This is a genomic window from Thalassotalea montiporae (assembly GCF_053485855.1).
Genome location: NZ_JBQRUO010000002.1, coordinates 115,343 through 346,028 on the forward strand (window position 1 = coordinate 115,343; position 230,686 = coordinate 346,028).

The window sequence follows — 230,686 nt, forward strand, 5'->3', positions numbered from 1 at the left end:
TGCTATCAGTCGTCAAGTAGTAGGGGTTTTTGACTAACGTATTTTTATAGATGAATGCTTGATTCGTTGATTCGTTGATTCGACAGGGGTGATTTATAGTCAATAAGTGCGAGTAGTAACAATAAATGACAAATAATTTTTGCTGCTCTTATCGACACTTCTCGCTATAATACTGCGCTTTTAATTTTCACCCTTATCGTTACAGGAATCAGGCATGTCTGTACAACAGCAAGAAGTCGGCAAGCGCCGCACGTTTGCTATCATCTCTCACCCGGATGCGGGTAAAACCACGATCACCGAAAAAGTATTATTATTCGGTCAAGCTTTGCAAACAGCCGGTACGGTAAAGGGGAAAAAATCTGGTCAGCACGCTAAGTCTGACTGGATGGAAATGGAAAAAGACCGTGGTATCTCGATCACTACCTCGGTAATGCAATTTCCATACGCTGACTGCCTCGTTAACCTGCTCGACACCCCAGGTCACGAAGACTTCTCGGAAGATACCTATCGTACGCTAACAGCGGTAGACTCTTGTTTAATGGTTATCGACACCGCTAAAGGTGTTGAGGACAGAACCATTAAATTAATGGAAGTTACCCGTTTGCGTGACACGCCAATCATTACGTTTATGAACAAAATGGACCGCGATACCCGTGATCCAATGGAAGTCATGGACGAAGTGGAAGACGTATTGAAAATTAAATGTGCGCCAATCACTTGGCCTATTGGCATGGGTAAAGAGTTTAAAGGTGTATACAACATCTTAACCGATGAAACCATCCTTTACGCCACAGGCCAAGGTCACACGATTCAAGAAAAACGCGTGATTAAAGGCTTAGACAACCCAGAGCTTGACGCTGAAATTGGTGCTTTCGCGGAAGACTTACGTGAAGAATTAGAATTAGTCGTCGGTGCATCGCACGAATTCAACCTTGAAGAGTTCCTAAGAGGTGAATTAACACCCGTATACTTTGGTACTGCGCTTGGTAACTTTGGTGTTGACCATATGCTTGATGGCTTAACGACATGGGCACCTACACCGCAGCCACGCTCAACAGACAAACGCGATGTAGAAGCCATCGAGGAAAAATTCTCGGGTTTCGTCTTTAAGATTCAAGCAAATATGGATCCGAAGCACCGTGACCGTATCGCCTTTATGCGTATCGTTTCAGGTAAATACAGCAAAGGCATGAAGATGCGCCAAGTGCGTATTGGTAAAGACGTGAAAATTGCCGATGCGGTAACCTTTATGGCGGGCGATCGCGCTAACGTTGAAGAAGCCTTTGCTGGTGACATTATTGGTTTGCACAACCACGGTAGTATCCAAATTGGTGATACCTTTACCAATGGCGAAGAAATGAAGTTCAGCGGTATTCCTAACTTCGCGCCAGAAATGTTCCGTCGTATTCGCCTGCGCGATCCACTTAAAGCTAAGCAACTGCAAAAAGGTCTGATCCAGTTATCAGAAGAAGGTGCAGTACAGGTATTTAGACCGTTAGATAACAACGATATGATTGTTGGCGCGGTTGGTGTGCTGCAATTTGAAGTAGTTGTTCAGCGCTTAAAAACCGAATACAACGTAGATGCGATTTACGAGCCAATAAGTGTTGCCACCGCGCGCTGGTGTACTTGTGATGATGAGCGCACGCTTGATCAGTTCCGCAAGAAAGCATCAGACAACTTGGCGCTTGATGGCGGCGATAACTTAACCTATATCGCACCAACCATGGTTAACCTGAATTTGGCACAAGAGCGTCATCCAGATATTGTTTTCCATAAAACGCGCGAACACTAAAATTTCGTTATAGAAGTGTTTTAGTCGTCATTTTTTCTTGTCACCTAGTTTAACTATGCTCTCTCATGAAAAATTTGACGGCTATGCTAAAACGTCCCCTACGATGAAATTGGCAATTAAATAATCTTATATTAATTATGCATCGCTCTATCAAGTGACATAGTTAATAATTATCTGAATATTAATTCTGCGTGAGTTACTTCTTTATCACGGTGAAAATGCCCAAATTCAACTTAATTCGGGCTGGAATGAATGAAAGAGATAATTAAATAGTCTTATATTAATTATGCGTCGCTCTATTCAGTGGCATAGTTAATAATAATCTGAATATTAATTCGGCGTGAGTTATTTCTTTAACACGGCGAAAATGCCCAAATTCAACTTAATTCGGGCAAGAATGAATGAAAGAGATAATAAAATGAATATTAAAGCGTTATTAAGTGAAATTGTTCTAAAAGCCATGGTAGCAGCAGGCTTACCAGCAGATACCAACCCAGCCGTTAGTCAATCAACCAAACCGCAATTTGGTGATTACCAAGCCAATGGCGTGATGGGCGCGGCGAAAAAGCTTAAAACCAACCCACGCGAATTAGCGACAAAAGTGGTTGAACATTTAACACCAGCGCTAGCAGATATTGCAGACAATATCGAACTTGCAGGCCCAGGTTTTATTAATATTCATTTAAACAACACTTGGCTTGCTAGCCAATTAGCAGCCAGCGCCGCTGATACTAACTTAGGTGTTAGCCAGCGTGCAGAGCCACAAACTGTTGTGGTTGACTATTCAGCGCCTAACCTAGCGAAAGAAATGCACGTTGGTCACTTACGTTCAACCATTATTGGTGATGCCGTGGTACGCGCCCTAGAATTCCGTGGTGATAAAGTTATTCGCCAAAACCATATGGGTGACTGGGGTACACAGTTTGGAATGTTACTCGCTCACCTTAGCGATAAACTAGCCGCCGATGAAGTCGCTGAAACTGCCCTATCTGACTTAGAAGCTTTCTACCGTGAAGCCAAAGTGCGCTTTGACGACGAAGAAGGCTTTGCTGATCGCGCCCGTGAATACGTAGTAAAACTGCAAGGTGGTGACGCGGAATGCGACAAGCTATGGCAACAGTTTATTGATATCTCTATCGCCCACAGTGAAGAGATTTACGAAAAGCTCAACGTTACCCTAACCCGTAACGATATTATGGGTGAAAGCGCCTACAACCCAGACTTACCAAAAGTTATCGATGAATTAATGGCACAAGAAATTGCCGTTGAAGACCAAGGCGCGAAAGTGGTATTTATCGACGAAATGGCGAACAAAGACGGCGAGCCTTCGGTATTTATCGTACAAAAATCTGGTGGCGGCTACTTATACGCAACGACAGACTTATCAGCTTGTCGTTACCGCAGTGGTGAGTTAAACGCTGATCGCATCATTATTTTTACCGATGCGCGCCAAGCCTTGCACTTTAAGCAAGTGGAAATCGTTGCTCGTAAAGCCGGTTTCTTACCTGAGCAAGTGGCTTACGATCACTGCCCATTCGGCATGATGATGGGTGATGACGGCAAGCCGTTTAAAACCCGTACTGGCGGCACGATTAAGCTAGCAGAGCTACTTGACGAAGCGGTTACGCGTGCAACTGACTTAATCAAAGAGAAAAACCCTGAAATCAGCGCTGAGCAGCTTGAAGAAGTGGCGCGTAAAGTGGGTATTGGCGCAGTGAAATTCGCTGATTTATCGAAAAACCGCACTAGCGACTACATCTTTAACTGGAAAACCATGCTGAGCTTTGAAGGGGCGACAGCACCATACTTACAGTACGCTTACTCGCGTATTCAAAGTATTTTCCGCAAAGCTGGCGTTGACGCGGCAAGCTTAACAGAGCAAGCAACAATTGAAGCACCACAAGAAAAAGCGCTAGCCCTTAAGCTACTTCAGTTGGAAGAAGTACTAGATTCAGTGATTGCTGACTGTACCCCTAACCTACTTTGTAACTACTTATACGAGTTAGCGAGCTTGTACATGAGCTTCTACGAAGCTTGCCCAATCCTAAAAGAAGGTATTAGCGAAGAAACTAAGACATCACGCTTAGCGATTTGTGCAAGTGTCGCAACCACACTTGCCAAGGGCTTAGATATCTTAGGTATCGATGTGATGGAGCGTATGTAATACGCTCCCCTGTGACAGGGATGCAGCTTGAATAGGATGTTATTTTTAGGGAGTAAGGAAGAGGTGAAGTTGTAATGAAGCTTTTACTTATCGGGGCTAATAGCGCCGATCAAGCAACGTTAAATAAAATTTTTAGTCGCGGTAATCATACTTTAAGCCAGGTTGCCAATGCTGAACAGGCACTTGAGCTGCTTGCCGCTAGCCGTTACGACGTCGTTGTAGTTAACGAGCAATTGGCGGGTATGGCGGTAGACGCGTGCCTAAAAGCACTTATTCAAGCGGCTCCTCATGCCCTTAAAATTGTCGTTACCCACGATGACAACAGTGATTTTGATTTAGCGCACGAGCAGATTCGTTCACCGATTCACGCTGCAGACCTTGTCACCTTGCTTGAGGCTATGGTGCCGCAGCACAAAGTTATCACCAAAAAACATATTGTTGATGCCGTTGCTAAGGTCAAAACCCTTCCAAGCCCACCTAAGGTTTATATGCAGCTTAATCAGCTGCTAAAACAAAGCACTACTGACTCAGCAAAGATTGCCGAAATTATTAGTCGCGACCCAGCACTCGTCGCTAAAGTACTACAATTCGTCAATAGCTCTGCGATGGCGAAGGGCAAGCAAATTACGAACATCGGTGATGCCATCACTAAAATGGGGGTTGATACCCTGTGCTGTATTGTGATGACGGCAGAAATGTTTTCCTACCAACCCAATATTCCTGACTTCTCAATCGAGCAAGAACAACAGCACTGTTTAGCAACCGCGCGAATGGCGGCATCAATCGTTAAAGCGCAGTTAAAACAACAAGCATTACTGACCGGTTTGCTGCATGGCATTGGCAAATTAGTGCTCTATGAAGTTGACGAAAAGCAAACCAAAAAGTTTATGGCGGAGCGCTTAAATGGCAGCGATAACATTGGCTTAGAGCAAAAGTTATTTAATACTGATCATGCCCAAGTGGGCGGCTACTTATTGCATTTATGGGGCTTTCCTTATGCCATTGTCGAAGCTTTGGTATTGCAATATCAACCGGAAAAACTGCTCAACAAACCTTTCGGCACCGCTCACGCGGTTTACCTAGCGAATACCTTGCTCAAAGAGCGCGAGTTATCACCGCTTTTTATTGAGAAATTTAAGCTTGAGCCCATGTTAGAAAAACTAGTGGCACGTGCAGAAAAAATTCGCAATTTTTAGCTCGCTCACAAACATCTGATGAACAAAAAAGGTTAGCTTCATGCTAACCTTTTTTATATGTAAACCGTATACCAACAATAACTGAGAAACACTTGCTAAGCTTTACTGACAGCCATTGCCACCTAGATTTTGACGAACTCAGCCAGTCGTTAAATGATGTGCTAACAACTTGTGAAGCACAGCAAATAAAGCGCATTATTGTGCCTAGTATTGGCCCACAAAACTGGCAACAAGTGCTATCGCTGCCAGCCCAAGCAACAAACTCAGTTGAACTCTATCCTTGCTTGGGCATTCACCCTTGGTTTCTCGATGGTTTAGCCGATGATGCCATTGAGCAACTCGACAAACTAATAGCGGAGCACAAAGCTTCGCTGATTGCACTCGGAGAAATGGGCATTGATGGGACAATAGCTAAAGACAGCAAAGCACCAACGCAGCATCTTAACCAGCAAATCACTATCTTTGAGCAACAACTTGAGCTAGCCAAGCTGCATCAACTGCCCGTAATCGTTCACCACCGGCGGTCCCACCCCGAAGTTGTGCGCAGCCTCAAAGCGGCTAAGCTAAGTCATGGCGGTATAATTCACGCGTTCTCAGGCAGCTACCAGCAAGCAAAACAATATCTAGACTTAGGTTTTTTATTGGGTATTAGCGGCACGATCACTTACCCCAGAGCAGCCAAAACCATTAACACCGTTAAAAAGTTACCGATTGAATCACTGGTATTGGAAACAGATGCACCGGCAATGCCACTAGCGGGTTTTCAGGGACAAGCAAACCACCCCAAACATGTTGTCGATGTTTTTGAGACGCTAGCTAGTTTACGTAGTGAAGACAAAGATATGTTAAGCGAGCAGATTGAAGCGAATATAAACCGCTTGTTTAACTTGTGACTTTAATACCTTCGCTATTAGTGACGCTTGCTTTTAAGCAGTGAAGTTGGCGACCTAAAACGACTTAATCCGCGTGCCAACAAAAAGCCAATCAAACCAGCAACGAGTAGCATGTAACGCATAATTTCTTGATGTTCAGTATTAGCCTGTTGCAAGCTTTGTTGCCACGCTTGTTTGCTGATAGTAAAGCGTAAATAGCCTTGCAGTTTTTCATCCCTAAGTTCGACCACAAGCGGAGACACGTCGGAATATTGCGATACTTCTGGCGTATTGATGCCAAATAATTCATGAATGCTCTGCTCTTTACCACCAACGCCGACAGTTTGCCCAGTTTGATCATACAAGGTCACTCCTGAAATAAACTCAGGCAACGCGAGCTTTGCTAAGTATTCATTCGTCGCGGCTTTTTTACCTTGCTTTAATAACACCAACATCGCTTGTGCTGCTTGGTTAATATAATCATCAGCGAACGCTTGCTGTTGGCTAGAAATCAACTGAGCTTGGTCGTTATAACGAGTTATCAGCATATTGAGCAGCACAACAATCAAGACTATCGCAATCGCTAATTGCAGAATTTTGTTATAAATCGATGATATTTTGGGGTATAAAGGCAATTCTGTTTGCATCGTAGCCATTAACCAAGTGAACAATATTTATACCATATAGCATGTATGCATCTGTTTAAATACTGAATTTAGGACTCTTTCGTGATTACCAGCAATTTTCAATCTGATGTCAGTGTCAGCGACCAACCGCTTGCACAAGCCTTTCAAACTGTATTAGCTCAAGCGCCCGTGTGCCTTTCAACAACCCCGAGCGGTTTTCAATTTAGCGAGTATCAGGCACAAAATACAAACATTGAGCTTGTGGTTTTTAGCTCGATTAGTGTCAGCTTACTTGCTCGTATCGAACAGCAATGCCAACTATCGTTGACCGCATTAACCGCGTTCAATCAACGAAATCAACTGGAAAGTGTCCGTTTTGCAATTGAATGTGAAAACATTACATTGGCGCGCGAGCAGTTAGTAGCATTGACCCAAAGCGAGAATTTTGAAGCTGCCATTGTCACTGACGCACCACGCTTAGACGAACCAGGTTTACTAGTGATGGACATGGATTCCACTACCATTGAAATTGAATGTATTGACGAAATTGCTAAGTTAGCAGGCGTTGGTGAAAAAGTTGCTGAGGTAACAGAACTAGCAATGCAAGGTAAGCTAGATTTCTCACAAAGCTTACATCAACGCGTTGCCACTCTTGAGGATGCGCCAGAGTCAATTCTTGCAGCAGTCGCAAATAACTTGCCGTTAATGGCTGGGCTTGTCACATTAGTTGAGGCATTAAAAACGCACAATTGGCGTGTTGCCATTGCCTCTGGCGGCTTTACCTATTTTGCTGACCATCTAAAAGAAACATTAGGCTTAGATGCCGCCTATGCGAATACGCTAGAGATTGTTGATGAGAAACTAACAGGCAAGGTGCTTGGCAATGTGGTTGACGCTCAAAAGAAAGCAGACGTGCTTGTTGAACTCGCCGAGCAATATGGCATTAAGGCAACACAAACAGTTGCCATGGGCGATGGTGCTAATGATCTTGTGATGATGGGAGCCGCTCACTTAGGTGTCGCCTATAAAGCAAAACCTTTAGTTCTAGCGAAAGCCGACTCAAGCATTAGCCATAGTGGGCTTGATTGTATGCTTCATTGGTTAAAATAACCCACTTTTTTTCCTGTCGAAGAAAAAGGCAACACTATAAAAAGACAACATAAGAAAAAGCCAGCATATTGCGAAATATGCTGGCTTTTTTGATTTGATAACTGGTGAATGTTTTTAATTTAGCAGTTTATGGCGATTAATCACTTCTTGAGTGATATCGAAACACTGCATTACGCCAGCAACGCTCCAAATTTCTTGCTCTAATTGCTTGCCGCGATGAATTGCATAAGAACCAATATAGCTTAACTCTGGATTCAAGTGCTCCATATCCGGCTCAGCGGTGCGAGACAATTTAATTTGCACACAATAAAACTCACCGCTTTTTTGCGCCTTGTCGATAAACATCTTTTTCAATTTAGTGGAACTTAGTTCACTGGCTAACTTGGTTGTCACTGCCTGATCAATCGCGTCAGCATTCCGCTTAATTGAAATAAACAAGGTTTCCTCTGCTGGGGCATCAGCTTGTTGGAGTTTTTTCAACGTGAGGTTAACCAAATTAGCCGCTTCTGGATGATGTAATAATGGGTAAAGATTGAGGTGCTTAGGCCGATCACTTAAACCTTTCATGCTCATTAAAAACGGTTTTTCATTATTACCGCCTGCCAACGTTTCAACCTTGTAGCGACTGCCACTTGATTGCACAAAGAAGCTCGGCACGCTCGTACTTTTCGCATAGATTGTACGTAATGCTTTGGCAAGCCCCGGCGTCATATCGGCGTATTCTTCTTTGGTCAGCTTGGCTTTGTTTTTTTCAATCAATACTTTAAAGAAAGCTCTGCCAATATGCTGATGACGCTCAACATGGACACGCAAATTCAGCACATTTTTCTTTTTATTGATGCGCATGACTTCATAAGGCAGCGACTTTAATTCAAAGGTTGACGTAATTTTTTGTAGATTCGGGAAGGCAATCTTAACAATTTCACCTTTGCTTAATACTGCCGACTTATCTAAGTGCACTTTAAGACCTGATACCGAAAAGTCCTGTGAAGTGCCTGTCCACATAACACCTTCCGCTTCAACCTCGACAGGAGTTTTATAGACAAATCTAGGCTCTTGTCGTTGGTTTCGATAGTTAACGCCAATTTCATCCATTGCCGGTGCGTTAACCAAACGCTTGTGGCCAAATGCTTTTAATTTACTGGTGACAATATCGTCGTAACTAAACTGCTGGTAATCACTGCGTATTTGCTTTGTAGTAACGTCAGTTGCGACGACAATATATGACAAGCCCGAAAGAATACTTTGCACTTCTTCCGAAATTGGCATGTCTAGGTAGGCATCTTTTTTGGTCAAGGTGTTTGCAAGCGTTAATGGCGCATTTGCTTTTGCTTTATCAACCGCAACAATCGAGAGCATAGTAACAGCAAATGTCGATTTCGACGCAGCAAAGCCTAAAAAGTGCTTAGCAAATGGCTCATCTTGAGCAAGTTGCTTCTCATCCGCGGTATAAAAATAAGAACGGCCTTGGCTTTGATGAACAAAGCTGTACACCAGTAAGGAATGTCCAGTCTTTTCAGCGCGTAGCATACGCTCAACGCGATCCGAATCAATCAAGTTATATAGCGTGCTTTGTTTCGCTTCATTCTGCCAGTACTGATAAACCGCTTGGTTGTTATTACAGGTTAGTGCGTAACGCGGTACAAACTTACCTTCTTTAGCTGCCACAAATACTGGTAACTCATTGATTTTCGGCAAGGCAAACTGTTCTAAGCTGCGAGACTTTAGCGCGGCAATGGTATTGTCTAAATTAATTTTATAACGGCGTTTATTGCCTTGAATAAAACCTTTGAGAAACTGCTTAAAGCCATCTTTTTCTTTGTCGAGAATACGTGACGCACCAATCAGTTGAACTTGATTTTCAACACTGATGTTTTCTACTTGATACTCAAAGTTTGACTGACTACCAAATTGGAACTCCTGCGTTAGGCCAGTAAATTCAAGCTTAATAACATCGCCAACCGATATTTTTTGCATGGCCGCAAAGCGCAGCTTAACACCTGAAATACTCAAGTCTGAGCTAGTCGCTTCTATTAGTTCACCATTAGCAAGCGTTACTCCAACGGCAATCGCGAAATTCATACGCTCTTCTTGGCGATTATAAAAATCCCCAAAAGGTACAAATTTAGCTGGGTAATAAAGTTTTTCTTGAACTTTTGGTGCGCCGCTTGGCGCTGCTGCTGGCAGGCTGCCCGATTTTTCACGTTGATAAATAACGCGGAAATTGTTTTCAGTATTATTTACCGCCTCGTAAACACCGAAGGTGTAACCGCCATAAGCGCTGACATTATCTTTGTATACTCGAATCGCTAAGTCATCGAGATAATGCGTGCGCTCTTCATCTTCAAAGGCTTTACATTCACCATCGACATGACCACGCAAGTCAATCAAACGAGTACAAGGTTGTGCCAAACGTTTAATTTCCATTTTTAGTAGGAAACGTTCGGTTTTCGCAATATTTTTCGTCGCGTCTAGAAAGATGGCCTCAAAGTCTGATTGCTTTACTTGGCCTCTAAAACGCTCAATGATTTTTGCATATTGAGAAAAATTCTTGGTCATCTAATCTCTATTTTCTTTACAATGGCGCTAATTGCGAATTACGACACAAGCCAGTATATATAAGACTTAGCCGATAATAGCCAGTTAAGACAGTGTTAAGCGCCAATTTTTAAACACAATTTAATTAAAATCAATATCTAACGCATCGAGCTAGCAATATCTGTGCCCCAAAAGGATAATCATGGCAAAAAATAAAACTTCGTATGTCTGCACTGAATGCGGTGCCGATTTTTCTCGTTGGCTCGGCCAATGCCCAGAATGTAAGGCTTGGAACACTATTTCAGAGTTTCGTCAACCCAAGGCAAGTGGCCGAGGCGGAAGCTTTTCAGGCTTCGCTGGCAGCGTCGCGTCGCAAGTACAAACATTAGATAGTATCGACTTAACAGATCTACCACGTTTTTCATCGGGATTCCTTGAGTTCGATCGTGTTTTAGGTGGTGGTATCGTACCAGGCAGTGCCATTTTAATTGGTGGTGAGCCCGGCGCTGGCAAAAGTACATTATTGCTACAGACCATGTGTCACCTAGCGAGCCAAATGCCAACCCTGTACATCACAGGTGAGGAATCCTTGCAGCAAGTCGCCATGCGGGCCAAACGTTTAGGGCTAGCCACCGATCAGTTGAAGTTATTATCAGAAACTAGCGTTGAAAATATTTGCCATATTGCCGAGCGTGAGCAGCCAAAAATCATGGTTATTGATTCCATCCAGGTAATGCATATGGCCGATATTCAATCGGCACCTGGAAGTGTTTCGCAAGTGCGTGAAAGCGCCGCATTTTTAACTCGCTTTGCTAAACAACACCACGTTGCCATGATTTTAGTTGGCCATGTCACCAAAGACGGCTCGTTAGCTGGCCCTAAAGTACTTGAGCACTGTATTGACTGCTCCATTATGCTCGAAGGCTCAACCGATTCGCGATATCGCACCTTGCGTGGCCATAAAAACCGTTTTGGCGCGGTTAACGAGCTCGGTGTCTTTGGCATGACAGGTACTGGGCTTAAAGAAGTCAAAAATCCGTCTGCGATCTTTCTAAACCGCGGTGAAGAGCAAACACCAGGCAGTATTGTGATGGTTTTGTGGGAAGGCACTCGACCGCTACTGGTTGAAATTCAAGCCTTAGTCGATCACTCCGCGCTCGGTAACCCAAGGCGTGTTGCGGTTGGCGCTGAGCAAAACCGACTTGCCATGCTACTGGCGATTTTACATCGCCACGGCGGCTTGCAAATGAATGACCAAGACGTATTCGTTAACGTGGTTGGTGGCGTTAAGGTGTCTGAAACTAGTATCGATTTGGCCTTACTTTTAGCGTTAGTTTCTAGCTTTCGCGATCGCGCCCTGCCGCAAGATTTAGTGGTATTTGGTGAAGTTGGTTTGTCAGGTGAAATTCGCCCTGTGCCCAGTGGTCAAGAGCGTATCAATGAAGCCGCTAAGCACGGTTTTAAACGAGCAATTGTACCTTATAACAATATGCCAAAAACTAAGATTGATGGCATGAAGGTTATCGGCGTTAAAAAGCTGAGCGAAGCTTTGGAGGCGATTTAGCCTTAGCCGGTGAATTTTGCTAGTATGCGACAACACAAAATCCTTGGTTAATGCTTAGATTGCATCAACGCATTGGCATTAACCACTTTTACCAATAATAAAATCCAGGTTTATTATGACGTTATTCACTCGAGTCGCACTCACTCTGGGATGTGCGCTGGCATTGCAACCTGTGTATGCCGAACAGCTTTCACTAGAGCGTATTTACAGCTCGCCATCACTTAGCGGCCAAACGCCAAAGTCTCTTAAGTTCTCCCCCGACGGCCAACGTGTTACCTACCTACAAGGTAAAAAAGAAGACTTATACCGTTATGACTTGTGGGAATACAACCTTGCCGATAAACAGCATCGCTTACTGGTTGACTCCAACGATATTTTCTCAGGCCCTGAAACCTTGTCTGACGAAGAAAAAGCACGCCGCGAACGCCAACGTGTTTATGGCTCAGGCATTATGGAGTATACCTTTTCTAGCGATGGCACCGCGTTATTGTTTCCACTTAATGGTGACGTTTACTACTACAGTTTAACTGAACAGACTGCACGTCGTATTACCGATACGCCGGAATTTGAAACCGACGTTAAGTTTTCGCCAAAGGGCAATTACATTTCCTTTATTCGTGAGCAAAACATTTATGCTTACGAGCTAAGCTCGGGCAAAGAGCGTCGTTTAACAAAAGACGGTGGCGGGCTAATTAAAAACGGCATGTCAGAGTTTGTCGCCCAAGAAGAAATGGGTCGAATGACGGGTTACTGGTGGGCACCCAACGAGCAAAACTTAGCCTTCTTACGAGTTGATGAGTCGCCAGTACAAGTAGAAATCCGCAATGAAATTTACGCGGAAGAAATTAAACTGATTGAGCAGCGCTACCCCGCAACCGGCACTAACAACGTTAACATTCAATTGGCAACTGTAGATGTTAAAGGTAAGCGTATTCGGTTTGTCGACACAGGTGATGAAACCGACATTTATCTACCACGTGTCAATTGGATGCCAGATAGCCAACAACTAACCTACCAATGGCAGAGTCGCAACCAGCAAACTCTAGAGCTACGCAGCTACAATATTAAATCGCGCCGCCAAAACACCTTGCTAACTGAAACTTCAGATCACTGGTTAAACCTGCACGATGATCTTCACTTCTTAAGCGATGGCAGTTTTATTTGGGCGTCTGAACGAGACGGCTTTAAACACCTTTACCACTACAGTAAAAAAGGTAAATTAAAAGCGCAGTTAACCAAAGGCGATTGGGTTGTTGATAGCCTAAAAGCCGTTGATGAGAAAAATGGCTGGGTCTACTTCACTGGTCGTGCCGATACCCCACTTGAGCGTCACTTATACAAAGCGCCGTTATCGGGTAAATCACCGGAGCACGTAGCTCGTGTTACTAAGCGCAACGGCTATCACGATGTGACTATTGCGGGTGATTACCAAACCTATTTGGATGATTATTCGAGCATTGCCCAGCCTAAACAAGTAAGTTTGCACCAAATTGGCGGCGAGCACCTAACTTGGTTATCAGAAAACAAACTTGACGAAACCCACCCACTAACCCCTTATCTAAGCGATTGGGTGCAACCAGAGTTTGGCTCGCTCAAGTCTGATGATGATCAAGCCAACCTTTACTACAAGTTATACAAGCCGAAAAACATGGCGCCAGGTAAGCAGTACCCTGTGATTGTTCGTGTTTATGGCGGCCCACATGCACAGCGAGTGACCAATCAATGGGGCTCAAAGGAGTACTTAACTCAGTATTTAGTGCAACAAGGCTATGTCGTATTCCAACTAGACAACCGTGGCTCAAATTATCGTGGCACTGCATTTGAATTCCCAATTTATGAAAAATTGGGTGACGTTGAAGTTACCGATCAAATCACTGGTGTAAAATACCTACATACCTTACCGTTCGTTGATAAAGAGCGCATTGGCATATACGGCCATTCTTACGGCGGATATATGGCACTGATGACCATGTTCAAGGCGGGCGATTACTTTAAAGCAGGTGTTTCTGGCGCTCCGGTAACCGATTGGATGTTGTATGACACACACTACACCGAACGTTATCTAAACCACCCACAAGCTAACCAAGCAGGTTACGATGCGAGTAGTGTTTTCCCTTATATTGATGGTCTATCGGGCGCATTACTGGTTTACCATGGCATGGCAGACGACAACGTACTGTTCACCAACACCACTAAGCTAATTAAAGCAATGCAGGATAAAAACAAGACGTTCGAGCTAATGACATACCCAGGCAGTAAGCACAGTATGCGTGGCAAAGCCGTTAAAGTGCATTTGAATGGCACCATAGTGAATTTCTTTAATCGTCACTTTCAACCATAAACTTGCGATTTAGATATACTCTTTAAGGCGGCTTATAAGCCGCCTTTGTTTTTCACTTCCTACCCTTTTATCCGTTTTATTCTGAAGCTTGCCCAACAATGGCACGAATCTAACGGCAAATCACCTAACTGCCAATCATCTAGCTAGCTGAATGAATTTTACTGCTCAGCTTTATTTACTGCTTAGCTTTTATTTACTGCTTAGTTTGTGTCGCCACCTTAACAATCACTACTGCGTAATTATTCACAACGGATGAATAATTTTGACGTGACAAATCCGACCAGATTGGTCAAGATTAGGGGTCGTGATATCGCCCATTAACAATAATTATATCAATCGTAAGTCAGGCGATAGAACGACCTTCTGAAGCAAGTTCGTCAAAATAGTGGTTCACATAACAATAAAATCGACAAGCTGTACTTGGTTGAGAAGATGTATTTTGAAGTAAAATGATTAAGGTGAAGTATGTCCAATCGTCCCTCTGTAATGCGCAAGGTACTACTGTCTGTATCTAGCATTATTTCTGTTATTGCCATTATTGTGGCATTTACCGTTACCAGTGAACGGGCTACAAGTGTTGAAGCCTCTGTTTTACAAAACATTCGCATTTCAACAACACAAGCGTCTGATGGTATCCATGAATTTTTCCGCGAACGTTCGCGTGTGGTTACCTCACTGCAAAGCAACCCCTTCGTCAATGAATGGTTTGCAAATTACACCGAGCGAGGTAGTGATATCTCAGACGATAAAGCCTACCAGCAAATTGTTCAGCTCTTTAAAAACGAATCTCAAAGCGACCCAATGATCAAGTCAGTATTTTACGCGCCCAAAGCGACGCACGAGTACTTTGATTTAAACGGTCGCTACAACGATCCCAACTATTCAACCAGTGTGCGCCCTTGGTGGCACGAAGCGCTATCAAAAGATCGCTTGTTTATTACCAAGCCTGAAATTGATGCCAACGACAAGTCGATTGTCACTTCCATTAAAACCACAGTATACGACGATAATCGCTCACTGCTCGGTGTAATGGGAATCGACATTCTCGCCTCTGAAATTCGCCACAGCTTAATTGATACGATGAAATTCCAAGGTCTAGGCTATGGCTTTTTATTTACTGCTGACGGTCAACTGATTTCATTCCCTGACAGCCAAAATCGCATCGACATGAGCAGTCTGCCAAAACTGAATGTGGTCGACAGTCAAATTGAAGGCGCAGCAGGCTTTGCCGATTTAATGAGGCTGGCAGAGCAAAAAGACGAAGCGCTAACGCATGTCACTTGGCAAGGTGCAGACTATCTAGTCTACGTTGCCAGCATAAAAGATGACACTTTAGCGCTTGATTGGCGTGTTGGCTTTATGGTGCCGCAATACGTGATTGATGAACCAGTTAACCACTCGATTTGGACGTCTTCACTAGCAGTTATTGTGATTATCTTGGTCACTGCGGGTGTGATGATGCTAACTATTCAACGGCTGTTAACGACGCCTATTCAACAAATTGCCAAAGCAATGGACGATATTGCTACAGGTGAAGGCGACTTAACACAGCGAATTGAAATGAATAGAAACGACGAGTTGGGCCAGTTAAGCGATTCGTTTAATCTATTTGTCGAGAATATTCAGCACATTGTTAAACAAAGCAAAACGACGACAGAGAAGGTACTGGTTGAATCAAGCGATGTTAGCGACCTCGTAGATAATTTCTCTAGCACTATGTCTGAGCAAAAAGGCTATATTGAGCAAATTGCAACAGCCACATCACAGATGACCCAAACCATCCACGGTATTTCTGACAATGCGCAAACGGCACTTGATCATGCTACTCAAGCCAATTCTGAATCAGCAGAAGGGCAACAACTTGCAGCTAAAGCAAGCCAGTTGATGGATGAGCTAACCCATGATGTTTCAAATGCCGCCAATGTGGTTGAAGAATTACACCATAATTCGCAATCAATCACCGCCATGCTTGAAGTTATTAAAGGTATTGCGGAACAAACTAATCTGCTTGCCTTAAACGCAGCAATTGAGGCAGCGCGTGCTGGCGAGCAAGGCAGAGGCTTTGCCGTGGTTGCCGACGAAGTGAGAACCTTGGCGAGCCGAACCCAAGAATCAACAGGCGAGATTGAAGAAATCATTGCTAAACTGCACGCATCGGCAGCAAGTGCCGTAGATGCCATGCACGTTGGTCGCGATAAAACCAGCCAAAGCGCTGATATCATTACGCAAGTAAATGACAAATTACTGCAAATTAACCAGGCAATTGCACTTATTGAGCAGCAATCAAATGAAACGGCGTCGGCAACCCGTGAGCAGGTACTTGCGTCTGACGAAATTACACGACAAACCTCAGCGGTTAACGACTTGGCCGAAACCACTGTGTCGCAAACGGGTAATATGGCAAGCAAGAGTGCGGAGCAGCGCGATATTACTCAGCAGTTAAACCAAATGATTGCACAATTTACGGTTTAATTGACTTTAGCTTTAGCCGTATCAATCAACAACAACTAGGGAGCTTCAGGCTCCCTTTTATTTGCGGCATCAACCCTCATTTAAACCACACCTTACCACCAATCATTTTATACGCAGGTGTGCCACGAATTAGCAGTTCACGGGCAAACACTTGCTGACAATTAGGGCACTGACAAGGCTCATTGGTGAAGTCTTTGGTAATACGTTCTTTAAAGCATTTGACTAACGCACCTTTACCGCCCTTTTTATATTGGAATAAGGCGCTATTGCATTTGCTGCAATAAATATCGACAGATTTTTCCGGCAGTTTTTTACGAGGTTTAGCCATTCACAAACAAAGATCACGAGTTACAGAACAAAGATTTTACGCGAGCTGATTTAACAGAGCTATTATTCTTCGCAAAACCTGGCTCAGCCGTAGTCTTCCACTTGTGAAAATAGCCTGTCGTTATTCAAAAATTGCATTACTGTTAATAGATTACCTGATAACCAGTTACTGGCGTGATGGTTATAATGGAGTAACAGATTATTATTAGCAGCTAAGAATAAAAGGTAGAGTGTGATGCAAAATCGCCAAATCGTATTATCAAATCGCCCCGACGGCATCCCAGGACCAGCGCACTTTTCAGCAAAAACCACTGAACTAGATTTAACGCTAGCTGATGGTCAAATTGCCGTTAAAAATATTTACCTGTCAATTGACCCTGCAATGCGTGGCTGGGTATCACTAGAACCAAACTATTTACCACCCGTGCAAATTGATGAAGTCATGCGTTCGATTTGTGTTGGTGAAATTGTTGACTCGAAACACCCAGATTACGCGAAAGGCGATACTGTATACGGCATTTTCGGCTGGCAAGAATACTGTGTGTGTGAGCCCAACCCTATGGTCCGTAAAATCAACCCTGAGCTAGCCCCAATTTCAAGCGCTCTAGGGGCATTAGGGCCAAATGGTTTAACTGCCTACTTGGTACTTAATGAGCTCGGTAAAATTGAAGCAGGTGAAACCGTGTTAATTTCAACAGCAGCTGGTGGTGTGGGCAGTATTGCTGGTCAAATTGCCAAAATTAAAGGCTGTAAAGTGATCGGCTTAACGGGTAGCGACGATAAAGTCGAGATGTGCGTTAATGAATTTGGCTACGATCACGCACTTAACTACAAAACCACTGAAAACTTGGAAAAAGCCATTGCTGAGCTTGCGCCCGAAGGTATCAACGTATTTTTTGACAACACCTCTGGCGCTATCGCCGATGCGGTTTACCCTAACCTAGCGATGAATGCTCGTGCGCTACAAGTCGGTACTGCTGCTGTGGAAAGCTGGGAGCCAGAAACACCATTAGGCCCGCGACGCGATCGCCATATCCTGACCAAGCGCTTAACGGTAATGGGCTTTGTGTTGATTGATCACACCGCTAAAGCGCCAGCCGCATTGCAACAACTTGCCCAGTGGTACACCCAAGGCGAATTAAAATATCGTGAAAACATTACCGAAGGATTGGAAAATGCGCCGCAAGCACTCGCTGATTTATACAAAGGTGCAAATACAGGTAAGCAGCTAATTAAAATCTAGCGGCCTGCTTAAACTTACAAATTCAGATTAATAAAAAGCTCGAAAGCATAAACTTTCGAGCTTTTTCATATTTAACATGTAAACCTTGGTTACTCGTTACTCGCGCAACGTGTTTTTGGCGCCTTTAATCCGGATCATAATCCAAATTAGCTGCTAACCAGCGCTCAGCTTGTTCTATTGTGAAACCTTTACGGGCCGCATAATCAAGCACTTGGTCTTTATTGACCTTGGCGACCGCAAAGTACTTCGAGTCAGGGTGAGCAAAGTACCAGCCGCTGACTGCGGCGCCCGGCCACATCGCATAGCTAGAGGTTAGCTCCATGCCAATGTTGTTTTCTACATCCAGTAGCTCCCAAAGCAAGCCTTTTTCGGTGTGTTCAGGGCAAGCTGGGTAACCTGGTGCAGGGCGAATACCTTGGTATTGCTCGCGAATTAATGCTTCGTTATCAAAGGCTTCATCAGGTGCATAACCCCAGTATTCTTTACGTACTTTTTCGTGTAAGTATTCCGCTGAAGCTTCCGCTAAGCGATCCGCGACGGCTTTTAACAAAATACTGTTGTAAGTGTCGTGCTCAGCATCATAGGCTTTAACTAGTTCATCTGCTCCAAAGCCAGCAGATACCGCAAAGGCGCCTACGTAATCTTCTACAAGCTTGCCGTTGGCTTCAGCGCCTTTTGGTGCAACAAAATCAGATAAACAGCGGTTATATTGCCCGTCAGGCTTTTTACCTTGTTGGCGCAGCTGGTGAATTCGCATCAAGCGCTCGCCCGATTGCTGACTTTGTGCATCAGCAAATAGCTCAATATCATCACCCACACTATGGGCAGGGAATAAACCAATCACAGCACTAGCTTTGAGCTTATTGTTGTTAATCACATCGTCAATCATGGCATTGGCGTCGTTGAATAGCTTAGTCGCTTCTTCACCAATTAGTTCATGCTCAAGGATTTTGGGGTACTTGCCGGATAACTGCCACGTCATAAAAAATGGCGTCCAATCGATATAATTGCGCACCTCATTAAGGTCTAACTCGTCAATTACCGTGACACCAAGCTTTTTAGGTTTGACGGGCGTGTAGTTATCAAAGCTAATTGGTGTTGGATTCGCACGCGCGTCTTCCAGTGAAATCAATGAAGAACGTGGGCCTTTTTTGTTGTGACGCTCACGCACTTTCACGTATTCGGCTTTTTGCTTAGCGACAAAATCATCTCGTTGCTCGTCTGACAACAAGGTACTCACCACAGACACCGAGCGCGAGGCATTAGGCACATAGACCACAGGGTGCTCATATTGAGGCTCAATTTTTACCGCCGTATGGGCTTTCGAAGTGGTCGCACCACCAATCAGCAACGGTAATTCAAAGCCTTGACGCTGCATTTCTTTGGCAACGTGCACCATCTCATCAAGCGATGGCGTGATAAGCCCCGATAAGCCAATCACATCGACATTTTCTTCACGAGCAACACGCAAAATTTCTTCGCATGGCACCATTACGCCAAGGTCAATAATTTCGTAGTTATTACACTGCAGCACCACGCCAACAATGTTTTTGCCGATATCGTGAACATCACCTTTTACCGTTGCTAGTAGCACTTTGCCGTTAGAGCTGGCTTCGGTTTTTTCCGCTTCGATAAATGGCTGCAAGTGGGCAACCGCTTGTTTCATGACACGTGCAGATTTAACCACTTGTGGTAAGAACATTTCGCCAGCGCCAAATAAGTCACCGACCACGTTCATGCCGTCCATCAGTGGCCCTTCGATGACTTCTAACGGACGACTGGCAGCTAAGCGCGCTTCTTCGGTGTCTTCAACAATAAATTCGTTGATGCCTTTAACTAACGCATGTTCAAGACGCTTATTTACGGGCAGTTCACGCCAAGCCAAATCAACTTTACTGGCCGTGCCACCCGCTTGACCGCGATATTCTTCAGCAATTTCCAATAAGCGCTCCGTTGCGCCATCGTCACTGTTAAGTACAACGTCTTCTACCGCCGTTTTAAGTTTTTCCGGTAAGTCGGAATAAATGGCGAGTTGGCCAGCGTTAACAATGCCCATGTCCATGCCGTTTTTAATGGCGTAGTACAGGAAGACCGCGTGAATCGCTTCGCGCACTGGGTTGTTACCACGGAATGAGAAAGACACATTAGATACACCACCAGAGACCATGGCATAAGGCAGGTTTTCTTTGATGTCTTTCACTGCCTCGATAAAGTCGACACCATAGTTGTTATGCTCGTCAATACCGGTGGCAACGGCAAAAATGTTCGGGTCAAAAATAATGTCTTCTGCGGGGAAACCGATTTCATCGACCAGAATATGATAAGCGCGTTTACAGATTTCAAACTTGCGCTCACGGGTATCGGCCTGGCCTACTTCGTCAAACGCCATAACAATAACTGCTGCGCCATAGCGTCTGAGCAGCTCAGCTTGCTTACGGAAAATCTCCTCGCCTTCTTTTAGGCTGATGGAGTTAACAATCCCCTTACCTTGGATACACTGCAAACCAGCTTCAAGAATGTCCCATTTACTGGAGTCGAGCATGATCGGCACTTTCGCGATATCTGGCTCACCAGCAATTAGGTTCAAAAAGCGCACCATCGCCGCTTTTGAATCCAACATGCCTTCATCCATATTGATATCAATAATTTGTGCACCGTTTTCTACTTGCTGTAGCGCAACCGCGATGGCTTGATCGTAATTTTCTTCGGTAATAAGTCGGCGGAAAATCGCCGAGCCGGTCACGTTAGTACGCTCACCCACGTTCACGAACAAGGTTTCTTTTTCAATGGTCAGCGGCTCTAAGCCCGATAATCGACACGCTGTTGCACGCGCTTCAATTTTGCGCGGTGCGATATTGGCAACGGTTTCTGCCATGCCACGAATATGCTCAGGTGTGGTACCACAACAGCCACCAATAATATTTAAAAAGCCCGACTGTGCCCATTCCTGCACATGTTCGTTCATGTCTTCTACCGAGAAGTCATACTCACCAAAGGCATTTGGCAAGCCTGCATTAGGGTGAGCAGAAACCGCGACATCAGAAATACGGCTCATTTCTTCCACGTATTGGCGCAGCTCAACAGGCCCAAGCGCACAATTCAGGCCAAAAGAAATCGGCTTGGCATGACGCAGCGAGTTGTAAAATGCTTCGGTTGTTTGACCTGAAAGCGTACGACCTGAAGCGTCAGTAATGGTGCCGGAAATCATGATCGGCAGCTTCACACCACGCTCAGCAAACACAGTTTCAACGGCAAAAATGGCGGCTTTGGCGTTTAGCGTATCGAAAATGGTTTCGATAAGAATAATGTCTGAGCCACCGTCAATAAGTGCCTCGGTCGATTCTTTGTACGCCGTAACTAATTCGTTAAACGTAATATTGCGAAACGCAGGGTCATTAACATCAGGGGAGATTGAACAAGTGCGGTTTGTTGGCCCTAATACACCCGCAACAAAACGCGGTTTGTGTGGTGTTTTCTTGGTGTATTCATCTGCTGCAGCGCGCGCCAGTTTAGCTGCCTCTAGGTTAATTTCAGCACTTAACGCTTCCATGTCGTAGTCAGCCATGGCAATCGTCGTTGCGTTAAAGGTATTGGTTTCCAGAATATCGGCGCCAGCTTCAAGGTATTCAGAGTGGATTGCCTTAATCGTCTCTGGCTGGGTCAGCACTAATAAATCGTTATTGCCTTGGATATCACAGTGCCAGTCTTGAAAGCGCTCACCGCGAAAATCACTTTCGCTGAACTTGCGGTTCTGGATCATAGTCCCCATACCGCCGTCGAGAATTAAAATACGCTCGTTAAGGGCTTGCTGAAGTTGTTGAAACGATGCTAACTGCTGCACGTTACTCTCCTGTGATTGATGTCTGAATATGCTCAGCATCTAATTGGTAAGGGGTGATTTGATACACATAGTAGTTGATCCAGTTGTTAAACAACAGGCTACCATGACTGCGCCATTTACTCGCTGGCGGTTTCTCAAGCGCAGAATCTGGATTGTTATCGCGATAGTAATTGACGGGAATCGCTGGCGCTAAATCGTCAGACAAACCTGCGGTTAAATCTCGGCGATATTCATCGTCTAACGTGGTTGGGTCATATTCAGGATGGCCAGTGACAAACACTTGGCGTTTGTCTTCACTGGCGCTTAAATAAACCCCTGCCTCTGCTGATTGAGCGAGAATATTTAAGCTCTCAACCGATTGATAATCCTCTGGCAACACTTCACCGTAGCGAGAATGTGGCACCCAAAATTCATCATCAAAACCACGCGTCAGTTTTTCATGGGGACGCAACTTATCATGGCGGTAAACGCCGGAAAGTTTAGCCTCACGAAGCTGACGCTCTAAGCCGTAATGATGATACAAAGCCGCATGTGCTGCCCAACACAAGTACATAGTAGACACTACATTCTTCTGCGCCCAATCGAATACTTCTTGAATTTTATGCCAATAGCTGACTTCTTTGTAATTCATTAAGCCAAGCGGCGCACCGGTAACGATCATGCCATCGTATTGCTTGTCTTTTACATCATCAAACAAGCGATAAAACGACTCTAAATGCGACGTTGGTGTATTCTTTGAAGGGTTGGCGTGAATACGCACTAAATCGACATTAATTTGCAACGGCGTATTCGACAGCATGCGCAGAATCTGCACTTCGGTTTCAATTTTATTCGGCATTAAATTGAGGATCGCCATTTCCATTGGGCGAATATCTTGATTGGCGGCGCGGTGCTCCGACATCACAAAGATATCTTCGTTACCGAGAATTTTTAAGGCAGGTAACTGATCAGGAATTTTAATTGGCATAACAAATCCACAAGACACTAGCGAATAATTGAGCTAGTAAATGTGCCTTGGATCTTTAGCTATGTCAACATCTAAACGTTTAGACGTCTAAACATGTTTAAGAAATGATTTGAAGATATGAAGTAAAGCTCTGCTTTAGTTAGTGATTGCCTTAATGACCAGTGAGCCCTAATTAAAAGTGACACCTAATTAAAAGTACTCTTTAGTTGCCGATGTTCCTAAGCTCACCAATTTGCACAGGTAACTGTAGCGTTTGCTTATTACGGTAAAGGCTTACCATAATGCTCTCACCCGGTCTGGTTTCTGCAACAATATCTAAAGCTTGCTCGACACCCGTAATCTCAACATCATCAAATTGATAAACCAAGTCACCGACTTGCAAGCCAGCTCGTTGCGCTGGACTGTTTGGGCTAACAGCAGTAATGGTAAAACCTTTGGTATGCGATGGCAGCTGCTCGGTATTAACACCTAGCCAGCCACGTGTTACTCGGCCGTTTTCGATAATTTTTTGCATAACTCGATTGGCAAGTTTATATGGCACCGCAAAAAAGATACCTTGCACATTGAGCTGTGAATTACGTTGCGTAAATTTGCGGGAATTTATGCCAACTAACTCGCCGTTTGTGTTAACTAAGGCACCACCTGAGTTGCCTTCATTGATAGCCGCATCCATTTGCAGGAACTGCAAATAGCTAGTGCTGCTTAGGCCATTGCGACCCGTTGCGCTGATAATGCCTTGAGTGACCGTTTGTCCCAAATTCAGCGGGTTACCAATCGCGAGCACGACATCGCCAGAAAGCGATTCCAAGTCATTTCGCTGCGGAATAACCGGCAGGTTAACAGCATCTACTTTAAGCACGGCTAAGTCAGTGTAAATATCAAAACCAATTAATACCGCATCATAACGCTGCCCTGTTTGCAGCCATACCGACACGAGATCCGCATTTTGCACCACATGGTAGTTAGTCAATATGTAGCCGTTAGGATCCATGATCACCCCTGAACCTAAACGGGTAGTATTAGCGACATTGCGGGAATAACGCCTTGGCTGAGCATGATCAGTTGAGTAGATATTGACAACAGCGGGCGCTGCTCTGCTGACCGCTTTAGCGTATGACAAAGGTGCGGTTTCTTCTTTCTCGCCATTTAAAAACGTTGAGTTAGCCAACTGCATGCGCAAATCAGGTACTAACAAGATCAAGATAACGGCAGCAAGCACACCATAGCTTGCTGACTGAAGTATATATTTAATAAAGGCGATGAATTTTGACAAAATTTGAGATCTGAAAGAGCTAAACCAATTATTCTTATGGCTTAACTCTATCACATTAATATCAGGAGTTTATAGACTGTTGATAACTTGATTGTTAAAGCTAACAACTATCCACAGTTAAAGATTTACTGAATAACTACGGTTTGACCGTCTTGCAGTCGTTCTGCACCGCGAATAGCAACTTTGTCACCATCGTACAATTCGCCACTAACAGAGACGCGTTCAAACGTTCCTTTACCGACCTTTACCGGTAAACGCGATACCTTGTTATCTACGCCAACTTTCACCACATAGGTGCCATCTTTTCGTAAGATTAAAGCATCACGATGCACCGTTAATGTCGGTTGTGCTTGCTGGATTGGCACTGTGACTTTAACCAATTGACCAGCAGCCCATTGGCTATTCAAGTGGCTTGGAATTTCAACGCGCACTTCAAAGGTTTGCGAGCGAGGGTCGGCACTTGGGATCACTGCGGTGATCGCCGCATTTAATGTTTGTTGCTCATTGGCAAGCGTTAACTCATTGCCTAAGCGCAAGAACGCTAAATATTTTACTGGCACAAAAACTCTTGCCTCTAAATGCTCGGTATCTAAAAATCGGCTGAGCACATCGCTGCGATTAACATCTGTTCCGGCTAACACCAAGCGCTCAGTGACTACACCATCATATGGAGCTGCCACAGTTGCACGCGAGATTTGATCGTCAATTTGCTCTAACTGTAATTGCGCAATTTCGATATCAGCTTCAGCCAGTTCAAATTGAGAGCGCGTTTGATCTAATTGAAATTGCGAAGTGGCATTGGTTTTACGCAACGTTTCTAAGCGATTCACTTCATTAGCGTAATAATCGCGATTAACCTTAGCGCGTTTAAGTTGAGCAACATGCTCCGCTCGGCTTAACTTCAATGGCAACATATCCATTTTCACTAATTCGCCGCCAGCCCTTACAAAGCTACCTGGTGCTGCCACCCAATCTACTCGGCCACTAACCCCTGCGGTAATAGGAACGTGCATTTTACTGTGAACTGTGCCCATTAACTCTGCCGTTGCTGCTAGCGACATACTAGTCACAACATCTACTTTCACCGCACTGGCTGGTGCTTCATTAGCATTGCTTACCAGTGACAACAGCAAACCAGTAGCCAATATGAATGGCTTACAAGCTCTATTGATTACGCGAAAACTCTTACGTGAAGCGCTGCGTGAAGAACGACCTGAAGAACGAAAGGGACCTTTGCTTTGGCTGCTTTTAATTGGGCTACTTTTACTATGGCTGCTTTTATTTGGGCTATATAGTTTAACAAACATCATAAATTCCTAGCGGTTGCTAATTTTAAGTTGTGGCGCTGGGTGCAACGGCTCAATATTGTCACTGGTATTGTTTTCATCGTCGTTGCCATCAACCTTGCTGTCTGATTCATTGAAACGCAGCAATGCAGGAAACAACACTAAGGTGAATAGCGCACTCACCATCATGCCACCCACAATAACGGTTGCCAGACCACGATAAATTTCACTGCCCACACCTGGCATTAGCATTAACGGCAACATGCCGAATAAACTGGTTAAGGTACTCATATACACAGGTCTTGCTCTTACGCGCACGGCTTGCGCAACCGCGCGGCGGCGCGTTAGCCCTTCGCGTTCAGCTTGGCGGGTTTGATCAACTAATAAGATTGCATTGTTAACCACTAGGCCAAGTAAAATAATAAAGCCAATCATGGTCAGCAAGTCTAACGACTGATAGGTAAACAAGTTCAAGCCATTTAACGCTAGTACACCACCAGCAACGGCTAGTGGCATTACTAATAACACTAATAAGCTGTCTTTTGCTGACTTAAACAAAGCCGTCATCAACAAAAATAGAATCACCAGTGCTAACACAAAGTTTTGGATCATATCTTGGATCGCGGCGGCCATTTTGTTGGCATTACCACTGAGTAAAATTGATGAGTCATCCGGTAAATCTGCCTGCATCGCGGGTACGACTTTTTCACTCAGTATTGCCAGCGCTTCTTCCAACGACATATCTGCTGGTGGTGTTACTTGAATGCTAATGGTGCGCTTACCGTCTACACGGCGCAATTGCGTGGGCCCTGCAGTGCGCTCTATCTGAGTTAGCTCACCTATGGTTTGAATGCCAGCGAACGGTGAAAACACAGGTAAAGCAGCGAGTTCATCTGGCGTTTGCCATTGATCGGCGCGCAAAATCACATTGACTCGATCGTTACCGTCAAAGTACTCGTTAATGAATAAACCACTGGTAAATGCGCGTACCGCATTGGCAACATCATGGCGAGTTAACCCTGCTTGGGTAATGCGTTGATCGTCAGGCGTTAACTTAAGTTCAGGCTCTGCCAAGCTTAAGCTCGGCATCGGAAATGCGGTGGTATTTGCCATGTTCTGGTTTATCGCGTCAATGCCAACTTGTGCAACTGACATCAAGGTTTCAATATCAGGGCCTGAAATATCAATATCGACCGTGCGACCATTACCGCCACCAGAAACATTAATCATTGAGCCACGAAACAGGAAGGCTTGGGTGTCTGGCAGGCCTTTGAATATTTCGTTACGCACTATGTTCATCAGCTCTTCCACCCGTGTTGGGTCGTCAGCATAAATAAAGCCGCCAGTGTTGGCAGAGCCGTTTGAATAGAAGTTATAACTTTTAATCTTAGGTTGCTGCTCACCGGCTAAATATGGCGCTAGACGCGCTTTGATTAAAGCAGCCATCTCATTTTCGACAAAATCAACATTGCCACCTGGCGGCATGTTCAGCGAGTAAAAGAAGCCATCAATCGGCGCGCGAGGCATAAAATCAGTTTTCGGTAGCATAGTAACGCTGATCACTAAAGAGCCACCGAGTAACACGCCAATCCAGCTGTAGCGTTTAATTCGCGAGTTGGTTAAGCGCATCACTAAGTTTGTTAGCTTTTGCCAATAATGGTCATAAGGATCAGACTCTTTAACATTTTTCAGCCAAAACTTGCTGGCAATTGGCAATACTGTTATCGCAGTAACGAGTGAAGCAATAACGGCTATCGATAAGGTCAACGCTAAATCAGAAAACAGCTGCCCTTCAATCCCTTCCATAAATAATATTGGTAGAAAAATAGCGACACTTGTCGCTGTCGAAGCAAACAGCGCGCCTGTTACTTGCATGGCACCGCGAAGCACTGCCTTGTGATTATCTAAGCCATTGGTACGCATTCGCACAATGTTTTCTTGCACAATAATGGCGGCATCAAGTACCAAGCCAACCGAAAATGCTAAGCCCGCCAACGAAATGACATTTAAGCTTCGCTCAAAAATACTTAGCGCAACAAATGACACAAACAAAGAGATCGGGATCGTGGTCGCAATAATTAACGTGTTGCGCATACCGCGCAAGAACAACCACAGGATAATCAGCGCTAATAACACCCCAAGTCCTAAGTTGCTTTTCACCAGTGTTAAGGCATTGCGAATGTGTACTGAAGAGTCAAAACTTAAATCAATGGTTAGGCCAGCGGCACGCATTGGCCCTTCATTGAGCTCTTTAATCGCAACGTTTATTTCATCAAGTAACGCCACGGTATTGGCATCATTTTGCCTTGTTAAGGTGAAGTAATAAGCCGGTTGACCGCTGCGCAGGCTAAAGCCATTGCGATCTACTAAGGTGTTTTCTACCGTTGCGATGTCTTTTAAATAAATCGGGCGATTGCCGCTATAACCAACAATCATCTCGGTGAGGTTATCGACATCATACTTGCCAGCAAAGCGCACAGTATATTGGCGTCGCCCAACATCAGCTGTACCTGCCGAAACGTCGTTTGCCCGTGCGATAGTGGCGCTAATATCACCGATAGGTAAACCAAGAGAAGCCGCACGCAGCGGGTCAAAGGTTACCCTTAACTCTCGTGGACGATGACTGGCTAAATTCACTTGCGCTAAACCCGGAATACGTGCAAAACGCGGCTTCACCACATCTTCAATCAGCTTTTGGTATTGACCGAGATCGCGATTGGGATTATCAGGTAAGGTTTTGATCAGCAATGACGCGGTTTGTGGGCCACCGCGCCCGCCGCCAGCAGATACCACAGGCTCAATTGCATCAAGCGGCAGTGGTGGCGCTTGGTTAAGGTTGTTAATCACCTCAAGCATCGCCTTTTGCATATCCGCACCCACGTCAAAGGTAAGGGTGATATTGCCTGAGCCACGCTGGATAAAGGTGGTTACCTTAGTCACTCCTTGCGTGTTTTTAACAGCATTTTCCAGCGGCTCAATAATGACGGATTCCATCTCTTCCGGCGCAGCACTGCGCCAGCCAGTAAAAATCGAGATTTGAGGCTGTTCGATATCTGGTGTCAACTGAATGGGTAGTTTAGTCACGCTTAACAGACCAAACACCATAATTAAGGCAGCAACGACAATAATTGCGGCGGGATTTTTTAATGCGGCTCGGGTTAAATTCATGGCAGGCTCTAGTTTTCGTTTTCGCCGCACAGGGTAACCAATCTCTGCTCGCGACGGGAGCCCGATAAGTTTAACGCGATAATTTATGCGATAAAATGACAAAGCGTAACAAGTCGTTACAACTCATCTCATACGCTGTGACTGCAGCTCATAAAAAAAGGCTGCAAAAGCAGCCTTAGTGTTAACCATCATAAATGCGATTACTGGGTACCACCAACAGTCATTTCATCTACTTTTAATGTCGGTTGGCCAACACCTACAGGTACGCTTTGACCATCCTTACCGCATACGCCAACGCCAGCATCTAAGGCTAAGTCATTACCCACCATGCTAACTTTTTGCATTGACTCAGGACCACTACCAATTAAGGTTGCCCCTTTGACTGGCGAGGTAATTTCACCGTTTTCAATTAAATAAGCTTCAGCGCTAGTAAATACGAACTTACCTGAGGTAATGTCTACTTGACCACCCGCAAAATTAGGCGCGTAAATCCCCTTTTTCACTGACTTAATAATATCTTCTGGCGAGGACTCACCAGCAAGCATGTAAGTGTTGGTCATACGCGGCATAGGCAGGTGCGCGTATGACTCACGGCGACCATTACCCGTTGGTGCAACTCCCATTAAGCCAGCATTGTGTTTGTCTTGCATATAGCCTTTTAAAATACCGTCTTCAATCAGTACGTTGTATTGGCCTGGCGTCCCTTCATCATCAATATTTAATGAGCCTCGACGGTCAGCCAAGGTGCCATCATCAACGATGGTACACAGGCTAGATGCTACTTGCTGGCCTACTTTGCCAGAGAATGCTGACGAACCTTTGCGATTGAAATCCCCCTCAAGACCATGACCAACCGCCTCGTGCAATAGCACCCCTGGCCAACCAGCACCTAAAACGACAGGGAAGCTACCAGCAGGAGCATCAATGGCATCTAAATTAACCACCGCTTGGCGCACCGCTTCTTCTGCGTAGAATTTATATCTTGGCTTGTCGCCTTGGGCTTCAAAGAAATAGCTATAGTCAGTTCGGGCACCACCACCAGAACTACCGCGCTCACGCTTACCGTTAGACTCAACAAGTACCGAACAATTTAAACGAACAAGTGGGCGAATATCGGTTGCAAAGGTGCCATCAGTAGCAGCGACTAGCACATGTTCATAAACGCCAGATAAACTGACAATCACTTGGCTAACTCGACTGTCGACACTGCGTGCATGTGCTTCAACCTCATGCATCAGCGCGATTTTCTTTTCTTGGCTTAAGCTCGCTAGTGGGTCAATTGCATGGTAAATCGTTTCACTGCTCACATCGCTAAAAACTTGTACCTTGCCATGCTGACCACTTGCCGCAATGCCACGCGCAGCGTTGGCTGCTTTGTCTAATGCTTGTAGTGAAATATCATCCGAGTATGCAAAACCCGTTTTTTCGCCTGAAATCGCACGAATACCGACGCCACGTTCAATATTGTATGAGCCTTCTTTAACAATACCGTCTTCAAGCATCCACGATTCATGACGTGATGATTGAAAATATAAATCCGCAAAGTCCACTTGATGTTGGTGGATTTGACTGAGGGTGTCAGTTAACGCACTGCGATCTAACTGACTATCTGCAAGTAACACTTGCTCAACTTTATTCATCATGGATTAACTCTGTTTTAAATCGGTTGTGTTGGCGAACCGGAATACTGTTTCTTACTTGCGCCAACAAATCAGGATCAAAGTCGGCACTAATCACGCCAATACCCGCTTCCTGTTCGGCTAATATTTCACCCCAGGGGCTGATGATCATCGAATGCCCCCAGGTTTCTCTGCCATTAGCATGCACGCCTTCTTGGCCAGCAGCAATAATATAAACTTGGTTTTCAATCGCCCTTGCTTGCAGTAATGTTTGCCAATGCGCTTTACCGGTCACTCGAGTAAACGCAGCTGGAACGGTAATGATATCCGCGCCTTGGTCCGCTAATTGGCGATATAACTCAGGAAAGCGAACATCATAGCAGATTGATAAACCTAATTGGGCAAAAGGTAGCGCTATACAGCTCGTTTGCTCCCCTGCTGCTGTGTAGCGTGACTCTTGGTAATTTTTTTCATTGTCAGCAACACTGACATCGAACAAATGCAATTTTTGGTAGTCACAGAGCAATTTACCCTGCGGTGAGAATAAACACGACGTATTGTAAAACCTGTCTGGTGTCTTGGCTGGCGTTGGCAAGCTACCGGCAAGTAAATACACCTGATAGCGCTCAGCTAATGCAGCAAGCCCTTGGAATATTTTAGCCTGCTGCTCAGCATTATGGGCAAGCTGCAATTGATCTTGCTCTTTGCCACCAAAGTAAAGGCAACATTCTGGCAGTAGCACGATGTGATCAGCTTCTGCGTTACTCGTTACACTAGCAGCCGCATGACTATCGTCCTTGCTTGTCAGCACTGTTAATTGCTCAGCAATTTGCGCTAGATTGGCATCAATATCCGGCATGGCGCACATTTGCACTGCCGAGAGGCGAACTGTTTGCTTAGCCATTATTGTACATATTTAAGTTAGGGCCTAAGTTAGGAACCAGGTTAAGGTTTAAATCTAGTGGTGTCGGTGGGATAAATTCATCAAGCTGGCCTTCTGGCATAATATCTTCCGGCTCTGCTGGCTTAGCTGGCTTTGCTGGCCTAGCTCGCTTATTTTCGACAAACGTTGGCGGCGTAGAGCGACCAACACTCACGTCACGGCTTTTGCGATTAACTTCTTTAAAGATAGGCTCGTTAACACTGCCCGTCAGCTCAAAATTAAACTCTGACACCACCTGTGAAGTAAACACCTCATCAATAGCGACTCCAGCGAGGAAAACTGCTGGGTTTAGAGTGGCGATCCACGCCAATACGGGCAAGCTTGAAGTTAAATTCGGCTTGTAGCTCATGCGATAGTCGAGAATACCTGCCGCCAGTTCAGTATTGCCTTTCACCGATAGGTCACCCGCTGCGCCTTTCATGCGCATATTGTCGGTATACAAGACCCCATCTTTAACTTGTGCGTCGGCGCGAATATAGGTGTAGAACATGCCATCAGAGAAAATATCGCGAAAATCTAAGGTGAGTTTACGTACTAGCGACTGCAAGCTTAGCACTGAAAAAATGCGTGCTCCCTTATCACTCACTTCACTTAAGTAGCCATCGTCAATATCAATCGATGCTTGGCCATTAAGTTTGGCTAAACTAAATTCAGTTGGGCCGCCTTGCCAATAAACATCATAGTCGGCTGTCATGCCGCTATCTTTAATCACACTGGCGTAATCAAATTTATCAAACTCACGCTCAAGCTCATTAATATTAATTTTGCCGGTCAGCTCAGTCATCGACTGCTCAGGGCTTAACCGCCAGAATCCGGCAAGCTCAAGCTTAGATTTATCGCGACTGGCTTTAAAGTTTTCCAAGTTTAACTTGTCACCATTGTGTTTAAGCTGAAAACTCACTTGACCAAAATCTAGTTTGCCCAGTTTACAGCTATCACACACCACATCTAACTTCGGAATACTATTAAATAACGCCAAACGCTCTTGATAGGTTAACTCAACTGGCTCCTGTGTAGTTTGGTTCTTATCTGTGGCTTCATCTGCGCTTGGTTTAGCGCCTTCATCTGCGATTCCTTCGTCGCCCATATCAGCCGCTAAATGAATAAAATCAGCATCAACTTCAAGCCCTTGTTCGTGCCAATTCGGGAAGAATTTTATCTCACTACGCGCCTCTTTGGCATTGAGCCTGAGTAACCACCAATTTTTTTCATCAAGCAGGTTAAAAGACACATTGGTAAGCGATTGCCCTAAGACATCAAGTTGGTCAATATTACCGCGAATTCGCTCTGGCGCAGGAAATAAACTGGTGGTTTTATTATCTTTACTACTTTTCGGTAAACTTTTTAGAATGTCGTCAATAAAAGGCTGCCACGCCTGTATGTCGGCATAAGCAAGCTTAGTTGTGATGTGAAAACCATTCATCGGCAACAACATGGTGTCATTACCCAATACTAAGTGCGAACGCTGAAATTGTGTTTCACTATGATCAAGCACGCCATAAAAACTGAGCTCTTCGCCAGCACTGACAGAAACCGTCGATTTATCCAACTGCCCTGTGACTTTCGCCGTTAACGGCAATGACGATTGCTTAGCTTTACCATATGGCGCTGGCAAATTTAGCGCTGTCGCCAATAAGTCACTGGTTATATCGGCTTCGTAGCTAAAGCCACCACCGCGATGCGAATTCAACGCCACATGGCCTAGCCAATTCAATTGCCCATCCGCATAGGGTTTTAGCGGCTCTGGCACTTGTGCCAGCCACTCCTCAGCTGTCCAGTCACCTTTAATTGCCAACAAGGTTTGATAATAGTCTTGCTGGTCACGGCCAATCACCTCAATGCTCAGCGGCATATTACGCCACTTCAGCGATAAGCCCTGAGTATCAATCACGTCATTTTGGTAGGTCAGCCGACCATTAACGTTAGCGAATGACATCGCCGGTTTAGTTAACTCTAGCTGGTTATCAACAAAGTCAACGTAGCCTTTCGCCATCACTCCTTTAATATCCTTAAGTGGCAGCGATAGATCGAATTTACCGGATATTGGCTTGCTAATCTGCAGTGTCGTCAGCACTTCACCCACACTCTTTTTCAGTGGGCTTTGCTGCATTAATTGCGTGACATTGGCAGGTGATTCTTGGTTAATGTCTGCTGATACCAGTAATAATTGCTCTTTGCTGAGATCAGTAATTTCAGCGGTAACACCTGCAACATTTAAACCCGTCAGGCTACCTTCGCGCGCCGTTATCAACATACCATTATTGGTAAAGTTTAAATTGGCATCCATTTGCTTAATGGCTGGCCATTTGGTGTCGAAAGCAAACGTGGCATTGCTTAGCTCAGCATCAACGACAAAAATACCTTGCTGCTCGTTAAACGGAAAATCGCGAAAGGCTCCATTAAACAACACCTGACCCGAGCTAATTTGTCCATCAATTAAACTGCGATCGAGATAGTTAACGAGATCATCACCCATTAAGCGGTGCGGGTAATACAAATTAACTTGCTGCACATTCGCACGCTCAATATTGGCCAGTAGCGCCATGCTGGCATTACCGCCTTTAGGCACCGTAATATTCACTTCACCTGCTAATGCAATGTTAGGTGCAACAAAATCAAAGCTGTCGACATTTAAGTTCAGGCCAGTATCACCAAATTGGGCCGATAAACTGGCCGCCAGTTCATTAAAAGCAATTGGCTGCTTAAAGTGCTCGGCAAAATCCAATTGGCTATCGCTTGCCTTTAGCTGAGCGATGACTTGCTTACCTTGTGCGATAACACTGGCATTAAGTCGGCCAACGCCCGGAATTCCGTTTGCATAATTCTGTTGATAATCAATTAGCTCAGCCGTTGCGGCAAATTCACCTGACAAGCGACGAACGTGAATATCGTTTAGTTTCCCACTTGGGCTAAGCTGAATAAGTGTTGCTGAAAGCTTTGGTGAGTCCACAAATAACGGCAGCAGTTCGCTTACACCAGCGATATCTAAACCAGAGAGGTAAGCGTCAACTTCGTCACCAATAACATCAGCATTCAGGTAGATTGGTTGCCACGCTTGGCCGCTCACTGCCAAACTAATAGGCGCAGAATTTAAGACAATACGATCACCTAAAATGTCAGCATTGAGCAACGCTTCTTTAAGTTGTACTTCATGCTCTTGCTCGTCGACAATCCAGCGTAGTTTAGAGTCTTCGATTGAAACGAGTAAGTTACTGGCTAGGCCATTGTCTATGGTCAGCCAAGACTGCCAATTAAGCTCAGAGTAGGTTTTATCATTTTCTAGGGTTAACGCACGATCTAGCCATGGCGTGACGTTAACACGCTGGCCTTGCAAGTAGATTTGGCCTGACATATCCGCCACTTCACTACCGGTAAAATCAACCAACACTTTGGCGGTATTGGTCGCTAAGCCTTGAGCTAACACCTCACCACTAGCGCGGTGACGATTGCCTTGGTTAAGCCAGTTAAGGTGTTTAAGGGCGAGTTTTTTGTCGCCACCAGCCGTGCGCACCACAACTTGGCTGTTGGTTAATGAAAAGTTGCTGACGTGCAGCAGGAAAATGTCAGATAAACGGTCGTAAATTGAGCTGTCTTCGGTGCTGACGCCGTTGTTGGCAAGTTTAGTCGTATCTATCACGACTTTAGCGCCGTCTAACGTCAGCCCTCTGGTAACTAGCGTGCGGTGCTGAATACTGCGCCAAAAGTTAACTTTAATGTCTAAATGTTCGATAAAAACAACGGCTGATTCGGTATCAACCAAGCGAACATTGTTAGCGACTAAAACAGGCCCAACTTTTTGCCAATCCATGGATAGCGCACCAATGTGAATATTGGTGTTGTAGGTCGTATTAATATGGTTTTGAAGTTCAGCCCGATAATTTTGCATATAAGGCAGTAACAAGCGCATGGCACTGATCAATACGGCAACGACAACCAAGAGTATGGCGATACACTTGTAGAGTCGATTTAACCATCTGTTTGAAAATGCCGTTATATTCAAATTTGTTACTACCTAGTTTTTAACGCCAATTATTTTTGCCAGTTTTTTAAGCCTGCAATTTATGCCTGTTATTGCTATTGAGGCTTTCATACCATTTGGCATTTGCCAAGCGTTACTTTGTAAGCGAGTTTTAGCCGCACGCCAGTTTTAGGCTTTAGACCATGACAACGTCAAACTGTTCTTGATTGTACATTGGTTCTGTTTGAACCTTAATTAGCTTGCCGATAAAGACTTCAAGCTCTGCTAGGTTGTGGTACTCGTCATTAAGTAAAGACTCACTTACCGCAGTGGATGCATAAACAATGAACTGATCAGCATCATAAGCACGATTAACACGAACAATTTCACGTAGTATTTCAAAACAGACCGTCTCAACCGTCTTTAACGTTCCTTTCCCTTGGCACGAGGGACATTCACCACACAAAATATGCTCTAAACTTTCTCGTGTGCGCTTGCGCGTCATTTCCACTAAACCGAGTGACGAAAAGCCGTGAATGCTAAATTTCACTTTGTCTTTTGCCATGGCCATTTCAAGGCTATGTAAAACACGGCGTCGATGATCTTCACTGACCATATCGATAAAGTCGATAATAATAATGCCGCCTAAATTTCGCAGCCTTAGCTGGCGAGCAATCGCTTGCGTGGCTTCCACATTGGTACTAAAAATTGTTTCTTCGAGATTGCGATGCCCAACATAAGCCCCAGTGTTGATATCTATCGTGGTCATTGCCTCGGTTTGATCAATAATCAAATAGCCACCAGATTTGAGCATGATTTTACGCTCTAGCGCCCTTTGGATTTCGGCTTCAACATCGAACAAGTCGAATATCGGTCGCTCACCTGGGTAGTACTCAAGCACGTGCGCTAAGTTAGGCACAAATTCTTGGGTGAACTCCATTAACTGATCATAAGTGAGCTTTGAGTCAATGCGAATGCGTTCAAGCTCAGTGCCAAAAAAGTCACGCAGCACGCGAAATGCCAACGACAAGTCTTGATAAATAGGCGCGTTAATTTGCTTACGTTGTTTTCGTTCACTGACTTTCGCCCAAACGCGACGTAAAAATTCTGCGTCATGCTTAAGTTCTAATTCACCGGCACCTTCTGCAGCGGTGCGAACGATAAAGCCGTGCTTATCATCACAATAAGGTACTACAATATCTTTTAGGCGATTACGTTCGCTAACATCTTCAATGCGTTGTGATATTCCGGCATGGCTGGCATTTGGCATTAATACTAGGTAACGAGAAGCAATGGTAATATCTGTGGTTAGGCGAGCACCCTTAGTGCCTAGTGGATCTTTGACGACTTGTACCATCAGGTACTGGCCTTCGTGAACAAGTGTGCGGATATCAGGCACTTGTTCAGGCTCTTTGCCATCGTCATTAAGCATGAGCTTAGAATGAATATCAGAAGCATGTAAAAACGCAGCTTTGTCTAAATTAATATCAACAAATGCCGCTTGCATGCCGGGTAAGACACGAATAATTTTACCTAGATAAATATTCCCCACTAGGCCACGCTTGGCCTCACGCTCAACGTGCAGCTCCTGCAGTACACCGTTTTCAATTAATGCAACGCGTGTTTCGCTTGGGGTAATATTAACCAGTAATTCACCACTCATGTACCACTCCTCTCTTCTATACCAATCCTTTAGCTAACCCTTGTTGTAAAAAGACAACACTCAACGGTTACTAACAATAATTTATTGGTTATTACTTCTAATCCACTTGCCTACTTAAAGCCGCCTCACCCACTCACCATGGTGACACACTAATTCACTATGGCGACACATGCCCAGTAATGCCAAACTTATTGAGCAATAATGACGTTTCATAAAGCGGTAAACCAACCACAGCAAAAAAGCTGCCATCAAGCTTACTGACAAACTGCCCACCAATGCCTTGGATGCCGTAGCCACCCGCTTTATCTTGTGGTTCACCCGTTTGCCAATAATCGCTAATCTCTTTTGAGGATAGCTGTTTAAACCACACATCGGTAACAATAACTTGTGCTTGAACCTCGGTTTCACTTACCGCGGCAATTGAAGTTAGCACTTGATGCCGCTCTCCAGAGAGCATAGTCATCATGCTGACAAAATCCTCAAAGCTCTCCGGCTTTCCTAAAATATGATTATCGAATACCACAGTAGTATCACTGCCCAAGACAACTAACTCGCCTTGGCTAAGTTGTTTTTCTTGGGCGGCAGCAAGTGCTGTTTGCGCTTTCGCAATAGCTAAACGGTGTACATAATCACTCGCACTTTCATCGGCTAGCACAGACTCGTCGATATCAGCAGGTAGGCAGCTAAATTGATAACCCAACTGACTTAACAGCGCCTTACGGCGTGGTGATTGTGAGGCAAGAATAAGTTCCGGTTGGGTCATGTTCACTAACTAAGAAATTTTAAAATGGCGACGTACTTTACGCAGCAGTAAGAAAGCCCAAGGCCATAGAATAACCGAGCTCATCACAGGATATAAATAGCTTGGTAAGAACACCACATCGGTTAACACTCGCTGCATCCAGAATACGAGCAAGTGGTAAAGCGCAGCTAACACACCAACGATTAGTGCTTGCTGCCATAATGAAAAGTTACGTATCTTTTGAAAGTTAACCGCGGCAATGTAAACAGACAAGGCCATAGCGCCTGCATGCACGCCAAGTGTAGACCCAAGCAATACATCTAATAGAAAACCCATCACCCAAGCGGTAAAAACGCTCACGCGATTTGGCAGCGCTAAACTCCAGTAAATAAGTACAACCAGCACCCAATCTGGGCGAAACGCATCGACACTATGCGGCATCGGCACTATGCTAGCAATTAATGCCAGTAGCAAACTTAGTACAATAATAATGCCGTTATTGGCTAGCATTGGCTGCCTCCTGTGCACGATTATTGGTTGAGCCTGTTGATTGCGTGCTCGACTGGCTATTTGACGGCTGATTGCTTGACTGCTTGTTTAACTGCTTTGGCGCAAAAATACTGGCTGGTTGCTCAGGCCACAGCAGTAGCAAATATCGCAATTTATCAATTTGTGCGACAGGCTTACTGTAAACTTGAGCGAATGGGCGAGACTCGTCTTTGCGCACCATGATCACATTCGATACTGGGTAACCTTCAGGGTATTTGCCACCCAAACCAGACGTTACTAACAAATCGCCGGTTTGTATGTCGGCACTATGGGGTACATGTGCATGTGACAAGCGATCTATTTGTCCTGAGCCATTAGCGATAATACGCGTACCGTTGCGGCTTACCCGCACAGGTACAGCATGCGTTAAGTCGGTAATTAAAATCACTCGGCTGGTGGTCGTACCCACGTGCAGTATTTGACCAACAATACCTTGTTCATCGAGCACGGGTTGGCCTTCATAAACACCATCGTTAGCACCGCGGTTAATCACAATTTGATGCGAGTAGGGGTCGCTATCTACTGACAGTATTTCGGCAACCATTTTTTTAGTTTCAGTGCGCAAAGGCGAAGCAAGCAGCGAGCGTAACCGTTCATTTTCTTGCTTCACAATGGCTAATTCCATCAGTTGCTGTTGAAAGTTCAACTCGTTAACTTTTAGCGCCTCATTTTCTTCAATCAGTTGCTGGCGAGTGACTAAGTTTTCCGCTGTCCATGTCATTAGTTCTTTTGGCGTATTCGCCATATATTGCAACGGGCTTACCACCGACTGTAAATAGCCACGTGCGCTATCAAAGCTTTGCATTTTGTGATCAAAGAAAATTAACAAGGCAGACACGATCATGACCAGTGCAAGACGGTGTTGAAGAGAAGGGCCATGTTTAAAGATTGGATTCATGACTAACCCAAGTGCAGGTTAAAGGAAAAAATGCCAGCGGCGCTGGCACTCTATCAGTTTTTGCTAAGAAAACTATTTGTATACGCGTTACTCATACGAAAGCTATTCATACGAAAAAAGGTCGCCGCCGTGCATATCGATCATTTCAATCGCTTTACCGCCACCGCGTGCAACACAAGTTAATGGATCTTCGGCAACCACTACTGGAATGCCCGTTTCTTCCATTAGCAAACGATCTAAGTCTTTCAGTAATGCACCACCGCCAGTTAGCACCATACCGCGTTCAGAAATATCTGACGCCAGCTCTGGTGGAGATTGCTCTAGCGCCACCATAATTGCACTGACAATGCCCGTTAATGGCTCTTGTAGTGCTTCAAGAATTTCATTGCTATTAAGTGTAAAGCTGCGCGGTACACCTTCTGCCAAATTACGACCTCGTACTTCAATCTCAATCAGTTCTTCACCAGGGTATGCTGAACCAATTTCGTGCTTGATACGCTCTGCCGTTGCTTCACCAATTAAGCTGCCGAAGTTGCGACGTACGTAGTTGATAATCGCTTCATCAAACTTGTCACCACCAATGCGAACAGAAGATGAGTAAACCACACCATTTAACGAGATAATACCAACTTCAGTGGTACCACCACCAATATCAACAACCATCGAGCCGGTGGCTTCTGATACTGGTAAGCCAGCGCCAATTGCGGCAGCCATCGGCTCATCAATTAAGTAAACTTCACGTGATCCAGCACCCAGCGCAGATTCGCGAATAGCACGGCGTTCTACTTGGGTAGAACCACATGGTACACAAATTAAAACACGCGGGCTTGGGCGTAAAAAGTTATTGCTATGCACTTGTTTAATAAAGTGTTGTAGCATTTTTTCAGTGACGAAGAAGTTGGCGATAACGCCATCTTTCATTGGGCGAATTGCTTCAATATTACCAGGTGTACGGCCTAGCATTTGCTTGGCTGCTAAACCTACGGCAGCAACACTTTTAGAGCCACCTGCACGGTCTTGTCGAATCGCCACTACTGACGGTTCATTAAGTACAATCCCTTGATCTTTTACATAAATTAATGTGTTCGCTGTTCCTAAATCGATTGATAAATCGTTAGAAAACATTCCGCGCAATTTCTTAAACATATGAACGCAATACCCTATAACTGTTACTGATTGGCCGCAGCAACGTGAATGTGCTTATCATTTCTGATTTTTTGATCGAGCTATCATAACCCAGTATTTATCTGATGTGTGCACTGATTCGCAAAAAATCACGCTGAATGGCAAGTTTTTTTTCATATTGGAGATCAAGCGGTTAAAAAAACAGCACAGAAAATGCAATTGACAAAAATCTACCGGCTCAATCAGCTGCCACAAACGAAAAAAGGCAGCTAATTATCCTCACCAAAGCATAGTTAGTACTTGCTAATTAACCTCAGGTTTGGGTAAGAAATAGTGAATAACAAATCATTTCAAATGCTTATGTTGATCGCTGTCTTCTAGCGAGAGATTTTTGCTGATATCAAGGCAAATTTGCGCGTCAATAGCTAGTCTATTGCAAGTAAATTTAACGCTGGTAGCAGTAAAGATAACCGCTAGAAGCACATTAGTTATCCAGAGCTGAGGTTAATTAACTTCTCGCCAGTAGATTATGCGATCGTTACCGCGATAACGGCCAAAGGTGGCAATCGCTGAGGCGTTGTCATCATGTATGAGTGTTTCGTCCCAATCATATTTCAACCATGCAGGGCTTTCATAAATCACATTAGTTTGCCCCTGATTATTTACGCCAGGGGCAAGAAGTGAAAAATCTGTAAATTCACCGCCACTCAATGTGAGCGTTGATAATGACTCAACACTAGTCGCAGGGCTTGGCAAACTTGGTATATCAATATTAGAAAGCGACAAGTCAGTAAGTTCTAGCACTGTGAAACTATCATCAGTATTCAATTGGTAGACATTACTATCGTTAAGAAATTCAACGTAAATATTCTGTCTTAGATTGCTTGTTTCAGGCCCAAAGCTATTATCAATAACCAAACGGCCAAACCTAACGTTGAATGTTTCGTTTGAGCTATTCACAAACGGTTTTGGTGTGATGCTTTGCCTACTATTCGCCGTAACGCCATCATCATCTTCAATTCGGGTTACAGTCATAGTAAATTCTGGCTCAAATGGCGGGATTTCAGCATTCTCTTCGTGAGCATACGCAAAGTTATCCATTGTACTGAGTTCATAATCAACTTCACCCTTTTCAATTCGAGCAAATAGCTGATTATTGGTAATAATCTCTGCCTTTGATATCGCCAATTTAGTATTACTTAGTTTACCATTTTTACTATCTTCAGTTGGTAACTCAATGGTAATTTTTGACTGCGGTAAGCGCATAAAGTCGCCGATATAATTTTGCGTCACTTGGTCATCACTGTTGTAAGCGGTAATAGTAATTGTAGGCTGCTGCTGGTATCTAATACTGCCGTCTCCACTGGCATCTTCTTGACCTGAATACACCCAGTTCACTTGTGGCTCTACTGACGTCAAGGTTCCATGATTGTCAATTGCAGGTATAGCATTAGCATCTACTTTCACGGTTTGAATAAAATAGGCAGGAATAAAACGACCAATATCTATGGCAGTTGTTTCGCTGAGGCTGTTCGCATTCCACAACCCACCATCAACAATAAGTGCGGGGGTTTGATCGCCAAAGTTGGTATCAGAAACATCAAGTGTTACTAAACCAACTTCGCTGTATTTTGCTAATGATGTTTCGTATTTTCCTGCGGAAAACAGCGGTTGAGCAACAGAATTAGTGACATTAGCTGGCGTCCCAGAAGTTATGTCAGCCAAAGCAGGAAGGTTTAAAATACCTTCTACTGCGGCAGCATCAGTTGGGCCTGTTCTCTGTAAGTTTATTTGTAAATTACTCGGTTGATAATTAATGGTCGTCGAACCGCCGTAATTGACAGCCTCAAACGTAACTTTAAAAGGCGTGCTCGCAACATGCCTGATTAGTGAATCGGCAGTAGTACCATCTAAGGCACTACCATCGTTTTTCTCGACCAAGATATTGATGTAATGCGGTTTAACCCAAAAAGCTCCAGAGTTGCCCAATAAGGTAAAGCCCGGTTGCGTTGGTAAACTGGCAGGCTGTATATACCTTGCTGCTAATTGCACTTGGCCAGCATCGTTATGAATATTACTAGGTAAGGTTGCTTTGCCATTTGCGTCAAAGCTAAGGTTTACATCTTCATAGCCACTGCTGATATCAGGTATGACCTTGCCGCCAATAGTGTATGGGTTGCTTCCCTGATTGTTCGGTGTAAGGTAGCGCAACGCTAAGTCAACACTTCTATTTTGATTAGCGAATAAGGTTTGACACTGGCCACTACCATTGTCTTGCTTTGCTTCTATCGTCACATTTTGTATTGGTAACCCTGCGGTGCCATTTTTAACCCCATCAAAAACGAACCCAGCCGTTGCAAAAGCGATATCACAGCTTTGGGTATTGCCACCTAAATCACCGCACTCAAAAGTATTGTCTGCACCTAAATTTAAACTGAGCGTTGCATTGCCTGCTTGGTTGTAATTTATCTCGGCGCGATTAGCATTATTTAAGGCAGGGCTTTGACCATTAGTAAGTGATATCGTACGGGTTAGGCCACCGTTAATTGCTAAAGTGACATCTGTGGTGATGGCGCTATCGATATTGGTGCAATCGCCATTAGTACAGGCAACAATTTGGATCGCCTCTGGTTCACAGGTTAGCCCCAATCCGTCATGGCGAATTTGGAAAACACGCTTGTCATCCACGCAATCGGTACCCACCAACATATCCGCTTGAATTTCTGCTTGAGTGAGCACCTTATTGTAAATTTTGACTTCGTCAAAACGGCCTTGCGAAGATCGCGTTGATGGGAAATTACTTGCATCGCCACGCGCATAATTCGACGCATTGTCACCGAAGACAATTTGATTGAGGTCGCTCATTTGACCATTGGTATTAAAATTTAAACCCGCACGCAAGTTACCATCAACGTAGAGCTCAAATCTGTCATCAGGATAGTTCCAGGTCGCTGTCACATAATACCAAGTATCTGCTGTCCGAGAACTGGAGCTTGATTCCTGAAATGAAAAGTCTCTATCTCTGGAGTCTTCAAAACTGAACTTTAAGCGACCATTAGCGGCAATTTCTAAAACAAAATACTTGTCTCGCGCTGACCCGCAATTAGGGTTGCCATTACATGAGGCATCAAATAGCACGCGCTCTCTACCCGCATTCCAGTTGATATCACTATTGAACCAAAAACTGATGGTACCGCGCGCGCCAACGTCTTCGTCGATATCTAGTGATGAACGAAAGGCATTGCTAATCGCCGTACTTGCGTTTTCACCAGCCGAGTCAAAGCCACGACAAAATTTGCTATCGGTATCTAATAGGCCACCAATGTTGGTTGCGTGATTATTGCCGCCACTCATGTCATCAATTTGGCTCGAGATATCACTTTGTTCAAAGGTGTAATGAGCGAGTAAGCTACTAGTTGGACATGGGTGCCTTTCTTGAAAAATATTGTTGATTTGTGCGCCAGATAACGCGCCGCGATACACTCTGACTTCATCCATATCACCGGTAAAGCGATTGGCCGTTTCACCGCCATCTGTTTCACCACCAATTGAGGCTGGGCCGGATGCTGTACCCCAATTACCTGTGTAGGTATTAATGGTGCTGCCACCAGTTATTTGTTGGGCGACCCCATTCACATAAATCTGACGAGTTTTATTTGCACTATCGTGCACTGCAGCAACGAATGTCCAAGTATTGGCTGGAATTGAGCTCGCTGTATCAACACTAATGGGATTTACGCCACGAGAATAGAATCTTAAACGGCCATTGCCAGGGTCGCCAAGGCTAAAACCATAGCCTCTATCTGAGTTATTTTCATCATCAATAAAGATGCGAGAGCCGCGATCCAAGTTACTAGGGTTTATCCATGCAGTAATCGTAAAACTGCCTTGCAAATTATCAAAATTACTGGGTAACTCTACGTAATCATTTACCCCATCAAAACTGCCATAGCGACATGTACCAGGATCACCCGCTAATGCTGGCAGGAGCTCACTGGTAACCGCGCCATTAATAGCGGTTGCGCTAAAGTTACCCGTTTGATCGGCTACTTCTCCCGAAATGCCATTCCAACTTTGTTCATCCATACGATAGTTTGCTAACAATCGTACACAGTCATCACAGCGCACTTCAAAATTGTCATAACGAACGTCATTGTCGTTATCGTAGGAGTAAAGGCCTGTTGTTTGTAACGATGGAATCTCATTTGATGACAATACAAGCGACATATTATTGCCCCCTGCATTGCCCAAACACACGCCTGTACCATCCCCAGTCACCACCACTTTCATGGTGAAATTGTTTCCTGCACTTGTTCCTGTGCTAGGCGCACTATCGAGCAGGGTTGGAACACCACCAGCAACTTTCACTAAATCAAGTTGTCGGTACGTACCAGGAAATGACGTGTTATTTCGGTAGCTAGTACCTATTTTTGTCCAACGCGCTAGGTAATAGTTGCGCTCGTCTTGATAACCAAAAACAATACCTAAGTCGTTGTTTGTTGGGCGGGAAGCATTAGAGGTGATATTGGTAGTGATACTAAACTGGCGCGCAAAATCGGTACCTAATGAGCCAAAGTCATAAGCAACCATACCAAATTCGTTGTCGTTGCCCTGAATATTTAAACGGTTACTGCGAATATTAAACGTTAGCGACTCTCGTCCATTGCCGGTGTTGAGAATTGAATCGTTCGGCCAGTTACTTACCGTGCGATTAAAGTCAACTCGACTCCATAGCCCTTGATCACTGCTAAAATTGTCAAATGTGACCTGTTCAAAGCTATCTGCTGCATCGCAAGTAATGGCAGCTTTGGCAGAATTGGACACTAAGCTCAGTAGCAAGGTGAATAACCAGAAACAATAACGCATTACAAACTTCTCGCTTCTACTTCAATGGTTCTTAGGGTTTGAACTTCACCAGCAGTGCATTGCCCACTTGCCGTGATTCGATAATAAGTGACCCCATCAACAACAAAATCATTACAGCTAAGTGCACTAACACGACAGCCATTTAAACCATCTACACCGCTCAAACTATTAAGCACGCTTGGAATAGTATTGTCGCTGCTTCGGTTGCTTACAGGATCTGGCACACCACAACGTTGGGTGCCTGAAGATACAGGGAAAATCATTGATAAACGCTGTTGTGCGCCCACATTGGCAGCTTGGTATGCGCGAGTCCCTAACACTTCATACGCAACTGATTGAGAAGATGTTGCTAGCATGCGTGTTAGTGCTGTACCCAGTAACAACATAACCACTAACACAAAAATCGCTAAAATAAGTGAACTACCATGCTGTTTAACTTTGGCTTTATTAAGGGAATATTCTGAATTTCTTTGACGGATTAAGCGATAGTTAAGGTACATTCAACACCTGCACTTCATTGTTAAAGATCACTTGTTCGTCGCCGCGGATAAACCTGAGCTCCGCACGTGTAATTGCATTTCGAAATTGAGATGCCGTTGCTAATTCAAATGGTGCGTAGTCAGGAATGGCATCACTAGGGTTGTTATTCGGTATTTGTAAGTTTTCTGCCATTAATACGCGATTTTGCACATTGTTGACCTGCTCATAGCGGTAAAGCTCTGTGTTCTCAACACAATACCTTATGGGTTGACTAATAAAATATAACCGCTGTGTTGGTGAATCTTCAGCAAAGTGAACATTTAACGGGACATCAAGCTCAACTGTACCTGTATCAGCATTTGCTGAAATATTCACATTATCGACAGGATAAATATAATCAGTATTACTGGCATACAAGTCGATTTCATTTATCGGATAGACAGCAACACTGTGATTGTTATTTACATTGTTAGCGCCGCTAAAGTTGATAATGCTTAGGGTATCACTAGCGGGCTCTGGCGCTACCGGAATATCTTGGTAAATAGTGCTCGCCACAATCGGCATAAACTCAACACATTGCGCACTCACGCTGGTAAAGTTAGTTCGAATACTGTTTGGCAAAGCCTGTCGCAATTCCCGATTTAATCGCTCAACGGCAAAGCGCGCGCTAGCAATTAACTCATCACGCGCAGAAACTTCAGCATAGGCTTGGCTACCAAGGCGAATAAAACTGCCAATACCAACAGAAGTAATACCTAATAATACGATTACCATGACCATTTCAATCAAGGTAAAACCACGTCTACGGCTCAGCATTAGAAGTTTACCTTGTAACTTGTAACGACTATGGCATCGCCGTCTGGTGGAATAACGCGCAGTTCAATTAATTTCGCATTAGCGATTCGACCATCATCAACACCGTCATAATCGCCATCATAAAACACATCGACAATTAGTCGAAAACCAGTATATAGATCGTTGGCAAACGATGTATTACCCCATTTACTTAAATCAGCACAATCTAGGCCTTCGGGGTTTTCAGGATCCGCTTTGTTAATACAAAGATAGTCATCAACGTCGTCGTAGAGTGTTCTATTACTTTCACCGTCATTACTTACGAGATCACCAGTGTTTCCAGAGACTAGCAAATTATGCGCTGTACAAGGGTTACTGCTTGGCTCACCACATCGCGCAATACCACCTGCATGATCTGAGTTTTCATCAAATGATCGCGCTAAGATATCATTCATCACCGTTTGAGCAAGCTCTGCTGCTCGCACTTGTTGAAGCTGGTTGGCACTTTGCACGGTTGCTGGCATCACCAAACTAGTGATCACGGAGAAAGAAATCGACAAGACTACAATACCTATTATCAGCTCAATTAGGGTAAAGCCTAGATTGTGCGAATATTGGCATTGTTGTACCCGGTTAATTGATTGAATGCGCATACCAGACTTGTTAGTCCGCATGAATAAACCCCTGTGATTCAATTACAATACGAAGCGGTTCATCACCCGTTATTTGGATAGCACAATTGTTGCCACAACTTGGCCTGCCCATTTGATCAAAAATGATGGTATTAGCTGATGCTGTCGTTGAAATCGTCACACCTGAATTAGCAGTATTTAGCTCTGTTAAGCGGGTAAAGTCATTGTCGCGATCGCCAAAATCACTCGTAAAGCCATTACAATTAGCATTATCCGGAATACCTAAACGCGTGCTGTCAATCAGAATGCGATTACATGCACTGGCATCTTGATTCATCGCGCGTTGCTGAGCATTACGCAGTATTGCGATAGCTTGGGTGCGATAGCTATATTCTTCAAAGCCATCAGAGCCAGTAAAGCGAGGGAGAATAGTGACAGCTAATACGCCGATAATAATAATAGTGACAATCAACTCTAGCAGTGTAAAACCCAATTGAGTGTTAAGTGAGCTGAAACTTTTAGGCAATGCAGGTTTATCGAAAGAGAGTGTCTCTCGTCTAGCGCAGTTAGTTATTTTCAACGAATTATTGTCCACGCCTGCTACCTTTCCTTACTCATGCGACAAACTTGAGTGATAAACAACGTTCGATTAACGTATTTATACTATTGATTAGTATACTGTTAACAGTTCAATAGTCCAAATTGCTTAACTAGTACCAAGACTGCTAAATATCAGATAAAAAAAGAGGGCTAATGAGCCCTCTTTTTTGTTGTATTCAGCTTATTAAATTACAAACAGTCAACTACTTCAATATCAGGCGTGCCGTTTACAGCGCCAACTTCTGTGTAATAAGCAAAGCAGTTATTATTCGCGCTGCTCGTTAAAGATGTTGGCAGCGTTACGCCTTTCGGGTAAACAACAATGCTACTTGCTACGATAGCAATATTAAAATCACCATCACTAGAAACATCTATATCAAGTAAGCTCGTAGTCCATTCACCTGTGTCATCTGAACGAGGGTAACCAAAAGAGATATCAACGTCTGCACCGTTTACGCTAACTGTTGGCTTGTTACTTTGAACATCACCATCCGCGTTTTGGTTGCCAACAATTAAAGACTTACTATGAACCAAAGTTGAGGCACTCTCCATTGATGCTTTAACTGCGTTCAAAGTACCAGTTCGCGCGTCATCTTGCAGATCAATAAATCTAGGCGCTGCAGTAGCAGCTAAAATACCTAAAATAACAATTACAACGACGAGTTCAATTAAGGTAAAACCTTTTTGCTTCTGTAATGTATTCATAATACGACTCTTTATTTATTAATAATTAACGTTTTTATCTTAAAACTATATTAGTTGTTAATATAAACAACTACGGAGCTGTTCGCAGGATTGTAGGTAAATAAATTACCCGTGCCAGTTGCTGCCCCTGCTGTTGGCGCAATAAAGTTACCGTTAGCATCTTGATTGAGTGACTCTTTCAAGTAAAAAGCACAAATATTAGAGCTGGCTGGCGGTTGATTGGCAATAATAGTTGCTAAGTAGCTTGCACCACTATTGTTATTTAATTCGCCAATGGTTGATTCTATGACCGGAGGTTGCTGTAAAATATTCTGCCAAATTTGTACACAATTGCTCACGTCAAAAGCTGCGCCTAATGTCGCACCATCCGTCAGACCTGTAACATAGCCTGGTCTAACGTTCGTCTGGTTGGCCGCAGGAGTTGTTAATACAAGATTAACGCCATCATAGTTGACTGAGTTAACCGTAGCATTGTTGATACTGCTCTCTGGGCGCCCTTCCGCTTCCCATTGCGCTCTTACGAGTGATACCGCAGTAGCAAAACCACCTGCCATACCTTCAATATTCGCTTGCTTAGCTTGGTCGGTTAAGTCTAAAAACTTTGGAATAGCAGTAACGGCTAAAAAGCCCAATATAACGACCACAATAACCAATTCGATTAAAGTAAAACCTGATTGTTTTTTCATGGGTACACCCGTAAATTCCACATATTGCTAGATTCTAGCAATGAATTGTTACATAAGTCACTGACTTTTGGCCTAACTTTAGGTCATTTTCAGCACAAAAATACATACCAGCTTGTATTAGGTTATAGCAGTACTTTACCGCTATGTCGCTGATAATCAAAATATTGCCCTTGGGTAAAATAATATCGACAAACTTTATCTATGCTCAAGTTATCATTATTTTCTACTGCTACCGACTGAGTGTTAAGCTCTAATACTGAAATAGGCTGATTTAGCAATTCCAGCGGCATATCCAGTACCAACTGCCAAATAGCTTCGCAGTTTATACCATCTGGCCAACCAAATTGATTAACCTTTACTTTATTGGTTTGTCCTAAATTATCGCGCAACTCGATAACCTGTGGGCGGCCATCCATCAACCATTGACCATGAATCGCATTGACTTTGGTGGTAAAGCGATTCGCCAAGGCACGAAAACCCGCCTCCTCAATTGAGCTTTCTTGCTTAAAGAAAGCGTATAAAAAATTCGCCATTAGCAAGGTAATCAACACGCCAATAATAATTAACTCAAGCACGGTTCGCTCTTTGTGCTCTGCCACTACTTGCTTAAGCATTACTTACCTTGAAATGCCGAAGCCATATCCCACATTGGCGTAAATATACCAAGTGCGAGTACCAGTACCATTGCCGCAACAATCACCAATAAGATAGGTTCAATTCGCGCTGTTAGTGTACTTAAATCATAATCAACTTCGCGTTCATAATAATCACCCACTTCTTCAAGCAGTTCATCAACGCGGCCCGTTTCTTCCCCAACCGCCACCATTTGTAATACTAGTGGTGTGAATAAAGTGCTAGTGAGTGACGTGCGTAACAGGCTTTCACCACTTTCAATACCTTGGCGCATTTTGATAATTTTATCGCGCATATAATCGTTATCAACGGCATCAGCGACTAAGCTTAGGCCAGAAGTCATCGGCACACCGGCTTTAAGTACTATTGCGAAGCTATGGGTAAAACGCGACAAAATTGAACGCTCAATGATGCTACCAACAACAGGAATTTTTAGTTTGCGTTTATCCCATTGATAGCGTCCTGCTTCCGTTTTCACATATGCGCGTATACCGATAATAGCGGCAATCAAGCCAGCTAACATATGAGGCCAATAATCAAGGAAGAAGTTTGAACTATTGATCAATAATTTAGTGGCAAATGGTAAGTCTGCACCTAAGCGGGAAAACATATTTGCAAAGGTTGGAATAACAAAAATGTTGAGGATGACAATGGCGATAACAACCGCTGCAACCACAAAACTAGGGTAGCGCAACGCTGACTTTATTCTTTTTCGCGTTTCTTGTTCGCGTTCAAAGTAGGTCGCTAATTTTAAAAATGAACCATCTAATTGACCGGTATTTTCACCCACATGAATAATCGAAATAAACAAAGAGGAGAAAACCCTTGGATGCTGATTAAGCGCAGAAGACAATGCATAACCGCCCTCAAGCTGGCTGGCAACTTCAGCGAGTACTTTGCGCAGCTTTGGTGATGCACTGGATTCTGCTAAACCATTAATGGCTCGCAAAATAGGAACGCCAGAGCGCATTAATGCGTACATTTGGCGACACAGTACTATCAGATCATCCAATGCTACTGGCGAAAAGCCCAATAGCTCGCCAATATCAATATTTCCCGTCGATACTTGCTGGTTTTCTTTCCCTTGTTCAATCGATACAGGCGTAATTTGCTGACGCGCTAATAGCTCAGCCACAGCATTAGCAGTGGTTGCTTCTAATGAGCCTTTTACTTGACTACCTTGCGCATCACGCCCGATATAGTTAAACATTGCCATGATTTAGATTAACCCGCCACGTCTACGGTTTCGACTAACCTTAGCACTTCTTCAACACTGGTTATACCTTCAACGGCATAATCAAAAGCGGCTTTAGCAAGCGGTTTAAATGTTGGGTGGCGTTTCGCTTGTTCAGTAAATGCTTCGGTGTCTTCTCGTTTTAACGCGGCCATCATTGGCTCGTTCATTTCTAGTAACTCAAACACACCGATACGACCACGGTAGCCAGTATACTGGCACGATTGGCAGCCTCTGCCATGTTTAAAAGATATGCTATCGCAATCTAATCCGGTTAGGTTATTTAGCCACATTTTTTCCTGTGCATCTGGACGGTAGTCTTCAGTGCAGTTTTCACAAATTCTTCGTACTAAGCGCTGGGCAATGACAGCACGCAATGAACTCCCCACTAAGAAACCTGCTGCGCCCATATCAATCAAACGCAGTGCACTGGTAATCGCATCATTGGTATGCAGGGTTGATAATACCAAGTGACCTGTTAATGCGCCTCGAAGACCAATTTCTACGGTTTCACTGTCTCGCATCTCACCCACCATAATAATGTCGGGATCTTGTCGCAATGCTGTGCGCAGTACACTAGAGAATGTTAGGTCAATTTTACTACTTACTTGCACTTGGTTAATACGCGGTAAACGATATTCAACCGGGTCTTCTGCGGTAATAATTTTCTTCGACGATTGGTTTAATTCGCTTAGCGCGCCGTAAAGCGTAGTTGTTTTACCGCTACCCGTTGGGCCGGTCACTAACACCATGCCATGTGGGCGACTTATTTGATGGCGTAAACGCTGCACCAATTCAGGTGGCATACCGGTTTCATCAAGCGATAAAATGCCCGCGGATTGATCAAGCAAACGCATCACCACAGACTCACCATACTGCACTGGCATGGTCGACATCCGCACATCAACGTTGTGGCCTTTCACTTGCAAATTAAAGCGACCATCTTGCGGTAAACGCTTTTCAGAAATATCTAGCCCAGCCATCAGCTTTAACCGCAATACCAAAGCGGCAGCAATTTTGTTCTCATTAAGAATGTTCTCTTGCAGCACGCCGTCAATACGCTGGCGAATGCGAAGTTGCTTCTCATCTGGTTCAATGTGAATATCAGAAGCGCGCATTTGCACAGCGTCTTCAAATACCGATTGCAATAATTTGCCTACTGTTGCATCACCACCATCATCAAAGGTGGATGACATATCAAAATCAGAGGTTTGCTCGTACTCTTGCTCTAGTTGGCTGGCAAACGATTCAATCTCAGCGGTACGACGATAGAGGCTGTCGAACGATTCAAATAGCTGCGACTCCATCACCACCGCAAGTTGAATGCGTTTTGGGGCAAGCATTTGCTCTAGCTGATCAAGTGCGTTTAAGTCGGCAGGATCGCTCATACCAATCAGCACGCTGTCACCGCGATCTTCCATCACAAGTGCACGCAAGCGGCGGGCATGAACTTTTGGCAATAGCTTAGCCACTTCGCCCGGCACACGCAGTTGGCTAATGTCCATAAATGGTACATCCAGCTGCTGCGCTAAAAATTCCAGTAATTGACGTTCGCTGATATAACCTAACTCGATCAACACATCACCAAGTTTTCGACCAGAGGTTTTTTGGCTATTCAGTGCCTGCATTAGCTGATCATTACTGATAATGCCTTCGTGAACCAATAAGTCACCCAGACGCATTTTTAACTTTGGTGCAGCCATCGTCTATTCTCCTAATTCTGTCATTCGTTGCTGAGCAAACTGCTGGGTTTGCAAAGACAATCCACCAACCGCTAGTGCCTGCTGGTATGCATTCAAAGCATCATTAAATTGGCTGCTTTGATCAAATGCAATTGCTAGCCCCAAGTGCCACTTAGCTTGGTTAGGTTGCAGTAGCACCAACTGCTGGTATGCGCTAACGGCGGCTGATAATTGTTGATATTGCTGCGCAACCGTCGCCAACATCGATTGATATTCAACCTGCGGCACATTAGCTAATGCCACTAAGGTTTCAAAGGCTTGTGCCAATTGCGGTGATGTTTGTGCTGATAACTGGGCGGCACTTTGAGATTGGCTTTGCTGGTAGTTTTTCAGCAGTATTTTAGCCTTCATTAAACGAAAATCTGGTTCGTTGGGCGATAAGCTAATTCCTTGATTAAGCAGATTCATCGCGGCTTGATTCGCCCCTCTGGCAAACCAAATCGCCGCCAGTTGCTTTCTCGCATTTTTACTTTCTGGAGCAAGCAGTAAGGCGTCTTGCAACAATTGCTCAGCTTTTTGCCCTTCTTTTTCAGCCATAGCGCGCTCTGCTTGATTCACTTTTTGAACTGCAAGCTGGGCAGAAGTTAACTGTTTTCGAGCAATCGTCAATGAAGGCTTAGTGGTTAAGGGCTTAGTGTTTAGTGGCGCAGGTTTAGGTTCTTGCTTAACAGGTTCTTGCTCAATAGATGCCTGTGTTGATTGCGACAACAAAGCAGATTGCGCTTTTGGCTGATTTAATTCAGCGCCTTTCAATACCTCTTCTTGGACTTGTGTATTCGAGCGATGCTGTTGCACCTCTGCTAATTGGTTTTGTTGTGGTTCCAGCGACTGAGTCACAGGCTCCGCACTAGGTATTGTTTGCTTCGCTTTAACATCAGCTTGAATGTCTGTTTGTTCGCTATCTTTTTTAGCGTCTTTTTTAGTGCCATTTAAATTGGGCACTTGCTCAACATCAGCCATAGGTAAAGCTGTTGATTGGCTATTTGTGCTGCTTTTAGCATTGGTATCTGCTTGAGTTATAACATCTTGCTGAGCGACATGGGCTCTAGCTTGAGGCGATGTTTGCTGCTTTAACGACTGATTTTCATGGTAAAGCCAAAGTGCCGCGGCAATAATTGCTGTGATAAACACAGATAACACAATAGGAAGCACATGGGATTTTTGCGGCGCACTCACAACGACAGATGAAGTTACGGATTCATCTCCTGCCGGTGTATTTCGCTTCTCTAGGTCTTGGAGCATTTGATTAATGACGCTCACATGAATTCTCCAACAGGTAAAAATGGCCAAGTGGCACCAAACAACACAAGCAAAATAATAATGAGAGCAATCGCGAGATTACCGACCGTTAGTTTTGACCAAAAGCCGCTTATACTGCCGACAGGCGCAGTATCTTCAGTATCTTTAGCCGCTAACGCTAAGTGCTTTTGGGTTAACTCATATTGCCCTTCACCATAACCAAGCATCAACATTTTATGGCAAAGAACATTGACCAAACGAGGAATACCCTTACTCGTCTTAGTTAATTTTTGGCAAAGTTTGCTTGAAAATAATGCTGCACCTTTGTAGCCAGCGATGTTCAGGCGATGGCTAATATAATGCTCAACCTCTTCAGCCGTCATCGGCCTTAGCTGATAAGAAAAAGTGATGCGCTGTCGCAACTGCCTAAAATGTTGCTCGGCTAAACGTGCATCCAGCTCTGGTTGCGCAAACATTACGACTTGCAGTAACTTTCGGCTTTCTGTTTCTAGATTAGTAAACAAACGCAACGCTTCCAGACTTTCTTCTGGCAACGCTTGGGCTTCATCAACAATTAACACCACAGAGTGGCCTTTGCTATGCAATTCCAGCAGCCGAGTTTGAATACGCTGTGTTAGCAGCTGTACTGACATACGTTGTGCTTGTTTAACACCCAGCTCAACCGCTACTGCTCGGCGCAGTTCATCAGGGCTCAAGTAGGGGTTTGGAATATAGGCAGTAACAAAATGGTCAGGAATATCGTTGAGCAATTTACGACACAGTAGGGTTTTTCCTGTGCCTACCTCACCAATGACTTTCAGGAAGCCTTCGCCTGTTTTTAGCGCAGTAAGCAATACCGCAAGCGCCTCGTTATGCGGCGCTAGCCCAAGATAAAAGTTGGTATTAGGGGTTAGCGTAAAAGGTAACTCTCTTAACCCATAATGATAAAGGTACATTGCTCGCCAAATTACTATTTAGGTTAATGTTGGCAGCAAACTGCCAACATTATTATTCGCTTTCAGGAAACCACTGCTTCAATAAGGCGCGTGCTTCTTGCAGCTGATCTTGCCAAGTATCTTGACCAATCACTACAGGCTTGAGCATGATCACGAGTTCTTTCTTCTGAGTTGATTGCGATTTGCTCTTAAACAACTCGCCCATCAGTGGAATATCGCCTAGTAATGGGGTTTTCGACTCTAAATCGACTTTTCGGGTTTCTATCAAGCCGCCAATGACAACGATTTCACCCGATTGAGCTCTAATAATTGTATCTGACTCACGAACACTACTTTGTGCCAGCGGCAGTACAACATCTTCTTGGTTGATGGTCACTGTTTTTAGCTGCTCTTGCGTCAAAGTTACCGACGGGTGAACATGCAAAATCACTTCGCCATTGGCATCAATTTGTGGCGTTACATCTAAAGCAATACCTGAGAAGAATGGTGTTAGGTCAATTTCTGGCGTAACCGTTGTTGATGTACCCGTTGTTGTTGTACTTGAGACATCAGTGACAAAATACTCATCTTCACCAACTTTAATCACCGCTTTTTGATTATTAGTTGCGGTAATTCTTGGGCTTGATAACACCTGCACATTACCTTGCGTTTGGAGCAGCTCAATAACTCCTGAAAAATCAGCATTTAAAAAGCTAATTGAAGTCGTGCCCCCCAACGCTGACGAAATGGTATTGCCAGCAATATTGCCTGTCGTTGAGAAGTTTAGATCAGTGCTTTCAACATGACTTAAGACATTGTCCCAGCGAATACCTTGTTGATAATCATCATTCAAGGTAACTTCCATGATTTTCGCTTCAATGATGACTTGGCGACGCAAGTGTTTTTGCGTATCGTCGATAAACTTCTTAACTGATTTAATTTCGCCAGGAAAGGCTCGCACAGTGACCAAACCTGCCTGCGGAGAAACAATAACAGAACGGCCATCTTCTGTGCCGACAAGTGATTCCAATGTATCTTTTAATTCTGTCCAAAAATCAGATTCGTTCTCAGTGTATAGGTTGATACCACTGCTGCCGTTTTGGTTGTTATTGCTTGAGCGGTTATTACTGTTATTGTTGCTACCGCTATTGTTGAAGCTACTGTTACTGTTGTTGCCACTGTCTGGATCGTTTTCAGAAACGCCACCAGAGTTAATACTGGTGCTCGAAGTGCCATAACGCTTAACGAACAGGTAATTCAATGGGATCGTTTCAGTGCGCATTCCTGCTGGGTATACCTGAATTACTTTGCCAAAGCGCTTAATGTCGAAGCCATAAAGGTCTTGCAATACAACTAAGGCCTCATCAATAGTGACATCTTTAAGGTTCAACGTGATATTGCCAGCGACTTCAGGATGCACCGCTGCGCTATAGTTTGAATCTTCCACTAAAGCGGCAAAAAAGGCTTTGGCGTCAACATCAACGGCGGCAATATCTAAACGCTTTTCGGCTAACAATGATTCTTTGGCATTGTTCATGGTTTGCTGCATTAATTCTTGCTGAACCGCATTTGGCAATTGAGTCAATGGCTTGCGTTTATCAGCAGCAGATTTATCTGCCATGGCTTTGTCGAGCTCTTGCTCAATAAATGTCGGTTTATCTGGAACCGAAGTACAGCCAGCTAAGGCAATTAATGAGCTTGTTACAAACAGATAAATGGGAGACTTTTTCATAATAACTTCTTTTATTTGTATGTCACGACAGAACGAGAAAATAACACTAACTCTTTGCTTTTATCTTCCGATTGAAGAACAACCTGTCGCTCACTAATATCGATAACCTGATAACCGTCAACTTGCTCGCCTAGGCTAACAAGTTGACCACTAATAATTGCTTTATGCTGCACGGCACTCTCGCCTTGAGGCGAAGTACCTGCTGATGGCGAAATAATTGATTGCAAGACCAATTCGCCAGGCTTACGCGTCGCTGAGTCGACATTCGCTGATGCTAAACCTGCTACTAAAGGCCGAGTTGGATCGCTCGAAGCGTTAGCCACGGCGCAACTCGATGCAATGACTAGAGCAAGGCTGAGTTGACTAAATACCTGCTTTTTACTCACTACTTTAAACACCAATAAATTCCCTTGCCGTACTTAAACTGTATAACGTTACCGACAGCTCATTGTTTGGGTATTCAGTCACTTTTAAATCAAACTCTTGCCAGAAAAACTTCCATTGCAATTGCTCCAGCTCGGCTAAATATGCCTGAAGCGCACTGTAACGTCCGGTTAATGTCAGCTTTATGCCGTGTCGATACAAGGCGACAGTGTCATCACTATTTCCAGCGGTTTGTTCAGCGCTATCTTCCGGCCCATTACCATCATTACCAGTAGCGTTTTCACCTGCTTGATTTAGCTCGTTTGCTTCGTCTTGAGCTTGATTGGCAATAAATAATTCACTTGGCGCAATCACTTCAAAAGAAGACAGTGACACACCAGGCTGCAACGCCAATAACTCAACCAAAGCAATTCGCATTTGCACTGGGTTAATCAACTCTGACGTTAGCGTTAATAACTCTTCATCAATATTACTAAGTAAGGCTTTTTGCTGTTCAATTTCTTTGCTAACCGCCTCATTTGGGTCGGTAATCAGTGCTTCTTGATAAATATTGATCGATGCTTGTGCAGCATTAATTGAAATTTTTAAGTCTTTAATTCTCGCACTTTCTTGCTGTACTTTTTTGATATTAGGCTCTATTGCAAAGGTAAAGCCCAAGTACAAAATCAGAAATAAACCACCAAATAAGATAATGTTTTTTTCACGCTTAGTGAGCAGTAAAAACTTCTCTTGGTATTGAAGCCATTGTTCCATTATTCAGTCTCCTCAACCAAGTTATCTGTTGAGCTCACCTGAAATGAAATAAGCTTGTCGTCAGATTCTATCAAACGCATTTGCTGAAACACCTGCCCAGACAATACTTGTGACTTTTCAAAATTGGCTAACCAACGCGGTACAGCACTCGCTTGACGCGCCATACCCGCAAAATAAAATTGACGCTCCTGAATATTAATATGAGTCAGGCTAATATTAGGGTTATGTAATTGCGAAAGCTCAGCCATGGCAGACGCAAACCCCCCAATGTAAGAATACTCAGTATTGGTGAGGTGCCCATATAAATAGCGTTTGTTTCTAGTAAGCGCTTTTAAGCTCGCCAGTTCAGCGGTTAGTTGACTGTCAGCTTTAGCGGAGATTTGTTGCGCCTTCAACTGCTCTAATTGATCATTAAGCTGCTGATTCTGCTCGTTTAGTCTTGCCAACTCTTGCGCTGTTTTTGACTGTTGCCAATGGCTATAGCTAGCACCAGCAAACATCACAATTAGTGCCAGCCCCCAAATAGTAATAACCGTTGGTAAACTTAACCAAGGTTTCTTCGGCACTAACTCCGCTTGCAGCAAGTTGATTGATGACTTAATCATGAGTCACTTGCTCCTCGCTACTTGTTTGGCTCGATGCCAACTGGCTTGCACCAATTGCCGCTGCATACATCGCTTTATCTTGATGCTGCTCACTAAAAACAAATGCCTTAACCGGCGTATTAGTATTTTCCGCCAGCTTAGTGACGATATAATTCTGCGTTTTGATCGGCAGAATCACTTGAATTTCTTTAATTGGTGCATGCTTTAATTGGCGTTCAAAGTAGTCAGAGGAGCGCTGAATTTCAAGGCTTAACGAATCTATCGCACCAAACGAAAGCTCTTCCATTGTTTTACTTGCCAGTTGGGCGTAACCTCGAAGGCGTCGATGGAAGAAGATACGCCCGTGCTTGACGATTAAAATCACCACTTCTTCATTTGGCTGCTGACAGACAAGCAATACGGCGTGCTCTTGAAATGGCACTAAGCTAGCAAACGCAAACTCTTCAGTGGAAATTGTCGCGAGCTCAACGATGCTACCCGACATTTTCTCAACAATTGCCTGTAACGCTGATTTAGTTGAAACCACTACGTTAATCTTTTCTGCACCACCTGATAGCGTTGGACCAGAGAAATAGTCGAGGATCATTTCCTCAGGAGGGATAGTCACTAGGTCTTTGATCTGCCACTTTAACGCGCCAAGAATCTCATCAGTCGGTACATTCGGTTTGTCTACTTGCACGATTTGATATTGCGCGGGCGCCAAGACTAAATGACCTTCGGCACTTAACTTGCCTTCGCTAGCAAATTGTTCAAGTGCCGCCAATTGATCGCCATTCGTTACAGGAAACTGATGGTAATGGTAATCGCCTTGATCGGTGGCATAACAAACTGCCAAGGCATCATGTCGAAATGCCAAGCCAACTTGGTGTGCGACTTTTTTGCCGCGAAACAGCTTAGAGAATTTAGAGGTTAACGACATCCAATGGTTCTTATTTTTTATTCCAGTATGGTACAGCTATACAGCTTCATTATCCCTTATTCACTTTGATGCGCAAGTTTTTTAGCAACAAAAACAAGCTTTAAGTCACGTTTCTCTGGGCGGTAAATGAATCGCTTAGCAGCACCTAATACGGAGTCTATTTCACGCATTTTAGATATTGAGAATAAGTTACCCCACTTTACTTTCGATATCGTCACTTGAGACAATAACTATACCTATGCTTTAACTTAGCTAAATAATTGGCTCAACAAACGTCTATTTACTAGTCGTCTAGCCGCTCGTTTAGTCTGTTTAGCCCATCGATTATCACTTATGTCACCACTACAAATCATCGAACACCCAGTATTTAAGGCACATCAAATTGAAGTATATATTAAGCGCGATGATCTGATTCATCCGATTATCTCTGGAAATAAATGGCGTAAACTAAAGGGCAACTTATCCTATGCCAAAGCAAAAGGGTTAAAGGGCATATTGAGTTTTGGCGGCGCTTATTCAAATCATTTGCATGCCCTAGCCTATGCATGTCAGCAACAAGAATTAGCAGCAAAAGCAGTTATTCGTGGTGAACCTGAATACCTTACCAATTACACCTTGAGCTGGGCAACGCATTGGGGCTTGGAACCTATATTTGTTGATCGTCAAACCTATCGTCAACGAGAACAGGCTGAGTATCTAGCTACACTCGCGGCACAATTTCCAGACCACTTAATTGTGCCAGAAGGCGGCAGTAATGAATTGGCATTATCTGGGCTTGCAGAGTTAGTCGACGAACTGAATCAGCAGATAAGCTATGACACTTTAATGTTGCCCGTTGGCAGCGGCGGCACCATCGCTGGCATTATTAACGCAGATCAGTGCCAACATCAAATTCTCGGGATTGCAGTACTCAAACAGGCCGACTATTTACGTAAAAATATCAATCAACTACTCTCAACTAGTCAAAATCAAACGGCTAAGACTTTCAATAATTGGCAGCTACTAACCGAATTTCATCGCGGCGGTTATGGGAAGTTTACTGACCAAGATTGCTTGCGTTTAGCTGAGTTTATCGCGGAAACGGCCATCCCATTTGAGCCAATCTATTCAGGGAAAATGGTACTAGCATTGTTGGATTTGGTAGCACAAGGGTACTTTCCAGTAGGCCACAAAATTGTATTACTGCACACTGGTGGGCTGCAAGGCCTTGGCGGGCAGATAGAACGAGGATTACTACCAAACGAATTCATTAAGGCAATACAATCGCATTTGCCATCTGCGCCACAGGTTCAGTAAAGAAATGCCCTTGGCCGCCAGTTACGCCAAGGTGAACTAGAGTGCGCCACTCTTCCTTACTTTCAACACCCAACGCATAAATTTTTACACCATGTTGCAAGCAGCGTGCTTTTAAACTTTGAATGAAAACCTGATTTTCCATTTTCTCGTGCACTAAATAAACAATACTACGGTGCAATTTAATATAACTGATCGGGCAATCTCTTAAGTAGTCAGTACTCACCACGTATTGCCCTACTTTATCAGCCAGTATTTTTACGCCCAGCTCATCTAAAAGCCCCACGACTGGTGCTAATTTATTTAGATGCGTGACTAAATGATATTCGCTAATTTCAATAATTAGCCGATTGGCAATGTCAGGTACCTGCGCCAATTTAATAAACATTGCTTCGATAAATTGTTCGTCAAGTAAGGCATCTATCGAGAGATTTAAACTGCATGCATCGGGCTGTTTACTTTCGTACTGCAATAAACGGCAAACTTGCTCAAATACCAACAGATCGATTTTGGCACTTAAGCCACATTTTTGCGCCATCGGTAGGAAAACGCGTGCACTGGTTAATTGCCCTTGGCTATCGCGCACTTTTGATAATACTTCGTGATGAAGAATTTGATCGCTTTGGCTCGCTATTACAGGTTGAAAGAAGATAACAAAGGCATTTTTCTCAATGGCTCGCTCTAAAAATGTACGCCACTTTAGCGAGCCTTTCGCTGTTTCCGCTGCAACTTCTCCTGTGTCATACATAAACCATTGCGACGGGCCTTGAAGCTGTGCATTACGCAATGCCATATCCGCTTCAGCCATCACTTTGTAGGCTTGATTTTCGCCTGCAAAACAAACAACGCCCATATGAACAAACTCTTCTTGAGCAACACCAATCGGTAATGGCACTTGGCTAATACTCGTGAGTACGCGATTAGCAAGCTTTTCTGCTTCATCTGCGTAAAAACCGGGTAGCAATAGAGCCAGTTCAGCTTCATTCGGGCGTGCAATAAAATAGTTATTAAAGTTAACAAGGCGTTTTTGAATCAAGCCAATAGCTTGTTCGACAATATCCAGTGCTTGCTGCGCACCATAAGCTGTTTGAACCGTATCGAAATCCTTAAAACAAACTAGCATGACACAGCCTCTTGAATCTTCTTCTTTGAGCAATGCATCTAAGCGATTGTTAAAGAATTCTCGGTTACCAACCCCTGTTTCAGGCTCTAATAAAAGTCTTTCACGAATTTGTAGCTCTGCCTGACCTTGACTCGCTTTTGCTTCTTGCAGCTTCTGTAAAAGTTCTGCAATTGACTCACTGATCGGCTCTTTCGCTTGGATTGGCTGATATTTACCATGAATGCGTGATAAGGCAACCCAATTCTCCAACGCGCGAATCGGGTCAAAAGATAAAGTGAGTGTTTTTGATAAACTGCCACGAATTGCCAGCACAAAAGCAACAAAAACGATATTAAATGCAATAAAGAGCCAAGAACTAACGAGTAGATATACTGGATGGATAAAAACCAAAGTTAAGGTGTCGTTGCTCACCTCTCGTAACAAGGTGCAATCAGATGAAGACAACTGCTCGTGATAAAGCGGTAAACCCGACTCATTATTAAAAATTTCGACCAGAGAAGCGGGATACCATTGATTAGTCGCCTGCATTATTGCTTCAGCTTGCTGATTTTGTTCAAACCAAATTGCGCCCAGCGCAAAAACAACGCTTGCCAAATAAAGTAGCAATGCACCAAGTTCAAACCGTTTAATAACCGCTTTTAATGTATGCTGGAAGATATGCGGCACAGCAGCCTCTGACAAAATTAACTCCGTTTAATAAGTTATAGTATTGATATTTAACTCGGTACAGGTTTTCCCTACCAATTGGTATAACGACCGAGGTATTAGCCAATTAATTCAGCTTATTTATATCTTTGTCTTTACCTATAGGCATAAAAAAACACCATGGCCGAGGCGCATGGTGTTTTTGTATTAACGTGTCGTTGTTATCTACAAAGCAAATTATGCTTGAGCGATTACAACAACTTTAACGTTAACGTCTACATCTGTGTGTAAGTGAAGTGCGATTTCGAATTCACCAGTTTCACGAATTGAACCGTGAGGCATGCGAACTTCTGATTTTACAACTTCAACACCAGCTTCAGTGATAGCATCAGCAATATCTTTAGTACCGATAGAGCCGAATAGCTTGCCTTCGTCACCAGCTTTAGAAGCGATAGTCACTTCTGCAAGCTCGGTTACTTTAGCAGCACGTGCTTCAGCAGCAGCTAAAGCTTCAGCTAGTTGCTTTTCTAAGTCTGCACGACGAGCTTCAAAGTGCTCAACGTTAGCTTTAGAAGCGAATACAGCTTTACCTTTTGGTAATAAGTAGTTACGTGCGTAACCAGACTTTACCGTCACCTTGTCACCAAGGCCGCCTAACTTGGCGATTTTGTCTAGAAGGATAACTTCCATCTTAATGCCCCTTTAGGTTACTTGTGTAAATCAGTGTATGGTAATAGTGCTAAGTAACGTGCACGCTTGATAGCAGTAGCTAGTTGGCGTTGGTATTTAGCGCTTGTACCAGTGATACGGCTAGGTACGATTTTACCACTTTCAGTGATGTAGTTTTTTAGTGTTGCGATATCTTTGTAATCGATTTGCGCAGCACCTTCCGCTGAGAAGCGGCAGAACTTACGACGTCTAAAAAAACGTGACATGGGATTTCTCCTAATCATTGATGTTGCTTACTGAGCAAACACTCAATTAAACAATCATCGAATCAAATCATTTCAATCTGTTGAGCATGCAAGGCAAGTACTGGATTTCCGGTTCTTGACTCGTGACGGTTAATAAAACCTGTCACTTGAATTTGCATGCCCTCAATTAATTCACTTGCTAATCGTTGTGACCATTCGCCTGTTGCGACCACTTTCATTCTAACGAATGCTTGTCGGTTTAAGCCATCTTCAACCTGAATTGAACGATGTTCGATACTAAACTGACAGTGGTGAACCCCCGCAGGGCTAGTTGATAATTTCAGTGGGCTTGCCACATTACCAACAAGAACGAAGCTGTTAGTCACGGATTACTAATTATTCAGCAGCAGCTTCTTCTTTCTTAGGAGCTTCAGCTGGCTTTTCAGTAACCTCTTTCTTAGCTTCGCGACGGTCATCTTTAGCAGTCGCCATAGGAGACGCTTCAGTTACCGCGCCTTTAGTGCGCATGATCATGTTACGTAGAACTACGTCGTTGTAACGGAAAGAAGTTTCTAATTCATCAATAACTGACTGAGGCGCTTCAACGTTCATTAAAACGTAGTGTGCCTTGTGTAGTTTGTTGATTGGGTAAGCTAATTGACGACGACCCCAGTCTTCAAGACGTGTGATTGAGCCTTCAGCAGCTGTGATCATGTCTGAGTAACGCTGGATCATGCCAGGTACTTGTTCACTCTGATCAGGGTGAACCATAAATACGATTTCGTAATGACGCATTACGAGCTCCTTACGGTTGTAGCCTCGTATCTGGCTCAGCCAACACCAGTGTTGAGGCAAGGAACAAAACTTGCGGCTGATTTAAGGTCGCGTATTGTAGGGAAAATAACCAAGGAAGGCAAGTACAGCGCGGCAAAAAACACGTGTTAATTACCGAATAGACAGCAACCCACTAACTATTAGCGTGACCTAAGGCTAACCCTTATTGATTACCGTGCAGTTTCTACCATTAGCTTTCGCTTGATAAAGCGCCTTATCGGCGCTGCTCATTAAGCCACTGGCGCTGCTTTGTTGATTAGGTACTAGTGAATATATGCCGGCACTCACGGTGACTGAAAAGTCATGTTGATTAAAATAAATTGTCGAGGAACTGATCTCTTCACGTAGCGCTTCTACTAGGCTAAACACGTCAGTTTGCTCGGTATCAGTAACGATAACCGCAAATTCTTCCCCCCCTATACGCGCAACAATGTCGGTATCTCGTTGGAATGTTGACTTCATCACGCTGGCAATGTGTTTAATGGTTTCATCACCCGCAGGATGACCATACTGATCATTCACTTTCTTAAAGTAATCAATATCAACGATTACAATCGACAAGGTTGTTTGTCGGCGCATATTTGCATCCCATGCATGTGCTAGATACTGATCAAAGTGGCGGCGGTTATATATGCCGGTTAACGCGTCTTTTATTGATAACTCTTTTAAGGTTTGCTTCTGAGTTAATTTTTCTAGGTATTCTTTGTTCAACTGTCGCCCTTGAAATAACATATAAATGCTGTAAAAAAACAGCATACCAACTTCAAGTTGAGCCACTACAGAGTCCGACATTAGCACCACAGTGATAATTGGAATCACCGTATTTGACGCCAGGTAGCCAGTGTACAAAGACTTATCTAGGGAATAAGTCACCGTTCCACTGCTTACTAACGCAAATATCGTCATAAAGACGTAGATAAATAAAGGCTCAAATTGTGGTTGCAACATAGAGAGCGCGAATACAGAGCTGAAAATAAGACAGGGCAGCAGCACACTTGCACGCAACAATAACCACCAAACTTTATGGCTATATTGCTTTAGTGATTTCGAGCTAAAGTAAAAGATAATACGAAAAGCGCCGAGCAAAAATAATGCGCCAGCAATGCCGTAAAACCATTCACTCTGCTCGCGATAAAAATCAGTGCCAATTCCTATCGCTAGCCAAGCTAATAAATAGATATAACATCCGTTAAGTGAACGTCGTTCAATATCTTGCTCAACTTGCTCAATCACTTGAGTAGTTGCCGGCGAATTATTTGAGGTCACTTATCGCTACCTATTTGACTAACAAGAAGAGATCTAAAAAAGCAGCCCATTGAGGCTGCTAGTGCATCGATACTGGTGCAATCACTAGGGCAGCTATGACAACTTGCAAAGCTACACTCAAGGGTCGCACGATATAATATAGTATTCAGCATAAAATCCTTTTCAATGCCACAAACTTTGTAAGGATAATAGGGAGCGCTGCTAATTAAAAGTATTTGTGTACAAAATCAGGGGGGCTGCTACTGTAGCTAGCATGTTTAGCTCAACTGCAAGCGCTCGTCAAAAACTTCAGGCAAAAATAAAAGCCGTTTTTTGTTAAACAGCTTTGTCGCAGGGAAAGGTTGTTCTAATTAGAGCCTTTACTTACCAAAACCACGCATTACGTTAACGGCTAGCCCCATCCACTTAGGCACAGCATAGCGCAGTTTAGGCTTGTCATGCTCGGCGGCTTTAACCATAGCATCAATAACAGGTTGAATATTGTCGTTCTGCATATTTAACACCGACTTCTGCTCTACTTCGGCAATATAATCTTTGTGATCTTTATAAAGCGAGTCAGGTTTCATCCAGGAGAATTTCTTCTCCATATTGGCTTCGTTAAAGCCAGTACCATATGGACCTGGCTCAATCATAGAAACATTAACACCAAATGGTGCCAACTCTTCTGACAAACCAGCGCCCGCGCTTTCTAGCGCGAACTTAGTCATCGAATAAGGCGACAAGAATGGCAGTGGAATACGACCAACTAACGACGTAACAATAATAATGGTACCTTTTTTCTTAGCCATCATTTTTGGAGCAGCCGCTTGAATCATGGCAATTGTACCGATGACGTTGGTTTCAAGGTTGTTGCGAATACGCTCTAATGGCACTTCCACTAACGCGCCACCTTCACCGATACCGGCATTATTGATTAACACATCAAGATCGAGCGATTTTACCTGTTCGACATCATCAGAGTTTGTAATATCAAGCTTAATAATTTGAAGCTCAACGTTTTGCGATTTTGAAAATTCAGTTAGCGACTCTGCTTGATTTTCATCGTAAGTTGCAGCGATAATTTGATGACCTCGTTTTGCCAATGCGATAGCAGTTTCGCGACCAAAGCCCGTTGCCGCGCCAGTAATTAGTATTTTCTTCATCAATTATTCCCAGTAACTTAATAACCTGAATATGTAGGCCACTAAATATTTCAATCTCAAATTTAAAACTGACATGAATAGTACGGCATATGCCGTGAAAGTTCAGCGATAAATCACATCACCAATCAATTATTCTCTATATAACTCAGCTAAATGGGCTTAGATATTATGCCCCACCAATAGTGAAGAGTTCAGCGCATACACCCAATGTATTAGCGTGTTCAGATAACGAACTGTTCTTGTGTAATTTTCACCCTAGCGAGTTTAGGGGCTAGTACTATATTTGAGCCGTTGATGAAACCTACAAGCCCATGAAAGCACTAGATTTTTGTTTGCCTAAACTATGTTTTTGTCGTACTGTTGTTGCCTGTTTGCAAAACATACACGTTTGCATACCAAGGAATGTTTTATAAGGGAATTATCATGAAAAAAGCGACCATAGGCGCAGCCATCGCAATAACAGGCTGCCTCATACTGCCCTACTTTGTTGGCAACTCATTTCAGACTTACCACCAAAACACCATTGCTTCGATAGAAAAAAATCCAGCTATTGCTGTTAAAGATTATCAATTTACTCGTAACTGGTTTAACGGCGAAGCAGTAACAACCTTGTCAATTGCCACACAAGCACCTGAAATGCCAACGGTTGATCTGGTATTAACAGAGTCGTTAACCTTTGGTCCTGTCAACATTTCTACAAGCGGGCTACAACTTTCATTGGTAAAATCGAAAGCAAGTTTCGATATTCCTCTTTTTGCCGCTCAACCCCAAATTGTTGAACAGCTCAATCAAAACATCAAAATAAGCTCTGTACTATCATGGTTAGGAAACTATTCGACTAGGCTAGAAACGCTTGCCTTTGATATCGACGAAGTCGACCAATCAGTGAATATCAGACCATCGCTTGGCGAGTTCACCTTAAGTGGCGACACATTAACCGGTGAATATGTTTGGCAAGGGCTGTCAATTAAAGGCCAAGGAAAAGCCCTTGAAGTACTGCCATTAACTTTCAAGTTAGATCAAACCTTGATTGCTGGAGATATGTACTCAGGTGATGCTGTTGCAATTGGCGACTTCAGTGTCAGTGTTGAACGCTTTTCGTTTGATAACAAAGCAAGCGGCCAGTCGGTGGCGATTAACAATATGTATATTGAGGGTAATACTACAGAGCACGACGACCTACTCGATCTGACATTAACCTATGGCGCAGATGAGATCACAGCCATGGACAAAAAGGTGACTGAAAGCAACCTAGTAGTTGCGATACGTAACCTTGATATTAAAGCAATTCAAGCACTTAATCGTGCATCGCAGTCTTTTAATGGTGATCCACAATCAGTAGCAACTCAACAGGCTTTGGCGAGCCTAATTCCAACTGCCATGGCGATGCTTGACCACAGCCCAGAAATCGCCATCGAAGAATTTAGTGTTGTAACTGAACACGGTAAATTAGCATCCAAAGCCAAATTAGACATTAATAAAGACTTGGTCGATATCAATAACCCAATGTCGGTCGTTGCGGCTATGAATGTGGTTGCTGATGGCGCAGGCCCAGAAGCTTTCTTCCAACAACTTGGCCTATCGCCAATGATTGATGGTTATGTACAGCAAGGCTTATTAACAAAAGATGAGGGTAAGCTGAGCTTTACCGCTAGCTTTGCACAAGGTCAGCTAAAAATTAATGACAAGGTAATGCCGCTTTAAGCTCTAAGCTCTTGAAACAAAAAAAGCCAGCCTGATTTACAAATCAGGCTGGCTTTTTTATTGTGGCTTGGACACCACTAAATCAGACTATGCTCGGCGCTGGCGGACAATTTCAAACAAACAAATACCCGTTGCTACTGACACATTTAAACTAGAGACACTGCCTGCCATTGGCAGCTTAACAAGCTGATCGCAATGCTCGCGCGTTAAACGACGCATCCCTTTTCCTTCCGCGCCCATCACCAGTGCCATTGGGCCATCGAGCTTAACATCGTACAAGCAGGTATCCGTTTCACCAGCCGTACCGATAATCCAAACCCCCATTTGCTGCAATTGCTTCATGGTGCGCGCTAAATTAGTAACCTGAACTAAAGGCACAGTTTCCGCCGCACCAACAGCAACTTTGCGCACTGTTGCCGTAATGCGCGCCGCTTTGTCTTTTGGCACAATGATCGCCTGAACACCCGCGGCATCGGCGTTGCGCAAACAAGCACCTAAATTATGCGGGTCAGTTACGCCATCAAGGATCAGTAAGAATGGCGACTCATCTTTGCGTTCGGCTTCAGTGAGAATGTCTTCCAAATCATTTTCGGTGTAGGTTTTTCCTGGCTTAACGCGTGCCACCACCCCTTGGTGTTGCTCACCGTCACTTTTATCATCAAGCACTTTGCGATGCACCAATTGCACAGGAATTCCATATTTTCGCGCCAAGTTGATAATGGGTAATAGACGCTCATCATCACGCCCTTTTAGTAACCACATTTCAACAAAGCGCTCTGGTGAGCGTTTAATGAGCGCGTTAACCGCGTGAATTCCTAGAACAATTTCTTCTTTTGCCATTCTTTTACCATTTCTTTGCCATTAGGCTTACTAAATTCTAATGTCTTAAGTGTTTGTTAATTAAATGATGTTAACTAAGTATTTTTGCTTAGCGTTTTTCGCCTAGCAGCCAGAGGCTCTGCCATATAAAACTATGACTTAGCGCGCTTGCGGGCATTTTTGCCAGGTCGAGATTTTCTCGCTTTGCGTTTTGCCGCTTTTGACTTTTCCTTTTTGGGCTGCTCGCTTTTTGCCTTAGCTTTCTTTAGCTTTTTGCCTGCGCTTTTGTCACCCTTGCGCTCTGGCTGGTAACTTACGCCGCCTCGGCCTTTCGCTTTCGCCTTGCCCTTGTCCTTCGTCGAACCACCACTTTTGTTTGCACCACGTAGAGGCTTGGCTCGCTTGATAACAGCGTCTTCACCGCAAAGGACGAGATCTATTTTCTTCTCATCCAGATTTACCGCTGCTACTTGTACTTTTAACACATCACCAACATGATAACGGGTATTCGTTTTCTCGCCAGTAAGGCACATACGAACGTCATCAAAGTGATAATAATCACGGCCAAGCGAGGTAATATGTACCAAACCTTCGATATGCAAGTCTGACAAGCGCACAAACATACCGAAGTTGGTGACGGTTGAAATCACACCAGTAAATTCATCACCGACATGATCTTGCATATATTCACATTTTAGCCAATCAGCAACATCACGGGTCGCATCATCTGCGCGGCGTTCTGTCATTGAGCAATGCTCGCCTAAGTTGACGACTTGTTCTTGTGAATAGCTAAAACAGCCAACATTCACTGGGCTGTTTTCTTGTGCTTCTAAAATCGCTTTGATAACACGGTGAATTACCAGATCTGGGTAGCGACGAATCGGTGATGTAAAATGGCTGTATGATTGCAGCGCCAAGCCAAAGTGACCAATATTATCGCTTTGATAAACCGCTTGTTTCATTGAACGCAATAACATGGTTTGGATCAGCTCTTGATCGGGGCGGCCAGCCACTTTTGCTAACACATCGCTGTAATCGCGTGGTTCTACCTCTTTAGAAACAGGCATCGCAATGCCTAGCTCCGCTAAGTAGCTAACAAAGTTTTTATACTTCTCTTCACTGGGTTTATCGTGCACGCGGAACAAACCTGGCATCGCGTGTTTTTCAACAAACTTCGCCGTGGCGACATTCGCCAAAATCATGCACTCTTCAATCATTTTGTGCGCGTCGTTGCGCACTAGTGGCAAAATGGCTTCTATTTTTTTGTCGGCGTTAAAGATAAAACGCGACTCTTCGGTTTCGAACGCGATCGCACCGCGATTTAGGCGCGCATCGTTAAGCGCAGTATAAAGCTTGTGTAACTCTTCTAATTCACTAACACGCGGCGCGTATTGCTCTCGTAGCGTCTCATCACCATCTAAAATGGCGGCCACTTTGGTGTAAGTAAAACGCGCGTGTGAGCGCATTACCGCCGGATAAAATTTGCTGCCAGAGAGCTTGCCACGCTCGCTAATGGTCATTTCACAGACCATACAAAGGCGGTCAACATCTGGATTAAGCGAACACAAGCCATTGGAAAGCTTTTCTGGCAACATCGGAATCACTTGGCTTGGGAAGTAAACTGAGTTACCACGGGCGATTGCTTCATCATCTAAGCCACTACCCGGTCGTACGTAATAACTAACATCAGCAATTGCCACCCACAAGCGCCAGCCACCAGACTTTTTGCGTTCGCAGTAAACCGCATCATCAAAATCGCGTGCGTCTTCACCATCAATAGTTACAAATGGCAAGTCGCGCAAATCGACACGCCCTTGTTTAGCAGACTCTTCAACTTCTTCGCTAAGCTCAGCTATTTCATCTGTTACCGCTTGCGACCATTGATGTGGCAAATCATGTTCGCGCAGCGCAATATCTATTTCCATACCTGGCGCCATGTGATCGCCGAGTACTTCAATGACTTTGCCGACTGCATTACTACGCTTACTCGGACGTTGCACCACTTCAACCACCACCACTTGGCCGTGGCGAGCACCGAGTTTGCCATCGGGCACAATCAAAATATCTTGGTTAATGCGGGCATCATCTGGCACAACAAAAGCCAAGTGATTTTCAACAAAAAAGCGACCTACAATTCCAGCTTTTCGCGGCTCGATGACATCGAGTATTTTAATTTCTTTGCGGCCTTGGCGATCGGTACGGTCAAGCAATATCGCTTCAACAATATCGCCGTGGATCGCTCGCTGCATTTCATGTGAGGAAATAAAAAAGTCTTTGCCTCCAGTATCTGGAGCAAAGAAGCCGTAGCCATCGCGATGGCCAATGACCCTGCCAGTCAGCTTGGCACTTTGATCAGCAATTACGTATTGCTTAAATTTATTGAACGTCAGTTGACCAGCATTTTCCATGGCTCGCAAACGACGCTTCACCCCGATTTTGCGATCTTCATCTTTGCCATAACCTAGCTTTTTAACGATGGCGCTAAACGTCATAGGTACTGCAGATAGTTTGATGAGTTCTAACAGGTGTTCACGGCTGGCGACAGGCTTTTCGTATTTATTAGCTTCACGCTCTAGGAATGGGTCTTTTGGGCTCACATGAAATGCTCAGGATTTTTTTTGTAGTATAACCTGTGTTGAACACTTCTAGTGAGCTATTTAGCTTATTTTGTGCAAAAGCTCATGCTAAAAGTTTGTACTAAAGTCAGTATTTTATTCGTTTAGCTTTGGCGACAATATGTTCCGGCATTTTATTCGCGAGTTTCGCTAACGACATACTGATGCGCTTATGCACCTTTTTATCATCAGTTACTGCGTGATGTAACTGTGAGTATAGCTCTGGAAAATCTAGCGGGCTGCCATGACCTTGATTGTAAATATCGGCTAGGCGCAATTGCGCTTTTAAATTGTTCGATGCAGAAGCCGCTTTTAAATACATAATGGCTTTGTTTAAATCAGGCTGCATAAACTTACCAACATGGTGATAACGGCCAAGCTGCTCTAACCCTTCAGGCAGCCCTTGATCGGCAGATAGCTGCATGTAGTAAAGACCAAGTTCAATATCTTTTTCAATGCAAACGCCAAAAGCCAGCATATCGCCCCATAAAAATTGATACGATGGTAGTTTTGCCTTCACAGCACGTGCTTCAATATCTTGCACAAGCTGGCACTCGTCTAACACCACTTGACTCAAATGTTTATTTTCTTTGATTAAATCAAGTAATTGATTGTCGGTATAAATTTGTACCGCTTCAAAGCTTTGTGCCTTGCTTGGCAACGTAATTAGCCAAGATAGCGCCACAATAAATAGAATAAAACAAAATCGCATTGTCAAAAAAATCAACCTACTTACCATTTAAATTACTAGTCGGAGATGCAGTACCGAATATTAATCAGTTGCCCACTTGGTTTACATATGCTTAAGCATGTCGTTAAACCAATAGCCCTGCCAATACTGCAAAGTATTGCCGCCTTAACTTCCGTTATCGGCAACAACAAATAAAGTCTTAGTCATAGCTAATTTATACCTCGCAATGGTGCTACCACGTAGCTGCATTCTATGTGCCAAGAAACCACTACACTAGTTGCGATACTTACCGCGCCAAAAACATGGCGAACAATACTGTGGAACTCAACTGATAAGCTAAATAAAGCAATTTAGATACCAGTGTCACAAATCCCAATTTCTGGTGATTTTTCGCTTGCCTCATGCGCAAGAATTCTTAACAATTACAAAGTAGAAAAATAGTCGAGTGGACATCTATGTCATCAATACAGCAGTTAATTGAAAACTCCAGAACCAATGAAGCAATCGCTAAAAAACTGTTTGAAATTGAAACAGAAATTCTTAGCTGCTCATCAAGCAAAGAGTTATTGCAAACACTACTGACATTGATAAAAAACAAGTTCCAACTGCATGATATTCACCTACTGCTGATTGATCCTCCACCGCTCAGCTATATGTTAAGCCAAGTGGCTCAAACCGACTGGCACAAGCAGCATACCCGTCAAATTAGTGCCGAACGACTAGCGCTATTCCATGGCGACGAAAAACCATTGCTAACCAATCAGCTGGCAGAACTTGACTGTATTTTACCAACAAGTTTATTCGAAGGGGCAAAATCTGCCGCTTTTATTCCGGTAAAATTAGAAGGAAAGCTGTTTGGTAGTTTGCTGTTAACCGATCGTAGCAGCGGACGGTTTGCACCGGACTTAGGGACAATTCACCTTGAGCAGCTAGCGGTTAAAGTCAGTCTTTGTTTATCTAATGTACTGATTCGTGAACAACTCGAATATATGGCAAATTATGATCGCCTAACCGGCGTTGCCAATCGTCGCTTAATGGAAGTGACAATTACCGAAGAGTTAAGCCGACAAAAGCGCTACAACACGCCATTTTCATTGCTATTTATCGACTGTAATAAATTTAAGCAAATCAATGATACTTATGGGCACGATTGTGGTGACAAAGTGCTGGTTTATGTTGCTAGCCAAATTAAAGAACTGATTCGCGATACTGATCATTGCTTTAGATATGCTGGCGATGAATTTGTCATTACGCTTGCCAACCAACGCCAACACGAAGCCGACCAAGTTGCACAGCGACTAGTCAGTTTCTTTGCGAATCATCAAATGCGTTACCAAAATAAGTTGCTGCCGGTTACTATTAGTTGTGGTGCTATTCAAAGTAATGGTGAACAAACAATGGATGACCTTTTAAAGCTGGCAGACCAAGCCCAATATCGCCACAAAGCAACACACCAGATTCACTCTTAATTCATATCTTTCAACCAATTACATGGCTTATTAAATAGCTTTTCCCTGCGCTAACGGACAGCCCAGCGCTAATAGGCTAGCCCTACTTTATCACTTGCTTTTTACACGCGTATCACTGGCTTGATACTGATCATAAATACTGATGATTCGGCCACCTCCTAAAATTGCAAAGCCCCCCTTGACGTCTACACTTAACATTAACACCACTGGCTGGTTACTTATGCTTGATTGTTCGACTAAATAGATAAAACGGAATAGCAGTAAATGATTATTGAAGTAGGGATAACCAAAATAAAACTGGGACAATATATTGTTGATATTGTTGAACAAACGGGCACCTATCAACTAAAAGGTCCTGGCCATGTTAAGTCGCAAGCGATCATTGATCATCTCGCTAATCACGGCGTTTCCAGTGTTCTAATTGACACTAGCAAGTCACTAGTTATCAAAAATTCAGACAATGGTGACATTCAGTTTACCCGTCCTGAACAAACTGACACTTATATAGAACCACTGGCCTTCGAAATCAGTCAAGCAAAAGCCCTATTTTCCCATTCAAAAAGCATTCAACGACAAATGTTGCGCAATATCATGAACGATATTGACGTCGACCTTGCGCCTGTTAAAGAGGTAACCGATGACGCTGTAGAGGCAGTGTTTAAAAATCCAGATGCATTAGCCTGTGTACTCAATATCCGCATTAAAGATGACTACCTGCTGGAGCATGCCGTTTCTGTATCTATTTTGATGACCATATTTTGCCGTCATTTAGGCATTGAAAAGCGTTTAGCGAAAGAGGTTGCTATCGGCGCTTTTTTACACGACGTTGGCAAAGTTAAAATACCTGATGAAATTCTCAATAAACCCGCCAAATTAACACCTGAAGAGTTTGCGGTAATGCAAACCCATGTCCAACATTCAATTGACATCATTAATAACATTGCTGGTATTTCAGATTTAAGCATGGAAGTCGCTGCCCTTCATCATGAAAAGCTCAATGGCTCAGGCTATCCATACCAATTGGCGGCTGATGATATTTCAATGTACGGCAGAATGATCACTATTTGTGATATTTTCGATGCGCTTACTGCCAATCGAGTCTACAAGGCAGGCTACTGCCACATTAAAGCATTTAATATTTTAAGAAAACTGGCTAAAGATGGGGAGCTTGATCAAATTCTGGTTGATCAATTTATCCGCTGCATGGGGGTTTACCCGATAGGCTCCCTAGTGGAATTAAACGCCAATCGCTTAGCCATTGTTGAAGCAAGAACCGATGACCCAACCCGTCCGAAAGTTCGCTCGTTTTACGACATCGATCATCGCCACTACACCATGGCTGAAGATATTGATTTATCGAACACTGAAGGTATTGTGATTAAGAGTGTGCGGGCTGATGATTTTAATCTAGAAATGAATAAAATTGTCGAGTTTTTAATGCTGCAAGGCTAACGCATTAAAAATAGATATTAGACAAGTGAAACACAAGCCAAGTAGCGACTTAGCTTGTGTTAACAAACATTAGATATTTTAAGCGGAATTAATCCTAATTCAGCTAATCCAAGGTAAAGTTAGCAACTAATTTGTTCAATTTTCTTGCCATTTCGTTTAATTGTTGACTGTCATCAGCCATTTCATTGAGGCTAGATGAATTATGCTGCGCGACTTCCGCAATGGCTGCTACGTGCGGCGTTATTTCACCAACCACGTTAGACTGCTCTTCTGTTGCTGAAGCTATTTGGAAGTTCATCTCATTGACTTGCGCCATGTTGCCAACAATTTCTTCCAAGTGCTCACCTGACTTAGTCGCTTGTGCCAAGCTCGAATTACTCAGTTCAACGGATTGCGCGATAGACTCAACTACCACTTGGGTTTGCTCTTTAAATGACTCAATCGTGGTTTTTATTTCCTCTGCCGACTGGTGACTGCGAGACGCAAGGCTACGCACTTCATCAGCAACCACGGCAAAACCTCGACCATGCTCACCTGCGCGAGCTGCCTCAATCGCTGCGTTTAATGCTAATAAGTTAGTTTGCTCTGACACCGAACGAATCACTTCCAAAATAGCGTCAATCGATTCGGTGTTATCGGACAACTTATTAACTAAGTCGGTAGTTTCGGCTAACTGTGAGGTTGTACTATTCACTGTCGCTAAGGTTTCCACCACTGACTCTGTACCTTGATTCGCTAAATCCTCAGCGGCTTTCGAGTAGTCAGCAGCTGACTGGGCATTATTGGCAATTTCTTTTGCAGTAACCCCCATTTCATCAATTGCCGTAGCGACTTGCTCGGTGTTTTGTGTTTGCACTGAAAGCTCGTCAGTCATCTCAGCAGTTTTAACATCTACATGACTAACCGAACTTTGTAATTCATCTGCAGCACGAGAAACCTGACGTAAAATATCAGCTAGGTGCTCAACAAAGTTGTTGTAGCCGCGTGCCATTCGACCAACTTCATCAGTTCTAGACTCGTCTAAGCGAATCGTTAAATCACCACCACCTTGGCCAATTTGCTCTAGTAATTTAGTCATGTCGCTAAACGGTGAAATAAGGCGCGTGATTACTAGCGTAACAAATACTAGAAATACCACAGCGATGATAACGCCGAGTAAAACAAGCGAGTAGGTTAGGCTATCAAGTTGCCCGAAAACGTCGTCATAAGGCACGTCAGCAACAATATACCAGCCAAGATCAGCCAAGTAGCTGCTGGCTAATAAACTATGGTGCTCAGCATTGCTTAGTTCATAACTGGCAAATACCTGTTTCGTAAGAAGTGCCGATTTGTCTACGCCAATGTGCGAGAAATAATTTTGGCCAACCTTGTCGGAATCTGGGTGCGCAGCAATCTTACCTTCGCCGTCAACCAAAAAAACGATGCCCTTTTCGCCAATTTTATATTGTCTAATAAGCTCAGCCATACTATCGACAGCAAAACCGACACCTGCAAGCGCTTTAAACTGACCATCAATTTCAACACGGTAGTTTACAAACAAGGTCATTTTGCCATTCGCTTCGTCAATATTAATGACCACAGCAAAGGGCTTACCACTTGCTTTAAAACCATAGAACCAAGAGAAGCCAGGATCATTGGAGGTAACTTTCGTTAAAATGCCATCTGCTGTGTAATAGTTGCCCGTAATGTCTGAAATATAGAACGAAGAGGTTGCATTAAACTCTTCTTTAATCGCTTTTAGGTAGTTAGACAACTTAGCACTGTCTTGCTCACCGCTCGCTAAAAATTGTTTGTAATCTGGATTTGTTGCCAACACGCGAGAAACAGCAATTGGGCGCTGTAAGTCAGTATTAATGCTGTTAGCTACCTCCCCCATTACCGCAGGCATTTGCTTATCTACTGTGTTAGACAGCACAATATCTCGCGTGTTAATAATGCTAAAAGTACTAACAAGCGCAATGGCTAAAACAATTACGATTGCTGACGCTGCAACAACTTTAGAACGAATATCAAGTTTCATTGATTCCCTATTACATTTTTAAATGGGCTAGTGGCTAATGCCAATATGAGTGATTTGAGTGAACAGTTTTCTCGGCTTAACGATCGAAAACCGACATAGTAAGTGCAATAAGCCAGCTATTCCTTCATAGTAAGTGCAATAAGCCAGCTATTCCTTATTGCCTGCCGCACATTTTTTAAACTGTTCTGATGAATTTCGCGCGCATTATAAAGCAGTGAACCTACAGTGCAATCACAACCTTTAACCAGTTACAGCAAATTAACAATTTTGCAAACTCTCGTTACGTTATTCCAACAGTACATAATTAAGCTTATAGGCCTAATATTTAGTTGCTAGGGCATTAGGTTAAAGATCACTTAAAGCCAAGCGGCGAAAGGTAAAAGTCCTGTATCTATAGATCGGTAGTTAGCCTCAGAAATATAGGATTTACCAGTAAGCTAGATTCAAAGTTAAAGCGCTTATTATGAATAAAAAACTAAAAAGCCTAGTTCTTGTCTCGGCCTAGTTTTAACAATTTAACTTGGTGGCTTCAGCTTTAATTTATAGCCTTAAATACTAGGGCGTGTTGATCTTTCAGGGTTGTTTTTGCAGTAGTCTGTTTGGGTTTTATACTAGGCGGCACTTGTGCAGTGTAGTCATTCTCCATAAATAAGTGCCAACACAGTAGAAAATTCAAACAGACGCTGCCCTGCGGGTTCGCCTAAACGCTTCCTGCTCATTGTTGCTCGCTTTTTACATACGACTGCATGGATGCAGGAGGTAGAGCGACTCAGGAGACAAAGCCGAGAACGACTATGCGACAAAGCGAGCGCCGCGATCAGAAAGCGTTTAGGTTGAACAAAATTCAATCTCGAAAGATCAACACGCCCTAGATTAAAGAGCATAATTACTCTTTAATCGAATGCGCTGGGATTGCAATCGTCATCACGCTATCACCTTTTCGAATCGCAGGCCCTTTTAAGCCGTAAATACCATAACCACTCACAGGTGCTTTAACTTGCTCAAGCTCATTGCCAAAGTAGTCTTTAAGCACTCCTAGCACCTCGCCTTTTTCAATAAAACGCCCTTTGGCGTGTGTCGGGAACCACAGCCCTGCATGTTTTACAGGTACAGATTTAGTGTTATCAAAGTAGCGAAGTGACTTGCTTGTTTTAGAATTTGGCTTAGTTTTGTCAATGCCCATAACGTTTAACGTTGCCGATAAGCCCGCAATCATCGCAGTTACTTGCTCTGGCGTGGCAGTGCCATGTTCACCAATTTCCACTAAAATCGTTGGAACTTTGGCAGCTACCCCTTGGCGGTTAAGCGAGCGGCGGGTGTCCACCTGCTTCTGGGTATTCATTTTATAACGCACCACATTAGGGAAGTTAAACGCTTCGGCAACCGCTAATGCTTGCGGGTAGTCACTGGATAGTGGTCCGCCATAGACGCCGATAAAAGGTGCTAGCCATTCACCACCGTCACCACTGTGTAAATCAATTAAGAAGTCCGCTTTGGCGACCACTTGCTGTGAAATCGCCCACGCAATACGCTCGGTTTGGCTACCATCGGGTTTGCCCGGAAAGCTGCGGTTGAGGTTTTTACGATCATGTGGATTAACATAGATAGAGCGACTTTCAAATGCTGGTACATGGGCAACACGCACGACAATAACTGAGCCATGCATATTTTCTGGGTTTAGCGTTTTTAGCCATTTTTCAACTGCCAAAATTGACGTGTATTCATAGCCGTGAACGCCAGCCACAGCAGCCAGAACAGGCCCTGGGTGTTTGCCATGAACAACGGTTACTGGAATAAAAGTTGCGCCGTCTTTATCACCTGCTGGGATATCAAATTTTATATCCACTTTGCTGCCTACCGTTACTTGCTGACCACCAACGACAAGCGACTGATTGTTATATGAGCCTGCTTTAACTTCAGCCATAGTATTAGCGTTTACGTGAGACATTAGCGTTAATACTAAGCCGATGATGAGTAACCCTATTTTCATTAATTTTTACCTAACCCTTATTCTCTATTTTCGTATCTAAACTTATTTTTATATCCAAGTGCTCTAGCTCGGTATCTGAGTTCATTGTTGAGCAAATCTATTGAATTCTTGGCCGCTTCTACGTGGCTTTGTGCCAAGTCATCCCATTATTCAATCGCTAACAAGTCATTCACAATACAATCACAATGAATCACCGAGCGTTTTCAACCCTTTTCAACCCGAAGTGATGATTTATTACACGGAAAGTTTCACGGCGTGAATTTATGCCGTTATCTGACTTGCAAACCACATTGTTACAATATTACAATCGCTAGCTTGCAAAACGTTATGTTATCACAAAGTAAACGCAAGGAATATCAATGCAACCAGAAATGGTAGTTGCTTCGTCACTGAATGTTCAAATTGGTGACCACAAAATACTCGACAATGTTAATTTTACGGTAAGAAAAGGTGAAGTTTTTGCGCTTTTAGGTGGTAACGGTGCTGGAAAGTCAACCACATTAAAAACGCTTCTAGGAACCATTAAGCCCACTAGCGGTCACGCCGAAATTATGGGTCACAGTGTAGTGACCGATATTAACCAAGTGCGTCGCAAGGTCGCCTACTTACCTGAATCGGTAATGTTATATGGTCACTTAACCGGCTATGAAAATATTGAGTACTTTTTATCGCTGGCAGGTATTTCTCGCTCAACAGAGGAAATCGCCCAAGCACTGAGCAAGGTGGCATTGCAAGAAAAAGCGTGGCATCGAGCGCTTTCAAACTATTCAAAAGGTATGCGTCAAAAAACCGCAATTGCCTTAGCACTGCTGCGAAATGCCCCTGTATTGTTCCTTGATGAGCCAACTTCGGGCTTAGATCCAAGTGCCATTGATGAATTCAACCAGCTGATCAGCAACCTTGCCAGTGAAGGCACCACAGTATTTATGGTATCGCACGATGTTTATGGCGCATGCCAAATCGCTCACCGCATTGGGTTGTTAGATCACGGTAAGATCGTCGGCATGTTTGAGCGCGAAGGCAACGAGCATATTGACACCGAAACTGTTCATGCGGCATTTGCTGCCCGTAACGCCAATAAAAGCGCGCAAGCAATTGGCAATGGGTAATAGATAATGAGAATAATTAAACAAATTATGCTCGACGAGTGGCGCTACTGGTGGCGTACCAAAGTCGCGACCACAGTCATGCTAATTGGCTTATTGCTGACCGTTGCAGCCATTATTGTTAACTCATTGGAAATTGAGCACAAAGCCCACCAACGTGAACACTTGCAACACACCGCAGAAGCGCGCTTTGTTGAACAACCAGATCGCCACCCACACCGCATGGTGCACTATGGTCACTACGTGTTTCGCACGCCATCACCACTGAGCATTATTGAACCTGGCGTTGACGCGTTTACAGGCACGTCAATTTTCCTTGAAGGTCACCGCCAGAACAGTGCCATGTTTTCTGATCAACGCCAATCGAGTGGTTTAACTCGCTTTAGCAGTTTATCACCGAGTTTTCTAATTCAAGTGCTTGCGCCGCTGTTTATTATTTTAATTGGTTACGCCAGCGTCAGCCGAGAAAAAGAAGCTGGCACGCTCAACATTATGATCACCCAAGGGGTGAACAAATGGCACCTTTTACTGGGCAAACTACTGGCACTCACCACCAGTGGTTTATTGTTGCTATTGCCATTGATTCTTGCCAGCAGTTTATTAGGCAGTAAAGAGTCAGGGCTTATTACAACCAGCTTTATTCTAGGTTACATGCTCTACGTGTTAGTTTGGAGTGCGCTGGTTGTTGCCATCTCAGCATTGGTGAACAAAAACAGTGTCAGCTTTACTAGCCTTATTGTCGTTTGGGTTGCGCTGGCTATTTTAGTACCGCGTATTGGTAGCTCTACTGCCGCCTCACTGGTGCCTTCACCAGGTAAATTAGAAGCTGATTTTGCCGTACTCGAAGAAATGCGCAAATTAGGTGACGGTCACAACGCTGCCGATCCTGCCTTTGAAAAGCTCAAAACCAATTTATTGGCAAAATACCAAGTCGATAGCATTGATAAACTGCCCGTTAACTTTCGCGGTGTGGTTGCCGAATACTCAGAGCAAAAGCAAGCCAAAGTATTAAATAAGTTTGCCGAGCAGCGTATGAGTGAAGAGCTGGAACAAGCGCAAATTGCTCGCCAGTTTGGTTGGTTGTCACCAACTGTTGCCATTCGTTCCTTGTCGATGATGATGGCAGGCACCAGCCTAGAAACCCATCACAGATTCCTGCGAGAAGCGGAAGCACTGCGTATCGACTTTGTGCAATCGCTTAACCGCGTGCACCGTGACAAGCTTGACTATCAAACCGACGTTAATCGCTACAAAGACGAAGAAACGGCGAAAAAAGCCTTAGTCGATGCGAGCAATTGGCAAGTCCTTGCTGATTTTGAATTTGCCCCTGAAAGCACTGCAAACCGCCTAGCGCAAAGTATGCCTTACGGCTTACAGCTGATTTTATGGTGTGTATTAGTTTGCCTGTTATTGGCAGTAGCGAGCAGAAGGATGGCGCAATAATGGCATTTAAACTTTTTACCTTCAGAAATGCTAATAGCTTCCTACGCGAAGCCTCATTTATCGCGAAACAACGCTATGTTTTGGTGTTTTTCACTATCGTTTTTGCCTTATCGGTATTTGCCGTTTGGTCTGGGGTCAAAGAAACCACAGCGCAAACGCAAACCATTGAGCGCTTGTTGGAAAAAGACCAAATAGACCGCGCCAATATGCTCGCTAAGCAAAAAGACTATGGCGGCGCAGCTTACTACAGTTTCCATTTAACCTATTCATCGCCGTCATCGCTTGCCTTTGCCGCCATGGGGCAGCGAGATATTTTCCCGTGGAAGCACCGCGTACGCATGTTGGCGCTGGAAGGACAAATTTACGAAACCGATGCCGACAATCCTGAACTGTCGTTTTTAGGGCGCTTTGATTTTGCTTTTCTAGTCAGTGTTTTACTGCCGTTATTTGTCATTCTCTTGTTGCATGATTTACGCGCCAGCGAGCGTGATGCGGGTCGTTACGACTTACTTGTCGTTACCGCCAAAAGCCAACGCCACCTTTGGGCGACACGTGCCTTAGTGTTAACCACAAGTCTGGCGTTAGCGGTATTACTACCATTTTTAGTGGGTGCATTCATTACCCGAGCACCGCTTGCCGATACGCTGTTAATGGCGCTCGTTGTAATCGCTCATTTAGGGTTTTGGCTAGTGCTTACGTACGTGGTCACTGGCTTGAAGTTTAATGCTAAACAAAGTGCCGCGCGTATTGCCTCTATGCTACTAGCGATTTGGCTAGTGTTTACTGTGCTGATCCCTGTTGGCAGTGATGCCGCCATTGACGAGTTAGTAGCAAGCCCAGCAGGCGGCGAAATTTCGCTTACCCAGCGTGAAGCGGTAAATGACGCATGGGATATCCCTTTTGAAGAAACTTGGCAACCTTTCCTTGCCAAACACCCAGAATGGGCTGATAAAACCGAGATGGAAAGCCGTTTTGAATGGAAATGGTATTACGCCTTCCAACAAGTAGGCGACCAAAAAGCAGCGGCACTTTCACAAGCCTATCGCGATGCGACTGAGCACAAAGATGCGTTAGCAGGTGCCGTCTCGTTTTTCTCACCGCCGATGCTCACCCAGCGTTTGCTATCAATGATTGCCGAAACGGACACACAATCATCGCTAGCTTACGAACAACGGGTGCGCGACTACCACGGTGAGCTGCGCCAGTTTTACTACCCATTGCTGTTTAACAAGGTGGCGTTTAGTCAGGAAGTGATGACCAAGCTGCCTCACTTTACTGAGGTAATGAGTAAAGAAGTAAAAAGTACTGAATCAAAATCAGCTGCAAACACCAAAACAGCAAGCAGCACACAAGGACAATAACAATGAACAACTCTCAACACTTTGCTTTTAAACCTAATGCTAAGTTGCTCGCACTTAGCATAGCCGCAGCACTGTCAACAACAGCAATTGCTGATGATGACATAGCTGGCATAGAACGCGTCATGGTGATTGGTAAAACCACAGAAGCACCAGCAGCGAACCTTGTCGGTAGTTACGAAATTATCGGTCGCGATCAGCTCGATTACTTGCGCGTTGACGACAATGTTGAGCTTTTTACCAAGCTGCCGGGCGTGTCGATTTCACGTTATAACCAAGGACCTATCAATGCCGATTTATCAATTCGTGGTTTTGATGGCGACGGTACCACGCCGCACGCTAAGTTGTTAATTGACGGTATTCCACAGAACTTGCACAACGGTTTTGGTGAGTTAGATCAGTTATTCTCACTTAACATTGACTCAATTCAAGCGTTCAAAGGCACTAGCGATGTACGTTACGGTTTATATAACTTAGCTGGTAACTACAATGTCTTTAGCCGCAAAGACACAGGCGTTTCTACTATCGATGCCACAGTCGGCAGTTTTGACACACGTGAATTACAAGGCTACACAGGCATTGAATCAGGCAAGCTAACTCATAACTACGCGTTCGGTTACCGCGAAAGTGAAGGTTATCGCGATAACACAGATCTAGAGCGCTACGCTGGCTCTGGTCGCTGGTTCTATGAACTAGACGCCAACACCACGATTGGCTACATCTTACGTTACTCGCATTTTGATGCCGATGCACCGGGTTACTTAACCAAAGAAGAGTCTCGCCGCAGCCCGCGTTCATCAGCCAGCTATGCCAGCGAAGATGGCGGCGATAAAACTGTTTTCCACAATAGCTTGCATTTAGATACCAGCATCGACAAATTGGACATTAGCGCAAAAACTTATTTCCAAACCTTTGAGCGCGAGCGTTGGGTACGCTTTAGCGAAGGTGGCTCGCTGGGGAATCGCTATGACGATCAAGAGCAGTTAGGTTTTATTCTCGACACGGTTTACAGCTTTAATGACGATTGGAGCTTGTTAACAGGGCTTTCTTACCAGCAAGAAGATGTGATTGAGCAACGCTTTGGCACTATCGGTCAACGCCGCGTGCGCGATACCAACAATGTTGTGCGAGATTTTGACTACACGCTCGACACTACGGGCTTGTATGCCTCTGTTGAACACCAAGTTAACAAGCAGCTGTCGATTACCGCAGGCGTTCGCGCTGACAAGTTAGATGGCGACTTCACCGCAACCAGCAGCGATGGCACGCAATCATCACGCGATATTTACTACTTTGATTGGATTGTTCAACCTAAGTTTAATGTCTTCTATCAAGCAACTGACAGCGTTGCCTTATTCTTTAACTACGGTGAATCTTTCCAGCACCCGTTTGGTTCTTCGCTATACACGAGCGGCGACACCAATGCTCGCGATATTTCCACCAACAACGGTTACGAATTAGGCACTAAAGTGAGCCTTGGCGATACCGCCAATGTGCGCTTATCACTGTGGCAACAAGATGCCGAAGACGAGTTTATTTCCGTTGATGGCGTGTCACAAAACGTGGGCGAAACCGAGCGCAAAGGCTGGGAGTTAGCGCTAACATGGGCAGCAACCGATATCATCGATGTGTGGGCAAACTACTCATCGGTTGATACCGAAATCGTTAAAACCAGCACCGCTGCCGCCGCTACCCAAGGTAACGAGCTGCGTAGTATTCCTGAATACACCGCATCAATTGGTATCGACGCGCAAATTACCGAGCAAATTACCGCCAGCGTGCACGTTGACAGCCAAGGGGATTACTACGTTAACGAAGCGAATTTAGGTGGTCAGTTTGGTGATTACACCATTACCAACGCCAGCATTGATTACGAATTTGATTGGGGCCTAGTGAGCTTAAACGCCAACAACCTATTCGATGAATACTATGAATACGTATTCGACTTTAGCTCAGACGGCACAGCGACAATTCACTCGCCAGCTGATGGCAGAAACTACTCGTTATCTGTTCGTTACTCGTTTTAGCTAAATAATTTAAGTAATTTAAGTAATTTAAGTAAACAAGCTAGCCGCGCTTACCTTGGTTATTCCAAGGCAGCGCGTCTAGTTTTTTGTATCAGAATTGAACTTGTTTACTTATTTTCATTTACTCTTCTTCGCTTGCGGCCAACAAGCCCGCTCGATAAATTGCCGCAACCACTGGCTCTAGTGATTCACCCAATTGGTTTTTGCCCACCACGCTATCTTCAATATTCATTAGTAATACAAAGCCCGTTTTCGTTGCAGGGTTGTATTGAAATGTCGCGTTTGTACCAGGGTCGCCACCGGTATGGCCGATAAAGCCACCGCTGCGAAACCAGAAGATGCCTAAATCTTCTGCCATAAAATCAGCCGTTTGAACTTGTGAGGAAAACATCATGTTGACCGATTCAGGCGTTAAAATTCGTTGGCCGTTTAAGGCACCACCTTGACTTAATGCCAACATCAATCGCGCTAAATCGTGTGCACTGCTATTTAGATCGCCATCAAAACGGGTTGGATAGGAATACTCAGGTATCGCGACTATCTCATCGTCTTCCGTTAGGGTGTAATGCGCTGCTTTTGGGTGTTCAGGATTGAGCTGACGATAATCCCAGTGGGTATTCGACATGCCCAACGCATCAAAAATATTAGCTTTCATATCAGCAGCAAAATCGATAGCAAGATAACGTTCAATGGCATAGCCTGCTAAACCTGCTGCCACGTTGGAATATTGATACAGCTGCCCTGGTGCAGCATCTAAAAATGGTGGCATAGGGTTTAGCTCATCTTGCTCGGTAAAGTAGCGATTAAAAAATACCGTGGAGTCGGTAGTGGTTTGCTGGGGACAAACGCCCTCAATAAACGCCGCATACAGAGATAAGTCAGTATTGTGAATATAGTAGCTGCACACATAAGCGGTACTATCAAAAATACCCGATGTATGCGTGACCAAGTGCTTCAAGGTAATAGGTGCAGCGCTTGCAGTGTCACTGGTTATATTGCTCACCGGAAATGGCAGGTTCATTTCGTTTAGCTGGGTGTCTAGCGTTAGTGCTTGTTGCTCAATTTTTTGCGCGATAGCCGTGGCCATCACCGCCTTGCTAATTGACCCAATATTGAAAGGCGTATTTTCTGTGGTAGAACTCCCACTGCCCAATTCAACTTTGCCATAACCACGTTCAAATACAATTTCCCCATCATGCACCAAAGCCACGGCAAGTGCCGGTATTCCCAAGCTGGCCTGTGCTTGACTTAGTTCAGTATCCAAGCCTTCCAAGTTCAATGCCTGCGGCACTGATCTTTCCAGTTCAACCAGAATGGCATCAATGGCGTTGTCTGAAACATAGTTAAAATCTTCAATACTGTACACAGGAACTTTTAGCGCTGGGATGACGCCTTGTTGCTCAACAATATCACCACTGGCATTACGATAGATTTGATGACTCAAAGTTCCCTGCCAACCGTTGGGCAACTTAAAATCAAGTGCGTCAGACAAAGAACCATGGGTAGGCTGGCCGACCATAGTGACCTGAGGTAAGCTACTTAGCGCTAGCGCCAGTACCTCCCCTGCACTCACATTTGATTGCCCGGTAATCACGTAAACTGGTTTAGTATATGGGTTTTCAGCCGCATCAAGGCGTAATGGTGTTTGCTCACTCGTGAACTGGCGATTGTCAATTTGTTTACTGGCAAAGGTTTTCGGTTGGGTATTAAAATAACTTGCGATCTTTTGCGAAACTTTATCAAAACCACCTTCATTTAGCCGTAAATCGACAATCAGTGCATCACTTGCCGATACCGCTAGCATCGCGTCATCCATTAATGATTCAGCAGCCTCAAGGTCTTTGTCTGCTTGCACTAAATCTGAAACAAAACCACTAGCCGTTTGCGACCCAGTCATTAAGTTTGATTCACGGGTAATACGCAAATAGCCAATGTTATTGTCCATAACGCCCCAAATCATGGCATCAGAATGTGGGTGCGATAGTAACTCATTACCCGAAAAGTACTGGCTTATCAGCGCTTCCCTAACGCTGACAATCTCGCGATAAGTAGGACTAAGCTGCGCTTGCACATCATCAACGCCTGACTTTACTAAATACTTCACTGTCTCACGCGCAAGACCCGCCAATTCACCGCCAGCAATATCAAGCGTTTGATCGTCAGTTAAAGTCACATGAACATCTTCAATATTAGACAACATTTCATCAAATATACTGGCTAGTTCAGCCGTTGATGTGCTGCTAGTGATCTGCGTGCGATATTGATTGTAAGCAGCCTGCCAATCTATCCCACGTTCAACAAAAAACGCATAGTAGTCATTAAAGTGGTGCCAAAGATATTCAAAATTATCAATAGCGTTATCCGTACTCTTTAAGGCATTGGCTGAACACATTGCTGGCAAAGTCGTGAGCTTGTCAAATGTCCAAGCTAACGTCGCATTATTGTTCAAGACAAGCGCTTGGCCTTCTATAGCAAGATAAGGTTCAAGGCCAGCAACCGCAGCTAAGTTTTGCTGTTCACTCTTTACACAACCAAACGAATTAAGGTTGTATTGGGTAAACTCGACATCAGTGAACTGCCAAACAATCCCGGTACCTGCTTGCTGCCAAACTCCGGCAAATTTAGCGAGCGCTGAGGGCGTTGCGGTGTCATCAATCGGTGAATCTTGGTCTGAGCTACCACATCCAGACAGTGATACAGTAGCTGCAGTTACGCTCGCCACCAAAAACTGCTTTAAAAACTTACGTGAAATTTCCATGGTGTATACCTGTTTGCTTTCATCAAGTTAACTAAAAATTGAGTGATAAGTCGTTACGTGAAGTCGATAACGAATCGCAGCTAGGTTACAGATAGGGGACGTGAATTTATGTCGTGTTTATGTCTGAAAATGTCAAAAACTGTCGAGATTTGTAGTAAAGATTTAGGCGAACTAAATTCAACACGCTAGATGGCGATAACAGTATGTGAAAGGCACTAAACAGTAGCGTTCATTGAGCTATATTAACTAAGGAAATACACAGACTAAGCAAGCGCGACATTTGTCGTAATATAATAAAAGCTACGTGCCAAGTTTGGGTGCAAAATACTAAATATTCTCCAACAAATCGAGATTTAATCAATTGATTAGAGCTTTACTTACGCTTGGCCGAATGTGTGTTAACAACCCCTTCTCGTGCACCAAACTTATAACCAATCCCATATACCGACTGAATAACATCGGTATTCCCGTTGGCATCCATTAACTTTCTGCGCAAGTTTTTAACATGGCTATCAATGGTGCGATCGCTGACCACACGTTTGTCGGGGTAGGCATTTATCATCAAAAGTTCTCGGGAAAATACGCGTCCTGGCGACCCCATTAAGGTTTCTAGCAATCGAAACTCAACAGGAGTTAGCTCAAGTAAACACTGATCTAGATGACATTCATAGGTATCAAAATTCAATTGAATGTTCTGCCAGTTTAATATGCGATCAGGGGCTATGATTGCAACATCACCCGCGGTTAACCCATCAGTTTGATGGCCAACTCCACTGGCTTGCTGACCTCGCTGCATTTGGCGCTGTACGCGACGTAAAATAGTATGTACTCGAGCTACAATTTCTCGCGGTAAAAACGGCTTACAAACATAATCGTCTGCGCCAACTTCTAAGCCAACCAAACGATCAATTTCTGCTACTCTTGCAGTCAACATCAGCACAGGCACATCGGAAAACGTTCTCAGTTCTCGACAAATCGCCACACCATCTTTGCCCGGTAACATCAAATCTAGAATAACAAAGTCAGGCTCATTTTCGCGGATTGTGGCGACGGCGTCTCGGCCATCATGAAGTAGCGACACATCAAAACCATCGCGGCTTAAGTAATCTTTTAGCAGCTGAGCAATTTTCTCTTCATCTTCAACGACTAAAATGCGTTTTTCAGACATTAGTATTTCCTGTCAGTGGTAACTTTACGACAACGCTTAAACCGCCAAGCGCTGAAGGTTGAGCGGTGATAGTGCCCTGATGCGCCTCAACAATATTTCGACAAATAGCCAGTCCCAGCCCAGCACCAGCAGTTCTGCGACTGCGTGAGGCCTCTAAGCGGAATAAAGGTTCAAATAATTTTTCACAATCTTCAAGCGCAACACCTGGCTCACTATCTTCGATACTAATTTCAGCAAAGTTGGCCTGGCGACTAACTTGAATCGCTAATTTGCCGGGAGCATCTGTGTATGCTCTGCTATTATTGAGCAAATTAGTCATGAGCTGGTTTAGTCGTCGGCTGTCCCCCGATATCACAATATTAGGCTCAGCAGCTAAGCTTATATCAAGCCCTGTGTCCTGCAATTGCTGACGCAGCATGCCAACAGCTTGCGCCACTTGGTCACTGATGTTGAGTTCGCTAAATTGGTAATTAAGGCCACCAATGTCTGAGACAGACAGTTCATATAAATCTTCAATCAAGTGACGCAGCCTTGTTATCTCTTGTTCGAGAGATAACAGCTGAGTGTGATCAAATGGGCGAATACCATCTTTTAATGCCTCAATCTCACCAGTGAGAACAGTAACAGGTGTCCTAAGCTCATGTGAAATATCAGCCAACCAACGCTGTCGGGCACTGCGCCCTTCATCCAGCGATAAGGCAAATCTATCAAGGTTTTGCATTAGCTCACCAATTTCATCATTTCGTTGTTCATTCAATCTGGTTTGGTAATCGCCAGCAGAAATTTTGGCAACCCCATCAATAGTGCGTTTAATCGGTGCTAACAGTAAGTTCGCCATCCACCTTGATACAAAAAATGCGATGACTAAACAAACCACGGCGATAATCATACTGGTGGTCAGTTGCTGGCGACTAAACTCTGTCTCTTGAGCGGTTTCAAAATGGCGACGCGGGGCACTTTTTATCAACCCCACTTGTTGACCATCAACCATGACTGGCATGGTAAAAAATTCCGTAATATCATCCCAAAACGGTGTGCCCATGAGGTGGCGTCCACCATTATCAAAAAGTGCTGTGGGCGGCCCCAGCCTGCCATGGGAAGGCTCTCTTTGGGGCTCTATTGGGGAATGATCACGCCCGTGCTTGGGCATTCGGTGTGGCGGAGGCCTATGCCCTTTGGGTGGGGGCGGTGCTGACATATCCCCGGGCCGATGGGCTTGCCTGAGAATACGCTCAAAACGCTGCTTACTAAGCCCTTGCCATTGGTCATTATTGTCGGCGTACTCTAGTGCTAACTGGTCAGCAATTTGCGTTAAGCGCTGCAGTTCAAGGGCATTAATGTAGTCAAGAAAGCCTCGTTCAAAGCTCCACCGAGCCAAGCCCAGTGTGGCAACTAGGATCAATAAGGTCAGGCCAAGTAAAGACGCCTGTAGCTTTTGCGATATCGTTAGTTTCAAATGCTTTTTCGGCTGATGCAGCTTAGTAAGCTAGCACAATCAACCTGTCTCCAAATACGCGGGCCAATAGCCAGATGTTAAACACTTGTGTTGATTAAACCATGTTCAGGTGCCGCCTGCACTAAAGTGGCTTTAATAGTATCCAATAACGCCACTCGCGCTTCTTCACTATGATCGCCATCACTAAGTTGCGCCAGCAATGAATTCAATTCCTCAAGTTTAGTTTCACTTAGGTTAAGCTGAGCAACTTGTTCTGACGATGCTGATAATTCCGGCGGTGGTGGCCTTCTCCCTTGAGTATCATGCGGTTCAATACCCGCTAATTCGGCGATAGCTTGCGGCTCAAAGCCTGCATCACGTATCAGTCCAGTTAGCGCTTTACTGGGTGTTATTCCCGCTTCTTCAAACACACTAACGATTGCTTGTGCATCTTGCTCAGATAAATTTTCTGCCTCGAATGCCGACAATGTCTTGGTAACCAACGCTTGCTGCTCATCAGACAATGCCTGAACATTTCTTTTTCCACCATCAATAACTGATATCGAGTTTGCCGAAACCGAATTAATCATAAACACCTCTCTGACACTTTATGGTTGTTGCTCATTGCGATAGTTCGCTGGTATCGCCCATTGTTATTGCTCTTAAATGTGTTTACTCACATGAGTGCTCAGCGCTGCGGGTATTCGCATAACAATGCCACAACGCCGATTTGATATTTTGTTATCCAATGTAATTGCAGTGTTAGTTTCGCTGCAAAATGTGCAGATACAGTGCAGATCTCGTGGAATTAAAAAGGATACTGCCAGCACCACCTTTTGCAGCAATTCAACTGCCGTTAGTATTTGCCCGACTTCAGGGTTTGGCCTTAACGCCAGACCAATTAATTGACAGCTATTTATTGAGGTATAGCGATGAAAAAAGGTGTATTGGTCAGCTTGGCGGCAACGGCGATGTCGTTTAACTGTGCGGCAGATTATGCAATATCTGGTTTTGGTACGCTGGCATTAGGTAAGGCCAGTGGCGATGCAGAAATTGTTGATCGTGACGGTGTAAATGGCTACGACAATGATTGGTCACTAGAGCCTGGATCATTCATCGGCGTACAAGCAATTGTCGATGTTTATGAGGATATCGGCTTTACCGCTCAAGCTATTTTTGAAGGTGTCGATGACTACGATGGTGACCTTACATGGGCATTTTTAAGCTACGACGTTTCAGATGACTGGCGCGTGATTGCTGGTCGCCAATTAATGCCACATTACGCATTCTCAGACTTTATTGACGTATCTTACGCTTACCACTGGATTGAAGTACCAGAGCAAGTTTACAACGCACCTTTTAATAGTTTTAAAGGTATTAGCTCACAATATACATTTCATTTTGACAATTCTTCACTGTTTACCCAAGTGGTACTGGGTCAAGAAGACGAAGAAGACAGTGGCAAAGATTATCGCGACATTTGGGGCGGTCGCCTTGCTTATAAATATGACTGGTTAACCGTTAATTTAGGCTATTTTCAATTCGAAGAGTCTTCCACGCAAACACGCCCACTACGCAATGGAGAAGGCGTTGAAGAGCTGTTTTCGCAAGGTGTACTAAAAAGCTATGACATTGGTGTGCAGGTTGACTACAACGACTGGTACGCCATTGCTGAAGTGACCACAGTGAACTTGAAAGACCTACGTGATGGCGATCAAGGGCAAGGGACAAAGCAACCTTGGATGGTTTCAGTTGCTAAACGCATCGGTAGTGTGACACCGCATGTTACTTTCGGTCGTGATCGCGAATTAGACTTTTTCGGCGAAGACTCCTCAACACCATTTTATTCAGCGGGCGTTCGTTGGGACTTTCACGATGCGATGGCACTTAAAGCTGAATATGCCCACCAAGAGAGCAACGATGACAATGATGCGCAAGCATTTCAATTAGCGTTCGTTGGTATGTTTTAAAACATCTCGAATTTACCCTAGGCACCACTTATTAAAACAGCCTTATACGTTAAACAGATATTCAGGTATTCCCACATGATTAAAAAACTATTTGCCAAAGTTATTGGCGCCAGCGCACTATTGTTCTCTGGCTGGTCATACAGCGCTGCAGCCGATGTCGTGGTAGTTGTTCACCCGTCAAACCCTGCTCAAATTGACAGTAAAACCATTGTTGACTTGTTCTTGGGCGACAAAAAAAGTTTTGGCGATGGCACTACCGCCAAGCTCTACTTTGTTAAAGGTGAAACTGGTGAAGAACTAACATCAAAGTTATTAGATCGCTCTTTCACTCAGTTCAAAGGTTACTGGGCAAAACGCGCCTTTTCCGGCAAAGGCAAGCCACCTAAATATTACGCAGATAACAACGACGTTAAAGCATTGGTTGCGGAAAACCCAAATGCGATCGGCGTACTTGATGCGAGCTTTGCCGACGATTCCGTAAAAGTTGTCCTTGCCCAGTAAAGCACTATTTAAACCCGCTATTCACTCTACAAAGTCGCCAATAGATCAATGAAGTTCGAGTAAGTGACCTATCGATGGGCATAGTCATTATGCCCAATAGCAAAGCACTACATAGATAATCAAAGGTAAACAAATCATGAAATTAGGTATTAATTTAAAAATCAGTCAACGGATATTTTTACCGGCAATGATTGCCATTTCAGGGTTTGTTTTATTCTTTATTTATCAACAACATCTTATCAGTCAAACGCAGTCACACATTGTGCGATTGCAACAAGACTACACCCCCATGTTGAGCAAACTGGGAGAACTAAAAGAAGGGTTGATCACCCTTGAGCGCAATCTTGATAACTTTGTCACCACAGGTGATAAAAAGCTTATTGCAGAAAGTGAAGCTTTAAGTCGTCAGCTAAAGCAGCTGATCAATACCATAGAGCATGATGGCGACAAACTTGGTTTTCGCTATGACTATCTTTCGCCATTTAGCACCTATGCAGATAACAAGCTTTTCGCGGCCCAAGCGATGAGTGATGAAGACGCTGACTTTGATGTGATCACCCTAAAATCAAAGCAAGCGAACGACGCTATTGCAAACCTTAGAGCTGAAATAAACAGAGAGCTATCAACAATCAACCGTAAATCGAACGAAACTGTTGATACTATTTTTAAAATTAATACCGAAAGCCAAACCGTTGAGTTGATATTAGGTATTGTTATTGTCTTAATGACACTTGCAGGTGGTTATTTCATATCTCGTAATATCGTTAATAGCCTTGCTCGCGTGACATTATCGATGCGCGATATCGTAGAAGGTGAAGGCGATCTTACCCGCCGTGTGGAATACAGTGGTAAAGATGAGATTGCCGATTTAGTTAATTGGTTTAATCAGTTTATCGCGACCATGCAAAACAGTATTGGCAGCTCTCAACAAACCATCGCGGCGCTTGAGGCTGTTTCAACAAAACTGGCTAACACCAGTGAACACAGCGTTTCCCAAATTGAAAGCCAGAATGTCGCAATGAATTCAGTCTCAAATGCTATTCAAGCGCTAACCAATAACATTGGTGATATTGCAGACCGCGCCTCAAATGCCTCGACAGAAGCAGAGCTTGCCAGTGAAAGTGCGAAAACAGGCCGCCTGATTGTTTCTAGTACCGTCGACTCAATAGATCAGCTATCTACCGATGTGAATAATGCCGCAGGCATGGTCAATGAGTTTGAAACACTGGCAAATAATGCTGGCGATATTTTAAATACCATTAGCGCGATTGCCGACCAAACTAACTTACTCGCACTTAATGCCGCCATTGAAGCTGCCCGTGCTGGCGAATTCGGCCGAGGTTTTTCCGTAGTTGCCGACGAAGTAAGGGCGCTGGCGAGCAGAACACAGTCTTCAACGGCTGAAATTAAACATGTATTAGAGGAAATTCAAAGCGGTGCAGCTTCAGTCATTAGTGCCATGAATGCTGGTCAGCAAAGCGCATCAAACACGGTTAGTGAGTCAGCAAAAGCTGGTCAATCACTTTCCGATATTACCGCTAAATTTGAAAATATATTGGCGCTAAACAAAATGATCGCCAATGCCACGGATGAACAACGTGACACCTACAATGAAATGAATGCACAAATTACTGATATCGACACAGCCTCTATCGCCGTGCAAAACGGCGCGAAAAATATTTTTGCAGTCAGTGAAGAGATTCAGGAAGTGACGCTAGCGCTAAACAATGTGATCAGCCAATACAAGGTATAAGCTTAATGCTTGTTTGAGCACGGCAAGACGACAAAGGTATTGAGCGCTAGCTACAGAGTGCAACTTATCACGATCAACTTATTACAACTAACTTGCTCCGACTAACGTAGAGTAAGCGAAGCAGAATTAAAATCGTAGCAGTTATTCAATCAAACATTAGTGGTGACATTAATTGGGATGTTAATTGAATACTCATAGAGTAACGAATACGGTCACACGCTCGGCTGATTAAAAAAGGCTTATCAAGTTAGGTTATAATTACCTCAATTTGAATTAACAAACTGTTAACACGCACTAACCTTTAGGAGTTTTCTAATTTGCGTATTTCCATTAATACATTGGTAGTGAGTATTTTTCTATTTAGCGCAACTTCATTGGCTAAAGAAACGATAGTTGCCTCTGTATCGCCTGGTTTTCCTGATGGGCTACACGCAAAGTACTTTCAGTTTCTGGCCGATGAGCTCAACCAAAACATTCGCATCAAACCTTTACCACTTGCCCGCCGAGTCAAAGAGTTAGAAAAAGGAGATGTCGATATTATTATATTTGGTAAAGATGATAACCCTGCGCTAGTTGCCTTGATGCCAGCGTACACTGCGGTTACGGAAATGCTCTTTGTCAGCGCGGATGATCGCGACAAAATTACTAATACAAAACAGCTAAAAGCCGCAATAATTGGGCTCAGCCAAGGGGCAAATAGCTATTCAATGTTTGAAAAAGAAGATTATTCAAACAAGGTGAGAGTTAAATCACTTAGTCAGAAAATTCAGCTACTTGAGCGAAATCGTATCGATGGCTTTTTCCATACCGCACTTAGCACAAATAAAGTGCTAACTGAACGAAAACTTAGCGATGCGATTATGCCTTCGAGATGGCAACCAAAGTCATTAAAAAGCAGCTCGCACTTTATTATTTCCAAAAAGTCACATCTTTTCGCACGTAAAGATGAATTAGAAAAGGTCATCGAAAAAGCGAAACGCGAAGGAAAATTTAAGGAAATTCGTAGTCAATACTACCAGCGCAAAAAATAAAAAAGCCCCAAACGTTTCTGAAAATTTGGGGCTTTAGTTTAGTTCAAACGTTATTAATAACGTTTAGAACGAGTAGCTAACTTTTCCGTACACAAATCGACCCGCGAAACCATATGGTGCAAACGGAGAATAAGCGAAAATACGGGTAAAGGTGGTCACATCGTCAATCAAGTTACGGCTTGCATCTGGGTATTGGTCGAATACATTATTCGCGCCGACACTTAACGATAAGCCATCAGTTAATTGGTAAGCGACATCAATGTCTGTAACCCATTCAGTAGGGATCACTTCATTACGCGCTGGGTTAATTGATGGGTCTTGTGTTTCACCGTAACGAGTGGTGCGCAACGTTGCCCTAACATCATCAAAGTTCCATGTCGCACTTAAGTTCAGCTTACTTTTTGGCGAGCCCACTTCAAAGCGCAAAATTTCAGTACCTGAGAACAAGTTACCTTGGTCAACACCTGCACCTTGTAGTGCCGCTGGTGGCTCAATAATGTTAGTCACTTCATTGTCGTTATAGTTGTAACCTGCGTTTAATAACACATTGCCGTAAGTGTTTAGGTCTAACGAATAAGTGGCGACCACATCAACACCTTCTGTGCGGCTATCAATGGCGTTTAAGAAGAAACGTGCACGCGTAGCGCCAGTTCCTGCCAATAAGCTTTCAATACCTGGGCCAGAAAGGTTGTTTGATAAAACAATACGATCATCAATATCAATGCGGTAAGCGTCGATTGATAAGCTAAATTCCGCCACTGGTGTCCAGGTAATACCGCCAGCGATGCTTACTGACTCTTCTGCGTCTAAGCCCGGCGAGCCTAGTGCTTTAGCAACATCACTGCCCGGTGCAAAGGTGCCCGTTTCTACTGGTACAGAATCGACAAACGTGGTTTGAATATTGGTAAAAAACTGCTGCTGTAGTGATGGCGCTCTAAAACCTGTTGATGCTGATAAACGCAAGGCAAGTTCTTCGGTTAAGCTAAAGCGGTTAGCAATTTTACCGTTTAACGTTGAGCCAAAATCTGAGTAGTCTTCGTAACGCGCCGCGACCGTCATGTTCCAAAACTCAGTAACGTCGGTTTCTAAGTCGATATAAGCACTAACATTGTGGCGGCTATTGTCGCCTGCAGATGCTGGGCTAAAGCCAACAAATACTTGTGAACCTGCTGCGCCAAAAGCATCGTCATCTGAAGTGCGCACGGCACCGCCACGGCCAAATTCACCGCGTTGATACGAAGCTGCCTCGCCCGCTTCAATTTCATAACTTTCGTGGCGATATTCAACACCAAACGCTACGTTCAAGCCGTTTTCAAATAACGCTGAGTCAAATACACGGCTAAAATCAGCGTTTAATGTAAGCTGATCGTAAATCAAACTACCGGCATCAAAATCAGTAGGGCTTTGTACGCCAAACGAGGTATTCAAGCTATTTTCAACGCCAAACTGGAACTGATCGCGACCATAAACCGCTGAAACATCGTAGTTCCACTCTTCTAATAAATAGCCTTTAACCCCAGCAGCTAATGAATAGTCGTTAATTTTTGAGGTAATGCGCGGCGCAAAACCGTCAGGATAAATCGCTTGAACATTACGGCCGTCTTTGGCGCGACGATAAAAGCCACCACTTTCACCTTCGCGGCCACTGTATGAGCCAAAGGCATAAAGTTCAGTATCTTCATCAAGGTAATACCCGGCATTAACAAAAAGTGCGATATCTTCTGCTTCACCATTGCCAAAGGTATGGTTGTAACGGTTTATCGTTAGTTCTCTAGGATCTAATGAACCATCTGCTTGGCGCTCGTAATTTTCGCGCGGGTCAAAGTCAGCTCGGTTGGCGGTATTGCGATCACGATATTCCAGTGAGACATTAACAAAGCCGTCTTGGCCTAAAGCAAAACCAGAATTAGCGCGCAGTGTTAACGTTTGTCCGTCAGTCACATCGCGATCACCACCTGTTTCAAAGGCCAAGTTGCCGTCTTCACCAACACTAACACCTTCTAAATTTGGCACCCCTTCCATTTCAGTAACATTACCACCGTAAGTAACTGACACTTCACCACCACTTGATGCGTTTTTAAGCACAATGTTGATCACACCAGCAATCGCGTCTGAGCCATACTGTGCTGCCGCACCATCACGCAGTACTTCGATACGCTCAATGGCATTCACTGGAATCGCATTTAAATCAACCGCCGAAGAGCCGCGGCCTGCTGAACCACCTAAGTTCAATAAAGCGCTGGTATGACGGCGCTTGCCATTGATTAAGACTAAAGTGTGATCTGGCGCTAAACCGCGTAGCTGCGCTGGGCGAACGTGATCTGTGCCGTCGGTTAATGAAGGCTGAGGAAAGTTAAAGCTAGGTAGTAAGGTGTTTAATAACTGATTTGTTTCTGTCAGGCCGGTTCCCGCTAGTGTATCAGCATCAAGAATATCAATAGGCACTGGGCTGTCTTCAATACTGCGCCCTAAACGGCGAGAACCAATAATGCTGATTTTTTCAATTTCTTGTTCATTTGCCGTTTCAGCAAATGCAACATTTGTCGCAACACTGCCAGCAGATGCTGCGGTTGCAATAGCCATAGCAATAAGAGAAGGCTTAAAGTAAGTCATAACACTACCTAGAAAAAGTCTGGGAATAAATGTGAAACGCTAACGCGCTAGTTAACGTTGATAAATGGCACTTGACCGACAGTTGTTGATGACACAGAAAGGAGCGATCAAGTAATGTTATTATTTTATCATTGGTTGACCACATGTATTTAGAACTAGATGGACTAACAAATTACGAATAGTTTCGTGATTCGTGCAATAACACTTAAGCCTCTTTGCGATTGCCTGAATTAAATAGTGGCAAGGTGGTTTTCTCTATCTAGAAAATAACAGAGCATGACTAAACAACAAAGTTTCAAACAAGTATTTACGTAAATTTCACATAAAGTTTCTATTCGAAAAAAAATTTTTTCGTTTGCTTGTTAAGTGAGCAGCTAGATATTGCATACTGATAACCTTGCTCTACAATTGCGGAAAATTTCGGGCTTATTTAGAATTTACAGCCATGCTCAAACCCTCAATTCCAGCTAATGAAACAAGCCGAATAGCGTCGCTTAAAAAGCTGAATATTTTAGACACAGCACCTGAAGATAAATATGACCGTTTAACCCAATTTGTTTCACAACTTTTTGGTGTTCCTATTGCCCTATTTTCCATCGTTGATAGCAAACGAACATGGTATAAATCGAGAATAGGATTAAATGCAAAAGAATCACACCGCAATGATTCTTTTTGTGCGCACGCCATTCTTCAAGAAGAAAGCTTTGTCGTACAAGACACATTAAAAGACAAACGCTTTGCAGAAAATCCGTTTGTATTGAACAAACCTGATATCAGGTTTTACGCCGCTCAACCAATAAGATCTCCTGAAGGGTTCAATATTGGCTCATTGTGTTTAATCGATAACAAGCCGAGAGAATTTAATTTAGCCTCACAGCGGCAGTTAAAACAAATCGCCGCTATTGTTGAACTTGAGCTTGCCGCACGAAATGGCAAAGCATATTGCCTTGAAAGCCAGTTGCTTAATCATGATGGGTTTAATCAAATAGCCACAATTGGTCAAAAGATTTGCCGAGATGCTGATATTCCGCTAGCCGTTATGTACTTTTATGTAAAAGGTTTAGCTGGATTAAAAGATTCAAAACCCGATAGCTATACAACGATCATCAAGATTATTGTCGATTCTTTGAAATTAAGCTCAACTGGCTCAGACGTTATTGCCCGATATGAAGAATCTGGCTTTGTTGGCCTATTTTCAAATTGCTCAATGGATTCTTTAACTAGCACAGCTCGACAAATAACAAACCTTGTTAACAACAACCTGCATCACAGGCGCATTAGCAATATTGAAGTGATTTGCGGTTTAGCCGAAGACGACGGGAAGCAATCGCTCGACGAGTTAATTTTTAACGCTTATATGGCGCACTATTGTAATGCCAGAAACTAACGAACAATACGCTAGTTTCCGCACTACCTCGAATACCGAGAATAACATACTTTAATTTTGGTAAGCATCTCGGCAGGTTACTCTAACCCTATATAAACCTCGCCCAAATAAAAATATTATCGCTAAGCATTGCAGTAAAAACACTGGCGGCTCTGAGATAGCATTGGGGGGCGTGCCCGGATCAGGGGGAATTGGGTTAGCTGCCACCGCAACTAGGGGGCTGTTAAGCGTGAAGTCACCGACCTCAACACTGAGATCTTCATTGGCCACACCACCAGGTAACAATGGTACGGTGCCAGCACCTAGGAAATCGACTTGCAGCGAAAAGTCTCCTTGTTCATTCCCCAAGCTAATGAAAGGAAAACCTGGTGGTGCTGGGAAAAAGCCCGGAGGTTGTGCGCCAAAAGTGTGGTTATCCGATCCTGAGTTAATAGCAAAGGTATCCCAATCAGCAGGCCCTGCGAGCACAATTAAATTCTCAAATAACGTTTGGTCTAATGTGACAAACCAATGAAATATACCTGATGCTAGGCTGTCGTTAACAATAGTAAAATCCAGTTGATAGGTATTGCCACCAATAAGGCTAGTATCTTGTTCAATAATAGCGGCGTTAGCGGGGTAGCTAAATATCACAAACAATGCAGTAAGGTAGTGAACGACTTTCTTTTTAATTAGCGAACAAACAACAGTGAACATGACAGGCTCCAGAATATTTGCTTTACAAAAGCATCAGTGGCTACAACTGATTCACTAAACAATGCATAAAATACGCCGTTAAATACCATTCTGCTAGACAACTGATTTAATTGCCTTTAAATATTATTCTTAGTATTTGTTTAATTGGAGCATAAAGGTTTTCGACGCTATAAATCCATATAGATAGAAAGGAAGTAATGCGCTAATCCATAACACCCGCGCTTTTGGGTTTTATATTATTGAGGCTAGCCATATGAAAAGCTTGTTTTTTTAGCCCAACAAGTAAGACTAACCTTTCGTTATCAACCATAGCCAACTCGCTTGTTGAAACAGTTTATGGCCGCTTTAGCCGTAAAAAATACCGACGCTTTTATCACACTATACTGTTAACTCGTGAGAAGTATTAACATTAGTGGAATAAAACGAAGGCGTATTGATAAGTGTAATCAAGTTAGTTGCGCAAACATAGGCTCAAGTAAACGTACAAAAGTCAGCCAACCCGAGTAAGCAGACATAAACCTTTGCTTGGCTTTAAGTGTCATCAAAGCCCACAACATAAAACTCTGCACCGGTAGTTTTGATCGCACTTTCCGCTGCAACTAATAAGGTATGTAATTGTTTGCCTCTATTGTTTATTGGTTTGTGATGAAATTTAGTTTTGGGTGTGTGAGGTTGAACAACTATTACCCTTGTCTTCTTAGTTGTATAGTTATTCATAATAGTTTGGACACTGCTTTCAAACTGTTGGAAAGTTCTTTGATTGCCATTCTCCCAGCACTTTTTATTATTGTTCCCATCTCTATCTCGGATGATATCTATAAAATCTTTCCTGTCACACATTACAAGGTTTTTAATCGCTTGATTTATAACCACATCATGTACGCCTACAGATAGTCCCCTATTAGCAGATTTCCCGGCAGATTTGACATGAATAAATGATGTATAAAGCACCCCTTCATAAGCCTCTATATGAATAAAGTCTGCTACTTCACCCGCTCCATCATCGCAAATGAGTAGTCCAGTTGGCTTACCAGTAGTTTTAAAAAAGCCGTCAGGTAATTTTGGGTTGCCATGTGACCATTGCCCAGACCAATGGTTCTGCACCCAACAAAATAGGGAGTCCGATGTTCCAATAAGATTTAAATCAACCTCATTGGCTGGGTTAAGTGGTTTTTCTTTTGTCAGATCAAAATAATTTGAACCTGTTCTCTCAAAGTTATCCCATAAGAAGCTGGTAAAATCGACATCCCTAAATTCGGTTTTGAAGGCCATTCCACCAACTATGGCGTGATTTGAGTCGTACCAGCACTTTAACCAGCTAGAATTAGAATTTTTAAAAAGTTGTAAGAACAATGAAGTTTCTTCTTTCTTATCAACTCTCTTTATTTCAACATTGAAAGTAACCTTATATTTATTAATCAAAGGCTTAATCAATAAACAACAACATGAATCACCTTTATGCTTAACTTTTAACTCAACCTCTTTTGACTGGCCGAACGCACAATGACTTTCATCTACTTCATAGGAAAAGTTTTCTTCAATATCTTCGAGAAGTTTGTATTTAACATCATCAGGTTCAACATCTAACGAGTCTTTATCAACAATAGAAAAAGCGTAAGCTTTATCTAAATCCGTAAGTTCTGCAATTGGGTATGCTAGTGCTGAAATAGGGTGCTCGGTTTCAGCAGCTTTGTCATTAATATGATCTAGAATTCTTACAACGTCGTTTTCAAAAGTTTCCCAGTCTAAACAATTTCTAGACCAAACAACTGATTTAAAAGGGCTAACTCCAATTGATAGTACTTTTTCCTTAATTTTTACGTCAGTACGACTAGCAGACATCATGTATGACTGGTCAAACAACGGGTTTAATTTATCAGCTAACCCTTTACCACTTATAGTTTTAGAAGAAGGTGCGAAGCTATATTGACCTCTAATATCATTCATCCATAAAACTTTTAGGTTTTCTTCATTTACAAACAAAGCCTGTAAATGGCTAATCGTTAGGGGAGATACATTGCCCTTTAAAGTTTCATTATCTAAAAGCAGCTCTCTAATTAAGTGTTTAACTCCGTCTTCAGACGCATAAAAAGCCCAATAGCTCCCAAGCTTTATTGAGACTAGTAAATGGTTTTCAGTATTTTCATACGAGCTTATTTCTGATGGATTTTTAGAGTCATTGTTCTCATCAGGCTGACTAGGGACGCTACTAAGCCAACTTGGTTTTTTCTGAATGGTATAGTGGCTAAAATAGCCCGTCCCCTCTTTGACTAAAATACTTTCATCCCCCTGAATACTTTCAATAGAATGAGTAAACTCTTGCACCTCATATTCACCAACTAAACGGTCTGTTTTTGCAATTTCGTCAATAAGTGTTTGATGTATAACCTCAGATGATTGAGCATTATTATCACGAGCCAATAAAATAGAGATAAACGGTGCAAGGTTTTCTTTTTTCAACATACTTTATAATCCTAAATACAACATATCTTTCAAGATTTTCTCGTAAAATCAGCTGTTCACAGCCAAATTAGTGACTAATCTTTGTTCTCTTAAGCACTCTAGCTGCCCGCTATTCAATTGATAAACTGCGTCTGATGCCTCAATGGTCTCTGTTCTGTGGGCGATAATGAGGGTAGTTATATTGAGTTTTCTAAGATTAGTATTGATAGCTAATTCTGTATTTACGTCTAAATTAGAAGTGCCTTCATCTATAAACAGAAACTTGGGTTCTTTATAAAGTGCTCTAGCAAGGAAGATACGCTGCTTTTGTCCTGAAGAAAGGCTTGAGCCCATATCCCCAATGAAGGTTTCATATTGCATAGGCATCTTATTAATTTCATTTTCAATACAAGCAATTTGGCAACAACGTTGCACCTTTAACATGTCTACTTCAGAAGAAAAACAAGCAATGTTTTCAGCAATAGTGCCAGCAAATAGCTGATCTTCTTGCATAACAGAGCTAGTGAGCTGTCTAAAAGACTTAATCTTGTTTTGTGTTAATGGCTCGCCGCCAACACTCAATGTGCCAGCGTTTAATGGAAGAAGTCCTAATATAACCTTCATCAAAGTTGTTTTGCCTGCACCTGAGGAACCAACAATACAGGTAGTATTACCTTCAGCTATTTTTAAGTTCGCATTAGTAAGAACATCTAAATCACCGTAGCCGTACTTGAATGTGCCATTTTTCAATTCAATACAAGGTGTAATGTCAGCAGAAAGTTTAGACTGATTCTCTACATTAAATTCAGGTGTCTGAAAGAAAATATCTGACAAGCGATCGAAATGAAGGTCCAACAATCTATATTCAGTATATTTTTCCGATAGATTGGAGGCTTTTTCTAAAAAAATAACCTTATAGCTTATGAAAGCGAAAAGTTGCCCTAAAGAAAAGGTAGCGTTTAAAACAAAACTTGCGGCAAAGTACACAATGATTATGTTTTCAAGTCCTAACAGCAGAGTGTTTATGTTCAAATAAGATGCTTCATACTTACTTACTGCTATTTCACTATTAATCACTTTTGCATTTTGGTTTACCCATTTAGCATGCCTATCCCTTTCTTTGCTGAATAGTTTAACGCTCAACATTCCTTTAACAGTTTCTAAGAAGGTACTGTGCTCGGCAGCTCCTGCGGCGATTAAACGCTCTTTTGCTTCTTTGAAACGGTTGAAAGTACAAGATTTATAACAAACAAATATTAAGAAAAAACTTAAAGAAATTATTGCGAGTAAAGGGCTATACAGGAACATAATGATCAGTACCGCTAATGCAACTGTACTATCAATCAATGATTCCACTATTCCTTCTGTAACTAATTTTTTTATTGGCTCAATTGACTCTACCCGAGAAGCTACATCGCCAACACTTCTTTTCTCAAAGTAGCTAAGTGGCAGCTTCATCAAATGAGCTAACGTGTTGTTTGAAAGTTGAAAGTTAAATAGGCTGCCTGCTTTAATTATTAAGTTACTTCTCAATGTTTTTGCAAAAAATAGCAAGAAATTGGCAGCAACAAAGATAAATAGCAAACTTGTTATTGACCCCATGTCACCGGCTGCTATTCCATGATCAATAACAAGCTGAATATAAAAAGGACTAAATAAAAATATTGATTGAACAATTACAGTTAGGCTTAAGAGTAAACTCAAGTTTTTATTTAATCCTGTAACATTTCGCCAGATATCTTTAAGCCCAAACTTTCTTTGATCATCGACTTGCCTAAACTCGGAATCCTTCTCACACTCCAAAACAATTCCAGAGTATCTTTTTGAAGCATCCGCCATAGAAATTTTTTTATAGCCGTCACTTGGATCGCAAATAACAATTGAATCTTCATTTACCTTGGTCAACACAACGTAATGACACAAGTCCCAATGAATAACGGCCGGTAAAGTAATATCAAGCAGCCCTTCTAAATCGACTTTATAAGCTCTGGTTTGAAACTCCATATCATGAGCAATATCTATCAGATTAGATAAAGTGAGCCCTTTATTCGTTATCGAATAGGTCTTTCGTAACTCAGGAATACTAAGTGATTTTCCATGATAACTGGCAATCATGGCTAAACAGACAAGTCCGCATTCAGCTCCTTCTATTTGGCGAATAAAGGGAACTGACGACTCTTTATTGAGCACATTATCTAAACTCAATAAATTCACTATATAGCCTTACTTAATTTTGACGACAAGATATCAACAAGAGTTCTCTCATTAAGAATTAGCCTTGCCTGCAAGTCCATTCCTATGAAAAAATCTCTTTCATTGAAGTTATTGGTTAGCTCTACATTTGCCAAATAAAATGGAGACTCTACTAAAGACGTAGGAAGCCTAGAAATACTTTTAACAATTCCAAAAAACTTCTTATTTATACTTCCACTGTTAACTAAGATCTCAACTTGAGTTCCTGGATTGACTTTACTTCTGATATTACTTGGAATTTCTAAAGCTAAATAAACATCCTCCTCTTCAGAAACAATAGTTATTACTTTTTCATTGATTCCAATGTCAGAGTTATTTCTCTTTGAAATTCTGCCTATTACTCCATCTCTGCTACTAAACACCTGATGACTTATATTTCTGTTTATCTGTTGTATTTGGGCATGGATTTCATCAATGCTATTTTGAGTAGTGGTTGAGACTAATGAGTAGTCGCTTTGTTTTGTTTTTAGTGATAGCTGAATATTATTTAGTTGTCGCTCCAATATGGCCTTTTTGGATTTAATTTCAATTAACTCTTTATCCTGAATTAACTTGTCCTGCTTATACCCTTCAAGTTGAATAGAACCGATATAACCGTCCTTAGAAAGTACTTCCATTTTAGAAATAGATTTTTCCTGAGAGTCTATTATTCCAGTTTGCAAATTAATTTGTTTATGCCCATTTTCGATATCAATTTTCAATAATTCTGCTCTAGCATTTAGCTCATTAAAAACGCTTCTATACTTTTCATCTAACTTTGCTTGGTAGGTTTGCTTATTGAGCAAAGCCTCTGACAGCCTTTCTTTCTTCGCTTTAAGCTCTGCAATATTTGTTGGAATTATGGCAAATAGAAACTGCCCTTTCTTAATAGGTTGGCCAATTTCCAAACTGTGATTGACAGTACCACTCACATTATTACTACGAAACACAAATACATTTTCAGAATCCGCTTTACCTGATACGTAAACAGTTTCTTTAAATCGATATGTACAAACTATGAAAATTGCTAATACGAAAATACAGAGAGAAATATAAACTACAAACGATGACTTAACAGAAGGAGTAACAACTACACTCCCTAAGTTACGTTCATATTTATTCTTTATAGCCTCTTCTCTGTACAACTCATACATAACTTAGTTTTCACTTTCAGTTATAAATTGATATTTGAAGTCAGCATGTCGTTGAATTCTTTCACCTACATCAAATTGATAGCTAGGGCTGCTTAGGTACTCTGTATAAGAATCAGTATCTCTAGAGTGATCCCATTCATAAGATTCACTACAAGACACCAAGAATTCACTGAAGACTTGAAGCATAGGTAGGTTTGGTTCCATTTCTTCAACCCACAAAAACTGTCCCATTTCATTTACTTCAACGAAATAATATTCGCCAGATTTATCAACAATAAAGTCAAAAGCTCCGTAAACGATAGATAGTTTTTGCATCAAAGCTATACACTTCTGATATATATTTCGAGGCAGTTCAAATGCTTCAACTGGCATATTGGAATCAGACAACACTCCTAGTCGCCAATCGGTTAACGCCTCACTATTACTTTGCGAATTAATTTTTAAAGAGAGACATTGTTTGCCCATGAACGTGGCTCTAATCTCGTAAGCTTTCGATATTTTTTTCTGATAAATTGATGGGCAATACTTAATAGGCTCAACTTCTTCTAAATCACTCAGCGATATAGAAGATGTATAAACCTTATAAAACTTATCTCGACCTTCCCATTGCATAGGAGCAATAGTTTTAAAGATTATTTCTTCGTGCTTTTTAGCGAAATTGACTATCTCTTCATAGTCATTTGAAACAATAGTTTCAGGTAAGTTTAAACCGCAACTTTTAGCTAGGTTCAATTGATTAATTTTTAAGTCACAAGCCTTACTTGAAAACATTGGATTTACCCAGAAAGCACTAGGTGCCAACTGATGAATAATTGATTCAATAAACTCTATATTTTGGGTGTACGCAATTTGCTGATCTTCTTTAGGAAAAAAATCAGGAGCTTGTTGAATGCATACCCTTCTATACCAAACTACATCGACATTTAAATTCAGCGGATTATTTAAAATATCCTTAATTGTAATTTTTTGTTCTTGGTTATTTATAAAGAAAGAGATGTTTTGCTTACTCGGGTAGTCGGTTAAAAACCAAGTTATTACATTATGCCCCTTTCGACGAAGGGCCCACTCTACTGCATATGCATGTACATCACCGATTACTGAAACTATTAATACTGTTTTCACGTTCTCGCTCCTAACTAAAACAGGGGAATATAAGCTATTCCCCAATTTCCGACCTATGCTTATTGTTTTCTTTCATAAAGAGGAGAAACACGATCTGGAGTATCTGCGGTACCAGCTGCAACAACGTTAGTTTCTTCTTTAGTAAGCTCCTTAGCTACTTTGCGGCCCAGCACTCGTACTTCTTTTTCATTTGCTTTAATTTCTTTTTTGTTTTCCATAGTGGGTTTCCATTTTCAATTATGATTATTTAAAACTTTTAGAAAGCTTTTCATTAGAGGATGTTGCTCTAAATACTGAATATCGACTTGACATTCGAGAGAAATATTTCAATCAAACCAAGCATTTTTCAATAAATAAAAACTAATAAATTCAAAAAGATGAGAAATATAAACTTTTATAAACTATATAAATTTTTATGAGTACAGAAAGCCACAGGAAGGTGCTATAGATATGCATTAATAAATCAAGCCAATTTTGATAAAAGGCTAAAAAGGAGAGATTAATTCAATGCAAAAGAAACTTATTATTAGTATTAGCTCAAAGAGAATTAAAAGTGCAGCTATAGTAATTTTTCTTACTAGTCTTTCCTTAATCTCTGGGTGTGAAAACTCTACAAGCAGAATGATTGAAGAAGCGAGAATTAACGCAGATATTAGCCTCTTTATTAGCGCTCTTAAAGAAGACCTAGTTAGTAACAATCCTTCATATGTGCAAAATATTTCTACAAAAGATGTCAACCGAATGGAGCAGTTACTAAATGGTGATGAAATTGATATATCAGATGAAAAGTTAATTTCGAAATTTAGCGAAGAACTTCCTACTTCAAAGAAGATTAAGTCCTTTGAAGCTTTGATTCTAGAGTTAAAGATTAAAAATAAGAACTACAGCCAAATATCTAAGAATCTATCTGCCTTAGCAGAAGTACAGAATTTAAAAGCTCCAAGCCATATTTCTTCGTCACTAGATAAATACCAAATTGCACTACACTATCCAAAATTTGAATCGCCAAAGTTCAATTCCGCAGTTAACCAATTTAATAAAAATAGCCTATCTACTTATCAAATATCTGTTATGCAAAAACTGCTAATACAGACAATCAATTTAACGAGTTCATGCCCAGAAGCATTCACCATCCAGTGTCATAAGCTGTCAGAAGATATTGTAACCTTTTCAACTACCAATGCGGTCTTGGCACTACAAAATACATCAAGCTGGGTAAAGGAAAAAAACATTGAACTCATAAATGCTATAGAGTCAGTCCAAATTGGCAACAACACTGCGCATATAAGCAACATTGCCAATTTAGTAAATGAAAAAGTGCTAACTAAATCAGAAAAGTTCTACCTGGATTATCGAGATATTCAAAAAGTTTATATTCTGAGTTGGGTAGAAATATCTACCGCAGGTCAGCTTCAAAAGAAAGCAATAGATAAACAGAAGTTAGATATGACTTTTTTAAACCTTAAAACCTTACTTTACCCTATTGCAGACATTTATAGCTTTAGAGAGAAAAGTGAAGCGATCAAAAAAGTACTAACGGACAATTTTATCAAGGAAGTATCAAGCACATGAGAAGAGTTACCCTATTGATATTAAGCAGCCTTTTAGTTGGTTGTAATTCAACACCTATCAATCAACAGTCAATAAATTTGACAGTTTTAACTGAATACCCCAATTGCGAATATGAAGTGCTTGGTAAAGTTAAAGGTATTAGCGGGATAAGTCCGCAAGATTATCATTATAAAAAAGTACTTAGCCAAAGCGTTAGAACCAAAACTGTTCGAGGAACTAAAGAAGCAGCAGTATCCAATGTTAAGAAGTTGGCTAAGGGGCTAGGTGCAGATGCAATTGCTCTTACAAGTTTTGTATCTCAAGTTGGCGATATAAAAACTGGTCGCGGTAAAACTGTAGAAGTGCAAAAATACACAGTTACGGCTGAGGCCATTAAGCTGTGTGAAGATAGCCAATCGTTAGCGACCAATCAAGTAGAGCGAAAGCTTGTTAAATACTTAGAAGATGGTTCAAGAAATAATGCCTTAAAATTTAAGAAGACAATTAAACTTGATTTGAATTCAACTATTAGCAGAAAAAATGGTGTCAGAAAAACTATTGCTCAGATAACACCTAAAATTAATTCTTCAGGAAATATATTTGGCCTATCACTAGGCTCAACAATAGCCCAAACGAAACAGCAATTTGGTGTTCCCTCTGCTGTAGTTAATCTAAGTAACAGAATTCAAGCCCTTTACTATGGCAGAAATAATACATTCTATTTTAAAGATAGTAATTTGATTGGCTTTAGTTATGGAAAGTGGCTAATCCCTCTTCAGCACAGCAACGCTATTCCATTTCATGAACTATTCGATGAACTTAACTGGCGACTAGATGGAAAAATTGAGCTTTTTTCTACTAAGAAGGATATCGCTCAAGCTCTAGAGTTTTTTACTAAAAGTACCACTAGTAATAATTACACTAAAAAAGCAAATACAGTCACTACTTTAACTTTTGCTGATGAAATTAATACCCCGGAGCTGAGTTATATTAACGGAGTTAGCATTTTTCAGTCTGCTCATGATAGAAATACTATAGAGAGAATTATCAGTAATAAATCGATTAAAGGTATCGCTTATAATATCAACCTTGATGTTGGTTTGACACTCAAAGAAGGTGAAGCTAGCAATTCAGTAGACAGGAAACTTGGCTCACCATGGATAAAAATTAACTCAACGAGAAATAAGGAACAATGGGTTTATAAAAATGGATTAGTGCTTAACTTCTTAAATGATGGCTTATATAGAGGGAGAATTATTAGTACAACAGCAATAAGGCCAAGCTGCAAAAACTGCCTGTTTGTTGGTCAAAAAATTTCCACTATCAGTCATAAAGCCCTTAATACGCAGTTAAGCAATGATAGTCAATTTCAAATTAACCTAGATAATACTTGGTTAAATATCAATTACGAGAATGATAGAGATGCCGAAATTGAATCCATAAATTGGTCATTTTTATAACAGGGGCTCCCTTATGACTATAGTTATAAAGGCGACTTTACAGCCATACTTAAAAGAGTAGATGAACACCAGCAAAACCTTAAAAAGAAACTAGTTGGAAGTGAGTTTAATTCAAGGTTTACAACCAGTATCATAACTATCAAGAACAATTTAAGACTGAATTTCGAGGTATTTAAAAGCTGCAAGCCACACTTGCAGCTGATGACTTTTAGGCAATACTAAAACAACATAAGAACATTAAAAATGTTTAAAGCCCCGAGAATAAAAAATAGATTGCAAAATATAGAAGCTTCAATCTGTTCTAACACTTCGCTTTTAAAATAGCGAACTTACCCATTTAGAACACGGGTATCTAATCAAAAATAAACAAAGGAGTAACGCTCAGGCCAAGTCTAATCTAGTATAGATAATTATTAGATCTGTTCTGAATTTCGGCATAATTTTGACAATGTAGTAAGTTGCATTTACTTAAAATAACTTTACTTGCTTAAGTTGTTTCGTTTGCTAGTTCAGAGCGAAAATTTGAATCGATAATCATCCGTTAATGGCACAAATTCAGCATTTAGATTTGAGCAAGCCTTGTTAGTTATACCTAAAAAACCGAGTTTCGACTTAATTAATTTCCTAGAACAATGAACAATCGAAAATAAAATATTGCTTTAATATCAGTTAATTTCAAAAATCTGACTATTATGCTCTGCTACAGTTGAATAAACACAATACTCCTCATTAAAGTCCACCGATTTACAACTTTTAATATTCCTACTCATATCTTTTTTACTTATTTCAATGACCTCTTCACTATCAGATTTGAAGTACAAATACCCTTTATCAAGTCCCCAGCGAGAGTGGTTTAATGTATGGATATCAGCATACTCTAGCGTATCTTCTCCTTCAGGATTAAACTTCCACACACCGTTTTGGTGATATTTCACATAGTAAAGTTCATTCAAATAAGCTTTAGTCGTATATGCTCCAAGCACTGGTAATGAGTGCTCAGTTTGTGTGATAGTGTCAAAATAGCTAAGTTGAAAAGTATCTTGGAATTCTCTGGTAAGCACTAAGCGAGCTTGCCAAAAAGTTGGGTTAATTCCACTTAAAGATTTAACAAGCTTCAACTCATCCGTGTCGGTTAATTCATAAAGCTTAATGTTGTTGCTAGTTTGCAAGGCTAAATAGCCAGCTTCTGACGATAAAGCTAAATTGAGAAGGTATGTAGACTCTCTGAAGTTTGTAAGCTGTTTTCTCGCCTTAGTCTTCAAATCCACCTGCCACACTTGATCTTGACCGGTATGATTTGAGATGAAATAAACTTTATCCTTATCTAGTACAGATTTTTTTGAAGTTGTACCTACATAATTGGTAATACTAGATACTTCTCTCGAGTTTATGTGTTCTACATTTATGTTTGTAGACTGATTTTCCCCCTCAATAAATGCGAATCCCCCCTTTGTCGCAGTCACATTTGATAAAGGCTTTGTGAAGGGCATGAACTTTGTAGCTTGTGAATTGTTAAACTCGCTGTATTTTACAGTACTTTCTGCACTCCTATAGTAAATGCCAATATCAGTCAATCCTACTGAACTTAGTGTTAATTCAACGTTTTCTTGCCAAAGTGGCTCTGAGTAGTCACCTATTTTGTATACACTTATTTTTGTACTAAACCAATCAGGTGTGGTAAGTGTCGCGACTAAACCTTTATTCGGACTAGAAAAAACTCGATAAACACCAAAACTATTGACACTTTCTCCTAAGATTTTTTTCTTCTTACCAGACTTTATATCCAGCTGATATAAGCTTTGAGGCAAGTTTAAGTTATTTGAGTCTGTATAAAGTAAAATAGAGTCACTTAGCTTTGTTATTCCCTTACTTCTAATTGCGGGTTCACAATCAGCTACTTTCCGAAAACTAGTGACTTGACCTTCACTTACTATAGCTTTTTGAATTTGGCAAGTGTCAACATCCGACTTGAAAAAAAGTAGCTCATTATTAAACCAGGTGGGGTTATAGAATTCATACCCTTCTTCCTTAATGTCTATTTTTGACCCCGTAACGGTATTTTTAATCCTGATAATACGACCCGCATCAGAATCAATTACACCTTCAAAGGCAACTAAGTCTCCTTTGTTATTAAATGATATCGAGTATTTATCGTTCAATTCATCGTAGTGCTGTATAGCTCTTAATTGCTTTTGCGTTTCTGGCTCTTTAATCACAAACAACGCACTTACCAAGGCACTTACGGTTAGAAAAATGATTGCTGCCAAGGAATGAAAATTTTTTTTCGATTTTTTAGGAGTGCCTATTTGTGACGCTTCATCAGCTATTGGTTCAACCTTTTCGAGGACATTTGAAAACCTATAACCTTCCCTTGGCACTGTCTGTATAAATTTTTCATCAGGAGAAATAAACGCAAGTTTTTTTCGAAGTGTTGACATCACCCTAGTGAGTGAATGCTCCTGAACATAGTTGTTTGGCCATACAGCATCAAGAATAACTTCTTTCGACACGATTTCAGGATAATTATCCATGAGAAACAAAAGCAGAGTAGCCTCTAAATTATCGAGCGACACCTCTTCAGCATTTTCTGAGTTAATAACCTTATTACTAGTAGTATCAAAGGCTAGAGAGGAACCAAATTTGTAGTTTATTTGATATGTCATAGAAAAAATAAAAAAATATCTATATTTATAAGGCCTTTTATCAAGACTTATAAGCAGCGATTCCAGAAATTGCAATTACACACTAAAATTGCAAATGGTAATCAAATGCTTAAAAAAACTATCTTATCTCTTACATTTATTTTAATTGCTGGTGGTGTTGACGCTAGACAAAATAATATAACTAACAACACTAAATCAGAAACAACAACAATTGAAGCTTTATATAAAAATAGTAACTTTATCTATACTTGCCCTACATATCCTCGATGTAGAGATACTGATTAAAAAGATTGAAATACATGGGGAAATAGAAAATTCTAATTGCTAAGTTACATTGGTCAGCACATTACATATTTCTAACATGCAATCGAGTTGACCATTGTGCTACCACTAACACTATTAGCCGTTTTCGTCAACCTAACCATACAATAACTAATGACGGGTTAAATAACAGTTTCTTTTAAAAGAAATTTAAAATAACAGGCACAAAAAAACCTGCATTAAGCAGGTTTATTAGTTTTCTCTGTTTAAGAGAAAATGGTACCGGAGGCCGGACTTGAACCGGCACGCCCGCAAAGGCAACGGATTTTGAATCCTTAAAAAGTTTAATCATGTCTGTATATATACATAGATTAAACTGGATTGCTTTTCGCCCTAAAATAGACTCAAATTGATTTAATTTCATATTTATTCATACCGTTACGCACAGATATAACACAGAAACTAAAAAATAAGCCGAGATAAGGCTAACCCGGCAAATCAGTCATTGATATATGAAAAAAACTTAATTCAAGTGAAAGCTATTTTTTGATAGTCACAATTGACTCTCTTAATATCTCTTTCAGATAAGGGTACTGCTTTAGCTGCTGAGCGGAAGTATTCGCTTTTCTACATTTTGTGATTTGTACAACTTCATAGCCTATGCTTTCAGCTATTTGAGCAAAGATAATGTCCGTAGGAATAGCTACCCCTACGTAAGCACTTTGATCAACTACGATGTGCATATGGCCATTAGGAGTCAACATATTGTATCCCTGCGCAATAACTTCTTTCATATCTTCAAAATATGCTCTTAGCATATTTGGAACCAATCTTGTTCTAGAGTCCTTCTTTCCCGTAGATTTCTCTTTGATTGGTATCTTTGACCATAATTCTCGGCAAATATCTTCAACTATAGGTAAATCGGAAGATAAATCCTCTTTAAAGCTCATTCTATAGTTTCGAACTAATGACTTTCTTGCCTCTCGTAGGCCTTTAGCGGTGGTCCATTCACCAAATATTAATTCCATTTTATATGACTCAAAATAGTCAAAAGAGTTAGCATAAGGAGGAGAGAAAATAATACTCCCAATTTTTTTGCTGGTATCTAAACTAAGCATTTTAGTAGCGCTCAGTAGCTTAGCTTGTGATAGTGAGGAACTAGAAGGTTTCGAGTAATCCTCAATCATTAACTCTATTTGATTAATAAACTCTTTAAAGCAGCATTGAACTTTTGTCGGCTTAGTAGCTAAACCATTACCATCCTTTTTTCTATTTGAACATGATTCAACTACTGCTAGAAGCGCGAAAAAAAGTACTTTATTACGTTTTATCGTTCTATTTAAACCAATAGTATTTTTGAGTGCAACTAGTTCATCAATTCTCACTGAATCGAAATATTTTTTCACATCGTCATCATATTCACTATATTTGGGAGCTGATGTCTTAGCTTTTTCCACAACCTGACATGCAGTATCCTTTAACTTTATCAACTCTTCTTTAGTGAATTTAAGGCCTTTTGCTTCTGTAGATAAAACCGCAAATGGATTGACATCGAGTCCCACGGAGTGCACTCCTATTTCATTACATGCAACCATAGTAGAGCCCGAACCACACATGGGATCGAGAACAGCTTGGTCGTTTTGTATGGGGAATCTTCTCAATATTTCTTTTACCAATTCTCCCGCATATCCTTCTCTGTACCTAATCCATCTGTGAAATGGTTCTTTCTTAGATACAGATGTATTGACTAAAGGTGCGAAGAAATCAGTCTCATCAGTTCCGTGATACCTCTCTTCTAGAGCTTCAAGGTGGCTAGAAATATCGGGGTCAGTGTATGCATCATGGAGGTTATACCAAGAGTACTTCATTAGCTGTTACTCCCTGAAAACTCAAATTTACTACCAGTTTGCTTTATAGCTATGTGGTTTGTTAGGTAGTCAAGAATTCTCTTGTTGCTGAACTCCTCTCTTATATAAGATTCATCCTTGCCTTCAATAATTTGCTTAATTAGGCATAGCGTAGAATATGAGAAAAGCTCCACATAAAATTCCCCAATTGAGAACTGACACGAACGACTTTTAAAATGACTAAATGTCAACTCTAGACATTCATCAAATGAGTCACTTACTCCATCAAAATCAATCGCTTTATCGTATTTCACAAATGTGTAAATAAAGTCCCCTTGCGGTGTTCCGTCATATCTCAGGTGTGCTGTATCTCTGTATGCTTCAATCCCCTCTTGATAAAATATCCCTTCAGGTTGGATATAAAAGCCTGCGTCAATAGCAGCTTTAACAACTGAATACCACGCTCGGATATCCTTATTATTAAATGTAAAGACCATGACACCATTGGGCTTGAGTACACGATAACTATTATTAAAAACCTTATTTAAGAGTTGATAATAATCAGTAAAATCTTTTGAATATTTTTGGTGTTTAGTTTTTCTATGGACAACAGCCTCAGCTAAGAACTTTTCAGCCTCACTGCTAAACGGGCTCCTTCCTTCTAACCAAACTTGCCAAAATTTACAAAGCTCCCCGTATTGAACATTGCTACCATAAGGAGGGTCGGTTAAAACCATGTCTACTGAGTCGTTTGGAAGGGCTACTAGAGCTGAATCTTGGTTTATAACGGAATAATCAGAAGCTCCATTCAAAACATCAGTAAAATCTTTACTATAGCTTTTGCCCTTAAATCGAGAATCTCTATCTTTTAGGCCAGATTTGAATGCTTTGACTCTATTACCAAAATACTCTATTGGATTGGCTTCTATAAATTGATTTGGAGTCCAATAAGCGTGTTTTGCCCAAGCAACGGGGCGTCCATCCATCCAAGACGAAGTTGAAAAGTTCATGTTGTTGATATACCTGACTAATGAACTAAGCAAAAAAAGGAGTGTATTGTATTCATCGGACGTTATATCGTTCTTAATAGTATCTAGTTTCGAAAAATAAAGTCCACAAGCTAGCAAATTTCGTTTAGTGAATAGGTCGGTAAATTTTTTAAACCCTTTTCGATGTAAGCAATCTTCTTGCTGCCGATCCCACTCTTCTGGAATTAAATCGTCTGGAACAGATATTTCTAGATCCCGTAATATTTTTTCAAACTGACTTTCAATAATATGAAACTTATTAATATCTGAAGGTGAAGGTTCTTTATTTTCATGAGCCCCACATTCTTGACACTTATACCTCAAATTCAATATAGAACTACTGATACGAATTGCATCAACAGCTCTGAATTGATTATTACAATGGTGACAAATATAAAAACCATTCTTAGGCTTATCATTTGCTCCTTTAGCCTTTGATTCATTTTTTAAGTCTGTAGTTTGACCACAGCAAGGGCATTTGACGTTATAAGCGTGTTCAAACCATCTAACGTGAGCGTCAGATTCGCAATGTTGGCAATCTGTTGTGTAATAATTTCCAAGTTCATTGATCACAAACTCATTTAGAATACCTGCAAGCTCAATAAACCTTGAAACTTTGACTTCTAAAACTTGGCAATATTGAATAAATGATGCAATGGGGTTTACATCAGATGTAATAACTCTGCGATTCGTAGTTAACCCTTCTACCAGAGTAACCCCGCCACCACCAAATGGATCGAAGATGACAGAGTTCTCATCTGTATAATGTAATAGAAGTTCTCTAAATACATTATGAGGCCTTCTTGCAAAATACTTATGAGTTTTGTAAATGGGGGTATGACCAAGTGATTTTATCGACTGGGCATAGTAAAAATTTTGTTTCATTTATAGTTCCAGAGAATCTTGCCATACTGTTCGTCATCTAAGTGACTTTTCGACAAAGACAAAATGTTATTAATTTGCTCTTCAGCACCTTGGCTCAAAGTAATGCATTTATCTTTAAGTTCTACGATGTTGCCATAAAGTTCTAGGTGTCTGAGGATATATCTGAATTGATTCCCTTCAGTAGTTCTATCGGTCCATACGTTTCTAAACTGAAATTCATGTCCGAAGCGACTATTAAGATCTTCTAATATCGTTTGCTTATTTGCTTCATTAGTTAACTGAAGGTTTGGATACATTTTCGCAATCTCCTTAACTTTCATAACTGCACTTTGAAGATCTGGTCTATTCTCATTATTAAAATTTAACCCCATTAAGCTATAGACAAACTGGATATGATTGAGGCTCCCTACCTCAAGTAATAACTCCAGCGCGAAGCGATAAGGATAAAGCTCTAATTCTTTCTTTTTCTCTTTGTACAAAGGCATTTGGTGTCTAAATACATCATCTAATCCAACTTCACCTGATTTATATAATTCTCCAAGCTCAGTTAATTTGTATGTTTTAGGCTCAAACTCTTTTATTAAACCAATGCGACGGCAATGTGATACATTATTGTTGTTAACCTTTATTTCTGTACCTTTGAAGGGCACATTAGGGAGCATCAAGTCAATAGTAGGTACGACTAAACTCTTTTCACAAGAATCATAACCGTAATCAATCATAGTTTTGAAAACCCGAGGAGCAGCGCTTTTTCTCTCTTTTTTTCCAAGTTTACTTCCGAGCCCTGTAGTGCCATATGGATCTTTATTAACATCAGCGATTGTTAAGTTCAGCGCATCCTCAAATTTTTCTTTATCTATACTCTTCGGAAGAATTAACTGCATCTTTAACTTAGAACCTTTACTGTCCGAAGTAGATCTTCCTCTAACTGCTTGAGAGTTTATAGAATCTATCCATTCTGCGAGCTCATGATCTTGGTCTCGTAAGGCTTGAATTAGATTATATAGAGCTTCAAAACCTCTGCCTGATAATAATTCTTCAGAAGCTTCATCTAGCAAAACAGGGATAATAATGTAAGAAGTTCTATTTTTTTCACCGAAGGGTTGTCTAAGCGCTCGACCAACAGCCTGAATTATATCAATCATTGACCCTTTTGGGTCTGAGAAGAAGACTGCGTCGATTAGCGGGATGTCGACACCTTCAGTTAGACAACGAACATTTGAAATAAGTCCAAAGTCAGCATTTTCGAAATCTCGTATTATTTCAGCCCTATCTTGAGCAGACATTGCGCCGTTAAGGTGGGAAATAAAATTAACAGTCTCACCATTATCAAGCTCAGGAACCATCTTTTCTGAGAACTCCTTTGCTTCTTTAATCTTTGAATGAAAAGAAATTGCTTTCGAAATTCCAAGTTCTTGCACAACTTTTTTAAACACAATTCGTTTGTATAAGCTTTGTGCTGACTCAGTACTTTCATCTTTATCAAGTTCATCTGATACATAAAGGTTACGTTTTATAGTTTCACTTAACTCGTCTGACGATAAACCTGCAAAAATAATTTTGTAATCAGAAATAATATTTCTTTCTATAGCTTGTCCAAAACTTAACCGATGAAATGTTTCACCATACTTATCTTCATCATCCATAGAGAAAGCTTCTAGACCACTTTTTCCTGCATTTTTAGCTAGTGAAGGTCTTAATAACCTCTCAGTAGCTGTCAAAAACAACTTTAATTTTGCTGGGATTACTGAATCAAGAACTGAACTGGTAAATTGGGAGGATTCACCAACCCCAGCAGTCCTATGCGCTTCATCATATATAGCCAAGTCAAATTTCCAGTCATCAAGCTTTTTAATAGCTTCTTTAATAATTTGAGAGGATTGATATGTAGCAAATACAAATGTATTTTTATTTTCGCTATGACCCTTCAAGAAATTTGATAACTGAGTTGGGCATGTAGTAACGGGAATATCAATCTGATCATTTGAAATATTGTTATGGTCAATATCAGAATCAACCGTGTTATCACTGCACACACACATATATGTAAAGTTTTTCGAAGATTGCAAAGACCACTCTTCTATTGTTTGCCTTACCAATTGTAAGCTAGGAGCTAAAAAGACTACTTTTTTACAATTTAACTGCTCTTGTATCCAAAGTGCTACAAGTGTCTTACCAATACCACATGCAGCTATTACTTTACCTTTAGTACTTTTCTCAAACCCTTGTTTTACATCTTCAATAATATCTTCTTGATATATTCTCGGATGCTTCTTTTTAATTTTTACCTTTTTTTCTTCAAGAGTGAAAAAATCTGTCATACTATCGAAAAAGTTACATTTACGATGTAAGTGTTCAAAGTGATCCACTAAAACAGCTTTATGACCTGACTTTTTATGGGCAACAGGAGGTAATTTATTTACATTTGAAATAACTAACCTGTAATCTGCATACTCTGCTTCTGCCCAAAAAGTTGATAGCTCTGCAAAAGTTAGAGGTTTTCGTTTGGATCTGAATTTTGCTTGCCAAGCAATGTACTCACCAGAGTTGTTTACGATTACCCCATCGACACCATGATCTTTTTTTTCAAGCTTCAGACGCTCCAGTACACTTTTAGGAAAAGGTTTCTTGTCTACAATAGGGCAATATATTTCTTTAATGTCATACAAACTGGAGAAATAACTAAAATAAAAATATGAGAAGTACTCAAACAAATCTCCTTTTTCATTATTTGATTCAATTTTTTCAAGGTTCGATTCTACTTCTTTCCAATTCGACTTGAGTATTTGAGATAATTCCATATTAATTTCCGTTATTGTTGCTTTGATATCCAGGGGCTAGTTCCATGCTTTTGAAACCAGTAACGTCTTTTCTATTAGCCAAAAAAAGCTGACATTTAAAAGGGTCTAAAGAACCACTTTTACTACAGTCAACTTTCAATCGTTCAAGGATATAACCTGCAAGAGCCGCTTTTGTATTTAATTTCAAGTAGCCTCCCTCCATGTTAAAATCTTGAATTACAGCATCTTTATGTTTGAGTTTTGGGTGTGGGACCACTTTTAATGTGACCTCTGTATTCCACTCAAGATCACTCATTACACTCTCTCTGATAGAAGAAGTGATTGGGGCGGTAGTTAGATTACTAAGTCTATTGCAGACAAAGTCCCTAAACTCATTTGTTTTCCTATCAAAAGCTCTTACGTGCCACCTCAATCCATTGAATGCAAGAGAGTGAGGATAAAGTACTCGCTTAGAGTGACCTGAAGATATTGAAACGTAGTCGCAAGTAATCTGATATTTACGATAGATCGCTAATGTAATCGAAGCTAAAGTTTCAATTGGAGGGGTTGGCTGACGGACTACATCAAGTAAGTTTTCATCGATATGATTCAAATCCGTGTTACTAAGGTTATGAACCTGAGTAAGCTTTGTTAATGCTTCAATTGGTTCATGGTCAAACAGAGGAATAAAATTTTCGGTAGCGTGATAACGTTTTGTCTGATGTACCAAAATCAGGTTGTTCGGCGCAAGTGATTTATAAGCTGCTATATCCCGCGTACATGCTGCGGATTTAATATTAAAAAAATTTGCGAGATCAGAACGAGAAACTTCACCTAAAAAGAATAAGCACAAATCTATGAAAGCTAAGCGCTCTCTTTGAGCATAAGTGAAGTTCTTTAATTTTTCTTCCAACATTTACATTCCCATATATTTGAAATGATATGGTACTGTATAAATGGACAAATGTCATCAAAATGATGTAATCATTTTGATGACAAGGATCTAAAGATTACTAGCAAATAAATTTATGTATTAGTAACGTCCAAACGTCCTAAATGCCCACTAAGAACTGCGGATCACTTGGGTCTGGAAACGAATGCGGTAACTCATCACTATCTAATTTATACTTCTGATCCAGCATAGTTTTTACAAATTCGGTGTTAATATACGTATTAGCATCTTTCTCAGCTATAGCTCTAGTTCTTATTACATCGCTTTTTAAGCCATCTTTAATTTTTTCTAGCTGAACCTCTTTTTTGTTATTAACGGGTCTCATTGCTTTAATTGTTTCAGCCCAAATTTCTGGTAGTAATAAAGTCGGTGTTGAGTACTTTTCTAACCTAAAGTCTTCATGAATCAATGGAATATTTAAGGTTATAGCCACCCCAGAGCTATGTGTAAGAAGGTAGCTAAGCGTTCTTCTCATCCCTGCTAGATCATTTTCTGTTGCTATCATACCCGTATTGCTTCCGAGCTTAAGGCTTAATATTGATTGAAGATTTCTACTCTCAGTAGAAACTAAACGTGGTATTAAGTCTGAAAAGTCATTGGCAATTTTCTTCTCAGCATTTTTCATTAACGAAACTAGCTGTTCTTTATAGGGAGTAGTAACAGTGAAGCCTGCTAACTTTTCTTCATCATATTTTTCAGGTAAATATTCAAACGAAGGAGCACTGTGTAACTTTTCAGAGTAAACAAGTCCAAGCTGGGTAATAATCGCTTTAATAGCAGGGTCATTTAATTCAAAAAGTTGAAACAACTGAAAGATAGTTAGCTTACCTATAGTTGACTTTAATAAATTAGTCGTATGCTCTTTGCTTACTGAGTAGTAATCCCACCCTAGCTTATCAAGGTCAGATATGGGTAACAAAAATGTGATTGGAATAGCACTATTATTATGGTCCCACACAGGCATGATTTTATTAATCGTTGAGACTAGTTCTTTTTCGCTTCCCGTGTACGTATAAGCACTATAGTTCTTACCAAATGGCTCCTCATTACTTGGGTTTTCAACATCTAAATTTGATGCTATTTCCCAATTATGTCGGATTGACGTACTGTTAGTTTTAGAGTCTAATTTTTCAGCTATTCTAAGCAAAAAGTCAGGCTCAATATAGTATGCCTCACCGTCAGTTTTGTTACTCTTGAAGAAACTCTTTACTTCCTTAACTCTAATTGCGTTTAAAAGTTGCTCTTTACTAGGTGCATTATCAGGCAATAGCGGACTACTAAGGCGGATTCCCAATAACTTCATACTCCAGTGAATTAACTCAATTGGAGTTGTTTCTTTCTGAAGTAATAGCTCATGGTCACGTATGGTTTCTAGGTTATGTAACATTCTGGAAAATCTCCCTTGCACAGAATTAACAACATACAACAGCTAGCTTGTATCTTTTCTAGTCAACTACCGGAGAAGTTATGACAAAGATTATGCAGTTAACTAAAAAGGCAATTGAATCTATTGAAATAGGTGAACAAAAGCAAGTCGAAATACGAGATCTTAGCGAGCCTGTACTTCGGGTAATTGCCTATGCAAACACCAAAAGTTTTGTTGCTAGAGTGTGTTGGAAAAATCAGCGCTACTATGAAACGCTGGGCACATATCCATACCTATCAATCCCGAAGGCTAGGCTATTAGCCGCTCAGTTCAAATTTGATATACAAACGAACAATTACCGAAAAAAAGATAATCTTACTCTGCGACAGTTTATTAATGAACACTATAAAAATTGGGTCGTTACAGAAAATAAAACGGGTAGAGAATATTTAAGGCGGCTCGAAAATATCATTTTGCCTGCTTTAGGTAATAAGCAAGTTGGACATATTGGACGTTTGGACATTTCTAGTTTCCTAGAAAAAAGATCAATGACAGTCAAACCAGCTACAGTGAATCGCGATCAGTCCCTGTTGAGCAGTGTTTTTTCCTTAGCGGTCGAGTTGGGCTTTATTTATGAAAGTGACCACCCAGTTAAGGGGTTAAAAAAGCGTGCAGAGAACAACGTTAACAAAAAGAACTTACCCTCTGACGAGCAAGTTAAGTCACTCATGAATATCTGCAAAAACAATCAAGGCGAACATTTAGGCTATAGCTTAGTCTTGCTTTTAATATACACAGGCTTAAGAGTTTCTGAAGCACTCGCTCTAAAGAAAAGTGACATTGCTAAGGACTTATCGAGCTTCTGGGTTAGATACAATAAGTCTGATAGACCAATCCAACTGCCAATCAATAGTGAAGCTAAGAAAGTGTTTGAGTATTTAATAAATTCAACGTGGAATGATTACTTGTTTCCATCGCCTGTTCAACCGAATAGTGCAATGGTTGCGCCGAGAGCCTTGCTCAAAAACATGGCTATAAAAGCTGGTATCTCAGAGTTTGGATATCATTACTGTAGAGCCATTTTCTGCTCAATAGTAGCTAAACAAAATGTACACATCGCATCTAAATTACTGAATCACAGCGACTTAAAAGTAACTAGTCGTTATATCTATCACAGCGACGATGTAATGAAATCAGCGTCTGAGTTGGTAGTAGAACACTTTAAATAGATACTATTAAGGTAAGTAAATTTGGTGGCAAAACTGAATTTACTTACCACTTATATCACTCAACGCTTCCCTCCTGAAAACCTCCTTTCTAACCGCTTCAATTTCAATTTTCACTAATCTCTCCTACCGAGGTTTAGATGAACTGTTATCCCAGTTTCACCTTAGAAAATATAACAATCCCGAAAACCTCATTTGCTCAGATTGGTAATTAGCCGATCCGTAAGATTCAAACTACAGACACAAAATGAAACGAGGAGTTAATGAGCAACACTAAATTTTTTACCAAGAAAGAGCTAGCGGAATACTTTCGAGTTTCTGCGTCATGGGTAGATAAGGCAATGATTTATGAACCAGAAAAACTACCAGCTTTTATTCGAGTTGGAAGGCTTGTCCGCTTCCCTATTGAAGAAGTTATTAAATTTGAACAACAACAACTTACAAACGTAAATTAGGAGATAGATATGTCTATTGAAAACACAGAAGTAAACTTAGAAATTTTTGGAACAGCTGGTCTTATTGACCTTCCTGAAACGCAATCAGAAGGCTTACGCATTAGTTCATTTCCAAAGGATGTATTCACTGTTTGTGATGACGAATCATTAGTTTTTACAACGCATACTGTTGCAGATAAAGATGGTAATCAGTACATAGTAGCTAAAGATATTGCAGATAAATTAAGTGGTGATGCCAAAGCTCGTCAGTTATATCTTGCGATGATGCGTACAGGAGAAACGTTTGTTCTGTCTGTACCAGCTCCAACGCCAGCAAATAGAAAAAACTCGTGGGTGCGCTCTGCCCATGACGCTGTCCAAAAAGGTATGAAAAACTACATCAGAGTATCTCGCTTTGATGAGGCATACCGAACTATTGAAAGTCAGAAGCCATTTAAGCAACCAGAGTGGCCAGATATTTCATTAGAAGAGATGATTGAGCAAGCATTTGATGATCGATTCATAACAGATTCGGAACACCCTGTTATGAAAGAGCTAATCGGTTTTTAAGTAATGAATGAGTCTCAATTAATGAGTATTGGCTTTGTAGCTAATACTCATTCATCTTTATCTGTTATCGATGCGCTAGGCCAAGAGTGTCCGATAGACGCTATTAGTCCTGATAGCGTGTTTTTATGTTTCAATTTACCTAAGTTAATCCCTTACCTTTACAATGAAGGGATAGAAGTACCAAGTCGAATAATCGACCTAAGAGTTGAATATTGTCTTTTAAAAAATATCGTCTCAGGTAGATGTAAAGCTTCTACTTCTAGTGTTTCGGTATTTGACTATGAACTTAGCGAAATCGCAAAGCTTGAAGGCATAACAAGAGCAACACTAAGCGATGAATTGTGGCTTCACCCATTCATGGCAAATAATTCTGAATACATAAAGAAGGAACAAAAAAAACTAACAATTCGCAATGCTAACTGGCAGATAGAGCTATGGAAAAACATGTCTAACAAAGTAAGTTTGGAACATGCGCTGGCTCGCTCCACCTTCTCAATTAACGCAAGTAAGATCACTTTAAGGGGGATAAAACTAAATAGTGACGCTTTGGATTTACTTAAAAAACAAAACCTAAAAACCTATAAAGATCTTAAAAGTTTTACTAATAGCGATTGTCGAAGTAATTCACCTATTCGTGCATTTGGTACAAGCACAGGCCGTAACTCTAAAAGCAGTACATCGTATCCCCTTTCTATAAAATCCTGTTATCGAACTGTCATTATTCCCGAGCAAGGTAATTGTTTATTGCATCTCGATTATCACCGTCAAGAGATTGGGATAGCTGCTGCTTTAAGCAAAGACAGTGTTCTGTTGGAACTTTATAAAAATGGAGACCCATATAGTTGGTTTGCCCAACAAGTTACCCCTCACATTAGTATCAAGAGTGCCAAAAGACTTTTCATCTCGTTGCAATATGGCTCTGGTGTTACCGAGCAATTGATCCGTAAAACCTCACTTAGTAAGAGCATAGTTACTGAGCTCTATAACATTCATCAAGATTGTTTCAGCCGATATTGGACTTGGACAACAGAAGTTCTAGAAGAAGCTTACTGCAAAAGAAGGCTTGAGATTGACGGCAGCTGGTACGCGCTTGTTAATTCAGACTCGCGACCTTTGAGCATTATTAACTGGCCTATTCAGGCAACAGGCGCACTGCTGCTTAGAAGAGTAGTTAATACTTCTATGGCTATTGGATATGTACCAATTGGACTAAATCATGATGGATTCTTGTATGAGAGTGAACCTAAACAAGCGTTTTCGATGGCAAAAGAGCTAGAAAATATAATGAAAATTGAATCATTTAACTTATTGGGCATAGAGCTAAAAGTATCGACCGATATAGGCTCAAAAAATCAAAATTTATTATCTTTATTGGAGAAGTAGCATGAGTAATGAAGAGAAGAAGACGTTTTTAGAGGCAATTATTGAACTTGTCGAAGAAAACTCAAACTTAGTGGTTGATCAAAATGAGACTCCTCATATTGAAATAGTCAATCAAGGGCAGCAACAGGTCATATCCATGTTTGGACAAGACTTTCAAGACTGGCTTCGCAAGTCATTCTATGATGCCTTCGGTCGTCCATTACGAAGCTATGACATAAAAGATGCGATTGAACATTTAAGCAGTATGGCTAAGTTTAGTGGTCGAAAAGTCGTAACAGCGTTACGTTTGGCATATAGCGATAATAACTGTTACATAGATTTAGGTAATGAAAAGCGAGAAGTGATGAAAATAACTAAGGATGGCTACGTTATAGACAAAGCCCCCGCTGTATATTTCATACAATCCAAAATGGCAGCAGCCTTACCTATTGCGCAAGAAGGGGGAGATTTAACACTCCTACGTGATAAATACTTAAATCTAGGAAGTGAAGAAAGTTGGATTTTAGTAACAGTGTATCTCGTTGCTGCATTTTTTGACTTACCAAGCAAACCTTTCATTTTATTGAATGGTGAACAAGGCTCTTCAAAAAGTACAACTACGCGGCTTATTCGAGAGTTAATCGACCCGTCAAAGGTGAAAGCCCAAACAACACCATCATCTAAAAACGATCTATTACTATCAGCACTAAATAATGCATTAGTATGTATCGATAATGCTTCTAAACTTAGTCCAAAGCTAATGGATATCGCATGTCAGTTATGTACAGGAGCAGGATTTAGTAAGAGACGGTTATACACCGATACAGATTTAGTCTCTTTCGAGATAACTAGGTTATTAATCATCAACGGTATTGATGCTGATATTATTACGGCACCAGATTTATTAAGTCGTTGTATTCAATTAATTCTACCAGCAATAGACAAATCTAAACGAGTAGCAGAAACCCAGCTTTGGAAAGATTTTGCATCGGACAAACCTAAAATACTAGGGGCGTTATATGACTTAGTATCAAAAGTTTTAGCGATACATGAAAGCATTGATCTTAAGGAATCAACAAGACTTACTGATTTTTGTCGAATTGGTGTAGCAGTTGAAACTGTCTTAGGCTGGGAAGCTGGAGCGTTCATGGCAGCGATGAATAACATGCAGTCAGAAGCTTTGGCTGTAGCTCTTGACTATGACTCCACAGCTAGCGCAATTATGAAGATAATGAAAAAGCAATCAAAATGGAAAGGAACAGCAGAACAACTACTTTCCAAGATGAACTTGATTTGCGATCTTGATGTCACCAGAGATGCAAAATGGCCTCGTTCTGCTAGGGCTTTGGGGATAAGGCTAGTTAAAATTACGCCAGCATTGAGAGAGCAAGGTATTTTTATAGAGAAAACTAAGTCGGGCGACAGAATGATTTCTATTACGGCAGCTGATAATGTAAGCTCAAAAATTAAATCACCTTCTCACAAGTTCGAAAAATTTGTCGCTTAAGCTAAAGCGGCAATTTGCCGCTTTATTTCACTTTTGTAGTAACGCTCCCGAAAACCTCATTTTCAGAATTTTATTAATTCAATTGGTTAAAAATAACTTCGACTTTTAATCAACATGAGTAATAAAACATGGATCTAAAAAAATCACCTTACGCAATTAAAGTTGACCAAGATTACTTTCCTAGACATATATTTGTGGTCAATGAAGATCATCTACAAACAGAAGATGGCATAGGAACATTTAATGGTATTCGTCAAAACTGGTTTATTCCGTATAACATTGGCTGCTTCATAGTCGACGAGCAACTATTAGTCATAATTAAGTCGTTCGAAAATAAAAAGTATGAGGAGAAGAGGTTTATTTCGCACGCCACAAAGTGGTGCGAATTACCTGAAGCAATTCTAGACGCTCTTCAATACATAGATACTTACCAAAAACGACATGCTACAAAGCTTAAAAATTTATTACTTGGAGCTGTAGGTGTTGCTCTATATTTCGAGGATTTACATGATGTTGTAGACTGTTGGACTGTAGTTGATTATTTATACATCTTACATACTGAGTGCCCAGAAAAGTTAGAGTTACTAACAAGCATTGTGGGAAGACGTTTTGAAAGGCTGGAAATTGATCAAGGTTCAAAATACAGTAAGTTGATCAACCAAATTAAATGCTACAAATGTTACGTTGACTCTGATTCACCTTTCCCCACGGGAGGAAAGCTTTATAGAAAGTACCTTGATGTATTGCAAGGAGGCAACTAATGACTTCTCGCAGTACTTATATAAATGAAAGATTACACAAATACGCCAAGATGGAATCTAGCGTAGAAGTGATATGGGACTATAACTGGCCGACTTTTCGACTGTACCAAGGGAATAAATGTATAGAGTTAAATTTGCCTGAAATATTTTGTGTATTGAGACACAGAGAAGAATTAAGACAAATACTCAGAGATATAATTAAGGTAAAGAAAACTGTTAAAACTGAGGCCGAAAATGATAACGCCCCGAAAACACTCAACAGACCAAAATTGGCAACTGAGCCAAATTGTCTGTCAGGCGATATTATAGAATTCGATATAGATGAACCAGTTTATCCTCCAGCAAAAAAATAAAGCGGCTCTGAGCCGCTTTTTTTTTGTAAAATCAAACTAATTGAGCAGCTAAAAGAACAACCACCAAACCCCAATAGCAAAAGCAATTAGAACCACTTTAGGTGGCAGCTCAAATAGCGTTCCAATTACAATCACTAGCACTAAGTAAATTATAAAGCTAATCAAGAAAGACAGCATAGACTTTACCCCGCGCAAGTCACAAGTACTAAAAAGACAAAAGCAGCTAATACAGCTGCTTTCGGGTCTTCAAATATCTTATTTAGCACTAGAACAATCACTACCAATATAATGAAATAAATGAGCGAACTCATAACTAGGATGCTTCCTGTTGCTCTGAATAACTTGCCAATGCTCCTGCGATATAAACACCGTAAGCATACGCAAATACTCCAGCAACCTTACTCAATGTAAACTCCCAAGTCCCATCAACTAAGAACCACACAAATAAGGCAAGTAATATAAGTGAAGGAACTCCAACTAAAAGCATTGTAGCCTTGTTTAATAGCTGTGATTTGGCACCAAGCAGAACCGCTAGCACTGATAAAGCAAAGCCAACGCCTAATACGCTAGAAAATACAGCTCTACCTGGGTGGAAATCGTCACCACCCCAAGCCAGCCAAAATATATAGATTGATAATAGTGCTGAGATTACAGCTAAGATGAGCTTATTCTTCGATGATTCCATGACTATTCCTTCTTATTGATCTTTCAATAGTTAATTCAAGTGTAACTAGGCAGCTCGACAGGTCGTGTCGCGCCGAATCAGTTGGTTTAAATAAAATGCGTGGTGTTTTGGCTGCGCGGAGAGCTAAGCCAAGAGCTAAAAGCCCTATGTCAAAAGGCTTAGCGTGATAAAGCTAGATTGGTAAAAATTTTCACATGGACGTCACCTCTTTTCGCAGGTCCCCCATAGAATTATGTGGATGACTGAACATGACACTCTGGCTAAAAGGTTAGGATTGATACTTACTCGATTAAATTCTGGTGAGCGCTTAACTTTGTCCGTTCTAGCACAAGAGTTTAATGTGACTGAAAGAACACTGCAGCGAGATTTCAATGAGCGACTATGCTATCTGCCAATTGAACGAGACGGCTCGACTTATTCTCTAAATCCAGTGTACTTAGGCAGAAATAGGAAAGCAGACCTTAAGCCAGTTTTAGAACAACTAGGCTTAGCTTCAATGTTCCCATCTTTCGATGTTTTGTCATTTAACAGGCCTACAAACAAGCAACCACCATTCTTGTTTCGAGATATTGAAGTTGAAGATATATCCGAATACACCGAGTCCTTCAAACAACTTACGTTGGCCATCCAAAATCATCATTTGATCGACTTTGAATACAAGCAACAGACTTATCTTTTTTCTCAACCTTATAAGCTCGTGAATGACCGTGGAGTTTGGTATTTATCTGCATTACATAATGGAACTTTGAAATCATTTAAAGTTACTAGGATAAGTAAGGTAAACATATCTCCTGAAAAGTTCGAATATGACATTTCTGTAGAGCAGCAGATTCGACAACAGGCCATGTTATGGTTGACAGAAACACCAATAGAAGTCGTAGTAAAAATTGATGCTGCGATAGCTAGCCACTTTACCGCTAGCAACCTGCTGCCAGAGCAAAACATCATCAAAGGGCTTGATGACGGCTGCCTACTAGCCACTGCATTGATAACAGACAAAAATCAAATACTGCCAGTACTAAAATACTGGCTACCTGATATCGAAATCTTATCACCGAAAGAACTAAAACAAGCTTTATTAACAGAGTTACAGTTTTCCATAGACAAAATGAGTAAATAGCTGCGGAGAACAATAGATTGAACATGTTCAAACTAAGGAATTCTTATGTCTCAATCTATATTAATGGCGCTAAATATTGCACCTGAATCAGTAGGCCAAACAATAACATCAGTACATGGCTTCATCAGTATTTATGACTTTGACGGTAATCTACTTGGTCGTGCTTTCCCTGATGAAACAGAGTCTCTTAATCAACTCAAACTGAATCTATCAATCGAGCTTAGAGCCAGCGAGTTAGATCCAAGAATCTTTATTGATACCGAAAATGATGACCTGATCCGTTGCTGCATTATAGGCAAGGTAGAGCACGTAGTTAACTTCGGGGTCGCTATTTACAACAAGCAAGACAAGCTTATTCATTTCTTCCATGAACCAATCAATCACGCCTGTGAAGACATAGTTCAACAAATAGAAAACTACCCAACTCTACCTAAAGAAGAATGGAATCAAAGTCCAATGATTGATGATCCAGATGAATTCATATCACCAATAGACTGGGATCTTAGCTGGTTCTATGGGTATAGGAGCTAACTACTATGGTATTAGTCTTATGAAAGATTTATCCTTGTCGAGTTTTACCTGTGTAATCAATATAAGAGGGAAGATTCATCTATGGATAGTAAGGTTATTGCTGCGCTAATAGGCTTAGCTGGTATTTCTTTAGGCGCTTTTTTGGGAGGCATCGGATACTACCTAAAAACGCGTGCAGAAAGAACGAAAGTTAAAAAGCTAGTTCTTTATCATCTATTAGAAATCCGCCACTTTATAAAAGTATCAGCTACTAACCCTAATGCGATAGCCCAAGAGTATTTTAAACTTTGTAATAAGTACTTTAAGTCTAAAGGCTTTTCTGATGAAAACGAGATTCCAAAAGAAATAGTAAAACTTATATCAGGGCATTTACAAAACCTCTTCATTGCTCAAAAACCTAAGATTACTAAAGAATTTATTGAATTGTATGAAAATTCATTAGTCGAGTTGTGCAAAGATGAGCCTGTTTTAGCATATATGTTAAAAGGTAAGGAGAATATAAGTCACTTGCTAGAAGCTCAGAGTTTGTATATTGAAAATTTTTCAGAAATAGAAATGTTTTCTTCAACAGCTGAATTGAAAGCTTTCTTTTCAAAAGAAATCGATGATGCAAACTTCTCAGCAATATCATCATTAATAGAAGATTTAGATAATGAGATTACAACTGTCGCTAAAAAGTGTGGAATCATCACTCGATTAGAATGCCGTAAGGTTATTCGCAACGGGATTAGCCAAGAAGTTTCTCTTGATGAGAAAGAGCTTACAGCGGCATTTGATAAGCTTTTTCAAAATGCTTTGGATGCCGCAGCTAAAAAGTGATCGGAAGAGGCTTGATAATTTTCAACTTGGACGCAGCGGATCTGGAATCCGTTACGTCTAGCAAAGATTTGAAATTTAGAAGCCTTACCACCAAAGGCTTTGCAAAGACCTAGGTGATTATGACCAGAAGAGTTAACAACTCTTCTGGTCTTTTCCCGTTACTTTTGGCTTAGCTAAACGCTATTTCAACCGTGAACACATCCATTTCAACATAATCAATGAAGTTGGTTAGAAAAAGCTCGACTAGTTCATCTGCATTCGCTTTGGTCAACAAGCCCAAATGCAAATGAGTTACTTCAGCTGATTGAAAACATACATCAATTTCTTTCACTAACTCAGGGTATCCAGTACCTTGATAGCTAAAATCAGTGATGTAATCAAAATGCCATAACGCTTTTTGCTTAATCAGTCTTATCTCGACAGGGTGAAAACCACCGTTTTCAGGACTGTAATTAACATCTCTGAAATTAAAGATAATGCTAGTAGCTGATTGATTAGCGTTAGCCCATTTAACCAGTTCAATGTTTAATACTGAGAAAAGTTTTTCAGGCACAGCAAAGCACTGGCTTTGGTCAAAAGTCAGTTTCATTATGATTTCCTTTTTTAAGTTGCTAGAGAACCCTAGCGCTGAGATACCAGTATGAACTGGCGCTATTTACTTACTGTTGGCGAGCTTGAGTAATGCCTCTCTTCTGCTCTTAAAATTTTTATTAAGCACATGAAGGAAGATAGAGTTTTCGGTTGAATCTGTCAGTGCCATGGCATTACAGCGCAAAACCGCAGCAATGAAAGAAACGTTATTTGCGCTCTTACCTTCAAATACTGGCTTAAAGACACCAGATTTGAACGGTTTATCTTCCTCTTGCTGATCTAATATCTCTAAAATGGTGGATAATTTCACCCATTCCTTCGAGTGCAAACCGCCACCATCATTACCTTTCAGTCGAAGTTCAAGTTCGTTAGTTTCCAAGTGCTTACCCAGCTCAAAGTAAATAAATCCTGGTTGCTTAGGACTGAGCTTACTTGCCTTGTCATCGATGAGTATTTGATGGGTTTCTGGTAATTGCTCAGTATTAGTGTTTTTACTATGTTCCTTTTGATCTTTTGTCGTTTTACGAGCCATGTTCGGCCTCCTATAGTTGGTTGAAAATATCGTTAGCTTGGTCTTTGTGATATGGTTGGATATGGCTAGTTACAGCACCAATTGCAGTGCTAATACATAACAAGTCATCGCTATAGCCCAGTGCAGGAAGTGCATCAGGGATAGAATCAGTTGGAAAGATTAAATAAGCGATAGCAGTGATACAGACCGCTTTGACCCACTTAGGTGTATCACCATCGAGAATTAAGCTGTAAAGCAAAAGTGCGCTTTCTGTAAGTTGCTTAATACCTTTAATCTGTTTGAGCTTTTGCCATGTTTTAGTATGACTGAAAGGACTTTGCTTTTTCCTAGCCATCCATCACCTCGGTCATATCAAGGCTGGATGGCAATACTAAATAACACCCTGTGCCTTCATCATTGATAATCGCAAGTAGCAAGCGATAACCATTCGGTAACGCTTCTTCGAACTCAGGATAGTTAAGACAAAATGAAATCGATTGACGGATAGAGCCGCTAATCTCTGCCAAATTTGTATTTTCGTATAGCACTATGATGGTACTAGGGCATTCTTGCCAGAACGCTTGTGCTTCCGATGCACAAGCAAATGGCTCTACTAGAAAATTGATTAACTCTGATGCGACTTCTTCGGGTAAACCTACTTCGTCAACATTAGGCCAATGGTTAATGATTTGCATGATTACATACTCCAGAAATGAAAAAGCCAGAACCCGTTAAGGTTCTGGCTATTAATGTCGTATTAGTGATATGTGTTTATGTTGCAGGTTGTTACGTGTTAGACGTGAGTAACCCATCCAAGCTGTTCATGGTATCGCGCTGCTTATCTGGTGATATCTTGCTGTAACGCATTGTTGAACTTAAATCCTTATGATTCAACAACACTTGTACAGTGCGAATATCTGCGCCTGTTTCTCTGCTATGACTTAGCATATTGCTCGCAAATGAGTGTCTCGCGGTATGAAATACCACTTCTTCTGGCTTATGTATTCCCGCCCGTTTCTTGATAGTCTCAAATGCATAACGTCCTTCACAAATAGGCTTGTTCGCCTTTGTACCTGCAAATATATAAGCATTACCACTTACGCGAGGTAAGGCACAGATGATCTCAAGCATCATATCGGTAAGATACACAACATGAGGTGTGCCGTTCTTCGTTTTGCCTATGGTCAGTGTTCGCTCTGCTAGATTCAGATCTTCCCACTTCCTTAACCGCATTTCAGAAGCTCTACAGCCAGTTAGAAACAACATGGCAATGTAGGCTCCAATCGTGAATTGATGATAACGCCTTGCTTCCTTAATAATGGCCTGTACTTCTTCAATAGAACAGTAACGAGTACGAGCATTATTTTCAGGCAACATTGACACCTTTTTAGCAACATTAGGAGTATCTAGCAGCTTTTCAGCTAATGAACCTATTGTTTTGACCAAGGCTAATACACGATTACAGGTCGCTGGTGCATAGTTGCCGCGCTTTGATTTCGTCGCCATCATTTCGTTTTGCACATTCTGAACATGACTTGCTTTTAGCTCGTCATAACGAATATTCCAGATAGGTTTACAATGATGTTCAAAGCGAGATACATCATCGTCCCAAGATTTCTTTCGTTGTTTGGCTACAGGTAAGTAAGTGTTCCAGAAAAACTCTGAAACGGTAGGCATTTTGTTGGTAGAGCTTTTAGCATCTTGCGGGTTAACACCTTCTGCCAGCTGCAATTTGTACTTACTAGCGATACGACGAGCAGCACCAACATCGACTTCGGGAAATCGCCCCAGTGCGATACTACACTTACGACTTTGAAAGGTGTATCTAAGTAAGAATCGCTTGCTGCCATTCTTACCAGATAGGCATTTAAGACCAACAATTTCAGTATCTGATACTTCTAGATCAGTCCCTTTCGCATCTTTAGGATTAGCGGGTAAGGCCTTGATACTGGCATTGGTAAATTTGAATTTTTTCTTCATATAAAACCTCGGTTGATTGGTTATAACCAAGGTTTTGATATGTGTTTAAAAGTTATGGTGATACTTTACCGATTGCTTAAAGTTCAAGGCTAGTAGTCTTCAAGCCAAGATACAAGTTGATTTCGATCCGCTAATGATAAGTCAAGGTTTGTAGTGGTTTCATTTTCAACAAAATCAATGGCTCCTGATGTAAAAGAGGATGTTGTTACTACTATCCCTACATTTCCGCCACTTCTAGAGTTAACGACGCCATATAATGACCTGATAACATCTACACCTACCTTATTGCTCTCAGCATAATGTTTACATTCAATAATGTATTTTGTTTTTATCCCAAGCTTATCTCTATGTAATGCGATTACATCTTTCCCACCATCTCTAGTCCTCTTCGTAAGTTCAACTTCGAAGCCTTTTGCTCTAAAAATCTCCGCAGTTACCTCTTCAAATTCACGAGGTTCTAACTCTGACAGTAAGTTACTATCTGCTTTCAACGCAGCAATCAATTCAGGAATGGTATTGTAAAGTTCAAACAAGTCCCTCGCTGAAAAGATCTCCCTAATATACTCTACGTCAGGCTCATTTAAGGGTTGTGCGCCGCAAGACTTATCAATAATGAAATTAATAACATTAACGGGATACTCTGATACCTCAAAAGCCAATTCGATCTCGTTTGAGCAACAAGAACATTCAGAATTATATGAAAGCTCATGTACACTCTCTTCACCCATTTGACGCTCACTACCGCCAATACATTCTCTGTAAAAGTACTCTAAAGGGACTGTATCCGTAGACGAACACCTATTACAGATAAACTCAATTTCACCCTTAAATTGCCACATTCAAAAATGCCCCCACTTCCATAGTTTTGATCATTTATACAAACGATGTTTCTTCCCTAGTTTGTTGATATGTTTCAAATAGAGCGATGAACACTTTATCTAGCAGTATTAAAATAGCGAAATAAATGAAATAGTTATTATATTTATAATCAGCTTCTACCAACGCTTTCAGTGTTGGTAGATTTTGTTGGTAAGAAAGAGTGTTATGCGCAATTCTATTGCGCTGGATATACAAATGCCCTTCATAAATTTCAGCTAAATCTTTCTTACTTTTAACAGGATCATTTCTAGATAAATGATTTCGGCTAGTAAACAAAGCATGTTTGTCTGATGCAACATGGTTTGATGAAAAATCCTGCCAAATATCCACAAATTCATTGAAACTTTTCTGCGCCCAAATTAAAAGGTTAGTTCCTTTAAAAGTACCTTCAATAATCTGCATAGTATCTGGAATTAACCTGTCAGTATTAACCATATTTGCCAAAGATAAAGATGATTGATTTTTTTCTATAGACTTTATCAAGTCCATATAAATCGTTTTTTTATCTTTATATGCCGAGCACTCACCTAAAGGCTGACGAGAAAAACGATCGTACCTATACTCATAGTCATGTGTTGCTAGTTCCCAACATATACACTTCATTTTCTGCTCTTGAGCGCCAGTCATTTTCAAGAAAACCGATTGCATCACATAGTCACACAGCGGAAAGGTTTCAATACCAATGCCGATACCTGAGCTAGCAGATACGACATCTTTCAATATTTCGGAGCAAGGTGATAATATAAATCTAGCGTGATTCACGGTTTAAGTACCTGCCATAAATTCTAATAGAGTCACTCAATCGGGCCCGAAGATGTGTCAAATTGTTTGGGCTTTTCTGATGGTTTTGGTCACCCTTGTAGAGTGCAATTTTATCGGCTAATTTAGTTTTAAGTTCCTCCTTCTTAGTTAAATCAATTTTCTTTTTCTTAAATAAGATTTGATAGATCAACCCGAAGAGATATGTATCAATTTCAATAATAGAACTATAATTTTTAAATATTTCTAAATCACTCAACGTACTCTCTAGCAACTCCATTTCACCTTGGTATTGCTTATCAGGGAATACACTTTGGAAATTACAAAAAGAGCTCGAAGTATCTTCACTTATCACCGAATATATGTACTCTTCATAAAGTTTTTCCATCTTCGGTTTATAACCTCGTGCAACCTTCCTCTCATCTGAGTTCACATGATATTGAGACAGAAGCGACAAATACCTGACAAAGTCAGCTTTGCTCTCACTGCTAAGAAGTTTTATTACAACACGATCACAAAAAGTTGGATTGAATAACCCTTCCAAATCATGATCTAAAAAGTACAGAGAAGCTCTACTTTCTTGAGGTAGCAACGGTTCTCCTTGGATATTGATGTTGCGAAAAACCGAAGAGTAATATTTTTGCTGTTCTCTTTCGTTATCAGTATGAGGAACTAAATAGGAGAAGCCTAAAAAATTAGTATCTAGAAAGTTTTCATCTATTTCCAAATTTATAGACTTATAATTTCGCGGACGTATAGCACTGAGAATAGAGTCCTTACTATTGCCCTTTTTAGTCAAGCTCCCAATGTTCCATTTAAGAACATTATCTAATTGGCTATCATCTTCACCCCTAGACTCTACTTCGTCGTTATCATTGATAAACGATGCAATTTCTTTTCTATAATTTTCGGGGTCTGGAAAGAGACCTAAATGAGCAAGTACAATACTTGTTATTCTTTGTTGACCATCGAGAATAAGGTTTCTGTTCCCGTCTTCCATTTTGAACGCTCCAATAGTTATTGGAGGCACAAATTGCTTATTTTTAATTGTTTCAATTAAAGTCGCTACTTTCTTTTCATCCCACACAAAATAACGCTGATAATCAGGTAAAGTTAAGTTCTTCTTTAATATCAGCTCTATCCAGTGACGCAGAGAGTACTCACCATAATAAACTCTGTTTTCCATTAATTAATTCATCCTTTTTTGCTCAGGCTAAAACTACAAGTCCCCAAAATATACAATAAGCTTTACATACTGAATTTTCTACTATTTTCAAATGTTAATAATCAGGGGGGTCACGTTTAAGGTTTAACTACTGAACAAGAAGTAGACAGTAAAAAAGGTTCCATGTTTTTCTAATGATTGGAATGACAGGGGAGTTTATAGAGCAACATAGTCACCTGTTAATGTGAAGAGTAATAAATAGCTTTCCGTAGTGACAAATATTAATAGTTTTCACCACGCACAGAATGCGCACAGACGAAAGACCAGATATGGAACGGGGAGTGTTAACTTTAGGCAGGATATAGGGCTATGGACGTAGCTGCGAAGAGACTTTTTATAACGGAGGAAATATATAAAAAGGCAAATTTAAGACACAAAAAAACCGACATTACGTCGGCTTACAACCTTGAAAAACTCTTTGTTTTTCAAGGGAATGGTACCAGTGGGCGGACTCGAACCGCCACGCATTGCTGCGGGGGATTTTGAATCCCCTATGTCTACCAATTCCATCACACTGGCACAATATAAACTGTGTTTTCTCAAGATTTTTGCTGTCCATGCAAAGGATTTTGAATCCGTCGTGTCTACCAATTCCACCACTCCGGCAACACGTGTCGTTTCGTTAACTAACGAAAGTGCTTGGCATTATACGAAAAGATCTTGATGAATCAATCCTTTTTATCAGTAATCAAGGCTAAGTGGCGATTAATTATGCGAATGGTATATAAATCCTGTTTTACTCAAGCTGCGAGACAAGCACGCTACCTTCCCCACGTAACTTAAGCTTGGGTTTGTGAAGTAGAGCGCTGTATACTAGCGCCTCAATGTAATCCGAATTTACCAAGCTCACTTTCCTATGGCTAAACAAGAAACGGCTAAACAAGAAGATACCACTTTTGTCCGTTATACCGAATTTCCTCGCGCTGGCTTTTTCCGTCGTTTTGGCTCTTGGGTTTATGATGCATTGATCGCCATTGCGGTTTATATGGTCGCGGGTGCCATAGGCTTTGGACTTTTCGCCTTGGCTGCTAATATCGGCTTAGTGGACACAGCAGGATTTGATCATCTAATTGATGTTAAAGAGAGCGCTATCATTTACCGAATATTAGTTGATGGCTGGGGCATTGGCTGGGTCGCCTTTTTCTTCATTTATTTTTGGGCACGTAACGGCCAGACTATCGGTATGAAAGCATGGCGACTACGGGTACAGAATTTAGACGGCAGTGTTATCGATAAAAAAACAGGGGTAAAACGCTTGTTACCAACACTTTTAGGGTTAGGGAATTTCTTAGTACTGTTTGATAGAAAGAATAAGCAAAGCCTGCAAGATAAACTAACCAATACCGAAGTTGTTGTTTTATCACTTGCTGCCAATGAGCCAAGACGTTAACCCAAAACTGAAAAAAAGAGTGTGAAGAATAAAAACAAAAAGAGCAGCTAAATAGCTGCTCTTTTTGTTTATCGGTTTGTTTATCGGTTTGTTTATCGGTTTGTTTGTCGATTTTGCTTTATGCTTACTTTATGCCTTTCGCTTCATCAAAAACAGCGCGACACTGACAAACAAGATGCTCGGCATAACTGCCCCAATAATTGGCGGCAACTGATATACCAAGCTTAAACTACCAAACACTTGGTTGGTGATGTGAAACAACAAGCCAGTCAATACGCCCATCATGATGCGCGCGCCCATCGACACTGAGCGCAGTGGCCCAAAGATAAACGACAAAGCAACCAAGAGCATGACCGCAACAGTTAATGGCTGAACCAATTTTCGCCAAAATGCTAACAAGTAACGACTTTGATCTTGCTCGTTTTGTGAAAGATATTCTAAATAGCTAACCAAGCCTTGTACTGACAGCGACTCTGGCTTAACGGTTACCACACCAAGCTTTTCCGGCGTTAAGCTGGACTTCCACGCCAACGTTTCAAACGTTTCTTCAACTACCGCGCGATCAGTGACTTTCGTGTCTTTAACATTGCTAAGTTGCCAAGCACCGTCTAAAAAAGTTGCTGAATCTGCCGATAGCCAGCTTTCTAGTTTTAATGACTCATCAAAGCGATAGACTTGCACCTTGTTTAGTGTGCCTTGATCTTCAACTTCGGTGATATGAACAAAGTAATCGCCATCTTTCGCCCAAACACCATTCTTCGCGGAAATTAGGCTACCACCCGAGATGGCTTGTGCTCTAAGTTCTCGTGCCGACGCTTCGCCAGCTGGCGCTAACCACTCACCTACTGCCATTGACACTAAAATTAATAGCACTGCCGTTTTCATTGCCGATTTGACAATAGTAAGTTTTGACAAGCCAGCAGCTTGCATTACCACCAGCTCACTGTTGCTGGCCAGCATACCAATACCAATCAAGCCACCAATCAGCGCTGCCATCGGGAAGAAAATCTCGATATCACGTGGTACCGCATACAATACATAAAGCGCAGCATGTGCTAGCTCGTAGTTACCGCGACCAACATCGCCCATTTGCTCAACAAACTTGATAATGCCACTTACACTGACAAACACCATAAGCGTAATAAAAGTGGTTGAAGCAATAACACGGCCGATATAAGCATCTAAAATACGCATTATTGCTGCCTCCGATCTGGCCCACGAGCAACTTGAGTGCGGTTACCGCCGTTCTTAGCACGCTTTGGCAATTTAGCTTTGATGCGCAATCCACTAGCGCGACTTTTCATTAATAAACTTGCACCAAGCACTAACGCTATCAGGTGCACAGGCCAGAGCCCGACATAATAAGGTAATGCATTGCCTTCAACACCAGAGCGCATGGCTGTCAATAACAAGAAGTAGGCAAGGAATAAAAGCAGTGCAGGTAACAACTTAGCGAACTTGCCTTGTCTTGGGTTGACCACAGACAACGGCACTGCCACTAAGGTTAAAATAATACAAGCAAGTGGAAAGGCTAAACGCCACTGTATCGCGGCTTGTGCATCTTGCGAGTCATCTAACAGTAAATCTTCGGTGGCAATTGCACTGATTTTTCGACGTTTATGCTCAACTTTTTGATCTTGAATTTGAATGTAGTATTTGTCAAAAGCGACGGCGCGAAACTCGCCTGAATTAATGTCGCTTTGATAACGTGTACCATCTTCTAGCACCAAACGCTGTGAGCCTGATTCTTCTTCAACAACACGTCCCTTGTCTGCGTAAACTAGGCTGGAATTAATCACGCTTTCAACGCCACCCGCTTCACTCGGTAGTTGCGCTACAAATACTTTGTTGAGCGACCTGTCGGCTCTGTCTTTATCGTGGATAAAAACCACCGCTTTATCATTACCCGTTTTTTGAAAACGCCCCGCGACCATCGCACTGATGCCGGAATCTGCCGCCAGCCTTTCTTTTACTTGATATTCATATTCTGCCGCCATGGGCGCGAGATACAGTGTAAATATGCCGGTAAATATCGCGGTAATTAAACTGAGTACGAGTGTGACTCGCACCACATACCATTCGCTGACCCCGCATGCGTGCAGTACCGTCATTTCACTGTCAGCATAGATGCGACCATAAGCGAGCAAAACGCCGAGGAATAAGCTCAGTGGCAATAACATACCCGCTAAATCAGGCATTTTCAGGCCAATAAACACCATCACCAGATGACCGGGAATCCCCCCTTCAGAGGCGTCATCAAGCACACGAACAAACTTCTGACTTATAAAAATGGTCATCAACACAAAGAAAACAGCAAGCTGCGCTTTAGCCACTTCCTTTAATAGATAACGAAATACAATCACTTAAACCTCAAATCGATAACCATGATTAAAAACTTAGTTTTTTTCTGACAATGGCGCAATTTTTAAGTAAAATTGCTATTTTTATACATAATTGAACGTACTTGCGCGTAGCAAACCCGTTGAATGTGGCTATAATTATAGCCCTTAGCCCTATCTAATTGATAGTAACCTAATAGGTTAATTAGATATTTTAGCTAGTTTATCTGTCGGTAAACGAGAGATCCAACGCTTTGTTTGACTGATTTGTTGAGGTCAGAGACGGGTAAATACAAGTGAAATACAGTTTCACACCAAAAAAGATAATTGCACGCAAGCAATCCAGTAGGAGAATTCATGGAATTTAGTGTAAAAAGTGGTAGCCCAGAAAAACAACGCAGCGCCTGTATTGTTGTTGGCGTTTTTGAACCTCGCCGTTTATCTGCTACTGCTGAACAACTAGACGAAATTAGCGAAGGTTACATTAGTAACTTACTGCGCCGCGGTGACTTAGAAGGTAAGTCAGGCCAAATGCTTTTACTTCATCACGTGCCAAACATTTTAAGTGAGCGTGTGCTACTTGTTGGTTGTGGTAAAGAGCGTGAATTAGACGAGCGTCAATACCGTCAAATCATCAGCAAAACGATTAACACCTTAAATGAAACAGGCTCAATGGAAGCCGTATGTTTCTTATCTGAATTACATGTTAAGGGCCGCGATACCTACTGGAAAGTGCGCCAAGCCGTTGAAGCAACACAAGATTGCCTATACAGCTTTAACAGCTTAAAAACCCGTAAAGAAGAGCCTCGCCGCCCATTGCGTAAAATTGTTTTCAACGTACCAACGCGCCGTGAATTGCCAATTGGTGAACGAGCTATTACCCACGGTTTAGGTGTCGCCGAAGGTATCAATACCTGTAAAAATGTGGCTAACATGCCACCAAATATCTGCAACCCAGCTTACCTTGCTGAACAGGCCAATATCTTAGCGAACGACTACGACAAAGTAACCACCGAAGTTGTGGGTGAGAAGCAAATGGAAGAGCTGGGCATGGGCTCTTACCTTGCCGTTGGTCGTGGTTCAGCGAATGAATCTATGATGAGTATCATCAACTATCAAGGTGGTGATGAAGATCAAGCACCCATTGTACTGGTCGGCAAAGGTTTAACCTTTGATTCTGGTGGTATTTCAATTAAGCCAGGCGAAGCCATGGATGAAATGAAATACGACATGGGCGGTGCAGCTGGTGTACTTGGTGCAATGCATTCACTAGCAGAATTAGACCTACCAATTAACGTCATTGGTGTCTTGGCTGGCTGTGAAAATATGCCTGATGCCAATGCTTATCGCCCAGGTGATATTTTAACGACAATGTCAGGTCAAACGGTTGAAGTGTTAAACACCGATGCTGAAGGCCGCTTAGTGCTTTGTGATGCATTAACTTATGTAGAACGCTTTGAGCCAGAAGCTGTAATTGACGTGGCGACCTTAACTGGCGCTTGTGTCGTAGCTTTAGGCAAGCACGCAACGGGCTTGATGAGTACGCATAACCCATTAGCGCATGAACTACTTAATGCGTCTGATCAAAGTGGTGACCGCGCATGGCGCTTACCGTTATGGGATGACTACCACGAGCAGTTAGAAAGTCCATTTGCCGATTTCACTAACTTAGGTGGTCGTGCGGCAGGTGCCATTACTGCTGGTTGTTTCTTAGCTAAATTTACTAAGAAGTACCATTGGGCGCATTTAGATATTGCCGGTACGGCATGGCGCAGCGGCGGTAAAGACAAAGGCTCAACAGGTCGCCCGGTTAGCATGCTAACCCAGTTTTTACTCAACAAAAGTGGTGCCGAGCAAGGCGAGTAATACGCCAGCTTTAACACAGAATAAAACGTTAGGTTAACTCGCGAATGCAAACCCAAGCAGTTTTTCATTTGATGCCTGATGGCAGCAGCGAACAAGCAAGACTACATTATGCCTGTAGCTTAGCTGCCAACTACTTTCGCCAACAGCAAAAGGTGTATATTTTCACCGAAGATCAGCAGTTGGCCCATCATGTTGACGAACTACTTTGGTCATTCGAGCCTGACAGTTTCGTACCACACAACCTAGTGGGCGAAGGCCCTAAGCAGGGGTCGCCAGTTGAAATCGGCTGGCAACCACCACGCGGCAGACGCGCAGTGCTAATTAATTTAGCGCAAAATATGCCTGTGTTTGCCAACCAATTTTCACATGTAATGGACTTTGTACCAGCACCTGAGCAAGAAAAACAACTTGCTCGTGAGCGCTTTAAGGCTTGCCGCCAGTTAGGCTTTCAAGTCGATACACACGCCGTATCGAATTAGCCTTGGTAACTTAGACATAGTGAGTTAGCTCAAGCAAACTAAGACGGTACAAACGCCAAATATATTACGAACACAATTTACGCAGACAGACTTTAAAGATGGAAAAAACATTTAATCCTTCTGATATCGAACAGCAGCTTTACCAAAGCTGGGAAGAAAAAGGCTACTTTAGCCCAACAGGTGAAGGCGATGGCTACTCAATTGCTATTCCACCACCAAACGTTACTGGCAGCCTGCATATGGGTCATGCCTTCCAACAAACCATTATGGATACCTTGATCCGTTTTCAACGTATGCAAGGCAAAAAGACCTTATGGCAGTCAGGTACTGACCACGCAGGTATCGCGACGCAAATGGTCGTTGAGCGTAAAATTGGCGCAGAAGAAGACAAAACTCGCCACGATTATGGCCGTGATGCCTTTATCGATAAAATCTGGGAATGGAAAGCAGAGTCTGGTGGCAACATCAGCCAGCAAATGCGCCGCCTAGGTAACTCAATCGACTGGCAACGTGAACGCTTCACCATGGATGACGGCCTATCACATGCCGTGCAAGAAGTGTTTGTTCGCTTATATCAAGACGATTTGATTTACCGTGGTAAGCGCCTGGTTAACTGGGATCCTAAACTTCACACCGCAATTTCAGATCTTGAAGTTGAAAACAAAGACAAAAAAGGCCACATGTGGCACCTGCGTTATCCACTAGCGGATGGCGCGAAAACCAGTGAAGGCCAAGATCACTTAGTAGTCGCCACTACTCGCCCAGAAACGATGTTAGGTGACACTGGTGTTGCGGTTAACCCTGAAGATCCGCGTTACAAAGACTTAATTGGCAAATTCGTTGAGTTGCCGTTAGTTGGCCGTCGCATTCCAATTGTTGGCGACGAGCACGCGGATATGGAAAAAGGCACTGGTTGTGTGAAAATCACACCAGCGCACGACTTTAACGATAACGAAGTCGGTAAGCGTTGTGGCCTAGCCATGATCAATATCTTTGATAAAGATGCAGCAGTACTCGCCCAAGCTGAAGTTTACGACACCAACGGTGAGCCTTCTGACGCATTTGATACTGCCCTACCAGCTGAATTTGCTGGCCTTGACCGCTTTGAAGCGCGTAAAGCCATTATTGCTAAGTTCGACGAACTTGGCTTGCTCGACAGCATTAAAGATCACGACTTAGTCGCTCCATACGGTGATCGCTCGGGTGTGATTATCGAACCACTGTTAACTGACCAATGGTATGTACGTGTTGCACCACTAGCAAAACCGGCGATTGAAGCCGTTGAAAACGGTGACATTGAATTTGTTCCTAAGCAATACGAAAACATGTACTTTGCTTGGATGCGCGACATTCAAGACTGGTGTATTTCACGTCAGTTATGGTGGGGTCATCGAATCCCAGCATGGTACGACGACAACGGCAATGTTTACGTCGGTCGTGATGAAGCGGAAGTACGCGCGACAAACGGCTTAGCTGACGACGTTGCACTTCGCCAAGACGATGATGTATTAGATACATGGTTCTCATCTGCCCTGTGGACTTTCTCAACACTAGGTTGGCCTGAGAAAACGCCAGAGCTAGAAGACTTCCACTCTACCGATGTGTTAGTGACGGGTTTTGACATCATTTTCTTCTGGGTTGCCCGTATGATCATGATGACCATGCACTTTGTCAAAGATGACGATGGCAAGCCACAAGTACCATTTAAGCAAGTGTATGTAACAGGTCTAATTCGCGATGACCATGGCGATAAGATGTCGAAGTCGAAAGGTAATGTTATTGACCCTATCGATATGATTGACGGCATTTCATTAGATGAATTGCTGACCAAGCGTACTGGCAATATGATGCAGCCTCAACTAGCGGAAAAGATTGCCAAGCGCACCAAGAAAGAATTCCCAGAAGGCATTGAAGCACACGGTACTGATGCATTGCGCTTTACCTTATCAGCACTTGCTTCAACCGGTCGCGATATCAATTGGGACATGAAGCGTTTAGACGGTTACCGCAACTTCTGTAACAAGTTATGGAACGCTAGTCGCTATGTGTTAATGAATACTGAAGAGCACGACTGCGGCAAGGCAGGAGGTGAGATGGAGTTCTCACTAGCGGATCGCTGGATCACTAGCCAATTCCAACAAACCGTAAAAGCTGTGCACGAAGCGTTTAACACATTCCGTTTCGACTTAGCCTCACAAGCACTTTACGAGTTCACTTGGAACCAATTCTGTGACTGGTATTTAGAACTCACTAAACCAGTACTATTCAAAGGCAGTGAAGCACAGCAACGCGGCACACGTTACACGCTCGTAAACACGCTAGAAGCGCTATTGCGTCTAATGCACCCTATCATGCCATTTATCACTGAAACGGTGTGGCAATCAGTTCAGCCGCTTTCTGCGTTTGAAGCTAAAGGTGACAGCATTATGGTCCAAAGCTTCCCGCAATTTGACGAAAGCGCAGTTGATGAACAAGCGCTGACGGATGTTGAGTGGGTGAAGCAGTTTATCGTTGCCATTCGTAATATTCGTGGTGAAATGGATATTGCACCTAGCAAGCCATTGCCAGTGCTACTGACCAACGTATCAGCAGAAGACCAGCGCCGTTTAGACGACAATGAGCAGTTCTTAAGCTCACTGGCTAAGCTTGAATCTATTCAAGTACTAAGCGATGCCAGCGAAGCCCCAGCTTCTGCGTCAGCCGTGATTGGCGAAATGACCGTGCTTATCCCAATGGCGGGGTTAATTGATAAAGATGCTGAGCTTGCTCGTTTAAGCAAAGGTATTGAAAAGCTGGAAAAAGACGTACAACGCGTGAAAGGTAAATTAAGCAACGAAAACTTCGTTGGCAAAGCGCCTGAAGCCGTTATCGAAAAAGAAAAAGCCAAGCTTGCAGAAGCAGAGTCAACGCTAGCGAAAATGCTAGAACAAAAGGCGCAAATTGAAGCGCTTTAATTAGCTTTCGCATTTGTGGGCTAGCCCACATCTGGTAAGACCTCAAGGCCATCACATGAATGTGATGGCCTTTTCTTTTTTTAGTCATCTGTTTGCAACATAATTTATTTATTTTTTACAAGCTTAATGCTAATTCGTGTGTTAAGCTTAATTCGCGTTGAGTTTTTGCGTTCGGATGAAGGTTTTAATTAGCTATTTGTGTAGTAAGTTAAGTCACCTGACGCGTTTTGTGTTAATGGATATACCTTCCTCTGTCTGTACTTTTGGGTAGAGGGCATTTACTCCGTGAGCGACGGTAACGTCATTATTTAAATTTATTGACTACGGGAAAATTAGGTATGTCAGACACAGTAACTGGTAAAGTAAAATTCTTTAATGAGTCGAAAGGCTTTGGTTTCATCGAGCAAGAAAATGGCCCAGATGTATTCGTACACTTCAGCGCTATCCAAGGTTCAGGTTTCCGTACATTAACTGACGGTCAATCTGTTTCTTTCAGCGTTAAGCAAGGTCAAAAAGGCCCAGAAGCTGAGAACGTAACAGCTCTTTAATCTTTACAAATTCGTAAAGGTTAAATACCAGATTCAAAAAAAGCAGCCATTTGGCTGCTTTTTTTAGCTTCAGAGTTTGGTTGAATTTAAACAATATGCGGTTTAACCAAGTCTTCTAGCACATCAATATGATCGTCGCGATCATTAAGCGCTGGAATATAGTGATAGGTTTCCCCACCAGCTTCCATAAACTCTTCGCGATTTTCAGACTCAAGCTCTTCTAACGTCTCCAAACAGTCAGCACTAAACGCAGGACTAACAATGGCTACATGCTTATCACCATTTTGTGCTAACTCTGCCAACGTTGCATCTGTGTATGGCTTAAGCCATTCTGCTTTGCCAAAGCGCGACTGGAAAGTCATCACGAAGTCATCCTCACTCAGCTCAAGTGCCTCTGCCAATAAGCGTGTGGTTTTCGCACAGAAGCAGTAGTAAGGGTCACCATTATCATGGAACAGCTTAGGCATACCGTGGTAAGACAACACAAGCTTATCTGGCTTACCATGCTGCTCAAAGTGCTCACGAATACTATTAGCAAGCGCTTTGATATACAGCGGATGGTCATGATAAGAGCCAATAAAGTTGACGCTTGGAATCCAGCGCCACTGTTGAATTTCCTTCACTACAGCATCAAAAGCTGAAGCCGTGGTAGGGCCAGCATACTGCGGATATAAAGGCAGCACCACTAAGTTGTTGATACCACGTTGCTGCATTTGTTTGAGCACCAAGCTGACGCTTGGATTGCCATAGCGCATAGCAACATCCACAGTCACATCTTCACCGTAAGTTTGATGTAGACGCTGCTTGACCTTGCCCATTTGGCGTTTACTAATGGCTAACAATGGTGAGCCATCTTTCGTCCAAATGCTTTTGTAAAGTTTGGCAGATTTCGCCGGCCTTACTCGCAAGATAATGCCATGAAGGATGATCATCCATACCAAGCGTGGAATTTCTACCACGCGGGGATCAGACAAAAACTCTTTTAAATAACGGCGCAGAGCGCTTGGCGTGGGCGCGTCAGGTGTACCAAGGTTGACCAATAGTACACCAGTTTTTAAACGCTTATCGTGGATGCTTTTATCGAGCCCGAGGAATCGAGACATACAGCTACCTTATCTCTTTTGTTGTCTGTAAGAGGTCAAGAGCGTGAGCTTACAATACAGCTTGTACTGCTTGAATAAACTCAGCTTCGTCAGGTTTAACGCGACTATTAAAGTGCTTAACCTGCTTGCCATCTTTACTAATTAAATATTTGTAGAAATTCCACTTAGGAGCTGTGGTTTCGTCCGCTAAATGCTTGAATACTGGGTTAGCATCTGAGCCACGCACTGGTGAAGTTTGTAGCATGGTAAAAGTTACCCCGTAATTAACAAAGCATACTTCAGCGGTGTCTTTTTCATCGTCTTCTTCTTGGAAAAAATCATCTGATGGAAAGCCAACGACCACTAAGCCTTGGTCTTTATATTCCTTGTGAAGTGCTTCTAATGCTTTAAATTGCGGTGTAAAACCACAGTTAGAGGCAGTGTTGATAACGAGCACTGGTTTGCCTGCGGTAAGCTCGCATAAATCAACTTGATCTTTAGCATGTAGCTTGCGGAAACTGTGATTCAAAAAAGGTGCGCATTGCGCTGATGACTTGCTGGCACTAGCGTCTACTGAGCCACTGCTTGTTGCATTTGCTGCTGGCGCCATCATAGCGACACCAGCAATAGTAGATAGTAAGGTAAGCGTTAATTTTTTCACGTTATATCCTTATCGAATTATTATGTTAGCTGTTCAACGTTACAGACAGTCTATAACCGTATGAACAACAAGTGATGTATTGTCGTAAGCGCTCATATATTAACTAGATTGAATGTAAGCCAAATTGGATTTACACCAGATTGAATTACTGCCAAATTAGTATTTGGCGCTGCCTGTTGTGTTAGCGGCGATGCATTGGCGACTGCCTTTTAACTAATGTTAAAGATAACAAATACCGCTAACCATAATTAAAGACCTGCGATCAGGCAGGTCTCTTCTCAAACATACTTATTAAAATAAATGCGCGCTAAATTGCATAGTATTTCTTATTCTTTTGGCAATGCCCTACAGATAAAATCTACGAGTAATGCCTACAGGTAATGCCTAAGGCACTAACGTATCAATTTTAACGGTGATAGGCGCTGTTGTATTCACCTTAACGTTATTAACTTCAGCTTTGAAGTCACCCGGTTGAATACCTGCCCCACCAAGCTGAGAGACCACTGCGTAGACATTAACAGTGTCTACCATACTTAAGGTCATTTGTGGACTCATAGCACGAGCGTCATTTAATACCACTTGCGTTGGTAAATCAGACGCCATCAGTTTTACCGCTGCAACTGGCATGCGCCCACCATTGGCGGGTACTGCGTAAACGAATACGACTTTATCTTCACCTTGGTTTAACTGATCAACAAATTTTTCATCTAGTTCAACCGACAAAGTTAACTGAGGTCCAATAGCTGCATCACCTTGACTTGATTCTCCTTGCGTCAGCGACAAGCGGCTCTTCGCTTCATTAATCGCTTCGGTTAGCGCTGCGACATTAACCGTTTGGCGGCCAGCATCAACAACTTTTTGCCAGTAATTTATCGCCTGTTGGTAAGACTGATTCATAAAATTGTGCATACCAAGCAAAATATTCGTTGATGGATCATTGGCATCTAATGCTAAGGCGCGATCAATCAGTGTTTGTACTTCTGGGGTAATGGTTTGATTTGCACCGTAATAAGTCGCTTGTGCTTTCGCACCGAGCAAGTCGGCTTGTTCCCCTTCAATGGCAATCACTTTATCAAATGCTTCAACCGCTAGTTGAAATTGACCACCAGTAACATACAGCTGACCTAAGCCATACCATGCATCAGCATTGTTGGGGTCAGTAGCTACTGCCTGCTGCAATTGTTGCAGTTGCGCGTGCATTTGCTCCTGCTGCGCTTGTTGTGCCTGATCGTTGCTCGCCACCATTCTTGGCTGTGCCAACCTTTCATAAGCACCGTGTTGACTGTACATGGCTAAGCTGAACATCAGTACAAAAACACTTAGACCAATAGGCCAAATCACTGACAACTTTTGCACACTGGCATCGTTAGTCGCTTGGGCTTTTTTATTCTGCTCAATATCCTGCAGCAGACTCTTATCAAGCTCGGCCAATAAGTACTGATGGCTTTCTTCATCAATCTTGCCATCGTTAAAGTCTTTTTCAATTTCCGCTTTATGCTCTTTGTAAAGGGCAACATTGGTGTCTTCTCGATGAGCACCTGTCATGGCGACAGCTTGTTGTTTGCTGCTGCGAATAAAATGCCACCAAATAACGGCTAGTAGCAGAAGAATAAAACCAACTATTAAAACTAATACTTCAAACATGAATTAATCTTTTTCTTTTAGAATTTCGTCAAGTTGTTGTTGTTGTTCAGCTGACAAACTCAGCTCTTTTTTGCTCGCCGCTTTTCGACGAGCAGCGATAACAACAATAACAACACCGATAAACAAGATAACCGCTGGACCAAACCACAGAATGTAGGTCAGCTGATTCACTTTAGGGCGATATAAAACGAACTCACCGTAGCGGTCGACCATATAGCTGGTGATTTCCATGTCCGCTTTGCCTTGGTTGAGCATGTCATACACTTCATTGCGCAAATCAACGGCAATTTGTGAATTTGAATCGGCCAAGTTTTGGTTTTGGCATTTCGGGCAGCGCAATTCTTTAATCAACGACTGATAGCGCTTTTCCATCACGGGATCATCAAACGCTTGGGTTTGGCTTGGCATGGCCAACACACTAGTTGCACCGGCAAACAGTAAAGCGATTAGGCATAATATTCGGGTTAACATCTTATTCTCCTCGCGCTTGCTCTTGGCGAATAGTTTTTACCAGCGGCGCAAACTCTTGTTGCCACACTTTCGCATCAATCGGGCCGGCGAAGCGTTTACGAATAATGCCATGGTGGTCAATCACAAAGGTTTCAGGCGCCGCGTAAACGCCTAAATCTAATCCTAATCGGCCGGCTTCATCAAAGACATTGAGCAGATAAGGGTCGCCTAAATCATCTAACCACTTAAGCGCAGCTTGGCGTTCATCTTTGTAGTTCAAGCCGTATAAGCTCACTTGACCACTTTTCGCTAAATCCAGTAAATAAGGATGTTCATAGCGACATGACGGACACCAGGTTGCCCAAACATTTAACAACACAATATCGCCAGACAAATCGGCTGGCGTAAGCACCCTTTCTGCATTTTTTAAGCCCGGCAAACTAAACGCAGGGACGGGCTTGCCAACAAGCGCCGATGGCAACTCTTGAGGCTTTAGAAATAAACCGCGATAAAGCACTGCACCCAGTGCAATAAAGACAATGAGTGGTAAAAAACGAATAACTTTTCCCATAATACTGACTACTTGGCCTACTGCTTAAACTGTTTGCTGAGTTAATGGTGCACTTTCATCTGCGCGAGATGTTGTGTGCTGTTTACGGCGTTGACGGTAGCGTTTGTCCATCATAGCGACAAAACCACCTAGTCCCATAAATATCGCGCCTAACCAAATCCATCGAACAAATGGTTTAATATGCACGCGAATCGCCCAAGCGCCATCGCCCAGAGGGTCGCCTAGCGCTAAATAGACATCGCGCGTCAAACCTGGGTCAATCGCCGCTTCGGTCATGCCCATCGTTTGTACCAAGTAAGTACGACGCTCAGGTTGCAATAAAGCAACAAAGTCATCACCTTGATAAACTTCTAGCTGACCTTGTTCAGCTGAGTAGTTTGGTCCTTTAACTGGTTTAATACCATTAAAAGCAATGGTGTAACCGTCAATCGTTACTTTTTCACCAGCCACCATTCGCACGTTGGTTTCAGTTTCATAAACAGATACTAAAGTAACACCAACAATGGTTACTGCGATACCAAAGTGAGCAAGTGTCATACCCAGTTGGCTCATAGTGAGCTTGCCCGTTTTTTGCTTCTGATTAATGGCTTCTTTGATCACTACACAAGCCACCCACATCGCCAAACCAATCCCTAGACTGACTAACCAATCAAAACTGCCACCGTAGACAAATGGGAAGGCCAAACCAACCAGCAAACTCAGTACAGTGATTGGGTTAAGTTGTTTGCGCAGCTCACCTTGCTTGGCTTTTTTCCAGCGAATTAATGGGCCAATGCCCATTACGACAAACAGCAAACACATCATAGGCACAAACACCGCGTTAAAGTACGGTGGCCCTACTGATATTTTCCCTAGCCCCATCGCATCGATAAATAAGGGGTATAAGGTACCGAGCATTACCGTTACCGCTGATGTCACCAAAATCACATTAGCGGCGAGTAAAGCGGTTTCACGAGAGTAAAAAGAGAAGCGCGAGAAGCTTTGCACATTGCTGGCACGAAACGCATATAGCGTTAACGAACTACCTACTGCAATGGCAAGTAATAGCAGGATGAAGGCACCACGTGTTGGGTCAGCGGCAAATGAATGCACCGAAGTAATTACGCCAGAGCGAACAATAAAGGTGCCTAATAAGCTTAAACTAAACGCGAAAATAGCTAACAGCACGGTCCAGTTTCTAAATGTACCGCGCTTTTCTGTCACCGCTAACGAGTGAATCAAGGCAGTACCGACCAGCCAAGGCATAAACGAGGCATTTTCAACTGGATCCCAGAACCACCAGCCGCCCCAGCCAAGCTCGTAATAGGCCCACCAGCTGCCTAGCGCAATGCCAAGTGTTAAGAAAATCCAAGCACCTACTGTCCACGGACGAGACCAACGCGCCCAAGCCGCATCCATCTTGCCAGACATCAAAGCGGCAACCGCAAAGGCGAAGGCAACAGAGAAACCGACGTAACCCAAATAAAGCATTGGCGGATGAAGGATAAGGCCAATGTCTTGCAGTAGTGGGTTAAGGTCACGCCCTTCCATCGGAACATTCGGCCATAAACGTTCAAACGGGTTAGACGTTAGTAGTGTAAACGCCATAAAGCCTACCGCAATCATCCCCATTACCGCTAATACGCGTGCGATAAATGCCTGCTCAATGTTTTTGCTGTATACCGCAACCGCCATGGTCCAAGCGGTTAATGAAAATACCCAAAGCAGTAAGGAACCTTCATGGCCGCCCCAAACCGCGCTAATTTTAAAATAGTAAGGCAGTAAACTATTGGAATGACTGGCAATGTAACGCACAGAGAAGTCATCGACTACAAAGCTATAACCGAGAATAAAAATACTGATTGCAGTAAAAGTGAACATACCAAAAGTGAGAGGTTTGGCATAGGCTGCCAATTTTGGCTGGTTAGCGTAGACACCGATTAACGGAACTACTGACAAGCACATGGCAAACGCCATGGCGATGATCAGGGAAAAATGCCCAAGTTCTGGGATCATGTATAACTCCAAGCTCTGTAATAATTTCTCAGCACTGACTTATTAGCATCCACTGCGATGTAAATGCGTTAAATCACGTTAAGCCAATAATACCCACATAATTTATATGCCTATAAACAGCGAATAATGGGCTTTCATGCCGTTGAAAAACCCGGCGATTTTACCATTAAATTTTGCATTATTTCAGCTTTTTCACCGTAACAATTCGCAACTAATCGCATGCTTTTATGATTTAACACAACAAAAGCGAGACTCATCGTATGTCAGACTGTTTTGTCGGCGCCAATTTGTAGTATGATTAACGCTCGTTATCAATTACGGCGAATTGGCCAAAAAAGTTGTACCTCGCCCTAACCTGCTGAAGTTATCTTGTCTGACACACCATCTTTGATCCAAGCCAAGCAATTAACCTGCATTCGTGAAGATCGCGTGCTGTTCGAGCACCTATCTTTCGCCATCCAGCCGGGGGAAATTGTGCAGGTGGCTGGCCCTAACGGCGCCGGAAAAACCAGCTTACTGCGTATTCTCGCTGGTTTGTCTATGCCATTTGAAGGCGATATTTTTTATAAAACTCACTCTATTCATGAGCAACCTGAAGCTTACTGCCAAGATTTGCTTTATTTAGGCCATATGCCGGGTGTTAAAGCTGAGCTAAGCGCGCAAGAGAACTTAGCCTTTAATTTAGCGCTCAATGGTGAAGACCCTGAGCTCGCTGAAGAAACGTTATCAAACGTTAACCTATTGGGCTTTGAAGACTGTTACGCATCGCATTTAAGTGCTGGCCAGCATCGTCGTATCGCATTGGCGAGGTTATGGCAAAACAAAGCCAAAGTCTGGATTTTAGACGAACCATTTACCGCCATTGATAAACAAGGCGTTGCCACACTTGAAGCACTGTTTGTTGCTCATGCAAAAGCAGGTGGCTGTGTGATATTAACCACACACCAAGATTTAGCGATTGACCCTGCCTTAGTTAAAACTATCGAACTCAGTTACAGGTTATTTTGATATGACAAACGCATCGAATCGCCAAGCAACGGCATTGTCATACCGCCAAGCATTTATGTTAACGCTAAAACGCGATCTTATTATTGCCTTTCGTCATAAGGACGAAATGATTAACCCGCTGTTGTTTTTTATCATTGTGATCACTCTTTTCCCGCTGGGTATAGGTCCACAGCCCAATACACTGGCGAAAATAGCACCGGGAATAATTTGGGTATCGGCACTATTGGCAACGCTACTCTCACTCGATCGTTTGTTTAAAGCCGACCACAGCGACGGCTCGCTGGAGCAAATGCTGATCAGCCCACAGCCGCTGTTTATTTTTACCTTGGCAAAAATTTGCGCGCATTGGCTGTTAACAGGCTTACCGCTAATTTTAATCGCGCCACTATTGGCGGTATTACTGCATTTACCCGAGCAAAGTTATTCTGCTTTAATGCTAACCCTATTGTTAGGAACGCCCGTATTAAGTTTTATTGGCGCAATTGGTGCAGCACTAACCGTGGGCATTAAAAAAGGCGGGGTGTTACTGAGTTTGATTGTGCTACCGCTTTATATTCCGGTGCTCATTTTTGCCACCAGTGCCATTGATACTGCGAGCTTAAGCTTACCCTACAATGGACAACTTGCTATAATTGCCGCGCTGTTTTTTGGTTCACTAACGCTTGCACCTTTTGCCGTTGGAGCCGCCTTAAAAGTGAGTACTAACTAAATGTGGAAATGGTTACACCCATACGCTAACCCTGAAGTGTCATACCACTTCACTGAAAAAATTAAACCTTGGTTTGGTTTAGCTAGCATTGTACTGCTCAGTACTGGTCTAGTTTGGGCACTATTGTTTGCGCCGGCAGACTACCAACAAGGTGACAGCTTTCGTATTTTCTACGTGCATGTACCCAGTGCCATCCTCTCAATGAGCTTGTACGTTGCGATGGCCATTGCTGCACTTTCTAGCCTAGTGTGGCAGGTAAAACTGGCCGACGCCTCTGCGGCGGCACTGGCACCTATTGGCGCGGTGTTTACTGCAATCGCATTGTTAACCGGTGCCGCATGGGGTAAGCCTATGTGGGGCACTTGGTGGGTATGGGATGCGCGCCTAACATCAGAACTTATATTATTATTTTTGTACTTGGGCGTTATCGCATTGCACAACGCTTTCGATGACAAGCAAATGGCGGGTAAAGCCGCTGGTATTTTGTCGCTGGTGGGTGTGATTAATATTCCGATCATCAAATATTCGGTTGAATGGTGGAACACGCTACACCAAGGTGCAACGGTGTCTAAACTCGGTATGCCAGCCATGGCACCTGAAATGTACTGGCCATTTTTGCTGTGCTTCTTTGGCTTTGGCTGTTTAGCTGGCTACATTGCCTGTATCCGCTTTCAAACCGAAGTACTGTCACGCAATAAAATGCGCCCTTGGGTACGCACGCTCGTAACAGGTGGTGACAATGCACCTCACCTTGCAACCAACAAGCAAGCAAACGCCGGAGGTAACTAATGCAATTTGACAGTTTTTCTGCCTTCCTCGATATGGGTGGTTATGGCTTTTTTGTTTGGTTAAGCTATGGCGCGTCAATCGTGCTATTTTTGCTGTTAATTGTTAGCAGTATCAAAGCGAGCAAAGCAATTAAAGGGCAAATTGCTAGCCAAATTAAACGTGAACAAAAATTAAAACTTGCCGCCGAGCAACAAGCAGCCCAACAGGCAAAAAGCTAAGCTCCGGTAATAAGTAAGGCAATAATTAAGGTAATAAAGAGGTAACGCATGAATCCTAGAAGGAAAAAACGATTAACCATCGTTGTCGCCGTTTTATCAGGATTAGGTGTCGTCGCAGGGCTAATTCTGTACGCGCTTAGCCAAAATATCGATTTATTTTATAAACCTTCTGAAATCCATTACGGCAAAGAAGACACAGGCTTAAAAGCACAAATCGGTCAGCGACTTCGTGTGGGTGGCTTAGTAGTGCCAGAAACGGTTAATCGTGATCCTGACAGCTTAAAAGTCACATTTAGACTGGCTGATATGAAAATGCCAATTAGCTTTGATGCGAATGACCCGATGATCACCGTTAAGTACGATGGTATCTTGCCTGACTTGTTCCGTGAAGGACAAGGTATCGTGGCTAACGGCGTACTAACCGATGGCTTTATTATTCAGGCCTCTGAAGTTTTAGCAAAGCATGATGAGAACTACATGCCAAAAGAGTTGGCTGACGCAGCGGGCACTATGCACCAAAAGCCTAGCTATAGTGGCAAGCAGTTAGAGAGTTCGAATTAAGTTCAGTCGCGAATCACAGTTCGCTCTGCAATGTAGTCAACAATTCACCCAACTGCTCACCTAATAAAAAAAACCGGCATTTAGCCGGTTTTTACTAGGGCGTGTTGATCTTTCGAGATTAAATTTTGTTCAATCTAAACGCTTTCTGATCGCGGCGCTCGCTTTGTCGCATAGTCGTTCTACGCAAGAAGCTAGCAACAATGAGCAGGAAGCGTTTAGATGAACCCGCAGGGCAGCGTCTGTTTGAATTTTCTACTGTGTTGGCACTTATTTATGGAGAATGACTACACTGCACAAGTGCCGCCTTGTATAAAACCCAAACAGACTGCTGCAAAAACAACCCTGAAAGATCAACACGCCCTAATTGTTCGAACAACAATTACGCTGTTTTGTTCTTCAATTTCGCTAAGTTATTAAACTGCTGCATTGATAATAGGTGCGCGTAAATCGGCGATAGGTAACCGCGCTTCTTCATTTCTAAGAAGTCTTCATCAGGTAGGGCATTAAGCTTTTTCTCATCAATTAGGTGAATACCATTTAACTGACGTTTTTGGCCGTTTACTTCTAGATTCAGTGTTTGCTCAACGATCAACGCTTTCTCTACTAGGAAGTTTACAAAACCTTTCGTGATAAAAGTATTTTCAAAGTACTTCCCTAATGCATTTTTACGCTGCTCTAAATATTGGGTTTCTTCACCAGCCTCATTAAACAACGCTTCACCTTCAGTGCCATTAAGCACTTCATCAGTTTCTGAAATAACCAATTGCATTTGCTCTGGGTTATCTTGTGCAGGCATTAACGCAAACGGGTGGTGCATGATTACCGCTGGTACATAGCTCGCAAGCCATTGTTGGCCATAAAACAAGTTTTCACCTTGTTCAAAACCTAATATTGCCACTGGCGTAAACTCACCTGTTTCAGAGTTTTTCACGAATACAATTGGCATTTCCGCAGCTGTGCTAGCAAATTCGTGAACGATAAGTGGCACAATTTGCTCTTTTTCAACGTGAGCAAAATGACGTGATGGGTTAATTTTTACTTTACCGTGGTCAACAGCGTTGAGCGGCCTAACAGGTGCAGGCATAAAGAATCCTTTAATACGATTAGAATAATTTTGATGACAGCGTTATAGCAAAATGTGAAGCGAATGTAACCCTGAATATTGGGAATTCTTAAAGCAAGGTTATCGCAGTTTATTCTGGGCTATAGCCACGTAAAAAGAAATCTACACTGTCAGATAAATATTCATCAATTTCTGCGTTAGAAAGCTGCTTAGGCGTATTAAATTCAACGCGCCCCCAAGCTTCACCTTTCATCAGTAGTAAGAACTGCACCGCAGCTGTGTGAGGTGCTTTAATACTGATCAACTGACGCGCATTGAGTTCTGCTAACAGTTTTGCGACATCTGCCGTTAAGCGCTCTGGGCCAGCCTGATAGAAGAGTTCCGATAGTTGCGGATACTTTTTTGATTCATAAGCACAAATTTTGTGAACGGCAAGCGCCTCTTTTGACGTAACCATAAGAAAAAATCGCTTTGCGACGGCAAGTAAAGCGGATTTGGGATCTGACAAGTCGATGTGGTTAATGTCTAGCAAACCTGAAGTATCACACTTTTGTTCGATAGCAGCAGCAAACAATTCCTCTTTTGAGCCAAAGTGGCTATAGACTGTTTGTTTAGACACATTTGCATGTTGCGCGATGAGCGCCATACTCGTGGCATGATAGCCCTGCTCAGTGAATAGCTCAGTGGCAGCATTAAGAATTTGCTGCTGCTTAGTTCGATTTCGACTGCGAGGTTTAGTCATCGTGTGTGCCGTTATACTTAAAACTTGTTTGCATTGCCTTTATTTTCGTGGTGTTTATTTGCATAGCGTTAATGTGCAAAGTGAAACATTAATAATACTGTAGCTAAAGTAGACTAGACAGTCCAGTACACTTCATCTAGACTGAATAGACTGGGCAGTCCAGTAAAGACTAATTTATTAGCAAATGCCAGTTAGTGGCAAAATGTATATGGATAAGGATGGTTATGAATAACGCTAATTCAGCTAGCACTTGGTTGAAACTAAACATTTGGCAGAAATTAGCCATTGCAATAACAGTGAGCGTTAGTGTTACCTCTTGCTCAGAGCAGGCTGTTGGCCAGACAGACGATACCCCTTACCTTCACGCCGCAAGCATCGAGCAAATCAACCAACAAACTAGCTATACCATTACCCGCGAGTACATCGGCGAAATTGCCGCCAAGCAACAAACCAGGCTAAGTTTTGAGTTTGGTGGTCGCGTTACTGAAGTGATTAAAGACAGTGGTGATGCGATTAAAGCCGGCGAATTACTTGCCAGTCTAGATGTTGAACTGCTTAATATTCGCGCCTACGAGCTCAAAGCACAAATCGCGCAAGTTGAGGCGCAACTCACCTTGAACCAAGCAAACTTGGCAAGAGTTAAATCCCTAATCAGTAAACAATATGCGTCCGAGCAAAACATAGACGAGCTAGAAGCGCAGTATGGCGTGCTAACGGCAAATAAGGATGCCTTAGTAGCCTCTTACGATGCCTTGAGCTACCAAATCGCAAAAGCCGAGTTACGCGCCCCTTATGATGGCATTGTCAACGAACGTATTGTTTCTCAAGGTGAATTAGTCAGTCCAGGCTCGCCAGCTTTTACCGTATTCAAACAAAGCCAGCAAGAGATCACCATCGGCGTACCCGCCAAAGTAGCTGCCAGTTTAACGCTTGGTGAGCAGTTACCTGTCACTATCGCCCAGCAACAAAATACCGCGACGATTAAAGCCATAGGGCAACAAATCAATCCAACCACTCGAACTGTTAATATCCGTTTAGTGCTGGATCAAGCCCAGCAGAACGTCAGCGGTTTAATTACCCGTGTTGCCATCAAGCAAGAAATTGCTCAAACAGGTTATTGGCTACCACTTACTGCCATTACCGATGGGGTTCGCGGTCAATGGAATATCTACGCAGCGGTTGAGCAAAACAGCCACTTTGTCATCAAACCATATACAGTCAATGTTGTGCATACAACAGATTCGATGGCTTACATCACTGGCCTAGATGAAACTAAGATAGCCATTATCGAGGAAGGCCTTCATCGCTATGTACCCGGCCAAGTGGTTAGAGCTGCTGGAGCTGAGCAATGATCCGTTCATTTGTTCGCAATGGCCGCGTAATGTCGCTGGTTATTGCCTTATTGATTGTTTCAGGCCTTGGTGCACTTTCCACGTTACCGAGAACCGAAGACCCGCATATTGAAAATCGTAATGCCAGTGTGTTGACCCAAATGCCTGGCGCAAGCGCCGAGCGGATTGAGGTGCTAATTACTGAAAAAATCGAACAAAAGCTGAGGAAAATACCTGAAATTGACCTCATTACCTCAACATCTAGGCCAAGCCTTTCAGTTGTTCAAATCAAACTTAAAGATGAAATTGTTAATACCCGCCCAATATGGTCTCGTATTCGCGACTTAATTGCGGAAGTTGAACCTGAATTACCGATAGGCTCGCTCTCGCCAACGTTAGAAGATGATCGAGGCTACGCCTATACCCAGCTCATCGCGTTAAACTGGCAACAACAAGGCGAGCCTGACATTGCCAGCCTAGGCCGCTACGCTAATGATTTACAAAACCGCTTAAGGCTTATCCCTGGCACCGATATCGTCACAATATTCGGACAGGGGGAGGAAGAAATCCTTGTTGAAGTTGATGACAATAAAAGTGCTCAACTTAAACTAAGCTCTGCGCAAATTTCTCAAAGAATACTGATGGCAGATGCCAAAGTCGCAGCAGGTCAACTGGTTAACACTAACAATCAAATGCAAGTAGAGCTAACGGGAGCTCTGGAAACTGTTGAGCGGATACGCAATATTCCCTTAAAAACGAATGAGCACGGCGGCTTAATCACCTTAGGAGATATTGCTGAAGTTGATAAAGCCCTGACTTGGCCAGCTCGTGAAATTACATTAGTAAATAACCAAGCGTCGCTGGTTGTCGCCACACGAATGCTGCCTGACTTACGCATCGATAAGTGGACTAAAGAAGTAGAAGCAGCGCTTGAAGAATATAAACCTAAGCTGCCGTCCTCAATTGAGCTAGAAGTGCTCTTTGATCAAAATACTTACACGGAAACTCGCCTAGGCGAATTGGTCAGCAATATTGCGCTAGGTTTTGTGCTTATTTCCTTAGTACTGTTGGTTACCCTTGGTTGGCGTAGCGCGGCAATCGTCGCAACGTCATTGCCATTAACCGTGTTTTTCACGCTCGCTGTCATGAATATTTATGGCTTGCCGATCCATCAAATGTCGGTAACAGGCTTAGTTGTGGCGTTAGGCATTATGGTTGATAACGCGATTGTAATGACGGATACGATCCAATTTAAACGCCAACAAGGCATGCGACGCCTAGACAGTGTTGCTTACGCCGTTAAACACTTATGGCTACCGTTGTTAGGTTCAACCGTAACCACAATATTAGCCTTTATGCCTGTCGTACTAATGCCTGGGCCTGCTGGCGAATTTGTCGGTGGTATTGCGCTCAGTGTGATCTTTTCACTGATAGGCTCTTATATTATTTCCCACACTATCGTTGCTGGCCTTGCCGGTCGTTTTGTCGCGAAGAAAACGGGCGATAAGCACGTTTGGTACAACTCAGGAATAAAATTAACGCATCTTAGCAAAGCATTTGAAAAAAGTGTCAACCTTGCCCTCAACTATCGCAGGACAGCGGTTATTACCGTGTTTTGCTTACCGCTATTTGGCTTTATTGCAGCGCAACATTTAACAGAGCAATTTTTTCCGCCTTCGGATCGGGATATGTTTCAAATCGAGCTCTTTATGCCCGCACAAAGCAGTATCGATAACACTCGCGCTAAAGCAGAACAAGTCAGCCAATACCTATATCAACTTGACGGTATCGACAAAGTACGCTGGTTTATCGGCAAGAATGCACCGTCGTTTTACTACAACATGATCCCCAATAAAGACGGGCTGCAAAACTATGCCCAAGGCATGATCACCGCTGTTGATTTTAAAGCCGCGAATAGACTGATTCCCATTATTCAGCGAGAGCTTGACGACATGTTCCCGGGCGCTCAAATTTTGCTGCGTAAACTTGAACAAGGGCCACCGTTCAATGCCCCTGTTGAACTGCGTATTTTCGGACCAAACTTAGATACGCTCAAAACCATTGGCGATGAAGTGCGCCGAATTATGATGGCAACAGAAGATGTTGTTCACACCCGCGCGACATTGCAACCAGGCACACCCAAGGTATGGGTGCAAACCGACGAGTATGCGGCAGCATTAACAGGTTTAAACTTGGTCGATATTGCCCAGCAAATGAGCCAATCGTTATCTGGCTTAGTCAATGGCTCAGTTATTGAAGCAACGGAATCTATTCCTGTGCGCGTGCGCATTAGCAATGAGGCGCGTAATGAGTTAGTTGATGTCGCTAATGTTAATTTGCTTGCGGCTAATGGTACGGCTATGGTGCCATTAACAGCCCTGTCTGAACTAACGATTAAGCCTTCACGTGGCGCTATTCCGCATCGTGACGGGATGCGTGTTAATGTCATCGAAGGCTATTTACGCGCAGGTATATTGCCCTCTGTGGTGCTCAACCGCGTTCAAAAAAATATGGCCGATGCCAATTTTAATATTCCAAGCGGCTACCGTATTGAGGTTGGCGGAGAATCTGCTGAGCGCGACACGGCCGTAGGCAAACTACTCGCAAGTATTGGCGTTATCCTTACCTTGCTAGTGACTGTAGTCGTGCTGTCGTTCAACTCATTTAGAATCAGCGCTATTATTTTTCTCACAGCCTTTCAATCGATTGGCTTAGGCTTATTAAGTGTTTACCTATTTAATCACCCATTTGGCTTTACGGTAATTATTGGCTTACTCGGTTTGATGGGCCTCGCCATCAATGCAGCTATTGTTATTATTGCTGAGCTCAAAGCAGATCCACTTGCCGTTCAGGGAGATAAGCAAGCCATTGTTAAAGGTGTGCAAAATTGTACTCGCCATATCACATCAACAACCATTACGACGGTTGGTGGTTTCCTGCCGTTAATATTGGCAGGTGGGGGTTTTTGGCCGCCATTTGCTATCGCGATTGCCGGCGGTACTGTGCTAACGACCTTGTTGTCGTTCTATTTTGTGCCTGCTGCATTTTCATTGTTTAGCTGTAAAACGCCCTTCGAGCTAACCGAGCAAGGTGCTCATAGCAGTATTAATGCGTAGTGTTTATTAGGGCGTGTTAATACAGATTGAAAATAACTAGCGATAAATACAAAAAAGAGCCAGTTCATATGAACTTTGCTCTTGTTTGTATATGTCCCAAATTGGGGGGATTGATATTGCAGTGTTTTGAGATTTACTTTTCCGGGTTAAATCCTTGCTTAATCTTCTCAATGCGCTCTTGATGTTTATGGTGTGCGTTAAGCGCTGCTACAGCAAACGCACCAACAATTGCGACGATGGGAATTAACAATGATAAAACTTCTGGTTGTAATAACTGACTAAACCACTCCATCGGTACTCTCCTAAAATCAGCTGTATATTCGCGTTAGCCTATTCGCTAACTATTCTTCAAAATAGGTGCCCCAGCCGTCATAGTCAACATTACACTGCTGAGCTAATTGCACCATTTTTTGGGTTTCGTCTAAAATTAGTTCACTGTCTAAGTATTGCTCGGTAATTATGTCAAAGGCAAATACTTTTTCACCTGTTTCTAATTCTGCTTCTTCTGGCTCTTCTACTTCTAGTCCCATCTTAAACGCGGCAATGGCTGCTTTTTCCAATAGATTAAAGTCAGCAGACGAGAAATGATGCTCTATGGTGTGATACACCTCATCGTTACTACCGTCTTCGAGTAGTTCATTCACCAAAGACTCTGTGTACTCGGTCCAATGGCTTAGCTCTTCATTTGTCATCTTATTTACCTTTACTCTTTACGTTGTTCGACGGTAACTCTGTGCCCGCTTCTAAGCTTAATGCTTGGATTCTTTCCAGCATAGACGTTCTTACGCGATCAGCCATAGCGCGAATATTTGTTTTATCTTCTTCGGTGAAGTGCACAGGAGGCATAAATTCAATAATCATTTTGCCATTATTCCAACGGTTAAGCTTTACCACACCATGGGTATTACTAGCGCAGATAGGCACGATTGGCGCATCAGCTTGTAATGCGGTGCGAAAAGCGCCTGTTTTAAACGGCAATAAACCGCGTCCGTAGCTACGTGTACCTTCGGGAAATAACCATACAGACAAGCCCTTCTCTTTCATTTTATCGGCGCTTGACGCAATGGTATTGATTGCTTTGCCCGTATTTTTACGGTCGATTAGGATGTTGCCAGTTAGCCAGTACATCTGACCAAAAAACGGGATCCATTTCAGGCTTTTTTTACCAATACTCACAGTATTAGGCTGAACTGCACCGCTTAACGTATAAATGTCGTAAGTATTTTGGTGATTACAGACATAGACAACGGGCTCATGCTTGCTGACATCATAAGGTAGCCTTACTTCGACATCTAAGCCGATAACTTTTGACAACTTGCCAAGGAGTTGTGCCGCATGACAAACATTATTACGGTGAAATGGTCGTAACAAACTAAATATGCAGGCATAAATAGAAATCGCCATTAACGCGATTGCTAAGATGATAATTCGTACTACTGCTAACAAGTGATTGCCCCAATCTGATCTAACAAAATGCAAGGGGCGCAAGTATACATGGATTTAGGTGAATGTTTAATCGGCAGTGCACAATATTGCTAGCCTAACTCATGGGTAAGCGACATCAAACGAGCTAAGAAGGGAGCTCTTGGGGGGAGCAAGAGCTGAAAGTACATCAAGCGAGCTGCAACACAAAGCTTAACAGCTCGCCCTAGTTTACTGGTTTAATTAGCGCTTTATTTGTATCTCTCTAAATTTCATATAAAGTAGCTTAATACGCTCATATTCAAATGCAGAGCCTGTTTGGTAATACTTGAATGGTACATTAGCACGCCCATTCACACTGCGCAGTGCATCCAAAAACAGTTCTTCTTCACTGGTTAAATCTAACTCTTTAACTAGCTCTCGATAGCCAAGCGTGTCAACAGCTAGCCCAGTAGCATCCCTCATTGACGACGGGCCAAGTAAAGGTAAGACCAAGTATGGTCCAGAGCCTACGCCCCAGTAACCAAGGGTTTGGCCAAAGTCTTCATTTTGCTCTTTTAAGCCTATTGGTGAAGCGACATCAAATAAGCCAACAAGTCCAATGGTTGAATTGAGCGCAAACCGGCCAAAAGACGTTGCTGCCACATCAAATTTCAATTGCAACAAAGCGTTAGCCAGCGTTGGTAACTCGCCTAAATTACTGAAAAAGTTACTGACACCTTTTTCAACAGGATCTGGTGTAATGGCTTTGTAGCCGGAAACAATAGGCAGTAGCACGTATTCATCCGCTTTGGCATTAAAGTAATACATGCGACGGTTAAACCCTTCAAATGGATCAGCATAACGCTCAAATAACGAATGTTGCTTGATGTCGTCGGCTATTTTGACGCGCGGCGGCTCGGTGTTTTCAGTTAGCTGAGGCTTTGCTGAGCAAGCTGATAGCAACAGGGTAATGAGTGCCAACGCAATATGCTGAAAGTTTAGTGTTTTACGCTTCATAGGGTGCTAGCTCCAACAAATTGGCCACGCATATATTCAACAAAGCTGTGACGATCCATATTGCCGCAATGACCACCGCGCTCAAAAATTTGAGCGCGAGCTCCAAAAACCTCTCGTAAATAGTCCACTTCACCTTCGGCTAGAATGATATCGTCTTGGTTTGTCACCACAGTGACTTTTTCCGCCGATTTTAAGTAATCTTCAATTGCCACTAAACTCAAGCGCTCAATCATGTCGTCACGAGTAACGTTTGGCTCTAACTTCTGTGTCCAAGGCAACATATGGCGATCAAAGTATCGGGTAAAGGTAATGTCGTCAGCACGATGCATTGAATGAGTGATACTTTCAAATTTGCTGATATTATGATTTTTATAGATTAATGCACCGATATTGTAGGTTGCATCGATCGCAAACATCATATCTGCTGAAGACATGCGAAATGATGCGCCAATAAGTAACTTCAGCTCTTCTTCAGTCATCTTAGCACCAGCAAATAGCGAATAAATGCTTTCTTGTGAAAGCTCAGATGACTCCTGCAATGCATATTGCTCTGCTAAGCGATCGAAGATACGGTCAACCATGGCGACCGCCGCTGGGCGGTTGTACTCCAAGTCCAAATAGCCATCTAGTATTTGCACCGAATTGTATAGACTAACTGGCGGGTTAATGAGTACAACCTTTTCAAAGTTAAAGGCTTTAGCCTCTTCATCTAACTGAGAAATAAAAGCGGAGTGTGCCCCGCCCAAACTGTAACCAGTTAACGAGAAACTCGTCGCTTCAACATTGTGACTCGATTGCAGTTGCTCATAAATTGCCGACATCTTGGCATATAACGACTTAGCATCTTTGGCTAAATCGCCCACCATATCGTCGCGAGTTGTCGCATTAATGATGTAGTTCGGATAAGTTGGTGACGACAATGAAACAACATGGTAACCCTGACTAAACAGCGTTTTTTGCAATGTCTTCATTTTTGGGCTGTCATGAGCCGCGCCAGTACCAGCAATAACAAAGGCTAAAGGTGCTGAGTTAGGCTGCTGATTCAGCGTGTAGGCTAACTTTTGATTAAACCAAAAGACTTCAGGGATTTGTTCAACGGGACGAAATTCAAGTGTTAAGGTTTCACTGGGAATCGTTTTTGGCAGTTCTGCTGCGACTTCTTGGCAATACCCAGTCACCGTTGATTGGAACTTGGTATAAGGTAGATCACAAACCTTAGTTTTTTGATTCGCTGCCGCTTGTTGTTCAGGCTGCGTGGCAGTATGGCTGCAAGCAGTTATTGTAAACAACAAAGCTAGCCCTATTAAATTCCGCACATATCCTCCTTTAAGTAACGCTGTTGAACGTAACACAATATTGCTCATTCAATTAGACGATATTGTGACACAGAATCAGTAAATTGCCTCATATACCAAAAGATTTTCTTTTTTATCAAACAAGTAAAAAGCATGACTTAAAAAGCACTCACGCACTCCAAAATAGCAACTATACTCGTTTATATAACCATAATAACGATAAATCAGCGGCACCTGCCCGCTCAGCATTCAACTTTTACTTACCTAGCACATATTGGTGAGTCGCGAGCTGGAATGGCATTAGTTGAAAAGTGATGAGTTGGAAGGTGAGTAGTTGCCCAAAATAAGTTACTTAGGTTAAGTGAACCACGTTAACGCAAAAAATACCGCTGAAAAAAATTATCGCAAAAAAGTTACCAAATATATTGGTTTTCTACACTAGATGACCCACGTTCGGCAGTTGAAGTACCAAGGGGATTTCATGGTTAAGCATTTGTTTATTGCGGCACTATTGATGTGTTATTGCACCATTGTCTACAAAGCAATGGCGTTCGAGCATAGCCAACAAACTCACCAGGGTTTAGTTACTCAACAAAGTGCTCCTAATCCATCAAGTGGTAGTTTATTTGTTGACCCTTTACTCACTGAACCTTCAGTTGTTGAGCCTACATTTATTGATAGTGGTTCGCCTGAAACCTCTGCACAACAAACCATTCAAGAGACACCAAAGTCACAGCGCACATTCAATACTGAAGTAAGTTGGCTACAGCGCAACGAAATATACGCAGCACAAGCACTCCAAGCCGTAACAAATAATAAAGGAAGTGTTGAGAGTGAACCCAATATCGCCACTGATGCACAATTTTTATCGCCAGCAATTACGCAATATTCATTGATGCAGTTTTCTACTCAGCCACTTGCCTTAGCACCACAAACTGCTGAACTGGCAAAAGACAATGCCTATTTGCAAACAAGCTATGTGGTCGCTTCCTACCAAGCACTCAACATTGCTTTATCAGCCAAAATTGAGCAACTAGATACAACCGTTGCCACGTCATACTACGCCCCCGTTCCCAACTTATTTGAAACGCAAAACCTTATCGGCACTGACATTACCAGTGCAACATTTGGCATTATCGGGAACTATCGACTCACACCAAATTGGTCAATTGTAGGCGCAATTACTGCGACATCAGTTGCCGAAGATACAAAGCTCTCGACATTAGATGCCGACGCACTTGCCCATATGGCACTTATCGGCGCAAGCTATTCTTTCTAAATGTATTGTCAGTTAGTGAACGAAGCTTAAGGTGAACGACTAAACGAAGTGAAATAAGAGGCTATTTTAATGAATGCTAACGTTAACTTTTTCACAGTTAACTGAAAGCACTTTTACTCATCTGAAAACTGTGCCTTGATCTCAAGTACCTGAGGCATACAAGCCAAAAACTCTGGTACAAGCGCTGGGTCAAAGTGTTTACCAGCTTGTTCATTCAAAAAAGTAATAACCTCTTCGTCTGACCAGGCTTTTTTATATGGACGTGTTGAAGTCAGGGCATCAAAGACATCAGCAATAGCAACAATACGACCACTTAACGGTATTTCCTCACCTTTCAAACCGTTAGGGTAACCACTACCGTCCCATTTTTCATGATGTGTTAAAGCGACTTCTCGTGCTAGCGAGAGTAGCTCTGAATCATGGTTTCCTAAAATGTCGGCACCGTATTCAACATGCTTTTGCATAATTCGCCACTCATCTTCATTTAACCGACCTTCTTTGAGCAAGACATGATCAGGAATGCCGATTTTGCCAATATCATGCATAGGTGCGGCATAAAACAATAACTCTACCCATTCGGGCGCTGCGCCAATTCGCTCGGCTAAGAAACGTGCATAATAGCTCATGCGAATAACATGCATGCCTGTTTCATTGTCTTTGTATTCAGCAGCACGCCCTAAACGTTTGATGATTTCATGGCGTGTTTCTTCTATCTCCTCAGTTCGCTGCTTAACTTGCGCAGCTAATTCCCGCTGTTGATCATAAAGGGCTAAATGGGTGCGAATTCGCGCCAGCACAATTGGCATACTCACTGGCTTAGTAATGTAATCAACAGCGCCTAATTCAAAACCTCTACGCTCGTCTTCAGCTTCACTTTTGGCAGTCACGAATATCACCGGAATATCGCGCGTAATCGGATTGGCTTTTAATTGTTCACAGACTTGATAGCCGTCCATTTCAGGCATCATAATATCGAGCAAAATCAGATCGGGCTTTTGCTTGCCGCCTGCAATTCTTAACGCTAGCTTGCCTGATACTGACGCTTTGACCTTATATTGAGGTCTTAGAATACCGCTCAAGACATCAATATTGTCAGGGTTATCATCAACCACCAAAATGGTTTGTAAATCAGTATCGGCCATTACACTACCTTAGGTAAATCCTTCTATTTTTATAATATGAGTTCGTTAATAGACTTTTTTGTTCAAAATTAATTCAATTTATTAGCTCGGCATTCGTACACAAGATAAACCCCGTATGGCTTTGGCATTATTACTTTTGAAAACGAACAGGTAGTCCTGCCGCAAGCAATACTAATACATTAATGTCTTAAATTCATACAGTTATCTTCTTGTACCAGCTAAGGTTCGCTTTGCTAATTGCGAGGGTTAGTATCAATAAAAAATTGGCTACTCTGATATTTAGCCACAAATGCGCTTAACCCAGGGTATTCCCGGTACGTTTTTAACTCTCTAAACTCTGCCCAATCCAGCAAACAATAGAGGCAAATGGTTGGGTAGTGACTGCGATCAAATGCACCGTTAAGCACTTCTTGATCCAATACCTGATAAATATCGGCTATTCGTTCGCGCTGAATTCCATAGAACATATTATCAGCGTTGATATCGATGCCTGAGCGTATTGAAATCAGCTGCGTCACCAAAGAGTCATTGGCGGCATCAATTAAGGTAAGTAAATTTTCTTGTGACCAAGAGAAAGCGCGAATTCCAGCCTTATTCATAATATAGCGTGCAATTACACGTGAGTCGTAAATAGTTTGCTCATCGTCTACAAGTGCAGGAACTTTAAGTACCGGATTCTTTTCTTTGAGTTGTTCACGCCCTTCAGGCGAAAAAATATCAAGACTATCAAGCTGGCATTCAAGCCCATACTGCATGCAAAGTGCACGAATTCGACGGACGTAAGGAGAAGTAGAAGAACCGAGAAGCTGCATAATTATCGTGCCGTAATCACTGAGACTAACTATTAGCCTACTGCATAACTGATAATTAGCAATCGCCCCGTCTTAATTTAAACAAAGGGAACTAACTTAGCGAGGTTTGGCCGAGCAAGAATTGACTGAGCAGGAAGTAATACCAAGTAACTTGGCTAGCACTTTTGCCAATTAAGGACATAAAAAAGGAGCACCGCAGTGCTCCTTTTTCTCAGGTATTCATTACTCAATCAATATGATTAGAATAATTCGTCCTCAATATCGAATAACACTTCGCTTGATTGACGAGCGGTTTCGATCAATGACAAGCGACGCGGTAACAAGCGAGCGAAGAAGTAGCGTGCTGTTTTGATCTTGCTTTGATAGAAGTCATCACCACTGTCTACTTTTGCTAATGCCGCTTTAGCTTGCAGTGCCCACGTGTAGGCCATTGCGGTGTAACCAAATACATGCAAGTAATCATTTGCTGCTGTACCTAAGATATTAATATCGTTTTGGCTTTGCTCGATAAGGTGCGCAGTTAAAGACTCTAAGTCACCTAAGGCTTCAGCTAATGGCGCAACGAACTCTTGCAGTTCAGCTTGTGAATTTTCAGCAACAAACGCTTTCACTTCTTCAGCAAATGGTTGGAACAATGCCCCTTTAGAAGCCACAACTTTACGCGCTAGCAAGTCCATTGCTTGAACACCGTTAGTACCTTCGTAAATCTGCGTAATACGCGTATCACGAACTAGTTGCTCTTGACCCCATTCACGAATGAAACCATGACCACCGAATACTTGTTGACCTGTAACCGTTGACTCTAAACCTAAGTCAGTAAAGAAGGCTTTAGCAATTGGTGTTAATAAAGCAACTAAAGACTCACTTGTCTTCTGTGCGTCACCTTCACCGTAGGCAGAAATATCAAGCTTCATTGAAATGTATGAAGCAAGTGCACGCGAACCCTCTGTTAATGCTTTCATGTTCAATAACATGCGGCGAACGTCGCCGTGAACCATGATTGAATCAGCTGGTTGCTCTGGAGACTTTGCACCAGTTAATGCACGGCCTTGTAAACGCTCTTTTGCGTATTCAACAGCATTTTGGTAGCTGCGCTCAGCAGCAGCCATACCTTGAATACCAACGCCAATACGCTCGTAGTTCATCATAGTGAACATACATGCCAAGCCCTTGTTGATTTCACCAACTAAGAAGCCTTGTGCGTCGTCAAAGTTCATCACACATGTCGCTGAACCGTGAATACCCATTTTGTGCTCAATTGAACCACAGCTAACACCGTTTGGCTCAGCTAAGCTGCCATCGTCGTTAACATTAATTTTTGGTACTAGGAATAACGAAATACCACGAGGGCCAGCTGGCGCGTCTGGTAATTTAGCTAGTACTAAATGAACAATGTTTTCTGCTAAATCATGCTCACCTGCCGTGATAAAGATTTTGTTACCTGTGATGCGGTAGCTACCATCTTCTTGCGGGATCGCTTTGGTGCGAATCATACCTAAGTCAGTACCAGAATGTGCTTCAGTTAAACACATAGAACCAGTCCAATCACCAGCGTACATTCTTGTTAGGTATTTTTCTTTTAATTCTTCGCTACCGTGCTTGGCTAATGACAACGCCGCACCAGCAGTTAATGTCGGGTATAAAGAGAAAGAGATATCACCTGAGCACAACATTTCTTCATGAAGGCCAGTGATCATTTTCGGCATGCCCATACCACCGTACGCTGGGTCGCCGCCTAGTGCTGTCCAACCACCTTCAACGTAAGTTTGGAACGCTTCTTTGTAGCCAGTTGCAGTGGTCACTTTACCACTGTCAAAGCTTACGCCTTCTTCGTCACCAACACGAAGTAAAGGTGCAACTTCTTGCTCAGCAATTTTTGCACACTCTTGTAAGATGGCGTCCGCAGTATCGCGGTCTACGGTTTCAGCAAGCGCTGGCAATGATTGCCAAAGCTGATCCGCTTTTAACACATCATACAAAATAAAACTCATGTCTTTTAACGGTACTTGATATTCAGCCACGGTAAACCTCGATAATATTAAACAGGCAATTTAAACACGCGTTTAAATATAGTAAATTCACGCTGAATGTAAAGTAAAACCGCAAAAAATCGTGCTTTTAAGCATCAACTTAAAATTCGCTGGATTTCGCGGTATAGTCCACAAAGCCAGTAATTTTGAATTTTGGAACTATTCTTTGAAAAAGATTTTAGGTCTTTTAATTACTTACCTCAGCATTGTTGCAAGTTCAGCGTTTGCCGAACAACTGCGCTTTAGTAAATCTGATGCTGGCGATGGTTATGAGTTTAGCTATCAATGGGTCGACTATGCTCAGCAAACGCAAAACATGCGTTTTACCTTGCCGAAAAAAGCGCTATTTTCAAAATTTCGCAAGTTTCGCGCTTACAACCCAGATTTCGCAGTAAAGCATGTACAGCGAGAAGTACGTAAGTACCTTAAGCAAAACCCATTGTCAGGTATTAACATTAGCTATGGTAATGAACTCAGCGACATCAGTATTTCAGGGCGTAATCCAAGCGATGTTGCTAACGCAAGCCGAGAAATTCGAGCGCAAGAAACAGCCATTTTTAACGATTACTTAGCGAGCCAGTTTTATCATCAATTTACGGACCACCAAAATTCGCCTGGCATTAAACCGGATCACGTTCGCATTGCTCAAGAATCTGTTGCCATGCTCGCCTCCACCAAATCTGTGATCTTAGACATCGTGAATGTTAAAAATATCCGTTTGGTGACTAATTATGTGCTCGGTTTTGTGCAAAACATTCCTTACTCGCCACTTGAGTCACGATTAACATCTTCTGGTGCAGGCTTTAATGTGCCAGCGAAAGTGCTGTGGGAAAACCAAGGGGATTGTGATAGTAAAATGACATTAACCATTGCCATGTTGCGGGCATTAATGCCGCGCATAAAAATGGTGATGATTTATATCGACCAGCATGCTTTTATTGGTCTTGAAGTATTACCTGAACCAGGTGATGTCACCATAGTGCATCAAGGCAGAACCTTTGTATTAGGCGATCCAACAGGACCACGCTTAATGCCGCTAGGGCAATTGTCTTTTGAGTCAGAACAAGCGATTCGCGCCAAACACTACACTGCCGAGATATTTGACTAATCTGCTGAGTTATTTAACTAATCTACCGCGCTAAACTGCATTACTTTTATAATACTCTGGCAAAGGTCTTCCGCACTTACCGGCTTAGCAATATGCAAGTTCATTCCCGCAGCTAAGCTTGCACTTTTATCGTCAGAGCTGGCGTGTGCCGTCATCGCAATAATGGGTAAGTCTTTGAACTTATCTTGCTCGCGTATTTTTCTTGCGGCCGTCAAGCCATCCATTTCAGGCATTTGAATGTCCATCAACACCACATCGAAATGTGATTGTGCTAAACACTCAAGCGCAACGCGACCATTTTCAGCAACAACAACCTCTGCCCCCATGGAGGCCAATAACTCTTGGGCAACCATTTGATTTACTAGGTTATCTTCAACCAACAGTGCCAAAACACCAGCTAGTGTGCCCGCTAAAGGTGCATTCGCTGGTCGCTCGCTCTCTGCGCTCGGTAAACCAATTACCTCAGGCTGTTCTGCTCCTGCATTAACTTGAATTAGCTCAGGAGCATCGGTCACGACAGCCTCTTTGGGCATATGTTCGGGTACTTTCTCAATATCAGTGGCCGCTGTTTTTTCGCGCTGCAAATGATGATTTATCTTAGCTAAAGTGTAACGATAAAGCGGACTATCAAACAATAAATAAGGTGAACTTAAGCTGGACAATTGATTCGCAATCGACGGTGAGATTGTTGCCATAATTGGCTGGCATAAGCCAATAAGCGCAATGTTTTCACATGCCGACTCAACCGCCAACAGGTTATCATTAGTCGAGGCATGTTGTGCCTTATCGTCAGTACTAACTAATACAACTGCCCTTCCGCCTAGCTTAAGCGCCTTTAATTGCTCCAAGCTTTCAGCGTAATAGCACTGCCAATGATAGCTAGCAATAGCTTGTTGCATCGACACAGGCAATTCAAAGCCCAAACTGATAATGCTGATATCTGAACAAACCTTTTCTGTGATCGGTGCAGCCAGTCGCAACGGGATAACAAAGCTAAACTCGCTGCCTTGCTCGGGCGTAGAATTGACCTTGATTTGCCCGCCAAACAACTCAATGATTTGTTGGCTAATTGATAGCCCAAGGCCAGACCCCCCGTACTCTCGCGTCATTGACTCATCTGCTTGTACAAACGCATCAAACAATCGAGCTTGTTTGTCTAAAGGAATACCTATGCCAGTATCTGTCACGGCAAACTTGAGCAGTACATTTTGCTCATCTTTGCCCGCAACGGTGACACTGAGTGCAACCGAGCCTTGATGTGTAAATTTAATGGCATTATTAATCAGGTTGGTCAGTACCTGAGTTAGGCGCATTTCATCAACGATAACTTGAGCAGGTACATCAGCATCTATATCAACAGCAAGTGTTAATGCCTTTTGATGTGCCGCTAGCGTGTTAAGTTGTAAAACACGCTCAACAATGCCGTCAAAGTTTGCGGGTTCAAGGTTCAATCTGAGCTTGCCCGCTTCAATTTTTGCTAAATCTAAAAGTTCATCGATTAAGTGGAGTAAGGAAGACGAGGCACTTTGTGCATTAGTTAAGTATTGCTGTTGGAATGCACTCAAGCGAGTGTTTGATAACAGCGCAATCATACCTTGAATTGCATTTATTGGCGTACGGATTTCATGGCTCATGTTAGCCAAAAACTGACTTTTCGCCTGACTCGCTTGCTCTGCTTGCTCTTTGGCTGTTTGTAACGTTGATTGCACCGCGGTTTGTACTGAAACATCTCGCAAAATAGCAATAGAGCCTAGCGGTTGACCTGCTTCATTAAAATAGCGAGTACAGAAAACTTCATAGGTGTCACCGCTTGTTTCAATCAGGTCTTGATAACCAATGCGACTTTCTTGTTCCGGTAGTTCACTGAAGTTTTTCAATGCTTGTTGAACTGGCGGTAATAACAAGTTGTGAATATTCTTGCCAAGAAGGTCTGTTTCTCGGCTGCCGATATAGTTCTCGAAAGCTTTGTTACAGCCAGTTAGCAGGTGCTGATCGTCGTAAAATATAATAAATTCAGGAATGCCATTAATCACTGAGCGCAGCAATACATAAGCCCTTTTTTGCTCTTCACTACGCTCAATTAAGGCTTGTGTTTTCTCGGCTACACGCGAGTCCAGTGCGGCGTTTTGCTGCTTTAATTGCAATAATAAACTACTGTTTTCACCAAATATATTTTCCACTAAACGAAACCACGGCAACCACTCTTTTGTTGGCTTTACCTTGCCTGGGCTACCCTGTGCACAGTGCTCAATATGACTGATAAACTCTGTTGCAGGCTTAATAAAGGTTTTGCGTGTCATGACATAAACTAGAGCTAGAAACGCCACTAAGCCGCAATTAAACATGGTAATGTTAAAAGTGATACGATTTTTCACTTGTCCAGTAAAATCATCATACGCTTGATATTGAATTAAGCTCCAACCGTTTACCGCTAAATAGTGTTTTTGTAGTAACCAACCGCGATAAACCATATCTCCTTTAAAACTCATCAAATTCACTTGAGGTAAGGTTTGCAGGCTATCAGGAACGATATCACGCCATGTACTATTGGCAGTCATCTCTCTTTGATCTGAGGCTCGATGTACAAGCGCACTACCAACACGATTAATCAGCACATAGCCTTGCCGATCACCTTTCAGCGTTGGTAACTTTTGCTGCAAGCTTGCAAGGTCAACATCAATAACAATCGCGCCTTTAAAGTTACCATCAAGAAATACCCCTGTGCCAATTGCCGCTTTTAGTCCTTGACCCGCAGCATCTTGATAAGGCTCTGACCAGAAAAATGGCTCACCGGCTAAATTTTGCTGGCGCACTTGCCAAACAAAAGTTTCATTGAGCATATGGTCAGAATAGCGCCAAGCTTGATGACCAATCCAAGGAAAGATGCTGACAAAACGGTTCAACGATAAGTAGTAAAACCAAGTCGCATCAGGGTTATTGTGGCTTGCGGTGACAAACCCCGGCGTTAATGCATTTGCCATCGCCAGCTCTTGCCACATGGCTTGATCAAAGCCACTAATTTGACCTCGCCCAGTGATATTGCCGCGCAAGCGTTTGCGTTTTGTTAGCTCATCACGCGATGGGCTGTTTAGAAAATAACTATCCCCTTGCTGTACAAGTTCAGGCTGGTTTGTTAAAAGCTCTTCTGGGTGGTCTAGGTAATATTGTGCAAACTGCTTCAAGCCAAGCAAACTTTGCTGGCTTTGCTCAAGGCTGTGATTAAGAATTTTGGCTTGTTCAGCAAGTTCCTGCTGATTATGTTCAAGGCGATGTTCTAGTTCGTGATAATAGCGATATACACCGACAGCAATGGCAAATAATGACAATAAAACAAACAGCACAAATACCGCTAGGTTATAGCGACTAAACAAGTTTACTTGTGGGATGCTTCGGTTCACTGAGCCGTCTTTACAATGCAAATCAATATCTTTGGCAGTATATACGTAACTCAGCTATGGCGCACCACCAATACTGGTAAAGGCAACGTGAAATTCATAAAAAAATAGCCGACAAGTGCCGGCTATTTGTTAGTGATTCGTGTTGAAAACTTATCTTAAGAATAAGCCACGTAGTGCTTTAAACATAACGTCACGGTACTTCAAGATAAAGCGGTTTTTAGGTAACCAAGCTTTTGAATGTAAAACGGTTTTGGCTTTTGAGAAAGTTAAGAAACCTTCGTGACCATGATAGTGACCAATACCTGAATTACCTACGCCACCAAATGGCGCATCATCAGCCATTACGTGCATTGCCGTATCATTAATTGACACACCACCACTGTGGGTGTTTTTCAAAATATGGTCAATTTTCTGTGCATCTTTCGACATGATATACAGCGCTAATGGACGTGGACGATCATTAATAAAGCTGATGACTTCACTAATGTTTCGGTACGTTTTAATTGGCAAAATAGAGCCAAAGATCTCTTCCTTCATCACCTGCATACCATCATGCACATTCGTTAATAAATGCGGGTAGATCAAACGGCCATCACCTTCTTGTCGCTCTTTAACGGCATGAATATTCGCACCTTCAGCTTTCGCATCTTCTAGGAAGCGTTCAATACGTGCAAATTGGCGATCACTGACAATATGCGTTTGGGTATTGTTGTTTTTAGTCTCAAAGTGATATTCGCGGTAGCGCTTAACAAAGGTTTCAACAAACTCTAACTCGCGGCTTTCCGGCACAAACACATAGTCAGGAGCAACACAAATTTGTCCAGAGTTCGTTGACTTACCCACGATTACTGCGTCTACAGCAATATTCATATTGGCTGTTTCATCAATGATCGTCGGTGACTTACCGCCCATTTCTAAAGTGATCGGTGTTAAATTCTCAGCAGCGGCTTTAGCCACCATGCGGCCAACATTTGTTGAACCGGTGAAAATTAAATGATCGAATGGCAATGCCGAGAATGCCGCACCAACATCGGCTTCACCTTCGATAATGCTGATGTGATCACTGATCACAGAAACGACTTTACGCAATGCTTGGTTAGCGTGAGGCGTAAATTCACTCATTTTAATCATCACTCGGTTACCCGCTGCAATCGCTTGAATTGCAGGGCTAAGTGCAAGGAAAATTGGGAAGTTCCACGGCGTGATAATACCAACCACACCAAGTGGTTGATAATGCACTTTAACCGTTGATGGCGCCAACATTAAGCCAGCGTGACGCTTTGAGGGCTTCATCCACTTCTTCACGTTTTTCAGTGAGTAATTCACCGCCATAACCGTCGACAGTAAATCAGAAATTAATGTGTCAAACTCACTGCGGTAACCGTAATCTTGCTTAAGTGCGTCGTAAATTTCCTGCTCGTGAGCAATCAACGATTTTTTAAGTGCTAACAATACGTCTTTACGTGCTTGCAAACTTGGATATGGTGTTTGTTTAAAGTTTGAGGTCATCACCTCAAAATCATTGTTGAGCTGAGCTAGGTTATCTTGATGCTCGGCAAGGTTTGCAACATTACTCATAATATTCTCCACTCACGGTAGCTAAATCTTGAATTCTTTTAACTTTAATTAGTTAATTTTTAACAGCGACAACGCTGTCGATAATAATGCTCATTTCCTTAAGAAATTGGTCACGGGAAGATTCTTCCAGTAACAATCCTTTGCCTGCGGCAATCAAAGTAAACGCGATACCATCAGCATGCTCACTAGACACTAGATTATGGCGCGCTAAAAAATCAGCAAGTCGCGTTTTTAAACGCAATGGCCAATCATCCCCTGAGCACTTTTCTGACTGAAATACATCGTTCAGTACTTCTGTACCATGCGGGTTACTGACAATTTCAATCGCATCACCAATAAATATGTCAAACACTTGATGCAAGGTTTGCATTGGAGGCTGTTGATCATTGGTTAACGCCGCAAATATTCGGCCATACATCACCGAAAGATACGTATCTATTGTCCATTCATGACAACGTGTTTTAGAGCCAAACTTTTTATAAATTGACTGTCTAGACACTCCCGCTGCATTGGCAATTTCTTCCATCGATGTTTTGCGAACCCCATAACGGGCAAATGTTTCCAGAATATTTCTGGCACTTTCTTGTTCTTTAGTAAGTACAGCAGACAACGTCTAACCCTCAATAGATTGCAGACATAAATAACAAATTTGACGGTGGCCAATAATACACCACAACCACCCTATGTCAACAAAAGGGTTACAAAAAGAATTAAATATGTAAATATTGTCAATTATGAATCGGCTGTTCTAGACAATTAAGCCACCTACACAAGGCTAGTTTGAGTGTGATTCAACACCAATTATTTGTTTGCGTTACGAATTTATAGAAACGTGAGTTAACCAGACAAGAGCTGTTCGGTTAGTTTTAATGCTTTCAGTGGCTTGATAGGGATCAAGCAAAGTTATTTTTTGTGGACTTTCTCTCGCGAAGAAGGAACCAATATCGGGTAGCTTGCTATGATAAGCTAGCTAAATTTTTACGCCGGATACATTACACATGGTAAACAGCGCACATCGGTTATAACGAGGAGATTAAGGTATCAACAGTTTTTATCGACTTTTTTTTATGCTAAGCACCTTGCTTATTAGCCTGCATAGCCATGCCAACGGCGAAGATTACCAAAGTAAAGAATATTGGCAAACGCTGGCTGATCGCATTAAAGAAGATCCTAACCTCGTTATTGAAAAAGCGCTCAGTTTGCAGCAAAAGTTTAAGCAAGAACACCAAAGCTACAACGAGCTGCAAGCGATGGCAGTATTAAGTAGCGCCTTAGTTGCAACCAGTCAATTTGATCACGCAGAAATGGTGATTAACGAAGGGCTGGCGCGCGTTGACCGAGAAGGCTCAAGCATGCTCAAAATGCGATTTCTGCGTGAACAAATCTTGCTTACCCATGAGCGTGGTCAGTGGCAGCAGGTGATCATACTGTCATCTCACGCATTGGCACTTGCTGAGCAAGAAAACATGCCACGAATGATCGCCCACTTTCTTCACAATCGTTCGCGAGGATTAAGAGCGTCAAGTCAGAACCAACAAGCATTAGCAGACATGCTAAGGGCTTATCAAATTGCCAAAGCACACGATATGAGGCTTATTTTGGCGGAAATTGTGAATAGCATTGCGTTAGTGCACCAAAATCTTGGTCAATTTGACGAAGCAATTCATTATTTTAAAGAGGCACTGACATTTATCGATGCCGACAAAGACAAATTTGGCACCTCTATTTTGCTTTACAACATCGGAACGCTTTACATACATAAACAAGACCTAGCGCAAGCGAAAGAATATCTGCAACAAAGCTTAGCATTGAGCTTAACTTTGAATGACGAAATAGGCATCGCTTACGTACACAGTCAACTCGCCACTATTGCCTATAAAAATGGCGACTACCAAAGATCATTAAATCATATTGAGCAATCACTGCCGGTATTTAAACAAGCAAAAATTAACCAGTCGATTACTTTAGGTAAATTGAATTTGGCGAAAGTAACGCTAGCACAAGGGGATCACCAAACGGCGCTAAATATGTTGCTCACCCTTGAAAGTGACATCGCTAACTTAAACAACGATACTCATAGCAAAGGCTATTTGCTTGCTTTAGCTCGAAGCTACCAAAAAAGTAGCCTGTTTCAACGGGCATCTGAGCAGTATGAGGCTGCCATTGCTCATATTGAGAAAACCGCTAGCAAAAATAACAAAGAGTCACTGCAGAAAATTCAAACGCAGATGAATATTCAGCACGAACAGCAGAAAACTGAATTGCTAAAAAAAGAAAATGAACTGCAAAAACAACGTATTGCGCAGCAAGATTTAAGGCAAAAGCTAGTCTACCTTGTCGCCACCACCGTCGTGGCGTTGATATTAGTGATTCTGGTGATTTTGTTTCAGCAAATTCGATCACGCCGCAAGTTTATTCGTTTGGCGCTAAGTGACGAACTGACCGGCGCCCCTAACCGCCGAAATATTCGTGAAAAAGGCGCAGTCATGTTTAGCCAAGCAAAAACGAATACAACTGAACTGGCAGTTGCGGTGATTGATTTGGATAACTTTAAAACCATTAACGACAATTTTGGTCATGAAGCTGGCGACAACGTACTCAAAGCCTTCTATCAAGCATGTAAGCAGAGTATCAGGGCATCGGACAACATAGGGAGAATTGGCGGTGAAGAGTGGTTATTAATCATGCCTGCGGCTAGCGAGCAAAACATCACAGATGCATTCAAGCGGATAAGACAGACATTAAGCCAACAACAAATTTCCGGTGTTCCATCAACCCACCCAGTGACGTTTAGTATGGGGGCTGCTGCGATAAAAGCTGATGATAAAAAGCTCGACGACGTGATTAGACGCGCTGACAGCGCAGTCTATAAAGCAAAAGCACAGGGGCGCGATCAACTGACCTTAGCCAGTATTTAACTTAGTTTTACACAAGTAGCAAATGGTTGGGTAAGTTTTCTAGATCAAGCTTACTTTTGTTTTAGGCTTACTTTTATTTCAGACTTATAGGATGAGCGTATTTATAATTATCACAGCGCTGTGATAAATATAAAACCATCTAGAAACTACAAATTAGCTACGATTTAACGTAACAATGGCTGAGATTGCTAATCTTGCCAGTTCGTAATACAGTATTCTAACACTGTGATTTACTCTGCAGCTGTTTAATAGGCATTAACATTAGCCTCAGAATCAGCTTAATAAGCTCTTCATGCAAGACTCGTTAACACCACCAGACCTACCATAACGCCCGTAAATTCGTTGCTTTTAAACCACTTGCTTAAGCCTCAGATACTTTTGTAATCAATTCGTTATAATTTTGTGAAGATTAGTTAGAAACAAACCTCTACTTTTAGATTGTTGCTCAGCACATAAAATAAGAGGAAACAAAAATGAGATTTAACAAAGTTGTAACAGGCCTAGCGTTCGGGCTCGCAGCTTCAAGCTTCGCCAACGCGCAAACTATCGATATTAGCATTACCAACCTTACACACGCGCAAAACTTCACACCACGTTTAGTGATTGCTCATGACAACACAGTTGACGCATTTGAAGTGGGTGAAGAAGCTTCAACAGCACTAGCATGGTTAGCAGAAGCAGGCGTTATTGAAGACGAACAAAATGCAGCTTCTAGCGGTCAAAACTTCGAAGCCTTACTTGGACCAGAAGATACTGACAATGGCTCAAACACTTGGCACCGTTTTGGTGGTTTATTAGCGCCATCAATGACGCTTAGCTACCCATTCGATACCATGGACAAGCCTTACTTATCTTTACTGTCTATGTTAGTACCAACTAACGATGCTTTCGTTGGATTAGACTCAATTGTCATTCCAACAGAACCAGGCACATACACTTATTTCCTAAACGCATATGACGCTGGTACTGAATTAAACGACGAGTTAAACAGTGCACGTACCGATGTAACTGAAGCAGGTACAGGTAATGCATTAGGCGGCTATGGCGTACCTGGTGTTGCCGGTGGCGGCGCTTCTCCAGTGCCATTAGGCACAGGTGGTACAGGTGTTGGTGCCGTTATCGAAAGTGGTCAAGTTGAAGATGGTACAGACGGCCCAGTACACATTCACCGTAACGTTTTAGGTGACACAAGCGATTCAGGTGGCGCTAGCGACCTTGATTCTACTGTACACCGTTGGTTAAACCCTGTTGCTCGCGTTACTATTACTGTACCAGCACCATAAGTTGGAGGAGTAAATCATGAGAAAGTCAACACTTAGCGTGAGACTCCTGGTTTTGTCATTGGCATTAGGCCTAGGTGGCTGTTTTGATGACGGTGACGATGGCGCTGACGGTGCTCAAGGCCCTCAAGGTGAGCAAGGCCCAGCAGGTCCGGCTGGCCCAGCAGGTCCTGCGGGTCAAGATGGCCAAGATGGTCAGGACGGCACTGGCACTACAGCAGTCTACACAGTACAAATTACTAACTTAACTTACGCTCAACCATTCTCGCCAGCAGCAATTATTTTGCATGAGGCAGGTTACAGCGCATTCACCGATGGTGAGCCAGCTAGCGTAGCGATTGAAGAATTAGCAGAAGGCGGCAGCAACGCAAGTTTACTTAGCGAAGCGATGGGCTCTGTATATTACCTTGACTCACAATCAGGTAGTGGCCCAATTCCACCGCGTTCAATTGGTAATACTTATACGCTTGTTGTACCAGCGTTAGACACCGATAACCTTCGTCTATCGTTTGCAACCATGTTAGTGAATACCAATGATGCTTTTACCGCATTAAATGCGATGGATGTGAGTAACATGACTGTCGGCCAAAGCGCGAGCTTTATGACACCAACATGGGACTCTGGCACAGAAGCAAACACTGAAACGGCTGATACTATGCCTGGTCCTGCGGCAGCAGCAGCAGGTGGCGGCGGTGCAGCAGCTGGCTTCGATGCAGCGCGTGATGATTTATTTGATCGCGTACACTTCCATCGTGGTGCAACGACTAGCGCCAATGCTACCGACCCAAGCATGGAAGGTTTAAGTACGTCTGTGTTAACTGAAGGTCACCGCTGGGATAACCCTACGGCAAAAGTCACCATTACTCGTACTCGATAGTGATCGTGACGTTATTATTAACTTACTCTTAGCGGCGTAAGAAAAGTAAAAAGGCTTCCATTGGAAGCCTTTTTTATTGTATTTGACCCGTACTAAATAAGGTTGACACTTTTCCATCAATAAATAGGAGAGCGTAATGACACCAATTGCTAAAAGAACGCAACAGCAACGAACATCGTTATAGCTATTTCTATCGTGGAAATTCAAGAGCTTTTATTTATTCTTTCGTTGTTTGATACTTTCCTTGCAGTACCTGCTTAAAAAACTTTCCTTGTTCTGTGGGCTCAAACTGCCAATTTCTTATCAATTGAGGTGACCACTCAGGATCAAACACCCAAGCAACCCAAGAAATGCCGCGTGCAGCCATAAAATCAATAATACGAGGTCCATATTGACCATCATTATTGATAACAGGGACATGAGCACCCGGTGCGCTTTCATGAGACCAACCAAGTTCACTGGCAATCATCGGCGCTTTACTCGACACAAAGCCCCACTGTTCATGCCACAGCATATAAAAGTTATCCCTGCTATACACTTTGGGTTTGGCTTTTTGTGGATACGGGTGAACCGCATAAGCAATATTTTCGCGCTCAACTGGCATATGCTTTACAGGTCTTAAGTCATAAGCCCAGTTAAAGCCTGAAACCAATGGAATAACTTGCCGATCATAACTTCTGATCAGATCAATAAGTGCTTCCATCATCTCACGCCAGCGCGTCCACGTCATTTTACCGAGGCTATCGGTGCCATGACCAATATAGTCATTGGTTGGTTCATTAAACAATTCATAAACGGCAACCGTTGGCACGTTTTGATAACGAAATGCAATTTGCTGCCAAAACTTAAGGGTTTCTTGCCACGATGTTTCATACATTGGATGTTGATATAGATTAGCTTGCAAATTGCCGATGGAGTGCCAATCAATGATTAAATAGATCCCCAGTTCATTGGCCCAGCGCACCGCCTGATCCAGATACGCCAAATAGCCTGATTGCCCGGCATTTCGCCATGCAAGTGGATGGATTGGAATTCTGATGGTATTGGCTTGCCAGCGAGCTATTTCGTCAAATAAGGCTTTCGACCACAGGCCTTGCTTGGCAAGTTTATCAGGATCGGCAATGCTCACTCCGGTAAAGTGAAACTCGCCTCCCTGCTCATCAACAAACTGGTTACCTTTGACGTGAATAAAGGGTTGTGGCTTTAATGCACTCTTATCAAAAGCCTTGGGATATGACTCAGTCCACCAAGTATCCGCCATTGCTTGATAACCACAACTTAAGATAACTAAAAACATCAATATCAATTGTTTCATACTAGCTCCTTTAGCCAGAGCAAAAACTGCTATTCGGCTCTGTTGTTCGGCTCTGTTATTCAGCTCTGTTATTCTGTAAGGCTCTCTTATGTAGCAAAGTGAATAGGCTGTAGTGATTCGCGCTCAACAAATACCGGGTCGAAATGAAGACTTGTTTGCTGACAAGAAATGCCATACACATCATTAAGCACCCTATTCGCCACTTCACGCCCTATTGACGCAATGGGGTAATCAACACTTGCTAGCTTGGGGTAGGTGTAAGCAGCAATGTTGGCATTGTCAAAGCCGACAATAGATAATGCAGAAGGCAAGTCGAAACCAGCTTCTCTTGCAGCGGCCATCACCCCGCAAGCAATTTCATCACTACCACAAACAACTGCCGTAAACTGGCAGCCGCGCTTTAATAGTGTTTCGAAGGCCGCGATACCACCTTGTTGGCTGAATTCACTTTCAACATACAACTGAGGATCGTAAGTAATTGCCGCACCAACCAGCGCCTGACAATGCCCTTGCCATCGCGCTCTGGCATCTTGCTTACGCATTGGCCCACTAATATAAGCGATATTTTGGTGCCCTGCTGTAATCGCCGCTTGCGTTGCAATAATTCCGCCCAGCTTGTTATTCAAACTAACACAATGCGTTGAACAACTTTCAATATCACGATTAACAATAAGAATTGGCGTATTCGACTGGCTTAGTTCAGCAAGGTATTCATCGCTGAGCGCTTCAGCGTGAATCACAATGGCATCACAATGTCGATCAATCAAAAACTCGATCCCTTGCTTTTCCATGTCAGCATCGCTATGACCCGCGGTTACGATCACATGTTTATTGTGTGCTCTTAATTTACCCTCGATTGCTCCCGTTAAGGTGCCAAAAAAGCTACTGTGCAGTTCGCCAACTAAAATGCCAATACAGTCAGTTCGTTTAGACGCTAAAGACTTTGCCACTTTGTTCGGTCTAAACTGCAACTGCGCCATGGCATGATGTACCTTTTCCCGTGTTTTCGCAGAGACACTTGGGTGCTCATTGATCACCCGAGAGACAGTCGATGCACCACACCCAGCCAACTTAGCCACCTGATAAATCGTCGACATAAAACCGGTTCCAATTCTAGTTGATTAAAAACATATGAGTCAGCTATAAACAGCAAAGCCACTGCAAACCTCAGATACTTTATACATAGGTAAATCAGGTAAATTCAATTTCACCTCATCTTTTTGAACAATTATTGACCAATTAATAATCTTTGTATAGATTTATTTGGAAGCGCTTCCATTTTTAAGTAGATGCTATTAAATGAATATGTCACCAAGTACTCACCATGTAATTCTATCGACGCGAGAGAAAATTGCCTATGCACTGGGTGATACCGCAAGTAATTTGTACTGGCGCTTGTTCGATGTGTTTTTGTTTATCTTCTACACCGATGTCTTTGGTATTCCAGCCGCCACTGTAGGCACTATGATGCTAGTTGCGCGCTTGATTGATGCCTTTTCCGACCCCTTAATGGGGGCTATGGCTGACAGAACCAATACGCGCTGGGGAAAATTTAGGCCGTATTTGATCTGGGGTAGCATACCCTTGTTGGCCGCGGGTGTGTTGACTTTTACTGTGCCTGATCTTGATGAGCCGGGCAAAGTGATTTGGGCCTATCTAACCTATGTGTTTATGATGCTCGCTTACACCTTCATCAATGTGCCTTATGGCGCCATGATGGGCATCATGACCTCAGATACACAGCAGCGAACAACGCTCAGTAGCTTTCGTTTTATTGGCGCATTTAGTGGCGGCACTATCGTCGCCTACTTTACGCCTAACCTAGTTAATTGGTTAGGTGCTGGTAATGTTGAAACTGGCTGGCAGCTTACTTTACTACTCTATGGCGCTATTGCTTTGGTTATGTACACCTTGTGTTTTGCTCTTTGTAAAGAGCGCGTGCAGGCAATCGCCCCACAAAAACACTCGCCCCTCACCGACATTAAAGATTTACTGCGTAACAAACCTTGGCTGGTGCTATTTATTTTGGCACTGGTGATCATGCTAACCATTTCGATTCGAGCCAGCTCAGGGACGTTTTATTTAAAATACTTTCTTGAACGCGATGACCTGATCAGCAGCTATATGACGCTTTACATGGTCTCACTCGCAGTAGGTGCCGCGAGTACCCCGTTATTGACTCGCTGGTTTGATAAGCGAGAGCTGCTAATCGGCCTAATGGTCGCGGTTGCGCTGCTCACTTGCAGCCAATATTTTTTCACTAAAGATCAATTGACGGCGCACTACATTGTTCAGGCACTCATCGGTTTATGCCTAGGCCCGAAATCTCCTTTGGTGTTTTCTATGTATGCTGATACAGCAGACTATTCTGAGTGGCGCACCTCACGGCGTTCAACGGCCATGGTGTTCTCTGCGGCGGCGTTTTCCCAAAAACTTGGCGGTGCATTAGCAGGGGCAATTATTGGCATAGTGCTTGGCAGTATGGGCTATCAGCCCAATATGTCGCAAACCCCAGACTCTCAGCACGGCATTGTTCTCCTGATGACGGCGATCCCCGCACTATTTGCGCTATTCGCGGCTGTTTGTATCTATTTTTATCCACTGACCAATACCCAGCTAACCCTGATCCAAGCGCAATTAGCTGAGCGCAAGAGGCTCGCAAATGATGAAGGCTAGCCAGCCAATTTATACCGTAGCAGCTGATAAGCCTGACGTTTGCTTGCACAGCCCAACAGCCATGCCTGATGCCTGTGGTTTTTTGTGGAATGCTCAGATGATGATCCAAATGAATTGTCGCGGCTACGCTAACGCCCAGCATATGCAACCAGAGCCAGCAAAATACAGCAAAGGCCCAGCCATAGAGGCAACCACCTTTATGCAGCCAGAGCATCATTATTATAGCGACCATCCTGGCAGATTTTTCTACATAAAAATCGATAACAAGCCACTGCTCTCTTTGCCTTATGCGCCAGTGAATACAACGCCTGAGAGCTTCAAATTTATTCATCGTTTAGATGAAATTATTTGGCAAATTGAACACTATGGTATTCGTTTTACCGTAACGCTCACCTTAGGTGACAAGGTGGTAGAGCACTGGTCATGCGATATTGAAAATCTGACCCCTGCGCCGATCAACTGTGTCATTTATCCCATGTTTTCGATTGGTTATATGTCATGGATGAATCAATCAGCATATTACGACAGCTCGCTAAAGACCATCATCGCGACTTCGATAACGCCGTATCAACACACCCAAGATTTCGACAAAATTCGTACTTTCAAAGACATCACTTTTTTTACTAGTGAGGTTGAACCTGACAGCTGGACATGTAACAAAAACCGCTTTATTGGCAATGGTCACCTTGTCGCACCACAAGCCATAAATGCAGACTATTTAGCTCAATATGCAGCCAATTACGAAGTGCCTATTGGTGTGTTTCAGCACAACTTGTGCTGCCAACCACAACAGAGCAAAACGCTGCGCTGGCGATTTGGCGCGGTTAATGCGAAGGAAGAAATTCAAGCACTAATTGATTTTAATCGTACTGCCGTGAAAAACTTTAAGCTCAGTGACACTGAAGGCAAAAACACAAGCTCAAGCTTGAATTTCGCTGAGCACCACAAATTAACTACTGATACCAACAAAAGTGCAGCACCACTAAGCATCAAAAGCCCAGATACGCTATTTGATAATTTCGTTAATCACTGGCTGCCCCGCCAGCTAAGCTATCATGGACAATTGCATCGGCTCACCACAGATCCTCAAACCCGTAACTTTTTGCAAGACAGCATGGGAAACGTTTATCTAGCGCCCACAGGCGCCAAATCTCAGTTTCTTAAAGCACTTTCGCAACAAGCATTAAGTGGTGCGATGCCAGACGGTATTCTGCTGCACAGTATGGCGACGCTAAAATATATCAATCAGGTTCCCCACTCAGATCACAACGTCTGGCTAATATGGTTTGTTGAGGTTTACCTGTCGGAAACTGACGATACCAGCTTGCTTAACGAAACAGTCGGTTTTAGTAATAGCAGCGAAGTCGCATCTGTTTATCAACACCTAAATTTAGCCATGGAATATCTACTGGCTAATATTGATAAACGTGGATTAAGTTTGATCAAACAAGGAGATTGGTGCGACCCAATGAATCACGTTGGCAAGGACGGTAAAGGGGTTTCAGTCTGGTTAAGCATGGCCACTAGTCGAGCCTTTGCTAAGTGGTCAGCAATTTGTGAGCGGCAAAACGATATTGCCAATGCTAAACGCTGGGCCGAGCAAGCCGATGCACTGAATGCCGCAATCGAAGAAAATTTTTATCAGGGTAGCTGGTACGCACGCGGTATCACAGATGATGGCCGAACATTTGGCACGATAAACGATACTGAGGGGAAAATTTATCTAAACACCCAAAGCTGGGCAATGTTGTCCCTGCCGCTATCGAATCAACGCATTGATGAGCTAATCAACGAGGTTACTAAGCAACTTGAAACCCCCTACGGGCCCATGATGCTAGCACCAGCTTATACAGCAATGGTTGAGGATATTGGCAGGCTCACACAAAAGTCGCCAGGCGTTGCTGAAAACGGCTCAGTATACAATCATGCCGCGATGTTTTACGCCGCCGCTCTTTATCAACAGCAAAAATCTGAGCTTGCCTTTGCCTTGCTCAAACGCGTTATCCCGTCGGTTAAGCATGCCAAGCAACAAGGGCAACTGCCTGTTTATCTGCCCAATTATTATCGCGGGGCCTATTATCAGTTTCCGGATATGGCCGGACGCTCTAGCCATTTGTTCAATACTGGCACAGTCGCTTGGTTTTATCATAGCCTGATTAAAGGGATGCTTGGATTAGATGGCAGGCCCGAGGGGCTGTTTGTTCAGCCACAATTGCCCAAAGCGTGGCAGTTTCTTTCCCTATCGCGGATCTTTAGAGGACATCACTATCAACTCAACTATATACGAAAGCCAGAAGTTAGCTCGCCCTACTGGCAAGTTAGTAACGATAAACAAGCATTAACCCAGCCTTTACCAATCACCGACCAAGTGATTGCCGTCGTATTTTCTTAGATAACAGCTAAGCAAATGAACAATAAACAAATACTTATTATCGGCCCAAGTGGCTGCGGCAAATCCAGCCTTGGCCAAGTACTAGCGACAAAATTAGGCTGTGATTTTCTTGATGCTGATAATGTTCACTCACCCGCTGCGATTACTCAAATGAAGCAAGGGATCCCGCTAACGGAAGAGCTCAGAGCCCCTTGGTTGGCAAAACTAACGAAATTCCTAAACGAGTATGCTATCAATAAAGCGAGCGTGGTAATGGCGGTATCATGCCTTAAAAAAGCACACCGAGAGCTACTTAAACGTTATTGTAATCAGCCAGTCATTTTTTATCTGGACTTATCTGAAAGCTTGCTACACGAGCGTTTAACTAATAGAAAAGAGCATTTTTTCCCAGCAGCATTGCTTGATAGCCAATTAACGACTTTAGAAAAACCAAGGCAAGATGAAGAAGTTATAACGCTTGATGCGAGCTTACCGATAATAGCCTTATGTCAAGCGTGTATCGAGCAGGTTAAGCAAGATTGATTCTTCTTAAACTTACTCGGCTTTAAAAGGGCTACTAACTGGCTTCAAGTTCTTGATAGCAGGCTAATAGTGCCTGTGTCAGCTTATGCTTTGGCGCCATATGAATTAGTGGCGACTTTTGTTGATGTGATTCACGCATTTTTACCGACTGTGGAATATAGTCAGCAATAACCGGGTATCCTTCCTCAATCAGCTCTTGAATAATGAGGCCCGGTAAATTGGCATTCACCATATACTGGTTGGCAATAATACCTTCTACGTGCAAATTTTCGTTATGATCTTCTTTAATCTCTTGAATTTGCTGCTGCAAGCTATACAGGCCCTGACGCGCAAAGTCGTCACAATCGATAGGAATTAAACAACTATCTGCCGCAATTAAAGCAGACAGGCTGTAAAAATTCAGCGCAGGTGGTGTGTCAATGTAAATACGGTCAAAATCATCACGTAAAGTCGCTAGTGCATCGCGTAATTTATAGATTTTGTGACGACTATCGAGTTCACTTTCAAGCTCTTTAATTCGCTCAGAGCCACGGATAATAAACAAGTTCTCGTAACTCGTTGGTTGGCAATACTCAATGATAGGACGTTTGCGTAAATGAAAGGTAATGGTCTGTTCAAATAGCGCTGCGATAGAGTCATCGTCGCTAATATCAAGTGCTGATAAATAAGAAGAGGTATTGCACTGAGTATCAAGGTCTATCACTAAGGTACGTAAACCACTTGCAGCCGACATCGCGGCAAGATTAACAGCAAGGCTTGATTTACCTACCCCACCCTTTTTATTAAAAAGCACTCGGATCATGAATTTCCCTATCAACTCTTTGTAAGTAGTAACAATTAATACTTACTCACGTTAACAAATAATAAGCAACCTCGCTATGCCGAAAAGGACTAAATAAGTTCAACTATTGCTGACAATAACTAGAGTAACAGAGCGGTGGCGGTGGTTTTATTGAAACAACCGAGTGACTAGCTGATCTGCTTGATAGCTCAAGACAAATCAGCATTCACACTATTAGCCTGACAATGGTTTAGCGGCGAGATTTACGCACCGCGACACCAAGTAAAACTAAACCAAGCAATGCTAAAGTATCTGGCTCTGGAATTTCAGCACTGTTTGGACGGCCAGCTAAGCTCGAAAAGCGTGCCGTTTGACTCTCGGTATAAAAGCCAACATGGCCAGCGGTAAAGCTATTATCGGTAAATGACTGCTCTACACCACCTAAGCTAAATGAAATTTCCTCACCTGAACGTGAAACGCTAAAGCGATAATTAACATCATCCTGCCAAAACAATTCCTGCTCGAACAAAGTGCTTGAAACACCATCGACTTCTTTAACTAAAAACAGACCACTAGAAACGGAGAACCGGCCGTCAGCACGATCACCACGATCGTTTAAGCCACCTTGCTCCCAACCCAAGCGATAGTGATTTCGCTCGTCTTGCCAGCCAAACACAACACCGAGAATATCGTCATCATCAAATAAATCCGATGTCGGCGTCATAAAGCCACTAAATACAAAATCACCATCAAAAATGAAATCACTAATTAAAGCGCCATTGGCATTGTTATTTTGTATTGCTTGATTGCCATTTGCACTGGTAATACCTTGCGAGCCACCACGCGCAGGAGATTCTGCCAATGTCCACAAACTGGTATCAATAATAATATTGGCTTGCGCATTAGTAAAAATTAGGAATAGAGATAAAAATGAAAGGCTTTTAATAGACTTCAACATGCTACAACCTAAAACAAGTTAATTAAAAGATAAAACAATAATGTTTTCTATGTTAAACAAATAGTTAGCTTGCTTAACATGATAGTTAACATGTGCTTAAGCAAAAACAACACCATTATAAAAAACTCCTAATTATCATAGAGTTAAAGTTCATCCTTTTTCTCAACAAAAGAAAGTGTTAAATAATCTGACACTTACTAGTAATTATTTACTGTTCAATAAGTTAAAGAGTTAGAAGCCAGATATCAGCCAGCTACCACCTAAGAAAAACAGCCGCCTTGAGTGAAGAGCACTATACTTAATAGACAGCACTTAAAGTAAAGCACGTAAACCAAAACAAAGCTCCCGAGTCAAAGCAGGGCATGACCTTCAGCTAAGTATTATTAAATAAGCTAGCTGACTTTTGCCGTAACATCGCCTGACCAAATAGGCTGGAGATCAGGGCGTGTTGAGCTTTCGAGGTTGAATTTTGTTCAATCTAAACGCTTTCTGATCGCGGCGCTCGTTTTGTCGCATAGTTGTTCTATGTAAAAAGCGAGCAACAATGAGCAGGAGGCGTTTAGATGAACCCAATCAATTAAAACAAAAGGGCAGCGTATGTTTGAGTTTTCTACTTTGTTGGCACTTATTTATGGAGAATGACTACACTGCACAAGTGCCGCCTTGTATAAAACCCAAACAGACTGCTGCAAAAACAACCCTGAAAGATCAACACGCCCTAATACCAACAACAAGTGTTCAAACCAACATTAGTGGAAGGCTTTCGACATTGCGCACCATGAGTTATCGCTCAATAATCATACTATTGTCAGTGTTTTTTACACTGCCCGTTATTGTGTTTGCCCAAGACACTGTTTCACATGTCGAAGATTCTGTAATTACCGCATCGGTATCGCCAGATTTTCCCAAAGGTTTACACGCCAAATATATGCGCTATCTCGGCCAAAAGCTCAACGTTAAAGTCAATATCAAACCTATGCCATTGGCGCGGCGAATCAAGGAGCTTGAGAAAGGCACTATCGATATCATTATTCTCAACTACCGAGAAAACCCAGCACTCACCTTTTTGCAACCCGCCTACAGCCCAATTACCGAATATCTGTTCGTCAATCACGACGACAAAGATACAATCACCAATTACCGACAGCTTATCAACGCTGCCATTGGCTTAAATACAGGCTCAGAAGTCTTCCCAATATTTGACAACGATAAGGCATCCAAAAAAATCACGGTTAATACGCTAGAACAAAAAATATTGCTGCTGAAGCACAATCGCATTGATGGTTTTTTTCATACGAATCTGAGCACTAAGGCGGTACTGCAACAAATGGGTTTAACTGAAGATATAGTCAAGTCTACTTGGCAGCCTCAATACTTGAGAAAGCAATCACATTTTGTCATTTCTCCAAATTCAAAGCTTTTTCATCGCAAAGTTGAGTTGGAGAAGATTATCGAGCAAGGAGTTGCTAATGACGAGTTTCTTGAAATTCGGCGAGTTCACTACAAAGCTACCAACAATTAGTGATCCCAAAAAGCGTAGTCTTCTTGTTGGAACAATCAGTACATGCGCTTAATAACAAAAACGCCCCTTTGCTAACCCTTGGGCTAGGCGCTAAAACATGAGTTAGCCATATAACGGCGTAATCAAGTCATCTGGACACCAAACCAACTCCAGCGTGTTAACTACGCTCACTTCGGTAACTCATTGTAAAAATTAAGCATACTGGTTATCGAAAGTCTTTGTGGCGCGAGCCCTACACCATGATAAAGGTAGCGTTGATAAGATAAAGATTGCCAGCCCTTACGTTTGATAAAACGGCTAAACTGACGAACATTCGTTTGTGTGATTAACTCAAAAGAATATTTTTCTAATGCCCCCTGATAGCGCTGAGAATTTTCAGCTAGCTGGTGTTGTGCAATTCGCAATACAGCTTGTCCTGCCATTAAAAAATGTCCGCCGACTGATGCTGTCAGTTTACCTTGCTCGATACTATCAATAGCATCTGGCAGCCAATCAAAACCACCAATAAAGTATGGCTGGCTTTGTTGATTACTAGCTAATTGATAGGCAGTCAGTGCCAAGTCGTCGTTAGCGCACCAAATTAATCGAGCTTGCGGGTAGCGACGTAAAATCTCGGGCAATTTGTCCTGCGCAACTTGCTTATCCCAATTGGTCGAAAATACCTGCTTTAGCTGGAGCTTTTGCTTAGCGTCCATATCCACCAGTACTTGCTCGCGTTGCTTGGAAACGGAATTAAAATTGCCCCCCAAACCCACCACATTTATTGGCTTATTTGGATATGCATTTTGATGCTCACGCATCAAAGCATCCAGCAGCAGTTGACTACCTTGTTGATTATCATAAACAACTTCCCCTATCCAACTAGGATAAGATTCAGTAGGGTATTGAATAATGCCATCTTGATTATCAAAATCGGTATCTTCTAAGGTGATAAATTTAACGTTTGCTTGGTTAAGTAGATCAAACAATGATTTGGCATTACCTTGGTAGGGGCGAATAATGACATAATCAGGTCTTTTATCCTGACGGAGCAGATGATTAACGGTAGCCAGCAACGAAAATCGGCTTTCTACTGATGAATAAGTTTGGATATTAATATCAAGATCAGCAGCCACTGCAAAAGCGACATCTTCGACGATTCGCCAAAATCCGTGCTCAGCAGCTTGAGGTAAAATTAACGCAATGGAGAGCTTGTCTTGAACAAGCGAGTCACCATTTTTTCGGGCTTGCTCGTTTGCTTCTTTGCTAAATGCCAAGCTATTAGCGCTGGCATTAACGCTTACGCAGAGTAATAGTAATAAAACATTCCAATACAAGCGAGCAACTTGGCGAGTTAGAATATTGATATGTAACACCCCATCAATGCCAGCACTTGTAACAAGATTAGCACAGAAGACAAAGCATATTTTTATCTTTACTTATTGAGTAAGTTTCTTCAATTCTAGAATTATTTATTAGCTGTTCGGCAGCTAATAACAGCACTTTCAGAAATCTAGATTAAAAGTAGCTATACCAGCGTGCAGCATTTTGCGTGCAATTCCGACTCGCTAAAGTGACTTTCGAATCCTTTAACAAGCATCTGAATTTTATAGAGAGGTTTTCTTGATAATGTTGAGAGAATGGCAATAACTGAACAAATCAGCAAAGGCAGCATACACTGCCTAAGCTCATCACCAAGGCTTATCTAAAACGCAAATTGCCGCGTGATAGTTGATCCAATGAATTGCAGCCCATTAAGCGCATATCACGCAGTAGCTCTTCTTTCATTAAGCCAAGCATACGTTCAACACCCGGTTGACCCGCTGCGGCTAATGGGTACAAGTAACCGCGACCAATACCGACCGCTTTTGCGCCAAGTGATAAGGCTTTAAGCACATGGGTACCACGCTGAACACCACTGTCGAACAACACGTCAATGCGATCACCAACAGCATCAACAATTTCTGCCAGTTGATCGAACGAGCTGCGAGAGCCATCAAGCTGACGGCCACCATGGTTAGAGATCACGATACCAGTACAGCCAATATCAGCGGCGCGTTTAGCGTCTTCAACCGTCATAATGCCTTTTAAGCAGAACTCGCCATCCCAGAACTTAACCATCTCTTCAACATCTTTCCAGTTCATTGATGGATCAAGCATTTTAGTGAAATAATCACCAATTGAGCTACTGCTATTGCCCATATCAATGTGTGCATCTAGCTGAGGTAGGCTAAAGCTTTCATGGGTAACATAGTTAATGCCCCACATTGGCTTAATGGCAAATTGAATCATGCCCGCAAGCGTTAAGCGGAACGGAATAGAGAAGCCAGTGCGCAAGTCACGCTCACGGTTACCACCGGTGATAGAGTCAACCGTTAGCATCATCACTTTAACACCAGCGGCTTTGGCACGCTCCATCATGGCTTTGTTTAAGCCGCGATCTTTGTGGAAGTAGAACTGGTAAACTTGCGGAGTGTCTACCAAGTCAGCAATTTCTTCTAGGCTAACTGTACCTAGGGAGGAAACACCAAACATAGTGCCGTATTTTTCCGCCGCTTTCGCTACCGCACGCTCACCTTTATGGTGGAACAAGCGCTGCAGCGCTGTTGGTGAGCAGTACACTGGCATATCCAGCTTTTGCCCCATGACGGTAGTTGATAAATCAACATCTTCAACGCCGGTCAGTACGCTTGGCAATAAATCACAGCCTTCAAACGCATCCGTGTTGCGACGATAAGTAGTTTCGTCGTCGGCGCCACCATCAATATAGTTAAAGATAGGGCCCGGCAGGCGCTGTTTTGCTAGTTTTCTAAAATCATGAAAGTTATGACATTGGCTTAATCGCATCATTGTCAGCTTCTCCTACTTTAAGTCTTAACTGATTAACAGCAAGCACAGTTGCGTTTGTGCTTGTCCATTTGGCCAACGCCTGGGTTAAAGCTATTGGTTGGGTCAAGCTGTTGATAAAAGGCCTTTACGCCCGGTTCTGCTTCATAAAGGTGGCCGACGTTGTGCTCAGCAGGGTATTTAGCCCCGCGAGAGTCGAGTAGCGCGAGCATTTCTTTTTTCACTTTCTTGGCATCGGCACCTTTTTTCAGGACATAGTCTTGGTGGAAGACATAGCAGAAGAAATGTCCATAATATAATGACTTATCGATTTGGCTGGCGATCGACTGTGGCAATTCCTCTTGCCACAACGGGTCATTGCGCTTAAGTGCAATATCTAACGCTAAGATATCGCCAACTGTTTTGTCGTGAAGCGTTTGATAACGAATGGCAGCACCCGCCGCAGCAAAACGTTGCAAGTAAGCTTTAGCCGCTTCGTCAGGTTGGCATTCAAAGTAATCTCCTGCGTCAGGGTTTTCTTTGAAATAGCTCGCCAAAAAGCTAGACGCTTCAGCAATACCCTCATCACTCATTTTCAAAATTAAGTGATGCTCGTACTTGTCACGATAAGCCAACATGCGCTCTGGTAAATGCTGTGGAAAACACTTACTTGCGACTTGTAATACACGATCGCTCATATACTTAGGCAATAAAGGCACCTTGTTTAAGGTGGCATCTACACGGCCTTTCAAGGCAAACAATTTAGGTAATCTGTCGGTACCTAAATGCTCAATACTTAAGAAAGTGTCTTTACCGTATTTCGCCGCGATATCGAAAATATCTCGGTGCATATACTCACCCACTTCAGGCAGGTGCTTGAAGGTGCTCAGAATATGGCGGCGCAAGTGGGTTAAGGTATCAGGGTTATTGGTACCGATATAATAAGTTTGCTCTTGTTTAGCGACTTCAAAGGTATCTAAACGCACAGCAAATACAGCAACTTTACCAGCACAGCCACTAGCTTCATAAAGACGGGTGGTATCCGCATTAAAGCGACTTGGCGTGTCGGCATCAACATCGCGTAAACGCTCAAGGTAATCGCTGGCACTGGCTTTTTCTTCGGTCGCTAAACTTGCCAACGAGAATTTTTCTGCTTCTAAGTTCGCTAAGATTTGTTCAGGCGTATCACCTAAGTCGATACCTAAGTGATTGACTAATTCCAGTTGACCTTGCTCGTCAACCCACGCATACAAAGACAATTCCGTATACGCAGGACCACGTTTCACCAGTGCACCACCAGAGTTATTGGCAATACCACCGACAATCGAAGCACCTAGGCAAGAAGAACCAATGACCGAATGCGGTGCGCGATTAAGTGGTTTAAGTGTTTTTTCCAAGGTATGTAAGGTTGTACCAGGGAAGCTGATCACTTGCTCACCGTCATCTAATACCAAGAGCTTGTTCATTGCCAAGGTATTGATGATGACAATTTCTCTGTCGTAGTCATCACCACTGGGTGTTGAGCCCTCTGTCAGACCAGTGTTTGCTGCTTGCATGATCATAATGCAGTCAGCAGCAACACAAAGCTTTAACACCTGCCAAAATTCTACCAGTGTTTCAGGGAAGACAACTGCTAGTGCGCTGCCGCCACCCGAGCGCCAGCCGGTGCGAAAATGCTCAGTGCTTTTCTGGCCAACGCGAATTTTGTTTTCACCTAACGCATCGGTTAAATCTGAAATAAGTCGTTTCTTATCCATATTAATCTCGAATCAGTAATCGTTAACACGTGTGTAACGGGTTAACTTTTCTAACGTTTAGCCAAGTGGACCAGTCAATTGCAAGCCATATAAGGCAAACATGACTAACGCGCCAGCAAATAACACATAGTAAATCGTTGGCAATACCGTTTTTCTTAAGGTTGCCCCTTCTTGGCCAAGCAGGCCAACGGTAGCACTTGCCGCAACAACGTTGTGAATGGCAATCATATTACCTGCAGCAGCGCCAACCGCTTGGGCAGCAATAATAATCGCAGGCGATAGGTGTAAGCTGACTGCCGCTTCATATTGGAACTGGCTGAACATCATGTTCGAAACAGTATTTGAACCAGCGATAAAGGCACCTAATGCGCCAATCGTTGGACTGATCAGTGGGAAGGCGTCACCAAACCAAGTGGCAAACATTTGCGCGCTGCTCATTGGCATGCTCGGTAAATCAGCCATGTTAACGCCCGAGTTAATAAATAATCGTACCATCGGAATAGTGAAAATCAGCACGAAGCCAGCACTGAAAATAGTTTTGCTCGACTCTTTAAACGCTTTGCTTAGCGCATCGCCACGCGTAGTTGTGCTACCTTGCAACATTACCGCTGCTAGCGCGCCAATCAGTAATAAACCACCCGGCAAGTAAAGCGGGCTAAACGCGGTACTCACGCCGGCTTCACCAAGAATGTCAGTAAAACCAATGCTGACGCTATTAAGTAGTGCTTTGAAATCACCAAACACACGTGAGCAAACTAAAAGAGCAGCCACTAGTAGATAGGGCGTCCAAGCAATGACTTGTGACATTGGCTTGGTCACTTTCAGATCGTTGTCAGCAATTTCCAGTTTACCTAACCAGTTTTCTGGCCATTGTGACTTTTCAGGGAATTGCCAGTGATTTTTAGGAGTTAAGAAGCCTTTTTTAGCAGCGCTGACAACAATGGCCATGCTCACTAAACCACCGATTAGTGATGGGAATTCTGGCCCTAGGAAAATACCTGTTAATGCATAAGGAATGGTGAAAGCGATACCCGCGAATAATGCGAAAGGTAATATCTCTAAGCCTTCTTTCCAGCTTTTATTTTTGCCGAAAAAGCGGGTTAGCATCATCACCATAAACAATGGCATTAACGTACCAATAATGGCGTGAATAATGGCAACATCAGCCGTGATAAGCTGCAGGTATTGCTCCCATGTCCAACCTTGGCTAGCTAATTGCGCTTCAATGGCAACCGTATCTAGACCTTTGTTAACACCAATCACGATTGGCGTACCAACAGCACCAAATGATACTGGCGTGCTTTGGATCATCATGCCCATAAGAACAGCAGCAACGGCAGGGAAACCAATGGCGACCAGTAATGGCGCAGCAATCGCAGCAGGCGTACCAAAACCAGAAGCACCTTCAATAAAAGTACCAAAACACCAAGCAATCACAATCGCTTGAATACGTCTATCAGGAGATACTTGAGTAAACCCTTGACGAATAACGGCAATAGCACCGGTGTGTTTTAACGTGTTAAGCAGGAAAATAGCGCCAAAGACAATCCATAGCACAGACACGGTAATCCCCATACCCTGTAAAATAGAGGCAATAACTCTATTGGCGCTCATGTCCCAAACTAATAAACCTAATAAAGCGGTCACCAATAGTACTACTGGCATCGCTTTTTTCGCTGGCCAGTGTAAACCGACCAATAATAATGCTGAAAGAGCAATTGGCATCAACGCCAAAAAGCCCAGAGTAAGTTCACTCACTCTCAAGTCTCCTAATCGTTATATTCTTAGATGCTTGTTTACCAGTCCTTGCGTTCTAGTGATTGTTTTTCTAGTGCTTGCTGTTGTAGTCATTTTGGTAAACAAAATTAGCGGGAATGTACAATTATCAGAACTATTAATATATATTAATAAAAGAGAATCATTTTTTCCTTTTTTGACATAATCACTTCTTTATTTGGTTAACGCATGGTTAAAGCAGACGACATTTTTCTTTTTGTACAAGTAGTTGATGAAGGCTCATTTTCAAGAGTGGCAGAAAAACTAGCAATGACAAATTCAGTGGTGAGTAAGCGTATTACGCGCTTAGAGCAAGAATTAAACGTACAACTTTTCTATCGCACCACGCGCAAACTCAATCTTACGGAGGCAGGTCATGCGCTTTATGGTAAAGCACGCCTTGCCAAACAAGCCCTACAAGACGCACAAGACACAGTAACGGGCTACGGCGATGCCGTGCGCGGTAAAATAAAGGTGACAGTTCCCGTTGTCTCAGCTCATGTTATTTTGAGTAGATCTATTGCTGAATTCTGCAAGCTATACCCCGATGTCGAAATAGAGTTAATAGTCACCAATCGCATGGTTGACATTATTAATGACGGATTTGACTTAGCCATACGTACCGCCGACTTGGAGGATTCTTCACTCATTGCTAGGCGCTTAATCGACTCACGCTGGGTCGTTTGTGCAAGTCCTGGCTATGTTGCTCAGCACGGCAAACCGCCGCACCCAGCACAGTTAAAAGATCATCAATGTTTGATCTACAAGTATGAAGGAGTGGGGCCAGACAACTGGCAATTTAGCGAACAAGAAAAAGACTTTTATGTGCAGGTGGTTGGCCGCTTTCACGCCAATAGTTTGGAGTCGATTAGGCAAGCACTACTAAACGATTTTGGCATCGCATATCTACCACAGGTATTAATTCACGAAGATTTAAAAAGTGGCCGCCTTGTGCCGTTATTGGATGACTATGCAGCAAAAAACTTAGGGGTGTATGCTGTCTACCCTCGTTCACGACAGCCAGATAAAAAGCTTAACTTATTAGTGGAGCATTTTCGCGATGCTTTTCAACATAAGAAAGAGTATTTTTATTAAGAAGCCGCCATTTATCGCATAAAGTGAAACCAAGAGATTCCATGATGCGCTTTCGGTGCTAGCTGCACCGAAAGCGTCATGTTCTAAAATGAAAACTACAAATTTTCTTCGGCAAATGATGCTAAACGGCTACGCACGACACCATTTAAGTTTATCGTCGCGCTGCCGGGAAAGTCTTTAAAGCGCTCTACAATATAGGTCAAACCAGAGGTCACGGCGGTTAGGTAGTTGCTGTCAATTTGCGCCAAGTTACCTGAACACACCAGCTTAGTGCCTTCACCACAACGAGTAATGATGGTTTTTAGCTGAGAAGCAGTCAGGTTTTGGCATTCATCCAGTAACACGATGGCATTTTGAATGCTGCGACCGCGCATAAAGTTGACTGACTTAAATTGAATATTAGCCTTTTCCATTATGTAGTTCATGCTGCCACTCATGCTTTCATCTTGCTTGTGCAAAACTTCCAGCGAGTCAGTAATGGCCGCTAGCCAAGGGGCCATTTTCTCTTCTTCTGTGCCCGGCAAGAAACCAATAGATTCCGCAATTTCTGGCGTACTGCGAGTCACAATCACTTTGTCGTATAGGCCACGCTCAATCACTTGCTCTAAAGCGGCAGCCAAGGCCAATAGCGTTTTACCACAGCCGGCAGGGCCAGTCAGAATCACCAAATCAATCGTCGGGTCGAGCAAGGCGTCCATCGCCATCCCTTGATAAATATTTTTCGGATGAATACCCCACGCTTGCTTGGCCATTAAGCGCTCGCGCGATAAATCTTGAATCGCCAGTTGTTCTTCGTCCCAACCGACAATTTTGCCTGCAAAATGCTCACCATCATCCAGCAAGTATTCGTTCATGTAAGTAGCTGGCAAAATATCACGTTTGACATAGTGCGTGGTATTACGCCCTTCACTTTCGCTTTCACACTCTTTGATATTGTCCCAAAAGTCGCCGTCAAATTGGTGATAGCCCTTCGTTAAAAAGCGAACATCGTCAATCAGTTGGTCGGTACGATAATCTTCAACATGTGCCATCCCTGCCCCTTTCGCTTTTAGGCGCATATTGATGTCTTTGGTCACCAACACGACTTTGCGATCGAGATTATGATTCTGAATATTGATGGCGGCATTGATAATACGGTTATCATTTTCGTTAAATGACAAGGTTGACGCTTTTTGCTCAAGTGCATAGTCATTGATAATCGATAGCGCACCACTAGGTGATTGTTCTTGGCTGCCCAAACTCGTCGCCAGTGGCACCCCTGCAATAATTTGCTCAGGTGTCGAATTGGCCAGCACATCTTCTAGTGCGCGAATGGCAACGCGAGCATCGCGGCTGACATCTTTTTTGCGGTCTTTTATCGAGTCTAATTCTTCCAATACTGTCATCGGAACGACAACATCATGTTCTTTAAAGGAGAGAAAGGCGAAAGGTTCGTGAAGCAGGATATTCGTATCTAAAACATAGATAATGGTTTCGTCAGACATATAGGCACGCTCGCTTAGCATAGAGCCATCGTAGTCAGACGAAAGCGCATGGGGCAAGTGTCGACAAGCCCGTACTGTCACTATCAACCTAAGCTACGATTTTTCCAGCGGTTGATGAATTCCTTGTAAACTTAACAACTTCACTCTGACAGCTTAAGAGCGCTCTCGCAAGCAAATTTTGGTGATTTTACACGCAATTTTTTCAGCTATTGACGCGGCCTAAAAAGCTGTCATAGTAGGCTATTACCAAGCGCATTTTTCCGCGTAATTTCTTGTCTAACAAACACATTTCTATACCGTTAACATTAACGCTAAAATTCTCCTCAACCACAGTCGTTACTCCCCCCCTTTCAAGCGCACAGAAAAAACACGAATTTTTTGATGATTACAACTAGTATTAACGGTAATATGTCGCCCCTTTTTTGCCTGAGCCAGTGGCGTTGCTACACGAATTAAGCAATGCGCGTTAACTCTTTTACTGGCTGAATCGTTTTTGGAGTGTGTCAATATGCATTTTTTTCCTGGCCAACGTTGGATCAGTGATAGTGAATCAGATCAAGGTCTTGGTACAGTTACCGGTGTCGAAAATCGTCATGTCACGATAATTTTTACCGCCACTGGTGAAGCGAGAAAATATGCAATCGACAATGCGCCATTAACCCGCGTAGTTTTTAATCCTGGTGATTTGGTGCCAAGCCATGAAGGCTGGATGCTAAAAGTTGAAGATGTCGTCGAGCAAGGTGGCTTACTTTCCTACACAGGCACACGCGTTGATACGGGTGAGCAAACCCAGTTAAAAGAAGTGATGATAGATCACTTTATCAAGTTCAATAAACCGCAAGACCGCTTAATCAACGGTCAAGTCGATCGCCTTGATTGGTTCCGTCTACGCAAAGCCAGCCTTAAACATCAATACGAGCAACAGCAGTCACCGCTAGTTGGCTTAGCCGGCGGTCGCGTTAGCTTAATTCCACACCAACTTTATATCGCTGAAGAAGTCGGTAGTCGATTCGCGCCAAGGGTATTGCTTGCCGATGAAGTTGGTTTAGGTAAAACCATTGAAGCTGGTTTGATTATCCATCAACAACTCGTCACAGGCCGCGCCCAACGTGTGTTGATTGTGGTACCTGATTCGCTAATGCACCAGTGGCTCGTAGAAATGCTACGCCGCTTTAATTTAAAGTTTGCCATTTACGATGAAGAGCGCTGTCAGCAAAGTGGCGACGAGAACCCGTTTAGCGCCGAACAATTAGTATTAGTAAACCTAAGTTTCATCACCGAAAACCCACAATGGTACGAAGCACTCATTGCTGAAGATTGGGACTTAATGGTTGTCGATGAAGCGCATCACCTTAACTGGTCAAAAGAAGCACCTAGCATTGAATATCAGTGTATTGAACAGCTTGCACAAGTGATCCCAGGTGTATTGCTATTAACAGCAACGCCAGATCAACTAGGCCACGAAAGCCACTTTGCCCGTTTGCGTCTGCTTGACCCTGATCGTTTCTACGATTATCAAGCCTTTATTGAAGAAGAAAGCCATTACACAGAAGTTGCCGATGCCGCTAATGCCTTAGTTGCCAAGCAAGCGCTAAGTGCAACACAAAGTGAAACGCTGAAAAAGCTACTGCATGAAACTGATATTAACAGCCAGCTAGCCGAATTAACGGGCGATGATGAAAAAGCGCAAGAAACGGCGCGCCAAGGCTTAATTAAGCAATTACTCGATCGCCATGGCACTGGGCGAATTCTATTTAGAAACAGCCGTAATACCATTAAAGGTTTCCCAGAGCGTAAAGCACTGCCTGCGCCACTTACCTTGCCAGAAGCTTACCAGCAAAGCATCAATGATTTAGTCGCAGATAAATCTGCAGACGAGTTGGCTGAGCTTAGGCAAAGTAAGTTGTTAAACACGCCAGAGCGTCTATACAGCTTAAGCTCAGCAACAAGCAATTGGTATGATATCGACCCTCGCGTTGACTACTTAATTGACTTGTTAAAATCACTGACGCAAGAAAAAGTGTTAGTGATTTGTGCCCATGCCGATACAGCGATTGAACTAGAAAACGCCTTGCGCGTAAAAGAAGGTATTCGCGCGGCGGTATTCCACGAAGGTTTAAGTATTTTTGAACGTGACCGCGCCGCTGCTTACTTCGCCCAAGAAGAAGATAGCGCACAAGTGCTGCTTTGTTCAGAAATAGGTAGTGAAGGCCGTAACTTCCAGTTCGCTCACCACTTGGTATTATTCGACCTGCCAACTAACCCTGATTTATTAGAGCAGCGCATTGGTCGTTTAGATCGTATTGGTCAAACGCAAACCATCAAGTTACATATCCCGTATTTTGAGCAATCACCACAAGCGCTGCTCTACCGCTGGTACCAAGAGTCATTAAATGCCTTCGAGCACACTTGTGTAACGGGTCGTGCGGTATTTGAAAGCCATGGCAGTGAGTTACAAGCGGCAATGTTTGCGCAAAACTGGCAAGGTGATGCCATTGATGCTGTGATTGAAGCAAGCCATCAGCAACATCTAACCATCAAGCAAGAACTTGAAAGTGGCCGTGACAAATTGCTCGAGCTGAATTCAAGTGGCCAAGGCCGCGCGCAAGAAATTGTTGAACAGGTAGCAAAATTAGATAACCAAATCGACTTGCCACAGTATATGTTCCAAGTGTTTGATGTTTTTGGGATTCAGCAAGACGACAAAGCTGACAATGCGATTGCCCTAAACCCAACTGAGCATATGCTATCACCAAACTTCCCGCAGTTACCGGAAGATGGCACCACAGTGACCTTTGATCGCGAAACTGCCTTGGCATGTGAAGACTACCAGCTACTTTCATGGGATCACCCTATGGTGCGTGGCGCGATGGATTTAGTGCTCAGCGACGAAATTGGTAACGCCAGCATCGGTTTATTGAAAAACCCAGCACTGCCCGTTGGTACATTCTTCCTAGAGTGTATTTTCACCGTTGAAGCAACGGCGCCAAGCCACTTGCAACTAGGCCGTTACTTGCCAACTACGCCGATTCGCGTGTTAGTAGACAAAGCCGGTAATAACTTAGCGAGCAAGGTGTCTTCACAAGTGCTTGAGCAGCAATTAACGCCAGTGAAGAAACAAGTGGCGACTCAACTGATTAAAGCACTAAAAGGTGAAGTGCCTGCATTGGTGACTAAAGCAGAAGCACATGCACAAGCGCAAATCCCGGCGATCACGGAAAAGGCTAACGCCAATATGCACCAGACACTTGATCAAGAGTTTGATCGCCTGCAAGCATTAGCGGCGATTAACCCAAGTGTTCGCCAAGCAGAGCTCGACTTTATTAAAACGCAGCAAAGCCAATTAACTGATTACTTAGCCAAAGCACAGTTAACCTTTGAAGCAATTCGCCTGATTGTGGTGACGCACTAGGCCGAGTAATTACAGAGTTTGTTGTTATGGTAGCCAATCCTGATTTTATCTATCGACCACCGATGTCACCTTATTTAGACATCATCTATCAAGACGATGACTTGGTAGTGCTAAATAAGCAAAGTGGCATTTTATCGGTGCCCGGTCGTTTAGCTGAACATCAGGATTGTTTGCAGCACCGCGTAATGTCGGTACTGCCGACAGCAACCATAGTACACCGCTTAGATATGGCGACATCAGGTATTATTGTGATGGCACTCAATAAACCCGCTCATGTCGATATCAGTCGCCAGTTCGAAAAGCGTCAAACTCAAAAAAGCTACCTTGCTCGCGTTTATGGTCAACTAGACGAGCCTTCTGGCGAAGTGAATTTACCGCTCATTTGTGACTGGCCTAATCGACCAAAACAAAAAGTCGATCATGAGCATGGTAAAAAAGCGCTGACCCGCTACCAGCTTATCAGCCAAGAAAGCGAAACTGCCTTGGTTGAACTAACGCCAGTGACTGGCCGCTCTCATCAATTACGGGTGCATATGTTAGCCCTTGGCCATCCAATTATTGGCGATCGCCTCTATGCCCATGACCGAGCATTGGCACTAAGCAATCGTCTGCAACTACATGCAAGCTCTCTAACCCTAGCCCATCCTGTAACTAAAGAGTGTTTAACCTTTACCGCACCTTGCCTGTTTCAAGACCATATTCCACAAGCCTAAAGGCGTGTTAGTATTGGCCGATAAACTATTAGTTTGTGGCCAACGATTATTGTCGGCACTTGGTTTATTCAGTAGATAGTTATTCGGTAGGTAATCGATAAGTGAAGCATTCTATTTCTGTCATTTTCTTTTTCGCGATTAGTTTATTGCTAAGCACAACAAGTGTTAACGCGCAGCAAGCCCCTGATGCTAATCAGCCTGCGAGCGACAATGCTATGCAAGAACAGCCCATGCAAGAAAAGGACATGCAAGACAAAAGTATGGCCGACGGCGATATGAAAAGTGGCGACATGGTGGGTAAAGATATGGCTGGCAAGGATATGGCTAATAAGCAATCCAACATTCGTCCACCAGTTTCACTTATCGAGCAGTTTACCCAAGACATAGAACGCAGCCTTGATAGCAGTCTTGTCAACCCTATGCTGGCAGGTACCGAAGATTTTCTGACCATTCTACAGCCCGACAATCATAGTACCGATCGCGGTATCGCGATTTTACTACCTGAATGGAACCAAGCAGCAACAGATACTCGTGCCATTAATTTTTTGCGTCAGCACCTGCCCAATGAAGGCTGGACAACGATTGCGATCCAACCTATCACTAAACCTGAAAACTACCCTAGCCAGCAACTAAAACCTTCGCTAGCTGCTGAAGAAAACAAGGAAATGTTGACGAAATACGCTGAGCAACTAGCGCCTATGCTTACTAGTGTGATGGAGAAAGCAGCTGAGTACCCTGGTGTATTCTTAGTAATAGCGCAAGGAAATAACGCTGCAATTTTGCTTGATTTGTATGAACAAGCCGCCGTTGAACAGCCCAATGCCTTGATTACCTTGAGCGCTCATCGGCAAAGCGCGGCAGGTAATCAGCGTTTAGCAGAACAAATTGCAGGCTCAGAGCTACCTGTATTAGATATTGTCTTGAAAAAAGACGTTCACTGGATCAAATACTTTGCTCAAGATCGTCAAAAAGCCGCTAAACGTGAATTAAAGCCCATCTATCGCCAACGAGAGTTAACAAACTTTCGCGCGGGCTATTACCCAGAAGAGCGCTTAGCGAAAGAAATTAAAGGTTGGCTAACCACTGTTGGTTGGTAGGGTTAGAAGTAGCGTAAACCAGACTTAACCGATAATCAGACTTAACCGATAACCAGAAAATCTATTCGCTAATTCAATTTATCATTTTTCCAGTATTTAGTACCTTGCAGTGTCGCTTGCAAGGCTAGGCCATTTTCCGTCATTTGATACACATCCACTTCCTTGATGACAGTTACCGCAGCACTGCCCTCACTACCTTTTTTACCTGATTTAGCGGCGGCATCCGCTTGACCAGAAAAGTCCCAGCCGTATTCAACAAAATTATTTAGCGCCTTTTTCGAATGAAACACAAACACCGCGCTAAAATCTTTAACACCTAAGCCGATACCCACGCCTGCCGTACCCATTTTCATATAAATGTCTTGACCTGTAGCGTTATCTCGAACCACACCACTACCGCCGCCTGCAGAGAGAAAAATCAAATTAACACCGATATTTGAAAAGGTTGCGTAGCCAGCCGCTTTGCGAATAAGTGCTTTCGTGCTTGGCTCTTCTTTATAGAGGCGCTGCAGTATTTGCGTGCGCATCTCATTAATTTCTTTGCGATCTTCAGCAGCACTTGCCAAGGCAGCCTTAGGCGAAAGGCAAGCAAGTAGCGCTGCACAAGCAAATAATTGAATTTTTAAAGGCATTGATAAAGTCATTAAGTGCTCCTGTAATAGCTCAAAAGCATTCTTCAATCGTTTCTTTTATTTATACTAGCAGAGACCACTGGCACTTTTTGCAAAGGGCAGAGTTTTAATAGAGTTCTGGCTTACAAATGACGATTAATAAGATCGTAAGCGGCTTGAATATCCTGAGTTTTTTGTTTGGCTAACTCCATCATTTCTGCAGGTAAGCCTTTGGCAACAAGTTTGTCTGGGTGATGCTGAGACATGAGTTTTTTATAGGCTTTTTTCACTTCTTGTTTAGATGCAGATTCACTCACACCAAGCACTTTATAAGCATCTTTTAACAAAGACTTAGAACTGGTTTGTCTACTGTGCTGGCCACCTCGGCTTTGTTGCTGTTGGTGGCGTTGGAAAGATTCACCAGCAATAATCATTTCCAGTAATCGATCTAAATCTTGTGCCGAAAAACCTAAATGGCCAGCAATTTTATGCAGTACTTCACGTTCCGCCGGGTCAAGTGAACCATCAGCAAAGGCAACTTGGATTTGGATTTCCAAAAACATTAACATCAAGTCATTGCGAGCACGACAGCTTTGCTTAAACTTTTGCAAACGCTCTTTTAGCGGAAAGCCAGCAACTTTTCCCTCTCGAAATGCTTCTTGGGCTTGCTGGCGCAATTCTCCTTTCAAACCCAGCTTATTCATATAGGCGGTAGCAAAAGCAATTTCGTGCTCGGTCACTCGTCCTTTGGCTTTCGCGATATGACCCATCACAGAAAAAGAGGTATAGAAAAATGCCGCTTGGCGAGTCATTTCATCCTGCTCGTTAACACTGAAGCTTTCGAAATTCAGGCCTACGCCCTTGTCAAACCTGTGGCCTAGCCATAGGCCGAGCAGCGCACCAAATATATTTTTAGTGAGCATAAAGCCAAACAGAAAGCCTAGTAATTTACCCCAAATTCGCATCTTTGTTCCTACTCTTTATCCTTAGTTTGTTTTTGCTGTAAGCCTTGTGAATATGCTTATTCCGCTGTTTGGGTAAGCAAGGCTAATCGCTCTGGCGTACCCACATCTGTCCAGCCAACACTCAATAACTCACCCGAAATTCGATGCTGCGCCGCTAAAGCACGTAGTGACGGCCCTAATGCTAATTTTTGCGCTGGCTCGCTCTTTTGAGCTGGTTCATTCGCCAGTGCAGTAAAAAACGCTGGTCGATAGAGGGCAATACCACTAAAGGTGAACCGCTTTGCATTGTCAGCAAAGTCATTTGTTACCAGCCCGTCATGCAAATAAAAGTCGCCTTCAGGATTATGCTCAGGGTTTTCAACAAGCCACAAGTGTGCCAATTTATCTTCCGCCAATGTAGGTAGCTGAGTAAATTGACCAGACAAAAACACATCGCCATTAATCACTAAAAATGGCTCTTGTGCTGCATTTGCTGTTGACTCCTCTTCAACTAAGCTCTGATCTATTAGAAGTGGCAGTGCTTTAATGATGCCGCCAGCAGTTTCTAATGCGCCATCAGATTCAGCACTATAGTGAATGTTTACGCCATATTTACTGCCATTACCTAGCTTTTGTGGGAATTGCTCTCCTAGCCACGCATGGTTAATTACCACATCAGTAATACCAAGCTGATTGAGTTGTTCTAGGTGATATTCAATCAGTGCTTTTCCTTTAACTTCAAGCAAGGGCTTAGGCGTGTGGTCAGTTAATGGCCGCATTCGCTCACCGCGACCAGCTGCTAGTATCATGGCTTTCACGAAACTTGCTCCTGATTAAGCTCAGCAACGGCAGGTATCACTCGGTTTTCAACAAATTGTGTTAGCGGCATAAGCTCAGCGTATTGACTGGCGATATCGACGATGTAAGAAAGTGTCAGCGGGATATCTTTGATATAACCCGCTTTGTTATCCCGAAGCAGCAATCTTGCAAAAATACCACTGGCTTTGATATGGCGTTGCAAGCCGGTTAAATCGAACCAACGTTGCCAAGTTGTCAGCGGGATATCGAGTGACTGCGCTTCAGTATGACTATTTGTCATTTGTGTGACTATTTTTGCGACAAAGTAGTCAAATAACGGGGCAATTTGCTCCGCAGGCCATTTAACATAGCAGTCACGTAACAGTGACACCACATCATAAGTAATCGGGCCAAGTACGGCATCTTGGAAATCAATCACCCCAAGCTGAGCGGCGCTGCTCTGCTTGTCGCCTAGCACCATTAAGTTACGACTGTGAAAGTCGCGATGCATAAACACTTGCGGCTGCTCCAGAATATTATCAACAAGGCAAGCAAAGCTTTGTTTAAGCATTGATTGCTCTTCAGCACTTAGTGTGAGCCTTAAATACTTCGCCAGTAACCACTCTGTAAATATCGACAGCTCAGTTTCCACAAATGCGCGATCAAATACAGGCATATCAGATGTTTTAACGGTTTGTGCAATAATTGGCAGCAGATCAATGGCCTCTTGATACCACGTTGGCATCGACTCATCGCTTAGTACATCAGCCAATAGGCAACGACCAAAATCTTGCAAGCAGAAAAAACCCTTTGCTAAATCATAAGCATAGATTTTAGGTACGTTAATACTTTGCTCGGCAAGCTGATTGGCAATCGCTAAAAACGCACTGTTATTGCAGTATTTAGGTGGGGCATCAACCGCAATATAATCAACGTTTTGAAAACTAAATCGATAATAGCAACGAAAGCCTGCATCACCCGTCATGGCGACTAATTGAGGTGACGAGAATCCCGATTGTTCAAGCCATTGAGCTAGTTCATGAATGCGGGGTACTGCGTGGGGAACTGAAGACAAGAAAAATCCCTGAATATAAAATGGTTGAATACTAAAAAGTCAATATAACCAATTAGCGAGTTATTGAAAATTACGATATTATAACGGGATTTAGCAAAACAATAACAATCAAACGCAACAGTGTGTGGATAACCGACCTGTTTTTGTGCTGTAAATTAACCTCGGGATCTGAATGCCTTTTCCAACTAAAAAATTGTTATTAGCGAGCAGCTGTTACCTTATTGTCTCGCCAGCAATCGCACAACAAACTGCTGAAGCTCCAACCGGTCTGATTTGTCCCTTACCTGAATTTGATGTCATTCAAGTACCTGTACAGGCTGTGGACAAAGACAGCATCAGTATCAGCTCTCGCACCACTAGCATTGAAAAAGACCAAGTTGCGGTTTTTCGTGGTGGCGTTACTTTAGTAAAAGATGATCAGAAAATTAGTGCTGATGAAATTGCCTTTGATCGCCTAAAAGCACAAATTAATGCTTCGGGCACCATTCACTTTCAAAACAGCGGCGTTAACGTATTTGCTAACCAGTTGTCAGCCTCAGAAGCCGACAATTCAACTGCCTTAGCTGATACTTCCTATTATCTAGCAGACAATCCTGGCCATGGTAGCGCCGGTAAGCTAGTCATTACTGCTGATGGCAATTTAGCCTTACTCGACTCCACTTTTACCACATGTCACGGTGAAGTGCCTGATTGGCAAATTAAGGCCAGTGCCATCAATATTTCGGTTGCTGAGAACCAAGGTGAAGCCTACAACGCCAGACTAGAGTTATTTGAAGTTCCTGTGCTTTACGTACCTTATTTTTCCTTTCCGGTCACGAACGAGCGTAAATCAGGGTTACTTGAACCAACATTTAAATCTTCAGGCAACTCCGGTGTTCAAATTGAACTGCCTTACTACTTAAATCTGGCTGAAAATTACGATGCCACCATTACGCCGCGATATATGTCGAAGCGCGGTTTGCAGTTGCTCACTGAGTTTCGTTATTTGGTCGACGATCAATTTGGCCAACTCGACCTTGAGTACTTGCACAAAGATGACGAAATTCAAACCAATAATGATGCTCGTTATTTGTGGCGCTATCAGCACATTGGTAACTTCTCAGAAAACTTCCGTGCTCACATTGATTACACATCGATAAGTGATGATAACTACCTTGTCGATATTGGTAGCCGTCATTACAACGACAATGATGCCTACTTGTATCAACTAGGTGAACTCGCCTACTTTGGTGAAAACTGGCAAGCACTTATTAAGCTACAAGATTTTGAAGTTTTAGGTAATCACACACCAAGCTACAAAACCGTACCACAAGTTGAGTTTTCAAGCGCAACCCCACTCGGCTTATTTGATGCTAGCTTTGACGTTTATTCTGAATTGTCGCGTTTTGAATCGCCTAACCCCGACTTGGTCGAAGCAAATCGCTACCATATTGAAGCAGGCTTCAATGTTCCAATTACCACACCAGCATACTTCTTTAATTCAGAGTTTAAGGTACTGAATACTTACTACGACCAAGAGCAAGTGCCGCTGGGCAGTGAATTGGAAGAAAGTGTAACGCGTACATTACCGAAAGTGCGTTTTCATGGTGGTGTCAACTTTGATCGTGAAGCCGAGTACTTTGGCAATAGCTTCACCCAAACCTTAGAACCCCAGCTACAGTATTTATACATTTCAGATAAAGACCAAAACAACATTGGCCTTTATGATACAGCCAGACTGCAAGATGACTTCCAAGGGCTGTTTAGAGACCGACGCTTCAGTGGTTTAGACCGCATTGCTCAAGCGAATCAGTATTCTTGGGGCTTAACATCGCGTTTACTTGATGAAGCTAATGTTGAACAGTTTCGCATGAGTCTTGGCCGCATTGTTTACTTAAATGACAGTAATATTGCTGCTGATGATGCACGTGGTGTTTCGGCTGATAAATCGTCGCTTGCTGCTGACTTATTCGTGCGCGGCAACGAGCAATGGCAGTTTAGTGGCAACATTCAATACAACACAGAGACCGACACTACGAACAAAAGCCAAGTCAACGTCGACTACCGCCAAAGCCGCGATAACATCTTCCAAATAAACCACAGGTATTCACGTGACGTATCCGGTGTTAGTATTGAGCAACTTTCTTTGCTTTCAAGTGTCAGAATAAATCCAGAATGGCAATTTGTTGGTCGTTTTACCCAAGACCTCCAGCAAAAACGCAGCCTGGAAAGTTACGCTGGTTTTCAGTATGAAAGCTGCTGTTGGGCAGTTCGAATCGCCTACCATCGCCATATCAACTCAAATGTTGATAGCGAAAATTTTGGCATTGAAAACCGCGATGAATTCAATAGTGGATTCGTGCTAGAGTTTGTCATCAAAGGGTTTGGTGGCCAAACAACCACTGTTGGCACACAAGATATGTTTAATTCGAGTATTTTTGGCTATAAACGCCCATACTTTCTCAATAATTAAGAAGTTAATTTCATGAAGAAAACGTTAACCGCAATCACCTTAGTATCTTCAATGATGCTAAGCCTGCTGAGCAGCGCTAAGGCTGAAGTTGTAGAGCTTGACAAAGTCGCTGCCATCGTCAATTCAGGCGTGGTATTGGAATCGGAAGTCAAAGACTTACTAGACAATATTAAAGGCAACGCCGAGCGCAATAACCAAGCCTTGCCATCAGATCGTGCTTTGCGCACTCAGGTAATGGATAAATTAATCAACGACAGCCTGATGCTGCAAATGGGCGAGCGTATGGGTGTACAAATTAGTGACGCCCAATTAGACGAAACCATCAACAACATGGCGCGTGAGAACAAGCTGACCTTAAGCCAGTTCCGTGAAGCATTAGTTGCTGAAGGGGTTAACTATGAAAAATACCGCGAGAACATCCGTACTGAGCTAATTTCTGGCGAAGTCCGCCGCGCTAATGTGCGTCGCCGCGTTTATATTTCGCCGCAAGAAGTTGCGAATTTGCTCGATGAAATGAAAGCACAAACCAACCAAGACATTGAATATAACCTTGGTCATATCTTAATTGAGTTCCCACCAGAACCTAACCAACAAGATATGAATGACGCTAAAACTCGCGCTGATAAAGTCATTGAATTGCTGAATAACGGCTCTGATTTTGCCAAAATCGCGATTGCTTCATCAGGTGATGCCAACGCCCTAGAAGGCGGTGAGTTGGGTTACCGCAATATTAATGAATTACCCACCTTGTTTTCAGAGCTAATTGACGGCAAAGCGAAAGGTGAAATTTTTGGCCCAATTCGTACGGGCTTAGGTTTCAGCATTGTGAAAATTTTAGATATTCGCGGCCGCCAAACCGTTGAAGTTGAAGAAGTGCAAGCACGCCATATCCTGATCAAGCCATCAATTATCTTAAGTGAAGCAAAAGCAGAAGAAACACTGCAAGGTTTCCTTGATCAAATTAATGCTGGCGAAGCTGATTTTGCCGATTTAGCCAAAGAGCACTCTGAAGGCCCAACGTCAGTTCGCGGTGGTGATTTAGGCTGGGCAGATCCTAAGTCTTACGACCCTGCGTTTCGAGATGCCCTAGCTCGTCTATCTATCGATGAATACCACAAACCATTCCGCTCTTCATTTGGCTGGCATTTAGTGCAACTTACAGGTCGCCGTATGCTAGATGCAACCGATCAAATGAACGAAAACCGAGCTTACCAATTACTGTTTAACCGTAAATTTGGTACGGAAAGCGCTCGCTGGATCAAAGAAACACGCGACGAAGCTTATATCGAGATTTTCGAACAGGAAACAAACTAATGGTCAAACGCATTGCTATCACGCCGGGTGAACCGGCAGGGATTGGTCCAGATCTGGCTGTTGCGATTGCTCAGCAAGATTGGCCAGTGCAACTCGTTGTTGTTGGCTGTCGTAAGGCCATGACCGAGCGCGCTCAGCAGCTTGGCTTGCCACTTTCACTCACAGATTACGATAGCAATGCTCAGCCTCAGCCACAAAAAGCAGGCACTCTAGTTATCAAGGATATTCCAACAGCAGCTGAAGTTGTGCCGGGGCAATTGAACCCAAGTAATGGTGCTTACGTTGTCGAAACACTGCGTGTTGCCAGTGAAATCAATATCTCTGGTGAATTTGATGCAGTGGTTACTGGCCCGGTGCACAAAGGGCTGATCAACCAAGCTGGTATTGCCTTTAGTGGCCATACGGAATACTTTGCCCACCAAGCAAATTGTTCTGATGTAGTGATGATGCTTGCAACACCTGGCTTGCGTGTGGCTTTGGTGACTACCCATATTCCACTCGCTTATGTGTCAAAAGCCATCACCCCTGAACGTTTGCAAAAAGTCACCCGTATTCTCGATCACGACCTACGTGAAAAGTTTGGCATTGAGCAACCAAAGATATACGCGTGCGGAATAAATCCACATGCCGGTGAAGATGGCCATTTAGGCCGCGAAGAAATTGAAGTGATGAACCCAGCCTTTGCTGAGCTTCGCGAAGAAGGCATTAACGTGATTGGTCCACTGCCAGCCGATACCATTTTCCAAGAAAAATATTTGCAAGATGCTGATGCAATTTTAAGTATGTATCACGATCAAGGCTTGCCAGTGCTAAAATATAAAGGGTTTGGTTCATCAGTAAACATCACCCTTGGTTTGCCTTTTGTGCGCACCTCAGTAGACCATGGCACTGCACTTGAGTTGGCTGGTACAAGCCAAGCCGATACTGGCAGTATGATTGAAGCCATCCAAACGGCGATTGATTTAGCCGAAAATCACTCATAATAAGTGATAGTTCGATTAGCTCAACCCACCTGTTGAGCTGAGTTAAGCAAAGCCCAAATACACAAGTAAAAAGAGTAGATGAGTAAAAACACCCATTTAGGCCATCAGGCGAAAAAGCGTTTTGGTCAAAACTTCTTGCATAACGATGCCATTATTAGCCGCATTGTTGATGCCATTAACCCAGAGCCGGGTGAGAACCTAATTGAAATTGGCCCAGGCTTAGGTGCCTTAACCGAACCCGTTGTAGAACGTGCGGGTAAGCTTTCTGTTGTTGAACTTGATCGCGACTTAGCGGAGCGCTTGCGTCATCATCCATTTTTGGCAGAACATTTAACGATTCATGAAATTGACGCGCTAAAATTTGATTTTGCCCAACTTGCGACAGACGAAAAACCGCTACGGGTATTTGGTAACTTACCCTATAATATTTCAACGCCACTGATATTCCATTTGCTTAGCTTTAAAGCGGATATCCAAGATATGCACTTTATGCTGCAAAAAGAAGTGGTTGACCGCATGGCAGCACAGCCTGACTCAAAGGCTTATGGTCGTTTGTCGATTATGACGCAGTACCAATGTCAGGTTGAATCCGTGATGGAAATTGGTCCGGAAGCATTTCAGCCGCCACCCAAAGTAGATTCTGCAATTGTGCGTTTGATCCCTCGTCGTGAAATCAAAAATGAAGTCGCCTGTTTGACCACCCTCAATAGTGTCTGTGTCACGGCATTTAACCAACGTCGCAAAACGATTCGCAATAGCTTTAAAAAGCTAGTAACAGCAGAAGAGTTAGAGTCACTTGGGCTAACACCAACATTGCGACCAGAAAATTTAACAATTGATAACTACATCAGCTTAGCTAATTATATTCATGCCAATAAATCGAGCAGTGATTCTTTAGCCGAATAAGAAGTAGTCGAGTAACCTAGTTGATGAATAATCCTTCGCCATATACAGCGGTTACTGATGATGTATCAGTATCCGTTGTTAGCCAGTACCTTCCCAACCAATCTGATGCCGACAAGCAACAGTATGTGTTTAGCTATACGATTAGCATTGAAAATTTGCGCAATACGCCAGTGCAACTGCTCAGCAGGCGCTGGTTAATTACCGATGCAAACGGCGAGCGTTCGGAAGTAGAAGGCGAAGGCGTTGTAGGTCAGCAGCCAACCATAGCTCCCGGCCAAACCTATACCTACACCAGTGGTTCGGTGTTTAACACACCAGTTGGAACAATGCAGGGGCAATACCAAATGATTGCGCCAAATCAGCAACAATTTTGGATAGATATTCCTGTATTTCGCCTCGCATTACCTAATATTCTCAATTAATCACCATGTTTAAGTCATTTAGGAAGCTGTTGAACAAATAAAGCACTATGGCGTTATATTTAGTCGGCGATATTCAAGGCTGCTTTGATGAGCTAGATGCCTTGTTAATAAAAGCAAAATTTAACCCAAAGCAAGATCAACTGTGGCTTGCTGGCGACATAGTGGCGCGCGGGAAACAATCGTTAGAAACGCTAGAATTTGTCAAATCGCTAGGCGCTAGTGCTAATTTTGTATTAGGTAACCATGATTTGCACCTGCTTGCCATTGCCGCAGGGCTAAAGAACGCAAAACCCTCTGATCATCTATCACCGCTGTTAAATGCTCCTAATTTTTCATCTTTATGTGACTGGCTTGCTCAACATCCATTGTTACTAGAGTTGCCTAACCAAGACGGTTTTATGTCTCACGCTGGTTTAGCGCCGCAATGGTCCATCAAACAGGCTGTTAAGAACGCAGCGTTTGCGCACAAGAAAATTGCAGGGAAGAAACGTGAAAAGTGGTTGTCTATCATGTACGGCGAACAGCCAAACGATTGGCACTTAGTCACTAATAAGGAAGAGCGCTTTCGTTACACTGTAAATGCCTTCACCCGCATGCGTTACTGCTATGCTGATGGCACCTTAGACTTTGCCTGCAAGGAACAACCACGAAAAGCTCCTAAAGGACTAAAGCCTTGGTTCGAACTCGCTAAGCTAAAAAATAAAGCTTGGATATTTGGCCACTGGGCCGCGTTAATGGGCGATTGCCCGTATAAAAATATTTACGCTTTAGATACTGGCTGCGTTTGGGGAAACCACTTGACCATGCTGCGCTGGCACGACAGAAAACAATTCACCCAACAAAGGCTTAGCTAGTTCAAACAATAAGCTAATACTTTGCTATCTTTTAATGAAAATCTTAATGCGCTTGTTATAATGGCGGCGTGCAGCTAAATATTGAGCAATTTAATAGACAATATAAGCCAAATATATTTAGCCAAAAACAATAAAAATAAAGATCTCGCACACTAGCATACAAATTATTGGCCAAAGTAACAGATAGTGCTTTGCCCCGAATCCAGAAGGTAGTGTTTATGAATTTAACCGTCGCAATAAAGATTATTGGTGGTTTTAGTATTCTTGCGGTAATGCTTGTAGTTACCAGTGTTTCTTCATTGTTCAACCTCAACACCATTCACGACTCAACAAATAGAGTAAGTGAACTGGCGATTCCAACCCTTGCTGGCAGCAACCAATTAATGGTTGAGCTAACCCAAATGGGTAATATGACCTTGCAAGGTTATCACAAGGATGAGCTTGGACCACTGAACGAGAATAGACAAACTTACGAAGCCGCTAATGCAAAATTTAGCAGTCAATTAAAAGCACTTAAGTTAGTTGTTAAGGATGAAGCCGAGCTTAAAAACAACTTAGACAAAGTTGATGCTGTTTACGCGGCATTCGACAAAGACGTTAAACTGGTTTTTGACAACCGTCAGCAGGCGATCGAGCAAGGTAGTGAGTTGTCAGATAATGTCGATAGTCTTGAAGAAACTGCTGATGATGCGGCAACTTTACTACTTGATTTAGCCGACCACGACCTAGCAGATTCAAAATTACAGCGTGCTGTGGATATGGGTGAGATAATTGAAACCTCACTAAACGGTATTGTTAGTTCAGCATTTGAATACCGTGATGCCTACAATTCGCAAACCGTTGGCTTAATTGGCCGTGAAATTAACAACGCGTTCGGCGAATTAGAACGTAGCATCAATGACGTTAAATCAGAACTTGAAAGCGCAGGCGCAACATCAGAAGCTGATGACTTAGCCAGTGCCTTTGAACAAATTAGCGAACTGATTGGTGCCAACGGCAGCATTATCAATAATAAAACCACTGAGCTTACTGCAATTGCCCAAGCAACAGCAGCGTTAGATGCTGGTAAAGTAGAAGTTGCTAACGCTAATGAAATTCTGGCTAAGCAAATTAAGCTGGCGAATGAGACGACTAACACCACTAACCAAATGGTAAGTGATGCGGTCAATTCAGGTAACACGCAAACCATCGTAATCATGATTATTTCAATCATTGCTGCGATTGCAATTACCCGCATTACACTAGTCAGCATTACGCGCCCATTAGGTCGTGTTAACGATATGCTAAACATTGTTGCCTCAGGCGATCTTTCCCATAAGCTTGACGACAGCGGCAGTGATGAATTTGCGCAATTATCACGTAACTGTAATGCGTTAATTGACAGTCTCCGTAACCTGATTGAAGGCATTGTTAGCCGCTCAACGCAGCTAGCAGCAGCGGCTGAGCAAACGTCAGCAGTAACGGCTCAAAGCACAACGGCGATTGAAGAGCAACGTAACCAAGTAGAGCAAGCGGCATCTGCAACCACAGAAATGAGCAGTACGTCACAAAGCGTATTATCAAGTGCTAATGACGCACTTGGTGAAATTAAGCAAGCTGACGATGAAGCTGAGCGTATCAAGGTGATCTCAGGTAAAAACCGTGAAACCATTCAATTGTTAGCAGAAGAAGTCGAGTCAGCTTCGCAAGTGATCAACAAGTTACAGCAAGACAGTGCCTCGATTGGTGGCATCTTAGATGTAATTCGTGGTATTGCCGAGCAAACTAACTTACTTGCACTAAACGCAGCGATTGAGGCCGCTCGTGCTGGCGAACAAGGCCGAGGTTTTGCCGTAGTAGCCGATGAAGTTCGCACGCTAGCAAGCCGTACTCAAGAGTCGACACAAGAAATCCAAAACATGATTGAAGTGTTGCAAACAGGTGCGGAAAAAGCTGTATCTGTGATGGAGACTGGTAAATCACAAGCAGCTAACTGTGTTGAGCAAAGTGAAAATGCAGATAAAGCGTTAGAAACGATTACCCATGCTGTTCACGAGGCCTTTGATCGCAGCTCACAAATTGCTACAGCTGCCGAAGAGCAAAGTGTGGTCGCACATGAAATCAGTGAGAACTTAGAGTCGATTGTTGCCATAGCCGAGCAAACCACGGCGGGCTCTCAGCAAACCGCAAGTTCAAGTAGCGAAGTGGCTCGTTTATCAGAAGAATTACAACAATCTGTACAGGAATTTAAGTTGTAATTTAAGCCGCAGATAATTTACGAAAAAGCCGCAGTAGCGGCTTTTTTTATGCCTAGCTTTCGCGCCAGAAGGTTGTACGAATCCGCATAATCTTTTCTTGCACCTGAGCCGATAAATTAGCTCTTAGGTGAGCATTTTACTGCGAGAATAGGTATTACATGGCCACTATTAATTAGAATAATTTACTTTCCCTTATCAGCTAAGTTATCGTGGCTATTCGACTCATTTTTTATGGACAATGGCTAGCACATGCAAACGATCCCAACACGCGATTTCGATCTTCTTCCTGATCTTTGTGATCACTTCCCTAATGACGTAAATGTTTTTGAAACTCAATTTAATAGCTATGGTCAACATCAGGTATTTTGTGGACAAGCAGTCACAGTAAAGTGTTTTGAAGACAATTCAGTGGTAAAAAAACTCGTTGGCACACCTGGTCAAGGTAAAGTCATGGTTGTTGACGGTGGTGCTTCGATGCGCAGAGCCTTAATTGGCGATATGCTTGCAGAAGAGGCAATTGCTAACGGCTGGGCGGGAGTTGTCATTAACGGCTGTCTTCGTGACGCTGCTACTATCAACCAAATGGCGATTGGCGTCAAAGCCTTAGGCACCATTCCTATTAAAACTGATAAACGCGGTTTAGGGGATCAAGATATTGATATTCGCTTTGCTGGTGTAACCGTAAAACCTGGCGATTGGGTGTATGCCGACCTTAATGGTGTATTGATCTCAGCGAAGAAGTTAGCACTACCGGAAAGCTAATCTAGTTTTACGCTATACGATTAAATCATTTAAAAAAGCAGTAGCGATAACGCCTACTGCTTTTTCTTTTCTACAGAGCTATATAACGATTTGATCACTTGCGCTCATAAACACAAAAATTAAGTGCGTAAGCATTTTTCTCATCCGCCGCTCGCACGGTATTCGAGGTTAACAGCCAATCCTTTTCTATATCGTATTCAGGAAATTGGGTATCACCCTCAATACTTGCTTCAATATGGGTTATATAAAGTTTATTAGCCGCTGGCAAGCAGTGCTGGTAAATTGCGCCACCGCCTATCACCATAACTTCTTCAACGTCCTGCGTTAACGCTAATGCAGCTTCGATCGAATCAACGACTTCAACACCATCAGCAACATAAGCAGTATTGCGTGTAATCACTATATTTTGACGCCCCGGTAATGGCCGACCTATCGACTCAAAGGTTTTACGTCCCATGACCACAGGTTTACCAAGCGTGGTTTGCTTAAAGTAGGCAAGATCAGCAGGTAAGTGCCAGGGCATGTCATTATCTTTGCCAATAACTCTATTATCAGCATGAGCCACTATCATCGAAAGTACAGTCATTATTTATCTACTTACAAAATCTAAAGGCCAGATTCTAAAACAGAAGCTAGATAAAGGCTACGCTCGAAAAATCATTAACCCGCGTCATAGAAAAGTTTTAGCGTAAGTGCCATTAAGCTTTTGTGTATTCAGTTATTTACGACTATATATTTACTTGAGTCATACATGGCGAGTTAAGTAATAAAAGGCATTAACGACTATAAGGGAACAAGCATGAAAGTAACTTTGCGAGATCTTAGTTTGATCATCGTCTTATCGCTAGCCAGCACAACAAGCTATGCCAATTTGGGCGAAGTGCCTGACATTGATACAGCAAAAGGGTCTGGCGTAAAAGGAATGTTAGGGCTAGGCGCAATGTCGGTACCCGAATACATTGGTGGCAGCGAAAACGAAACAGAAGTCTTACCTATCATCAATTTAACGTACCAAGATAAATTCTACTTTCGCTTTAATCGCGGTGGCTGGTGGTTTTGGCAACCGCAAAATAGCTACCTAAATGCGGGTCTTGAAATCGGCTTTCGTCGCGGCTGGGAGCGCGAAGACTTAGTAGCTAGTTTGAGTGACTCCCTAGATCTTTCAGGCCCTCAGTTTAATGAAACTGATGACGCAATTTTAGCAGGGGTCAACATCGAATATAGTAATAATGGTTTTAGTACCGAAGTTTCGCTACTTACAGCGAGTGCCGACGAAAATTTCTACGGTGAGGATCCTGGCATTGAGTTGATCCTTAGAGCTTCTTATACGATGGTTTTCTCCCCTAAATTTTCCCTTTCGACATCAAGTAAGATTGAAGTACTCAGTAAAGACACAGTGAACTACTACTACGGAGTTAATGGTTATGAAGGAGACTTAGCCTTAAATGTCTCACTCGCAGCTATTGGCGCTTATCGAGTGACAGACAATTGGCTGGTGCTGGGTAGTTTAGGCGTAAACTTCTTAGGTAGTGAAATTGCTGATAGCCCGCTCGTAGCAGACGATAGCCAATCAATTGCAATTTTAGGGGCCGCTTACTCTTTTTGATAAACCCTAAAATCATATCGCCAAAAAACAAAAGAGCGGATGAAACCGCTCTTTTTAATTTGAAATTAATAACTTAGCAATATACTTATTCTTTGGTGTATACGACGTTTTCATCCCAGTAGTCGTCATCATCGTCATCCCAATCATCGTCGTCTTCGTCGATATCTGACATGGCGTCTTGATGGTAAGTATCCCACTTAAACTCGACTTTTTGATCGTCGTCTTCCGCTTCTTCTTCGGCAGGTAGCGCATCAATAAAGTTCATCAAATCAGCACACAGCTGCTCTGTGCCCATTTTGTTGAATGCTGAAATGGTGTGTACTTCACCTTCCCAGCCAAGTCCTTCGATGATTTCTTGCTTAAGTTCTTCGGCTTCTTCATCAAGCAACAAGTCTAATTTGTTAAGCACTAGCCAACGAGGCTTGTCTGCAAGTTTTTCCGAATGTTGTTCTAGTTCACCAATGATGGTTTTTGCATTCTCTACAGGATCGCTGCCATCAACTGGCATAACATCAATCACATGCAGTAATACACGACAACGCTCAAGATGACGCAAGAATGTTGTCCCTAAGCCTGCACCATCAGCCGCGCCTTCAATAAGACCCGGAATATCGGCAATAACAAAGCTACGCTGTGAATTTAAACGCACCACACCTAAGTTAGGTACTAAGGTAGTAAATGGGTAATCAGCAACTTTTGGCTTCGCTGCCGAAACACTGCGAATCAACGTTGATTTACCCGCATTAGGTAAGCCTAACAAACCAACATCGGCAAGTAGTAGTAACTCAAGCTGAAGATTGCGGATTTCGCCCGGTGTGCCATCAGTTTTCTGGCGTGGTGCGCGGTTAGTACTACTTTTAAAGCGGTTATTACCTAAACCGTGCCAGCCGCCTTTAGCAACCATTAACTGCTGCTCGTGCTTGGTCAGATCGCCCACTTGCTCGCCCGTATCGACATCAACAGCGCGTGTACCTACAGGCACTTTTAAAAACAAGTCTTTACCGCCTTTACCAGTACAGTTACGCGACATACCGTTTTGACCACGCTCAGCTTTGTGGAAACGTTCAAAGCGGTAGTCAATTAGCGTGTTAAGGTTTTCGTCAGCAACTAGGTATACGTCACCGCCGTCGCCGCCATCACCACCGTCTGGGCCACCAAATTCGATATATTTTTCTCGGCGAAAGCTTACACAGCCATTACCGCCATCACCCGCTTCGACGCGGATCTCAACTTCATCAACGAATTTCATTTAAGTGTCAAATGCTCCGAACTAATCATTTCCACTGTCTTAAAATGACAGCTGAACGCTTACTTTACCTAGCGCAACGCTAATTATAAGCGATTTTAGCTTGTTGCCCAATTGGACAATTGTATTTACTTGTATACCCCCAATGCCACTTCGAGATGCATGGATGTAGACAAAAAAAAGCCCCGCTACTTAGTAGCAGGGCTTTTCGATAGGTTAAACAGTAAATTATTCAGCAACGATGCTAACGAACTTACGGTTTTTAGGACCTTTAACTTCAAACTGAACTTTACCGTCAGTTAAAGCGAATAATGTGTGGTCTTTACCAATACCCATGTTGTTACCAGCGTGGAACTTAGTACCACGTTGACGAACGATGATGTTACCAGCTAAAACTGACTCACCACCGAAACGCTTAACACCTAGGCGTTTACTTTCTGAATCGCGACCGTTCTTGGTACTACCTGCTGCCTTCTTATGTGCCATCTTGAAATGCTCCTAAAATTAGCCGTTAATACCAGTAATTTTCACTTCAGTGAACCATTGGCGATGACCCATCTGCTTGCGTGAATGCTTACGACGTTTGAACTTAACGATTTTAACTTTATCGCCACGACCTTGAGAAACAACTTCAGCTGTAACCTTGCCACCTTCAACTAAAGGCGCACCAACTTTGATGTCTTCGCCGTTAGCGATCATTAAAACATTATCGAACTCAACTGTAGCGCCAACTTCTAGTTCAAGCTTTTCTAAGCGAACTGTTTGACCTTCAGTTACACGGTGCTGTTTACCACCGCTTTGGAATACCGCGTACATAGCTACTCCGTACCGCACCTGCTTGTTTTGTGAACATTCTAGGTGCTTAAATTTAAAAATATAGGGCGCGAATTCTACGCGAAGGAATCTATGATCGCAAGGCTAAAATCACTTTTATTGTTGATTATTTATCAAGCCCGTAGGAAGCTCGCTTTAGCCCTATTCATCGCTAGTGTTTTTCGTGTAAACTTAGCGCTAATCAACATCAAAAAATTCCTCTTTTCCCTGCTATGAATTTAACCGATATTCAGTCACTTGCCCGTCAAGACATGACCGAAGTGAACGATCTTATCTACAGCCAGCTAAATTCCGATGTGGCGTTAATTAATCAATTAGGTGTCTATATTGTCAACGCTGGTGGCAAGCGCATGCGCCCATTATTGAGTGTTTTAGCAGCACAAGCGATCCAATATAAGGGAAAGGATCATATTGCGATCGCCGCGATCGTTGAGTTTATTCATACCGCGACATTATTACACGATGATGTAGTTGATGAGTCGTCACTACGCCGTGGTCGAGAAACTGCCAACGCCTTATTTGGCAATAGTGCCAGTGTATTAGTAGGTGACTTCTTATATACCCGCTCATTTCAGATGATGGTAACGCTAAAAAATATGCGCATCATGGAAATTCTGTCGGATACGACTAATGTGGTTGCAGAGGGTGAAGTACTGCAATTAATGAATTGTAATGATCCTGACACCACTGAAGACAGCTATATGCAGGTGATTTACTGCAAAACAGCTCGCTTGTTTGAAGCTGCAACTCAACTAGCTGCGGTGATCGCAGGATCTGATCCTAAGATCGAACAAGCATTAGCAGATTACGGTAAGCACTTAGGTACAGCGTTCCAACTAGTCGATGACATTATGGATTACACCGCCGATGCCAAAGAAATGGGCAAAAATGTCGGTGACGATCTGTCAGAAGGGAAACCAACATTACCACTATTATATGCAATGGCAAACGGCAGCGAAGCACAACGTCAGCTAATTCGCGACGCTATTGAACATTGCAACGGTATGGAACACCTTGACGAAATCTTAGCAGCGTTAGATGAAACTGGTGCATTAACCTATACCCAACAAAAAGCAGAAGAAGAGGCTGATAAAGCGATTTCTGCTCTTTCTGTATTACCTGATAACGATTATAAAAGTGCATTAATCGCCCTTGCGCATATTGCTGCTAATCGCAGCGCATAAGCGTTAACAGCGCGAGCTACAAATCCACCTCAATTTATTCTAAAATAGGCCACGACATTTCGTGGCCTATTTACTTTGTGGCTTAGCTTTTTGTGGCTTAACTTGTTGTGGACTGATAACTAAATGACCGCTGCCAACTTAAAACAACTACTCGCCAATTCCGACTTATTGCTTAACGCCGTCGGTGAAGGGGTTTACGGTTTCGACACCCAAGGCAATGCGATTTTTATCAACGCAGCAGCTGAGCGGATGACGGGGTGGGATGCAAGCGAGCTGTTAGGCAAAAAGATCCACCAATACCATCATCACACCCGAGCTGATGGCAGCCCTTATCCTGCTTGCGAGTGCAACATTTACGCAACCGCACAAGATGGCATTAGCCGACAAATTAGCGATGAAGTGTTTTGGCGAAAAGACGGTAGCGCTTTTCCAGTGGAATATACTTCAACAGCTGTTTTTCATAATAATAAAGTGATTGGTGCAGTTGCGGTATTTCGTGATGTCACGGAGCAAAAAAATAATGAACAAGCGCTACAAATCGCCTTGAAAAAAATTCAGTCACTGACCGAGCAACTGCAAGCAGAAAATCATTACCTGCAAAGTGAACTGAAACAGCAATGGACGGCTAGCTCGTTAACTGGCAATAGCCTGGTCATGCAGCGATTAGTTTCACAAATAAAACTAGTGGCTAATACCAACTCAACTGTGCTGATTTTAGGTGAAAACGGCACAGGCAAAGAGCTTGCCGCCAGACAACTGCACGCCCACAGCAATCGCGCGAAAAAGCCGATGATCAAAGTCAACTGCGCTGCGTTTACCCCTAGTTTGTTAGAGTCTGAGCTATTTGGCCATGAAAAAGGTGCATTTACCGGCGCTAATGAAACACGCAAAGGTAAATTTGAATTAGCCAATCATGGCACGCTATTTTTAGATGAGGTGGGTGAACTATCGTTGGAGGCGCAAAGTAAGCTACTGCGCGTTATCCAAGAGCAAGAATTTGAACGAGTTGGTGGCAACAAAACCATTAAAGTCGATATACGATTGATCGCAGCCACCAATCGCGATCTTAAAGCTATGGTGGATAATGGCGAGTTTCGTATGGACTTGTACTATCGGCTCAACGTTTTTCCACTGGAGATGCCGCCGCTCAGAGCACGCGTTGACGATATTCCATTATTGTGTGAACAAATTATCGAGCGCTTAAATCGCAAGTTAGCTAAGCAAGTTACCGCAATTAGCAAAGATAGCCTTAACGCTTTAACTGGCTATCACTGGCCGGGAAATGTAAGGGAGCTGCAAAATATTATTGAGCGTGAAATGATATTATCCACCAGCTCAGAGCTAAATTTGGCGCTACCTAACGAGCATATTCATGGTTCAACAACAGCTCCGCAGTTAAGTATTCAGCAATCAACTGCCATTAATAACACGATTGCCCAAACACTTGATGAAGTGCAGGCTAGCTATATTCGCCAAGTACTTGAGCAATGCCAATGGCGTATAGGTGGCGAGTCAGGTGCAGCTAAACATTTGGGCTTAGCCGACAGTACGCTGCGCTCTAAAATGCAAAAGTTAGGGATTAAACGCGCGTCGAGCTAGCACGTATCACTGCGTTACTAACACAAATCAACAAATCTGATACAACAGCTTAGCTTCAAACCACGATATATCGTGCCACAAGCATTTTAAACCACGATATATCGTCGACCACATCTTTTCAAAAATAACTAATAGTTAACAAATTCAATACGTTAAAAGTTTTAAGAGGTTGGCACTTAAATTGCGATATGCCCTGTGATGTAGTTTAGAGGGCACACCATGAAATTTGATATCAAAGAAGAAGATATGATCATCAAGCCATACAAGCATGATGAAGGTATCTATGTTCGTCTTCAGCAAGGGTTTTACGCCAAGCTGCGCAAATACAGCAGCATGATCCTAATGCTGATCTTTGTCTTGATCCCTTGGATCCCGTACCAAGGCCAACAAGCCATCTTGCTCGATGTGGCAGCCCAGCAATTTCGTATTTTCTCTATTACCTTTTTCCCACAGGACCTTACCGCGTTAGCGGCACTCTTTATGGTCGGCGCCTTTGCGCTGTTTTTCTTTACTACCTGGCTAGGCCGGGTGTGGTGCGGTTTTATGTGTCCGCAAACCATTTGGATGTTTTTATTTATTTGGGTAGAAGAGAAAATTGAAGGTAATCGTAATCAGCGCATCCGCCTTGATAAGCAAGAATGGAACGCTGACAAGATCAAAAAGAAAGGTGCAAAGCACCTTATTTGGTTAGTGCTATCATTTTTTACCGCAGTGACATTTATGTCGTACTTTATTCCGGTAAAAACCTTATATAGCGAGCTCTTCACTCTGAGCTGGTCAGGCTTGGTGTATTTCTGGGTCGGCTTATTCGCTCTGTGCACTTGGGGCAATGCAGGCTTTTTACGTGAGAAAATGTGCATTTATATGTGCCCGTATTCACGTTTTCAATCGGCCATGTTTGATAAAAACACCCTACTCATCGCCTATGATAAAGTCCGTGGTGAAAATCGTGGCCGTCGCAAACGTAAAGACGATCCAAAAGCACTGGGCTTAGGTGATTGTGTTGATTGTAACTTATGTGTTGATGTTTGCCCTGCGGGCATTGATATCCGCAATGGCCTGCAATACGAATGTATTAGCTGTGGTGCCTGTGTTGATGCCTGTAATCAAACTATGAGCCAATTCAACTACTCACAAGGCTTAATTCGCTTTACCAGTGAAAATGCCTTAGCAGGCAAACACGTCTCACCTTTTAGACCGAAAATAGCAGCTTATGGCGCATTTACCCTTGCCATGTTTGTATTGATGGGTTTCTTTATCGCGACGCGTTCACCGATTGAAGCATCGGTATTACGTGACAGAAACGTGCTTTATCGCACTACCTTCGATGGCCATATTGAAAACAGCTATCAACTTAAGCTCACTAACAAGTTACAGCATGCCGAAAGCTTTACTTTGAGTATTGAAGGGCAAGAGGACATTGAACTATCGTTATCGGAGCCATTGAATGCACAAGCGTTAGAAATGTTGGTTGTGCCCTTCACCTTAACAGCGCCGCCTGAGCAGTTACCACAAGGTGTCACTTCGCTAAATATTCGAATTACCGCCAATAATAGCGATGAGGTGGACGTCACTAAATCCATCAAGTTTTATGCGGGTTAACAACATACTCACCGCACAATAGCGCTAAACGAGAGGCCCAAGTATTCCACTTGGGTCTTTTTGTTTAAGAACGGCCTTGCGGATCTTGTGCCAAATGAAACTTGGGTAAGCCCTGCCTATTCATTGAACATAACTTCTGGCTTAGCACTACCAGCCAATTTCTATTATTAATTAGCGCTGTCAGCTCTCACACACTGGCTAGTGATAAGAAAGCTAATGCTTGAAAGTACACCTAAGCTATTAACGTCGATTGGCAATATAAGCTGCTTAGAAAGAGATGATTAAAACAACAAAAAGGGCAAAAAAAAGCCGATAGAAACTATCGGCTTTTATGCTATCTGCCAGTTAATGTGCTTTCTAGCACGCTAACTACGCGTTAGGTAAAACTCGCTGACTAGTCAGCTGCTGAGACTTCAAACGGCTCAGGTAACGGCGTACGCTCTGTTGACGCTGGTAAAATTGGTAATGCGAACTTAGGTTGCTCACCTGTTAGTGTCTTTAAGAAAGCTACCAAGTCAGCAATCTCTTGCTTATTGAATTCGCGACCAAGTTGTACTCGTCCCATAATTTCAACTGCTTTAGCTAAAGTTTTAGCTTGGCCATCATGGAAGTACGGGTAAGTTAATTCAACATTACGTAGTGTTGGTACTTTAAAACTATGGCGATCCGCTTCATTACCCGTTACATCGAATCGGCCTTGAGCAGGGTTTGCTGTTTCATACTTTTTCACTAGGCCCATTTTCTGGAACATAGTACCACCAACGGCAGGGCCATTGTGACAAGCAGAACAGCCACTTTCTTTAAACAATTTGTAGCCCGCTTGCTCTTGTGCAGTAATCGCATTTTTATCGCCTTTTAGCCACAAATCAAAACGCGAATTTGGTGTTACTAAGGTTTTTTCAAATTCCGCAATTGCTTGTGTGACTTGCTCAATATCCATTTGCTCACCACCAAAGGTTGCTTTGAACTCATCAACATAACCAGGAATTGAGCTCAGCATTTCAATCGCTAAATCGTGGCTGTAAGCCATTTCTTTCGGGTTAGCAATTGGACCACCAGCTTGCGCTTTTAAGTCTTTTGCACGACCGTCCCAGAACTGAACAAAGTTCAAGCTTGAATTAAGCACTGTTGGAGAGTTGATCGGGCCTTGCTGCCAATTATGGCCAATCGAGGTTGTTAGGTTATCAGTACCGCCCATGCTTAGATTGTGACAACTGTTACATGAGATAAAACCAGACTTAGACAAGCGCGGGTCGAAGTACAGCTTCTTACCCAATTCAGCTTGCGCTTGATTGATATTAGTTGCTGGTTCAATAGGTTGAATAGGTTCTTGTGCGCTAGCTGACGCCGATAGTACTAAACCTAACGCCAATCCTGAATTCTTAATAAGCTGTTTCATCTCCAATGCCCTCGATGATTGATAATTAGCCAAATATGTTTTCCAAACAATTGTTGAAAATACTATCATTAGAGTAATTACTTCACTGTAATAAATTGTTAAAGCTGAGGTTTAAGCTAAAACCAATCTAGCAAGATGAGATACCTGCTAAAGCAACCAAGCGAGTAAGAAGTGTCGGTTAAAGTGACAAGTTGAGGGCTGAATATTTAAAGCTGAATATAGACAATTGTTTACTAGAGCTGTGTATTGAATCTGAGTGTAAAAAACGGTTAAACCCGAAGGAGCTTAACCGTTTTTATGATTGGTACTAAGAACCTATTTAAAACAACTAAATAGGCTCGCCTCGCACGCTAAGCGGCATCACTGATCTTCTCAACTTTAGCAGGCGCAGCGGTTTGCT

Annotated in this window: 183 protein-coding genes and 1 tRNA gene (2 of these 184 cut by a window edge); 72 read left to right on the top strand and 112 right to left on the bottom strand. The window is 42.6% G+C overall.

Annotated elements, in window-relative coordinates; genetic code table 11:
* From ACSLUR_RS07190 to ACSLUR_RS07210, 5 genes are all read left to right on the top strand, one after another.
* On the top strand, positions 1-37 hold the 3' end of the coding sequence (locus tag ACSLUR_RS07190) for an acyl-CoA thioesterase (protein WP_448553159.1). 752 nt of this gene lie to the left of the window's left edge; 37 of the gene's 789 nt are visible here — the last part of the coding sequence; the start codon falls outside the window, past its left edge; the stop codon is at positions 35-37.
* Between the two features lie 177 nt (positions 38-214).
* Positions 215-1,795, top strand: coding sequence for a peptide chain release factor 3 (gene prfC, locus ACSLUR_RS07195; RefSeq protein WP_448553161.1), 1,581 nt, complete (start codon positions 215-217; stop codon positions 1,793-1,795).
* 418 nt (positions 1,796-2,213) lie between these two features.
* Positions 2,214-3,959 (top strand): arginine--tRNA ligase, encoded by a 1,746-nt coding sequence (gene argS, locus ACSLUR_RS07200; protein ID WP_448553163.1) that lies wholly within the window; start codon positions 2,214-2,216, stop codon positions 3,957-3,959.
* A gap of 74 nt (positions 3,960-4,033) precedes the next feature.
* Positions 4,034-5,155: an HDOD domain-containing protein gene (locus ACSLUR_RS07205; protein WP_448553165.1), complete on the top strand. Its 1,122-nt coding sequence runs from the start codon at positions 4,034-4,036 to the stop codon at positions 5,153-5,155.
* A gap of 92 nt (positions 5,156-5,247) precedes the next feature.
* A complete protein-coding gene (locus tag ACSLUR_RS07210) occupies positions 5,248-6,048 on the top strand; it encodes a TatD family hydrolase (RefSeq protein WP_448553167.1) in 801 nt (266 codons plus the stop codon).
* A gap of 17 nt (positions 6,049-6,065) precedes the next feature.
* Here ACSLUR_RS07210 and ACSLUR_RS07215 read toward each other — a convergent pair whose 3' ends face one another.
* Positions 6,066-6,674 carry an AhpA/YtjB family protein gene (locus ACSLUR_RS07215; protein WP_448553169.1) on the bottom strand — a complete coding sequence of 203 codons (609 nt, stop codon included), beginning with the start codon at positions 6,672-6,674 and terminating at the stop codon, positions 6,066-6,068.
* Positions 6,675-6,755: 81 nt separating this feature from the next.
* On the opposite strand from ACSLUR_RS07215, the gene serB reads away from it, so the two are divergent.
* Positions 6,756-7,763 (top strand): phosphoserine phosphatase SerB, encoded by a 1,008-nt coding sequence (serB, locus tag ACSLUR_RS07220; protein ID WP_448553171.1) that lies wholly within the window; start codon positions 6,756-6,758, stop codon positions 7,761-7,763.
* Positions 7,764-7,877: 114 nt separating this feature from the next.
* Here serB and ACSLUR_RS07225 read toward each other — a convergent pair whose 3' ends face one another.
* Positions 7,878-10,322 (bottom strand): PilZ domain-containing protein, encoded by a 2,445-nt coding sequence (locus tag ACSLUR_RS07225; RefSeq protein ID WP_448553173.1) that lies wholly within the window; start codon positions 10,320-10,322, stop codon positions 7,878-7,880.
* Positions 10,323-10,503: 181 nt separating this feature from the next.
* On the opposite strand from ACSLUR_RS07225, the gene radA reads away from it, so the two are divergent.
* The 3 genes from radA to ACSLUR_RS07240 all read left to right on the top strand — a co-directional run bounded on the left by radA (position 10,504) and on the right by ACSLUR_RS07240 (position 16,678).
* The gene (gene radA / locus ACSLUR_RS07230) at positions 10,504-11,865 is read left to right on the top strand and encodes a DNA repair protein RadA (RefSeq protein ID WP_116016994.1); all 1,362 of its coding nucleotides are present in this window, start codon (positions 10,504-10,506) and stop codon (positions 11,863-11,865) included.
* Between the two features lie 112 nt (positions 11,866-11,977).
* Positions 11,978-14,206 (top strand): S9 family peptidase, encoded by a 2,229-nt coding sequence (locus ACSLUR_RS07235; RefSeq protein WP_448554342.1) that lies wholly within the window; start codon positions 11,978-11,980, stop codon positions 14,204-14,206.
* Between the two features lie 465 nt (positions 14,207-14,671).
* The gene (locus tag ACSLUR_RS07240) at positions 14,672-16,678 is read left to right on the top strand and encodes a methyl-accepting chemotaxis protein (RefSeq protein WP_448553176.1); all 2,007 of its coding nucleotides are present in this window, start codon (positions 14,672-14,674) and stop codon (positions 16,676-16,678) included.
* Positions 16,679-16,754: 76 nt separating this feature from the next.
* Here the strand turns inward: ACSLUR_RS07240 and ACSLUR_RS07245 are convergent, their stop codons facing one another.
* Positions 16,755-17,006, bottom strand: coding sequence for a hypothetical protein (locus ACSLUR_RS07245; RefSeq protein ID WP_448553178.1), 252 nt, complete (start codon positions 17,004-17,006; stop codon positions 16,755-16,757).
* A gap of 234 nt (positions 17,007-17,240) precedes the next feature.
* On the opposite strand from ACSLUR_RS07245, the gene ACSLUR_RS07250 reads away from it, so the two are divergent.
* Positions 17,241-18,248, top strand: a complete 1,008-nt coding sequence (locus tag ACSLUR_RS07250) for an NADP-dependent oxidoreductase (RefSeq protein WP_448553180.1) — start codon at positions 17,241-17,243, stop codon at positions 18,246-18,248.
* Positions 18,249-18,372: 124 nt separating this feature from the next.
* On the opposite strand, the gene metH is transcribed toward ACSLUR_RS07250, so the two are convergent.
* From metH to ACSLUR_RS07400, 30 genes are all read right to left on the bottom strand, one after another.
* Positions 18,373-22,089, bottom strand: coding sequence for a methionine synthase (gene metH, locus ACSLUR_RS07255; RefSeq protein WP_448553182.1), 3,717 nt, complete (start codon positions 22,087-22,089; stop codon positions 18,373-18,375).
* A gap of 1 nt (position 22,090) precedes the next feature.
* Positions 22,091-23,056: a homoserine O-succinyltransferase gene (locus ACSLUR_RS07260; RefSeq protein ID WP_448553184.1), complete on the bottom strand. Its 966-nt coding sequence runs from the start codon at positions 23,054-23,056 to the stop codon at positions 22,091-22,093.
* Positions 23,057-23,258: 202 nt separating this feature from the next.
* Positions 23,259-24,329 (bottom strand): trypsin-like peptidase domain-containing protein, encoded by a 1,071-nt coding sequence (locus ACSLUR_RS07265; protein WP_448553186.1) that lies wholly within the window; start codon positions 24,327-24,329, stop codon positions 23,259-23,261.
* A gap of 125 nt (positions 24,330-24,454) precedes the next feature.
* On the bottom strand, positions 24,455-25,636 hold the full coding sequence (locus ACSLUR_RS07270) for an efflux RND transporter periplasmic adaptor subunit (RefSeq protein ID WP_448553188.1): 1,182 nt from the start codon (positions 25,634-25,636) through the stop codon (positions 24,455-24,457).
* Between the two features lie 9 nt (positions 25,637-25,645).
* Complete coding sequence (locus tag ACSLUR_RS07275) at positions 25,646-28,783, bottom strand: efflux RND transporter permease subunit (RefSeq protein WP_448553190.1); 3,138 nt, start codon at positions 28,781-28,783, stop codon at positions 25,646-25,648.
* Between the two features lie 200 nt (positions 28,784-28,983).
* Entirely contained in the window at positions 28,984-30,423 is a 1,440-nt protein-coding gene (gene tldD / locus ACSLUR_RS07280; RefSeq protein WP_448554344.1) for a metalloprotease TldD, read from the bottom strand.
* Positions 30,416-31,306 (bottom strand): carbon-nitrogen hydrolase family protein, encoded by an 891-nt coding sequence (locus ACSLUR_RS07285; protein WP_448553192.1) that lies wholly within the window; start codon positions 31,304-31,306, stop codon positions 30,416-30,418. The genes tldD and ACSLUR_RS07285 overlap by 8 nt, the downstream gene beginning before the upstream one ends.
* Positions 31,299-35,345, bottom strand: coding sequence for a YhdP family protein (locus ACSLUR_RS07290; RefSeq protein ID WP_448553194.1), 4,047 nt, complete (start codon positions 35,343-35,345; stop codon positions 31,299-31,301). Before ACSLUR_RS07290 ends, ACSLUR_RS07285 begins: the two co-directional genes overlap by 8 nt.
* A gap of 154 nt (positions 35,346-35,499) precedes the next feature.
* Positions 35,500-36,966, bottom strand: coding sequence for a ribonuclease G (gene rng / locus ACSLUR_RS07295; protein ID WP_116001424.1), 1,467 nt, complete (start codon positions 36,964-36,966; stop codon positions 35,500-35,502).
* Positions 36,967-37,123: 157 nt separating this feature from the next.
* On the bottom strand, positions 37,124-37,729 hold the full coding sequence (locus ACSLUR_RS07300; RefSeq protein WP_448553196.1) for a Maf family protein: 606 nt from the start codon (positions 37,727-37,729) through the stop codon (positions 37,124-37,126).
* Positions 37,730-37,738: 9 nt separating this feature from the next.
* Positions 37,739-38,218, bottom strand: a complete 480-nt coding sequence (gene mreD / locus ACSLUR_RS07305) for a rod shape-determining protein MreD (protein WP_116001428.1) — start codon at positions 38,216-38,218, stop codon at positions 37,739-37,741.
* Complete coding sequence (gene mreC, locus ACSLUR_RS07310) at positions 38,205-39,155, bottom strand: rod shape-determining protein MreC (RefSeq protein ID WP_448553199.1); 951 nt, start codon at positions 39,153-39,155, stop codon at positions 38,205-38,207. The genes mreD and mreC overlap by 14 nt, the downstream gene beginning before the upstream one ends.
* 102 nt (positions 39,156-39,257) lie before the next feature.
* On the bottom strand, positions 39,258-40,301 hold the full coding sequence (locus tag ACSLUR_RS07315; RefSeq protein ID WP_116001432.1) for a rod shape-determining protein: 1,044 nt from the start codon (positions 40,299-40,301) through the stop codon (positions 39,258-39,260).
* A 483-nt stretch (positions 40,302-40,784) separates the two neighbouring features.
* Positions 40,785-45,146, bottom strand: coding sequence for a LamG-like jellyroll fold domain-containing protein (locus ACSLUR_RS07320; RefSeq protein WP_448553201.1), 4,362 nt, complete (start codon positions 45,144-45,146; stop codon positions 40,785-40,787).
* A complete protein-coding gene (locus tag ACSLUR_RS07325; protein ID WP_448553203.1) occupies positions 45,146-45,646 on the bottom strand; it encodes a hypothetical protein in 501 nt (166 codons plus the stop codon). The genes ACSLUR_RS07320 and ACSLUR_RS07325 overlap by 1 nt, the downstream gene beginning before the upstream one ends.
* Entirely contained in the window at positions 45,636-46,442 is an 807-nt protein-coding gene (locus ACSLUR_RS07330) for a PilW family protein (protein WP_448553205.1), read from the bottom strand. The genes ACSLUR_RS07325 and ACSLUR_RS07330 overlap by 11 nt, the downstream gene beginning before the upstream one ends.
* Positions 46,442-47,095 carry a prepilin-type N-terminal cleavage/methylation domain-containing protein gene (locus ACSLUR_RS07335; protein WP_448553207.1) on the bottom strand — a complete coding sequence of 218 codons (654 nt, stop codon included), beginning with the start codon at positions 47,093-47,095 and terminating at the stop codon, positions 46,442-46,444. The genes ACSLUR_RS07330 and ACSLUR_RS07335 overlap by 1 nt, the downstream gene beginning before the upstream one ends.
* On the bottom strand, positions 47,085-47,648 hold the full coding sequence (locus ACSLUR_RS07340) for a type IV pilin protein (RefSeq protein ID WP_448553209.1): 564 nt from the start codon (positions 47,646-47,648) through the stop codon (positions 47,085-47,087). Before ACSLUR_RS07340 ends, ACSLUR_RS07335 begins: the two co-directional genes overlap by 11 nt.
* Positions 47,649-47,842: 194 nt before the next feature.
* Positions 47,843-48,358: a prepilin-type N-terminal cleavage/methylation domain-containing protein gene (locus ACSLUR_RS07345; RefSeq protein ID WP_448553211.1), complete on the bottom strand. Its 516-nt coding sequence runs from the start codon at positions 48,356-48,358 to the stop codon at positions 47,843-47,845.
* Positions 48,359-48,408: 50 nt separating this feature from the next.
* Positions 48,409-49,044: a type II secretion system protein gene (locus tag ACSLUR_RS07350; protein WP_448553213.1), complete on the bottom strand. Its 636-nt coding sequence runs from the start codon at positions 49,042-49,044 to the stop codon at positions 48,409-48,411.
* Between the two features lie 122 nt (positions 49,045-49,166).
* Entirely contained in the window at positions 49,167-49,658 is a 492-nt protein-coding gene (locus ACSLUR_RS07355) for a hypothetical protein (RefSeq protein WP_448553215.1), read from the bottom strand.
* Entirely contained in the window at positions 49,658-50,893 is a 1,236-nt protein-coding gene (locus tag ACSLUR_RS07360; protein ID WP_448553217.1) for a type II secretion system F family protein, read from the bottom strand. The genes ACSLUR_RS07355 and ACSLUR_RS07360 overlap by 1 nt, the downstream gene beginning before the upstream one ends.
* Positions 50,894-50,901: 8 nt before the next feature.
* A complete protein-coding gene (locus tag ACSLUR_RS07365) occupies positions 50,902-52,614 on the bottom strand; it encodes a GspE/PulE family protein (protein ID WP_448553219.1) in 1,713 nt (570 codons plus the stop codon).
* A 3-nt stretch (positions 52,615-52,617) separates the two neighbouring features.
* The gene (locus tag ACSLUR_RS07370) at positions 52,618-53,913 is read right to left on the bottom strand and encodes a tetratricopeptide repeat protein (protein ID WP_448553221.1); all 1,296 of its coding nucleotides are present in this window, start codon (positions 53,911-53,913) and stop codon (positions 52,618-52,620) included.
* Positions 53,910-54,848, bottom strand: coding sequence for an ExeA family protein (locus tag ACSLUR_RS07375; RefSeq protein WP_116016948.1), 939 nt, complete (start codon positions 54,846-54,848; stop codon positions 53,910-53,912). The genes ACSLUR_RS07370 and ACSLUR_RS07375 overlap by 4 nt, the downstream gene beginning before the upstream one ends.
* A 52-nt stretch (positions 54,849-54,900) precedes the next feature.
* Positions 54,901-56,559, bottom strand: a complete 1,659-nt coding sequence (mshL, locus tag ACSLUR_RS07380; RefSeq protein ID WP_448553224.1) for a pilus (MSHA type) biogenesis protein MshL — start codon at positions 56,557-56,559, stop codon at positions 54,901-54,903.
* 11 nt (positions 56,560-56,570) lie between these two features.
* The gene (locus ACSLUR_RS07385; protein ID WP_448553226.1) at positions 56,571-56,957 is read right to left on the bottom strand and encodes a hypothetical protein; all 387 of its coding nucleotides are present in this window, start codon (positions 56,955-56,957) and stop codon (positions 56,571-56,573) included.
* Positions 56,950-57,696: a hypothetical protein gene (locus ACSLUR_RS07390; RefSeq protein WP_448553228.1), complete on the bottom strand. Its 747-nt coding sequence runs from the start codon at positions 57,694-57,696 to the stop codon at positions 56,950-56,952. Before ACSLUR_RS07390 ends, ACSLUR_RS07385 begins: the two co-directional genes overlap by 8 nt.
* Complete coding sequence (locus ACSLUR_RS07395) at positions 57,696-58,301, bottom strand: PilN domain-containing protein (RefSeq protein WP_448553230.1); 606 nt, start codon at positions 58,299-58,301, stop codon at positions 57,696-57,698. Before ACSLUR_RS07395 ends, ACSLUR_RS07390 begins: the two co-directional genes overlap by 1 nt.
* The gene (locus tag ACSLUR_RS07400) at positions 58,294-59,220 is read right to left on the bottom strand and encodes a hypothetical protein (protein WP_448553232.1); all 927 of its coding nucleotides are present in this window, start codon (positions 59,218-59,220) and stop codon (positions 58,294-58,296) included. The genes ACSLUR_RS07395 and ACSLUR_RS07400 overlap by 8 nt, the downstream gene beginning before the upstream one ends.
* A gap of 333 nt (positions 59,221-59,553) precedes the next feature.
* Here ACSLUR_RS07400 and ACSLUR_RS07405 point away from each other — a divergent pair, with 333 nt between their 5' ends.
* Positions 59,554-60,516 (top strand): 1-aminocyclopropane-1-carboxylate deaminase/D-cysteine desulfhydrase, encoded by a 963-nt coding sequence (locus ACSLUR_RS07405; RefSeq protein WP_448553234.1) that lies wholly within the window; start codon positions 59,554-59,556, stop codon positions 60,514-60,516.
* On the opposite strand, the gene ACSLUR_RS07410 is transcribed toward ACSLUR_RS07405, so the two are convergent.
* From ACSLUR_RS07410 to ACSLUR_RS07440, 7 genes are all read right to left on the bottom strand, one after another.
* Entirely contained in the window at positions 60,470-62,317 is a 1,848-nt protein-coding gene (locus ACSLUR_RS07410; RefSeq protein ID WP_448553236.1) for an EAL domain-containing protein, read from the bottom strand. The two genes, ACSLUR_RS07405 and ACSLUR_RS07410, sit on opposite strands and share 47 nt — an antisense overlap.
* A gap of 201 nt (positions 62,318-62,518) precedes the next feature.
* Entirely contained in the window at positions 62,519-62,971 is a 453-nt protein-coding gene (rplI, locus tag ACSLUR_RS07415) for a 50S ribosomal protein L9 (protein WP_116001468.1), read from the bottom strand.
* Positions 62,972-62,988: 17 nt separating this feature from the next.
* Entirely contained in the window at positions 62,989-63,216 is a 228-nt protein-coding gene (gene rpsR, locus ACSLUR_RS07420) for a 30S ribosomal protein S18 (protein ID WP_116001469.1), read from the bottom strand.
* Between the two features lie 62 nt (positions 63,217-63,278).
* Complete coding sequence (priB, locus tag ACSLUR_RS07425; protein ID WP_116001471.1) at positions 63,279-63,581, bottom strand: primosomal replication protein N; 303 nt, start codon at positions 63,579-63,581, stop codon at positions 63,279-63,281.
* A gap of 10 nt (positions 63,582-63,591) precedes the next feature.
* The gene (gene rpsF, locus ACSLUR_RS07430) at positions 63,592-63,990 is read right to left on the bottom strand and encodes a 30S ribosomal protein S6 (RefSeq protein ID WP_116009229.1); all 399 of its coding nucleotides are present in this window, start codon (positions 63,988-63,990) and stop codon (positions 63,592-63,594) included.
* 195 nt (positions 63,991-64,185) lie between these two features.
* On the bottom strand, positions 64,186-65,295 hold the full coding sequence (locus tag ACSLUR_RS07435; protein ID WP_448553240.1) for a GGDEF domain-containing protein: 1,110 nt from the start codon (positions 65,293-65,295) through the stop codon (positions 64,186-64,188).
* Positions 65,296-65,654: 359 nt separating this feature from the next.
* Complete coding sequence (locus tag ACSLUR_RS07440) at positions 65,655-66,437, bottom strand: SDR family NAD(P)-dependent oxidoreductase (RefSeq protein WP_448553242.1); 783 nt, start codon at positions 66,435-66,437, stop codon at positions 65,655-65,657.
* Between the two features lie 423 nt (positions 66,438-66,860).
* Here ACSLUR_RS07440 and ACSLUR_RS07445 point away from each other — a divergent pair, with 423 nt between their 5' ends.
* Positions 66,861-68,141, top strand: a complete 1,281-nt coding sequence (locus ACSLUR_RS07445; RefSeq protein WP_448553244.1) for a DUF945 family protein — start codon at positions 66,861-66,863, stop codon at positions 68,139-68,141.
* An 87-nt stretch (positions 68,142-68,228) separates the two neighbouring features.
* Here ACSLUR_RS07445 and rlmB read toward each other — a convergent pair whose 3' ends face one another.
* The 3 genes from rlmB to ACSLUR_RS07460 all read right to left on the bottom strand — a co-directional run bounded on the left by rlmB (position 68,229) and on the right by ACSLUR_RS07460 (position 72,287).
* Positions 68,229-68,981 (bottom strand): 23S rRNA (guanosine(2251)-2'-O)-methyltransferase RlmB, encoded by a 753-nt coding sequence (gene rlmB, locus ACSLUR_RS07450; protein WP_116001481.1) that lies wholly within the window; start codon positions 68,979-68,981, stop codon positions 68,229-68,231.
* Positions 68,982-69,112: 131 nt separating this feature from the next.
* Entirely contained in the window at positions 69,113-71,557 is a 2,445-nt protein-coding gene (gene rnr / locus ACSLUR_RS07455; RefSeq protein WP_448553246.1) for a ribonuclease R, read from the bottom strand.
* Positions 71,558-71,663: 106 nt separating this feature from the next.
* Entirely contained in the window at positions 71,664-72,287 is a 624-nt protein-coding gene (locus ACSLUR_RS07460) for a tetratricopeptide repeat protein (protein WP_448553248.1), read from the bottom strand.
* 434 nt (positions 72,288-72,721) lie between these two features.
* Here ACSLUR_RS07460 and ACSLUR_RS07465 point away from each other — a divergent pair, with 434 nt between their 5' ends.
* Together ACSLUR_RS07465 and ACSLUR_RS07470 are read left to right on the top strand one after the other, a co-directional pair.
* Positions 72,722-73,735 carry a DUF484 family protein gene (locus tag ACSLUR_RS07465; protein ID WP_448553250.1) on the top strand — a complete coding sequence of 338 codons (1,014 nt, stop codon included), beginning with the start codon at positions 72,722-72,724 and terminating at the stop codon, positions 73,733-73,735.
* A gap of 264 nt (positions 73,736-73,999) precedes the next feature.
* Complete coding sequence (locus tag ACSLUR_RS07470) at positions 74,000-75,187, top strand: cyclic di-GMP phosphodiesterase (RefSeq protein ID WP_448553252.1); 1,188 nt, start codon at positions 74,000-74,002, stop codon at positions 75,185-75,187.
* 103 nt (positions 75,188-75,290) lie between these two features.
* Here ACSLUR_RS07470 and ACSLUR_RS07475 read toward each other — a convergent pair whose 3' ends face one another.
* Together ACSLUR_RS07475 and ACSLUR_RS07480 are read right to left on the bottom strand one after the other, a co-directional pair.
* Positions 75,291-77,207: a methyl-accepting chemotaxis protein gene (locus ACSLUR_RS07475; protein WP_448553254.1), complete on the bottom strand. Its 1,917-nt coding sequence runs from the start codon at positions 77,205-77,207 to the stop codon at positions 75,291-75,293.
* Between the two features lie 886 nt (positions 77,208-78,093).
* A complete protein-coding gene (locus tag ACSLUR_RS07480; protein ID WP_448553256.1) occupies positions 78,094-79,197 on the bottom strand; it encodes a succinylglutamate desuccinylase/aspartoacylase family protein in 1,104 nt (367 codons plus the stop codon).
* Positions 79,198-79,556: 359 nt separating this feature from the next.
* On the opposite strand from ACSLUR_RS07480, the gene ACSLUR_RS07485 reads away from it, so the two are divergent.
* From ACSLUR_RS07485 to ACSLUR_RS07500, 4 genes are read left to right on the top strand one after another with little or no spacing between them, the layout of a single operon-like run.
* Entirely contained in the window at positions 79,557-80,306 is a 750-nt protein-coding gene (locus ACSLUR_RS07485; protein ID WP_448553258.1) for an ABC transporter ATP-binding protein, read from the top strand.
* A gap of 6 nt (positions 80,307-80,312) precedes the next feature.
* Positions 80,313-81,746 carry an ABC transporter permease gene (locus ACSLUR_RS07490; protein ID WP_448553260.1) on the top strand — a complete coding sequence of 478 codons (1,434 nt, stop codon included), beginning with the start codon at positions 80,313-80,315 and terminating at the stop codon, positions 81,744-81,746.
* Positions 81,746-83,107 (top strand): DUF3526 domain-containing protein, encoded by a 1,362-nt coding sequence (locus ACSLUR_RS07495; protein ID WP_448553262.1) that lies wholly within the window; start codon positions 81,746-81,748, stop codon positions 83,105-83,107. The genes ACSLUR_RS07490 and ACSLUR_RS07495 overlap by 1 nt, the downstream gene beginning before the upstream one ends.
* A gap of 2 nt (positions 83,108-83,109) precedes the next feature.
* On the top strand, positions 83,110-85,131 hold the full coding sequence (locus ACSLUR_RS07500) for a TonB-dependent receptor (protein WP_448553264.1): 2,022 nt from the start codon (positions 83,110-83,112) through the stop codon (positions 85,129-85,131).
* Between the two features lie 121 nt (positions 85,132-85,252).
* Here the strand turns inward: ACSLUR_RS07500 and ACSLUR_RS07505 are convergent, their stop codons facing one another.
* The 4 genes from ACSLUR_RS07505 to ACSLUR_RS07520 form a co-directional block, all read right to left on the bottom strand.
* The gene (locus tag ACSLUR_RS07505; protein ID WP_448553266.1) at positions 85,253-87,889 is read right to left on the bottom strand and encodes a serine hydrolase; all 2,637 of its coding nucleotides are present in this window, start codon (positions 87,887-87,889) and stop codon (positions 85,253-85,255) included.
* Positions 87,890-88,262: 373 nt separating this feature from the next.
* Complete coding sequence (locus tag ACSLUR_RS07510) at positions 88,263-89,057, bottom strand: response regulator (RefSeq protein WP_448553268.1); 795 nt, start codon at positions 89,055-89,057, stop codon at positions 88,263-88,265.
* Complete coding sequence (locus ACSLUR_RS07515) at positions 89,050-90,513, bottom strand: ATP-binding protein (protein WP_448553270.1); 1,464 nt, start codon at positions 90,511-90,513, stop codon at positions 89,050-89,052. The genes ACSLUR_RS07510 and ACSLUR_RS07515 overlap by 8 nt, the downstream gene beginning before the upstream one ends.
* 77 nt (positions 90,514-90,590) lie before the next feature.
* Positions 90,591-91,082: a hypothetical protein gene (locus ACSLUR_RS07520; RefSeq protein ID WP_448553272.1), complete on the bottom strand. Its 492-nt coding sequence runs from the start codon at positions 91,080-91,082 to the stop codon at positions 90,591-90,593.
* Positions 91,083-91,424: 342 nt separating this feature from the next.
* Between ACSLUR_RS07520 and ACSLUR_RS07525 the strand changes: the two genes are divergently transcribed.
* The 4 genes from ACSLUR_RS07525 (at position 91,425) to ACSLUR_RS07540 (ending at position 95,747) form a co-directional block, all read left to right on the top strand.
* A complete protein-coding gene (locus ACSLUR_RS07525; protein WP_448553274.1) occupies positions 91,425-92,462 on the top strand; it encodes a porin in 1,038 nt (345 codons plus the stop codon).
* A gap of 75 nt (positions 92,463-92,537) precedes the next feature.
* Complete coding sequence (locus tag ACSLUR_RS07530) at positions 92,538-92,963, top strand: phosphate ABC transporter substrate-binding protein (RefSeq protein WP_448553276.1); 426 nt, start codon at positions 92,538-92,540, stop codon at positions 92,961-92,963.
* Between the two features lie 136 nt (positions 92,964-93,099).
* Positions 93,100-94,716 carry a methyl-accepting chemotaxis protein gene (locus ACSLUR_RS07535; RefSeq protein WP_448553278.1) on the top strand — a complete coding sequence of 539 codons (1,617 nt, stop codon included), beginning with the start codon at positions 93,100-93,102 and terminating at the stop codon, positions 94,714-94,716.
* 317 nt (positions 94,717-95,033) lie between these two features.
* On the top strand, positions 95,034-95,747 hold the full coding sequence (locus ACSLUR_RS07540) for a substrate-binding periplasmic protein (RefSeq protein ID WP_448553280.1): 714 nt from the start codon (positions 95,034-95,036) through the stop codon (positions 95,745-95,747).
* A 63-nt stretch (positions 95,748-95,810) separates the two neighbouring features.
* Here the strand turns inward: ACSLUR_RS07540 and ACSLUR_RS07545 are convergent, their stop codons facing one another.
* The gene (locus ACSLUR_RS07545; RefSeq protein WP_448553282.1) at positions 95,811-98,360 is read right to left on the bottom strand and encodes a TonB-dependent receptor plug domain-containing protein; all 2,550 of its coding nucleotides are present in this window, start codon (positions 98,358-98,360) and stop codon (positions 95,811-95,813) included.
* 445 nt (positions 98,361-98,805) lie between these two features.
* Between ACSLUR_RS07545 and ACSLUR_RS07550 the strand changes: the two genes are divergently transcribed.
* Positions 98,806-99,747 (top strand): GAF domain-containing protein, encoded by a 942-nt coding sequence (locus ACSLUR_RS07550; RefSeq protein ID WP_448553284.1) that lies wholly within the window; start codon positions 98,806-98,808, stop codon positions 99,745-99,747.
* 51 nt (positions 99,748-99,798) lie between these two features.
* Here ACSLUR_RS07550 and ACSLUR_RS07555 read toward each other — a convergent pair whose 3' ends face one another.
* The 6 genes from ACSLUR_RS07555 to ACSLUR_RS07580 all read right to left on the bottom strand — a co-directional run bounded on the left by ACSLUR_RS07555 (position 99,799) and on the right by ACSLUR_RS07580 (position 107,611).
* Entirely contained in the window at positions 99,799-100,443 is a 645-nt protein-coding gene (locus ACSLUR_RS07555) for a hypothetical protein (protein ID WP_448553286.1), read from the bottom strand.
* Positions 100,444-100,974: 531 nt separating this feature from the next.
* Positions 100,975-102,906 carry a hypothetical protein gene (locus tag ACSLUR_RS07560; protein ID WP_448553288.1) on the bottom strand — a complete coding sequence of 644 codons (1,932 nt, stop codon included), beginning with the start codon at positions 102,904-102,906 and terminating at the stop codon, positions 100,975-100,977.
* Positions 102,907-102,954: 48 nt separating this feature from the next.
* Positions 102,955-105,099 carry a peptidase domain-containing ABC transporter gene (locus ACSLUR_RS07565; RefSeq protein WP_448553290.1) on the bottom strand — a complete coding sequence of 715 codons (2,145 nt, stop codon included), beginning with the start codon at positions 105,097-105,099 and terminating at the stop codon, positions 102,955-102,957.
* Positions 105,099-106,271, bottom strand: a complete 1,173-nt coding sequence (locus ACSLUR_RS07570) for an HlyD family secretion protein (RefSeq protein WP_448553292.1) — start codon at positions 106,269-106,271, stop codon at positions 105,099-105,101. The genes ACSLUR_RS07565 and ACSLUR_RS07570 overlap by 1 nt, the downstream gene beginning before the upstream one ends.
* Positions 106,272-106,274: 3 nt before the next feature.
* Positions 106,275-107,393, bottom strand: a complete 1,119-nt coding sequence (locus ACSLUR_RS07575) for an MvdC/MvdD family ATP grasp protein (RefSeq protein WP_448553294.1) — start codon at positions 107,391-107,393, stop codon at positions 106,275-106,277.
* 59 nt (positions 107,394-107,452) lie between these two features.
* On the bottom strand, positions 107,453-107,611 hold the full coding sequence (locus tag ACSLUR_RS07580) for a hypothetical protein (RefSeq protein ID WP_448553296.1): 159 nt from the start codon (positions 107,609-107,611) through the stop codon (positions 107,453-107,455).
* A 289-nt stretch (positions 107,612-107,900) separates the two neighbouring features.
* Here ACSLUR_RS07580 and ACSLUR_RS07585 point away from each other — a divergent pair, with 289 nt between their 5' ends.
* Both ACSLUR_RS07585 and ACSLUR_RS07590 read left to right on the top strand, forming a co-directional pair.
* Positions 107,901-108,965, top strand: coding sequence for a hypothetical protein (locus ACSLUR_RS07585; RefSeq protein ID WP_448553298.1), 1,065 nt, complete (start codon positions 107,901-107,903; stop codon positions 108,963-108,965).
* The gene (locus ACSLUR_RS07590) at positions 108,962-110,404 is read left to right on the top strand and encodes a hypothetical protein (protein WP_448553300.1); all 1,443 of its coding nucleotides are present in this window, start codon (positions 108,962-108,964) and stop codon (positions 110,402-110,404) included. Before ACSLUR_RS07585 ends, ACSLUR_RS07590 begins: the two co-directional genes overlap by 4 nt.
* Before the next feature lie 665 nt (positions 110,405-111,069).
* Here the strand turns inward: ACSLUR_RS07590 and ACSLUR_RS07595 are convergent.
* The 6 genes from ACSLUR_RS07595 to ACSLUR_RS07620 all read right to left on the bottom strand — a co-directional run bounded on the left by ACSLUR_RS07595 (position 111,070) and on the right by ACSLUR_RS07620 (position 122,207).
* Positions 111,070-113,142 carry a winged helix-turn-helix domain-containing protein gene (locus ACSLUR_RS07595; RefSeq protein ID WP_448553302.1) on the bottom strand — a complete coding sequence of 691 codons (2,073 nt, stop codon included), beginning with the start codon at positions 113,140-113,142 and terminating at the stop codon, positions 111,070-111,072.
* A 725-nt stretch (positions 113,143-113,867) separates the two neighbouring features.
* On the bottom strand, positions 113,868-115,196 hold the full coding sequence (locus ACSLUR_RS07600) for a TRM11 family methyltransferase (RefSeq protein ID WP_448553304.1): 1,329 nt from the start codon (positions 115,194-115,196) through the stop codon (positions 113,868-113,870).
* Positions 115,196-117,088, bottom strand: coding sequence for a DNA methyltransferase (locus tag ACSLUR_RS07605; protein WP_448553306.1), 1,893 nt, complete (start codon positions 117,086-117,088; stop codon positions 115,196-115,198). The genes ACSLUR_RS07600 and ACSLUR_RS07605 overlap by 1 nt, the downstream gene beginning before the upstream one ends.
* Positions 117,085-119,889 carry a DEAD/DEAH box helicase family protein gene (locus ACSLUR_RS07610; protein WP_448553308.1) on the bottom strand — a complete coding sequence of 935 codons (2,805 nt, stop codon included), beginning with the start codon at positions 119,887-119,889 and terminating at the stop codon, positions 117,085-117,087. Before ACSLUR_RS07610 ends, ACSLUR_RS07605 begins: the two co-directional genes overlap by 4 nt.
* 1 nt (position 119,890) lies before the next feature.
* Positions 119,891-120,784 carry a helix-turn-helix transcriptional regulator gene (locus tag ACSLUR_RS07615; protein ID WP_448553310.1) on the bottom strand — a complete coding sequence of 298 codons (894 nt, stop codon included), beginning with the start codon at positions 120,782-120,784 and terminating at the stop codon, positions 119,891-119,893.
* A 136-nt stretch (positions 120,785-120,920) separates the two neighbouring features.
* On the bottom strand, positions 120,921-122,207 hold the full coding sequence (locus ACSLUR_RS07620) for a hypothetical protein (protein WP_448553312.1): 1,287 nt from the start codon (positions 122,205-122,207) through the stop codon (positions 120,921-120,923).
* A gap of 80 nt (positions 122,208-122,287) precedes the next feature.
* Between ACSLUR_RS07620 and ACSLUR_RS07625 the strand changes: the two genes are divergently transcribed.
* From ACSLUR_RS07625 to ACSLUR_RS07655, 7 genes are all read left to right on the top strand, one after another.
* The gene (locus ACSLUR_RS07625; protein ID WP_448553314.1) at positions 122,288-123,415 is read left to right on the top strand and encodes a site-specific integrase; all 1,128 of its coding nucleotides are present in this window, start codon (positions 122,288-122,290) and stop codon (positions 123,413-123,415) included.
* A gap of 260 nt (positions 123,416-123,675) precedes the next feature.
* Positions 123,676-123,867 (top strand): helix-turn-helix transcriptional regulator, encoded by a 192-nt coding sequence (locus ACSLUR_RS07630; RefSeq protein WP_237131752.1) that lies wholly within the window; start codon positions 123,676-123,678, stop codon positions 123,865-123,867.
* A gap of 9 nt (positions 123,868-123,876) precedes the next feature.
* Positions 123,877-124,416 (top strand): hypothetical protein, encoded by a 540-nt coding sequence (locus tag ACSLUR_RS07635; RefSeq protein WP_448553316.1) that lies wholly within the window; start codon positions 123,877-123,879, stop codon positions 124,414-124,416.
* A gap of 3 nt (positions 124,417-124,419) precedes the next feature.
* Positions 124,420-125,799: a DNA polymerase gene (locus ACSLUR_RS07640; protein WP_448553318.1), complete on the top strand. Its 1,380-nt coding sequence runs from the start codon at positions 124,420-124,422 to the stop codon at positions 125,797-125,799.
* Between the two features lies 1 nt (position 125,800).
* Positions 125,801-127,285 carry an AICE element replication initiation protein gene (locus ACSLUR_RS07645; protein ID WP_448553320.1) on the top strand — a complete coding sequence of 495 codons (1,485 nt, stop codon included), beginning with the start codon at positions 125,801-125,803 and terminating at the stop codon, positions 127,283-127,285.
* 128 nt (positions 127,286-127,413) lie between these two features.
* On the top strand, positions 127,414-128,046 hold the full coding sequence (locus ACSLUR_RS07650) for a hypothetical protein (RefSeq protein WP_448553322.1): 633 nt from the start codon (positions 127,414-127,416) through the stop codon (positions 128,044-128,046).
* Complete coding sequence (locus ACSLUR_RS07655) at positions 128,046-128,399, top strand: hypothetical protein (protein WP_448553323.1); 354 nt, start codon at positions 128,046-128,048, stop codon at positions 128,397-128,399. Before ACSLUR_RS07650 ends, ACSLUR_RS07655 begins: the two co-directional genes overlap by 1 nt.
* Positions 128,400-128,712: 313 nt before the next feature.
* Here the strand turns inward: ACSLUR_RS07655 and ACSLUR_RS07660 are convergent, their stop codons facing one another.
* Positions 128,713-129,084, bottom strand: a complete 372-nt coding sequence (locus ACSLUR_RS07660; protein WP_448553325.1) for a hypothetical protein — start codon at positions 129,082-129,084, stop codon at positions 128,713-128,715.
* 238 nt (positions 129,085-129,322) lie between these two features.
* On the opposite strand from ACSLUR_RS07660, the gene ACSLUR_RS07665 reads away from it, so the two are divergent.
* The 3 genes from ACSLUR_RS07665 to ACSLUR_RS07675 all read left to right on the top strand — a co-directional run bounded on the left by ACSLUR_RS07665 (position 129,323) and on the right by ACSLUR_RS07675 (position 131,554).
* Complete coding sequence (locus tag ACSLUR_RS07665; protein ID WP_448553327.1) at positions 129,323-130,204, top strand: helix-turn-helix transcriptional regulator; 882 nt, start codon at positions 129,323-129,325, stop codon at positions 130,202-130,204.
* A gap of 45 nt (positions 130,205-130,249) precedes the next feature.
* Entirely contained in the window at positions 130,250-130,735 is a 486-nt protein-coding gene (locus ACSLUR_RS07670; protein WP_448553329.1) for a hypothetical protein, read from the top strand.
* A gap of 81 nt (positions 130,736-130,816) precedes the next feature.
* A complete protein-coding gene (locus ACSLUR_RS07675; RefSeq protein ID WP_448553331.1) occupies positions 130,817-131,554 on the top strand; it encodes a hypothetical protein in 738 nt (245 codons plus the stop codon).
* 169 nt (positions 131,555-131,723) lie between these two features.
* Here ACSLUR_RS07675 and ACSLUR_RS07680 read toward each other — a convergent pair whose 3' ends face one another.
* The 9 genes from ACSLUR_RS07680 to ACSLUR_RS07720 all read right to left on the bottom strand — a co-directional run bounded on the left by ACSLUR_RS07680 (position 131,724) and on the right by ACSLUR_RS07720 (position 138,018).
* Complete coding sequence (locus tag ACSLUR_RS07680) at positions 131,724-132,143, bottom strand: DUF2787 family protein (RefSeq protein WP_448553333.1); 420 nt, start codon at positions 132,141-132,143, stop codon at positions 131,724-131,726.
* Between the two features lie 66 nt (positions 132,144-132,209).
* A complete protein-coding gene (locus tag ACSLUR_RS07685) occupies positions 132,210-132,677 on the bottom strand; it encodes a hypothetical protein (protein ID WP_448553335.1) in 468 nt (155 codons plus the stop codon).
* Between the two features lie 10 nt (positions 132,678-132,687).
* A complete protein-coding gene (locus ACSLUR_RS07690) occupies positions 132,688-133,011 on the bottom strand; it encodes a YkvA family protein (RefSeq protein ID WP_448553337.1) in 324 nt (107 codons plus the stop codon).
* Entirely contained in the window at positions 133,004-133,351 is a 348-nt protein-coding gene (locus tag ACSLUR_RS07695; protein WP_448553339.1) for a hypothetical protein, read from the bottom strand. The genes ACSLUR_RS07690 and ACSLUR_RS07695 overlap by 8 nt, the downstream gene beginning before the upstream one ends.
* 91 nt (positions 133,352-133,442) lie before the next feature.
* Positions 133,443-134,636, bottom strand: a complete 1,194-nt coding sequence (locus tag ACSLUR_RS07700; protein WP_448553341.1) for a site-specific integrase — start codon at positions 134,634-134,636, stop codon at positions 133,443-133,445.
* 89 nt (positions 134,637-134,725) lie between these two features.
* Positions 134,726-135,475 (bottom strand): restriction endonuclease, encoded by a 750-nt coding sequence (locus ACSLUR_RS07705; protein WP_448553343.1) that lies wholly within the window; start codon positions 135,473-135,475, stop codon positions 134,726-134,728.
* A gap of 34 nt (positions 135,476-135,509) precedes the next feature.
* On the bottom strand, positions 135,510-136,277 hold the full coding sequence (locus ACSLUR_RS07710; protein ID WP_448553345.1) for a hypothetical protein: 768 nt from the start codon (positions 136,275-136,277) through the stop codon (positions 135,510-135,512).
* Complete coding sequence (locus ACSLUR_RS07715) at positions 136,264-137,460, bottom strand: GmrSD restriction endonuclease domain-containing protein (protein ID WP_448553347.1); 1,197 nt, start codon at positions 137,458-137,460, stop codon at positions 136,264-136,266. The genes ACSLUR_RS07710 and ACSLUR_RS07715 overlap by 14 nt, the downstream gene beginning before the upstream one ends.
* A gap of 473 nt (positions 137,461-137,933) precedes the next feature.
* A tRNA-Leu gene (locus ACSLUR_RS07720) sits at positions 137,934-138,018 on the bottom strand.
* Positions 138,019-138,355: 337 nt separating this feature from the next.
* Here ACSLUR_RS07720 and ACSLUR_RS07725 point away from each other — a divergent pair.
* Positions 138,356-138,889 (top strand): RDD family protein, encoded by a 534-nt coding sequence (locus ACSLUR_RS07725; RefSeq protein ID WP_448553349.1) that lies wholly within the window; start codon positions 138,356-138,358, stop codon positions 138,887-138,889.
* Between the two features lie 129 nt (positions 138,890-139,018).
* On the opposite strand, the gene lptG is transcribed toward ACSLUR_RS07725, so the two are convergent.
* A complete protein-coding gene (gene lptG / locus ACSLUR_RS07730) occupies positions 139,019-140,083 on the bottom strand; it encodes an LPS export ABC transporter permease LptG (RefSeq protein WP_448553351.1) in 1,065 nt (354 codons plus the stop codon).
* The gene (lptF, locus tag ACSLUR_RS07735) at positions 140,083-141,252 is read right to left on the bottom strand and encodes an LPS export ABC transporter permease LptF (protein WP_448553353.1); all 1,170 of its coding nucleotides are present in this window, start codon (positions 141,250-141,252) and stop codon (positions 140,083-140,085) included. Before lptF ends, lptG begins: the two co-directional genes overlap by 1 nt.
* Positions 141,253-141,585: 333 nt before the next feature.
* On the opposite strand from lptF, the gene pepA reads away from it, so the two are divergent.
* The 4 genes from pepA (at position 141,586) to ACSLUR_RS07755 (ending at position 147,075) form a co-directional block, all read left to right on the top strand.
* A complete protein-coding gene (gene pepA / locus ACSLUR_RS07740; protein WP_116001505.1) occupies positions 141,586-143,094 on the top strand; it encodes a leucyl aminopeptidase in 1,509 nt (502 codons plus the stop codon).
* 44 nt (positions 143,095-143,138) lie between these two features.
* Complete coding sequence (locus ACSLUR_RS07745) at positions 143,139-143,573, top strand: DNA polymerase III subunit chi (protein ID WP_448553356.1); 435 nt, start codon at positions 143,139-143,141, stop codon at positions 143,571-143,573.
* Between the two features lie 98 nt (positions 143,574-143,671).
* Positions 143,672-146,527, top strand: a complete 2,856-nt coding sequence (locus ACSLUR_RS07750) for a valine--tRNA ligase (RefSeq protein WP_448553358.1) — start codon at positions 143,672-143,674, stop codon at positions 146,525-146,527.
* A gap of 338 nt (positions 146,528-146,865) precedes the next feature.
* Positions 146,866-147,075 carry a cold-shock protein gene (locus ACSLUR_RS07755; protein ID WP_116001511.1) on the top strand — a complete coding sequence of 70 codons (210 nt, stop codon included), beginning with the start codon at positions 146,866-146,868 and terminating at the stop codon, positions 147,073-147,075.
* Positions 147,076-147,161: 86 nt separating this feature from the next.
* Here ACSLUR_RS07755 and hemH read toward each other — a convergent pair whose 3' ends face one another.
* The 6 genes from hemH to ACSLUR_RS07785 form a co-directional block, all read right to left on the bottom strand.
* The gene (hemH, locus tag ACSLUR_RS07760; protein WP_448553361.1) at positions 147,162-148,178 is read right to left on the bottom strand and encodes a ferrochelatase; all 1,017 of its coding nucleotides are present in this window, start codon (positions 148,176-148,178) and stop codon (positions 147,162-147,164) included.
* Between the two features lie 49 nt (positions 148,179-148,227).
* Positions 148,228-148,767, bottom strand: a complete 540-nt coding sequence (locus ACSLUR_RS07765) for a glutathione peroxidase (protein ID WP_116018549.1) — start codon at positions 148,765-148,767, stop codon at positions 148,228-148,230.
* Positions 148,768-149,202: 435 nt separating this feature from the next.
* On the bottom strand, positions 149,203-150,462 hold the full coding sequence (ccmI, locus tag ACSLUR_RS07770; RefSeq protein ID WP_448553363.1) for a c-type cytochrome biogenesis protein CcmI: 1,260 nt from the start codon (positions 150,460-150,462) through the stop codon (positions 149,203-149,205).
* Positions 150,463-150,465: 3 nt separating this feature from the next.
* Entirely contained in the window at positions 150,466-150,933 is a 468-nt protein-coding gene (locus ACSLUR_RS07775; RefSeq protein WP_448553365.1) for a cytochrome c-type biogenesis protein, read from the bottom strand.
* A gap of 1 nt (position 150,934) precedes the next feature.
* A complete protein-coding gene (locus ACSLUR_RS07780) occupies positions 150,935-151,483 on the bottom strand; it encodes a DsbE family thiol:disulfide interchange protein (protein ID WP_448553367.1) in 549 nt (182 codons plus the stop codon).
* Between the two features lie 24 nt (positions 151,484-151,507).
* The gene (locus ACSLUR_RS07785) at positions 151,508-153,478 is read right to left on the bottom strand and encodes a heme lyase CcmF/NrfE family subunit (protein ID WP_448553369.1); all 1,971 of its coding nucleotides are present in this window, start codon (positions 153,476-153,478) and stop codon (positions 151,508-151,510) included.
* Positions 153,479-153,847: 369 nt separating this feature from the next.
* On the opposite strand from ACSLUR_RS07785, the gene ccmA reads away from it, so the two are divergent.
* From ccmA to ccmE, 5 genes are read left to right on the top strand one after another with little or no spacing between them, the layout of a single operon-like run.
* Entirely contained in the window at positions 153,848-154,486 is a 639-nt protein-coding gene (gene ccmA, locus ACSLUR_RS07790) for a cytochrome c biogenesis heme-transporting ATPase CcmA (protein ID WP_448553371.1), read from the top strand.
* Position 154,487: 1 nt separating this feature from the next.
* Complete coding sequence (gene ccmB, locus ACSLUR_RS07795; protein ID WP_448553373.1) at positions 154,488-155,195, top strand: heme exporter protein CcmB; 708 nt, start codon at positions 154,488-154,490, stop codon at positions 155,193-155,195.
* A complete protein-coding gene (locus ACSLUR_RS07800) occupies positions 155,196-155,984 on the top strand; it encodes a heme ABC transporter permease (RefSeq protein WP_448553375.1) in 789 nt (262 codons plus the stop codon).
* The gene (ccmD, locus tag ACSLUR_RS07805; protein ID WP_448553377.1) at positions 155,984-156,202 is read left to right on the top strand and encodes a heme exporter protein CcmD; all 219 of its coding nucleotides are present in this window, start codon (positions 155,984-155,986) and stop codon (positions 156,200-156,202) included. The genes ACSLUR_RS07800 and ccmD overlap by 1 nt, the downstream gene beginning before the upstream one ends.
* A 48-nt stretch (positions 156,203-156,250) precedes the next feature.
* Positions 156,251-156,763 carry a cytochrome c maturation protein CcmE gene (gene ccmE / locus ACSLUR_RS07810; protein WP_116001531.1) on the top strand — a complete coding sequence of 171 codons (513 nt, stop codon included), beginning with the start codon at positions 156,251-156,253 and terminating at the stop codon, positions 156,761-156,763.
* Positions 156,764-157,142: 379 nt separating this feature from the next.
* On the opposite strand, the gene ACSLUR_RS07815 is transcribed toward ccmE, so the two are convergent.
* Together ACSLUR_RS07815 and ACSLUR_RS07820 are read right to left on the bottom strand one after the other, a co-directional pair.
* Positions 157,143-157,847: a SapC family protein gene (locus tag ACSLUR_RS07815; RefSeq protein WP_448553379.1), complete on the bottom strand. Its 705-nt coding sequence runs from the start codon at positions 157,845-157,847 to the stop codon at positions 157,143-157,145.
* A 109-nt stretch (positions 157,848-157,956) separates the two neighbouring features.
* Complete coding sequence (locus ACSLUR_RS07820; RefSeq protein ID WP_116001535.1) at positions 157,957-158,568, bottom strand: TetR/AcrR family transcriptional regulator; 612 nt, start codon at positions 158,566-158,568, stop codon at positions 157,957-157,959.
* 224 nt (positions 158,569-158,792) lie between these two features.
* Here ACSLUR_RS07820 and ACSLUR_RS07825 point away from each other — a divergent pair, with 224 nt between their 5' ends.
* Both ACSLUR_RS07825 and ACSLUR_RS07830 read left to right on the top strand, forming a co-directional pair.
* The gene (locus tag ACSLUR_RS07825; RefSeq protein ID WP_448553381.1) at positions 158,793-159,920 is read left to right on the top strand and encodes an efflux RND transporter periplasmic adaptor subunit; all 1,128 of its coding nucleotides are present in this window, start codon (positions 158,793-158,795) and stop codon (positions 159,918-159,920) included.
* Positions 159,917-163,015 carry an efflux RND transporter permease subunit gene (locus ACSLUR_RS07830; protein WP_448553383.1) on the top strand — a complete coding sequence of 1,033 codons (3,099 nt, stop codon included), beginning with the start codon at positions 159,917-159,919 and terminating at the stop codon, positions 163,013-163,015. The genes ACSLUR_RS07825 and ACSLUR_RS07830 overlap by 4 nt, the downstream gene beginning before the upstream one ends.
* Positions 163,016-163,148: 133 nt before the next feature.
* Here the strand turns inward: ACSLUR_RS07830 and ACSLUR_RS07835 are convergent, their stop codons facing one another.
* The 5 genes from ACSLUR_RS07835 to ACSLUR_RS07855 all read right to left on the bottom strand — a co-directional run bounded on the left by ACSLUR_RS07835 (position 163,149) and on the right by ACSLUR_RS07855 (position 166,752).
* A complete protein-coding gene (locus ACSLUR_RS07835; RefSeq protein WP_181901565.1) occupies positions 163,149-163,307 on the bottom strand; it encodes a hypothetical protein in 159 nt (52 codons plus the stop codon).
* A gap of 49 nt (positions 163,308-163,356) precedes the next feature.
* A complete protein-coding gene (gene rraB, locus ACSLUR_RS07840) occupies positions 163,357-163,707 on the bottom strand; it encodes a ribonuclease E inhibitor RraB (RefSeq protein WP_116001541.1) in 351 nt (116 codons plus the stop codon).
* A 1-nt stretch (position 163,708) separates the two neighbouring features.
* Positions 163,709-164,461: a 1-acylglycerol-3-phosphate O-acyltransferase gene (locus ACSLUR_RS07845; RefSeq protein WP_116002476.1), complete on the bottom strand. Its 753-nt coding sequence runs from the start codon at positions 164,459-164,461 to the stop codon at positions 163,709-163,711.
* Between the two features lie 219 nt (positions 164,462-164,680).
* The gene (locus ACSLUR_RS07850; RefSeq protein WP_448553386.1) at positions 164,681-165,436 is read right to left on the bottom strand and encodes an MlaA family lipoprotein; all 756 of its coding nucleotides are present in this window, start codon (positions 165,434-165,436) and stop codon (positions 164,681-164,683) included.
* The gene (locus ACSLUR_RS07855) at positions 165,433-166,752 is read right to left on the bottom strand and encodes a hypothetical protein (protein ID WP_448553388.1); all 1,320 of its coding nucleotides are present in this window, start codon (positions 166,750-166,752) and stop codon (positions 165,433-165,435) included. Before ACSLUR_RS07855 ends, ACSLUR_RS07850 begins: the two co-directional genes overlap by 4 nt.
* A 460-nt stretch (positions 166,753-167,212) precedes the next feature.
* Between ACSLUR_RS07855 and ACSLUR_RS07860 the strand changes: the two genes are divergently transcribed.
* Positions 167,213-168,010: a hypothetical protein gene (locus tag ACSLUR_RS07860; protein WP_448553390.1), complete on the top strand. Its 798-nt coding sequence runs from the start codon at positions 167,213-167,215 to the stop codon at positions 168,008-168,010.
* A 113-nt stretch (positions 168,011-168,123) separates the two neighbouring features.
* Here ACSLUR_RS07860 and ACSLUR_RS07865 read toward each other — a convergent pair whose 3' ends face one another.
* The 3 genes from ACSLUR_RS07865 to ACSLUR_RS07875 form a co-directional block, all read right to left on the bottom strand.
* Positions 168,124-169,152 (bottom strand): HD-GYP domain-containing protein, encoded by a 1,029-nt coding sequence (locus ACSLUR_RS07865; RefSeq protein WP_448553392.1) that lies wholly within the window; start codon positions 169,150-169,152, stop codon positions 168,124-168,126.
* A gap of 233 nt (positions 169,153-169,385) precedes the next feature.
* A complete protein-coding gene (locus ACSLUR_RS07870; RefSeq protein ID WP_448553394.1) occupies positions 169,386-169,964 on the bottom strand; it encodes a glutathione S-transferase family protein in 579 nt (192 codons plus the stop codon).
* A gap of 239 nt (positions 169,965-170,203) precedes the next feature.
* Complete coding sequence (locus ACSLUR_RS07875; RefSeq protein ID WP_116001553.1) at positions 170,204-171,985, bottom strand: acyl-CoA dehydrogenase C-terminal domain-containing protein; 1,782 nt, start codon at positions 171,983-171,985, stop codon at positions 170,204-170,206.
* Between the two features lie 175 nt (positions 171,986-172,160).
* Between ACSLUR_RS07875 and ACSLUR_RS07880 the strand changes: the two genes are divergently transcribed.
* Positions 172,161-173,102, top strand: coding sequence for a hypothetical protein (locus ACSLUR_RS07880; protein ID WP_448553396.1), 942 nt, complete (start codon positions 172,161-172,163; stop codon positions 173,100-173,102).
* Positions 173,103-173,119: 17 nt separating this feature from the next.
* Here the strand turns inward: ACSLUR_RS07880 and ACSLUR_RS07885 are convergent, their stop codons facing one another.
* From ACSLUR_RS07885 to ACSLUR_RS07895, 3 genes are all read right to left on the bottom strand, one after another.
* Positions 173,120-176,500 carry an ATP-binding protein gene (locus ACSLUR_RS07885; RefSeq protein WP_448553399.1) on the bottom strand — a complete coding sequence of 1,127 codons (3,381 nt, stop codon included), beginning with the start codon at positions 176,498-176,500 and terminating at the stop codon, positions 173,120-173,122.
* Between the two features lie 150 nt (positions 176,501-176,650).
* Positions 176,651-178,078, bottom strand: coding sequence for a coniferyl aldehyde dehydrogenase (locus tag ACSLUR_RS07890; RefSeq protein WP_448553401.1), 1,428 nt, complete (start codon positions 178,076-178,078; stop codon positions 176,651-176,653).
* Between the two features lie 52 nt (positions 178,079-178,130).
* Positions 178,131-178,688 carry a TetR/AcrR family transcriptional regulator gene (locus tag ACSLUR_RS07895; RefSeq protein ID WP_448553403.1) on the bottom strand — a complete coding sequence of 186 codons (558 nt, stop codon included), beginning with the start codon at positions 178,686-178,688 and terminating at the stop codon, positions 178,131-178,133.
* Positions 178,689-179,145: 457 nt separating this feature from the next.
* Between ACSLUR_RS07895 and ACSLUR_RS07900 the strand changes: the two genes are divergently transcribed.
* The 3 genes from ACSLUR_RS07900 to ACSLUR_RS07910 all read left to right on the top strand — a co-directional run bounded on the left by ACSLUR_RS07900 (position 179,146) and on the right by ACSLUR_RS07910 (position 183,153).
* Positions 179,146-180,996 carry a tetratricopeptide repeat-containing diguanylate cyclase gene (locus ACSLUR_RS07900; RefSeq protein ID WP_448553405.1) on the top strand — a complete coding sequence of 617 codons (1,851 nt, stop codon included), beginning with the start codon at positions 179,146-179,148 and terminating at the stop codon, positions 180,994-180,996.
* Positions 180,997-181,469: 473 nt separating this feature from the next.
* Positions 181,470-182,279: a spondin domain-containing protein gene (locus tag ACSLUR_RS07905; RefSeq protein WP_116001563.1), complete on the top strand. Its 810-nt coding sequence runs from the start codon at positions 181,470-181,472 to the stop codon at positions 182,277-182,279.
* Positions 182,280-182,295: 16 nt separating this feature from the next.
* Positions 182,296-183,153: a spondin domain-containing protein gene (locus ACSLUR_RS07910; protein ID WP_448553408.1), complete on the top strand. Its 858-nt coding sequence runs from the start codon at positions 182,296-182,298 to the stop codon at positions 183,151-183,153.
* 217 nt (positions 183,154-183,370) lie between these two features.
* Here ACSLUR_RS07910 and ACSLUR_RS07915 read toward each other — a convergent pair whose 3' ends face one another.
* Together ACSLUR_RS07915 and ACSLUR_RS07920 are read right to left on the bottom strand one after the other, a co-directional pair.
* Positions 183,371-184,468 carry a glycoside hydrolase family 5 protein gene (locus ACSLUR_RS07915; protein WP_448553410.1) on the bottom strand — a complete coding sequence of 366 codons (1,098 nt, stop codon included), beginning with the start codon at positions 184,466-184,468 and terminating at the stop codon, positions 183,371-183,373.
* Between the two features lie 86 nt (positions 184,469-184,554).
* Entirely contained in the window at positions 184,555-185,565 is a 1,011-nt protein-coding gene (locus ACSLUR_RS07920) for a LacI family DNA-binding transcriptional regulator (RefSeq protein WP_448553412.1), read from the bottom strand.
* Between the two features lie 202 nt (positions 185,566-185,767).
* Between ACSLUR_RS07920 and ACSLUR_RS07925 the strand changes: the two genes are divergently transcribed.
* From ACSLUR_RS07925 to ACSLUR_RS07935, 3 genes are read left to right on the top strand one after another with little or no spacing between them, the layout of a single operon-like run.
* Complete coding sequence (locus ACSLUR_RS07925) at positions 185,768-187,144, top strand: MFS transporter (protein ID WP_448553414.1); 1,377 nt, start codon at positions 185,768-185,770, stop codon at positions 187,142-187,144.
* Positions 187,131-189,536 carry a GH36-type glycosyl hydrolase domain-containing protein gene (locus tag ACSLUR_RS07930; RefSeq protein ID WP_448553416.1) on the top strand — a complete coding sequence of 802 codons (2,406 nt, stop codon included), beginning with the start codon at positions 187,131-187,133 and terminating at the stop codon, positions 189,534-189,536. The genes ACSLUR_RS07925 and ACSLUR_RS07930 overlap by 14 nt, the downstream gene beginning before the upstream one ends.
* Positions 189,537-189,551: 15 nt before the next feature.
* A complete protein-coding gene (locus ACSLUR_RS07935) occupies positions 189,552-190,058 on the top strand; it encodes a gluconokinase (RefSeq protein ID WP_448553418.1) in 507 nt (168 codons plus the stop codon).
* A 34-nt stretch (positions 190,059-190,092) separates the two neighbouring features.
* On the opposite strand, the gene ACSLUR_RS07940 is transcribed toward ACSLUR_RS07935, so the two are convergent.
* Together ACSLUR_RS07940 and ACSLUR_RS07945 are read right to left on the bottom strand one after the other, a co-directional pair.
* A complete protein-coding gene (locus tag ACSLUR_RS07940) occupies positions 190,093-190,860 on the bottom strand; it encodes a ParA family protein (protein ID WP_448553420.1) in 768 nt (255 codons plus the stop codon).
* 229 nt (positions 190,861-191,089) lie between these two features.
* On the bottom strand, positions 191,090-191,797 hold the full coding sequence (locus ACSLUR_RS07945) for a PEP-CTERM sorting domain-containing protein (protein ID WP_448553422.1): 708 nt from the start codon (positions 191,795-191,797) through the stop codon (positions 191,090-191,092).
* 631 nt (positions 191,798-192,428) lie between these two features.
* On the opposite strand from ACSLUR_RS07945, the gene ACSLUR_RS07950 reads away from it, so the two are divergent.
* Entirely contained in the window at positions 192,429-193,319 is an 891-nt protein-coding gene (locus ACSLUR_RS07950; RefSeq protein WP_448553424.1) for a substrate-binding periplasmic protein, read from the top strand.
* Positions 193,320-193,486: 167 nt separating this feature from the next.
* Here the strand turns inward: ACSLUR_RS07950 and ACSLUR_RS07955 are convergent, their stop codons facing one another.
* The 4 genes from ACSLUR_RS07955 to ACSLUR_RS07970 all read right to left on the bottom strand — a co-directional run bounded on the left by ACSLUR_RS07955 (position 193,487) and on the right by ACSLUR_RS07970 (position 199,639).
* Entirely contained in the window at positions 193,487-194,674 is a 1,188-nt protein-coding gene (locus ACSLUR_RS07955) for an ABC transporter substrate-binding protein (RefSeq protein ID WP_448553426.1), read from the bottom strand.
* Between the two features lie 325 nt (positions 194,675-194,999).
* Positions 195,000-196,148, bottom strand: a complete 1,149-nt coding sequence (locus ACSLUR_RS07960) for an alpha-hydroxy acid oxidase (protein WP_448553427.1) — start codon at positions 196,146-196,148, stop codon at positions 195,000-195,002.
* 32 nt (positions 196,149-196,180) lie between these two features.
* A complete protein-coding gene (gene dld, locus ACSLUR_RS07965) occupies positions 196,181-197,881 on the bottom strand; it encodes a D-lactate dehydrogenase (protein WP_448553429.1) in 1,701 nt (566 codons plus the stop codon).
* 57 nt (positions 197,882-197,938) lie between these two features.
* Positions 197,939-199,639 (bottom strand): L-lactate permease, encoded by a 1,701-nt coding sequence (locus ACSLUR_RS07970; protein WP_448553431.1) that lies wholly within the window; start codon positions 199,637-199,639, stop codon positions 197,939-197,941.
* 207 nt (positions 199,640-199,846) lie between these two features.
* Between ACSLUR_RS07970 and ACSLUR_RS07975 the strand changes: the two genes are divergently transcribed.
* Positions 199,847-200,752 (top strand): LysR family transcriptional regulator, encoded by a 906-nt coding sequence (locus ACSLUR_RS07975; protein ID WP_448553433.1) that lies wholly within the window; start codon positions 199,847-199,849, stop codon positions 200,750-200,752.
* Between the two features lie 95 nt (positions 200,753-200,847).
* Here the strand turns inward: ACSLUR_RS07975 and ACSLUR_RS07980 are convergent, their stop codons facing one another.
* Complete coding sequence (locus ACSLUR_RS07980) at positions 200,848-202,236, bottom strand: PhoH family protein (RefSeq protein WP_448554347.1); 1,389 nt, start codon at positions 202,234-202,236, stop codon at positions 200,848-200,850.
* 508 nt (positions 202,237-202,744) lie between these two features.
* Here ACSLUR_RS07980 and rapA point away from each other — a divergent pair.
* The 3 genes from rapA (at position 202,745) to ACSLUR_RS07995 (ending at position 207,458) form a co-directional block, all read left to right on the top strand.
* Positions 202,745-205,648: an RNA polymerase-associated protein RapA gene (rapA, locus tag ACSLUR_RS07985; RefSeq protein ID WP_448553435.1), complete on the top strand. Its 2,904-nt coding sequence runs from the start codon at positions 202,745-202,747 to the stop codon at positions 205,646-205,648.
* A 26-nt stretch (positions 205,649-205,674) separates the two neighbouring features.
* On the top strand, positions 205,675-206,361 hold the full coding sequence (locus tag ACSLUR_RS07990) for an RluA family pseudouridine synthase (protein ID WP_448553437.1): 687 nt from the start codon (positions 205,675-205,677) through the stop codon (positions 206,359-206,361).
* 101 nt (positions 206,362-206,462) lie between these two features.
* Positions 206,463-207,458 (top strand): DUF3530 family protein, encoded by a 996-nt coding sequence (locus ACSLUR_RS07995; RefSeq protein ID WP_448553439.1) that lies wholly within the window; start codon positions 206,463-206,465, stop codon positions 207,456-207,458.
* A gap of 68 nt (positions 207,459-207,526) precedes the next feature.
* On the opposite strand, the gene ACSLUR_RS08000 is transcribed toward ACSLUR_RS07995, so the two are convergent.
* The 4 genes from ACSLUR_RS08000 to ACSLUR_RS08015 form a co-directional block, all read right to left on the bottom strand.
* Positions 207,527-208,102, bottom strand: a complete 576-nt coding sequence (locus ACSLUR_RS08000) for a lipid-binding SYLF domain-containing protein (RefSeq protein WP_448553441.1) — start codon at positions 208,100-208,102, stop codon at positions 207,527-207,529.
* 110 nt (positions 208,103-208,212) lie between these two features.
* A complete protein-coding gene (gene djlA / locus ACSLUR_RS08005; protein ID WP_448553443.1) occupies positions 208,213-209,034 on the bottom strand; it encodes a co-chaperone DjlA in 822 nt (273 codons plus the stop codon).
* A gap of 56 nt (positions 209,035-209,090) precedes the next feature.
* The gene (gene murU / locus ACSLUR_RS08010) at positions 209,091-209,831 is read right to left on the bottom strand and encodes an N-acetylmuramate alpha-1-phosphate uridylyltransferase MurU (protein ID WP_448553445.1); all 741 of its coding nucleotides are present in this window, start codon (positions 209,829-209,831) and stop codon (positions 209,091-209,093) included.
* Complete coding sequence (locus ACSLUR_RS08015) at positions 209,828-210,886, bottom strand: aminoglycoside phosphotransferase family protein (protein ID WP_448553447.1); 1,059 nt, start codon at positions 210,884-210,886, stop codon at positions 209,828-209,830. The genes murU and ACSLUR_RS08015 overlap by 4 nt, the downstream gene beginning before the upstream one ends.
* Positions 210,887-211,058: 172 nt before the next feature.
* On the opposite strand from ACSLUR_RS08015, the gene lptD reads away from it, so the two are divergent.
* The 8 genes from lptD (at position 211,059) to ACSLUR_RS08055 (ending at position 220,816) form a co-directional block, all read left to right on the top strand.
* The gene (lptD, locus tag ACSLUR_RS08020) at positions 211,059-213,338 is read left to right on the top strand and encodes an LPS-assembly protein LptD (RefSeq protein ID WP_448553449.1); all 2,280 of its coding nucleotides are present in this window, start codon (positions 211,059-211,061) and stop codon (positions 213,336-213,338) included.
* 12 nt (positions 213,339-213,350) lie between these two features.
* Positions 213,351-214,652, top strand: coding sequence for a peptidylprolyl isomerase SurA (surA, locus tag ACSLUR_RS08025; RefSeq protein ID WP_448553451.1), 1,302 nt, complete (start codon positions 213,351-213,353; stop codon positions 214,650-214,652).
* Entirely contained in the window at positions 214,652-215,635 is a 984-nt protein-coding gene (gene pdxA / locus ACSLUR_RS08030; RefSeq protein ID WP_448553453.1) for a 4-hydroxythreonine-4-phosphate dehydrogenase PdxA, read from the top strand. The genes surA and pdxA overlap by 1 nt, the downstream gene beginning before the upstream one ends.
* Positions 215,636-215,713: 78 nt before the next feature.
* Positions 215,714-216,541: a 16S rRNA (adenine(1518)-N(6)/adenine(1519)-N(6))-dimethyltransferase RsmA gene (rsmA, locus tag ACSLUR_RS08035; RefSeq protein WP_116001691.1), complete on the top strand. Its 828-nt coding sequence runs from the start codon at positions 215,714-215,716 to the stop codon at positions 216,539-216,541.
* Between the two features lie 23 nt (positions 216,542-216,564).
* A complete protein-coding gene (gene apaG / locus ACSLUR_RS08040; RefSeq protein ID WP_448553456.1) occupies positions 216,565-216,963 on the top strand; it encodes a Co2+/Mg2+ efflux facilitator ApaG/CorD in 399 nt (132 codons plus the stop codon).
* Between the two features lie 47 nt (positions 216,964-217,010).
* The gene (locus tag ACSLUR_RS08045; protein WP_448553458.1) at positions 217,011-217,817 is read left to right on the top strand and encodes a symmetrical bis(5'-nucleosyl)-tetraphosphatase; all 807 of its coding nucleotides are present in this window, start codon (positions 217,011-217,013) and stop codon (positions 217,815-217,817) included.
* A 218-nt stretch (positions 217,818-218,035) separates the two neighbouring features.
* The gene (locus ACSLUR_RS08050; protein ID WP_448553459.1) at positions 218,036-220,054 is read left to right on the top strand and encodes a methyl-accepting chemotaxis protein; all 2,019 of its coding nucleotides are present in this window, start codon (positions 218,036-218,038) and stop codon (positions 220,052-220,054) included.
* A 249-nt stretch (positions 220,055-220,303) separates the two neighbouring features.
* Positions 220,304-220,816: a putative 4-hydroxy-4-methyl-2-oxoglutarate aldolase gene (locus ACSLUR_RS08055; RefSeq protein WP_448553461.1), complete on the top strand. Its 513-nt coding sequence runs from the start codon at positions 220,304-220,306 to the stop codon at positions 220,814-220,816.
* Positions 220,817-220,910: 94 nt separating this feature from the next.
* Here ACSLUR_RS08055 and folA read toward each other — a convergent pair whose 3' ends face one another.
* Entirely contained in the window at positions 220,911-221,402 is a 492-nt protein-coding gene (gene folA, locus ACSLUR_RS08060) for a type 3 dihydrofolate reductase (protein ID WP_448553463.1), read from the bottom strand.
* Positions 221,403-221,615: 213 nt separating this feature from the next.
* On the opposite strand from folA, the gene ACSLUR_RS08065 reads away from it, so the two are divergent.
* Positions 221,616-222,422 carry a MipA/OmpV family protein gene (locus ACSLUR_RS08065; protein ID WP_448553465.1) on the top strand — a complete coding sequence of 269 codons (807 nt, stop codon included), beginning with the start codon at positions 221,616-221,618 and terminating at the stop codon, positions 222,420-222,422.
* A gap of 85 nt (positions 222,423-222,507) precedes the next feature.
* Here ACSLUR_RS08065 and cgtA read toward each other — a convergent pair whose 3' ends face one another.
* From cgtA to rplU, 3 genes are all read right to left on the bottom strand, one after another.
* On the bottom strand, positions 222,508-223,671 hold the full coding sequence (cgtA, locus tag ACSLUR_RS08070; RefSeq protein WP_448553467.1) for an Obg family GTPase CgtA: 1,164 nt from the start codon (positions 223,669-223,671) through the stop codon (positions 222,508-222,510).
* A 225-nt stretch (positions 223,672-223,896) separates the two neighbouring features.
* Positions 223,897-224,154, bottom strand: a complete 258-nt coding sequence (gene rpmA, locus ACSLUR_RS08075; RefSeq protein WP_116001706.1) for a 50S ribosomal protein L27 — start codon at positions 224,152-224,154, stop codon at positions 223,897-223,899.
* A gap of 18 nt (positions 224,155-224,172) precedes the next feature.
* The gene (gene rplU, locus ACSLUR_RS08080; RefSeq protein ID WP_116001707.1) at positions 224,173-224,484 is read right to left on the bottom strand and encodes a 50S ribosomal protein L21; all 312 of its coding nucleotides are present in this window, start codon (positions 224,482-224,484) and stop codon (positions 224,173-224,175) included.
* 230 nt (positions 224,485-224,714) lie between these two features.
* On the opposite strand from rplU, the gene ispB reads away from it, so the two are divergent.
* The 3 genes from ispB (at position 224,715) to ccoG (ending at position 228,887) form a co-directional block, all read left to right on the top strand.
* Entirely contained in the window at positions 224,715-225,686 is a 972-nt protein-coding gene (gene ispB, locus ACSLUR_RS08085; RefSeq protein WP_448553470.1) for an octaprenyl diphosphate synthase, read from the top strand.
* A gap of 123 nt (positions 225,687-225,809) precedes the next feature.
* Positions 225,810-227,285 carry a sigma-54 interaction domain-containing protein gene (locus ACSLUR_RS08090; RefSeq protein ID WP_448553472.1) on the top strand — a complete coding sequence of 492 codons (1,476 nt, stop codon included), beginning with the start codon at positions 225,810-225,812 and terminating at the stop codon, positions 227,283-227,285.
* Between the two features lie 219 nt (positions 227,286-227,504).
* Positions 227,505-228,887, top strand: a complete 1,383-nt coding sequence (ccoG, locus tag ACSLUR_RS08095; RefSeq protein ID WP_448553474.1) for a cytochrome c oxidase accessory protein CcoG — start codon at positions 227,505-227,507, stop codon at positions 228,885-228,887.
* Between the two features lie 394 nt (positions 228,888-229,281).
* Here ccoG and ACSLUR_RS08100 read toward each other — a convergent pair whose 3' ends face one another.
* Positions 229,282-230,286 (bottom strand): cytochrome-c peroxidase, encoded by a 1,005-nt coding sequence (locus tag ACSLUR_RS08100; protein WP_448553476.1) that lies wholly within the window; start codon positions 230,284-230,286, stop codon positions 229,282-229,284.
* Positions 230,287-230,636: 350 nt separating this feature from the next.
* Positions 230,637-230,686 carry the 3' end of an efflux RND transporter permease subunit gene (locus ACSLUR_RS08105; protein ID WP_448553478.1) on the bottom strand. It continues 3,091 nt past the right edge of the window, so 50 of the gene's 3,141 nt are visible here — the last part of the coding sequence; its start codon lies beyond the right edge, outside the window — the gene reads right to left on this strand; the stop codon is at positions 230,637-230,639.

Bases quoted from the DNA above. Each gene is read 5' to 3' on its own strand.
- prfC (WP_448553161.1), top strand. From the start codon at position 215: ATGTCTGTACAACAGCAAGAAGTCGGCAAGCGCCGCACGTTTGCTATC.
- argS (WP_448553163.1), top strand. From the start codon at position 2,214: ATGAATATTAAAGCGTTATTAAGTGAAATTGTTCTAAAAGCCATGGTA.
- ACSLUR_RS07205 (WP_448553165.1), top strand. From the start codon at position 4,034: ATGAAGCTTTTACTTATCGGGGCTAATAGCGCCGATCAAGCAACGTTA.
- ACSLUR_RS07215 (WP_448553169.1), bottom strand. From the start codon at position 6,674: ATGCAAACAGAATTGCCTTTATACCCCAAAATATCATCGATTTATAAC.
- ACSLUR_RS07225 (WP_448553173.1), bottom strand. From the start codon at position 10,322: ATGACCAAGAATTTTTCTCAATATGCAAAAATCATTGAGCGTTTTAGA.
- radA (WP_116016994.1), top strand. From the start codon at position 10,504: ATGGCAAAAAATAAAACTTCGTATGTCTGCACTGAATGCGGTGCCGAT.
- ACSLUR_RS07240 (WP_448553176.1), top strand. From the start codon at position 14,672: ATGTCCAATCGTCCCTCTGTAATGCGCAAGGTACTACTGTCTGTATCT.
- ACSLUR_RS07245 (WP_448553178.1), bottom strand. From the start codon at position 17,006: ATGGCTAAACCTCGTAAAAAACTGCCGGAAAAATCTGTCGATATTTAT.
- ACSLUR_RS07250 (WP_448553180.1), top strand. From the start codon at position 17,241: ATGCAAAATCGCCAAATCGTATTATCAAATCGCCCCGACGGCATCCCA.
- ACSLUR_RS07260 (WP_448553184.1), bottom strand. From the start codon at position 23,056: ATGCCAATTAAAATTCCTGATCAGTTACCTGCCTTAAAAATTCTCGGT.
- ACSLUR_RS07270 (WP_448553188.1), bottom strand. From the start codon at position 25,636: ATGTTTGTTAAACTATATAGCCCAAATAAAAGCAGCCATAGTAAAAGT.
- ACSLUR_RS07275 (WP_448553190.1), bottom strand. From the start codon at position 28,783: ATGAATTTAACCCGAGCCGCATTAAAAAATCCCGCCGCAATTATTGTC.
- tldD (WP_448554344.1), bottom strand. From the start codon at position 30,423: ATGAATAAAGTTGAGCAAGTGTTACTTGCAGATAGTCAGTTAGATCGC.
- ACSLUR_RS07285 (WP_448553192.1), bottom strand. From the start codon at position 31,306: ATGGCTAAGCAAACAGTTCGCCTCTCGGCAGTGCAAATGTGCGCCATG.
- rng (WP_116001424.1), bottom strand. From the start codon at position 36,966: ATGAGTGGTGAATTACTGGTTAATATTACCCCAAGCGAAACACGCGTT.
- ACSLUR_RS07300 (WP_448553196.1), bottom strand. From the start codon at position 37,729: ATGACCCAACCGGAACTTATTCTTGCCTCACAATCACCACGCCGTAAG.
- mreD (WP_116001428.1), bottom strand. From the start codon at position 38,218: ATGCTAGCCAATAACGGCATTATTATTGTACTAAGTTTGCTACTGGCA.
- mreC (WP_448553199.1), bottom strand. From the start codon at position 39,155: ATGAATCCAATCTTTAAACATGGCCCTTCTCTTCAACACCGTCTTGCA.
- ACSLUR_RS07315 (WP_116001432.1), bottom strand. From the start codon at position 40,301: ATGTTTAAGAAATTGCGCGGAATGTTTTCTAACGATTTATCAATCGAT.
- ACSLUR_RS07320 (WP_448553201.1), bottom strand. From the start codon at position 45,146: ATGCGTTATTGTTTCTGGTTATTCACCTTGCTACTGAGCTTAGTGTCC.
- ACSLUR_RS07325 (WP_448553203.1), bottom strand. From the start codon at position 45,646: ATGTACCTTAACTATCGCTTAATCCGTCAAAGAAATTCAGAATATTCC.
- ACSLUR_RS07330 (WP_448553205.1), bottom strand. From the start codon at position 46,442: ATGCTGAGCCGTAGACGTGGTTTTACCTTGATTGAAATGGTCATGGTA.
- ACSLUR_RS07335 (WP_448553207.1), bottom strand. From the start codon at position 47,095: ATGCGGACTAACAAGTCTGGTATGCGCATTCAATCAATTAACCGGGTA.
- ACSLUR_RS07345 (WP_448553211.1), bottom strand. From the start codon at position 48,358: ATGAATACATTACAGAAGCAAAAAGGTTTTACCTTAATTGAACTCGTC.
- ACSLUR_RS07350 (WP_448553213.1), bottom strand. From the start codon at position 49,044: ATGAAAAAACAATCAGGTTTTACTTTAATCGAATTGGTTATTGTGGTC.
- ACSLUR_RS07355 (WP_448553215.1), bottom strand. From the start codon at position 49,658: ATGCTTAAGCAAGTAGTGGCAGAGCACAAAGAGCGAACCGTGCTTGAG.
- ACSLUR_RS07360 (WP_448553217.1), bottom strand. From the start codon at position 50,893: ATGGCAATGTTTAACTATATCGGGCGTGATGCGCAAGGTAGTCAAGTA.
- ACSLUR_RS07365 (WP_448553219.1), bottom strand. From the start codon at position 52,614: ATGGCTGCACCAAAGTTAAAAATGCGTCTGGGTGACTTATTGGTTCAC.
- ACSLUR_RS07375 (WP_116016948.1), bottom strand. From the start codon at position 54,848: ATGTACCTTTATCATTATGGGTTAAGAGAGTTACCTTTTACGCTAACC.
- mshL (WP_448553224.1), bottom strand. From the start codon at position 56,559: ATGAAAAAGTCTCCCATTTATCTGTTTGTAACAAGCTCATTAATTGCC.
- ACSLUR_RS07390 (WP_448553228.1), bottom strand. From the start codon at position 57,696: ATGGAACAATGGCTTCAATACCAAGAGAAGTTTTTACTGCTCACTAAG.
- ACSLUR_RS07395 (WP_448553230.1), bottom strand. From the start codon at position 58,301: ATGATTAAGTCATCAATCAACTTGCTGCAAGCGGAGTTAGTGCCGAAG.
- ACSLUR_RS07400 (WP_448553232.1), bottom strand. From the start codon at position 59,220: ATGTCGTTAACCTCTAAATTCTCTAAGCTGTTTCGCGGCAAAAAAGTC.
- ACSLUR_RS07405 (WP_448553234.1), top strand. From the start codon at position 59,554: ATGTCACCACTACAAATCATCGAACACCCAGTATTTAAGGCACATCAA.
- rplI (WP_116001468.1), bottom strand. From the start codon at position 62,971: ATGGAAGTTATCCTTCTAGACAAAATCGCCAAGTTAGGCGGCCTTGGT.
- rpsR (WP_116001469.1), bottom strand. From the start codon at position 63,216: ATGTCACGTTTTTTTAGACGTCGTAAGTTCTGCCGCTTCTCAGCGGAA.
- rpsF (WP_116009229.1), bottom strand. From the start codon at position 63,990: ATGCGTCATTACGAAATCGTATTTATGGTTCACCCTGATCAGAGTGAA.
- ACSLUR_RS07440 (WP_448553242.1), bottom strand. From the start codon at position 66,437: ATGAAGAAAATACTAATTACTGGCGCGGCAACGGGCTTTGGTCGCGAA.
- ACSLUR_RS07445 (WP_448553244.1), top strand. From the start codon at position 66,861: ATGAAAAAAGCGACCATAGGCGCAGCCATCGCAATAACAGGCTGCCTC.
- rlmB (WP_116001481.1), bottom strand. From the start codon at position 68,981: ATGGCAAAAGAAGAAATTGTTCTAGGAATTCACGCGGTTAACGCGCTC.
- ACSLUR_RS07460 (WP_448553248.1), bottom strand. From the start codon at position 72,287: ATGCGATTTTGTTTTATTCTATTTATTGTGGCGCTATCTTGGCTAATT.
- ACSLUR_RS07465 (WP_448553250.1), top strand. From the start codon at position 72,722: ATGTCATCAATACAGCAGTTAATTGAAAACTCCAGAACCAATGAAGCA.
- ACSLUR_RS07470 (WP_448553252.1), top strand. From the start codon at position 74,000: ATGATTATTGAAGTAGGGATAACCAAAATAAAACTGGGACAATATATT.
- ACSLUR_RS07475 (WP_448553254.1), bottom strand. From the start codon at position 77,207: ATGAAACTTGATATTCGTTCTAAAGTTGTTGCAGCGTCAGCAATCGTA.
- ACSLUR_RS07480 (WP_448553256.1), bottom strand. From the start codon at position 79,197: ATGAAAATAGGGTTACTCATCATCGGCTTAGTATTAACGCTAATGTCT.
- ACSLUR_RS07485 (WP_448553258.1), top strand. From the start codon at position 79,557: ATGCAACCAGAAATGGTAGTTGCTTCGTCACTGAATGTTCAAATTGGT.
- ACSLUR_RS07490 (WP_448553260.1), top strand. From the start codon at position 80,313: ATGAGAATAATTAAACAAATTATGCTCGACGAGTGGCGCTACTGGTGG.
- ACSLUR_RS07495 (WP_448553262.1), top strand. From the start codon at position 81,746: ATGGCATTTAAACTTTTTACCTTCAGAAATGCTAATAGCTTCCTACGC.
- ACSLUR_RS07500 (WP_448553264.1), top strand. From the start codon at position 83,110: ATGAACAACTCTCAACACTTTGCTTTTAAACCTAATGCTAAGTTGCTC.
- ACSLUR_RS07505 (WP_448553266.1), bottom strand. From the start codon at position 87,889: ATGGAAATTTCACGTAAGTTTTTAAAGCAGTTTTTGGTGGCGAGCGTA.
- ACSLUR_RS07510 (WP_448553268.1), bottom strand. From the start codon at position 89,057: ATGTCTGAAAAACGCATTTTAGTCGTTGAAGATGAAGAGAAAATTGCT.
- ACSLUR_RS07520 (WP_448553272.1), bottom strand. From the start codon at position 91,082: ATGATTAATTCGGTTTCGGCAAACTCGATATCAGTTATTGATGGTGGA.
- ACSLUR_RS07525 (WP_448553274.1), top strand. From the start codon at position 91,425: ATGAAAAAAGGTGTATTGGTCAGCTTGGCGGCAACGGCGATGTCGTTT.
- ACSLUR_RS07530 (WP_448553276.1), top strand. From the start codon at position 92,538: ATGATTAAAAAACTATTTGCCAAAGTTATTGGCGCCAGCGCACTATTG.
- ACSLUR_RS07535 (WP_448553278.1), top strand. From the start codon at position 93,100: ATGAAATTAGGTATTAATTTAAAAATCAGTCAACGGATATTTTTACCG.
- ACSLUR_RS07545 (WP_448553282.1), bottom strand. From the start codon at position 98,360: ATGACTTACTTTAAGCCTTCTCTTATTGCTATGGCTATTGCAACCGCA.
- ACSLUR_RS07550 (WP_448553284.1), top strand. From the start codon at position 98,806: ATGCTCAAACCCTCAATTCCAGCTAATGAAACAAGCCGAATAGCGTCG.
- ACSLUR_RS07555 (WP_448553286.1), bottom strand. From the start codon at position 100,443: ATGTTCACTGTTGTTTGTTCGCTAATTAAAAAGAAAGTCGTTCACTAC.
- ACSLUR_RS07560 (WP_448553288.1), bottom strand. From the start codon at position 102,906: ATGTTGAAAAAAGAAAACCTTGCACCGTTTATCTCTATTTTATTGGCT.
- ACSLUR_RS07570 (WP_448553292.1), bottom strand. From the start codon at position 106,271: ATGTATGAGTTGTACAGAGAAGAGGCTATAAAGAATAAATATGAACGT.
- ACSLUR_RS07580 (WP_448553296.1), bottom strand. From the start codon at position 107,611: ATGGAAAACAAAAAAGAAATTAAAGCAAATGAAAAAGAAGTACGAGTG.
- ACSLUR_RS07585 (WP_448553298.1), top strand. From the start codon at position 107,901: ATGCAAAAGAAACTTATTATTAGTATTAGCTCAAAGAGAATTAAAAGT.
- ACSLUR_RS07590 (WP_448553300.1), top strand. From the start codon at position 108,962: ATGAGAAGAGTTACCCTATTGATATTAAGCAGCCTTTTAGTTGGTTGT.
- ACSLUR_RS07600 (WP_448553304.1), bottom strand. From the start codon at position 115,196: ATGAAGTACTCTTGGTATAACCTCCATGATGCATACACTGACCCCGAT.
- ACSLUR_RS07605 (WP_448553306.1), bottom strand. From the start codon at position 117,088: ATGAAACAAAATTTTTACTATGCCCAGTCGATAAAATCACTTGGTCAT.
- ACSLUR_RS07610 (WP_448553308.1), bottom strand. From the start codon at position 119,889: ATGGAATTATCTCAAATACTCAAGTCGAATTGGAAAGAAGTAGAATCG.
- ACSLUR_RS07615 (WP_448553310.1), bottom strand. From the start codon at position 120,784: ATGTTGGAAGAAAAATTAAAGAACTTCACTTATGCTCAAAGAGAGCGC.
- ACSLUR_RS07620 (WP_448553312.1), bottom strand. From the start codon at position 122,207: ATGTTACATAACCTAGAAACCATACGTGACCATGAGCTATTACTTCAG.
- ACSLUR_RS07625 (WP_448553314.1), top strand. From the start codon at position 122,288: ATGACAAAGATTATGCAGTTAACTAAAAAGGCAATTGAATCTATTGAA.
- ACSLUR_RS07630 (WP_237131752.1), top strand. From the start codon at position 123,676: ATGAGCAACACTAAATTTTTTACCAAGAAAGAGCTAGCGGAATACTTT.
- ACSLUR_RS07635 (WP_448553316.1), top strand. From the start codon at position 123,877: ATGTCTATTGAAAACACAGAAGTAAACTTAGAAATTTTTGGAACAGCT.
- ACSLUR_RS07640 (WP_448553318.1), top strand. From the start codon at position 124,420: ATGAATGAGTCTCAATTAATGAGTATTGGCTTTGTAGCTAATACTCAT.
- ACSLUR_RS07645 (WP_448553320.1), top strand. From the start codon at position 125,801: ATGAGTAATGAAGAGAAGAAGACGTTTTTAGAGGCAATTATTGAACTT.
- ACSLUR_RS07650 (WP_448553322.1), top strand. From the start codon at position 127,414: ATGGATCTAAAAAAATCACCTTACGCAATTAAAGTTGACCAAGATTAC.
- ACSLUR_RS07655 (WP_448553323.1), top strand. From the start codon at position 128,046: ATGACTTCTCGCAGTACTTATATAAATGAAAGATTACACAAATACGCC.
- ACSLUR_RS07660 (WP_448553325.1), bottom strand. From the start codon at position 129,084: ATGGAATCATCGAAGAATAAGCTCATCTTAGCTGTAATCTCAGCACTA.
- ACSLUR_RS07665 (WP_448553327.1), top strand. From the start codon at position 129,323: ATGACTGAACATGACACTCTGGCTAAAAGGTTAGGATTGATACTTACT.
- ACSLUR_RS07670 (WP_448553329.1), top strand. From the start codon at position 130,250: ATGTCTCAATCTATATTAATGGCGCTAAATATTGCACCTGAATCAGTA.
- ACSLUR_RS07675 (WP_448553331.1), top strand. From the start codon at position 130,817: ATGGATAGTAAGGTTATTGCTGCGCTAATAGGCTTAGCTGGTATTTCT.
- ACSLUR_RS07680 (WP_448553333.1), bottom strand. From the start codon at position 132,143: ATGAAACTGACTTTTGACCAAAGCCAGTGCTTTGCTGTGCCTGAAAAA.
- ACSLUR_RS07685 (WP_448553335.1), bottom strand. From the start codon at position 132,677: ATGGCTCGTAAAACGACAAAAGATCAAAAGGAACATAGTAAAAACACT.
- ACSLUR_RS07690 (WP_448553337.1), bottom strand. From the start codon at position 133,011: ATGGCTAGGAAAAAGCAAAGTCCTTTCAGTCATACTAAAACATGGCAA.
- ACSLUR_RS07695 (WP_448553339.1), bottom strand. From the start codon at position 133,351: ATGCAAATCATTAACCATTGGCCTAATGTTGACGAAGTAGGTTTACCC.
- ACSLUR_RS07700 (WP_448553341.1), bottom strand. From the start codon at position 134,636: ATGAAGAAAAAATTCAAATTTACCAATGCCAGTATCAAGGCCTTACCC.
- ACSLUR_RS07705 (WP_448553343.1), bottom strand. From the start codon at position 135,475: ATGTGGCAATTTAAGGGTGAAATTGAGTTTATCTGTAATAGGTGTTCG.
- ACSLUR_RS07715 (WP_448553347.1), bottom strand. From the start codon at position 137,460: ATGGAAAACAGAGTTTATTATGGTGAGTACTCTCTGCGTCACTGGATA.
- ACSLUR_RS07725 (WP_448553349.1), top strand. From the start codon at position 138,356: ATGGCTAAACAAGAAACGGCTAAACAAGAAGATACCACTTTTGTCCGT.
- lptG (WP_448553351.1), bottom strand. From the start codon at position 140,083: ATGCGTATTTTAGATGCTTATATCGGCCGTGTTATTGCTTCAACCACT.
- pepA (WP_116001505.1), top strand. From the start codon at position 141,586: ATGGAATTTAGTGTAAAAAGTGGTAGCCCAGAAAAACAACGCAGCGCC.
- ACSLUR_RS07745 (WP_448553356.1), top strand. From the start codon at position 143,139: ATGCAAACCCAAGCAGTTTTTCATTTGATGCCTGATGGCAGCAGCGAA.
- ACSLUR_RS07750 (WP_448553358.1), top strand. From the start codon at position 143,672: ATGGAAAAAACATTTAATCCTTCTGATATCGAACAGCAGCTTTACCAA.
- ACSLUR_RS07755 (WP_116001511.1), top strand. From the start codon at position 146,866: ATGTCAGACACAGTAACTGGTAAAGTAAAATTCTTTAATGAGTCGAAA.
- hemH (WP_448553361.1), bottom strand. From the start codon at position 148,178: ATGTCTCGATTCCTCGGGCTCGATAAAAGCATCCACGATAAGCGTTTA.
- ACSLUR_RS07765 (WP_116018549.1), bottom strand. From the start codon at position 148,767: ATGGCGCCAGCAGCAAATGCAACAAGCAGTGGCTCAGTAGACGCTAGT.
- ccmI (WP_448553363.1), bottom strand. From the start codon at position 150,462: ATGTTTGAAGTATTAGTTTTAATAGTTGGTTTTATTCTTCTGCTACTA.
- ACSLUR_RS07775 (WP_448553365.1), bottom strand. From the start codon at position 150,933: ATGTTAACCCGAATATTATGCCTAATCGCTTTACTGTTTGCCGGTGCA.
- ACSLUR_RS07780 (WP_448553367.1), bottom strand. From the start codon at position 151,483: ATGGGAAAAGTTATTCGTTTTTTACCACTCATTGTCTTTATTGCACTG.
- ACSLUR_RS07785 (WP_448553369.1), bottom strand. From the start codon at position 153,478: ATGATCCCAGAACTTGGGCATTTTTCCCTGATCATCGCCATGGCGTTT.
- ccmB (WP_448553373.1), top strand. From the start codon at position 154,488: ATGACAAACGCATCGAATCGCCAAGCAACGGCATTGTCATACCGCCAA.
- ACSLUR_RS07800 (WP_448553375.1), top strand. From the start codon at position 155,196: ATGTGGAAATGGTTACACCCATACGCTAACCCTGAAGTGTCATACCAC.
- ccmD (WP_448553377.1), top strand. From the start codon at position 155,984: ATGCAATTTGACAGTTTTTCTGCCTTCCTCGATATGGGTGGTTATGGC.
- ccmE (WP_116001531.1), top strand. From the start codon at position 156,251: ATGAATCCTAGAAGGAAAAAACGATTAACCATCGTTGTCGCCGTTTTA.
- ACSLUR_RS07815 (WP_448553379.1), bottom strand. From the start codon at position 157,847: ATGCCTGCACCTGTTAGGCCGCTCAACGCTGTTGACCACGGTAAAGTA.
- ACSLUR_RS07820 (WP_116001535.1), bottom strand. From the start codon at position 158,568: ATGACTAAACCTCGCAGTCGAAATCGAACTAAGCAGCAGCAAATTCTT.
- ACSLUR_RS07825 (WP_448553381.1), top strand. From the start codon at position 158,793: ATGAATAACGCTAATTCAGCTAGCACTTGGTTGAAACTAAACATTTGG.
- ACSLUR_RS07830 (WP_448553383.1), top strand. From the start codon at position 159,917: ATGATCCGTTCATTTGTTCGCAATGGCCGCGTAATGTCGCTGGTTATT.
- ACSLUR_RS07835 (WP_181901565.1), bottom strand. From the start codon at position 163,307: ATGGAGTGGTTTAGTCAGTTATTACAACCAGAAGTTTTATCATTGTTA.
- rraB (WP_116001541.1), bottom strand. From the start codon at position 163,707: ATGACAAATGAAGAGCTAAGCCATTGGACCGAGTACACAGAGTCTTTG.
- ACSLUR_RS07850 (WP_448553386.1), bottom strand. From the start codon at position 165,436: ATGAAGCGTAAAACACTAAACTTTCAGCATATTGCGTTGGCACTCATT.
- ACSLUR_RS07860 (WP_448553390.1), top strand. From the start codon at position 167,213: ATGGTTAAGCATTTGTTTATTGCGGCACTATTGATGTGTTATTGCACC.
- ACSLUR_RS07865 (WP_448553392.1), bottom strand. From the start codon at position 169,152: ATGGCCGATACTGATTTACAAACCATTTTGGTGGTTGATGATAACCCT.
- ACSLUR_RS07870 (WP_448553394.1), bottom strand. From the start codon at position 169,964: ATGCAGCTTCTCGGTTCTTCTACTTCTCCTTACGTCCGTCGAATTCGT.
- ACSLUR_RS07890 (WP_448553401.1), bottom strand. From the start codon at position 178,078: ATGAGTAATGTTGCAAACCTTGCCGAGCATCAAGATAACCTAGCTCAG.
- ACSLUR_RS07900 (WP_448553405.1), top strand. From the start codon at position 179,146: ATGCTAAGCACCTTGCTTATTAGCCTGCATAGCCATGCCAACGGCGAA.
- ACSLUR_RS07905 (WP_116001563.1), top strand. From the start codon at position 181,470: ATGAGATTTAACAAAGTTGTAACAGGCCTAGCGTTCGGGCTCGCAGCT.
- ACSLUR_RS07910 (WP_448553408.1), top strand. From the start codon at position 182,296: ATGAGAAAGTCAACACTTAGCGTGAGACTCCTGGTTTTGTCATTGGCA.
- ACSLUR_RS07915 (WP_448553410.1), bottom strand. From the start codon at position 184,468: ATGAAACAATTGATATTGATGTTTTTAGTTATCTTAAGTTGTGGTTAT.
- ACSLUR_RS07920 (WP_448553412.1), bottom strand. From the start codon at position 185,565: ATGTCGACGATTTATCAGGTGGCTAAGTTGGCTGGGTGTGGTGCATCG.
- ACSLUR_RS07925 (WP_448553414.1), top strand. From the start codon at position 185,768: ATGAATATGTCACCAAGTACTCACCATGTAATTCTATCGACGCGAGAG.
- ACSLUR_RS07930 (WP_448553416.1), top strand. From the start codon at position 187,131: ATGATGAAGGCTAGCCAGCCAATTTATACCGTAGCAGCTGATAAGCCT.
- ACSLUR_RS07935 (WP_448553418.1), top strand. From the start codon at position 189,552: ATGAACAATAAACAAATACTTATTATCGGCCCAAGTGGCTGCGGCAAA.
- ACSLUR_RS07940 (WP_448553420.1), bottom strand. From the start codon at position 190,860: ATGATCCGAGTGCTTTTTAATAAAAAGGGTGGGGTAGGTAAATCAAGC.
- ACSLUR_RS07945 (WP_448553422.1), bottom strand. From the start codon at position 191,797: ATGTTGAAGTCTATTAAAAGCCTTTCATTTTTATCTCTATTCCTAATT.
- ACSLUR_RS07950 (WP_448553424.1), top strand. From the start codon at position 192,429: ATGGAGAATGACTACACTGCACAAGTGCCGCCTTGTATAAAACCCAAA.
- ACSLUR_RS07960 (WP_448553427.1), bottom strand. From the start codon at position 196,148: ATGATGCGATTAAGCCAATGTCATAACTTTCATGATTTTAGAAAACTA.
- dld (WP_448553429.1), bottom strand. From the start codon at position 197,881: ATGGATAAGAAACGACTTATTTCAGATTTAACCGATGCGTTAGGTGAA.
- ACSLUR_RS07975 (WP_448553433.1), top strand. From the start codon at position 199,847: ATGGTTAAAGCAGACGACATTTTTCTTTTTGTACAAGTAGTTGATGAA.
- ACSLUR_RS07980 (WP_448554347.1), bottom strand. From the start codon at position 202,236: ATGTCTGACGAAACCATTATCTATGTTTTAGATACGAATATCCTGCTT.
- rapA (WP_448553435.1), top strand. From the start codon at position 202,745: ATGCATTTTTTTCCTGGCCAACGTTGGATCAGTGATAGTGAATCAGAT.
- ACSLUR_RS07990 (WP_448553437.1), top strand. From the start codon at position 205,675: ATGGTAGCCAATCCTGATTTTATCTATCGACCACCGATGTCACCTTAT.
- ACSLUR_RS08000 (WP_448553441.1), bottom strand. From the start codon at position 208,102: ATGACTTTATCAATGCCTTTAAAAATTCAATTATTTGCTTGTGCAGCG.
- djlA (WP_448553443.1), bottom strand. From the start codon at position 209,034: ATGCGAATTTGGGGTAAATTACTAGGCTTTCTGTTTGGCTTTATGCTC.
- lptD (WP_448553449.1), top strand. From the start codon at position 211,059: ATGCCTTTTCCAACTAAAAAATTGTTATTAGCGAGCAGCTGTTACCTT.
- surA (WP_448553451.1), top strand. From the start codon at position 213,351: ATGAAGAAAACGTTAACCGCAATCACCTTAGTATCTTCAATGATGCTA.
- pdxA (WP_448553453.1), top strand. From the start codon at position 214,652: ATGGTCAAACGCATTGCTATCACGCCGGGTGAACCGGCAGGGATTGGT.
- rsmA (WP_116001691.1), top strand. From the start codon at position 215,714: ATGAGTAAAAACACCCATTTAGGCCATCAGGCGAAAAAGCGTTTTGGT.
- apaG (WP_448553456.1), top strand. From the start codon at position 216,565: ATGAATAATCCTTCGCCATATACAGCGGTTACTGATGATGTATCAGTA.
- ACSLUR_RS08045 (WP_448553458.1), top strand. From the start codon at position 217,011: ATGGCGTTATATTTAGTCGGCGATATTCAAGGCTGCTTTGATGAGCTA.
- ACSLUR_RS08050 (WP_448553459.1), top strand. From the start codon at position 218,036: ATGAATTTAACCGTCGCAATAAAGATTATTGGTGGTTTTAGTATTCTT.
- ACSLUR_RS08055 (WP_448553461.1), top strand. From the start codon at position 220,304: ATGCAAACGATCCCAACACGCGATTTCGATCTTCTTCCTGATCTTTGT.
- folA (WP_448553463.1), bottom strand. From the start codon at position 221,402: ATGACTGTACTTTCGATGATAGTGGCTCATGCTGATAATAGAGTTATT.
- ACSLUR_RS08065 (WP_448553465.1), top strand. From the start codon at position 221,616: ATGAAAGTAACTTTGCGAGATCTTAGTTTGATCATCGTCTTATCGCTA.
- cgtA (WP_448553467.1), bottom strand. From the start codon at position 223,671: ATGAAATTCGTTGATGAAGTTGAGATCCGCGTCGAAGCGGGTGATGGC.
- rpmA (WP_116001706.1), bottom strand. From the start codon at position 224,154: ATGGCACATAAGAAGGCAGCAGGTAGTACCAAGAACGGTCGCGATTCA.
- rplU (WP_116001707.1), bottom strand. From the start codon at position 224,484: ATGTACGCGGTATTCCAAAGCGGTGGTAAACAGCACCGTGTAACTGAA.
- ispB (WP_448553470.1), top strand. From the start codon at position 224,715: ATGAATTTAACCGATATTCAGTCACTTGCCCGTCAAGACATGACCGAA.
- ACSLUR_RS08090 (WP_448553472.1), top strand. From the start codon at position 225,810: ATGACCGCTGCCAACTTAAAACAACTACTCGCCAATTCCGACTTATTG.
- ccoG (WP_448553474.1), top strand. From the start codon at position 227,505: ATGAAATTTGATATCAAAGAAGAAGATATGATCATCAAGCCATACAAG.
- ACSLUR_RS08100 (WP_448553476.1), bottom strand. From the start codon at position 230,286: ATGAAACAGCTTATTAAGAATTCAGGATTGGCGTTAGGTTTAGTACTA.